This is a genomic window from Streptacidiphilus sp. EB129 (assembly GCF_041262645.1).
Taxonomy (GTDB): domain Bacteria; phylum Actinomycetota; class Actinomycetes; order Streptomycetales; family Streptomycetaceae; genus Streptacidiphilus.
On the sequence record NZ_JBGCCS010000003.1, the window covers coordinates 171,254 to 391,027 of the forward strand.

Below are 219,774 nucleotides of genomic sequence, written 5' to 3' on the forward strand. Positions count from 1 at the left end.
GATCCGCGGCACCGAGCGCAGCAGCCCCGCGGTGTAGGGGTGCTGCGGCCGGGTCAGCACCTCCTCGACCGGGCCGTGCTCGACGCACCGCCCCGCGTACATCACCAGGACGTCGTCGGCGCAGCCGGCGATGACCCCGAGGTCGTGCGTGATCAGCACGATCGAGGTGCCGAACTCCGCCTGGAGTCCGGCGAGCAGCTCCAGGATCTGGGCCTGGACGGTGACGTCCAGCGCGGTGGTGGGCTCGTCCGCGATCAGCAGCTCGGGGTCGCAGGTGAGCGCCATGGCGATCATCACCCGCTGGCGCATCCCGCCGGAGAACTGGTGCGGGTAGTCGTCGACCCGGCGTTCCGGGGAGGGGATGCCGACCCGGCCGAGCAGCTCCACCGCGCGGGCGCGCGACCGCGAGCGTCCGCCCCCGGTGTGCCTGCGGTAGGTCTCGGCGATCTGCTCGCCGACGCTGTAGTACGGCGACAGGGCGGTCAGCGCGTCCTGGAAGACCATCGCCATGCGGCGGCCGCGCAGTCCGCGCAGTACCGCCTCGGAGGCGCCGACCAGCTCGGTGCCGTCCAGCATGATGCTGCCCTCGACGGTGGTCCGGGCCGGGTCGTGCAGGCCCAGCACGGAGAGGCTGGTCACCGACTTGCCCGAACCGGACTCGCCGACGATGCCGAGGGTGGTGCCCCGGGTCAGGTCGAAGGAGAGGTTCTCCACCGCCTGCACCGGACCGTCCTCGGTGCGGAACCGCACCGAGAGGCCGCGTACCGACAGGAAGGTCTGATCGTCAGTCATGAGGCGCGCACCCGTGGGTCGATGAAGGCGTAGCAGGCGTCCACCGCGATGTTGGCGACGACCATGGCGGTGGAGGCGACCAGGACCGTGCCCATGATCATGGGCAGGTCGGAGTTGGTCACCGAGTCGACGGCGAGCTTGCCGATGCCGGGGATGTTGAAGGTGGTCTCGGTGATCAGCGCTCCGCCCAGGAACAGCCCCAGGTCGATGCCGAACAGGGTGATCACCGGGGTCATCGCGCCGCGCCAGGCGTGCTTGAAGTAGACGCCCCACGGCCCCAGGCCCTTGGCCCTGGCCGCCCGGACGTGCTCCTCGCTCAGGCTCTCCAGCATCGAGGAGCGGCTGAACCGGGCGTAGGTGGCGGCGTTGACCACCGCCAGGGTGATCCACGGCAGCAGCATGCCGCCGGCCCACCCGGCCGGGTCGGAGGTGATCGGCGTGTAGCCCGGCAGCGGTAGCCAGGCCAGCTGGTCCACGAAGATGTAGCGGGCCACGATGCCGAAGAAGTAGATCTGGAAGGACGCGCCGACCAGCGCCACGCCCATGGAGATCTTGTCCAGGGCCTTGCCCCGGCGCAGGGCCGCGATGATGCCCAGGCCCACCCCGGCGGTCAGCACCAGCACGCCCGCGCCCAGGGCCACCGAGAGAGTGGCCGGGAAGCGGTCGAGCAGGGTCTGCAGCACCGGCTGGTTGTTGACGAAGGAGTACCCCAGGCAGGGCGCGGCGCAACTGGCTCCGCCGATGGTGCGCCCCACGAAGATCCCGGTCAGGAAGTGCCAGTACTGCACCGGGACGGGTGTGTCGATTCCGAGGTTGTGCCGGATGGTGTCCAGCAGTTGCGGGGTGCACTGCTTTCCGCAGGCCAGCAGGGCCGGGTCGGAGGGCAGCGCGAAGAACAGGAAGAAGGTGACGGCGCTGATCACCAGCAGGATCAGTGCCGCGCCCAGCGTACGGCGGATCAGGAAGCGCAGCACGGTGGCTCCATGGCTGGGTGACGAGACGGGAGACGGGGGACGGGGACAGGTGACGGGGACGGCGAGGGCTGCCTCGCCGGGGTTACTTCACGTAGACGTCGAGCGGGTAGGCGGTGCCGATGAAGCCCAGGTGCACGCCGCCCAGGCCCGGCCCGTAGAGCGAGACCTGGCGCAGGTCGACCCAGGGGATCACCGGGACCTCGGTCATGATCTTCTTGTCCAGCGCGGCCCAGTCCTTGTCCTGCTGCGCCAGGTCCGGCTCGGCGGTGATCCGGTCGATCTCCGAGTTCACCGTGGGGTCGTTGAAGAGCATGGTGTTGGGACCGGTCGGGGCGATCAGCCGGCCGTCGAAGACCGGCGGGATGACCGCCGAGGCGCTGGGCCAGTCCGGTCCCCAGCCCGCGTAGTAGAGGTCGAACTGGTTGTCGACCTTGCCGATCTCGTCGTAGTAGTCCTTGTCGTCGACCGGGTGCTTGACCACGTTGAAGCCGGCCTTGGTCAGTGCGTCCGAGATGGCGACCGCGACCTGCTGCCACTGGGTGGTGCTGGAGTACGCGTAGACGATGGTCGGGTGCGGGTTGCTGCTGGTGGCCAGCAGCTTCTTCGCCGCCTCCGGGTCACCGGTGGCCGCCGCCGGGTACAGGTTGTACGGCTGGAAGCCGTTGGTGATCGGCGACAGGATGGTGTGGCTGTAGTCCCCGTACATCGGGCCGCCGAAGAGCTGCCGGGTCTGCTGCTCCGGGAAGGCCAGCAGCATCGCCTGACGGATCTTCGGGTCGGTGACCCGCTTGTTGTTGATGCTGAAGTACGTGGTGAACGGCGTCAGGTCGTTGACGGTGCGGGCCTTCAGGTCGGGGCTGCCCATCACCTGCTGCGCGACGTCGCTGGTGACCAGGGCGTTGAAGGTCATCGCGTCCTTGTCGTCGCCGTTGGCGGCGATCAGGCGCTGGTCGATGTCGAGGTTCTGGCCGCCGAAGGAGAACTTCCACTGGTCCGGGTAGGCGTGCCGGGTGGGGTCGGTGTTGGGATCCCAGTAGGTGTTCCGGACCAGCACCATCGACTTGTCCGCGTCATGGCTCTGGATCTTGTACGGGCCGGAGGAGAACGGGTGCTGGTCGAAGGCCTTCTTGGTGTCCTGGGCCTTGGGGACCGGACTGTACGCCTGCATCGCCACCGCGTAGGGGAAGTCCGCGTGCACGCTGGTGAGGTGGAAGACGATGGTCTTGGCGTCCGGGGTCTCGATCGCCGGCAGGTCCTGGCCGCTCCAGGGGCCGGGGTAGGCGCTGGTGTAGTCGGACTTCCCGGTCAGCCAGGTCTGCAGGTAGCTGGGGCCGCCGCTGAGCTCGGCCTGGAAGGTGCGCTCCACCCCGTACTTGACGTCCTGGGCGGTGATGGTCGACCCGTCCTCGTACTTGAGGCCGTCCTTCAGGGTGAACTTCCAGGTCTTGCCGCCGTCGCTGGTGGTGCCGGTGTCGGTGGCCAGGTCGCCGACCAGCTTGGTGGTGCCGTTGACGTACTGGTAACTGGTGAGCTGACGGGTCAGCAGCAGGTCCGCGGTCTGGTTGGCCGAGGAGTAGACCCGGGCCGGGTCCAGGTGGCTGAAGTCGGTGCGCTGCAGCACGGTCGCGGTGCCGCCGGTCTTGGCCCCGGTGACCGCCGGGTCCGGGCCGACCGAGTCGGCGGCGGTGCCGATGGTGACCGCCTGCTTGGTCACCGGGGCCTGCGAGGTACTGCTGCCGGTGTCCTTGCTGCTGCTGCCGCCGCTGCAGGCGGAGGTGGTGGCCAGGGCGCCGGCCGCCAGGGCGGCGGCGATCAGGCGCATGGTTCTGCGGTCCATGAAGGAGTCCTCGGGATCAGTACAGCCGGAATCGGTGAAGGAGGAACTCGGGCGCGGTCGAGAGCGCCGAGCGGAGGTGTGCCGGGGCGCGGGCGCCGCGGTGGAGCGGGTCGGCGGATGGACTGTCAGCGGCTGGACTTGGGGTCGAGCGCGTCGCGGACCGAGTCGCCGAGCAGGTTGAAGGCCAGTACGAAGATCAACATGGCCAGCCCGGGGACGAGCATGTAGGTGAAGTCCGCGGAGTAGACCTCGGCGCCGGTGTGGATCATCCGGCCCCAGTCCGGGGTGGGCTCGACCATCCCGGCGCCGAGGAAGGACAGTGCGGCCTCGGTGGTGACGTAGACCGGCACCGCCAGCGAGGCGGAGATCAGGATCGGCGTCCAGAGGTTCGGCAGCAGCTCGCGGAAGACGATCCGGGTCGGGCTGACCCCGATCACCCGTGCTGACTGGATGAACTCCCGCTCGCGCAGCGACAGCACTTGCCCGCGCAGCAGCCGGGCCGTGCTGGTCCAGCCGAAGGCGGTGAGCACGGTGATGATGGTGACCACGTGCATCCAGGTCGGGACCTCTTCGGTGGGCGACACGAAGAGCGAGGTCGCGACCGGGATGAAGGCCACGAAGAAGATGGTCGACGGGAAGCAGAGCACGATGTCGATCACCCGGCTGACGGTGTAGTCGACCCAGCCGCCGGTGTACCCGGCCGCCACGCCGACCAGCGTCCCGATCACGGTGATCAGCAGCACGATCGCCAGTGAGATCAGCAGTGAGGTGCGGATCCCGTAGACCAGCTGCATGAACACGTCCCGGCCGAGCCCCGGCTCCAGGCCCAGCCAGTACTGGCCGCTGATGCCGCCCATCGGCCCGGCCGGGTAGCCGTAGTCGTTGAGCAGCCCGGGGGTGTTCTGGCCGTAGGTGGTGTAGGGGTCCTTGCCGTAGAGCCAGGAGATCACCGGTGCGCCGATGCCGACCAGGAAGAACGCGGCGACGACCAGTCCGGAGACCACCCCGGTCCGGTCGCGGCGGAAGCGCCGCCAGGCCAGCTGTGCGGGGGAGCGGTGCTGCGGAGCGGTGGCCGCGGTGGCGGGCGGTTCGGCGAGATCAGTGGTCAAGGTCAAGGCGTGCCCCCGGGCGCTCAACTGTGCAATGTCACGTTGTTCTCTGGGGGAGACTCTGGCGTTACGGTGAGTGGGCGTCAAGTATCACGCGTGAGATGTGACATTGCAGTTATATTGATCTTGAGCCGCGATGAACGAACCGTCAGGTACGGCCCACGCGGCCGGTCACTTCCGCACAGCATTCACCAGCCCGGCGCTCGGTGGCGCGTGATGGTGCAGGATGATGTTGCACAAGCCCTGTATCGGGAGGAACCCGCGTGAACAGCCCAGCCGTGAACACCGAAGGCGCAGCAGCGCTGAACCTCCCCTCCGTGCAGGAGCGCCGCAGCCTCCGCGAGCAGGTCACTCACGCCCTGCGCGCGGCACTGGTGGCCGGCGAGCTGCGCCCGGGCATCGTCTACTCGGCCCCGGTGCTGGCGGCGGAGTTCGGCGTCTCGGCCACGCCGGTGCGCGAGGCGATGCTGGACCTGGCCAAGGAGGGCTTGGTCGAGGTGGTCCGCAACAAGGGCTTCCGCATCATCGGGCTGACCGACCAGGACCTGGACGACTTCACCGAGATCCGCGAGATGATCGAGGTCCCGGCCACGGTCCGGGTCGCCGAGATCGCCACCCCGGAGCAGCTGGAACCGCTGCGGGAGCACGCTCGCGCCATCGTGACGGCGGCCCTGGCCGGCGACCTGATCGCCTACGTCGAGGCGGACCGCCGCTTCCACCTCGGCCTGCTGGCCCTGCACGGCAACCGCCATCTGGTGGAGACCGTCCGCGACCTCCGCAGCCGCTCCCGGCTGTACGGGCTGACGGCCCTGGTCGAGGCGGACCGCCTGTTCGAGTCGGCGGCGGAGCACGAGCAGTTGCTGAACGCGATGATCGCCCGCGATCTCCCCCTGGTCACCGAGCTGATCACCGCCCACCTCGGCCACGTCCGCCGCCTCTGGGCCGCCGGCCGCGACTGACCCACGGTCAGCCGGGCGGGGTGGCCGACGACGATGCGCCGCCTACTGGGCCGCCCAGAATCGCTCGGCGGCCAGCCGATCTGGATCCGTGGGGTCGTCGTCGATGACGACGCCCTTCGCGGCCATCGCGGCGCGGCCACAGGCCTGACGCTCGGCAAGCTCAGCGGGCGTCAGGGTCACGGACACCAGGCGCACGACGCTGGAGCGGGCGGCCAGGTCGCCCTTGCCGCTGGACAGTGCGCCGACGAAGTCGGGCAGCGGCCACTCCTCCCCGCCGCCCTCGGCAGAGCTGCTCGCCCGCACCACGGCGAGTATCGGCGCCACCTGCGACTCCGGCAGCCGGTCGATCAGCTCGTGCAGCTCTTCACGCAGGATGCTCATGCGGCCGGGTTAGGGACAACCGCTGAGCCGCAGGAACTGATCGCAACCGGTCGGCTTGCCGAAGCCGCTGCTCGGCGCGGATGCCCGACTATCGTAAGCACTTGATCGAGGCATCTTGAGCAGTGGCCTGTCATCGCGCCGATGCCTGTAGGGGAGCGCACCCTGGAAGGAGCATGAGCTCACCAGCGTACCGACGCAGGAGGCGATGCAAGATGCGTCGACACCACCTCGTCACGCTCATGGCTTGCACCGCTGCCCCGGCGGCCGGATGCTGCTCCGCCAACCTCACCGAGACTCCGGCCACGCACGTGACGACGGGCATCGTCTCCGCAGCGTCGAGTTCCAGCCCGGCCGGAACGACGGCAGCCATCTGTAGTTCTCCGCCAGCGACTGGCCGTTCAGGCCCATTTGCCGGCCTCGGGGTCCCAGCGTCCTTGGGCGGTCCCATCGAGTAGGGGTGTGAGGAATGCGTCAGCTAGCGGATGTGCGGCGCCGAGGTCGGCGCAGCCTTCGAGAGCGGGTACCGCTGCCGCCGCCTTCGGATAGCCCACTGCCCAAGTGCTTTGCTCTGGGACGCTGAAGGTCGAGGGAAGTTGTACCGTGCTGCCGTGGGACGTGCGGCGTCGTTGCTCGCTTCGGATGCTGGCCATGGTGGTGAGTGCATCCGGGCGTTCTCGTTGGGCGATGAGAAGCAGGTCCGCCAGGTCTCGGAAACGGCTGGAAGGCGTCTCGCCGGGCGGGTGGACCTCGTACATCGCGCTGACCTTATCGGCGATGTGGTCGGAAAGCGGGTAGAGAACGATGTCTGGCCAGTCGTCGAGCCAGTCCGCGGGCAGGACGGGCTGTAGGGGAAACCGTTCGGGATCGCCCAGGGGGAGGAGGTTGGCCACCAGGTCGATACTGATGACGGCGAGCCGGTCCGTGGTGCCGGCGAGGACATCGACTTTGACCTTCGCGCCTTTGTCGCCGACCAGCTCCGTGACCGTTCGCACGATGAACGTGAAGCCGTCACCGAGGTCGAGTGCGGCTGCTGCCCTCAGCGCGGAGACGGCTTCACTTGATGCGCCGGCGTCCCGGTAGTAGAGGTCGATGTCCTGGCTCTGGCGGGCGCGGGGGAAGCGCACCAGAAGGGCCTGGCCGCCTTTGAGCATCCATCCGTTTGGCTCGTGGAGAAAGATCCGGGCGAGCAGACGCTGATAGTAGAAGCGGTCTCTCAGTGCGCTGAGCGGCAGACCGGTGAGCTTGGACTGCTGGCGCGCTCGGTCCGTTACTGCCGCCCTGAGCGCGGTTGGCGACTTGTAGGGGTTCACGTGCTCACGCTGCCTGGTCATTCGCCGATGTCGAGGTCGGCGTGGCGGCGCTTCGGGGAAGCTGGTTTGTTTCGGCAGCAGATGCGCGGCTCCATGCAGTGACCGGAACCTTGAGAGCCTTGCCCGGGACGATGATGTCCGCGAGGTTCACTGCGGGAAGCCGGAGGCTGTGGAGCAGGATGTGCCCTTGCAGGCTCTCGGCGAGTTGGCCCTCGACTTCGCGCATGGACGCAGCCAGGGGCTCTAGGACCTGGCCTGCGTCGCGCGGGAGCTGCGTGGCCAGTGGCGCAAGCAACTGGGCGAGATGATCATTGAGCTGGTGCAGGACCGGGCTGATTGCCCGAGCGAGGCTGGCCTCGGCCGGTGCCATCAGGTCCCGAAACGCGGCGGCGTGAACGGCCTCGTTGCGAAGCGACATCTGAGCAAGGACCTCGCGCACACCGTCCAGCCCGGGGTTAGGAAGCGCCATGATTTCGCTGAGCGATTCGCGGATGAGCTCGGTTGCCTGGAGAGCGCCCACTTGGACGGCCTCCGTCATGGCCTGGTCGTCGCGCAGGTGCTCGCCAACATTCTCAAGCAGGACAGCGAGCAGTGCGCGTCCGTCGCCGGCAGGCGCACCGTAGGCGTCGGACTGGTGGGCCACCCGGCGGGCTAGGGAAGGGATGTCGAGGAGCCCGGACCGCTGTGCGTCAGCGATGACGCCGCCAATGTGGCCGCCGTCGATTCGCTCGGCCAGCAGGTCGACGATGGTGCGCTCTGCCGTCGTGACGGGAAGGCCGTCGACGACGGTGATGTCGTCCACGGGAATGTCACCGGGCAGCAGTCGCACGTCGGCTTCCCGGGTTGTCCGCACCCGAGGCACCGTGATGTCCAACGTCGGTGCGGGAAGATCGCCGATGCCATGGAGGAGGCACGCGGATGCATGGGAGACAACACCGGAATCCTGATCACCGAGCTGCCTCTGCCAGGCCGGCCGACCGGGGTCGAGCCGCAGCCAAGCGACGCGGATCTCCAGATGGGAGGGCAGGCCGGCCGCCACAGCGCTGTAAACGCCGTGCCCGACCCGATTGAGCAGGCCTGCAGCGACGAGCCGCGACATGGTCATCTTCCCGATGCCTACATCGCTCGCCTGCGCCGCTGTGACCAGTCCCCACTGATCAGCGGAGAGGCCTCCCAGAACCTGTAGTGCTTCCTGCCGTTCCATATCACAAAGGTAACACTCAGGCCGTTACCTTTGAATGAGTTTCGTCGGGCAAAACTGGCACTGCCGGCGACATATGCGAGCGAAGGTAACGGCTTGAGTGTTACCTTCGCTGGACTTGAGTCGGTCACGCCTGGCCTCGAGCCCGCCACGGGCTCCTCCGGGAGGCTGTGCCCGGCAACCCGCGATTTGGTGCGGCGAGAGCCTGGAGGCGGCCTGTCTCGCGGAGCGGCGACGGCGCCCCACCATTGCCCTCCCGGCCAACGTCGAGTAGGCGGCGAAGTCCGCTCGGCTTCCACTTGCTGCCAGGAGTCGATCTTTCGGGATGCGGGCACATCGAGGGGCTGCGAGCCCCACCAGCCTGCGTCGACTCGATACGGCGAAGTCGGACCAGATCAACTGAGAGAGGACCCGTCAGCCGGCCTTCCGGGACCAGGTCAAGTGAGATCCCGGCAACTCGCCGTCTTGTCGCGGCGGGCCGGGGGATGGGGGTGTCGGGCCTTCGGAAGGGCACTGGGGCAGGGGCGGGTCCGGGGTGCTGGGGCGCATGACGATTTGGTCACCGGCGAATGACATCGTGCAGACATCTTGACCTACATCACACGTGACATGTGTCATTGCACAGAACTCCCCAGTTTCCAACCTCAGTTTCCAACACCCCCAGTTGAGAGGACCACTGTGTCCAGAATCAGTGCGCGCCTGTCCGGGCGGGCCAGGCAGGTCACCCTGCTCGGCCTGGCCGCCGGACTTGCTGTGGTCGGGATAACCGGCAACGCAGGCGGTGGCGCCGCCGCTCATTCCACTACGGCCTCGGCCGCGGGCGCTCCGCGCCCGGTGTCCACCGGCGCCCCGGCCGCGCCGTCCGGCAGCGCGGGCACTCCTGCCTCGTCGTCGACGTCGACCGGCTCGACGGCAGACACTCCGCCCGGTGGCAGCCCCGGCCAGAATCCTCCCGCACAGCAGAACCCCCCGGCACAGCAGGCGGCGTCCGCGAACCCCGGAACCCAGGCGCGCACCGGCGGTACCGGTTCGGCGCACACGTCCAAGCCGGTGGTGGGTCCGGTCGCACCGACGACCGACCCGGGCGCGGCCACCCATCCGGCCTCGGCCGGCTGGCTCGACGTGCGCGGCACCTGGGTGCTCGCCACCGAGACCAAGCCGCAGGTGATGCTCAACTCCAAGACCTTCGCCGCGCAGAAGGCCAAGGCTGCGACCGCCCAGGCCGCGGCGGCGAAAGCAGCGGCCACGAACACGGCGCCGACGGGCAACACCCCCACCAGCAAGTCGGTGAAGCCGAGGAACAACTACGACCTGCAGATGACCTACCGGGGCAGCCAGGACTCCATCGGCGTCACCACCGGTCCGCCGCAGGTCTACCTGATCTACTGGGGCAGCCAGTGGGGGACCCAGGGCACCGACCCGGCCACCGGTGATGTCACGCTGACCGGTGACCCGGAGAGCGCCGCGCCGTACCAGCAGGAGTTCTTCAAGGGCCTCGGCAGCAGCACCGACACCTGGTCCAAGGTGCCCACCGAGTACTGCGAGGGCATCGCCCCCGGCACCGACACCTGTCCGGCCGGCGCCAACCACGTGGGCTACCCGGTGGCCGGCCAGACCCTGGCGGGCGTCTGGGTGGACAACAGCATGGCCGCGCCGCAGGCGGCCACCGAGCCGCAGATCGCCGCCGAGGCCATCGCCGCCGCGCAGCACTTCGGCAACACCACCGGTACCCAGAACCGCAACGTGCAGTACATCATCAACGCCGCGCCGGGCAGCGACCCCGACAAGTGGCAGGAACTCGGCTACTGCGCCTGGCACACCTTCGAGCGCACCTCGTACGGCACCATCCCGTACACGATCATGCCGTACCTGACCGACAACAAGTACTGCGGTACCAACTGGATCAACCCCGGCCAGCGCGGCCACCTGGACGGCTACGGCATCATCGGCGGCCACGAGTACGCCGAGACCATCAGCGACCAGAACCCGATCGGTGCCTGGACCGACGCCACCGGGCAGGAGATCGGCGACAAGTGCGCCTGGATCCAGTACGGCACGGTGGGCGGTCTGTTCAATCTGACCCTCTCCACAGGGACCTTCCCGGTGCAGACACTCTGGTCCGACTATCAGCACAACTGCGTGGGCAACGGCCCGCTCTTCGCCAACTCCTCGCCCCTGCTGGTGACCAAGCCCTGTGACCAGACGCTGGCCACCGGTCAGCCGATGGACTACGCGGTGCTCGCCTCGGACACCGCTTCCAGGAAGGTCACCTACAGCGCCAAGGGCCTGCCGGCCGGCCTGTCCATCGACCCGGTCAGCGGCCACATCACCGGCACCACCACGGTCACCGGCTGGCAGGGCATCACCGTCTCCGCCTCCGACGACCTGGGCAACAGCCAGTCGCAGAGCTCGTGGTTCGGCTTCTTCCCCGGTCAGCAGAACGGCTGCACCCCGATCGAGCAGCTCACCGACGCCGGCTTCGAGAACGGGACCTACGACCACGGCGCCTGGTCCGCCTCGGGCTGGAACGTGATCACCACCGCCACCGCGCACCAGGCGCACAGCGGCAACGGCTACGCCTGGCTGGGCCAGAGCAGCGCGTACGACGACTCGATCACCCAGTGGGTGGAGACCACCCCCGGGTACACCCACGAGACCTTCTCGTTCTGGTTGAACGTCGACACCACCGCGTCCAGCGCCTCGCCTGCGGACACCCTGTCGCTGGTGCTCTACGACCAGTACAGCGGCCGGAAGCTGGGCACGGTGCAGACCTGGACCAACCAGACCGTCACCAACGGCTACCAGCTGCAGACCGTCGACCTGACGCCGTGGATCTCCAACGGTGAGCTGGGCTCGACGGTCGGCATCCAGCTCGTCTCGCACAGCACCAGCGGCAGGACGGCGTTCCTGGTGGACGACGCGTCGGACCACCTCTTCTAGCCGTCTTCCAGGCGCACCGGGCACCGGACGGCACATGCACACGGCAGTGGGGAGACCTGAGTTCTCCCCACTGCCGTGACGTTACTGCTGTGACGTTTCTTCAGTTACCCGGCGGCGCGCTCGCTCAGACCGAGTCGTCCTCGCGGACCGCGCGCCGCGCGTCCGGGTCGAGCACGCCCCAGCTGATCAGCTGGTCGATCAGCAGCGAGGCGGGCTGGTCGTAGATCACGGCCAGGGTGCGCAGGTCGTCCTGGCGGATCGAGAGCACCTTGCCGTTGTAGTCGCCGCGCTGGCTCTGGATGGTGGCCGCGTAGCGCTGCAGCGGGCCGGCCTTCTCGGACGGCACCTGGGACAGCCGCTCCAGGTCGAGCACCAGGCGCGGCGGCGGCTCGGCCGCTCCGCCCGGGGTGCTGCCGGGCAGCAGCTCCTGGACCGGAACGCCGTAGAACTCGGCCAGCTCGGCCAGGCGCTGCACGGTGACCGCGCGGTCTCCGCGCTCGTAGGAGCCGACGACGACGGCCTTCCAACGGCCCTGGGACTTCTCCTCGACGCCGTGCAGGGACAGCCCCTGCTGGGTGCGGATCGCCCGCAGCTTGCCGCCGAGCTGCTTCGCGTAGTCGCTGGACAAATGGTCTCCCCGGACGAGATATGGCGTGCGACGCCGACTCCGCCGGCGACGGCGCGTCCAGGAGGCACACCGCCTGAGCGGGTGCATGGGGGACTTCCGTCGTCCGGCCGTAACTGACTGTGAGGTTACGCAGAGTGATAAGCGTTCGTCAAGCCGAATGGGGCAGTCGTGCGAACCGGCGCTCCAAGATCCGGCTGGTAGGGTGGACGACGGCCCCAGTCCTGTCCGGGCAGGGCCGTCCACCAGGCATCCTTTAAGGCCCGTCCAGTGAGGCGGGGAAGGAGGTCGGCTTCGGCATGACCAGTGACAGAAGTTCCCAGCAGCACCCCCAGGCTCTGCAGAAGGACGTGCAGACCGCTCAGCGCCGGGTCCTCGACCAGAGCGACATCGCCCGGTCGCTCACCCGGATCGCCCACGAGATCGTCGAGCGCGCCAAGGGCGCGGAGGACGTCGTCCTGCTCGGCATCCCCACCCGCGGCGTCCTTCTGGCCCGCCGGCTGCACGCGGCGCTGGCCCAGATCACCGGCCAGGACATCCCCTTCGGGACCCTGGACATCACCATGTACCGGGACGACCTGCGGCTCAAGCCCGCCCGCGCCCTGGAGCACACCGAGATCCCGCCCGGCGGCCTGGACGGCAAGCTCGTCGTCCTGGTCGACGACGTGCTCTTCTCCGGCCGCACCATCCGCGCCGCGCTGGACGCCCTCGGCGACCTCGGCCGCCCCCGCGCGGTGCAGCTCGCCGTCCTGGTCGACCGGGGCCACCGGGAGCTGCCGATCCGCGCCGACTACGTGGGCAAGAACCTGCCCACCTCGCTGCGCGAGGCGGTGAAGGTGAAGCTGGTGGAGATAGACGGCCAGGACGCCGTCCTGCTCGGCCAGCTCGACCAGGGCAATGGCAACGGAAACGGCAGCGGGAACGGGAGCGCCCAGTGAACCACCTGATCTCGACCGCCGACCTCAGCCGGGACGACGCGCTTCTGATCCTGGACACCGCCGAGGAGATGGCCCAGGTCTCCACCCGGGCCGTCAAGAAGCTGCCGACACTGCGCGGCCGCACCGTGGTCAACCTCTTCTTCGAGGACTCCACCCGCACCCGCACCTCCTTCGAGGTCGCCGAGAAGCGGCTGTCGGCCGACGTCATCAACTTCTCCGCCAAGGGCTCCTCGGTCTCCAAGGGCGAGACGCTCAAGGACACCGCGCTCACTCTGCAGGCCATGGGCGCCGACGCGGTGGTGATCCGGCACCACGCCTCCGGCGCGCCCAAGCGGCTGGCCGAGTCCTCCTGGCTGCACGGCAGCGTGGTGAACGCCGGTGACGGCACCCACGAGCACCCCACCCAGGCCCTGCTGGACGCCTTCACCATGCGCCGCCACCTCAACCCCGGCCGCGACGGCAGCGCCCGGGGCCGCGACCTGGACGGCCGCCGGATCACCATCGTCGGCGACGTGCTGCACAGCCGGGTGGCCCGCTCCAACGTGCGGCTGCTGCACACCCTGGGCGCCCAGGTCACCCTGGTGGCCCCGCCGACGCTGATGCCCTTCGGCGTCGAGAGCTGGCCCTGCGAGGTCTCCTACGACCTGGACGCGGCGCTGCCCAAGAGCGACGCGGTGATGATGCTGCGGGTCCAGCGCGAGCGGATGAACGCCGCCTTCTTCCCCACCCACCGCGAGTACTCCCGCCGCTACGGCCTGGACGTCGCCCGCGCCGCCACCCTGCCCGAGCACGCCGTGGTGATGCACCCCGGACCGATGGTGCGCGGCATGGAGATCGCCTCCGAGATCGCCGACTCGGCCCGCTCCACCATCGTCGAGCAGGTCGCCAACGGCGTCAGCGTCCGGATGGCCGTGCTGTACCTGCTGCTCGGCGGCATGACCACGACCACCCCCACCGAGGAGCAGAGCAAGTGACCAGCTACCTGATCAAGAACGCCCGCATCCTCGGCGGCGAGCCGCAGGACCTGCGCCTCAGTGACGGGGTCATCGCCGAGATCGGCGCCGGTCTGGCCGCCGCCGAGGGCGAGACCGTGGTCGAGGCCGAGGGCCTGGTCGCCCTGCCCGGCCTGGTCGACCTGCACACCCACCTGCGCGAGCCCGGCCGCGAGGACGCCGAGACGGTCGCGACCGGCACCCGGGCCGCGGCCAGGGGCGGCTACACCGCCGTCCACGCCATGGCCAACACCTTCCCGGTGGCCGACACCGCCGGCGTGGTCGAGCAGGTCTGGCGGCTGGGCCGCGAGTCCGGCTACTGCGACGTGCAGCCGGTCGGCGCGGTCACCGTCGGCCTGGAGGGCAAGCAGCTGGCCGAGCTCGGCGCGATGGCCGACTCCGCCGCCACCGTCCGGGTCTTCTCCGACGACGGCAAGTGCGTCGACGACGCGGTGATCATGCGCCGGGCGCTGGAGTACGTGAAGGCCTTCGGCGGCGTCATCGCCCAGCACGCCCAGGAGCCCCGGCTCACCGAGGGCGCGCAGATGAACGAGGGCACGGTCTCCGGCGAGCTCGGCCTGGCCGGCTGGCCGGCCGTGGCCGAGGAGTCGATCATCGCCAGGGACGTGCTGCTCGCCGCCCACGTCGGCTCGCGGCTGCACGTCTGCCATGTCTCCACAGCCGGTTCGGTGGAGATCATCCGCTGGGCCAAGTCCAAGGGCTGGGACGTCACCGCCGAGGTCACCCCGCACCACCTGCTGCTCACCGACGAACTGGTCCGCTCCTACGACCCGGTGTTCAAGGTCAACCCGCCGCTGCGCACCGAGGCCGACGTGATCGCGCTGCGCGAGGCCCTCGCCGACGGCACCATCGACGCGGTCGCCACCGACCACGCGCCGCACCCGTCCGAGGACAAGGACTGCGAATGGGCCGCCGCCGCGATGGGCATGGTCGGCCTGGAGACCGCGCTGTCGGTGGTCCAGCAGACCATGGTCGACACCGGGCTGATGGGCTGGCACGAGGTCGCCGAGCGGATGTCGTACCGCCCCGCCGCCATCGGCGGACTGGCCGGTCACGGCCGCCCCGTCTCGGTCGGCGAACCGGCCAACCTCGTCCTGGTCGACCCCGCGTACCGTGGAACGGTGAACCCCGACGCCTTCGCCTCCCGCAGCCGGAACACCCCCTACCGCGGCCGTGAGCTGCCCGGACGGGTGGTCGCCACCTTCCTGCGCGGCACCGCCACGGTCCTGGACGGGGCGCTGGTATGAGCACCGCCCTGAACGCCGCCCTGAACGTCGCCGCCGGTGCGCTGCCGGCGCAGGCGCCGCACTCGGCCCCGGTCACCCATGTGGGCGACCTGATCGGCTGGGTCGTCGGCCTGCTCTTCGTCATCGCGCTGCTCTACTGGCTGATGCGGCAGGGCTGGCTGTGGCGCCGCACCCAGCAGTCCGGCCTGCCCGCGCTGCCGACCGCGCCGAAGCACACCACCGAGGCGCTGCTGGAGCTGGAGGGCCGCTACATCGGCAGCACCAGCGCCGGTGAGTGGCTGGACCGGATCGTCGCGCACCACCTGGGCGACCGCAGCCTGGTCGAGCTGACCCTCACCGCCGAGGGCCTGACCGTGGTCCGCCCGGCGTCGGCGAGCTTCTTCATCCCGGTCGACGCGCTGCGCGGCGCCCGTACCGACCGGGGCATCGCCGGCAAGGTGCTGCCCGAGGGCGGCGTGCTCGTGGTCACCTGGGAGCACGGCGGCAAGCAGCTGGACAGCGGATTCCGGGCCGACCACCCGGCCGAGCACGAGAACTGGGTCACCGCGGTGGAGGTCCTGCTGAAGGCCCACGCGAAGGTGACAGCACAGCCTGAGGAACACAAGGAAGGCGCATCATGACCGCACCTGCATCCACCCCCGCGGCGCGGCGGCGGGACCGAGTCCCGGCCGCCTACGTCCTGGAGGACGGGCGGATCTTCCGCGGCCAGGCCTACGGCGCCGTCGGCGAGACCTTCGGCGAGGCCGTCTTCAACACCGGTATGACCGGCTATCAGGAGACCCTCACCGACCCCTCCTACCACCGCCAGGTCGTCACCATGACGGCCCCGCACATCGGCAACACCGGCGTCAACGACGAGGACCCGGAGTCCGCCCGGATCTGGGTGGCCGGCTACGTGGTCCGCGACCCCGCCCGGGTCGCCTCCAACTGGCGCTCTCGGCGCTCGCTCGACCAGGAACTGGTCGACCAGGGCATCGTCGGCATCAGCGGCATCGACACCCGCGCGCTCACCCGCCACCTGCGCGAGCGCGGCGCGATGCGCTGCGGCATCTTCTCCGGCGCGGCGCTGGCCGACGACGCCACGCTGCTGGAGCGGGTCCGCCGGGCCCCGCAGATGGCCGGCGCGGACCTCTGCGGCGAGGTCGCCACCAAGGAGACCTATGTCGTCCCGGCGATCGGTACCAAGCGGTTCACGGTCGCGGCTCTGGACCTGGGCATCAAGGGGATGACCCCGCACCGGATGGCCGAGCGCGGCATAGAGGTGCACGTCCTGCCGGCCAACGCGACCGCCGAGGACGTCTACGCGGTCGCGCCGGACGGCGTGTTCTTCTCCAACGGCCCGGGCGACCCGGCCACCGCGGACGGGCAGGTCGCCGTGCTGCGCGAGGTACTGGGCCGGAAGACCCCGTTCTTCGGGATCTGCTTCGGCAACCAGCTGCTCGGCCGGGCCCTCGGCTTCGGCACCTACAAGCTCAAGTACGGCCACCGCGGCATCAACCAGCCGGTGCAGGACCGCACCACCGGCAAGGTCGAGGTCACCGCGCACAACCACGGCTTCGCCGTGGACGCCCCGCTGGACGGTGAGACGCAGACCCCCTACGGGCGGGTCACCGTGTCCCACGTCTGCCTGAACGACGACGTGGTCGAGGGCCTGCAGTGCCTGGACCAGCCCGCGTTCAGCGTCCAGTACCACCCGGAGGCGGCGGCCGGTCCGCACGACGCCGCCTACCTGTTCGATCGCTTCGTAGAGCTCATGGAGGGCCAGCGTGCCTAAGCGCACCGACATCCAGTCCGTTCTGGTCATCGGTTCCGGCCCGATCGTGATCGGTCAGGCGGCGGAGTTCGACTACTCCGGTACGCAGGCCTGCCGGGTGCTCAAGGCCGAGGGCCTGCGGGTGATCCTGGTCAACTCCAACCCGGCCACGATCATGACCGACCCGGAGATCGCCGACGCCACCTACGTCGAGCCGATCACCCCGGAGTTCGTCGAGAAGATCATCGCCAAGGAGCGCCCCGACGTCCTGCTGCCCACCCTGGGCGGCCAGACCGCGCTGAACACCGCGATCTCGCTGCACGACAACGGGGTGCTGGCGAAGTACGGCGTGGAGCTGATCGGCGCCAACGTCGAGGCGATCAACAAGGGCGAGGACCGCGAGCTGTTCAAGGGCGTGGTCGAGGCCGTCAAGGCCAAGATCGGCTACGGCGAGTCGGCCCGCTCGGTCATCTGCCACACCATGGACGAGATCATGGCGGGGGTGGAGACCCTCGGCGGCTACCCGGTCGTGGTCCGCCCCTCCTTCACCATGGGCGGCGCCGGCTCCGGCTTCGCCCACAACGAGGAGGACCTGCGCCGGATCGCCGGCCAGGGCCTGACGCTGTCGCCGACCACCGAGGTGCTCCTGGAGGAGTCCATCCTGGGCTGGAAGGAGTACGAGCTGGAGCTGATGCGCGACAAGCACGACAACGTCGTGGTGGTCTGCTCCATCGAGAACTTCGACCCGATGGGCGTGCACACCGGCGACTCCATCACCGTGGCCCCGGCGATGACGCTGACCGACCGCGAGTACCAGCGGCTGCGGGACATCGGCATCGCGATCATCCGCGAGGTCGGGGTGGACACCGGTGGCTGCAACATCCAGTTCGCGATCGACCCGGCCGACGGCCGCGTCATCGTCATCGAGATGAACCCCCGGGTCTCCCGCTCCTCGGCGCTGGCGTCCAAGGCCACCGGCTTCCCGATCGCCAAGATCGCGGCCAAGCTCGCGGTGGGCTACACCCTGGACGAGATCCCCAACGACATCACCGAGAAGACCCCGGCGTCCTTCGAGCCCACGCTGGACTACGTGGTGGTCAAGGTCCCGCGGTTCGCGTTCGAGAAGTTCCCGAGCGCCGACGCCACGCTGACCACCACCATGAAGTCGGTCGGCGAGGCCATGGCGCTGGGCCGCAACTTCCCCGAGGCGCTGAACAAGGCGCTGCGCTCACTGGAGAAGAAGGGCTCGCAGTTCACCTTCGTGGGTGAACCGGGCGACAAGACCGAACTGCTGACGAAGGCTCAGGTTCCGACCGACGGCCGGATCAACACGGTGATGGAGGCGATCCGGGCCGGGGCCACCCAGCAGGAGGTCTTCGACGCCACGAAGATCGACCCCTGGTTCGTGGACCAGCTGTTCCTGATCCACGAGATCGCCGAGGAACTGGCCGAGGCCCCGCGGCTGGACCCGGAGCTGCTCCGGCACGCCAAGCGGCACGGCTTCTCCGACCTGCAGATCGGAGAGATCCGCGGCCTGAGCCCGGACGTGGTCCGCGAGGTGCGGCACGCGCTGGGGATCCGCCCGGTCTTCAAGACCGTCGACACCTGCGCCGCCGAGTTCGCCGCGAAGACCCCGTACTTCTACTCCAGCTACGACGAGGAGTCCGAGGTCGCGCCGCGCACCAAGCCGGCCGTGCTGATCCTGGGCTCCGGGCCGAACCGCATCGGCCAGGGCATCGAGTTCGACTACTCCTGCGTCCACGCCTCCTTCGCACTCAGCGAGGCCGGCTACGAGACCGTGATGGTCAACTGCAACCCGGAGACCGTCTCCACCGACTACGACACCTCCGACCGGCTCTACTTCGAGCCGCTCACCCTGGAGGACGTGCTGGAGATCGTGCACGCGGAGACCCTGGCCGGACCGGTCGCGGGCGTCATCGTGCAGCTCGGCGGCCAGACCCCGCTGGGCCTGGCCCAGGCGCTCAAGGACAACGGCGTGCCGATCGTGGGCACCCAGCCCGAGGCCATCGACCTGGCCGAGGAGCGCGGCGCCTTCGGCCGGGTGCTGCGCGACGCCGGTCTGCCGGCGCCCAAGCACGGCACCGCCTTCTCCTTCGACGAGGCCAAGGCCATCGCCGACGAGATCGGCTACCCGGTGCTGGCCCGCCCCTCCTACGTGCTGGGCGGACGCGGCATGGAGATCGTCTACGACGAGCCCTCGCTCGCGGACTACCTCAAGCGGCACGCCGGGCTGATCTCCGAGCACCCGGTGCTGATCGACCGCTTCCTGGACGACGCCATCGAGATCGACGTCGACGCCCTCTACGACGGCACCGAGCTCTACCTCGGCGGCGTCATGGAGCACATCGAGGAGGCCGGCATCCACTCCGGCGACTCCGCCTGCGCGCTGCCCCCGATCACCCTGGGCGGCTACGACATCAAGCGGCTGCGGGCCTCCACCGAGGCCATCGCCAAGGGCGTCGGGGTGCGCGGACTGATCAACATCCAGTTCGCCATGGCCGGGGACATCCTCTACGTGCTGGAGGCCAACCCGCGCGCCTCCCGTACCGTCCCGTTCACCTCCAAGGCCACCGCCGTGCCGCTGGCCAAGGCCGCCGCCCGGATCTCGCTGGGCACCAGCATCGCCGAGCTGCGCGCCGAGGGCATGCTGCCGGCCGAGGGCGACGGCGGCACGCTGCCGCTGAACGCCCCGATCGCGGTCAAGGAGGCCGTGATGCCGTGGAGCCGCTTCCGCGACATCCACGGCCGCGGCGTGGACACCGTGCTGGGCCCGGAGATGCGCTCCACCGGCGAGGTCATGGGCATCGACACCACCTTCGGCACCGCCTACGCCAAGTCCCAGGCGGGTGCCTACGGCGCACTGCCCACCAAGGGCTGCGTCTTCGTCTCGGTCGCCAACCGCGACAAGCGCAACCTGGTCTTCCCGGCCCGCGCCCTGGTCGAACTGGGCTTCGAGATCCTGGCCACCTCCGGCACCGCGGAGGTGCTGCGCCGCAACGGCATCGAGGCCACGGTGGTGCGCAAGCACAGCGAGGGCGAGGGGGAGGGCGGCGAGCGCACCATCGTGCAACTGATCCACGACGGTGAGGTCGACCTCATCATCAACACGCCCTACGGCACCGGCAGCCGGCTCGACGGCTACGAGATCCGCACGGCCGCGGTCGCGCGGTCGGTGCCGTGTCTGACCACGGTGCAGGCGATGGGCGCGGCGGTCCAGGGGATTGACGCGTTGATCCGCGGGGAGATCGGCGTTCGGTCGCTGCAGGAGCATGCTGCTCTGCTCAACGCTTCGCGTTGAGTTTCTGGGGGCGCGGGGGGCTGCGCGTGCCGAACCTTTCCGGAGGTGCGGGGTTCTCGCGCAGTTCCTCGCGCCCCTGAATAGTGCAACTTGATCGACGTTGGAAGGCGACACCTTGTACCGCTTGTTCTTCAATCTCGTCTTCCGGCGGCTTGATCCGGAGAAGGCGCATCACCTGGCCTTCTTCTGGATCCGGCTGGCGTCCTCCGTGCCGGGGCTGCGCAGCGTCGTCGCCCGGGTGCTGGCGCCGCGGGATCCCGCGCTGCGGGTGCGCGCGCTCGGGCTCGACCTGCCGGGGCCGTTCGGGCTGGCCGCCGGGTTCGACAAGAACGCGGTCGGCATCGAGGGCCTGGCCATGCTCGGCTTCGACTACGTCGAGATCGGCACCGTCACCGCGCAGCCGCAGCCGGGCAACCCGGCGCCGCGGCTGTTCCGGCTGATCGAGGACCGCGCGCTGGTCAACCGGATGGGCTTCAACAACGAGGGCTCCGCGGCCGTCGCCGCCCGGCTCGCGGCCCGGAGCCGACGGTCCGGGACCGTCGTCGGCGTCAACATCGGCAAGACCAAGGTGGTCCCCGAGGCCGAGGCGGTCGCCGACTACGTCGCCAGCACCGAGCGGCTGGCCCGGCACGCGGACTACTTCGTGGTCAACGTCAGCTCGCCGAACACCCCGGGCCTGCGCAACCTGCAGGCCGTGGACCAGCTCCGGCCGCTGCTCGGCGCGGTCCGCGCCACGCTGGACGCCACCAGCCCGCAGCGGCACATCCCGCTGCTGGTCAAGATCGCGCCGGATCTGGCGGACGCCGACATCGACGAGGTCGCGGACCTCGCGGTCGAGCTCGGTCTGGACGGCATCATCGCCACCAACACCACCATCGGCCGCGAGGGCCTGCGCACCGACCCGGCCACGGTCGAGGCGGCCGGCGCCGGCGGGCTGTCCGGGGCGCCGCTGAAGGCGCGCGCGCTGGAGGTACTCGCCCGGCTGCACGCCAGGGCCGGGGACCGGCTGGTACTGGTCTCGGTCGGCGGCATCGAAACCGCCGATGACGCCTGGGAACGGATCCTGGCCGGGGCTACCCTCATCCAGGGCTACAGCGGCTTCATCTACGAGGGTCCCTTCTGGTGCCGCCGACTGCACCGGGGACTCGCCGCCCGGCTCCGGGCCAGCGGTCACGCCGGCCTGCTCGAAGCAGTCGGCGCGTCCAACGGAAGGTGAGGCAATGGCGCACCCCCAGCACATCCGAGCCGAGATCCTGGAGATCTCACCGGCCGGTGCGTACGGCCGGATGGTGCTGCGTGCCCCGGGCATCGCCGCGCGAGTACGCCCAGGGCACTTCGCCGCGCTGGCGGTCGGAGGCCCGGACTCGGCGATGCTGCTGCGGCGCGCCTTCTTCATCCACGGCAGCGACCCGGCCGAGGAGACCGTCACGCTGGTCCTCGCCGAATCCGGGCGCGGGACCCGGGAGCTGCTGCGTGGCAGGGCCGGCGACAGCGTCGACCTGGTCGCGCCGCTCGGTACGGCCTTCCCGCAGCCCGCGGGCGCGATGACGGCGCTCTTCGTCGGCGGCGGCTACGGCAGCGCGCCGCTGCTGCCGCTGGCCGGGCAGACCGTGGAGCAGGGCGGTTCGGTGGGCTTCATCCTGGGCGCCGCCGGCGCCGACCGGCTGTACGGGGTGGACGCCGCGCGTCGGCTCACCCCGGACGTCCTGGTCACCACCGACGACGGCTCGGCCGGCATAAAGGGGCAGGTCACCCTGCCGCTGGCGGAGGCGATCAAGGCCATCGGCGCGGAGGTGGTCTACGCCTGCGGCCCGATGGCGATGCTGGCGGCGGTCACCGGGATCGCGGCCGCCGAGGGCGCCCGGGTCTTCTGCGCCGTCGAGGAGGCCATGGCCTGCGGGGTCGGGGTCTGTATGAGCTGCGTGCTGCCGGTGGTCGGCGAGGACGGCGTCAGCCGCTTCGTCCGCTCCTGCGTGGAGGGCCCCTGCTTCGACGGCACCCGGGTCCGCTGGTCGGACGTCGGTACGATCCCCGCCGACCTGCACGGCGCGGCCGCAATGGGAGTGCGCTGAGATGACCACCGGCCACAGCGGCTTCGCCGCCGTCGACCCCGCCGCCGTCGATGCGTCAGCCGTCGACATGACCGCGCCCTTCGGCAGCGGCACCCTGCCCAACCCGGTCACCACAGCCTCGGGCTGCGCCGGCTACGGCCGGGAGATCGCCAAGTTCCAGCCGCTGAGCGAGCTGGGCTCGATCACCACCAAAACGATCATGCCCTACCCGCGCTCGGGCCTGCCCACGCCGAGGATGGCCGAGACGCCCAGCGGGATGCTCAACGCGATCGGCCTGCAGGGCTCCGGCGTCGAACACTTTGTCGAGACCGAGCTGCCCTGGCTCGCCGAGCGCGGCGCCCGGGTGCTGGTGTCGATCGCCGGAGAGCGGGTCGAGGAGTTCGCCGAGACGGCGCAGCACCTCAACGGCCGCCCCGGCGTGGTCGGCGTCGAGGTCAACATCTCCTGCCCCAACGTGGACAACCGCGGCCTGGTCTTCGCGGCCAACCCGGCCACCTCGTACGACGTGGTCTCGGCGGTGCGCGAGGTCACCGACCCCGCCCTGCCGGTGTACGCGAAACTCAGCCCGGACGTCACCTCGATCACCGAGATCGCCGCCGCCTGCGTCAAGGCCGGCGCCGACGGCCTGTCCATGATCAACACGCTGCTCGGCATGGCCATCGACACCACCACCCTGCGCCCGGCCCTGGCCGGGGACACCGGCGGCCTCTCCGGGCCCGCGATCCGCCCGGTGGCGGTGCGCTGCGTCTACCAGGTGTACGCCGCGATGCGGGCCGGAACCGTGCCGCCGGTGCCGATCCTGGGCATGGGCGGGATCAGGACCGGCCTGGACGCGCTGGAGTTCCTGCTGGCCGGGGCCTCCGGGGTGGCCGTCGGCACCACCGTCTTCAACGACCCCTCCGCCCCGCTGCGCGTCCTGGACGAGCTGCGCGCGGCCCTCGCCGTACGCGGCTTCGCCGCGCTGACCGACGCCATCGGCTACGCCCACCACCAAGGAGTCCCCGCATGACCACGCCCTTCGGCACCCGCCTGCGCACCGCGATGGACGGCCGGGGCCCGCTCTGCGTCGGCATCGACCCGCACGCGGCGCTGCTGACCGCCTGGGGCCTGGGCGACGACGTCGCCGGCCTGGAGCGGTTCTCGCGGACCGTGGTGGAGGCGCTGGCCGACCGGGTGGCCGTGCTCAAGCCGCAGGCGGCCTTCTTCGAGCGCTTCGGCAGCCGGGGCGTGGCGGTGCTGGAGCGGACCGTCGCGGACGCCCGCGCGGCCGGCGCGCTGGTGCTGATGGACGCCAAGCGCGGCGACATCGGCTCGACCATGGCCGCCTACGCGGACGCCTTCCTGGCGCCCACCAGCCCGCTGTTCAGCGACGCGGTCACGGTCTCGCCGTACCTGGGCTTCGGCTCGCTGCGCCCGGCCTTCGACGCGGCCAGGGCGAGCGGCAGCGGGGTGTTCGCGCTGGCGCTGACCTCCAACCCGGAGGGTCACGAGGTGCAGCTCGCGGTCGGCGAGGACGGCCTGACCGTGGCCCAGTCGGTGCTCCGCCAGCTCGCCGCGGAGAACGCCGACGCGTACCCGCTCGGCAGCTTCGGCGCGGTCGTCGGCGCCACCCTGAAGGACATCGACGCCGACCTCGACATCAACGGCGCGCTGCTGGCCCCGGGCATCGGCGCCCAGGGGGCGACCCCGGCCGACATCCCGGCCGTCTTCGGCGCCGCGGCGGCCAACGTGCTGCCCAGTGTCAGCCGGGACGTGCTGCGGCACGGTCCCTCGGTCGAGGCGCTGCGCGAGGCCGCGGCCCGGTTCGTGGACGAGGTTCGTGTGGCGGTTCAGTGAACAGTGTGTGAGGGCCGGTGGGCGGGCCTGATCAGCGACAACATCCGGATGCCGGGTCCGCGGGGGCGAGGCCGTCGCGCTGATCATGACTAGGTCACGCTGAGATGATGAAGTCGGCACTCAGGGTCGGTGGGTATGTCCGGAAAAGTCCTGGTCGGCAGAGTCTGACCAGGACTTTTCTGTGCTTTTTCCTGACGCGGACCGCCGAGAGGGGTAGTGTCCGGCGATAGGTCCACTGAGGAGCGTGTTCCTCGTTGCTCTCGCAGGTCAGAGCCGCTAGGTTCCTCGACGGTCCCATGAGGCAACCCCGTCCTATTCGTTCGAATCACTGAGGTGAACGGCGTGGCACTTCCGCCCCTTACCCCTGAGCAGCGCACCGCTGCGCTCGCCAAGGCAGCTGAGGCTCGCCGGGAGCGCGCCGAGATCAAGAATCGGCTCAAGCACAGCGGCGCGTCCCTGCACGAGGTCATCAAGGCCGGCCAGGAGAACGACGTCATCGGCAAGATGAAGGTGTCGGCGCTCCTTGAGTCGCTCCCCGGCGTCGGCAAGGTCCGTGCGAAGCAGATCATGGAGCGGCTCGGCATCTCCGAGTCCCGCCGGGTCCGCGGTCTCGGCACGAACCAGATCGCCTCGCTGGAGCGCGAATTCGGCGGCGCTTCGGCCTGATCGGTCCCGATGGTTCGAGAACCCTCCCGGGTCCTGGATAATCGGTACATGAGTGAACGTCCGCGGCTGACCGTGCTCTCCGGCCCCTCCGGTGTCGGCAAGAGCACGGTCGTCGCTCATATGCGCAAGGCCCATCCCGAAGTCTGGCTCTCGGTCTCCGCCACCACCCGCAGGCCGCGGCCGGGGGAGCGGGACGGTGTCCAGTACCACTTCGTCGACGAGGACCAGTTCGGCAAGATGGTCGCCAACGGCGAACTGCTGGAGTGGGCCGTCTTCGCCGGGAACCACTACGGCACGCCCCGCAAGGCCGTCCTGGACAAGCTGGAGCGCGGCGAGGCCGTCCTGCTGGAGATCGACCTGCAGGGAGCCCGCCAGGTCCGCGAGTCCATGCCGGACGCGCAGCTGGTCTTTCTGGCCCCGCCGTCCTGGGACGAGCTGGTGCGCCGGCTGACCGGGCGCGGTACCGAGTCGCAGGACGTCATCGACGAGCGGCTGCGCGCGGCGAAGGTCGAACTCGCCGCGGAAAGCGAATTCGACACGACTCTGGTCAACACCTCGGTCGAGGGTGTAGCGGCGGAACTGCTAGCCTTGCTCAACGTAGTCTGATCATTTTCTCCGGAAGGTTCCCGCGTGTCCTCTTCGATGACAGCGCCCGAAGGCATCATCAACCCGCCGATCGATGAGCTGCTCGAGGCCACCGACTCCAAGTACAGCCTGGTGATCTACGCGGCCAAGCGCGCCCGCCAGATCAACGCCTACTACTCCCAGCTCGGCGAGGGCCTGCTGGAGTACGTGGGTCCGCTGGTCGACACGCACGTCCACGAGAAGCCGCTCTCGATCGCTCTGCGCGAGATCAACGCGGGCATGCTCACCGCCGAGGCGATCGACGCCCAGTAGTGAGGGCGGCGCCGCGTAAGGCGCTGCCAACAGCTCGTGTACCGCGGTCCGTAGAAGCTTCCTACGGGCCGCGGCGCCATGTGTAGGGGTGCTGTGTGTATGGGTGACGAGGGAGCCGGGATGAACGTCGTACTCGGAGTCAGTGGCGGAATCGCCGCCTACAAGGCCTGCGAGCTGCTGCGCCGATTCACCGAGTCGGGCCACTCGGTCCGGGTGGTGCCGACGGCCTCGGCCCTCAACTTCGTCGGCGCGCCGACCTGGGCGGCACTCTCCGGCAACCCGGTGTCGACCGAGGTCTGGGACAGCGTCCACGAGGTGCCGCACGTCCGCATCGGCCAGCACGCCGACCTGCTGGTGATCGCCCCGGCCACGGCCGACCTGCTGGCCAGGGCGGCCCACGGGATCGCCGACGACCTGCTCACCAACACCCTGCTGACGGTGCGTTGTCCGGTGGTCTTCGCCCCGGCGATGCACACCGAGATGTGGGAGCACCCGGCCACCCAGGAGAACGTGGCCACGCTGCGCCGCCGCGGCGCGCTGGTGATCGAGCCCGCGGTGGGCCGGCTGACCGGGGCGGACACCGGCAAGGGCCGCTTCCCCGAGCCCGAGGGCGTCTTCGAGTTCTGCCGGCGGGTGCTGGCCCGCGGCGCGGACGCCGGGCTGGCCGACCTGGCCGGCCGCCGGGTGGTGGTCTCGGCCGGTGGCACCCGCGAGCCGCTGGACCCGGTGCGCTTCCTCGGCAACCTCTCCTCCGGCCGCCAGGGCTACGCCCTGGCCTCGGTGGCGGCCGCCCGCGGCGCGCGGGTGACCCTGGTCGCCGCGCACACCGAGCTGCCCGACCCGGCCGGGGTGGACCTGGTACGGGTCGGCACCGCCCAGGAGATGCACGACGCCGTGCTGGCGGCGGCCGCCGACGCGGACGCGGTGGTGATGGCGGCCGCCGTGGCCGACTTCCGTCCGGCCGACTACGCCGCTTCGAAGATCAAGAAGGTGGACGGCGTCGAGCCCGAGCCGCTCGCCCTGGTCCGCAACCCCGACATCCTGGCCCGGATCTCGCAGCAGCGGGTCCGGACGGGGCAGGTCGTGGTCGGTTTCGCCGCCGAAACCGACGACGCACTCGTCAACGGACGGGCCAAGCTGGCCCGAAAGGGGTGCGACCTGCTGGTGGTCAACGAGGTCGGCGCCGGACGCGCGTTCGGGACCAGCGACAACGAGGCGGTGATCCTCGGCGCCGACGGCACCGAGACGCTCGTGCCGTTCGGGCCCAAGACGGCCCTCGCCGACCTGCTGTGGGACCTGGTCGCCACCCGGATCGGATGATTCCGCCGACCACGATGACCAGGGATTGATCCAGAAACTGAGACCGGGTGGACCACATTCGGTATCTGTTGGTTACACTCCCCGCAGTAGTCCTCCATAAGTCTTTCCGGTCAGTCGTGTGCCCACGGGGTCCGCACTGACCAGTCAGCAGCCGCTGCAACCCAGGGAGCGCTGTGTCTCGCCGCCTGTTCACTTCGGAGTCCGTGACCGAGGGTCACCCCGACAAGATCGCTGACCAGATCAGCGACACGATTCTCGACGCCCTCCTCAAGGACGACCCCACCTCGCGGGTCGCCGTGGAGACGCTGATCACCACCGGCCAGGTCCACGTCGCCGGTGAGGTCACCACCAAGGCGTACGCGCCGATCGCGGCGCTGGTCCGGGAGAAGATCCTCGAGATCGGCTACGACTCGTCCAAGAAGGGCTTCGACGGCGCCTCCTGCGGCGTGTCGGTGTCCATCGGCGCGCAGTCCGCCGACATCGCCCAGGGTGTCGACGACGCGTACGAGACCCGGGTCGAGGGCGACGAGGACGAGCTCGACAAGCAGGGCGCCGGCGACCAGGGCCTGATGTTCGGCTACGCCTGCGACGACACCCCCGAGCTGATGCCGCTGCCGATCACGCTGGCGCACCGCCTCGCCAAGCGCCTGTCCGAGGTGCGCAAGAACGGGACCATCCCCTACCTGCGCCCCGACGGCAAGACCCAGGTCACCATCGAGTACGACGGCGACAAGGCCGTGCGCCTGGACACCGTCGTGGTCTCCTCGCAGCACGCGTCCGACATCGACCTGGACTCGCTGCTCGCCCCCGACATCCGCGAGTTCGTGGTGGAGCCGGAGCTCAAGGCGCTGGCCGACGAGGGCATCGACCTGGTCACCGAGGGCTACCGGCTGCTGGTGAACCCGACCGGGCGGTTCGAGATCGGCGGCCCGATGGGCGACGCCGGCCTCACCGGCCGCAAGATCATCATCGACACCTACGGCGGCATGGCCCGTCACGGCGGCGGCGCCTTCTCGGGCAAGGACCCGTCCAAGGTCGACCGCTCCGCCGCGTACGCGATGCGCTGGGTCGCCAAGAACATCGTCGCCGCCGGGCTCGCCCGCCGCGCCGAGGTCCAGGTCGCCTACGCCATCGGCAAGGCGGAGCCGGTCGGTCTCTTCGTGGAGACCTTCGGCACCGAGACCGCCCCGGTCGAGAAGATCCAGGACGCGGTCACCCAGGTGTTCGACCTGCGCCCGGCCGCGATCATCCGCGACCTGGACCTGCTGCGGCCGATCTACGCCCAGACCGCCGCGTACGGCCACTTCGGCCGCGAGCTGCCGGACTTCACCTGGGAGCGCACCGACCGCGCCGACGCGCTGAAGCGCGCCGTCGAGGCCTGAGCCCCCGGCAGCCCGTAAGCCCACTGGAGCCGGTAGGCGGCCCGTGCACAGCCCGTAGTGTCCCGCGCAGGGCTGCCGCCCGGCCCCGTGACAGGGGCGTGGGGGGGGGGGGGGGGGGGGGGGGCGGGGGCGCCCCCCCCCCGGGGGGGGGGGGGGGGCCCCCCCCCCCCCCCCCCCCCGGGGCCCCCCGCCCCCCCCCCCCCCCCCCCCCCCCCCCCCGCCCCGCCCCCCCCCCCCCCCCCGGGCCGCGGGGGGGCGCCCCCCCCCCCCCCCCCCCCCCCCCCCACGCCCCTGTTGCTTTCTCCGCTCAGGCGATGACCACGGCCATGTCGCCGTAGGTGGAGTACCCGGCCTCGAACTTGGCTTTGGGTATCCAGTAGGCCCCCCGGGCCGGGTCGTTCACGTAGACGCCGTTCTTGGTCACACCGATCAGCGCCACCGCGTGCTCCGCCGGGCCCGCGTAGGGGACCCAGTGGCCGTCGTAGGCCTTGTCCCAGGTGCGCTGCTTCGCCCGGTAGAGGTAGTCGATCCAGACCACGGCCGGATGCCCGGCGGCCAGCTGCTGGTACAGCCGCCAGGGCGCATAGCCCTCCTGGGCGACCAGTACCCGCGCGCCGGAGGCCCGCGCCGCCGCGGCGATCCGGGGGTAGAACACGCCGTAGCCGGTCCCGCGTCCCTCGTCCCCGTTGGGGTTGCCGACGAAGGCCCGGTACGGGTCGCCGGTCTTCGGCCCCGAGGTGCCGAAGCGCGGGTGCGCCGAGTCGACACCGATCTTCTGGAGCAACTGCTGGTCGGTGTAGTGGTGGCCCCGGTACGCCAGGATCATCCGCAGCGACGCGGCCTCGCAGTCGTCGGCCAGCTGCTGGTGGTACATCGGCACACCCATCCACCGGCTGGTCGGTGTGGGCGCCGCCGACGCCGAGTCGGTGGGCGCGAGGGTGAGTACCAGTCCTGCTGCTCCGGCCACGACTGCGGCGCTGTGGATTCGGCGGCGCATGGCTGATGGCGCGGCGTGTTTGGGCATGCGAAAGTCCCCCCTGGGGCGATGACGAATCACTGATGACGGAAACCGAAGACGGAAAACGGGCGCGCCGAGGCAGCGCGCCGTGCTGGGAAAGTCATCGCGGCGCGTTCAGCCGAACGAGCTGCGGTGAAGGTGACGGTGCTGCTTCGGCTCCCGGGCGCGCTGTGTCGGCCCGGGTGCCGTGACGCGGTCGTGCGTGGTGCGGTCGTGCGGGTGCAGTGGGTGTCCGGTGTGGTCGGGCGAGGTGGGGTGGTCCCCCGGTCAGCCGGCCGGGGTGATCACCACCGCGGTGCCGTAGGCGCAGATCTCGGTGCCGTTCCCTCCGGCCTCGGTCACGTCGAAGCGCATCGCCAGGACGGCGTTGGCACCGCGCGAACGAGCCTGCTCGATCAGCCGGTCCATGGCCTGGTTGCGGCTCTCCACCAGGGTCTTGGTGAGACCCTTGAGCTCGCCGCCGGCCAGGGACTTGAAGCTGGCGCCGAGCTGGCTGCCGATGTTGCGGGAGCGGACGGTGAGTCCGAAGATCTCCCCGATCACCCGGTCGACCCGGTGTCCGGGCACGTCGTTCGTGGTGACCACCAGCACGTCGGGCGTGTGCTGACCGCCGCCGAAGTCCTCAATGTTCGTCATGGATCGCATTCTGCATGGCCAAGGTCACCCTGGCACCGGCTCTGTCGGGTCCCACTGGTAACTCTGACTCCGCAGGCCGTCGCTTTCGTTGCAGCATGATCACACAAATGTTCATCAATGGAACGGATGTGCTGATGCGGTGACGCTCCGTTCGGGTCGATCCGGGACCAACCGGGCGGACCGGACGGGACCGGGCGGACCGGGCGGACCGGGCGGACCGGGGCGAGCAGGGGTCAGGCGGTACCCGGCCCGGCCGTGCCCGCTGTGGCGGCCCGGCGCCGGGCGGTCTCCCATGCGGCGGCAACAGCCGTGTGGGCCGTGGCTGTTGCCTCGTCCACCGTGCCGCTCAGTGCGATCGGTGCGCCCAGGTGGACGTGCACGGCCGGGCGGCGGAGGGCGGACGTCAGCACGCCGGCGATCTGCTTGCCGGGCCGTCCGGACGCGATGCGGCGGGAGCCGGCCTGGCCCAGCGGGACGACCGGGGCGCCGGTGGCCAGGGCCAGGCGGGCCAGCCCGGAACGGAAGGGCCCCGGCGCGGTGTCGGCGGAGTCGCGCCGACGCGGCAGCCCGCCCTCGGGGTAGATGACCACGACGCGCCCGCGCGCCAGCGCCTCGGTGGCCAGCGCGAGCGCCTCGGCGGCCTGCGGCCCGCCCCGGTGTACGGGGATGTGTCCCTCTCGCACCAGTCGCGCGCGCAGGTACGGAATGCGCCACAGCCCTGCGGCGGCCAGCACCACGGGCTCCTCCAGCCCGAGCCGGGCCAGCCCGGCCAGCAGCACGCCGGGGTCGATGAGCGAGGAGTGGTTGGCGGCGACAACCGTACCCGGAGCGGGCGCGGAGGTCAGTTCGCTGCTGACGGTGAGTCGGCCCAGGGCCGGGACGACGCGGGTGGCGAGGTGGCTGAGCATGCTTCGAGTCTGTCCCCCGGACGGCGTACGCGCGTGAGTACCCGCACCCGGATCGCACTGAGTACGCGCGCCGCGCAGCCCGTCCGGGAGCCCGGTTCCGAGCTGCCGGAGGCTCATCTTCGACTTGTGACCGGAGTCTTGACGGCCATTCTGACCAGTCGGTAACTTTCCGGCCAGTAACTTCCGGGAAATGTTCCTGACACATTCCGGACGTACTCGCGCCACCGCGTACGGCCAGCTCCCTCCCGCACGGTCCCACCCCCACGCTCAAGGAGACCCGCATGCCGATCCGCGCCCGCGCTCGAATCCTGGCCGCCGCGGCGGTCGCCGCCGGATGCCTGGCATCCGTCGGGCTCGCCGCCCCGGCCCAGGCCTCGACCGCCGCCCCTCTCAACTACGTCGCCATGGGCGACAGTTACAGTGCCGGATCCGGCGTCCTCCCGATCGACCTCAGTGCCCCGCTGGAGTGCGCCCGGTCCAGCGTGAACTACCCGCACGACCTGGCCGCCCGGACCGGCGCCCAGCTCACCGACGTGACCTGCGGCGGAGCCCAGACCAAGGACTTCGCGGGGTCGCAGTACCCCGGTGTCGCCCCGCAACTCGACGCCCTGGACAGCGGCACCGACCTGGTCACCATGACCATCGGCGGCAACGACAACAACACCTTCATCGACGCCATCCTCGCCTGCGGTTCGGCCGGGGTGCTCTCGCTCGGATTCGGCCACCCCTGCCAGAGCATCTACGGGTCCAGCTTCGACCAGCAGATCGACAGCACCACCTACCCCGCGGTCAGGGCGGCGCTGGCGGCGGTGAGAGCCAAGGCTCCGAACGCGCGTGTCGCGATCGTCGGCTACCCGTGGATCGTGCCGGCCACGGCCGTCCCGGGCTGCTTCGCCAAGATGCCGATCGCCTCCGGGGACGTCCCGTACCTGCGGGAGCTGGAGGCCCACCTCAACGCGGCCGTGCAGCGCGCCGCGTCCGAGACCGGCGCCACCTATGTGGACATGGCCACCGCCTCCAACGGGCACGACGCCTGCCAGCCGATCGGCAGCCGCTGGATAGAGCCGGTCCTGTGGGGCACCAACTACGTTCCGGTCCACCCCAACGCCCTCGGCGAGTCGCACATGGCCGACCAGGTCATCAGCACGCTCGGCCTCGGCTGAGCGATCGACCGGGCTCGCGGCGGCCGCCGTCCCCTGCCTCGGGGCGGCCCTCCACTCGGACGGCGGCCCTTCTCCCGGGTGGCTGTCTGCCCGCCCCGACGGCGCCGCGCACGGCGAACGCCGCACGCCGGACACGTGCCCGGCTCACATTCGCACCTCCGTCCCGGGCGTCGTAGCGTGGGCGTACCAGCACCACGGGAGCCGCGAATGTCTGCACTCACTCTGACCGCAGTCGCCCTGATCGGCGCGGGCGCGCTCATCCCAGGAGCCGCCGCCTCCGTGCCGCCGCCCGCCCCGGTGGCGGTGGCGAACAGCCCGGTCCTCGTCGACTGCACGGACGCGCCGCAGACGCTTCCGGCCAGTTATGTGCTGGCCTGCGGGGACGGCAACAACTACCTGATCTCGCTGAAGTGGTCGCAGTGGGGGCCGACGGGCGCCCGGGCCGTCGGCACCGACGTGGCCAACGACTGCGTGCCGTACTGCGCGGCGGGGCACTTCCACGACTACCCGGTGTACGTCTCGCTCGACCGGGCGTTGCCCTGGGACGGACATCCGGGCGTCTCCCGCTTCACCCGGGTGACCCTGGTGTATCCCGACGCCAGGCCGGCCGGAGCCCCCGTGACCACCTCGTTCCCGTTGTCGGCGGGCCGGGACTGAGGTTCGCAAGTTCCTGAACGTTCTTGCTGGCGCGGCGATTCCGGCTGCCGCGCCGCCCGCGCCGGTCGTGGACTCCAACGGCGCGGGCGACGCGTTCGTGGCCGGCCGTCAGGCCAGGAAGTCGGGGGTCCGCTCCTTCGACGCCGCGGCCAGGGCCTTCTCGACCTCGGCGACACCCGCGCGCAGGCCGTAGACGGGGGTTCCGGGCTGCTGCCGCCAGGAGTCGTCGATGCTTCCGGCGTCGACGGTGTCGAAGCCGAGCTCGTCGATCAGCTCGCGCACCACCTGCTTGGCGGCCTCGTCGTCCCCGGCCACCGGCAGCGCCATGCGGTTGGGGTCGCCTTTGGGGAGCGGCGCGTCGAGGAGGTCCTGGGCGTAGGTGCCGTTGAACGCCTTGATGACGGTGTGGCCGACGTGCTGCGCGGTCCAGCGGCTCTCGGTCAGCCCCTCCTCGATGGCGGCGATCCGCCCGTCGCGCTGCTGCGGGTAGTAGTTGCCGGTGTCGATCACGGCCAGCCCCTCCGCGGCGCCGTCGAAGAGTCCGGCGGGCAGGTTCGGGACGTTCTTCAGCGGGATGGTGACCACGACGATCCGGGCGCCCCGGGCGGCTTCGCCCGCCGTCACGGCGGTCGCTCCGGTTTCCGCCTCCAGCTCCCCGAGGGTCTGCGGGCCACGGGAGTTGGCCACGGACACCTCGTGTCCGAGGGCGGTGAGGCGACGGGTGAGGTTACCGCCGATGTTGCCCGCGCCGATGATGCCGATCTTCATTGCGACCTCCTGTGTGCGCGACGACCGTGTGCCGCCCACGCCTGCAACCTCGTTCGTGCCGGGTCTATTTCACGGGAGGCGACACTCACTCCACGTGCCTGGCGATCACGCTCGGTAGCAGCACCCTATGACCTGCCGAGCAGTGCGACGGTCATGCCGAGGCCGCCGCCGAACGTTCGCGTGCGGGATCTGTCGGGCCCTTCTGGTAACACTGGCTCCATGAACAGCCCCTCCGTCCCGCCCGACCCCGCAGCCCACGCCCCGGCTGAGTTCGTGGCCGACCGCGGAGCCGGCCGTGCGGGGGACAGCCGTGCGGGGGAGCAGCTGGAGCTGATCCGGGCCGAGCTGAAGAAGGCCAGGAGCAGGCCGAAGCCCGCGCCGGCCGCCGTGGAGCTGCCGGTGGCACGGGTGGTGGTCGACAAGGGGCTGTCGCATCTGGACCAGTTCTTCGACTACTCCGTGCCCGCGAAACTGGACGAGGCGGCCCAGCCCGGCGTGCGGGTGCGGGTGCGGTTCGGCGGTCGGGTGGTGCGCGAGGAGGGACGTGGCACGGCCCGGCGCGAGGGTGGGCGGCTGATCGACGGCTACGTCGTGGAGCGCAGGGCGAGCAGCGACTTCAAGGGCCTGCTGGCCCCGCTCAGCCAGGTGCTGTCGCCGGAGCGGGTGCTGACGGCCGAACTGCTGCGGCTGTGCCGTGCGGTCGCCGACCGCTACGCGGGCACGCTGGCGGACGTCCTGCAGCTGGCGATCCCGCCGAAGCACGGCCGGGCCGAGGCGGAGCTCTCGCCCACGCCGCTGCCGGTTCCGTCCGCACCGGCGCCCGGCACCTGGCCGCGCTACCAGCAGGGGGCCGAGTTCCTCGCGGCGCTGGCGGCGGGGGAGTCGCCGCGCGCGGTGTGGTCGGCGCTGCCCGGTGGGCTGTGGGCGCGGGAACTGGCCACGGCCGTGGCGGCGACGCTGGCGTCCGGGCGCGGCGCGCTGGTGCTGCTGCCGGACGGGCGCGCGGTGGCACGGCTGGACGACGCACTGCTCGAACTGCTCGGACCGGGACGCCATGTGGCGCTGACCGCCGACCTGGGTCCGGAGGAGCGCTACCGGCGCTGGCTGGCGGTCAGCCGGGGCTCGGTGCGGGCCGTGGTGGGGACCCGTGCGGCGATGTTCGCCCCGGTCGCCGACCTGGGCCTGGTCGCGGTCTGGGACGACGGCGACGACAACCACAGCGAGCCGCGCGCCCCGCAGCCGCACACCCGCGACGTGCTGCTGCTGCGTGCCGCCGAGGTCGGCGCGGCGGTCCTGATCGGCGGCTTCGCGGTGACCGTGGAGTCGGCCCAGCTGCTGCACACCGGCTGGGCCCGGCCGCTGGCGGCTCCGCGCGACCAGGTCCGCCGGGCCACCGCCCAGGTCCGCACCGTCACCGACGAGGACCAGGCCAGGGACGCGGCCGCGCATGCCGCGCGGCTGCCCACTATCGCCTGGCGCACCGCGCGGGAGGCACTGGAACGCGGCCCGGTGCTGGTGCAGGTGCCCCGGCGCGGGTATGTGCCCCGGCTGGCCTGCGTACGCTGCCGCGAGCAGGCGCGCTGCCGGCACTGCGAGGGACCGCTGGAGGCGCCGGGTGCGGAGCAGCAGCTGCTCTGCGCCTGGTGCGGACGCCCGGAGGCGGACTGGCACTGCCGCGAGTGCGGGGGGGTGCGGCTGCGGGCGCAGGTGGTCGGCGCCCGCCGCACCGCCGACGAGCTGGGCCGGGCCTTCCCCGCCGTGCCGGTACGGACCTCCGGCCGGGACGGCGTGCTGGACACCGTCCCGGACACGCCCGCGCTGGTCGTCTCCACGCCGGGCGCGGAGCCGGTCGCCGAGGGCGGCTACGCGGCGGCGCTGCTGCTGGACGGCTGGGCCCTGCTGGGCCGCCCCGACCTGCGCGCGGGCGAGCAGGCGCTACGGCACTGGCTGGCGGCCGCGGCCCTGGTCCGCTCGCAGGAGCAGGGCGGCACGGTGGTGGTGGTCGCCGAAGCCGGGATGCGCCCGGTCCAGGCGCTGGTGCGCTGGGATCCGGCCGGGTTCGCGGCGGTGGAACTCGCGGACCGGTCCGAGCTGGGCTTTCCGCCGGTCTCGCGGATGGCCTCGGTCAGCGGCAGCCCGGCGGCGGTGGAGGACCTGCTCGCGCTGGTGCGGCTGCCGCCGGGGACGGACGTCCTCGGTCCGGTCCCGGACGTCGGTGTGCCCCGGGGCGGCGAGCCCCGCGACCGGGTGCTGCTCCGGGTGGCCCCGGGCCGTGGCGCGGCGCTCGCGGTCGCCCTCAAGTCCGCCCAGGCCGCCCGGCTGACACTGCGCCGACCCGACCCGGTGCGGGTCCGGATCGACCCGCCGGACATCGGCTGACGTCCGTCCGCGCCGATTGTCCGTCCGGTCGGTCGACCGTCGGGTCGTGGGACCGTCCGGTCGGTGGACCGCCGGTCGGCCGCCTGTCAGCGATCCGGCGTCAGCGGGTGGCGGGGTCGGGAGCGGGTGCGGGCATGGGCGTGGGTGTGGGACGGGCGGCGGGGATGGCGCGGGAGAGGCCGCCGGGGATCTGCACCGCCGGTGCCGGGGTGCGCTCGGCGAGGAGGTCGGCCAGCGCCTCCGCGGGAGCCCGTTGCGGCCCCTGCTGTGGCCCCTGCTGCTCGGGCAGGGTGGCGCCGTTGCCCCCCTCGGCCGGGCGGCGGACACCGTAGCGGCGGTGCACGGCCTGCTTGGTGACGCCCAGTGCCGAGCCGACGGCGTCCCAGGAGAAGCCGAGCGAGCGGTCGAACTCGACCGCCGCCGCGACCAGCCCCTCGACGCTGTCGCGCAGTTCCTGCGCCAGCCGGACGGTGGGTGCGGGGGCGCGGCCGTAGACCACGAACCCGGCGGCGGTGGTCGGGCGACGCGGCCGGTAGACGTTGCCGAGCTGGGCGGTGAGCGTGCGCAGGGCGTCCACCTGGCGCCGCACCCGCTCGATGTCCCGGACCAGCAGGTGCAGGCTGGCCCTGGCGCGGGCGTCGTGCGTGGCGTGTTCTGCCATGGTCTGGGTTGCCTCTCCGGGGCCGGCGGTCAATCTTCCTTGACCAACGGCCCAGGTACCCGCAGGGTCACGGAGGGGGCGTGCGGAGGCATTCGTACGGCGTGCGGGCGCGCGGACCTGCCCGCGCGCCGTCTCAGTAGACTGGGCCGTTGTGCAGGGCCGCTCGTGCACGCCTCCAACCTGACCTGACGGGAGCCAGTTCCGTGGCGATCCAGCCCATCCGTATCTTCGGCGACCCGGTTCTGCGGATGACGGCGCAGCCGGTGAAGACCTTCGACAAGGAACTCCGCACCCTGGTCCGGGACCTCACCGAGACCATGAAGGACGCGCCCGGATCGGGCCTGGCGGCCCCTCAGATCGGGGTGTCGCTGCGGGTGTTCACCTACCACGTCGGCGGCGTGGTGGGGCACCTGGTCAACCCCAGCCTGGACCTGAGCGAGGAGCAGCAGGACGGCCCGGAGGGCTGCCTGTCGCTGCCCGACCTGACCTTCGACTGCAAGCGTGCCTTCGGCGTGGTCGCCAGGGGCTTCAACGAGTACGGCGACCCGGTCACCATCGAGGGCACCCAACTGCTCGCCCGCTGCATCCAGCACGAGACGGACCACCTCGACGGCATCATCTTCGTCGACCGGCTGGACCGCGAGCAGCGCAAGGCCGCACTGCGCGCCATACGCGAGGCCGACTGGGCCGGCGACTCGGCGCCGCAGGTCAAGCTGTCCCCGCACAGCACCTTCGGCCGCGCGCTCTAGCCGCCCGCCGCTCCGCAGTCCGCAGATCACAGTCGGCCGCCCAGCGCCCGACCCCGTTCCGTCCGACCGTTCCGTCCGAGAGGTCCGCACCCGTATGAAGCTTGTGTTCGCCGGTACCCCCGAGGTCGCACTGCCCTCGCTGGAGGCGCTGATCGCGTCCCGGCACGAGGTCGCGGCCGTCGTCACCCGCCCCGACGCCCCGGCCGGGCGCGGCCGGAAGCTGGTCGCCAGTCCGGTGGCGCAGCTCGCCGAGGAGGCCGGGATCGAGGTGCTCAAGCCGGGCAGGCCGCGTGAGCCGGAGTTCCAGGCACGGCTGGCCGAGATCGCCCCGGACTGCTGCCCGGTGGTCGCCTACGGCGCGATCCTGCCCAAGTCGGCGCTGGAGATCCCGCGCCTCGGCTGGGTGAACCTGCACTTCTCGCTGCTGCCCGCGTGGCGTGGCGCGGCCCCGGTGCAGCACGCGGTGATGGCGGGCGACGAGGTCACCGGCGCGTCCACCTTCCTGATCGAGGAGGGCCTCGACTCCGGCCCGCTGTACGGCACCGTCACCGAACTGGTGCGGTCCGGCGACACCAGCGGCGACCTGCTGGAACGGCTGGCCCGGTCCGGTGCGCGGCTGCTCGCGGCGACCATGGACGGGATCGAGGACGGCGCGCTGGAGGGACGCGCGCAGCCCGGCGACGGGGTGAGCCTGGCCCCGAAGATCACCGTCGAGGACGCCCGGGTCGACTGGAGCGCGCCCGGGCTGCGGGTCGACCGCCTGGTCCGGGGCTGCACGCCGGCGCCGGGTGCGTGGACGGTGTTCCGCGGCGAGCGGCTCAAGCTCGGCCCGGTGCAGGTCGCCGCGGGCGTCGTGGGGCTGGAGCCCGGTGAGATCGCGGTGGGCAAGAAGACGGTGCGGGTTGGCACCGGCAGCCACGCCATCGAGCTCGGCGAGGTCCAGCCGCAGGGCAAGAAGCGGATGCCCGCCGGCGACTGGGCCCGGGGATCCCGCCTGGAGCCGGGCGAGCGCCTGGGCGCGTAGCGCCGGCAGCCGGCGGCGCCCGGGACGGGGTGCCGCCGGGGACCGGACTCCGAGCGGGGATCGGTCCGGACGGGGCGGGGTTGTGGCGCCGGTTTGTCCCGTGCGCGTGGACGGGGCAGGATCGTGGTCGATAGCCAACGTCAGCACCTTGTAGTGAGGCCTCGCATGAGCACCCCGCCCGCAGGAAAGCCCGCCCGCGCCCCGCGCCCGCACCGCCGTCCGAAGAAGGACCCGGCTCGCATGATCGCCTTCGAGGCGCTGCGTGCCGTCGACGAGCGCGACGCCTACGCCAACCTGATCCTGCCCTCGCTGCTGCGCAAGGCCGAGCAGCGCGAGGGCTTCGACCGGCGCGACGCCGCGTTCGCGACCGAGCTGGTCTACGGCACGCTGCGGATGCGGGGCAGCTACGACGCGATCATCGGGGCCTGCATCGACCGGCCGCTGAGCAAGGTCGACCCCAACGTCCTGGACGTGCTGACGCTCGGCGCGCACCAGCTCCTCGGCACCCGGATCCCGGCCCACGCCGCGGTGTCCGCGACCGTGGAGCTGGCGCGGGTGGTGCTCGGCGACGGTCGGGCGAAGTTCGTCAACGCCGTGATGCGCAAGATCAGTACCCAGGACCTGGACACCTGGCTGGAACAGGTCGCCCCGCCGTACGAGGAGGACGCCGAGGACCACCTCGCCGTGCTGCACTCGCACCCGCGCTGGGTGGTCGCCGCGCTCTGGGACTCGCTGGGCGTGTGGCAGCCGGAGCACTGCGGCCGCACCGCGGTCTCCGCGCTGCTCGCCGCTGACAACGAGCGCCCGGCGGTGACCCTGGTGGCCCGTCCGGGCCGCTCCACCGCGGCCGAGCTCCGCGACTCGCTGCCGGAGGGCGACACCGAGCCGGGCCGCTGGTCCCCGTACGCGGTGCGGCTGGTCGAGGGCGGCGAGCCGGGCGCGGTGACGGCGGTGCGGGAGAACCGCGCCGGGGTGCAGGACGAGGGCAGCCAGCTGGTCGCCGCCGCGCTGGCGGCCGCTCCGCTCGGCGGCCGGGACCGGGTGTGGCTGGACGCCTGCGCCGGCCCCGGCGGCAAGGCGGCCCTGCTCGGCGCCCTCGCCGCGCAGCGGGGCGCCGCGCTGGTCGCCTCCGAGTCGCAGCCGCACCGTGCCGCGCTGGTCGCCCGGGCGATGGACGGAAACCCCGGCCCGTACACGGTGATCACCGCCGACGGGCTGCGTCCCGCCTGGCGACCCGGCAGCTTCGACCGGGTCCTGGTCGACGTGCCGTGCAGCGGGCTGGGCGCGCTGCGCCGCCGCCCGGAGTCGCGCTGGCGCCGTCGGCCCGAGGACGTCGCCGCGTTCGGGCCGCTGCAGCGCGGCCTGCTGAACTCGGCCGCCGACGCGGCCCGCCCCGGCGGCGTGGTCGGCTACGCCACCTGCTCGCCGCATCTCGCGGAGACCCGGGTGGTGGTCCAGGACGTGCTGCGCAAGCGGGACGACCTGGAGTGGATCGACGCCCGGCCGCTGCTGCCCGGCGTCCCCGACCTCGGCGAGGGTCCGGACGTACAGCTGTGGCCGCACCTGCACGGCACCGACGCCATGTACCTGGCCCTGCTGCGCAAGAAGGCCTGACCGGGCCGAGGTACGGGGCCGTCCCGCGCTCACGGGATACTGAATGCCATGAGCCCTCAGATCAGCCCCAGCATCCTGTCCGCGGACTTCGCCCGGCTCGCCGAGGAGGCCGAGGCCGTCCGCGGCGCCGACTGGCTGCATGTCGACGTGATGGACAACCACTTCGTGCCCAACCTGACCCTGGGCCTGCCGGTGGTCGAGTCGCTGCGCAAGGCCACGGACATCCCGCTGGACTGCCACCTGATGATCGAGGACCCGGACCGCTGGGCCCCGCAGTACGTCGAGGCCGGCGCCGGTTCGGTGACCTTCCACGTGGAGGCCGCCGCCGCGCCGGTACGGCTGGCCCGCGAGCTGCGATCGCTCGGCGCGCGCGCGTCCATGGCGCTCAAGCCGGCCACGCCGATCGAGCCGTACGAGGACCTGCTGCCCGAGCTGGACATGCTGCTGATCATGACGGTCGAGCCGGGCTTCGGCGGCCAGTCCTTCCTGGACATCATGCTGCCGAAGATCCGCCGCACCCGGGAGCTGATCAACCGGCACGGCCTCGAACTGTGGCTGCAGGTCGACGGCGGCGTCTCCGCCGAGACCATCGAGCGCTGCGCCGACGCCGGCGCGGACGTCTTCGTGGCCGGTTCCGCCGTCTACGGCGCTGGCGACCCGGCCGAGGCGGTACGCAGCCTGCGCGCGCAGGCGCTGGCCGCGACCGAGAACGCCCCCTGGGTCTGCCGGCACTGACTCTCCCCGGCCGACGCCGCCGACCCACGTCCCCACGGGGCCTGTAGGAACCTACAGGCCCCGTCGGCGTTCCGCGGCGACTGCTTGTGCGGACCGTCAACATGCGCGTCTGAGCTGGCACTTCGGGTTCACGTAGGCGAGAATCGAACGTTGGGTGCAGGGCGCCCGTGTGCGCGTCCCCGACCGCACCTGAGGTCTACCCACTCGCAGCAGAGAGCCCCTTCATGCGCTTCTTGAACCCCCAGACCGGCAGCTACGACGAGCGCCCCTCGGTGCCGTACGACCTGACCTACGACGACGTGTTCATGGTGCCGAGCCGCTCCAACGTGGGCTCGCGCCAGGCCGTGGACCTCGCCTCCACCGACGGCACGGGCACCACCATCCCGCTCGTCGTCGCGAACATGACCGCCATCGCCGGCCGCCGGATGGCCGAGACCGTCGCCCGCCGGGGCGGACTGGTCGCCATCCCGCAGGACATCCCGATCGAGGTCGTGTCCGAGGTCGTCAGCTGGGTCAAGCAGCGCCACCTGATCCACGACACCGCGCTCACCCTCGCCCCCGGCGACACCGTCGCCGACGCCCTGTCGCTGCTGCACAAGCGGGCCCACGGCGCGCTGGTCGTGGTCGCGGACGGCAAGCCGGTGGGCGTGGTGACCGACTCCGACTGCCAGGGCGTGGACCGTTTCACCAGCCTCGCCGCGGTGATGTCCACCGACCTGCTGCTGCTGGAGGAGGGCATCGCACCGCGCGAGGCGTTCGAGCGCCTCGGCCACGCGCACCGCAAGCTCGCCCCCGTGGTGGACGCCCGCGGCGAGCTGGTCGGCCTGCTCACCCGCAAGAACGCACTGCGCGCCACCCTGTACACCCCTGCCGTCGACGCCAACGGGAAGCTGCGGATCGCGGCCACCGTCGGCATCAACGGCGATGTCGCGGGCAAGGCCAAGTCGCTGCTGGAGGCCGGCGCCGACGTGCTGATCGTCGACACCGCGCACGGCCACCAGGAGTCGATGATCAGCGCGCTGCAGGCGGTGCGCGGTCTCGACCCGCAGGTGCCGATCGTGGCCGGCAACGTGGTCGCCGCAGCCGGTGTGCGGGACCTGGTCGAGGCGGGCGCGGACATCCTCAAGGTCGGTGTCGGCCCCGGCGCCATGTGCACCACCCGGATGATGACCGGCGTCGGCCGGCCGCAGTTCTCTGCGGTGCTGGAGTGCGCGGCCGAGGCCCGCCGGCTCGGCAAGCACGTCTGGGCCGACGGCGGCGTCCGGCACCCGCGCGACGTGGCGATGGCGCTGGCCGCCGGTGCCTCCAACGTGATGATCGGCTCCTGGTTCGCCGGCACCTACGAGTCCCCGGGCGACCTGCAGACCACGGCCGACGGCCGCCAGTACAAGGAGAGCTTCGGGATGGCCTCGGCCCGCGCGGTGCGGAACCGGACCTCCGAGGAGTCGTCCTACGACCGGGCCCGCAAGGCGCTGTTCGAGGAGGGCATCTCCACCTCCCGGATGTTCCTGGACCCGGCCCGTCCCGGTGTCGAGGACCTGATCGACTCGATCGTGGCCGGCGTCCGCAGCTCCTGCACCTACGCGGGCGCGCACTCCATCGAGGACTTCCACCAGAAGGCCGTCGTCGGCGTCCAGAGCGCCGCCGGTTACGCCGAGGGCAAGCCGCTGCACGCCAGCTGGTAGCAGCAGGCCGGCAGCGGCTGCACTGCAAGGCTGATTCCGGGGCGCGGACGGAGCTTCGCGCCCCCGGAACCACGATCTCTTCCCCACGGTCGTGACGATGGCGTGCCGGCGCAAGTCGTTCTGGCCGACCCGGACCCGGCGAACTCATCCCGTCACCGCGCTATGCGCACGGCAGGGCCGCGGATAGCATGCTGCCGCGTCCAAGTGGGCGCCTGATCAGCGGTCATCACCACGGGGGATACATGAGCATCAAGCAACGGCTGGCCGGCATAGCGGGCACGCTCGCACTCACCGCCGCCACGCTCGGGTGATGGGCTCGGGAGCCACACCCGCCTTCGCCGACAACAACGTCTGCACCCCGGGCTCCGAAACGCTCGGCGACGCCGGCAACTACTACGCCGGCAGTACCTATGTCGGCCAGGTCGTCCTCGAATGGTCCCCGTACTGCCACGCGGAGCGGGCGCGCTTCCAGTTCTCCTACTACTACCACGGCAACCGCTCGGGAACGGTCGACCTGTTCGTCGGGCCCTACTACGCGAGCTACGAGAGCCGACACTTCGCCGTCACCGGCACCCCCGACTCCGCGGGTAACCTCTACACCGCATGGGTCACCTACGAATCGGCCAACACCGGTGCGGACATGTCCGGCGGATTCCAGCACGCGTGCGACAGCGGCGAAACGTGGGCGTACTCCTCGCGACACAACTTCAACACAGGCGGCACCATCAACGGTTCCACCTACGCCTGGGGCAACAACTGCTGAGTCACCGTGAGCACGTGAACCGACGGGTAGGCGCTGCTCACGGTGCGTCGGCGGGGTAGCAGTGACCTGCACGCACCCGAACAGCCTACCCGCGGAGCCGGTCCAGGGGGGTGAGCAGGCAGCGGCTGACCAGGCCGGTGGCGTCGGCGAGGGCGTCGGTGGCGGCGGCGTACGGGGTGGGGCGGTCGCGCAGCTCCCACAGGCCGACGGCGGAGGCCCAGGCCGCGTCGCGGGCGCGGTCGATGCTCCAGGAGCTCATCAGGTGCACCAGGGGCTCGGCCGCGCGGATGTCCTCGGTGGCCGGCATCAGGGTGTCCCTGACCTGCTCCTCGACCTGCGCCAGCACGTCGTTGACGCGGTGGAAGTCGACGGACAGCTCGTCGGGGACGCAGCCCAGCGCCTCGCAGGCGTCCACGACGGCCATCGGCAGGTCGTGTTCTATGTGCGCGTTCATGCCGGACAGGGCGAACTGGATCGGCATGATGCCCGGGTGCAGCCGCAGTTCCAGCAGCGGCCGCCAGCAGGCCGGTGGGCGCGGGGCGTCCAGCGCGGTGAGGAAGCGGTCGGCGAACAGCACGTCCAGCCGGGTGACCTCGCCGGGCGCGCGGAAGAAGCCGCCCTCGGCCAGGTGGTCGCGGATCGCCTCGGTCACGGTGAGGTAGGCGTCCGCGAACACCGCGACACCGTCCTGCGGTGGCAGCCCGCTGACCAGCTGCCGCAACTGCGCGACGATGTCGTCGACCGTGGTCCCGCTGGGCGCCTGCGTCGTCATGCCTCCCAGCCTGCCGCCTCCCCACGGATCCCACGACCGCAGTCGGGCGGCCCGCCTCGGGGACGAGCGGGGAGCGGTGGACGCGCAGGACACCGCGCGCCGGTTGCTGCCTCCGACACTGCCCCGGTTCGCCACGCATCTGGGCGGGCACCTGTCCATCCGCCTCGGGAAGACTGACCTCGCCCTGTCCGCCCTGGAGCGCGCGGCACTGGCGGCCGAGGCGTTCTCCGATCCACTGCTGTCCCTGATGGTCTACAACTCCGTTGCCTGGGCCTACCAGCGACAGAACCGGCTGGAGGACGCGCAGAACCTCGCGGTGCATGCTGCGGACGAAGTGGAGCGCGAGCACACCGACACGGCCGAAGGGCTGCGCCGAATGTGCGCGGCTGTGCCGCCAGTCCCGCGCCGCCGTGCCTGCCTGAGCTTCAGGCTGCCTCGGTGACGACGAACATCCCCTGGCGCTCTCCCCGCTCGGGACTGTCCCCCCGTGATTCGCTCCAGTAGCGTCTGTCTGCCGCAGCCGCGGGGGGCGGCTCAGGGGTGTCGGTCAACGGGGGGCGACATGAGCAGGATTTGGGCTACGCGTCGTGGGGCGGAATCGCGGCTGTTGGAGCGGGGCCGCGTGGTGGCTGCTGCGGCCAATGCGCGGGAATCGTCGGTACGCGCCCTTGTGGACGATGAACTTGATTCCCTTGCACGAGAATTGATGGAAAGTCATCGATCTGGCAGCACGGCTGAGGAGCTGCTGCCGGAGGCCGCCGCCGTGGTGCGGGAGACCGCGCGGCGGGTGCTGGGGCACCGGCTGGACGACGTGCAGATCATGGCCGGGGTCGCGGTGCACCACGGCGCGTTGGCCGAGATGAAGACCGGCGAGGGCAAGACCATGGCGGTCGTGCTGCCCGCGTTCCTCGGGGCGCTGTCCGGACGGGGAGTGCACGTGATGACCGCCAACGACTACCTCGCGGTCCGCGACGCGGAGGCCATGGCCCCCGTCTTCCGCCGGCTCGGGCTCAGCTGCGAACTGCTCCCTCCGGACGACAACAGGAAGTCCGCGACCATTCCGCCGCTGCGCGCCGCTTACGCCGCCGATGTGACCTACGGAACGGCCTTCGCCTTCGCCTACGACTATTTGCGGGACAATCTGGCCTTCGGCCCGGACGAAGTGATGCAGCGCGGCAGGCACCTGGCCATCGTGGACGAGGCCGACCTGATCCTGATCGACGACGCCCGCCGGACCGCCGAGATCAGCACGGCTGAGCCGCGCGGAGCGTTCGACTACCCCTCGCTCACCGGGATCGTCACCCGCCTTCGGGACGAGGTGCACTACCGGGTCGACCAGCAGCGCCGGCTGGTGACGCTGACCGAGGCCGGAATCGCGCGCCTTGAGGACCAACTCGGTGTGGACGACCTGTACGCCTCCGGGGGCCCGGCCCTGCTGCGCATGCTCGACGCGGTGCTGCTGGCCAAGGCGGTCTTCCAGCGGGACCGGGACTACGTGGTCGAGAACGGCGCCATCGCGCTGGTGGACACCGGCACCGGTCGGCTCCTGCAGCGGGCCAGGGCGGCCGGCGGCGTCACGCCGGCGCTCGCCGCGAAGGAGAACCTGAAGGTCCCGCCGGAGCGGCGCACGCTGGCGACCGTTCCGCTCCACCACTACCTGCGCGGTTACGAACGGCTGGGCGCGCTGACCGGGGTGGCCACCGAGGCCGATGCCTATCGGCGCGTCTACGGGCTGGAGACCGTTCATGTGCCCACCGGGCGTCCGGTCCGCCGAGTGGACCACCCCGTCCATATCCACCGAACGGGCGCGGAACGCCTCGCCCGGGCGGTCCAGCGGACCGCCGAGTGCCGTGCCGCCGGGCAGCCGGTGCTGCTGGGCACGGCCTCGATCGGTCAGGCCGAGGAGGTGTCGGCGGCTCTCTCCCTGCGCGGCATTCCGCACCGGATGCTGACCGCGAAGAACCACGCGGACGAGGCCGCGATCATCGCGATGGCGGGCAGCATCGGCCAGGTCACCGTGGTGACCCGGATGGTCGCGCGCGGCGTGGACATCCCTCTCGGCGGGGTCGGGGCGAGCGCCGCGGAACGCGAGTCGGTGCTGCGCAGCGGAGGCCTCCACGTCCTGGCGCTGGACCTCTACGAGACCGCCCGGCTCGAACGGCACATGCGCGGGCGCGCCGGACGACGGGGCGACCCCGGGGAGTCCGAGGTCTACGCAGCACTGGACGACCCGTCGCTGGTGCGGTTCATCACCCCTCGGGCCCTGCGGATGACGCGCGCGGTGATGGGCGGCAGCCCCGAGGCCATGGACAGTCAGAGCCTCTCGCATGTCCTGGAACGGGCCCTGGAGAAGGACACCGGGCGGCTGGTCGAGAACCTCTGCGCGGCCGTGCGCCACGAGGATGTCCTTGCAGAGCAGATCGACCGGATCTACCGGCGGCGCACGGAGGTTCGCGACGACGTGGGGGGCGCGGGCATGGCCGAGCGGGTCCGGTGCGCGTTGGACGCCGCGGTCACCCGGCTGGCCGAGCAGGCCACCTCGGGGCCGATGGACGCGCGGCGGCTGCACGAGGAGCTGGCCCGGATCTACCCGGTCGGGCTGAGCCCCGAATCGCTGGCTGCGTCGGAAGGGCCCGGCCTCCTCGCCCTGCTGCTCGCCGACGCCCATGCCGCCTACCAGCGGCGCGAGGCCGAGCTGTCGCCGGCAGTCATGCGCGAACTGGAGCGGCGGGTCTGCCTGAGCGTTCTCGACCGGTCCTGGGTCGACCATCTGCGCGGCCTGGACGACCTGTCCGCGGACACGAGCCTGCACACGCTGGCCGGTGGCGACGCGTTGGCCTACTACCACAGCGAGGCCTCGCGGCTCTTCGCCGACCTGCTGCAACGGATCGACAGCGAGATGGTCGGGTACGTCTTCAGCCTCGACGTCACGGTCGAGGTCGAAGACGTCGCCGGATAGCGGACGGGATCCCGGTCAGGTCAGCAGGGTGTCCAGGAAGGAACTGCTGAAGACTCCCGCCGGGTCGAGGGCGTTGAGGGTGGCGACGGCGGTGTCCCAGCCGTCGTTCGCGGGGTGGCCGGTGCGGTAGGAGTCGGGGATGTCGGTGCCGATGACCGTGGTGTCGGTCCAGGCTCCGGTGGCCGTGTTGGCCCACTCCTTGGACCACTCGGCGTGTACCGCTCCGTAGGAGCCGGTGTAGTTGCCGCGGATCCACTGCTCCATTTCGCCGGTGAACTCGTGGTCCCCGGGTGTGATCGGGACGGTGGTCATGTCGAACCACACCGCGGTGTCCCACTGGGGGTGGTCCGGGCGCGGGCGCAGCGTCGACAGCTGGGCGCCCAGCGCGCCGGGGACCTGGCAGTCGGCGGGGTTGTCCAGGCCGGTGACCCTGATCTCCAGCGGGCCGTTCATGGGAAAGCGGCCCTGCGCCTGGTAGGCGGAGAGCCGGGCGCTGTAGGCGGCGTAGAACTCGCTGACGACCCGTTGCACGTTCGCCCGGCTGGTGACCACGTTCCAGCAGGTCGAGGTGATCCGCAGGGTGGTCGGCCGGACGTAGAGCAGCATGTCGCTGGACCAGCCCCACAGGTCCCAGCTGCCGGTGGCGATGAGACCGGCGCTGATCGCGTCCATCTGCGCGCCGGTGAAGGTCGGGGTGGCGGCAGCGTCACCGGCCACGATCTGCGCCAGCAGGTCGGAGACGTTCTTGGGGACGATGTCGTTGAACGGGTAGTTGTACGGGCTGCTGACGGCCCGGCTGACCCAGGGCTTGTTCGGGGTCGGCGTGAACACCCGCAGCCAGGGCGAGGTGGTGAACGGGAACCAGATGCACACCACCCGGCCGCAGGCGTCCACGTAGTGGGCCAGCGACTGGGAGCCGGCCGTGGCCGGCGGTGCGAACAGGTCGGCGGCGGTGACGTTGAACCAGCTCTGGCAGCGCAGCCGCTGGTCCGCGCCGACGCGCAGGGTGACCTCGGTGACGAAGGCCCGGCCGACATTGGTGATCAGGGCCTGGATCTGCGGGTCGGTGCGCTGGAAGGTGCGCAGCACATAGGCGGAGGAGACGGTGTCCCAGACCACCGCGGTCAGGCTGGTGACCAGATTGCCCACCGAGCCGTAGCCGTGCCCGGGCACCGGGGTCTCGCCCACGGCGGGCACGCCGGTGCCCCGGCCGCCGGTGGCGAGCACCCCGCCGAGCGTGGCGGAGCCCATCACCGGGAAGCCGGTGAGCCCGTAGCCGGCGTTCTTCAGGATGCCGAGGAGGGTGTCCATGGTGATGCCCGGCTGGGCGGTGACCGAGGCGGGCGCGGTGCCGGTGGCGGGGGTGACGCTGACGGCGGTCAGGTGCTGGGTGGTGTCCACCAGCACCACGGTGGACGGGGTGCCGGGGGCCACCACGACCGGGGACCAGCTGTAGCCGCCGCCCAGCGGGCGCAGCTGCCAGCCCTGCGCGTGGGCCCAGTTGGCGAGGGTGACCACGTCCTGGGCGGTGGCCGGGGCGCAGGTCCACAGCCCGTTCACGGTCACCTCCTCGGACCAGTTCTGGAAGGTCTGCTGGTACAGCGTGATCCCGGCCGGGAAGCCGGGCGGGGCCGTGAGCGTGGCGGCGGCGCTGCCGGCCGGGATACGGGTGTGCGGGGCCCACTGCAGGGCGCCGAGTGCGAGTCCGCCGGCGGCCGCGCTCAGCAGCGCGCGGCGGGACAGGGCGGCGGCGTCGCGGCCCGCCGGGGCCGGGTCGTGACGAGAGGGTGCCATGGGTCCGGAGCCTCCGAGCAGGTGGGGGAGGGGACTGGGTGGTGCTGTGGGCTTGGGAATGAGGTACGGGGGCGCGCGGGCGCGGCGCGCGCAGGGCGGGGCGACCAGGCCGCGGCTGCGGGACGACCGGGCGACGGGGATCTGACAAGCTGGATCTGATGACCCGTCAGGAATCTGATCCGATGACCATGTGATGTCAAGGGCCATGGGTCACCGGCCTCGGCGGACGGCTGCGCCGCCCGACGGACCCGGCGGTGACACACCGTCAGTACGGCGGTGTGGGGGGACGACGCGGAGTAACGTGATCATGTTCTGGTCGGAGTCGCGGCGGGTCTGGGGGCAGGGCATGGCGTGGGGCCTCGGCTGGAAGCTGCACAACGGCGGCCGGCCGCCGGAGCCGGGCGCGGTGGTGCGTCCGGACGAGCGGCTCAGCTGGGGGCGCACGGTCGGGCTCGGTGCGCAGCACGTGGTGGCGATGTTCGGGGCGTCCTTCGTGGCACCGGTGCTGATGGGCCTGGACCCCAATCTGGCGATCATGATGTCCGGGGTGGCCACCGCGCTGTTCCTGCTGGCCACCCGGGGCACCGTGCCCAGCTATCTCGGCAGCAGCCTCTCCTTCGTCGGGGTGGCCGCGGTGATCCGGACCCAGGGCGGGTCGACCGCGACGGTGACCGGCGCGCTGCTGTCGGTCGGCGCGGTGCTGCTGGCCTGCGGCCTGGTGGTGCGGGTGCTGGGCGCGCGGATCATCCACGCGGTGCTGCCGCCGGTGGTCACCGGCGCGGTGGTGATGCTGATCGGCTTCAACCTGGCGCCGGTGACAGCCGGTACCTACTGGCCGCACGTACAGTTCCCCAAAGCACAGTCGTAGGCCTGCGCATCAAGGAGTGTCCGTGCTCTTGCAGTGGTAGTCCGCCATCTGCTGGAGCATGTCGCCGAGACATGTTCGGAGGCGGTCGACGAGCAGGGCGACCTCCGGCGGGGCCTGGCTGAGATCGGTTTGGCTGGCCGACGCGCATGCCTCGGCTGCAACACGCCAGTGGAGTCGTTGCGCGGGGGTGAGCCGGGAGAGGTCTGGTTCTAGGCCAGTCAAGATCTTGCTCCGGGTTGGACGGTCCATGAGGGGGTGGCGCGGGGAGCGCCGTGGGCCTGCGTCCCGGGATGGGGGGAGCGGTGGCGCTGTTGCTCTGGCATATGCCAGCCGTTGAGGATTCAAGCAGCTTTCGAACTGGCGTGCTAGTAGTGAAACTGGTTGTTGGTCCTTACTGGTTTGGCAGTTCCCGTGCTTCCATGATCGAAAAATCGGAAGTTAAGTGCATCGACTTTGGATCTTGATCCCGCCAGCGTTGACAGGGTGCCGTACCGATCATCCCGCCCGGCCACCATCAGGCGCCGCGAGCAGATCGGTGACCGGATCCGCAGCCTCCGCCGAGGACGCAACCTGACCCAACGAGCCCTCGGCGAGATCGTCGGCATCGACGAACGATCCATCGGCGGCATCGAGAACGGCCGCACCAGCATCACCATCGACGCAGCCCTCGACATCGCCGACGCACTACGCGTACCCGTGATCTGGCTCTTCAGCGACGACTGGGAGATGCCGGACGACGATGCTACGAGCTGACGGGTAACTCGGGCGGCATGAGGTTCCTCCGTGCGGGCGCACTGACGGCTGTAGCCCTGCGTGACGGCTGGGATACAGACGATGGTTGCACCGGCGAGTGTGCCTGTCTAGATGTTCAGGTACCGCAACGGAAATCCGGTCAATTGAGCGAGTTCCACTGGCGAACTCCCGCTGGGCGAGCCAACATGTGTCTAGATCCTGCACCAGGACGAGTCGGCGAATGGTGGGCAATCCATGGCGGAAGCGACATCCCCCGGTCAGCTCTCCCGGCTCGTGCGCGACACCCGCGCCAAACTCAAGAGGGTCTCCAAAACCGGGAAGATCAGCTACGGCCTGCCGCTGCGTGACCTCGCAGCCCGATGCCCCATCGTCGCGCCCGCAGGCACTCTCGACCTGCGCACCGGCAGACCCCTGCCGACGACGCTCAACTACACCTGGATCAGGCGCCTGGAGCTCGGCGAGATGAGAGAAGCCCCGAGCGCCATCGAGTTGGAGGCGCTCGCCCGAGGTCTCGAACTGCCGTCGGACACCGTGAAGCTCGCCGCCGGAGCCCAGTACTTCGCCCTCCACCTCACACCCATCGAGCACCCCGACCGGCCGGGCGAGATGGTCGAGGTTCTCATCGAGCGCATGGACGAGATGAGCCCAGGGCAGCTTGCCCGCTTGATCCGGTATGCCGAGAACGTCGCCCAGCGGCACGCCGCCCAGGCCCCGGACGCACCCTAGACCGCAGGTCAGGGACCTGGCATCGTGCTGTGTCTGCACCGTATGTCCCCCGGGGAGGACCCCATGCCCAGCAGTGTCTACGTGTTCGAGCGAGAACCCGGATCCGGCCTCGTCCCTGGGGCGCCTGTGCCCGACTTGCTGGATCCGGGCGAGGCGTGCCGTGTTCGGTTCGACGGCGACGACATCGTCACCACCTGCCGCCGAGGTGAGATCACCGCCGAGCTGATCCGCGACCTCAACGCCGCCAAACTCGCCATCATGGACCCCGGCATCTGGGGAGTCCGGCCCGGCGCGATACTCCCCGACAGGCTCCTCGCCGCACCTGCGGACAGTCCCGAGGTGGCCAGGGCCATGTACGAGATCGTGACGCCCGACGACAAGCTCCTGCAGCCCGGCCGCCTGTGCGCCTGCTACGAACGCCCCGGCCTGGTCCTGTGGCTCGTCGCCGAAGGCCACATGACCGAACTCTTCCGCGACCAGATCAACGAGTGGCTGCGGATCATCGTCGGCGGGGGACTCCTCCTCCGTCAGCGGCCAGCCGAGTAGCTCCGTCACTCCAGGAACCGCCGCGGCCGGGTGTGACCGACGGGCCGCGCGAGCCCGAGATGCGCCTGATGCCGGACGATGGTGCGGCCACCGCCGCTGTTGCCGTGGTCCTCGCCGATGACGACACCATCCCGGACCCAGCGGTCGCAGTACGTGCAGTAGCCCGAGGCGCGCTGCGGGAGGGCCGGCTTCTGAGCTTGGCTCACTCGCCGGCCTCGGCGGCGGCCATGTCGGCGGACAGCATCTCCATGAGCTGGCGCAGGCAGTCGTTGTGCCCGAGGGCAACACGGCCGAGAGTCTGGTCGCCGAGCTTGACCGGCGTCATCATGCCGGTGGTGGGCTCGTGGCAGATCGCGCAGATACGAGGGGTGTGGGTCACAGGATGCTCCCATGGGTGTCGAGGGCGGCGGCAAGCCATACCGCGCCGGTGAGGGTGAGGGTGGTGGCGTCGAGATCGGCGTCCGGGCGCCGTAACCAGCACGCCGAGTGGGCGTCGAGGCCGAGCTGGGGCAGCGTCACCCACGAGCCGAGGCCCAGGAGCCTGCAGCCCTGGGGCCATTCCTGCGGGAAGGTGCCGAACGTGACGAGCCAGTACGTCTGCCAGGAGCGGGCGGAATGCGCGACCGGGCCGAGCTGGTCCGGGTAGTCGGCGGCAAGCCACTCGAACAGGCGCAGGCCGCGTCGGGCCGGGATCGCCACGACGTCCCAGAGCACACCGGCCTCGACTGGCTCCGGCAGGATCAGCGCCGTCATGACGCGGCAGCCAGGCGCAGCTCTCCCAGGACCTCTGCGAGCCGTCCGGCGTCGACCAGGCCGTCCGGCTCGTCGGGGTCCGGCGGGACCAGCCAGTGCACCCCGGGGGGCTCGATCGACGTCGGCCCGGGAACGACCACGAACGTTGCGGTACCGAGGGCCTGCGTGTCCGGTGCCGTCCACGTGTCGGCGGTTCCCGTGGGCACGAGGAAGTACAGGCGCGGCAGGCGCGCGGCAGGTTCCCAGATGACCGGGCCCGGGGCGCGCCCGGACTCGTGGTCGAGGATCTCAAGGGCGTCGAGGCCCTGGAGTTGGGGGACGACGATGGCGTCCCACCAGCGTCCGGCGGGCAGGCAGGCGACGGTGTTGGGCTGCGGCATCCAGACGGGCCCGATGGTGCGGGCGGTTCTCATGCGGATCTCCCTGTGACTGTGGCTTGGCTCACAGTCACAGGGTGATGGCAATATGCACCCTTAACTATCACTCTTCGGTGATAGTCCTTGACGTGCAGTTACATGCCGATCCACGACGCATAGTTCGCCAGCGTCTCCGGCGCCGACCGCTTAGCCGACAACAATCCAGCCACCGTGTCCCGCACCGACGAGCTGTACCGCGTCTGCTGCGGCGCCAGATGACGCGCCGCCAACAGCGACTGGAACGCCTGATCCGAACGCCCCGTCCACAACTGCGCCCGCGCGATCTCCGTCCGATGATGAGCCGCACGCGACGCCGGCCAGTCCTCCGGAATCCGCACCGTCTTCGCCACACCCAGGGCCCTCGCATACAGGTCCTGATCCACCAGCGCAGAAACCCTGTGCGCCGCGACGTTGGACGGCCCGAACGACAGCCAGTGCACCTGCGCAGCCTCCCCAGTGCGTGCCGCCATACGCGCCGCCTCGGCGAGATGCTCCTCCGCCGCCGCACCGTCCTTGTCCCGGGCGGCCAGTACCGCGCCGCCCAGCTGGATCTGGCCGGTCACCACGTCGCGGACCCGGCCCGGGTCGGCCAGTGCCGCCGTCGCCGCGCCGACGGCGACCAGACGCCGCCCGGTGCGGTACTCGCCGGCGCGCAGGTAGGCGAGGCTGCGGAGGTACTGCCGGATGCTGGCCACTATCGGGTCCGAGCCCCGCTCGGCAGCCCACGCCATGCGATCGAGGGCGAGAGCTGCAAGGTCGGGGTACCCGAGCTTCGTCGCCACGTCGTAGGCGGTGCGGTACGTGGACGCGAGCGTGGCCCAGGCCCGGTCCGACGGTGCCATGTGCGCGGCCGTCGTCGTCTCCAGGATCAGCGCAGGCAGTTCCGTCGCCGCCGTGCGCAGGTCGGTTGCCCGGATCAGCGCGCACATGCGGTCCGCCTCGGCCGTGAGCTTGTCCAGCGGGCGCGGCGCGATGTCCGGGTCCACGCCGAGGTCGTACACGTCCAGGGCCCAGCGGATCGGCTGGATCAGGACGTCGAGCTGGTCCTGCTGCAGCTCGACCAGGTAGGGCTGGCCGATGAGGTCGGTCGCGGCCACGGACAGGGCGCGGGCGATCGCGGCGATGACGCTGGGGCTGCCCTGCTTCTTTCCCTGCTCGATCTGGAACACCATGCTGTAGGACACGCCGGCTGCGGTGGCGAGGCCGGTCTGGGTGAGGTGGCGCAGCTTCCGGTAGCGCTTGATGCGCTGGCCGATGCTTTCGGGCTCGGTCACGGGCATACTGGACTCCGTTCTTGACTCGACACCAGGAACGATACTCAGCCCGGCGCGGCTGGTATACGCGATCCGCCCTCGCAGCTTCGGCTGACGGGGGCGGTTGCATGTCCGGTCGCTGCTGTTCACCTGCGGCTGCGAGAATGGATCAATGCCTGCTGCCTCTGCTGATGATCGCCGCCGTGCGGTGACGCAAGCGAACGAGGCAATCCGCGCCCACGCCCTCGCACGCGGCGGCCGGGCGTGGACGCAGGCCGAACGCGACCAGTACGCAGCGCTCGTCGAAGCATGGCTCGCAGCCGCACACGACGCCGAGGACGAACCCGCGCCAGCCGCCGCCTGAACTACCAATCTGCTCCCAGCAGCTACCGGATTAGGAGTTGGGAACAGCAGAGCGGCCCGCCCCTCCAGCAGGAGAAGCGGGCCGCGCGCCTGATCAGCTGGCTATGGCCAGCGCCGCCGTCCCGATCCCGAGCCGGTCCGCGAGCCAGTCCATGCCCTTCGCGGTGAAGAACGTCTGCTCCACCACGATCCGGCCGGCCCGCACGAACTTCACCTCCGCCCGAGCCGCCTTGACGTGCTGCTCATACGGGATACGCGGATTCTGGACCTGCAGGAACTGCACATCGTCCGACCGCAGCATGTCCATGAACTTCGTCCGCCCGAGCCCGCCGGTGAAGTCCCGGAACGCCTTCGCCGCCGCGTTCATGTCGATCAGGCCCTCCGAGTTACACAGAGCCTCCCACTTGCTGGCCTTCGGCATCAGGACCCGGTTCGCGGCCTCCAGCGCCTCCTTCGCCTCAAGGACAGCCACGAGATCCTTCGCGAGCTCCAGCTTGGTGGGCTCAGGCCTGCTGGGGTGACGCCGCGAGGCGTACTCGTAGAGCGCGTCGGCGAGCTCAACCTGGGCGGTCTCGATGCGGCCCTTGATGATCTCGTCCTTGATCCGGCTGGCCGTGATGTTCGCCAGCCACATCGGCACGATGCGCTCATGGATCAGGAACTGCGGCCGGGCCTGGGTGTCGCCGGGAAGCTGGACGTGTGTTACGCACGTCTTGCCCCGCGACCAGGACTTCCGCTCGATGGCCTGCCGCTGCCCGTTGGGGTCGAGCGTGAGGTTCTGGCAGAGCTGGCCAAGGACGGCCCAGTTGCCGGTCTCGGTGGTGACGACGGTGACGAGGTCGCCGTGGAACTCGAACGATCCGAGTTCCGGAACCTGACCCCCACTGTTGAAGCTGGGCGCGGGCAGGTTAGAGTCGGGACTGCTCAAGGAGGTCTCTCTCTCCCTCTGTGCCATAGCCCTCGGCGGACCCATCCGCGCGGGGGCTCATAGCTGTGTTCGGCCAGTCGGATCGACGGTCGATACGAAAATGCTACGCCTACTGAGCGTCATCCCGCGCCCACCAAACGGTCACTGACCGTGCGTTAGAGGACCGTCGAGTAGCGTTATTTGTTCACCTGAACCACCACCCAGCAGGGTGGCACTCAACTCCCGCAGCAGCAGCGGGAAAACGCAAAACAGCCCCGCCCGCCCAGCCCGAAGGCCAGACGAACGGGGCTCAAGTTGGTGCCAGCCCTGGGGTTCAACCCCAACCCGGGAGTACAGGGATCGGCCGGGCCAGCAGCGACCACCCGGTGCGCAACCGGGCAGTGCTCCATCAGAAGCAGGATACGCAGAACGGGCCGCCCCGAAGGACGGCCCGAACGCGCACATCTCCGGGGCCTCTACCCCGCCACGCTGATAGGCCCCAGACTGGGCCGTCGACGGCGGGAGGGACTGCGGTCACCCGCGCCCGACCTGATCCGGCAGACCTGCCACCCGGCTATGCCAGCGTCCTGGGTGCGGAGGTTGCCCACCGCAGACGAGCAGCAGCACCAGCGTACGCCGCCGCCTCCCGCCGCCACTCGCGCTTCTCCGCCGCCCGAGCCGCACCCTTCGACCGGGAAACGTCCGGGCAGTCCAGACCCCAACCCGTCCGGCAGATCGGACACCACGAGCGCTGACACACACCCAGCATCCGGGCCATGACACCACCTCCACCGGCACAATGGGGCCATGGCGACAATACGCAGCTACGTGATGGCCCCCGTCAAGCGCGTCACCGACCACCGCACCGGCCGCGAGGAACACGACCCGCAAGCCGTCCTCGACGGCGACCTGGACGGGTTCCTCGACGACGGCATCCGGATGCGCGCCGAGCAGCGCAAGCAGGGGCTCGGCGGACCAGGCGGGGCGCTCAGGAGCTGAGCAGCGGCGCCGACAGGACCAGATCACCGAGGTCCGACGGCGCCAGATCCCACACCGGCTTCGGCCAGTGGACACCAGCCGCCTCGTAACCAGCCGCCCCGAACCAGGAGCACATGAAGTGCCCCGACTCGGTCACCTGCCGCTCCATCGCCCGCTCCACAAACGGCACCGGCAACGGACAGTCCTTCAGGGCCTTCAGCGGGTATGCGGCCCAGCTGTACGGCGCACCCAGATGCGCCACGGACCAGGCGACGACCATGTCCCGCTGAGCATCACTCAGGTCGAACAGGCCACCGCGCCCGGACGACCACAGGACGTCCGGGGCATCCGCGCGATAGGTGCTCCGGCGCGCACCGCCCGGCCACGCCTCGATCGCGTGCACAGTGCCGTCCGGATCGACAGACTCCACCACGAAGACGTGCCGGTACAGCGAGTCCCGCTCGGCCTTCCGCCAGTGGCCCAGCATCAGCTCATCCAGGAACTCCGCCACACCGATCGCGACACCACCCGACGTGCGATCGTGGACCAGACCCAGATCCCCCGGCCGAACCACCACAGCCCCGGTCACGGTGCGGCAGGCGGCTGGGTCACCGCCACGTCCACGTGCACCACCGCCGCCGCAATCGCAGCCTGCACCGCAGCGACGACCGCCGCCGTATCCACGCCGGGATGCTGAGCGCCGAGCTGGGCCACCAGAGCCGTGATCGCCGCACCCTGCGCCGACACGGTCTTCCCCAGCGCCGCGAGCTGGTCATCCGCCGTCTTCGAACCGTTCAGCAGCTCCGCCACGGACGGCACGTAGCCACCAGGGAGCTTCGCCAGCGGCACCCGGGTGTTGAGCAGCAGTTGAACATCAGCCGGAGTCATCGGCATGTCAGTACCTCCAGGAGGAGTCGAGGGTGAAGCAAACGCCAGCGCCCAATCGCGGAGCGCCTGCGTGCTGGCCAGATGGCAGTAGTCGTGATCAACCGACGCAGCCGAGTACTGGTGGAACAGCCACGGGGCGCTGATCCCGGGCTGGCCGGCCGGAAGCCCCGCCGTCGCGATCCACAGGAAGTCGCCGTAGTAGCCCGTCGTGTCGACGTTGTGCCAGTAGTCGACGTTGGCGTACACGCCCACCGGGTTGTGCGGCAGCTTGCCCTTCACGTAGTGCAGGAACGCGTCCTTGTACGCAGCCTGCTGGGACCTCGACACGCCCGCGTTCGCCGCGTCGTAGCCCTCCCAGTCCAGGCACACCAAGTCCCCGGGCTTCCACGCCACCTGGGAGAGGAAGAAGTCCGCCTCCGTCTGCACCGAGGCACCCATGTGCGGGTAGTGGTAGCCGCCCCACACCAGACCGTTCGCCTTCGCGTGATCCCGCTGCGACTGCCACTCCGGGTTGACGTACCCCGTCCCCTCTGTGACCTTCACGAAGGCGAACGACAGGCCCGACGTGTCCGGCGCCGCCGACTGGTACGACGCCCAATCCTCACCCCAGATCCCCATCAGGCAGCCGCCTTCGCGCCCGAGACGGCCAGCATGTGCTGATGGATCGCATCGACCCGAGCCCGGGCCCACGCTGCCTCCAGCGGATCCCGAACGATCTTCAGTTCGTTGTCCTGCAACGACTCACCCGACCGGGACCAGTTCGTCGACCCCGACACCGTGTCCACCCCGTCCACGATCATCACCTTCATGTGCATGATCGCCCCGTGCTCCGAGCGGCCCACCGCCACCGAGTTGGCCGGGAAGGCGTCCTTCGCCAACAGGGCCCGCTCATGCACCCCACCCGCCTGCGAAGAGTCCAGAGTCAGCTGCACGAAGCAGTGCTCGTCGTCCAACTTCTCGTGCAGCGCCGCCGCCAACTCGTCATCGTCGAAGCCGTACATCGCGACGACCAGGGACTTCGTGGCGGACTTCACCATCGTGAGCAGCACGTCATGCACGGCGTCGACAGGGGAGTAGAAGGTGCGGAGCACGCTGAGATACCCCGGCGGGAATCCGCCGGTCTTGTAGCCATCGAGGGCCGACAGATCAGCCAGCGCCACAGGAACCTCCGAGGGTAGGTATGCGAAAGCCCCGGCCAGTAGGCGCGGGGCGAGGATGAGATGAGGGTCAGGGCTTCAGCGTGTCCGGCGGCAGAACCCCGCGCAGATGCCAGTCGTGCAGCTCACCAACCTGACGATGCAGCACAGCATCCGCCTCAGAACGCTCCTGGTGCTGCTGCTCCACTGCGGCGAGCTGCTCGGCATGATGACGGTCCGCACGCCGCCGATGCAGCACATGCGACACCACGAACGCCGGCGTCACGATGATGAACTGCGCCTCCACGTTCCCCTGGACCTCAGCGAGCCTCCAGCCCAGGAAGTACACATCCAGGCCCAGCAGCCCAGCCACGGCCAGGACCCAGTACAGGCGCTTCACGACCGCCCCGCTTCCTCGTGCGCCGACACGACGTCAGCCGACGTCAACCGATCCAGCGGGTGATGCCGACGGCACACCATGTGCCCTGCGGCAGTCGCATGCCGCCCCAGCCGCCAACAGCGGTGCACCTCGCAGTTGTGGCGCCGGTAGATGCTCACCAGGCCCCCGATGATCGCCAGCTCACCCAGATCCGCGCCGGCGCCGGACCACCACAAGTACGGAGGCCCGGAGGCGTTGTCCAGGCCCAGCCAGTGCGCGAGCAGACCCACCATCACGGCCTCCCCGGACCCGTCGACACCGCAGCACCCGTCCGGTGCACCGTGTGCTGCTTCGAAGCCGTGGCCTGCTGCGACGGGGCCGGAGTCGACGGCGGAGACGACGGGGCAGGCGACTGCGGAGTGCACGAGTACTGCGTGGACCCCGCCGACGACGGCGCACAGGCGTACGTCACACCGGCGTAGGTGAACGTCCACCCGCTCGGCGCCGGACCCGCAGGCCCAGCCGGCCCGGCACTGCCCTGGGCCCCGGCCGGACCGGCCGGACCAGCAGGACCCTGGGCTCCGGAAGGACCAGCGGCACCGACTGCACCCGCCGGCCCGACCACGCCAGCCGGTCCAGTCGCCCCCTGGACCCCCACCGCACCGTCCTTCCCCGCCGGGCCGACCGGACCCACGGCGCCAGCCGGGCCGACAGCCCCGTTCTCGCCAGGAACGCCAGCGGGACCCGCCGGACCAGCAGACCCCGCAGCGCCCGGAATGCCCTGAACGATCGCACCAGGCGGCGGCGCCTTCGGGACGACCCCATGCTGCGTCAGCTGATCACGCGTCTGATTCAGCGCAGTCGACAACTGGGCGATCGCCGTAGCATCCGCCGACTGCGTGGCCTGCGCACGATGCTGCGCATCCGCCGCGGCCCGCAACGCCACCAGCGCGAACGCCACAACGAGCAGCACCAGCAGCAGCCCAGTCGCCATGGCCAGCGTCTCCCGGCGCGGCTTCCTCGGCCGCACCGCATCGGGAATCGTCACTTGGCCCCCCGCAGCGTCCCGTAGGCCTGCACCGCGAGCGCCAGCATCGCAATCACCGCCGTCGCGATCACAGCCCACCTGCCCAACGTGAGACCCGGGCGCTGCTCCAGCGTCTCGACGCGCTTCTCCAGCTTCGCGAGCTCCTTGTCCCGGTCCCGCTCGATACGGTCGTGGACGTCGGCCTGCACCGCGTCCTGAGCCGTCCTGGTGATCCGGTCGCCCAGGTCACGGTGCTCGCTGATCGTGCGCTGCTCATGGGCTTCAAGGCGGCGCGCCACCTCACCGAGGGACACCTCATCTGGCACAGTCACCCCCTCGGTGCATCAGGCGGGACAGGCGGTCAGTTGCTGACACGGACGATCTGCATCACAGTGCCCGCCGCAGTGATCGTCAGCGTCGAGCCTGAGTTCTGGCCGACCTTGAACTCCAGGTAGTCGCCCGCGTTCATCGGGATCAGACCGGTGATCTCCGGGATCGTGAACGTGCTCGCTGGCGCCGCCGGCAGCTGAACCTGTGCGTAGGCGATCGCCGAGCCGTTCACGTACATCTGTGACGTGCGGGAACCCGTCGCGTTCGTCGGCCAGCACACCGCAGCCCGCACCCAGTACGTGCCCGCGACCTGCGCCGTATACCGAGAGTTGTTGGTGACGTTGGAGTGACCGCCGTAGGTGTCCGTGACGGTCGTGTCGAACGCGATCGCCGTCGACGGCGCGGCACCAGTCGCGATGCCCGCCTGAGGTGTGGTCACCGTCAGGGTGGCCAGCGGCGGGTTGAGCAAGAAGGTGAGCCCGCTGTAGAGCTGCGCGTCCAGAAGGGCAGCGGAACCGACGTCGCCGACGGACCACTGGTAGGGGATGGGGACAGCGAGTCCGGTCAACGCGGCCTCCAGCCGGATCGGGCCCACGCCGCCAGCGCCCCAACCGGATGGCCAGGGCGCTGCGATGCGGGCAGGGTCAGTACGAGACGCGCGGAGTCGTGGCCGACAAGGTCGCGCCCGCGTCCAGCGACGACGGGAACGACGCCGCGGGCAGGGCAGGCAGGGTGTAGCCGCCGGGCAGCGGCTGGCACACCACCGCTCCTACCGCATGGGAGTGGACGGTGGCCGCGGTGAGCGTGACGGCGACGCTGGCGTAGCCGGGCGACGTTGCGGCCACGGACTGCACGGTGACGTTCTCGCTGTGAACCGGATCCCCGTACCCGAGCGTCAGCACGGTCCCCGGAGGTAGCACGGCGGCGGCGGGGTTGAGGGTGGAGCCGGTGAGCGGATTGAAGGTAATGACGGTGTCGCCGACGTTCGAGGCGGTGTGCACGGTCGTGTGCAGGCTGGAGATGATCCACCAGCCCAGGAACGGCTGCGCCGCCGACAGCTGCATCGACGCCCGGAAGTTGCCCTGATCGTCGCCGTCCCAGGCCAGGTGCTCCAGGAACTGCTGCAGCACGATCGGCTGCGCGCCCGGGCCCGACGGCGGACGCCTCGACACCTGCACCCGGCTGCCGAAGCTCAGCGCCAGCAACTGCGACCACAGGGCCGGGTTGCTCGCCGGGTCCACCGTCAGCGCCGCCACCCGCGCCAGCGGCTGACCGTACTGCGACGTCAGGTACTGGGCGGCGTACAGCGGAACGGTCGGGTCATTGACGTTGATCGTCCGCTGTAGCGTCCTCGGAGCGTACGCAGCCGACGAGGCCGCGTTGATGGACTGCGCGTACGGCTGCTGCGTCGACCCCGGCGGCCCCGAATTCGTGATCTGCGCGACGTTGTAAATGTGCGTGTCGTCGAACTCGATGGAAATGTCATCCAGGTATGGAATCTCGCCACTCGACGCCTGCTGCTCACCAATGAATACCGCAGGCGCATTCTGGTAGTACCGCCACAGTCGGCCCGCCAGCTGCACGGTGTTCGCGCCGTCGGCGTACAGTTGCCCGTTCTCGGTGTCCGCCACCAACTGCAGTGCAGTCATCACACCCTGGCCGGCCAGATTTGCGCCGGCCATCGCCGTCGTGGCGTCCATGCTGCTCAACGCCCCGCTGTACCCGGACAGCGTCAGGATCCGCTGCGCCCGCGCCGCAGACGTCTCGCCGGCCCAGCCTGTGGCAAATCCGTTCGCGATGTCCGAAAACGAGGGCACATTGTTGGTGGGAATCTCCGTGGCGTAGGCGAGATCGCCGGTGAAGAACCACGTGTACAGGCCCTGGCTCGGGACCACGTTGGCCCCGAGTACGTCGTAGGCGATGCCCACCGGATGGCAGTCGTTGGCGCTGGTGGTGAAGAATCCGGCGCCGTCGACGTTGATGTTCAGAAGTTTGCCGGTGGGGTCGAGAATGAACGTGGCCATGTGCCAGTTGCCGTCGCACACCGCTACCGTCGGACAACTGGTGATCATGGATTGGCCGGCCGTGTTCTGCACGAACGCGGTCACATGCTGGCTGGCGTCGATATAGAACAGCGCCTGCGGGGGATTGGTCGCACTGATGCCCTGCGCCGACCACAGGGACATGACCGTGCCAGCCCCCGGCACCTGGGTGGTGCGGAAGCAGATGATCCGGGTCCAGCCGCCCGAAGTGGGGGGCCCGATGGGAGAGGGCACGCCCAGCCAGTTGCCCGCGCCGGAGGTGTTGCTCGGCGCAGGGTTCGCCAAGTGCACCACCGGCCCAGCAGCACCCACGAAACCGGTGCCGGTGATGCTCGTACCCGGCGTCACGGTCCCTGCCCCGTACGGGGAGGTGCCGATGATCACAGGGCCGTGCTTGCCGGTCACGTCACGGAACGTCGTCGACCCGGACGGCTCGTTCAGCGGATACATGCGCGTCGGATTGAGCGACAACAGCTGCGCATCGGTCGACGGATTCAGTGTGAACTGGGCCAGGGCCGCCAGGGCATCGACGGCGGTGATGTTCATCAGCCCGTAGGTGCCGGAGTGGTCCCAGGACTGCGGCCAGCGCTCCACGAACCCGGCCCACAGCGGGTAGGCGATCCCCGGTGACGCCCAGGGGGTGGGCGTGGACGCCAGCTCCGTCTGCCACGCCGTCAGCAGCACTGTGCTGGACGCCGAGGTGGTGGACGTGATGAGGAACGCCGGGCGGCACGAGACCGCCGTCGCCGGTGCGGCTGCGGTGACAGTGGCCTGCGTCCAGGTTCCGGACGCGGGAATCGTGATCCCGCTACCAGCACTGACCGAAAGCTGCGTGCCGGTCGCGTCGTACCAGCACAGCTGCAGCACGGCGGTGATACCCGTCGCGGTACCGACTGCCGAGGAGACCCAGACGGTTGAGCTCCAGGTGCCGCCCCCGCCTCCGGTCAGGGAGATGGCCGCCTGACTGGCCGGAGAGGTGGCGGCCTCGGTGGACAATCCCTGCCACAGCTCGCACGTGTTGGCGGTGTGGGCCGCGAACGTCCACTCGGTTGCTGTGGTGTGCCCGGTGGGGGCTGCCGGGACGGTGCCGGATGCGATGGAGCCGAACGTCCAGCCGATGAGTCCGACGCCGGTGCCGTTCGCCAGGCCGGCGTCCATCAGGTTCCTGGTCGGCGGCCATGTCGCGATCATCCGGCACGGCTTCATCGGCAGGACGTTGGGGTAGTACGGCGACGAGGTGTTGGTGGGGTCCAGGGCCCCGTCGAGGTTCTTCAGGCTCGCGGTGAGCTGCCCCGACTGGATCTGGTCCAGCTCGTACTGTCGGCCGCTGAGCTGGGCGGACCAGGAGCCGCTGAGGCGCGAGGACAGGTCCACGTAGGCGGGCGGGACCGACATGGAGGCGTTGCCGTTGAACGCCACCTGGAACCCGACCTGCGGCCACGACGGCGACAGACCCGTTGTGCCGAACAGGGTGTTGACGTGTTCGACGTACGCGACCTCGCCGGACACGGTGGAGGACCCGGCGCCGAATGCCACCGACACCGCGGCCGCAGACCAGGAGTAGGCGATGGAGGCGACCTGCGTCCACGCGGCCCCGTCGGCGGACACCGAGAACAGCCAGTTCCCGGACGACTCGGTGATCTTCCACCAGGCGTGCGCGGTCGGATCGAACGCGGGCAGGCTCACCGTGGTGGGTGTGCCCGCGATGACCACGCTGGCCTGCCAGACGGTACCGGGCTTGCACAACAGCTGGGCGTAGTTGGAGGCGTCCTTCTGGACCGTCATCACGGTCTGCACCACACCGGCGCCGGTCCCGGCCAGGGCCGGAGTGATGCGCGCGTACAAGGTCTGCCCGGTGGCGTTGTACGGTCCGGTCGCGCCGAGCTGCGGGTTGGCGCTGGTGGCCTGGATCGCGACCCGGCCGGCGGCGGCGAGGGTGACCACGCCGCCGCCGGTGGTGTTGTTCCACAGCGTCAGGTTGAGCGACCCGGTGGTGAACGCGTCCACCACGGTGGCGAGCAGGGGATTGACCATCACAACCCCCTGTCAGGACGTGCCGTAGACGACGCCGGTGGTCGGGTTGCGGCGCCCGTAGCGCAGGGCCTGTGTCTGGACGACTTCGAAGAGCTTCTTGCCGTCGACGTTGACGACGATCGTCGGCAGGTTCGAGCCGCCCGAGGCACCGCCCGCAGCGACCGCGAGGCTTCCGCCGGGGCTTGCGGCGAGTACACCGCCGGTCAGGGCGCGGGAGCCTGCGGCGATGACGCCCATGGCCATCTGCCGTGAGGCGTTGGCGGCCTGGGGCCCGGTGGCGGTGATGCCGCCGGCCAGGCCGAGCATGGTGTTGACGCCGATCTCGTGGAACACCGTGCTGGGCGAGTGGATGCCGAGGATCGACAGGACCGGCCCGGGAATCACATCCTTGATCAACTGGGTGATCTGGCCGGCGATCCAGGAGCCCATCGAGAGAATGCCGTTCCACAAGCCCTCGATGATGCTGACCCCGGCGTTGTACAGCCACTTTCCCGCGCCAGAGAACCAGCCCCAGATCCGGCCCGGCAGCGCCGCCAGCCACGTCGCCGCCTTCTCGCCAGCCGAGACCACGAAGTTCCAGCCTGCCGAGAAGAACCCGCTGATCTGCGACCAGTACCGGGAGATCAGCAGAACCGCCATGCCGATCGGCCCGGTGATGATCGCAAGCAGGAGCGGCCAGTGGGCCTTCACGAAGTCGACGATCCAGGAGACGGCGTCGCCGACCGCCTTGAAGCAGGCGTTCACGATGTCGCGGAACCAGGTGAAGTGGTTGTACGCGTAGATCAACGCGCCGACGATCGCGGCTAGGGCGATCACCACCAGCATGATTGGGTTGGCGTCCATCGCCACGTTCAGGACCCACTCCGCCGCTGAGGCGAGGCCCTCGGCCACAGCGGTCGCCGCAAGCTGGATCTTGTCGAGGACCCATGCGCCAGCCGCCCGCAATGCCGCCGCCGCCGAAGCCAGTGTCTTCGTCGTCAGATCCCACGCGGCCAGCGCCGCAGCCTTGGTGGCCGTCGTCACCGCCTGCAGCCCCGACAGCATCCCGGACCAGGCGTTCTTGGCCCCAGCTGCAACGGCCTCGCCCATCTTCACAGCCAGATCTTTCGCGGCACCGGCCGCTGAACTGATCTGGCCTCCCAGCGCCGACAAGCCGTTCCCGGCCGCTGTCCAACCCTGCGAGATCGCTGACGTCGCCGTCGAGAAGCCCGACTGCAGGCCAGTCCACAGTTTCGATGCCCCGGAAGCGATGCCGGACCACGCGGTTGACGCGGTCGACGAAACCGACGACCAGGCCGTGGATGCGGTCGAGGCGACGTTTGCGCCCCACGTCCGCAGGGTGCCCGCGGCGTTGCTCGCGAACTGCCCGATCGACTGGCCGACCGTCACGACCGCCATGCGCAGGCCGCCCCAGACGCCCCGAGCGGTATCGACGCCGCTGCGGGCGGTGTCCATCGCTCCCTTGACCGCAGTGCCGATCTGCTTGGCCTGATTGATGGGGAACATGACGATGTCCTTGGCCAACCCGGCTACCGCCATGATCGGCTTGATGATCGCCAGAGCAGACAGGCGCAGGGCCAGTGGGATCAGCGCGACTGCGATCAGGTCGCGGATCACGCCCTTGTGCTTGTCCATCAGCCCAGTCACCAGCACCAGTGCCGGACCGACCACGTTGGCCAGGATCCCGGCGATGACCTTCAGCGCTGTCAGGCCCGCACCGCCCAGCAGCGCAAGCGTCGGACCGGCGGCCTTCGCCAGATTCCCGAAGGCCTTCGCCGCGTCGTCGCCGAACGTCTTCAGGTCCCCGGCGACCTGCTTCAGGACCACCCCGACCTTCTGCCACGGCGTCAGATCCGGGGCGGCCGCCGGCTCGGTGATGTCGAGCTGCGCATGCCCCTTCCCGCCCGGCAGGGCGGTCGGCTTTGCCTGCTTCGTGGCGCTGCCGGAGAAGCCGGACATGATGCCCGACACGGCCGTGGACAGGCCGTGGATGACCGGCGTCGCCTTCGACTCTACGAGGGTGATCAGGCCGGACAGCATCGGGATGAGCCCGTCACCGATCTTGATCATCACCGAGTCGAAGCCCGCACGCAGGGACTTCAGCTGCCACGACAGGTTCTGCTGGACCAAGGCGAACCCGGAAACCTTGCCCTGCGCGTCGGCAGTGGCCTTTCCGACAGCCAGGATCGTGTTCCCGGTCGCCGTGTAGTTGGCGCCCACCGTCGCCAGTGCAGCATTCGCACCCGGGGCCGTACCCATCAACGATTTGAGAGCTGCAGCGAAAGCTGGAGTCCCCTCCTTGCCCGCCTTCGTGGCCGCCTGCGACAGATACTCCATCGCATCGGTCAGCCCGTTCGGGCCGTTGAGCTTCTCCCTGAGGGTGGCGCTGGAAACCCCGTAGGTGGCGAAGGCGCCCTGCATCGCGTTCGTCGGATTGAGCATGCTCCGCAGCGCCTGCGCCAGGTTCTGGGAGGCGCGAGCGGCGGTGAAGCCGTGGTTGGTCATCTGCGCCAACGCGGACATGACGTCCGTGACGCTGATCCCAGCAGCAGACGCGGCAGGCACGATGCTCGCGAACGCTCCGGAGAAGTCCTGCAGGTTGGTCTTGCCGTTCGCTACCGCCGCGATCATCTGCGAGGTGACGTTCGCCGCGTCCGACGCCTTGAGGTGGTAGTCCACCAGGACGTCGGTCAGGGCCTTGGCCACGGTGGTGGTGTCTGCGCCCTCCGCTGCCGCGCCCTGTGCAGCAGCCTTGAGAACGGTCAGACCATCGCCGGCGTGGTAGCCGGCCGCGTCCACGTAGTACAGGGCCTGCGACAGGTCGTCAGCGGACACACCGACCTGGCCGGCCATATTCAGCAGGCCCTGACGCACCATGTCGATCTTCGCGGCGGACTCGCCCGCCGACGTCACCAGCCGCGTCGTCGACGCCTGGAACGTGCTGGCCATCTTCACGGACTCGTAGCCGATCGCCGCCAGCGACAGCGGCACCGCGGCCTTCAGCGTGGAGCTGACCTCCCCGATGCCGAGCATCTTCGCGCCCATGCCCTCGGACGCAGCCCCGGCCTCCTCCGCCGAGACCTTGACGCTCGCGGACACCTCCGCCATCGACGCACGCATCTCCACCGCAGCGGCCTGAATCTCCGCAGCAGCGCCCTGCATCGACGCGACGATCTCCTCGCCCATCGTCGACATGCCCACACCCGTGGCCCGGGCCGCCTCGTCCATCGACGCCAGGCCCTCAGCGGCAGTCGCCGACGCCTCCCCGACGGCCGTGGACATCGCCGTCGCACCCTCGGTGATCGATGCGAACCCGACATCGGTAGACGCCGCAGCCGCCTCGGCAGCCGACGCGAGAGACGCGAACGCCGTGTCGCACGCCTCGGCTGCAGCGGTCGCAGCTGCGGTCAGTCGCTTCAACGACGAGACAGCACTGTTGATCGTCTTGAGGAACTCGGCCGCAGTCCCGCCGAGCTCGACCATGATCGGGGGAATGACGTCCGACACAATGCCCCCTGCCTGTCGGTCACATAAGTGGGCAGGGCAGGTAGTCGTGCACGTCAGACGTGGATCGCGGCCGTCCAGGCACGCACGAACGCGTCCTCGACGAGTCCGGATGCCAGCAGGTCATCCACCGCCGGCCGCAGGTAGGGCCTGGGTGGCAGGTAGGAGGCGTGGTTGCGGCCGGTCCAGCCGCCGTACTCCTGGATCCCCGCGTAGACCGTGGTGGGTGCGAGCGTGCACACCCACGTGCCGGCGCCGTCCGACACCGGCAGCGGGTCAGTCCAGTTGTCGCGCAGCGTCCCCGAGATCATCGACGGCGGCTGGTTCGGCGCCGACGGCGTGGGCGTGCCGCGCTCATGCGACGTCAGCGACAGGTTCGCCCGCGCCCGTTCCCCGACCAAGCCGGCAGCGAGCTTCACCGCCTCCGCAGTGGCCGCCTCCACCCGGGCCGCCATCGCTTCGAGGGCCTCGCCAAGCTCGACGATGCCGGTGATCACGACAGTGCCCGGCATCGCCCACCCCCGGTCAGCGCCGCTTGGACTTGGCCTCCGCCTCACGCTTGGCCTTGTCGTGCCGCGCCTGCTCCGCCTCGGCCGACAACCCCAGGAAGTCCAGGCAGAACCGCTGCACATACACCGGCGTCTCCTGCAACTGGGCCCAGGACCAGCGCATCCGCTTCATCAGCAGGTAGTCCACCCACTGCGGCGGGGCCGGTTCGCTGCCGCCCCAGGTCTCGTTCAGGATGCTCTCCACCGGCAGGAGAACATCCTCGAAGTACTCCGACCCGGGGCCTACTGAGGGGTGGTGATCTTCTTGAACTCCTCGGCGACCCGGTTAGTGATCGTCAGCGGCAGACGGGCGACCGTGTCGACGGTGGGCCTGCCCAGCGGCTCCTGACTGCGGGATTCGAGGGTCTCCATCAGTGCAGCGAGGTCGCCCGGGTTGTCCAGGTCGATGTCCGCGAGGTCCTCATCTGCGGGGTAGACGTTGTGCCAGGCGACGATGACGTCGGCCATGACACTGTTCATCGCCTGCCGCGCCGCCCCCGGGTCGGAGGATTCGCTGGCCGCCGACACGGCCTCCAGCTTGTCCGGCGGCAGGAGCTTGGGGTTGCGGATGAGCACCGAGCAGCCGTCGGCGAGGTCGTCGAACGGGATGAGGATGAAACGGTTCTGGTAGCCGTCGGCCACGATGATGCTCCTTGATGCGGGGAGGGCGTCGGAGGGCGTGATCCCCGGTCGTGCCAGACGCCCTCCAAGGCAGGCACAACCGGGGAGTTAAGGAGAAGCCGCAGGCCAGGGGCCTTAGTAGGCGGCGGTGTGGAAGTTGGACAGGATGGCCTGGACGCTGCCGGAGTCGGTGGCGTTGTAGATCCCGTCGACTGCGAAGTCGCCGACGACGTACACCCCGGACATGTCCGGCTTGCCCTTCGACCAGCCCGGCGTCGACGTCGTGATCGTGAGCGAGGACCCGCCCGCGTCGACGCCGGCACCGACGGGCTGCGTCATCGTCATCGACGTCGGGCTGCTCTGCAGGGCCTGCAGATACAGGTTGTAGTCCAGGTCGTTCTCATAGATGGCCTTGTACGTCAGGTTCGAGTCCAGGACCCCGGAGAACACTTCGCGCGGCTGCTGCGTACCGTTCGAGGCGTGGATCGCCTCGGTCGCGCGCTTGAGGTTCATGGCGTACGTCAGGCCGCGGGTGGACGAGGCACCGCCGTTGGTCATGGCGAACTGCCAGCCCAGCAGCGGCGGCGGCTCGGAGAACGTCGGCGTCCCGGATTCGATGGCGCCGATCCAGCCGGTGAACTTCGCGTTGATCATGCAGATCTGCTTCGGATCCACCGTGATCGTGACGTCCGACAGCATGCAGCCCGGGTAGCCCCACGCCTCATAGCCGTTGTAGTTCGTCAGCGAGTACGTCGGCTTCGCAACCGAGTTGGACTGCTTGAACGTGTGCACGGTCTGCGAGGCCACGGCGGTGGCGGAGCTGTGGGCGTACGTCAGGCCCGCCGCGGGGGTGACGATCGGGATGGCGTACGGGCCGGAGCCGGTCGGGACGCCGGTGGTGGCGTATTCGACCTTGGTTCCGGTGTCGATCATGATGGTGGATCCGGTCGGGATCGTCGCCGCCACCGAAATCGACGTCGCACCCACCAGCGACGACGACGACAGCGTCGTCGACACCCCGGCCGTGACCGTGTCAGGGCCGATGATCCGCAGCGCATACCCGATCGCATCCGGGTACGCCGGGAAATCCAGGTCCACCGCCGACTGGCCGGGACCCTGGTACAGGCCCTGCAGGTTCGAGTCGTTGTTGCGGTACGACAGATCCTGCTGCTGGTCGTACTGGATCTCGAAGTCCAGCTTCGTGCACGGCAGGTAGTACGTCGGAGACAACCACGTCCCCTGCGTAGCCTCCTTGACCAGGCCCACGTATGAAAGCCGCCCGAGAAGCGTCACCGCGGCTCACCTCCCTCGGTGTCCGCAGCGGCAGTCCGCTTGCTCTTGGCTGATGTCCTGGCCGGCTCCACGTCGGGTTCCGGCTCCGGTTCGTCGACGACGGGCGTCCAGCCGTCGAGGAGCTCCGGATGGTCGGTGGTCTCGCCGGGCAGCACCGTGTACGGCGCATCTCCGGCCCAGGTCCACGGGTAGGCGGTCGTATTGCGCTGCAGCACGGGTGTCTCCGAGGCGTCAGGGCATGGAAAAGGCCCCCGTCGAAGCGGCGGGGGCCGAAGGCGTGGAGGGCGGTCAGCTCAGGTAGTCCTGGTCGTCCGCCAGGTATGTGATCGTCGCTTCGAGCTGGTCGTCGGACTGGCGCTCGGGATCGCCGAAAGACACGTCGATCTGGCACGGATCCTCGGCCACCGACATGAACCTGGCCCCGTGGGTCTTGTCCATCGGCAGTGCCAGCGGCCCGGATACGCGTTGCAGGACCAGGTCGACGGCGTTGTCGAGGGACTGCTGCACCGACTCGAAGTCGCCGCGGTTCGACGAGATGGGCCACAGGATCCGTAGCGCGAACTGGTAGTGAATGATCTTCCGGTTGAAGCCGAACCGTTCGATCTTCAAGCCGCGCCGCATCACATACAGCTGGTTCCGGCGCATTGGCGGAGTGCGCCGCCAGTACGCCTGCACTACACCGAACGGGCCGCCCGATCCCTCCAGCAGGCCGGGCAGCCCATCGGTAGGGTCGTATGCCGTCAGCCATGCCGTCTCACGGGCAACCGCATCCGCAGTACTCACCGGCCGTCACCCCCTGGGCTTGCGGCGGCGAATGATCTGTGACGAATGAGGCCGGTACACGCGGACCCGGCGCACCCGCTTCGCGTGCGACTGCTGACGAATGTGCACGGGCCGCCGGCCAGCACCCGGGGCATGCGCATGCACCTGGCCTCGTCGGCCGGGCCGGTGCAGTACATGCTGGCCATGGCGCGCCTTCAGTGCGGTATGCCTGCGCGCCGCCCGGCTTCTGCGAGCGGCCCCGGTCGTGCGGGGTCTGCGCTGGGCCTTCGATTTGCGGCCCTTCAACGTCGCCGACATCTTGGCCCGCGTCGCCGCCGACACCGGATGCCCCGGGTGATGTCTGCCCTTCAGCGCGGCGGACAACTTGGCCCTGGCTGTCGCAGACATGGCGTGTCCGGGGTGGTGCCTGCCTTTTAGGCTGCGGCTGAGCTTCGCCTTTGCCGCAGCTGACATGGCATGGCCCTTATGGTGCTTGCCTTTCAAGCCCCGGCTCAGCTTGGCCCTGGCTGCCGCCGACATCGCGTGGCCCTTGTGATGCCTGCCCTTGAGCCGCGCGGACAGCTTCGCCCGCGCCGCGGCGGACATCTTGTGGCCCTTGTGGTGACGACCCTTGAGCGCCTTGGAGAGCTTCGCCCGGGCCGTCGCACTCATCTTGTGGCCCTTGTGGTGCTTCCCCTTCAGGCTCGCCGACAGCTTCTTCCGCGACGCCGCCGACATCTTGTGGCCCTTGCGCCGCCGGGCGGCAGCCACGGCCGGTCAGCCCCTCGCGTAGGCGGTGTCCACGATCACGGTCGCCCGCGCCCAGAGCTCATCCGGGTCATGCGACTGCGACGCCGGGTCCAGTTCCGACATCACCAGCGACGCCACCGCGAACTTGCACGCCCGTACCAGGCTGGACGGCACGGTGGAGTAGCCGCCCGAATAGGTGGCCACGATCGTCGTGCCAGGCGGTACGAACGTCCCCAGCTGGAACCGCACGTGGCCGGTGTCGGGCTCGTACTGCAACTGGGAGGTGTCCACAGTCTGCGTCCCCGAGAACGACCGCAGCAGGTCCACGCTGGTCAGCGATCCTGACCAGAACTCCGGGTTGCGGGGCGGGAACTCCCGCAGCCAGAAGTGCCGCACCAGCATCGTCGAACCCAGCGACGCCCCGCGCGAAAACCCCAGCTGCGAGGTGGGATCCAGCGGCACATAGGCATCCAGGGCGTCCTCGACGTCCAGGCCCATGGCCCGCTGCGACTCCACCACCCCGGTGAACGGCGCCAGTCGGCGGTCGGCGTGGTCCTCCAGCATGCGGGTGGCTTCCATGAGCAGATCCGCCACCGCGGTGGTGCTGTAGTCCCGCACCAGGTCCGCGAGCGGCCCCTCGGACAACTGGGCGGCCGTGGCCAGAGGGGCGACGGTGTCGGCCATGACCGCCTCCTCTCGCTACTCCGCGACGGGGGTCTTGCGAGGACGGCCGGGACGCCTCGGGGCCGCCGCAGCGTCTGCCTCAGTTCCGGCGTCTTCGCCGGCGCCCTCAGCATCCGCGTCGGGCACCTGCGCCTCGGGGACCACTGGAGGCGCGACCTCGGAGAACCCGGCATCGCGGATGCCAAGCAGTTCCACGGCCAGGTCGTCCGGGACCTCGACTGCATCCTCGGCCGTGGTCCAGGCGTATCCGCCGGGCGCCGATCCTGGCGCGCGACTCTTCCGCAACCACATGGGGCTGCCTCTCTGCTGTATTGGTGTGCGGGATACAGCGCCCCCGGCCGACTCCAAGTCAGCCGGAGGCGCAGCGCAGGGGATCAGACCGCGCTCACCAGGCGCGAGTACCGGCCGGCGAACTTCGGGCCGCGCAGCGCGGCGCAGGTGTCCGTGACGCAGGCGAACGGCAGAACGTCCGGGCTGGTCGTGGTCGGCGCCAGCGGGATGATCTGCATGTCGCGGGTGTAGGGCCGGACGAAGAAGTTCGGGTCCTTCGGCACGAGGTAGATGTCCTCCATCGACGCCCCGCGCGCCTTCGCCCCGCTGTTGCCGCCCTGGTAGAGCGAGGGGCCGGTGACACCGGACGAGTTGGTGAGCAGGTTCGTGCCCGTGTCGACGATCGAGGTGACGGCGGTGCCACCGGTGTCGAACGCGTCGACGGTACCGACCAGGACCTCGTTGCCCGTGGTGGTGGCGCGGTAGACCTTGTACAGGATGGGGGAGGCCCCGTCCGGCATGTTGGTCGGGGTGGAGAAGCTGAGCGTGACGGTGGACGTGGAGCCGGTGGTGGTCTGCGACACCTCGGTGGAGCACTGGATCTCGCCGAAGCGGGCGATGACCGCCGACACCTGGTAGTAGTACGTGGTCGCGGCCAGGGTCCCGCCGGAGGTGGCGGTCGCGGTGGTGACCGCACCCATCTGGTTGGCCCGCGGGGACAGGAACGAGGACTCGACCAGCGGCACGCCGCGGTACGTCGGCACGATCAGGCCGGCGGCGACCTCGATCTCGCCCATGAAGCGCTGCTGCGAGGACAGGAGCTGCGCGACGGACCCGAGGATCGCGGGCGACATGATGAACATGTAGCTGCCGCCGTTGACCGGCAGGCCCGCGTTCGCGGACACCAGGGCCATGAGGGAGTCGAGGGTCTTGGTCGTGAACGTGGCGCCCGCACCGTCGATCGAGTTGGTGTAGGCAGACGAGCCGGTGCCCGGGGTGAAGTTGGAGACCAGGTAGTCCAGGCCGGAGCAGATCGGGTACAGGCCGTTGGCGGTGGCCGGGTCGTTGCCCCAGATGAAGTCGTTCTCGATGGACCACAGCATCGACTGGACGGTGCCGTCGATTTCCAGCTGGCGCAGGTCACCGACGAGGTCGCGGGTGACGGTCTGCGCGAAGCCGGTGACGGCGCCGACGGCCTGGAACAGGCGGATGTTGAACGCGGCCTGCTCGTAGGTGCTGTTGCCGAGCGGGCGGGCGCCGCCGTCGACGACACCGCCGGCGTCCGGGCGGGACACGCGGCGGTTGAAGAAGTACTGGGTGGAGCCCCACTGCTTGGCGGGGATCGCGGCCAGGAGCGGCGCGAACCGGCGCTGGTACTCCAGCAGCAGCGGGTCGATCTGCTTCTGTACGAGGGGGGAGACGGACGTGGCTGCGGTCAGCGCCTCTTCGAGCTCGGTGGGCACGGAGTGCCTCGCTTTCTGGGCATACGAAAGCCCCGCGCAGCTCGGCTGGCGGGGCTCGGGGAGTCAGGGGGTCATGCGAAAGGCCCCGCTTGGGGGGCCTTGGTGGAGGGCGCTGACGGGCTCGGGTCAGATGCCGATCTTGCCGAAGTCGCCGAGGAGGAGGTCGGCGCGGTCGTCCCACATCTCGGCGCCGGTCTTCGGCTTGGCGTCACCGTGGTCGGACTCGGTGGTGCGGAAGCCACGGCGCGGCGGCAGGCCGTAGGTCTTGGCGATCTCGGGGATGAGGGCCTTGACGGCCTGGGCGGCACCCGCGGCGACGGCCTCGTCGAGCTGCGCCTTGGTGTACGTCTCGGCGACCATCGGGGCAGCGGCGACCGGGGCAGCGGGCGCGGCCTCCGCGGGCGCGGGCGCCTCGACGGCTGCGGCCGGGGCGGTCTCGGCGACGGGCGCCGGGGCGGTCTCGGCGACGGGCGCCGGGGCGACCTGGCCGAGGAGCTGGGCGAACTGCTCCTGCGTCAGGGTGACCATCAGGGGCTGGACGGACTGGGCGGTGGTCGGGGCCGGGGTGGCGGGAGCCGCCGTCTCGGCGGCCGGGGTGACGACGTCGGTCACGGCGGACTCCTTCACTGTGGGGGCGGGTTCGGCGGCCGGGACCGGTGCCGAAAGCTGGGGGGCGGGCGCGGGCGCGGTCTCATCGGCGGGGGTGGGCGTCGAGTTGCACACCTCGCAGTCGCCGCACGGGCACGGGCAGCCGGGGCCGCCCGCCATCTGGTGGGGGACGGAGCAGCCGCAGCCACAGGGGCATCCGGAGCCGGGCTGGGGTTCGTCGGCCATGTCGGGGTCCTCCTGGTCTTCGGGCTCGTCGTCGCCCTGGTCGTTGTCGGTGTCCTCTGCGGGCGCGCCGGTGACGTCGATGTCGTCGTCGAGGTCCGGGTCGAGCGCGGTGAGGGTGTCGCAGGCCCCGGCCATGGCGGCGAGGCCGACGGCTTCGAGGTCGTGGGCGTCGAGGAGGCGGGAGGTGACGGAGACGGTGGTGGGCCCGTTGGTCAGCGAGATGTACAGGTCACCGCCGGTGCGTTCCATGTCCCAGCACTCGGCGAGGGATTCGGTGACGGGAGCGGCGGTCTCGATCAGCCAGGACTCGGCGGAGATCGTCACGCCGAACGCCTTGAGGGCCTTGATGATGCGGCCCTTGATGTTCTTGAGCTGCTTCGAGGTGTACAGGCGGGCATTGTCGGGCTGGTGGACGTAGCTCCACGCCGCCTTGGCCTTGACCTTCGTGGACAGGTCGTATCGCTTCTGCTTGTCCTTCTGGTAGCCCGGGTCGGCCCACGGGCCGCTGGACTGCGCAGCTGCCTCGGGAGTCGGCGTGGCCGCCTCTTCGGTGATGACGGTGGCCACGGGGACCTCCCAGGTCTCGGAGATAGGGGTACGCCCGGCGACCGCCGGGGCGGATTCGGACGGCGGGGCCGCACCGGGGGAGTCGATCAGGGCCTGGACGACACCGGGTGTCGCGGTGAAGTCGATGGCGTCGATCTCCAGGTCGCTGGCGGTCTGCGCCTGCTGGCCATCGACGTTGACGGTGGTGGTCTCACCGAGGAAGTAGCCGTGGATGGACACAGACTTCAGGCCCGGCGGTCCGCCGTCGGCGGGCTGTACCAGGGCAGCAATGTCGCGCGCGGGGGCGGTGTCGTACCAGCGGGCCTCGTACTTCGCCGAACCGTCTGGGGCCTGCTGGGCGGAGATGACCCGGCCCACGATCAGGCGGGAATTGTCGCCAGCCTTGTGATGAGTCCTCATGACGATGGGCAGGCCGTCCGGGTCGGCGATCCGCTCCTGCATCCGCGTCACGGCCTTGCCGATCAACTCGCGGGTGTACAGGCATCCGTTGAGGCTCACCCCGGGGTACAGGAACGTGCCGCTGAACGGCTTCATCGTCGTCATGGCCATCAGGCCCCCCTTCGGCGAATGCTGGCGCGGGTGGCCGGCGGCGGCGCGGTCTTCTTGGGTGCCCGGTTGGCGGCGAACAGTCGCAGGATCGCCTCGCGGATCCGCGGGTCCTCGTCGATCGCCGTCACCAGTCGGTCCCGGAACTCCGTGTCGGCGCGGTCGCTTTGGCGGCTGCCGGCTGGCCGGGCGGGGCGCTCGTACACGCTCACCTGCCGAACAGGGACAGCGTGACGCCGGTGAACGCCGGGGTCGTCCCGCCGAGAGTCCACGTGACCTGGCATTGCATCGGCAGCACCAGGTTGGAGGTGTACAGGCCGCACGACCCGGACTGGTGGCCGGCCGCAGTGAGCGCAGTCAGGGCCAGGGCCGCGGGGAAGACGTTGCCGTCCTGGTCGAGGAGGTCAACCTGCAGGGTCAGTGTCGGCGTAGTTCCGGTGGGGGCGTTCGCCACGAACGCGGCGAGCCACAGGTCGGTGACGTCGTGGATGTCCAGGACGACAGACGATGTGCTGCCCGCCCCGGACAGGGAGGCGCCGTCCAGGGACCAGACCTTGCGGCCGTAGGGGTAGATCGCCACAGCTACTGCTCCTCGGCGTCGGCGGATGAGGCGGATGGCGGGGGTACGCCGGGCACGTCGGCGTCGACCGGCGCGAGACTGCAGCGGCAGTTCGGATGCAGCGGTGGGGCGGGGGCGTCCGCGATCGCGTACGGGCTGCCGCTCTCCGCGTCCTGGCATGCCCGGCAGACCTTGGAGCCCCCGGCGGTCCAGTAGTTGACCATCGTCACGCCGTCGGCGGCGTACACGCTGACCGCACCGCTGTTCCAGGCCTGGCCCATGGCCACGTCGAGGTATGCGGTGACGGGCCGGGCGTCGCTGCCGGTGAGCGCGTCCCGGACGGTGGCGTACAGGCCGGTGAGGGTGAGTTTCGCGGTGTAGCCCGCGGCGAGGATCCGGGCGAGTGTTGATGCCGCCCCGGACATGATCTGACCGGCGACGGGCGGGGCCTGCCCCCAGGTGGTCAGGTCGCTGATCCGGGCGCGGGCATCGTCGTAGGCGGCCGGCATGTCGGCTGCCCGGCCGCGGATCGCGTGCCCCGCTGCGGCGCCTTCGGCTTGAGCGTCGGCCAGCGCGCTGGTGATGCTGTCGAGGAGTTGCCCGTAGGCGGGGTCGGCGGTGTTGATGCCGATGAATGCCTGCCTCGCCACGGCTAGCGCCTGCATGTGGATGGCCTGCGGGGTCTGGTCGGGCAGGGTGGGGGCTTGGGCGTGGAAGCGGGCGACGAGTTCGTCGAGTGCGATGAGTTTCAGAAGCTTCGCCCAGGCGGCGAGGACCGCGGCTTGGTGCTGCTGCTCGCGCTTTTCGCGGCGCTGATAGATCAGCGCCCAGGCTCCTTCGAGCTGGCCGATCTTGATGGTGGCTTCGAGGACGTCGGGGCGGCGGGCATTCTCGGTGGCCCAGGTGACGGCGGCGATGCATCCGGCACGGACCTCGGCGGTCATGGGCGCGTCGGGAACGGACGCCCAGCCGGTGGCGTAGGCCTGCCGGGCGGCCTCGCGGATGCCGATTGCAGTCTCGCCGACCAGGGTGTAGCCGGTGCGGTCGCCGGCGTGGACGGCGTTGACGGTGGCGAAGAGGACCGGGGTGGCCGCGATCCGGTCGATCGGCGACTCGGCGTCCGGGTCCAGGTACAGCAAGGTCATGTGCGCCGTGTGGCCGTGCGCTCGCGGCACCTCGATGCCGTGCGCCGCGAGAGCGTCGAGGGTGTCGCGGCGCAGGTCCTCGATGCCGGGGCCGTCGACCAGGGCGACGATGACGTCCTGGTCGCCGCCGGTGAATCTGGCGTGGCCGGAGATGCTGGCCTGGATGGGGGGACGGCCGGTGAGGGTTGCAGCGACCGCGCGCAGGGTGTCCTGGTCGATGTCGACGGCTGGGCCTGTGTAGGCAATGGTGCAGTGGATCTTCTCCGGTGGCAGGCCGCCGTCGACGGCGAGCTGCTCGGCGAGGTCCATCGGCGGGTACAGGGCGATCATGCTGCCGTCCACCGATCGCCCCCTCGGCTCGCCTGATTCTCGAACCGGGGGTAACCGTTCCGTAACGCGCTGACGGGGGATCACGCGCGGGTGTCAGGCTGGCGGTCCATCCATCCCAAGGGGGGACCGTCATGGGCCTGTTCAACAGCAAGACCCCGTCGGCTGACAGCGCCTCGGCTCCGATCGCCGAGTACAAGGTCGTGTACCGCGGCGGCCTCGCCAGCCTGCCGAAGCCGAAGGCCGCAGGCATCGAACTGCGCTACTGGCCGGACCGGCTGACCCTCGACCCCACCAGTGCGGCCCGGAAGTTCTGGGAGCCGCTCACCCTGCCGTACGCGGCGATCGGCGACCTGACCATCGAGCAGCGCCAGGTCAGCTCCACCGAGGCGCTGCTCGCGTCCGGCAAGGGCGGCGGTGCACGCGACCTCGCCACCCACAACAACATCCACCTGACCTACACGAGCCCAGAGGGCCAGGCGATGCTGCTGCGCGTGGAGATGCTCACCGGCCTCACCGTCAACGGGCAGGCCAAGAAGTGCGCCGAGATGCTCGACATGATCCGCGTCAACCGGATCCGCGAGCAGTTCGCCGCCGCGCCGGCCAGCGCCTCACCGGCGGGCAGTGGCTCGGTCGCGGACGAGCTGGCCAAGCTCGGCATGCTCGCCCAGCAGGGCATCCTGTCGCCCGAGGAGTTCACCGCGGCGAAAGCCCGGCTGCTCGGCCAGTAGGCGCCCCCCATACAGCCGGCCCAGTCGAGCGGGCGAAGCATCGGTCAGCTGACGGCGGCCCAGATCGTCGCCGCCACGTTGCCCGATGCCGAGCCCAGCGCCACCGAGGAGGGCATCGCAGTCTGCGACGTACCCGACGTGAGGAACCGGCTCGCCGCGGTGGCCAGGCCAGCGTTGCCGACCGACACGTTCCCCGGCTTCAGGGCCGAACCCGACGCCAGAGTGATCGCAGTACCGCCGTTGCACAGCACACCGACGTAGTAGGCGCCCGGCGCGGCGTTCACCAGCGGGCTCGTCCACGCGGCGGTGATCAGACCGGCGGTGGCGAACGCCGTGGTCTGGTCGGCCGAGATCGCGACCTGCACGCCTGCGGAGTTGAACAGGGCCAGGTAGTTCTCGGCGGCCGTCAGCGTCCCGCCTGCGGTGGTGACCGAGACCAGGCCGTTCGTCAGGGTCTGCTGCTGCGTGAGAATGACCTTGGAGAGGTACAGCACGCCCGCAGTAGTCAGGAACGCCGCTGCAGCCCCCGCCGGGTCGAACGCCCACGCGGCGAGTGCCGAGTCGGAGGCGACCGGATCGCTGTTCTTCAGGGTGGTGACGTTGCCGGAACTGTCCTTGAACAGCGGGACACCGTTCTGGGCGTAGACGACGGCACCACCCGAGGGCGTGGCCGGGGCGGTGGCCTGGTTCGTCAGCGACGCACCCTGGTTGACCGCAAGGAAGTCGACGGTGATGTTGGGGTTGTCGCGGCCGGTGACGACCGGGTCCTGCTCGCCTGCCTGGGGCATGATGCTGGTCCGCTTTCGGTCTCGGTACTGCTGGACGGTCATGGCGGGACGGCTAGCCGATCTCCTTGGGGATCAGCGGGCCGACGTCCTGCGCTCTGGTGGGATGTCCTGGCGGCATGCTGCTCACCTCCCCGCTCCTACGAGTTCTCGTGTGGGCGGCAGTTCTTCGAGTGCCTGTGCGCGCCGGGCCCGGTAGAGGCGCTGCCACGTCTCGTCCAGGGCCGTGGATTCTCTCGGGCCGGCGCCCTGGAGAGCGTCCCCGGCGAGGCCGGGCTGGTCCTCCGGACTGCCTGGGGGCGCCCCAGTTGATGCTGCTGGCGCGGCTGCCGGTGAGGCTGGTGTCACGGGATCCGCCACCTTGTGCAGTGTCACCGGTGCGCCCGGCGCTGGCGGGTCGGGCTCCAGGGATGTGCCCTTGAGCTTGAACGCGATCCCGGCCTTCGACATGGCGTTCATGTCGGCCCACCGGACGATGTTCTGCCGGTCGACCAGCACGGCCTCGTCGCCGCCCGGCACCGGGGGCTCGCCGATCTCGTCGGCGTACCGGTTGCGGGTGTAGGTGCCGTTGCGCAGCCGCATGTCGCGGATGCCCTCGACGACGGCCGAGTCCCGGTAGTCGATCTCCGGGAATTCCAGGTGCCAGTCCTCGATGCCGAAGCCCTGCTGCAGCAGATGGAAGTTGATTTTCTCCAGGACCAGCGACTGCACCGGAATGACGGTGTTCACTCGGTAGGTCTTGTCCTGGGACTCGCCCGTGCCGCCGCCCAGGTTTCCCGACTCGATGATTCCGAGCTTGCCCGGCGGGACACCGAATGTGGCGATGATCTCGTCACGCAGTTGCCGGGAGGCGTCGAGGTAGTCGGTGACCTTCCGGGGGTCGAGCACGACGACCTTGCCGTCGCCCGTGGTGATCGTCGGCGTGCCGACGGCCTTGGGCCCCAGGTTGAACACCATGTACTGCTCGCGCCACCGCTGGACCTCGACGTCCGACAGGTGCGCCAGGTCGACGTGGATGCGGGGCGGGTCGCCGCGCCGGAAGCACTCCTTGATGGTGGCCTCGGTGAACAGCCAGGCGGTGACGGGCAGCAGTGCCTTCTGTGCCGGCCCCACCCCGTAGGCGCCGCCGCGGGGAGCGTCGAGGCTGATGTGGATGACCTGTTCCGGGGTGAAATCTGCGGTCCGGGTGCCGCCGAGACCGTCGACGACCTGGACGTAGCCGGTGACCTCGCCGTGTGCGTCGGCGACGACGGTCATGGTCGTGGAGTCCAGCGGGTACAGGGCCACCGGTTCGCCCAGGAGGGACACGATCTCGATGTAGGCGTCCCCGAACAGGTTCAGGTCGATCACCGCGGACCTGAGCAGCTGCACCATGTCGTGCTGCGGGTTGACGTACCGCATGAGCCTGCGCAGCCGCGTCACCTCGGGCGAGTCCGGCGGCACGGTCCCGTCGGCGGCCATGGCGTTCGACACGACCTGCAGGCCGCCGGCGGTGACGGTGCGGGCGATCAGGTCGATCGGCGCAGCAACCCAGGGGCATGTGAGGTAGGCCTGGTAGAGCTGCGTCATGATCTGCTGGCGCTCTTGGGAGTACGCCGCAGCGGTGCGGGTCGTGGTCGGCATGAGGGCCGCGCCGTACTCGTAGCCGATGCGCTGTGCGCCCTCGCCGCCGGTGACGACGGGAGCAGACTCGGCAGCCGGGCGGCGGCGGAAGGTCTCGCGCAGGCGTGTCCTCAACCCCATGGCGAACCCCCCATCGCGACGGGAAACCCGCCGAAGGTCGTCGGAAGCGCAGCCGGGGGGCGGGGCACGGACGGGGGCAGCGCGGCCTGCGGATCCAGGCTGACGCCGGCCTCGGGCTCAGGGGCCGGGAAGTGGAACCGCGATTCACTGCCGATCGACATGATCAGATACCTGCCGCCGTCGTACCAGTGGTCTGGACCGTCGGTGTCGACGTCCTCCGGCCGGTGCGGGTCGCGCGGCAGTTCACCCATGGTTTTGGTGAACTGCGGGCACGCGCCGTCCAGGACGTGCAGTAGTGGGCATGTCGCCCACCCCAGCTCGCGGTGATGTGGGCAGGCGGGCGCCTCGGCGAGGTAGGTGTGCATGCGGGACTTACCGCCGAGTCGGTCATTATCGGCTTTGGTCAGGTGCAGGCCCTCGGTGGCCATCTGATCAGCAGGCGGCAGGGATGATCCGGTCTTGCCCCACATCGCTGGATCCGCCGCGATGACCTGCACGTGGTGGCCGTTGTTGGCGTCGAGGACCTGCCGTGCCTGCTCACGCTCCGGGGTCTGCACCATCGTCAGCTCGCGGTAGAACCACAGCCGCCCGTCGCCGTCGCGCGCCGCCGCGAGATAGACAGACGGCGCCGCCCATCCGTAGTCCATGCCACCACGCCGCTGCCACGACGCCGGAATCTCGAACGGCGGCACGACGATGCGGTCGCGCTTCCAGTCAGGGAATGCGGCGTCGGGCATCGCGGACCAGTCCCCGTCTTTGATCCGGGCCCGCAGGTCGGGGTCGGCGATGCCTTCGAGGCTCTTCTCGTAGTCGCCGACATAGGGGTTGTCGCTGGCTTTCGCGGGGATGAAGATTCTCCGCCGTCCGGCCTTGTCGACGATCTCTTTGGTGCCGTAGTCGGTGGCATCTACGTAGTCGTCTTTGACGACGCCGTGGCCGATGTGGCCCGGATTGCTGGCCGAACGGGCACCGAGGCAGGGCACGCCTTCGACGCCCGATCGGATGCGGGTGTAGAGGAAGTCGACGACGTCGGGCGGCATCGTGGTGCGCTCGTCGATGATCAGCATGTTGATCTCGGCCGAGGAGAGCGCTGCGGCCTCTTCCATGTTCTTCGCGTGCGCGAACGTCAGGATCGAGTTGCCGGGGAGCCGAAGCTCGTACTTGGAGCCGTTCCACTGGCCGCCGACGCCCTTGGCGTAGTTGTAGCGCGCCAAGTTCCGCAGCACGGACTGGTTCAGCTGTGGGAACGTCTTGCGGAACCAGAAGATCTGGATGCCGGGGAAGCGGATGCAGGTCCGGATCGCAAGGGCGAGAAGTGATGCACTTTTTCCCCCGCCCCCCGCGCCTCCATAGAGGACGTCTAGGTCTATATCTGGCAGATTGAGGAAACGCTCCTGCGGGCATTCACCGCACATCGACGGCAGGTCGGCCTCGGGGACACCGGACAGCCGCGCCAGGACACGTGGCTTGCAGACCGGCTCGAATCCGAGGACCTGCAGGGTGTCCGGCTTTTCGAACTCGCGGGCCGCGAACTCGGCCCAGTCCATGAGGGCGGTCATCGGCCTCTCCCGGAGTCAGGAGATGAGCGCGCGCAGGTGCTTTGGCACGATGTCGGGGACGAGTGCCAACTGCTCGGCAGTGAGGTGCAGGTCGGAGAGGATGCCGCGGATGGCCTGCGCGACTTGCTCGCCCTGGGACTCGGCGAGCTTGACGCGACGTTCCTCGATGCCGGCGCGGATTGCCTCCGAGCACACTCTGACGAGGTGGGCCCGCTCGGTCTGGTAGAGCTTGAGCCAGACGTTCGCCCCGGCTTCGTGGGTCTCGCCCCGGTCCTCGCCGCCCGTCTTGCGCCGGGTCCTGCCCCACACCAGCGGGTTCTCTGTGTCGTCATCCGTGGCCTGAGCTTCGATCTCCTGGACGCGGTCGCGTAGCCAGGCGACGTGGCCGGCAGTCCACTGGACCTCGTCGAGGAGCGCTTCGACGGCGGTGGTCTCGATCTTGCGGCCGTAGGTTGCCACGAGAGTCCGCGCCCTTTCCTCGATGATGCGACGCTTCGCAGCGGCCTTGTTCTGGGGCGCGTGGCCACCGTGGAAGCCGCAGACGTGTTGGCCCTTCAGCGCCCAGCAACGGCAGCGCTGGCCGGGGCTCGTCGGGTGGTTCTTAGAGAGTCGGGCGGTGCAGCGTCGATGGTCGGGGATGAAGTGCTGGTTGCAGAAATCGGTGCCTGGCAGCTTCCGCTGTTCGCACCGCTCGCCGCGGAGTTCGGGGCGCTGCCGGTACTTCTCGCCGTAGATGCCGTTGCAGCGCTCATTGTCCGGCGGCAGGCCGGTCATCAGCCTGCTCCGCCCGCCACGGCGGCGGCCCAGTGCGCCGGCAGTTTCTGCTCGGCCTGCGGGGCCGGCGCGGGGAGAGGCTCGGGGTCACAGTCGCACAGTGGAAGGTTGGCGCTGTCGGGACCGGTACAGGTGGCCTGGTGGACGCGCGCGGCGGCGTCCATGTCGATGGCGTGGGGTCCGCAGGCGAGGACGGCGTGGACGTAGTCCTGCGGTCCGGGCATGGGCCCGAAGCCGGGGGGCGGGAGTTCGATGTCGCGGTCAGCGAACGCCTGGTCGCGGCGGGCCTGCTCGATGGCCTGCTCGGCAGCGAGCTCCATGGGGGTGAGGCGCCGCTGCCACTGGACGAGCGGACGCTCGGTGCAGCCGGTGGCGTGGCACGTCGGCGCCGTGAGCACAGGTGGGACGGTTGCCCACTCGGGCGCGGCTTCGGGTTCGGACTGGACGCTGCCGAGATCCATGAGTCAGTCCCCCTATGCGATCTGGTTCCAGTTGCCCGCTGCGGATGGCACGGCTTCGAGGCTGCCCCACTGGCTGGCGATGGTCTTGGTGCTGGAGCCGCTGATCGTCTGGCCACCGGTGGTGGCGACGGTGAGCGGATTCGTGCCCGTGTTGATGACCACGACCCGGCGGGCCCGGCCCACCGAGGTGGGCAGTGTGACCGTGAACGAGCCGCCGGTGGTGTTGGCCTCGATGACCTCGTCGAGCGGGGTGACCGTGTAGTTGGCGGTCTGCACGTTGGTTGGGAAGGACACTTGGTCGTTGACGATGTCGAAGCCGGGCGGATGATCGAGGTTGATCGGCAGGGTGACCTCGCCGGTTAGGACGATCTGGCCCTTGGCCGAGGCCGACGGTGTTCCGCTGCCGTTGTCGCCGAACAGCACGGTGCCCTCGGTGTCGAGGAGCAGATGCAGGTAAGGCCCGACGCCGCCGCTGCCGGCACCGATCAGGTAGAGCGTGTAGTGGCAGGCCTCGACGCTGACGAAGCCGCGGATCGCGTGCGTGGAGCCGACCGATCCGTCGTACAGGCCGACGGGGCACAGGCCGGCCCAGCAGTACAGGATCCGCACGCCGAGCATGTCGCAGTGTTCCGTGGCGAACAGGCCGTAGGTGTAGCCGCCGAAGCAGGTGACGTTGTCAAGGACGACCAGGTCGTTGTTGCCCGAGGAGGGCAGAATCCCGCCGATGGACAGGCCGGTGCCGAACAGGGACGGGTTACCGAAGTCGGCGTTGCCGACAGTGCCCAGTGATCCGTAGCCGACGCTGTGCAGGGCGGCGTTGGCGCAGCCGTCGAAGTCCCAGGCAGTGTAAGCCAGGCCCCATGCGGAGTGGGTGGTGCGCAAGCTGATGTTCCGCAGGACCACCTCGACGTTGGTGAACACGCCGGGCGCGACACCGTAGCCGCCTGGTTCGGACGGGCCGCCGAGCAGGGACGGGTTGCCGTGGTTGTTGATCGACGTGGTCTGCGCCGACGGGTTCGCGAACACCCCGAAGCTGACGAGCGTCGAGCCGGACATCTGCGGCGGGACCTGCTGCCAGTGCTGCACGGCGGAACCGTCGCCCGCACCCTCGAACGTCAGCACCAGCTTGTTGCCGGTCGTGGCGACGACGGGGATCGTGAGCTGGGCGTTGCCGGACGCCGAGGTGTTCAGGGCGCCGGCGACACCGTAGAACGCTTTGAGCGCGGCGGGAAAGTACACGGTGGCCGCGCCGCCATGGCCTTGGGCGTAGGCGACGGCGGCGTTGATCGCGTTCTGGATCGCCGTCGTGTCGTCCGTGGCCCACATGACAGTCAGGCCGGTCAGGTTGCTGCCCGTGGCGTTGGCCACCGACAGGGTTGCGCTGGTGGGGCTGTTGACGGTCTGGATCGTGCCGATCAGCGTGGTCGGGCCTGTTGCGCCTGCGTCCTTGACCTGGACGGCCTTGCCCGGGTCCTTGACGGCGTCGAACAGGCCGGACACCGAGGTGACGGTGAAGGAACCGGAGCCCATCGCCCCGTCGATCACGACCTGTCCGTCGCCCTTGGCGCCGTAGCCGCTGACGACGTTGAACACCCACGGCTGCAGCAGCTGGTACTTCGTGGCCGCGTCCGCGATCGCCGCCGCCTCAGCGGTGGTTGCGGCACCGGAGGCGTCGAATGCGCTGCTGCTCTGGGTGGCCGCACTGCCCAGACCGAGGTTGGTGCGGGATATGCTGGCGCTCTGCAGGTCGGACAGGTTGTTCGCGGTCTGCGCCGCCCCGGTGATCCGGGAATCGTTACCGGCCGCGACGGTCCCGGCGCCGGTACCGATGTTGGCGACCGCCGCCGATCCCAGGCCGAGCGCTGTCTGGGCACTGGCCTGGCTGTTGCCACCGGTGCCGCCCTGCAAGACCGGGAGCGGCGCGGCGAGGTGGGTGCTGATGATCTGCGGCGCGCTGTTGCTGCCGCCAATGTCCGCGCCGAGCTGTACGCCACCGGAACCGAACGGGTGGCCGGTGCCCCAGGCGCCGGCGGTCTTCGGCCCGTAGATGACCAGGGCGGTGGGGGTGCTGTCGTCGATGCACCAGTCGCCGTTGACACCGAAGCTGCTCGCCGGCGTGCCGTTGCTGAACAGGACGCTGTTGCCGCGGGGGCCTTGGATGCCTGCGCTGGAGACGACGACGTTGACCACGATGCTGCCTCCCGTTCAGGCTGCGGCGACGAGATCGGAGAAACAGGTGCCGACCACGATCGGAGTGGCGTCGGACAGGCCCGGGTCGAGCCACAGCGCATACGGGCGGGCCCCGGCGCCGAGGAGCGCCGTCGCGGTCGGGGACAGGACGACCAGGACGACGTTGCCGGTGATCGTGATGTAGCCCTGGTTGCTGCTGGCCGCGCTGGTCACGGACACCAGGGCCGGTTCGGTGACGTCGGTGACGGTCGGCCTGATCACCAGCTCGAACACCGCGGTGGACAGATCCATCGGGGTGCCGTCGTCGTTAGTGAGGGTGTAGCCCTGGGGCCACTGACCACCGCATGCGATGACGATGTTGATCTGCTGGGGGAGTACGGGCACGGCGCCTCCCGTCAGGGACGGTCCTGTTCAGGTGGCCTGCGCGCAGTCCGGGTGCCAGCTGTGCGGGTCACGCCCGTCCGTCTCGGGGCAGGCCGCCCAGAAGCGGGTGGCCGGCCGGCCGGGTGGCGTGTCGGCCAGGCGCAGGTGGGCGGTTCCCAATCGCGCGTGCACGTACATGGGCTGGCAGGGTGTTCCGACGTCGGCGGTGAAGTGCACGACGGTGCCGATGGGGGGCTGCTCGGCCATGGTCAGACGGTGGGTGTGGCGGGTCCGGCCGGGGCGACGTCGGGCGCGGACTGGCTGACGGCACCCTCGACGTCGGCAACGGCGGTGCCGGCGAGCTTCTCGGCGTCGTGCTCGGCCTCGGCGACGACCGGGGCTGCAGCCTTCTCGCCGTCGGCGACGACCTGCTCGGCGTCGGTCTTGGCCTGGGTGACGACGGTGGTCTCCTCGCCGAGCATGCGGTCGAGGAGCTCGTGGCCCCTGGTAAGGAGGGCGCGGAGGTCGTTGACAAGGGCGTTGGACATGGCTGTCTCCTACAGGGGGTGAGGGTGGGTCAGCGGCGGAAGTGGTGCTGCTACTGCTGGCCGTCGATGTGGATCTGCACGGTGACTGTCGGCGCGGATGGCTCCGGCTCGGGCTCAGCGTCCTGGTCGTCGCCGTCGCATCGCCAGTGCCACGAGGGGTCGGCTTGTCGCGTCTCGTCGTGTGTGATTTCGCGCGGATATGCGCCCGCGTCGAGACAGGGCCACAGGACCAGCGTGCCGTTCGGGTTGACCCGGTAGACCATCGACGGAATGCAGCCGAGGCGGCCGGGGGCGATGAGGTGGACGAAGCCGCCGACTTTGGCGCCTCGTTCCTCGGCGGGGCCGTCGCCTCGCTGTTGCTCGGCAAAGCTGACGAGTTCACAGACGGGGCAGTGGTCGACGCCGATGTGTACGAGCATCGTGTGCCCGCACTCGGTGCAGGGCTTCCACGGCATGAAGTCGCCCGGGGCCAGGGTGAGCGTGTTGCGGCAGTAGCCGTCGGTGGTCACGCTGCGGCCTCGATGTCGATGACCTGCCCGTGGGCGTCGTACCAGACGACGTAGTCGAGTTCGGGTTCGTAGTGGTCGCCGTGCCACACGGACCGGGACACGGGCTCGGCCCGGACGGCGGCAGCGGGTGCGTCGGGGATGTGGACGTCGAGGTCGACTGCCCACGCGGTGATCAGCGGTGTGCGGCCCTGGATCCGGGTGCCGTTGCCGAGCGTCGGCAGGTACTGCCGGAAGTACGGTTCCAGCTCGACGGAGACGCGGATCTTGACGGTGCGCCAGTATTCGGCGCGGGCCTGCCGCTTGGCGTTGATGCGGTGCTGGCCGGACGCGGTGCTCTGGTGGGTGGTGTGGATGCGCCGCGGCGCGTGGACGATCGCGCCAACCTGCCCGTAGGACGGCGGACGCGGCGTGATCGGGTTGGCGCGGGCATCGTCACGGGAGTGGGCGCGGCGCTGGGAACGGGTGAGCATGGAGGGCGCTCCGAGGGTGGAGGGTGAGGGTGGATCAGGGTTCGCTGAGTTCAGCCCAGGGGACGGCGAGGTACACGAAGTCGCCTTCGATGGCGGTGACCTGGGCGGGGCCGGTGAGGCCGGATTCGCTCTCGTACACCTCGACGTGGTCCCCGACCGTGATGGGGCCGGTGACGTCGTCGAGGGTGCTGTAGGTCTGGTTGCCGCGGACGCGCACGTTGGGGTCGATCTCGATCCGGGCGCGCATCAGTCGAGCGCGGCCCGAACGAAGCAGTCCTTGGCTTCCAGGAGCTTCCGAAGTCCGGCGGTGAGCTCGGGCCCGTCCGGCAATACGGTGATCATCTCCGCCGCGAGGTCGTGGCAGTGCTTGCTCACGTCCTGCAGATGCGTGGGGAGGTGGGCGTAGGTGAAGTGCTTGGCGACGGCGGCGGTGCCGGGGTGGCGGCCGGTCAGGTCCATGAGGGTGGTCCTTCGAGGGTGAGGATGGGCGGCGGCACGGGCAGGGTGCGTACGCCTGCGCCGTCCGGACACTGCATCGGCACTTCCGTGCCGCCGCCGGTCAGGGGATCCGCGCGAGGGCTACGCCGGGTCGGGCAGGAACTCGGCGGTGTTCCCGTAGCGGTACGTGCAGCTGGGCCCGTCGTGCCACCAGCGCCCTTCGCTCAACAGCGCGGGTTTGTTGCAGCGTGAGCAGCGGCCGGGGATCGGATCCCAGTCGGCGGGCAGCGTGAACGGGGCGTTGAGGGCACGGGCCGGATCGTCCTGGGTCACTCGGCCGCCGGGCCGGTGAAGAACGGCCGCGTGTAGAAGTAGCCGGGGGTGCCAATGGCCATGCGGCGCGAGTTGTGGAGCTCGATGAACTCGCTGCGCTGCTCCGGCGACAGGTGCTGGAAGTAGAACTTCGCCTGCATCCCAGCACTGTTGACGTGGGCGTCCCGATCGTAGAACTCCGCCAGCCCGGCCCGATGCTGCTCCGGCGTCTCGCCTCGGGCCTGCGCGCCAGCGACGATCTCGTCGTCGGTGAAGCGGGCGAGCCACTTCTCCTTGCGCTCGGTCTTCTCCCCGGCGGTGAGCGGCTTGCCGAGGTACGCCTTGTAGCTCTTGTCCGTGGGCTCGACGATCCAGCCCTCGCGGACGAGTTCCATGAACCGGTCGGGGTGCAGGCTGCCGCAGTAGGAGCAGGACAGGCCGGCGTCTTCCTGGCCAATGAGGCCACCGCCGGTGTGCCAGGTGTCGAGGTTGATGCCGCTGCCATGGAACGGCGAGTCGGGGTTGTCGCGGCCAGTCTCGGCGCGACGCGGGCAGGTGTGCTGGTCGACCGTCATCACGCCTCCCGTCCGGTGCTGTTCGACGTGCTCGCGGATCGGATCGTGGTCGAGGCCGACGTGGACCTCGATGCTGTCGTCGCCGCGCCGGTCGCCGGGTGTGGCGCTGACCGGGATGGTGATGGTCTCGCCGCAGGCCGGGCACGGAACGGTGATCGGGTCGAGGCTGGCCATCACGCCTCCCCTTCGTCGTCGCTGTCGAACTGGGGGCATTCGCACGGCCAGTCTGCGGCGGACCGGGCCCGGCATTTCCCGCCCTCGGCGTGCTCGTCGTAGACGTGAGCGCAGGAGCACCAGCGGAGAGCATCGGAGGCGGGCATGGTCACCGCCCTCGGGTCAGCGCGTTCTGTGCGGCGTACCTCTGGCCGGTGCAGTACGCGGGCAGCCAGTCCAGCCAGCACGACACCCCGTCACGGCACACGCGGTCCCAGAGGTGTCCGGCGTGCTGCTCGGCCCACCACCAGAACTCGTGGCGGACGTGGCGGATCGGGCGCATGGTCACCGCCCCCGCTTTGAACTCAGCCCCGGCGTCTCCCCTCGGGGGCTCACACCCCGGGTCCCTCCGGCCATGAGGCCGGTGTGCGCACTACGACACCCGTCACAACCGCCCGGAACCGACCGCTTGTGGGGAAGTGGCCGCCGGTGCGCGGTGCGAAGATCCGCGACTCACCGACGGCAACCCGGAGACGCTCTACCAAACTGAGCTACCGGCCAAGCAGTGCACTGCCCGTTTCGCGGCCGGGCCGGACTCGAACCGGCGACCTTCCCCTGCGTGTGCTGCCAGGAATCGAACCTGCCTCCCCGCCGCACGGGGCGCGCCCTGCGCTGCAGCACGAGTGAGTTAGGCCTCGCGGCCCCGGGTCGGAGCGGGAAGCCGGGGCCGCGAGGGGCCCGCGACCCTCGGCGCGGGACCAACCCCGCAAGCCGGCAGAGCATCACGGCGGCGGGGAGTAGGGGAGTCAGGCAGCGACGGGGTACACCCGGCGCGCCTTCGCACGAGTGGCCCGCTCCGCGCGAATCACATCGATCGCCAGGAACAACGGCTTGCCGCGCCAGTCCGTACGGTCGGACTTCAGCCGGCCGCGGTACTTCCAGTTCCGCACCACATTCGGGTCGACCTGCGCAGCCTCAGCGGCCTCTGCGACGGTCCAGTACGTGGTGGTGAGGTCTACCGACAGGTCGACCACCGGAGTCACCTCCCGGGTATGCAGAAAGGCCCCGGCGTCAGTGACGGCGGGGCCTCTCAGTAAGTCTGCGAGCATGCTGCTCCGTCGCCAAGGATCATGCATGATGCCCGGTGCCGTCAAGCAGCGACTTTCCCGAACTCAGCACCGGCCCGAATCGCCTTCGTCATGGCCTTCACGTACTCGGCGTACTCGCGCTTAGACATGAGCTTGCGGCAGTCCTCGTCGCGGCACTCGATGTACGGCTCGCCGTAGCGCAGGTTGCCCTCGCGGGACTCGATCAGATAGGGGCCGTGGCAGCGCGGACAGGGGGCGAAACGCTTCACCTCAGGCTGGGCGTGATCCTTCGTAAAGTAGACCGTGGCCCAGTACCAGCCGCTGGCCTGCGCGCCGGGGTTGGCGTTGCCGCGGCCGTAGGACTCGCCTGCTGCTGGGTGGCTTTGCATGGCCCAGTCCCAGTGTCCGAGCAGGCTGCTGGTGATGTTGTTGATGTGCTGCTTCTCGTTGGCGGCGGTCCCGGTGGGGACTGGGTGGTCTTCGCGCCAGATGCCGCGGAGAACGAGGATGTCGGCGGCGAGTTCCGCCATTTCGCTGACGATCCGGTCGACGAGGAGGCGCGGTGCCTGGCCGGGCCAGGTGGCTTCGGGGGCGCGGCCGATCGTGCCGTTGATTCTGATGGTTGTGCCGTCGGTGCCTTCTTCCAGGACCTTGGCCAGGAGGCCCGGGAGTGCGGTGAGGTCGGAGCGGGTGTTGTCTACGCATCCCCAGCACTGGGTGGGCTCACCCCAGATGGCGGTGATGTTGTGTTCGGTGCCGATGTCGGTGAGGGCTTCTTCGGCTTTGCGGTAGGCGTTGTTGCACGGGCCGGGGCAGATGGTGGGGGTTGCGGGCACGTCACAGCTCCCGAGGGTCAGGAGTGGCAGGGGCTGAGTCGAGTATGCGCCTGTGTCGTCAGATTCGCGGTGTGACCTGCACGGTACGTGCGAAGGCCCCGACGACGGGGGATGCGTCGGGGCCTTCACGCGCGGCGGTCTTCCGGCGCCGGCCCGATCAGGATGCACCTAACCTTGCGCTCGTGCAGGCGAATCGTGTCGTTTCGCGTGCGTTCTACGTGACCGGGCGTCACCATGAGGTCATGGGGATCAGGGTGGCGCTGATGGCCGACACGCGAGCCGAGGCTGAGGGCTGCGTCGTGGTGCTGCGGGCGATGGGTATGAATGTCGGTAACCCCACGAACCTGACCCACGACGGATCTTGGCTGGTCCGCGCCCGGCCTGCCGATCAGCGCTTGCAGCGGCAGGACGGCCGCGAGTGCACCCAGCCCCACGAGGCTTCGTAGCAGCCGGGCGACACCACGGCGCGCGACGGGTTACGGAAGGGCGTCGGCAGCTCCCACGTGTCGGCCACGAAGTCCACCATGCCGGTGATCGCGGTCTTGAGGTGCGAGGGCTGGGGCATGTCGGCGTCTACCATCGCGAGCAGGTTGGCGCGCAGGCCCCGGGCGGCGGCCTCGTACCGTTCGAGCTCATCGTCGGCCATGGCTAGTCCTCCTTCCTGACCATCGCGCACCCATCCCCGTAGCAGTGGATCCCGTCGTATTCGTCGCACGCCTCCGACTCGCAGCGGCGGCGAGGCAGAATCTCCCCGTCCCATCCCAGGGTGACGCCTTCAGGCAGGCCCATCGCGGCTGCTACCTGTTGGCGCACGGACTCCTTCCACCACGCGAGGTGCCCCGCGTCGCGCGGGTCGTAGAAGCGCTCGGGCTCGATCTCAGTCATGGCAGGCGCATCCGCAGTTGCCGACCTTGACGTCCGCGCCGTAGCAGTTCTCCGCGCCGCACGGCCCGTACAGGTTCCCGTCGTGGCACTCGATGTCGCGGCCGTCACCGGGGCAGTCGTCCTCGGCATGCAGCTCGACGCCGGTCACGTTTGCCCCCTTCGGGCCAGCGAGGCTGGCGATCGCCCGGCTGATGGCTTCGATGCTGGCCGGATCCTCGCCAGCCTGAGTGATCAGCCGGTCCATGGAGGCAGTGAAGTCGTCGGCCGCCTTCCTAGCCCGCTGATAGCCGGGGTGGGCCATGGCTGCGAGGTCCCTGGCTGCCTTGAGGGCGGCAGGGTCGATGAAGGTGGGCCCGTCATAGAGCTGCACTGTCTCGGCTTCAGCGAGCTGCTGCGTCACGCCGTCGCGATACTGCTGGGCTTCCTCGTCGGTGAGCAGGCGCGGCTCCTGCCCGGACACGAACAGGTACGTGCCCGCGACGGGGGCGGTGAAGCGGGACTCGGTCACAGCTCGCCCGGCAAGGAGTAGGGGCGGCAGTCACTGGCGAACCCGAACGACGCGTTGTTCGGATGCTCAACGATGAGGTCGGCCACGATGGACGGCTCGTCGTCCGGCGTCTCCAACGTCAGCTGCACGGACAGGCCGTCATCCGCCACCTCGACCGCGAGCAGCTTGCACGTCGTCACCGACTGGCCGTCGATCCTGAACGGGACGTGTTTGCCAACGGAGGAGTCGAAGCAGTCCGACGCGAAGACCTCGCCGAACTTGGCCATCTGGGACACGGTGATGCGGGTCACGCCGCCATCATCCTCCGTCAGCAGGCGAGCGTGAGTGGCGGTGTCCACACCCCGCCGTCACCCGGCACACCGGACGGGGCAGTCGGGGTGAGCGGCACGAAGTCCACACCCGCCCCGGTTTCGTTGGGCGAGCCAGTCCAGAGATCGATCCACTCGTAGGCCTGGCCATCGGCAACGAAGACCGTGCGGGGCTGGCCGCCGCACGAGGTCGCGCTGATGTCCCGCCGCCCCGTCCTGGGTGCCGCGCCAGGAGAGGCAGTCAGATCGGTCTGCGCTGTCCACGGCCCGTAGAGCGACGTCGCGGTGGCGTAGCCAGTCCCAGTCCCAGTGCAGTAGCCGCAGTAGGGGTCACTGAAGCTCAACCAGTACTCCTGCGTGCCCGGATCCCACCAGCCGCCCGGGGCCTCGATGCTGGTGATCCCACCAATCGCCGATGCCCCGGTGCCGGAGCCCTCGTTGCCCCACTGATTGAGCTGATCCTCGTTGAGGCTGCCGCCGCCGGCCATCGTGCACACCATCGCAGGCGGCCCGCTGGGCGGGGTGATGAAGCCGAAGTCGCCGTTGCCGAAGCAGTGCGACAGGCTGGGCTTGGCGTAGGAGCCGTACGGGCCGCCTGCGGTCGGACCACACGGGCCGGTCACCGAGTTGCAGCCCATCGCGTTGTAGGCATTGGAACCGTCCCGCACGTAGTCGGCTGGCGAATTGAAGAACAGGATCCACGCGCCGTCGTTCGCACCCCAGCCCAGGCGCTGCACGAGCCGGCCGTTGAAGCAGCCGGCACCGGTGCCGCCGCACTCCACCTGCCAGGACTGGCCCGTGTACGGGTCGATGCTGTCGGGCGGGAACATGGGCGCTGGCGTGGACCACGGGCCGGACAGGGACGGCGCGGTGGAGGCGCCTATGCCGCACCAAGGGGTCCCGGGCTTGCTCCAGACGTAGCCGCAGCCGTAGATCGTCCCCACCCTGACGTAGGTGCTTCCGGACTTCACCACAGTCCCGTCGTGGCTGTCCACGCCCGCAGACACGATCGCGGCTCGGTGCACGGCCGGCGCCGCGGTCACGCCGGGCACGGCGAACGCGAGCACGAGGCCCAGGAGCGCAAGGAGGCGTCCGATCCTGCGGGTCACATGCCACCGGTCATCGTTCACGAAGCCCTCCACCTGCCACGTGGCACTCTGTGCGGCTCATAGTGCCATGGGGTGAGTGTGAGGCCACCGCTGACTCAGTGCCAGGATGCGGGGCCCGACCGGTCAGTGGTGGTGGAGTCCGGCGACGACGCTGCCGACGATGCACGTCCACCAGATCGCATGCCCGCACCACACCGAGATCCGGCGCCCGGCCGAGCGGCGCCGCCGTTTCACCGTTGCTGTCCGGCCTGGAAGTTCGCGCCGTCGCCCATGGTGACGTTCCCGATCCGAACACCCGAGCTGGAGCGCGCCTTGACGACCAGCACCAGCAGCGCGCCGGCACCCAGCGACCCAGCCAGCCACGGCAGGAACGGCCCGGCCTCGTGCAGGCCGGCGCAGGCGATGTAGACCGCGGTCCCGCATGCCATGACGAACACCGAACCGACGCCGAGCCGTAGCGGCCACGGATCGTACGGGCGCTCAGGCGGGGCGACGGGGATCCGCTGCACCACTGCGGGCTGCTGCACCACTGCGGGCAGGAACCGGGGCTCGGGCTCGCGGTAGGCCTGCTGCAGGGTCTCGTTGAGCGTCGGCCACGGGCGGTCGGCGACCGCGTCGGCGTAGGTGTAGTCGGAGGTCATGCGCTTTGCCTCTCTCGGTCGGGCAGGTAGTAGCGGGTGGACATGCCGTCACGCCGGTGCAGGACCCCGTGCTGCGCCCACACCTCCAGGGCTCGGCGCACCGTGTCGCGGGACGACACCACGCCGGCGTTCTGCAGCTCTGCCTTGGTCGCGGAGCCCATCTCCTCGAAGACGCGCCAGAGCTTGGGCCACTCCTCGCGGCCGACGACGGACCCGTCGGGGTAGCGGTAGACCGTGGCCTCGGCCTGGACGAGGTGGATGCCGCGCCCGGGTCCCCCGCCATCGGGCGTGGTGGGGGTGATGCCGTAGCGGTCGCAGCGGCGCCGGATCTCGGCGGCGATGTCGTGATCGTTGGTGTAGATCGCCTTGGCACGTTTCGGGGTCGGGTTCTCCCGGGAGCGGATCATGACCTTGCCGGGGGCGTCGAGCTCGGACAAGCGCCAGCCCTGTCCGTGCATGCCGGCACCCATGACGATGTTCGTCTGGGTGGGGGAGATGACGCGCAGCCCGATCTGGACCTGGTAGTTCGCGGCCCCGTCCTTGTCGCCGCCGAAGACCTTCGCAGACGGGGTCTGGGTGGCGGAGACCATGATGATGCCGACGTACCGCACCAGCGCGGCGAGCCTGCGGTACAGCACGGCCAACTCGGGGTCGTGCTCGATGAGCTCGGCCATCTCGTCGGTGATGACCGCGATGTCGTTGCCGTGCTCGCCGGGAACCCACTGGCGCACGGGGATGCCGTCGTCGCTGAGGCCGCCGAGGAGCCGGCCGCGGCGCTGGTACTCGCCTTCGATCCACTCCAGCAGGAACCGGGCCTGCTCCGGGGTGGTGGCGAGCATCTTGAACACGTCGCGGTAGATCCCGAGCTCGGGTGCGCCGGCCTTGAGGTCGATGCCGTAGGTGTCGACGTCGTCGCAGTTCAGCAGGTTGCAGATGATGAGGTTGACGATGCCGGACTTGCCGTTGTCGGACGCTCCGGCGACGAAGACGTGGTTGCGGTGCAGGGTCTGGCGGATCTCGCTGCCGTCTTCGGCGTGGGCCAGCAGCACCGGTTGCAGGATCGAGGTGATCGACGGTCCGGTCCACGGGATGGTGCCCTCAAGGGCGTCGACCACGACCAGGCGTACGGACAGCAGGTGCGCGGACGGGCCCTGCTCCAGGAACAGCCGTCCGGGCAGGCCGAGGTTCGCCGCGAGCTGGTCCCGCCTCGCGGTGATCGCGGCGGGGCTCGTGGCGCGGCCGGGCGGCATTGAGACGAGGGCCTCGAAGCCGCCACCGGCCAGCCGGGAGAACGCGGGGACATCCAGCGGCGTCGCACCGGTCAGCGCGTGGAGCGCCTTGCGGAGTGCGGTCTCCTCCGGCGAGGAGCCGACAAGGCCGGGGTCGGCGGCGTCCATGCCCATGGCGCCGGGCAGGGCGCCCTTCGCCTTCACGGTGTCGATGTGCAGCTTCATGCGGGTGTTGCGCTGCTCGGCAAGCCGGTTCCCGTAGTGGAGGTACGCCGCGCCGGTGGTGAGCGTGAAGGCGGCGAGGCTGAACCACGACAAGCCCGTTCCGGAGCAGACGGCCATGTCGGCGAGCACCAGGGCCGCGCCGCCACCGATCTCCACGGTTGAGTCGTGCTTGTGCTTCAGGCCCAGGTAGGTAATGCCGACCGCTGCGGTGGCGGACAGGGAGATGCCGCCGGTGGCGAGCCAACTTCCTTCCATGAGGCCGCAGAACCCCATAGTGCCGTTCAGGGCGGCGGGGATGAGCTCCCAGCGGCGGCGCACGATCCAGCGGTAGCCCTGGCCGAGCCAGGAGGCACAGTTCAGGGCGAACTCCCGCTTCCGGGACAGGGGGGCGGGCGACGACGATGTGACGATCGTCGTCGCAGGCTCTGACCTGCGGGAAGGCCGATCGTCGTCGTCACGCTTGTGCATGCTGATCGTCGTCGTCGCGGGCATCTCGGGAGCGCGCAACGCCACCATCAGGCCGTTCTCGTCCAGGCCACGTGTGGAGGCGATCATGATCACGTCCCGGTCATCGTGCGGACGTTGTCGGAGCCGAGCGCGGCCAGATGCGGCTCCTCGCGCTCAATCTCCAGACGGCGGGCATTGGCGAACTGACGGGAGGACGGAAGCTTCGCCTTCTTCAGCGCGGCGACCATGTCCGACTCCACAGGGCGCTTCTGGTTCTCGTCGTAGAGCGCCCTGATGACGATCCGCGCGGCGCCCCGCACATCCGCCTTGGCGCGCCCCGGGGGCGTCTTCGCAGGGCGCTTTGATGTCGCCCTGAGGGCGTCTTCCATGGCGGGTGCAGGGCGCTGCGGGAGCGTCTGCGTGGCGTCGTCTATGGCGCCCTGTGGCGGGTCGGCAGGGCGCTGGGCGGCTACTGCCGAGGGCGCTACGAGGGCGGCGGTCAGGGGTAGCGAGATGACGTACTGGCGTACCGCGTCGAGGGTGCCGGTGAAGTCGAAGAGCCACCGGAGCGGGTGGATGGTCGGGCGCGCGGCGTGGCCGTCGCGGCGGTGAGCGGCGGCGCGGACCTCGGACATGAGGCCCTCGAAGAGGATCACTGCGGAGGGCGGCATGAGGGCGGCGACTTCCCGGCCGGTGGGGTCGGTGATGTGCTGCCAGTTGATCCACGACGACAGCAGCGTGAACCCGATGATCAGCAGACGCCACAGCGGCGCGGAGCGGCCGTGGATCCCGGCGCGCATCACGACGATGGACAGGCCGGCGGGTGCCCCGTCGAAGGTGATCGGTACGAGCCAGCCCGCGTGCTGGGAGAGAGACATGTGGCCGACACTGAAGGCGTGGAGCCCGATGAAGCTGGCGGACCATCCGGCGAGGGCGACGACGAGAACGAGGGTGAAGCCGAAGCCGCCGAGGCCGATGTCGCGGCACCAGAGCGCTATGGCGCGGGCGCGGTCGGCCGCGCTGCGCTTTGTCGGCTCGCTGGTCTCGGTCACGGTGGTGGTCTCCTGGCTCAGGCGGCGTGGATGTAGCTGGTGCTGGCGGTGTGCTGGTGCTGGGTGAGCCACTGCTCGGCGGAGGTGAGGAGGTGGAGGATGGCGCCGGCTGCGGTCTGCAGGGTGACGACCAGGGTCCGGATGATGAGCAGGCTGGTCCCGGCGAGTGCGTCGTCGCGCTTGATGCGGAAGGCCGCGGCGAGCAGCACGACGGTGACCGCGTAGGCGAGGACCGCGAAGACGATCGTCGGCAGCGCGGGCGCGGGGCTGTACCAGCCGATGAGGAGACCGGCCGCGCTGCTGATCACGGCGATGAGGGCGGCGGTCGGTGTGCTGCGCATGCCGGGCTCCTTTCGGTGTTAGCGGTCGGCGGGGTCGAGGTAGCGGCGGGGTAGGTCGGGGTTTTGCTCCGCCTTGGCGACGGCGCGGTTGGCGGCTGCCCAGGCGGGGTCGGTGTCGGTCGTGGCGGTCTTGTCGGCGGTGGTGAGGGTGCGGTCGGCGGCTTTGAGGTCGCGGATTGCGGTGATGGTGGCGCGGATGCGCATCAGGGGTTCTCCTTGGCGATCTGGTCGGCGATTTCGCCGTATCGGTCGGCGGTGTCTTCGTCGAGGTTGGCGTCGGCGGTCTTTTGGCGGATGTGGGCGTCGAGTTCGGCGTCGGAGATCACCGGCGCTCCAACTCTTCGGTGTAGAAGCCGAGGCTGCGGCCGTCGTTGGTGTGGATGACCACCGCTTCGCCGGGGCCGGCACCGGCGACGGTTCCGGTGGTGCCGTTGAGGGACTGGCCAGCCTCGTGGTGCCTGTCGTTGGCGACCTCGACTCGGTCGCCTCGCTTGAATCCCATGTGGTGCTCCTTCGGTGGGTGTCTGGTGGTTGCGTGCGCGTCTGCGCCGTGGGCGACTGCTGGGCAGTTCCTGGGGCGTGCGGCGGCTTCAGTCGTAGTCGTAGCCGAGCGCCTTCGCTGCGCGGGCCGCGCGCTCGGGGCTGAGCTGGCCGAGTTTCTTGGTGAGGCCGGCGGGGCCCCGGAACCGGTAGGCGTCTTGCAGGTGCCCGGCGTCGATCTCGGCGAGGGTGTCTTTGATCTTGGTGTCGAGCTCGTCGCGGTCGCGGGTGGCCATGGTCGTTCTCCGATCCTGTTGATGGCGGGTCCGGGTGGTGGCGCCCGGCCTGGCCGTGGGGGAACGGTGTTCAGGCCGGGCGCCGTCTGGGGGTGGGGTTACGGCTTCTTGGTGCCGGTGCCGTCACAGCTGACCCGGGAGCCCACGACCTTGCCGCCGGGCTCCTGAGCCAGCGCGGCCGCCTCGGCGGTGGCACGGATCTCCGAGGCGGGGATACCGGCGGGGCCTGTGGTGTCGTGGTAGATGGTGATCAGGTCGCCACCTGACGCGGGCCGCACGTTGACCTCGGCTCGGTATTGGACGGTGGTCATCGGGATGCTCCTTCTCTCGGGGCGGCCTTGGATCCGAATCCCATGGCGGTCAGTCCTTCTGGGTTCGGGCGGGTTGTCGTGCTCGTCGTCGCCGAGGGCGGCCTCGGCGCGGTGGATGTCGTCGGCGGTGAGCGGGTAGCCGGGCATGTCGCGTGGTGTGGTCACGGCTCGCTGCCGGTTTTGTAGGCGGGTCCGTCGTACTGGGTGACGACGAGCCGGGCGCCGGGGTGCTCCTGCTGCGTGCGTTCGAGGTCGGTGCGCAGTCCGTCGAGGACGTTGGTGGTGTTGAAGGAGAGGAGTTCGCCGGTGTGGGCGTCGTGGATGCGGTAGTTGATGTTGACGTTGATGGGTTGGCGGTCGGGGATGGGGCGGCCTTGCCAGGTGTCGGCGGTGGTGTGCTGGGTGCGGGCGGCGGTCTGGCTCCTCAGCCAGCTGGGGCGACTCATGCGGCACCGTCCGGGCGGGGGAGGGCGCGGCAGGTCTCGGCGTGGGTCTGGGCCCACTGGCGGGGGCCGCTGTAGGTGATGTCGTCGAGGAATCCGGGGCGGCTGAGGGCCCCGACTACCTCGTAGGTGTGCCGGGTCTTGTCGTTGCAGCCGCCGCAGCGGGAGGTGTAGGTGATGTCGATGACTTGGTAGGGCCGGTAGTAGGTGAGGTGGGCGGGGTTGTCGGGCGGAGTGCTGGGTCGCGGTTCGGTCGTCTCTTCGGTGATGTCGACGGTGGCACCGGCGACGGTGAGGTAGCGGGCTACGACTCCAGATGCCCAGGGTTCGGTGGTGTGGGGGTCCGCGCTGCTCATGCCTCATCACCGAAGGCCCGGTCGGCGTGGTGGCGGAACCGGTCGTAGGACTCGTCGATGGCGCCGCGGTTGGGCTGGTCGCTGTTGGCGACGACTGCGGCGAGCTTGCGCCAGCGGGCGGTCTGCTCGGGGTCCGGGGTGAACACGGACACCGGGGGCTTCGGGCGCGGCGCGAGGGTGGTGACGCGTGCGGCGTCTGTGCAGGTACGTGACTGCTCGGTACTCTCCACTTGGAGACCTTCCTCGGTGGCTTAGCGGCTTGAGGTGGGTCTGGCCCCGGCCAAGATGGCGTCTTCAGCGCCGGCCGGGGCCGTCTTGTTGCAAGTACGACGTTAGCCACTTCCTTGTCAGTTTACAAGGAAGTGCGGGAGGATGTAGCCATGCCCCGCTCCCCCCATGAGGAAGCGCGCGATCAGAGAGGGCCCGAGTTGGTGTCATTCGCCGACATGTCCAGGAAGCTTGCCGATGCCGGCGTGAAGCTCAGCCCTCAACGCATCCGCCAGCTCGCCGAGTCGGATCCGACCTGGCCGCTGCCCATGGATCAGGCGCCGAAGACGGGGCGCATCCGCCTGTTCGACTGGCGCGTCATGGAGCCGTACTTCGCCACCCGCGAGAAGCGCCAGGGCGAGCGGACCGACCTGCCCAAGAAGGCCGACCCGCCAGCCGAGTAGCCGGACATGCAGCAGCGCCCGCCACCAAGAGGTGGCGGGCGTTTTTTGCGAGTTGTCGCGCGCCCGCAGTAGGGGTGTGTATGCCCGTTTGATTGCCATATGAGCGTATTGACAGCATTTCAGATCTTGTGTCACCTTCGGCGACAGATCCCCGTCGAAGGAGTTGGCCATGGTCCGCGGACGTCTCACCGAATACCACCCCTGCCAGGCAGCGAAGCTGCTGCACGTCACCGACGCCCAGTTCGCGTGGGCCCGGCACGCGAAGCTGATCCCGCCACCCGACGCATCCGAGGAGACGTGGTTGCGGGCGACCGTTGAGGCCATGGATGCGGCGAAGATCGTCCGGGCGTTGCCGGAGCCCGTCACCGCAGGCAGGGCGGCCGACCTGATCGCCGCGTCACTCGGTATCCCGAACCCGCCACTGGGCAGGCCGAACGTGAAGACGTGGACGGTCGAACGGTTCGTCGCCCGCGGGCTGCTGCTGCGCCTGTCGTGGAGCCCGTGCGAGGTCAACCCGGCACAGGTCGCGAAGCTGTGCCTGCGGAAGAACATCTGGGATCTGATCGTCGCCGAGACGCCGCTCGGCCCGGACCAGTCCGCGGCTCGGCTCGGGATTCGCCGGTCGGACTGGGATCACATCGTGCGCCTGGGCTGGATCAGGCCGAAGGACTGGCAGAAGGTCCAGTTCGGCACCAGCAAGGCCGGGGCGGTGGACGTCCCGATCTACCGCGGCGGCGACGTGGACGCGATCCCGGGCAAGCGGCGGAAGGTCGACTGGGAGGAGCTGCGCTCGCTCGGGAAGGGACGGAGGTCGCCGCTGGCCAAGCTGTAGCCGGACGCACGAATGCGGCCGATCTCCGTGATGGAGGTCGGCCGCTTCGTCGTGCTCAGTCCTGCTCGGGCTCGACTGGCCGCGGGTCGAACGTGATGATCCGGTTCTTCGCGTCGGGTCGCTGCGGCCAGCAGGCGTCGTCGGTCGCGGCTTCGCGGCGCCGGTAGTCGGCGACGAGCTGGCGGTGCTTGGGGCTGACGTACTCCATGGCGGGTCTCCTCTACGGTCGGTCGGCGAGGAAGAGTGCCAGCGGGCCGGCCGGGAGAAGGAACCGGCCCTCGATGGCCGCGGTGATGGCGTCAGCCATGGGCCACCATGACAGCTTGAAGCCCTCCTCCGTCTCAGTGAGTTCCTGCGGGCCCAGTGTCAGCCCCCGCGCCTCGAACAAGTGCACGCGGGCCGTGGACTGGAGAGTGATGCCGTAGGACCCCAGAGGCCGCCACGACTCGGCGGTGACGCCCGATTCCTCTCGCAGCTCCCGCCGCGCGCACCCTTCCGGGCTCTCGCCGTCTTCCATGCGCCCACCGGGCAGGAATAGGAACTCGCCGCCGTGCCGCGGGAAGCGGGCGCTCAGCACGGCCACCAGGCCGTGCGCATCACGCGCCACCACCACGGACGCGTCACGGGACTGGCCACGATCCAAGAGGTCGCTCATGGCCAGCGAGCGTATCGGCAGCAGGCACCACCAGTGCCGCAAACGGCACGTTCATCACCACCGGATGAGCGATGCCCCGCCCGTGGAATCCACCCTCACCAAAAGCATCGCCATGATCGGCGCACATGATGACCAGCCAGCGCTTCGCCGAGGTCAGGCCATCGATCAGCCTGCCGAGATGCGCATCGGCATAGGCCAGCGCGGCCCGCTGCGACGCGGTGCTGTCGGTGCTGTCGCCCAGGTAGTGCCCGTGGGGGACATGCGTCGCCGAGATGTTGACGAACAGGAACAGCGGCCGGTCCGCACCCTCGGCGATCTCCAGGGCCTGGTCGACCTGATGGCGTGTCGAATCCGGCTCGGGTGAGCAGAACTCCGGCCGCCAGTGGTCCTCGTCGAACATGTCCGGGAGCACCGAGCCCAGGGGAGTCTCGCGGGAGAAGTAGGTGACCCCGCCCACGCATACGGTCCGGTACCCGTGCTGGCGCAGGCCTGCCAGCAGGCTGGGGGCCTCGAACACGAACGTGCCCCGGTCGGGCATCTTGAACGTCGGCGGGCGGCATTCCCACAGCCGCGGCGGCTGCACGGGCTTCGGGAGCTTCGGCAGGAACCCGGAGAAGAACGCCATGTGGGCGGGCAGCGTGAACGACCCCGGGGTCTGCCTGCGTTCCCAGCGGCCGTAGGGCAGCAGCCCGGCGAGTCGGGGTGTCTGGCCGCCGGTGCAGGCGTCGCGGGCGACGTCGTAGCGTAGCGAGTCCAGTGTGATGAACAGGATGTTGGTCCCGGACTTGACGATCTGGCGGGCGTCGATCACGACCGGGCCTCCTGGGTGAGAGCGTCCAGGGCGATCGGCATGACGGTGCCTTTGGCCTGTGTGTTCACGGGGATTGGCACACGGTCCTGGTCGATCATCTGCCGGATCTGCTCCCACGCCTTCGCGTCGAGGGGCGAACCGTCCGCCTGATACAGCGTGATCTGGACGGTCACGCCGTCCTCGGCGGTGGCCAGCCACGCCCCGGGCACACCGGTCTGCCGGATCGCGTCGACGAGCTGCGTCTCGCTCGTGTCGGCTACGGCGAGGACTTGGCAGGCGTAGTGGCGGGCGTTGATCGCGCCCTGCCCGAACCGCTGGCAGAAGTCCGCGGTGACAGGGTGGCCGTCGCTGGCGAGGAGCATCCGACGGCTGCCAGTGGCGACGACAAAGCACGCGGCCACCCACCACGCCACCCCGGGGTGGATCTCTTCGCCGGTGCGGCCGGCCACTCGGCCGGGCTGGAAGACCTTGGTGGTATCGACGGGGCTAAGCATGGGCTGCTCCGATCTGGTGCAGGATGTGGTCGGCGAGCAGGTCCGGTGAGAGCCCGTCAGTGGCGAGGACCGTGGCGCTGGGGTCGGCGGCGGCGACCGTCTCAAAGTTCTCCAGCAGTCGGGCCAGGCGCCCCGGCACCTGCAGCAGTTCCAGGTCGTCCTGCTTGAAGTCGGCTTTGCCCGCGATGCGCTCGTGCAGGACCGGATCGGAGCACCGCAGGTAGAACGTGTGATCCGGTCGGATGAGGTACGGCTGAAACGGCTCCAGCAACTGGGAGACGTCCTTGACGTCCACTCCGTGCACGGCGGCGTGGCAGGCCGTCATCGATGACACGTAACGGTCGGCTACGACGGGGCCGTGCGGCAGGAACTCACGCACCAGGTCGGAGGCGTGGAGGACGCCGGCGAGGTAGAACCCGAACTGCGGCAGTGGGCGCAGCGTGGCGTTGACGAGTGGCGCCATCGGGTTCAGCGGTTCGGGCAGGGTATGCAGCATGTGGCCGCCCAGGCGCTCGGTGAGGATGCGGGCCAGGGTCGACTTGCCGATCCCGGACGCGCCTTCCAGGACGATGAACGGACCGGCGGGCGGCGCGGGGAGCGGCGTGTACGGGTGCATCACAGGGTTCCTTCCGTGAACGCGGCCACGTGCTGGCCGACTGCGGCGGCGAGGGCCTGCGGGTTGTCTAGCAGCGGGATGAGATGCAGGCGCAGGTCATCGCGCAGCAGGCACGGCTGCAGTCCGCCGGAGTGGTCGGTGCGCAGCGCCCAGAAGCCCTCGACGCATTTGGCGCGCACGGGGCAGGTGCCGCACTGGCCGACGTGGTGCCGCCCGAGGCCGCGCTGCAGCACGTCGACTTCGATGCCGTCGATGCGGAACACGCGGCGGCCCTGCCCGACGCCGGCGACCTCGATGCGTTCGTCGCGGGTGAGGGTTCGCAGGTGCGTGATGATGTCGGTGGCGGGCAGCGCCGAGGATGCCTTGCTGTCGTTGAAGTCTGTGCCGACGAGTTCGATGAACTGGACTGGCAGGCGGCGTTCCAGCGCGTAGTCGAGGATGGCGCGTACCTCGTGGGCGTTCTCTTGCTGCAGGAGGCAGTTCAGTTCGACTTGTCCGAAGATCTCCCGGGCGACGTCGATGCCACCGAGGACGGTGGCGATGCCGATGCTTGTTCCGGCGATCGTGTGCAGGGTCTCGTCGGAGAGGTAGTGCAGCGACACCTTGACCTTGTCCAGTGGCGACCGGGCGAGCCATGCGCGGTGTGTGCGGATGCGGGTGCCGTTGGTGATCAGGGTGTAGGACTCGTCCGCTGCGGGCGCTGGCAGGTTCTCCAGGATCGGACGGGCCAGCGGTGACGTGAGTGGTTCTCCGCCGGTGAAGTACACGCGCTTGAGGCCAGCGGTCATGAGTGCGGCGATGAGTGTGAGGTAGTCGCCGGCGTCGAGGGCCCGTTCACGGGGGCGGATGGTGCTGCTGCCTCGGGTTGCGGGTGGCGGGACGTCGCCTTCGTTGTGGCAGAACCAGCAGTTGATGTTGCAGCGTGGGGTGAGGGAGACGCGGAGCTGGCCGCGGAGTTGGGCGAAGTTGTGTAAGGCGGTTGAGGGGGCGTCGAGGTCGACGTCGGGCATGAACCCTCCTGGAGTGCTCGCGGGATGGCACTCTGACAGTGCGTTAGTCCCGGGACTAAGTGAATGCTCCTGCGGGGATCTTCCTCCGTCAATAGTCCTGGGACTATGGTTGGAGTGAAAAGGAGGCACAGTGACCACCCCCGCCTACCAGCGCCTCGCCGACGCCCTGCGCACCGCGATCCTCAACGGCACCTACCAGCCCGGCGACACACTCCCCAAGCTCACCGACCTCATGGCCCAGCACGGCGTGTCCAAGACCACCGCCTCGGAAGCGTTCCGCACCCTGGAGCGCGAGGGCCTGGTCGAGGTCGTGCGCCGACGCGGGACCGTTGTCCTCGACCCGGCGGTCCCGCGCCCGCTGCTGCGGACCCGCGAGGTGCTGCGGGACGAGATCGGCTACTACTTCGACCCACAGGCCCAGCCATGGCGCGCCCTGCAACCACCGACGCGCGCCTGGGCTGTGCCGCCGCGCGACATCGCCGTCCTCCTCGGCGTACCGGCGGGCGAGGAGGTGCTGTGGCGCGACCGCGTGATGGGCGACCCGGACACCGGCACCGCGATGCAGTTGGCGACGAGCTTCCTGCCGGCCGCCGTCGCCCGCAGCACCGTCTTGGAGGAGGCGGACACCGGGCCGGGTGGGATCTATGACCGGCTGGAGGAGATGGGCCACGGGCCTTTGGAGTGGTCGGAGACGATCACGGCGCGCATGCCCACTCCGGGCGAGGCTGAGGTACTGGGCGTGCCGCGGGGGATTCCGTTGCTGCGGGTGCTGCGGACGGCGGTGAGTCCGGCCGGGCTGGTGGTGGAGATCAACGACACCAGGATGAGCGCGGCCCGGTTCGCCATCGGCTACCCGCTGACACGCCACGAGAGCGCCCGGTCGCGGCAGTGATGGATGATTCCATGGTGTCTAGTCCGGCTTGACTTGACAAGTCTAGCTATCCTAGACTTAGGCCATGAAGTACAAGGACTTGATCCGCAAGATCCGCGAGGCGTGCGCCGCCGTTGAGATCGACTTCGAACTGAAGCGACAGCGCGGCAGCCACACCATGTGGACCTGCGGCACCAAGCCCGTGACGATTCCTGGCGCCGGTGGTGAGGTCAACGAACTGACTGCGCTCGGCATCTGCAAGGACCTGGAAAGCGAACTCGGAGAGAAGTGGTGGCGGTGACCAAGTACCGCGTGACAGCCCAGCGAAGCGGCGACTGGTGGGCCCTCAGCGTTCCCGACCTGCCCGGCGTCCACTCGCAGACCAAGCGCCTCGACCAAGCCGAAGGTGAGATCCGCGAGGCCATCGCCCTCATGCTCGACTGCGAGCCCGAAGACTTCGAGGTAGCAGTTGAGCCCGAGCTGCAGGGCCTGGCAAAGGCAGTCCTCGCGCAGCTCGCCGCCGCCCGCGATGCAGCCGAGCAGGTGACGGAAGCCTTGCGCCTGGCAACGGCGCGCGCCGTCTTGGTCCTCACTGAAGACCTCAGTCAGCGCGACGTCGGGAGTCTCCTCGGCGTATCGTTCCAGCGAGTGCACCAGATCAAGGACGCTGCGCCGCCCCTCCCGGAGGTGGAGCTGCAGTTCGAGCAGGCGTCCCACGGCTTGCAGGTCATCGGATTCTTCTCAAGCGATGAAACGCCCCGCTGGGTGGCGGGCGGTCTGCCCGTGCACACGCACCGCAGCGCTCCGGCCGGACCATCGCGCAAGGCCAAGACGTCCGCCTGACGCTCGCGCATAGAGGCCCCGACCGGGATGGTCGGGGCCTTCGTCGCGCCTACCGGACGTGGTTGAGGAAGATCTTCGATCCGTCGTGGAAGACCAGCGTGGCCCCGTGCGCGATGGCACCGGGCGGTGTCCGCAGCGAGTACGGGTCGACGCTGGCGATCTCCCCGCCATCGGCGGTGAGGAGTCCGGCGATGAGCGCGGCTTCCAACTGCTCGGGACCGCCGACGGCTGCGGGGCCTGCCTCGGACGCGTCCGGCTTGGGTCCGAGGACGGGTTCCCGCTCGGGCTCGCTGTACTTGTCCCCGGGTGCGCTGACGGCCACGACCTGCCAGCGGCTTGTCTTTCCGCCGGCTTCGATGCCGAGCAGGTACGGCCGCAGCATCTTGCCGTCCTCGGTGATCGGTTCGGCGCGGGTCACGCCCGGGATCTGCTGGGCGGTGGCGGTGAGGAGGGTGAGGAACCGGTCGGGGCGCATCCCGGGAGCGTACCGGCCGCGTTCAGCCGTCGCTGCTCGCGCGCTTCCGTGCCCGCTCGGCGTGTTCGTCGATGAGCGCGGAGGCCGTCTCGATGAGCGCCTCCGGATCGTCGCCTTGGTCGCGGGTGAGTGCGGCGTAGAGCTCCGGATCGGAGTAGACCAGCGCAGTGCTGCGCCATGCGGCGGTGATCACGATCCGCTGTTCGGTGGGCGCGCTGGCGAGCTCGAACGCTGCCTCGGCGAGGGCTGTGGGCGGGAGGTGCTGTTCGAGGCCGTCGAGGTTGATTGGGATCAGTGTGGTGCCGTCCTGCCAGCCGAGTTGGACGAGGACTTCGCGGGCTTCGGGGTCGCCGAGTGCGCGGGCGAGAGTGAAGGCGGCGTTGATGCGCTGCTGCCGGTCGTCGGTCATGCCGCAAGTGTGGCGCGCACCGGTCTCTTCGTGGTTGGGTGCGCGCCAGACGGCAGAGTACCGGGCAGCTACCCGGCAGGGCGTCGTCCGCTGCCGGGTCGGTTGTCGAGCCACGTCATGATGGTGGATCGCTTCCAGACGGGGGAGCGGCCGAAGGTCTCGTCGGGCAGCGGAAAGTCCTGCTCGCGAATCGGCTCGCCGGCAGCGATGCGGGCGCGGGTGCGCTTGAGGTAGATGCGGACCGTAGGCGCGCCGACCTTGAAGAAGGCGGCCACGGCTGCGGTGTCGAGCAGTGGATCGTTGTCCGGCACGGCGTGGCCTCCTTGTTCCTGTGGTGGGAACAAAGGTAGCTGATCATGCCGGTTGAGGACACTTGAAAATGTTCCCATGGCGTATACTCTAAGGGAGGGTGAAGCCCGCGTCCATGCAGCCGGCATGGACGCAGAACGGCCGGACGGAGCGCGAACTCCATCCGGCCGAACAGGGCAGCGAGCGCGAACTCGCCAACCTCGGAGCAGCCCAACTCTGACGAAAGGCGCTCTCCCTTGAGCGTATCCAATGCGCTGCCCAACGGGCGCATCGACCCGGCATGTCTCCGTCAGGAGGCTTGCCGATGAGCTACGGCCGCATCCGGCGCGGACCCATGGCCGCCGACGCCTTCACCCAGATCCGCAACGATCTGTTCCGCGACCAGCGCCTGTCCTTCAAGGACAAGGGCGTATTCGGGCTGATCAGCACCCATCGTGACGGGTACGGCGTGACCCCCGAGTCCATCGCGCACTTCTCCACCGACGGCGTGTCGGCGGTCAAGGTCGCCCTGCGCAACCTTGAGGAATACGGCTACCTGAGGCGCACCCGCACCCGGAACGCCGACGGGACACTCGGGTCATCGGTGTACTTCATCACCGACCAGCCGGAGACCTTCGAGGACGCCCCAGAGCTGGAAAGCCCCAGCTCAGCACCAGAGGTGGAAAATCCACCGGTGGCTTATCCACCGATGGACGAACCACCGGTGGCTCAACCACTGGTGGCTGAACCTCCGGTGGAGAATCACCCGCATAAGAAGACCAATTCCAAGCACACCAGCGTGAAGAAGACTCTCTCTCCTCCCGCCCGGCCAACTGCTGCTCCAGGCGACGAGAGAGAGACCTTCGCTCCGCTCGACAACGACGACACTGCGAAGGTGGTCGAGGCCTGGGTGATTGCTCGCGGCCGTGGCCGCAACCCGGCAGCTGAGGGGAAGGTCCGCGACTCCGCTGCGCTGCTCCTGGCTGCCTACTGGTCCATTCCTGATCTGATCGCGCTGGCGGAGGATATGGCGCGGCGTCAGCCGACGTACAGCGACCTGGCCCGGCATGAGCCGCACTGGGTCCGCCCGGTGCGGCCGTCTGCCGTACCTCGGCCGCGCGCGGTCGTCGACGACACCTCGGGGCGGGATCAGGAGTGTGCCAACTGCGACCGGCCGATCAAGCCCGGACCGCCCGGTCGGCTGTGTCTCGACTGTCAGCAGGGGGACTGACTAGCCGTCCGGTGCTGCCGGTTTGTCGCGGCGCTTCTTGCGGACGAGGTCGTGGAGGGCCTCGATGACGAGGTCGGAGTGCTTGCGGCCTTCCTCGTCGGCGATCTGCTCGACCTCAGCCCAGAGCGCTTCGGGTGGCCGGAAGGATTTGACGGGCTTCTGTCCGGTCTTGGGTCGACCGGGACTGCGGGGTGGGATTCCTGTCATACAAGAAAGGCTAGCAGTCTGGGGGTATGGGTTGACAGGGGGCGAGCAGGGCGGGATAGTTGTATTACGGAAAAGGGAAGCGAACAGGGGAGATTGACATGATGACCGCCACGAAGACCGCGAAGAAGATCCAGCTCCTTCAGGTGCTCATCGACCACCCCCGCACCGGCGACGAAGAGCGCGAAGCCGGCCGCCGCATGCTCGCCCGTCTGCTCGCCAAGGCCAAGGAGAACGGCGAGATCATCGCCAACGACCCGAAGGCACGCTGGGCCGACTACCTCACCTGCGGCCCCAAGTACACGCAGGGCGCCGGCCTCACGCTCACCGACATCGCCAAGCTCATCCGGCAGGACATCAAGCTCGCCCGAAAGATCGGCCTCAAGGCCGCCAAGAACGGCGCCCTCGCCGTTCCGGATCCAATCGCGGACGCCCCCGCACAGATCAAGTTCTCCGTGACCCGTGAGTACTACTCCGGCGGCGGCTCCATCGACATCCGCATCAAGAACCTGCCCGCCGACTGGGGCTGGGCACAGCTCCCCGACCCGAACCGCCCCGGGGAACTGCGGGAGCGGGCCACGCCCGCGCTCGAGGCCCTCGCCGTGGAACTCCATGCGATCCACTGGGCCTACAACTACGACGGGTCCGACATCACGACGGACCTGTTCATCCGCCGCTATGCAGGTGGCGTTGAGGCCGAAACGCCAAAGGGCTGGTTCAGTCACGTCTGACCCGCACCCGCCTGCCCACTGTGGCCCAAAACACGTGCTGACGTGGGGGTTTGCGGGCGGGGAGTATGGCCGAACGCTAGCGGACGATCAGTCAGATACGGGATGATTAGCTATCAAACCAGCATGAAACGGAGAACCCTCATGGGCTACAGCACCCACGTCGACGGCCAGTTCACGATCACGCCGCCGCTCGCCTGGCCCGAGTTCAAGGACAGCCAGTTCGCGCCGCACAACATCAAGGACAGGTACGACCCGGACCTGATCCTGGTCGTGACCGAGGAGAACATCGACACCCCCGACGGCCCGCTACTGCGCCGATCCGCGACCGCCCTGGCCATGCGCGAGATCGACGAGTACCGCGCCTACAACCTCCTCGACCAGGTGCAGAAGGCCGTCGACGAGTTCCCCGGCCACACCTGGACTGGCCGGCTGGACTGCGAAGGCGAGGCGAGCGCAGACCTGTGGCGCGTCGTCATCCGCGACGGGCGCGCGGTGAAGGTCGAGCCGCAGATCGTGTGGCCCGACGACGCCGAGTAGGACCGCCCGTCGCTGACCCGTCAACCCTCACCCTCGAAGGAGCCCGTCATGGGCCGTGAAATCAAGCGCGTTCCCCTCGACTTCGACCAGCCCCTGAACGAGATCTGGCCCGGATACCTGAGCCCGGACAAGTTCGACAGCCTCCCGTGCCCCGACTGCAAGAACGGCTACTCGACGCACGCCCAGCACCTGTACGACCTCTGGTACGGCGACGCGCCGTTCCATCCGACCGACACCGGCTCGACGCTGCTGCAGGCCGACACCCCGGCGGTGCGGGCGTTCGCCGAGCGGAACATCGCCCGAGCCCCGGAGTTCTACGGCACCAGCGAGATCGCAATCGTGCGCGAAGCCCAGCGTCTCGCCAACCTGTGGAACGGCGGATGGTCCCACCATCTTGCCCAGGACGACGTGGACGCGCTCGTCGCAGCCGGGCGGCTGCGGGACCTCACGCACACCTGGGACAAGGACCGGGAGCCGCGGTTCCAGCCGAAGGAACCTGCGGTGACGCCGACCGCCGCAGAGGTCAACGAATGGTCGCTGCACAGCATGGGCCACGACGGCATCAACGCGAGCGTCGTGATCCGGGCCCGCTGCGAGCGTGAGGGCGTCGAGGACACGTGCCCGACCTGCCAGGGCCACGCTGGGATCGAGGCCTACCCCGGTCAGCGCGCCGAGGCCGAGGCGTGGGAGCCGACGGAGCCGCCCGAGGGTGAGGGCTGGCAGTTGTGGGAGACCGTGTCCGAGGGATCGCCGATCAGCCCCGTGTTCGCCACCGCTGACGAACTGGCCGGCTGGATGTCCGACCCGGAGCGGGGCCGCAACTGGGTGCCGCAGGAGACCGCAGCGAAATTCATCGCCGACGGCTGGGCCCTGTCCTTCGTCGCCACGCCGGAGACGGGCTTGGTGTCGGGTGTCGAGTTCGTCGGCCATCACACATCCGAAGCCTGACCCCGCCCACCTGCCGCCGTCTGGTTTCCCGGCCGGGCGGCCAACCCGAAGGAGCCGTGATGGCTGAACTGATCCGCACCTGCCCGTCCGCCGACTGCCCCGGCCACCCGATGTGCTCAATGTGCCGCAGCGACCTGTGCGCGGACTGCGGCGGGTGTGCCTGCAAGGGCAACCTGTGCGCGTGGACCCGGTACGAACCGGACTGCCGCGAAGTGTACGAAGCCGACACCGAGGAGGCGATCACCGTAGTCGACGGACAGGGCCGCCCGCACTCCGGCTGCTGCGACGAACACGACTGGCGCGGACCCGCACGCTACACCTCCGACGAAGCGTGCGCCGACCTGGCGCAGCACCGCGTTGAGACTCACGAAGGAGCAGCAGCATGACCCTCGATGACCTCCGCGCCGAGCTGACCAAACTCGACCACCTGCCCGGTGACACGATCGTCGTCATGTCGAAGGACGGCGAAGGCAACGGCTTCTCGCCGCTCGCCCAGGTCGAAGACGCCATGTACCGCGCCGAGACGACGTGGTCCGGCGAGCACTACCTCACCGAGGAGCAGGTGGCTGCCGACCCCGAGTACGGCGAAGACGACCTGGCGCCCGATGATGCGGTCCCGGCCGTGTTCCTGTGGCCCACCAACTGACGCCGCCCACACCCCGAGGAGCAGCATGACCGACCGCGCCGATGCCGTGGCGAAGGCGATCCACTGGGCGGAGGTGGCCGAGGCCCGGGAAGCACCTGCCCGGTATGAGCGGGAGTGGTCCGCTGCCGCCCGGGACATGGCACGAATGTGGGCAACCATCGCGGGGCTCCTGCCCGAGGCGGAGCCCGAGCCAGCACAGAGCGGCCTCGACCGCGTCCAGGCGGCCGTACGCCAGGCCCGTGGCGGCGAGGCCCCGGCGAGGGCGCAGGGCTTCGCATGAGCTCCGTAGAGGAGTTCACCGAGTACGGGTACTGCGGCGAGTACCCGGACGGCCACCGGTGCGCCATCTCACCACTCGGCACCGACCGGGATCAGGCACTCGGCTACTTCCGCACCTACAGGCCGATGGGCGACGAGCGGTTGGTCTTCGTGGCCCGCCGAGTGACCCGCACAGCATGGACCGACGAGGACACCGAAGGAGCAGCATGGCCGACAACCTCACGAGGCTGACCGTCTACCTCACCCCAGCCACCAACACGGCCCTGACCCACGCCGCCCACACGACGCTCGACAGCCAGACCGACACCCTCAACCGGGCCGTGCAGCTGTACGACCAGCTCGCGACTGCTGTCGACGAGGGTGCACGGATCGTCATCCACTGGCCCGACCGGACCGTGGACGTGCCACTCGCCACTGGCGTGCCGCCGTACCCGTCGACGGACGCCGAGTTCGCGGCACTACCGGTCCTCGACCTCGCCGCGTTCCGGGCCGAGCGGGCGCGTGTCGCTGCCGAGTTCGGGGTGCGCCCGGATCAGGTCACACTGCGAGGCTGCGGAGAGCCGCGCGGGGAGGAATGGGCGTGATCCGGAACAGCTGGGCGCAGCGTCGTGCCGCCCGCGAGCGCGCCGACGACACCATGGTCCGCACGTGGCTCCACGCCAACCCGTGCGCGCCTCTGGGGGCCCTGTGGGTGGCGGTGCCGCTGTCCGGGCGCAGGATACGGCGAGCCGTCGCCCGACTGGCCGACGCAGCCAATCTGGGCATCACGGACGCCGAGATCGAGGCCCGGCTTGATGCCGCGCACGCTGAGATCGCGAGACGCAACGCAGCAAAGGAGGCTGGCCGGTGAGCGGCATCGACGAGTTGGCGGCCACCATCGTTGAGCGACCGGAGGAGACGACGTGACGAGCGAAGAGCAACCCGCCAAGGTGCACGTCGACCTGGCACGTCACCCTCTTTGGACCAGGACCGAGGATTTGCTGGTGGCCTACGAGCAGACCAGCGACCCCAAGGAAGCCCGGCGTCTGGCCTGGATCAACGCGCTGGCCAGGGACAACATCCTTCGCACCAGCAGGCTGGGTGGGTGGGTGTTCTGATGGCGAGCATCGACGAGCTGGCGGCCACCATTCGGGCTGGGCTGGACGCTGACGAGCAGGTTGCGCGGTCGGGCGGCGTCCCCCTGGAATGGCATCAGGGGCCTGTCGAGGATCCCCAGTGGGAGACAGTGGAAGGCGTCTACTGGTGGCCACCGGAGTACACCTCGTACGAGGAAGACCGGCACTGGCGCGGCGCTGAGCCCGTCGACGAGGGTGCGGCGGCCCACATGGCCCGCCACGACCCGCAGCGTGTCCTCGCGGAGGTGGCGTCGAAGCGGGCCCTGCTCGCCGAGGTGATCGGGTGGACGCACAACGCGGTCACGGTCGACCGGAAGCGATACTGCTGCGCCAGCGAGGCCGGAGACCCGTGCGACTGCGGCCGGGATGCGCGCGTCACCGCCTACCTCGGCCTGCTCGCCCAGCCCTACACCACGGAGGCCTGATGGCCCAGCTCCACGACCCGGACGCCGCGCGCTGGCACGAGTTCCTCAACTCGCTGCCCGCATGTCCGCACAGCTGCCCGAACGGCCGCGTGTATCCGTCGCCGACGTTCCGGCCGGGCGGACCCGACGACACGGTCACCGACCAGACCACGCAGCATATCGAGCGGTACCGGACGGATGCGCGCCGGATGCTGGAGGACCACCTCGGCCGTGAGCACGACGTCCTGACCGTGCGGGACAAGCTCGCCTCTCATCTGTCCCTCGCCGGATACCGGCAGCCTGTAGCCGTCGCCGAGTTGCTGCTCGCCGAGCACCGGGTCGAGATCGCCGCAGAGGTTCGCGCCATGTGCACCTGCTCCATGGGCGAGTGCATCTGCGACATCGCCGACAAGATCGAGCACCCGGAGGCACCGTGACCACCTTGCGCCCCCGGATTTCCGCCCGCCTGGCCGGCCTGCCCCCAGCGAGGTACAGCGGCAGCGGCACCCCGGAGGCCGATGCTGGCCCGATGCCGCGCGCGTTCCGGCTGGTCGTGGACGGCCTGGCGTACAACGGGGCCGCGTTCCCTGACGGCCGGGTGGTGTTGGACCTTGGCGGGCACGGCCTGCACACGTTGGACGGCGGCGTCGGCGAGCTGCTGGCGATGAACCCGGGCGGGCGGATCGAATGGGCGGACCAGGCGCCGCAGGTCGGCTGCGCTACCGGGGCGCCCGCACCTGACCACTCCGCGCGCACGGCGATCCTCAGCCTCCTCTGCTCCCGCTGGAAGGACGCCGACTCCCAAGCCAAGGCCGGGGCCCGCTACGAGGCGTGGCTCGACGAGTACCGCGGCGACGTCCTGCGGGAGGCCGAGGCGGCGATCCGAGTCAAGGCCGATACCCATGAGGTCCGCGAGGAGCGGGCCGCGCACGTCAGCATCGGCATGCACGAAGCCGCCGACCTCATCAAGGAGATGCGCCCGTGACCGATCCTCAGCTACCCGCCGAGCATGCCGGGCACGCGATCCGCTGGGAGCCGTGGCAGACGCGGGCCGTGTGCGGGCGGGTGATGGTGCCGCAGGACTGCCGCCTGTGCGGCCAGAAGACACCATACGAACGCACCCTGGGCCGCGTGGGCGACCCGGGGACGGTCCGGGCTAGCGCGGCGCGCTGCACCGTGTGCGGTGGCGTGCAGGCGTTCTGGCGTGAAGACCCCGAGCCGGGAGAGACAAGGGGGAAGCGGGTGCCGCTGTGTACCGGCGCGCATGTGCACAGGATCGTCAGCGAGAACCCGGCCGTGTACGGGCCGTGCGAGGACTGCGGCACGCCCTACGAGGAGCAGGTGTTCCACTGCGCGGGCTGCGGACGTCGACTCGCCAGCGGGCAGGAGTGCACGACGCCACGCTGCCAGGAACAGGCGGCAGTGTTCGCGGCGGAACTCCGGGCCGCGTACCCCGAAGCGTTCACCGACGAGGAGACACCCGCATGACCGACGACCTGACCGAGCGTCTCGCTGGCGTGCAGCGTGCGATGGCCGCGCCGCTCCCCAGTCCAGCCGAACTGGCGGCCTGGAAGGCCGAGGACCGGGCCTTGGCGGAGCGGATCCACAGGGACCGGCCGGGCGTGCCGCTGCACCACGCCTACGCTGTCCTGGAGACGCTGCGGGTGGTCCAGCGGATCGACGCCGCGAAGGAGGCGCCCGAGGGTGCGGTCGGCGAACCGGCCACTGACGAACCGGACCCCTTCGCTGCTGCTCACGCCGAGCGCGGCTTCACCATCGGCGCCTACTTCCCGCAGTCGGTGCCGTGGGAGATCGTCGACGGCACGTTCGACCTGCTCGCGGATCACGTCCACGCGTTCACTGATGGGCGCTGGGACGTGTCCGTGATCGGCGGGGCGGGGGATCAGCTCGGTGTGAGCGGCCAGGCCGAGTTGACCCGTGATGAGCTTCGGGGGCTCGTCGACGAGCAGGGCCTCGACCTGTACCGGGCCCAGGACCGGTTGGCGTACATCGCGGAGATGTGTGACCTGGTGGACCGGAACGGGCAGGCGGTCACGACGGCGCGGGTGCGGATGTGGCTGGAGTACAACGGCCGCGCAGGGGCGCTCGTCCTGCCCGAGGCGCCGGCCAGTGTTGCGGCCCCGGCAACAGGCGAGGAGCAGCGGTGAGCGCCGCGGTCTGCCACCCTGATGCCATGAACGCTGTCGCCGCCCCCGAGGCCGCCCCTGTCCGTCGTCCGTCGCTGGTCGAGCTCGCCGAGAGGCCACTGCCCGTGGCTGTGCGGGAACGGGTCCTGCCGACGAAGGGCCAGCCGGTGCCGGTGGCGAGCTTCCAGAGCAGCGTCTGACAGTGACTGCCCAGCTTCCGCTGCTCCCTGCACCAGACGCCGGGGAGCAGCCGCCTGTCCGCTGCACAGCGTGTGGCAGGCCACTTCGGGACGCAGAATCCAGGGCCCGCCGTCTCGGCCCGGAATGCAGCATCGAGGCGTTCGCGGCACGCTCGTTCGACGTCGCCCAGGACCAACTCCCGGGCATGGAGCAGCCCCGCCGGTTGCAGCCAGACGGGGCCGGAATGGTGCCGGATGGAGCCCACGGCCAGTCTGTCAGACCCCCGGCGTAGCGTCAGACACGCGCACCCGGGCCGTCACGGCGACCGCAGCAACGCGCGACAGTGGCGGCCGGCCCGATACACGGGGCCGGCCGCCGCTGATGACTCCCCAACGCTGGGGAATGATTTCGGATGGTGCGTGCCAGCATGGTCCTGCTGGTCTTGGAGGCTCGGCACAGGGGTGGCCGGTCGCGGGGTGGTAGCCGCAGACCAGCCGCCCTCACCTCGCCGTCGGTGAGCCCGCGCCCGGACCCGGTGGAGGCTGCGGCTTCTGGATCAGCGCGTCGGGGATCGGATGCCGGATCGCGAAGCAGTCCCAGCACCCGCAGGTTCGGCCATTGTGCGCCCGCGCAGCGTCAGGTCGGGGGAACCTACGCCCGAGGCTCTCGGTCGCGGTGAGGAGATTCGCAGACGCCTCCGCCAGGGTGACACCGGCCACCCCAGGGAAGTGGTGGATCATCTCCCGCTGCTGCTCCCGATCCAGCTGCGGCAGCATCCCGAGCCAGTCGGCACAGTCCTGGTGTGCCATCAGACCGCCCCAACAGGCTTCCAGGCTGACCGGGTCGTCCATGCCGCAGATCGGGCAGCAGCCGGGCGGACAGGCACGGCCAGCAGGGAAGCGGGCAGTGCGCAGCTCCGCAACCGGCGGGGTGGGCTTCGGTATGCGCGTGCCACGCCAGGCGCACCAGTTGAGCACCGCGAGCGGCACTGAAAGGATCAGCAGCCAGCCGCCCGGCGCCCCGAGTACCGCCAGCAGGACGTGAGCCGGGACGATCAGCGCGGACCACAGGATCGCATTGCACAGCCACCAGCGGTGCGCCGTCTTCGCCTTCACGACGCCTCCTTCGAGGGCAGCACGGTCGTACTACCGGGCGTCACGCGGTCGCCGCGTTGGAACCAGCGTCGCTGAGGCAGCTTGAGCGGCTGGATATCCCAGCAGACCGCCGTGGACTTGACCTCGTCGGGCAGTTCGCCTCGGGCCTGCCGCTGGAACTCGTGGAACACCTCCCGGACCGTGGTGCCGGGACGCCGAACGAAGTACTCGCCTTCCATGGTCGCCTGGCCCGTCGCCCTGCCCGAAGTCCACTGAATGGTGATCAGGCACCAGTACGCGGTCACCTTCACGTCTCGGCCTCCCAGCCTGCGCAGGTCTTCAGTGCCCGGCATCCCGCACACACGCACACCGGCCTGCCATCCACCATGGTCCGGCAGCACGGGCCGGTGCAGTAGCAGACGCGGAAGCCGCCACGAGACGGGCCGCACGTGCCCTCGTGCTCGGCCGCAGCCGTCACCACGGTCTCACCGTCGGGTAGACCTCCAGGATCTGACGGCATCGCACGCAGTACCGCACCGGGTGTTCGGCCGTCACATTCCCGATCGTCACCCACGTGGACTGAATGGCCCACTTGTGCGGCCGGAACCAGCACAACACCCACGCCATCACCGTCGCCTCCTGCGGTTGCGCTGCCGAATGCGGTACCGGGCGTCCAGGGGTCGCACGCTGGTCGTCGGCCGCACCCGCCACGTAATCGGGCCGATCTGCTTGATCACACGCAGCAGATCGGATCGGCCGCCCGCATTGATCAGGATCGTCGTCCCCACTTCCAACCGCACCAGGCGCAGGCTCAACGGGAAGTCCCGGTGGGGCCAGATCGCATGGTCCATCACTGTGCCTCCCACGTCTTCGTCTCCTGGTTGAAGCGCATCCGCGGCGGACCCGGCGGTGGTGCCTTCGGGTACGGCATCACGACGCCGGGCAGGATCTCACCCAGGACGCCCTTCATGAGCCCGCCGGTCTCGAACCCGGGATCACCCGGACGCGGCCCGTTGCCGTACAGGAAGAACTCCTCGTCCATCCGCATCATGTCCTCGGCGATCGAACGCGCCATCGGGTTCATACCGTCGAGGAGTTCCTGCCACGTCGGCTCGGGCTTCGGTTCGGCGTCCCGGCTCCACTCGGGATGCTCGGCTGCCCATGTTGCGCCGTGCTCCTCGCAGGCCGGGACCTGCCACAGCGACCACATGTCCTCACCCCAGCCGGCGAACCCGGTCGTGGCCTCGGCCGGACACCAGGCGCACGCCGCGCCGTGGTTCCGGTCGCAGCCCTCTGCCGCCAGCCAGTAGCCCGACGCCGGGGTCATGCCGCCGAAGCTGCACTGCTCATGGCCGGTGAGGCAGGCGGCTATGGTCGCGTCCCAGCCGGGCTGAAGATCCGTCACTTCTACTCCAAGGGTTCGGTTGCCGATGCTCACTCGGCGTTACTGTCATTCCGGCTGGTGCAGACATAGTTACGTTCTGGAGGTAACTTTCTCTGCAAGATCACGACTTGGCTGGTTGCACAGCGTCACCCGACGGGCTCGAATCGGTCGACCCGAACCGGTGTCCCGCACTGATCACACGGCATCGACGGCAACTGCAGCCACATCCGCCAGAACGGGGACGTGACCCGCCGCAACGCCTGACGGTGCTCCTCACACACCGGCCACGGCGACAGGCCCTCACAGTCCGGCGCAACGTTCTCCTCGTGGGCGAAGTACGCCACCCACACCGCGAGCTTCTCGCAGGGCGGGTCGTGCAGCTCAAAGAAACACGGCACCTGGTCGGCGAACATCGCCAGGGCCATGGTGCGGGCCTCGGTCGCGGACTGGCCCTGCGCAGCGGTAGTCATCGTGCCGCTCCGTTCAGGCCGGGCAGGGCCGGGATCACGGAGGCAAGCCAGCCGTTCGGCTCCGCCGTGAAGTGCGGCGCGCCGCTGGTCTCCCACCACGACCTGACCGCCGTGGTGGTCACCTGCTCCTGGCTGCGCTTGTCGGTGTACGAGACTTCCCGCTCGCCGACATGACGAACGGTGGTCCGGCCGCGTTTGCAGCCGTCGGGGTAGTCGTTCCAGTTGATGCGATGCTCAGCCCACAGCATCTCCTGCATACGGCCGGTGTTGACCTGGTGGAGTTGCCGGTGCGAGAAGTACGCCTGTGCCGCCATGGAGATCGAGTTCCGGACTGCGTCTCGCTGCCGCCACAGGAAGTAGTTCGCGACCTCCACCGGATCGGCCAACGTGAAGACGCGGGCGTCGAACAAGGCCCGCTTCCCTGGCCGGCGCTCGTTGAGGACCGCAGTCGCCAGGGATGCGGCTATCGTCAGCTGCTTCGCCAGGACCCCGCCGAACCACGGCTCCGTGCCCGGCGACCCGAAGTCGGTGTACAGCACGCTGATCTCGTCGGACTGCGTGTACGCCAACACCGCGCCGGAGATCTCCGCGCACAGCGCTTCGGCGACGGCGTCCATGTCCGCCATGAACACCTCGTCGAACGGGCGCTGGCAGCCACGCAGGTAGCTGTGGAAGCTCTTCCCGTCGACCCGCAGAATCGAGTACGTGCGGCGGGGAAGTAGCTGCCGGTACGCGGCCTCATGCCGCTTCATGCGATCACCGATCGCGGTCGAATCGGTCATCAGTAGCTCACCCGGATCACGGTCTTCGGGTGCCGGGCACAGGCACCCCGCAGCCTCTCCAGGTAGCCGAGCGCACCCTCGTACCGGCCCCAGCCATTGTCAGGGTTCATCGCCTCGTACTCCTCCCGGTTGTCCTGCATGGCCTTGATGCCCTTGTCGAGGAGCGGGACGGACTCTCCGGCGTTGCGGCCGTCGAACGCGGCCAGCCGTTCACCGAGGGCCTTGGACCACATGCCGGACACGTTGCTGGTGTAGTTCCCGACCTCGACCACCGTGGTCAGGCAGTCGGCGCCGGTGTCGATTTCGAGGTAGAGGTCGTAGCTCACTGGTGCTCCTGGTGCTGGTCGATGTAGTGGTCGATGTCGCGAAGGCTGTGGATGTCGCGTCGCACCGGGTCGTCTGGCCACGGCGGTCTGGAGTCGCCGAGGTCGCGGGTGGCTTGGACCCATGCGGGCTCGCAGTCGCCGAGGGGCAGCAGGTCCGGGACGGGCTCTTTCATGGCTGTTCCCGGGCGGCGTGGCGACTGTGGGGCAGGTCCCCGACACCAGTGCAGCGCTGACCCGGCATGACACGGCAGACCGGGCAGGGGTGGGCCAGGGCGCGGGCGTAGTAGTCGACGCGGCCGTGCGGATCCGGATCTGGGAGGTCATCGAAGACCACCAGCGGGAACGCCGCATCCAACTCGCCAGCGGCTCCGGGGCGCCCGGCTATGGCCTCCTCGAAGGTGAGCGTCGGCCCGGGTGGCGTGATGATCCACAGCAGCCGTTCCCGGACTCCGCAGGCGTCGACTTTCAGGGGCGCCGAGTACAGCTCATCGGCGTAGGCCCGGACCGCGGCGAGCATGTTCTGGTCCCGCTGCGCTTGTCCCTCGGCCTCCGAGCGGGCGAGTCGGGCGTCCGCCGCATCGTCGCCGAGGAGCTCGTCACACATGGCCCGCACCTGCTCTACGGCCGCGCGCTCGATCTGGAGCGGGCCGGCGGGTTCGGCGTCGATGGCGGTCTCGTCACGGTTGGTCATGGTGTCTCCTGGTAGGGCCCGCCGGGCTGTGGGCATTGGTGTAGGCAGCGGGCGGGTGTAGGTCCGCGGTGCGCGGGGGTGAGTCGGAGCAGGCCGGTTGCGGCGGCCACCACCAGGGCAGCCGCCGCAAGGCACGAGACGGGTCGCGTCACGCCGGGGTCTCCGCCTCGAAGGGTCTCCCGCAGGCGCGGCACGCCATGGCCTGGAACGCCTCGGTGAGATCCGGGTGTTTGACCTCCTCGATGAGGTGGTCCTGCTCGGGGTCGCCGGTGGCGTGCAGGGAGGTGACGTTGGGGGAGTGGGCGTCGGCGTACTGCTGCTCGGTCATCTCGGTCTCCGGGGCTTGTTCGTGTGGTGCAGGATCACGGCGGTCACGGCCAGGACGACCGTGGCGATGGCGGCGAGGAGCAACGGCGGCAGGATCACTGTTCGCCTCCCGTGCCGTCGACGGCGTCCCGAAGGCGGCGAATCGGCAGCCAGGAGGCGTTCATGTCCTCGGCGCGGTCAGCGGGCAGCAGGGACCGGACGCGGGCCATGGCAGGGCAGGCCGCATCCCGCTCGGCGGTGAGCCGATCCAACTGGGGCAGCACGATGGCCATCACGGCGTCGGCGATCCTGCGGTCCACGGTGGCCGGGTCGCCGAGCTCGCGCCGTGCCGGGCCCACGGCGGCTTCGACGGCGATGTGCAGGTCCGTCCGGCTGGGCTGGCCGGCTTCACGGCGGGCGTGGGCGGCCATGTCGGCGGCCAGGTTCCTGTCGGTCACGGCGTGGTCTCCTTCGCGGCGTGGGTGAAGCGGTCGTGTGCGGCGCCGAGGATCCGCGCCAGCACGGCCGTCGGGGTGTTGATGCCGAGGCTGGTCTCGGCGATGTCTTCGAGGATCGGCCCGATCTCGTCGGGCAGGAATTCGATCTGCACGCATTCGCGGCCGGGGATCGTGTTCATGTAGCGGCACTCAGGCATCGGGCTGCTCCTCGGGGCTGCGGTTGAGGGGTGCGGCGGCCATGGAGGCCGCGACGATCCGCGCCCCGTACCCCGCCGCCAACCCTTCGGCAGCGGCCAGCTGGGCACGGAGCTGGCCGACCTGCCAGTTCTCGCCCCGGTAGTTGTCCATGGCCTCGCGGTACTCGAAGTGCCAGAACAGGAGCTCGCCGAGACGCTGCTCGGACTCGGCCCGCAGGCGATCGAGCTCGGCGAGCAGGGCTGCTTCGTCGGTGTCCACCACGCGGCGGGACACCGAGCAGGCTGAGCAGCGGTCGCGGCCAGAGAGGCTGCCTGTGACCCAGACGTGGCCCTTGTCGGTCTCGTCGGGGTGAGCGGCAGGGCAGATCGCCTCGGCAGTTACACGGGCGCGGATCTCTTCGAGGCGCGTGTCGGGCAGGGGCTCCATCAGGTCTCCTTGATGCGCCGGTTGATGATCGCGGTGGTCGCGTCGATGGCTTTGGCGCATTCGGCTGCTTCGAGGCGGGGGTTGTCGCCGCACTTGTGGTCGCGGCGTTCGAAGATCCGGGTGTGGCTGCCGTCGGTGCGTTCGACCTCGACGATGATCGTGGCGGTGATCTTCACTAAGGCTCCTTCGGGGTGGTGGAGGCCATAGTGCGGAGCAGGTCGGCGGCTCCCTGTAGCCCGATGGAGCACCCGTCGCGAAGCGGCGGCTCCCAGTGGTCTGACTCCAGGGCCCGGACCGAGCGGTCGAGCTCGTCAACGTGCGCGGCAGCTTCACGAAGCACCTCGACGCGGAGGGCGTCGATCAGGTCGCTGGCTTTCTCGGAGCGGTCGGGGCTGTGGTAGCCGCCGGACATTACTGCGGCATACAGGTCCTCGCGGGCGGTCACTGGCCGGCCCCGGCAGCAGCAGCGGTTCCCCGGGCGATGCTGGCTGCGGCGGTCATGCCGCGTGCCCGCTCCGTCGCCTGGCCGCTCATGCCCTCCCAGGTACGGGTCTGCTGCTCGATCTCCGTGGCGACCTGCTCGCGGATGTGCTGTTCGATCGCGGGCCAGAAGTGGGCGACCAGCGCAGCAACGTCGTTCTGCGAGAGCTGGTTCTTGAACGGCGCGGAGTAGATCAGGTTGGTGATCGAGGTGGGGATGTCGTCGGCCTGCATGTGGTGTTCCTTCGGTGGTGGGGCTGCCGATGACACGACAACCGGGGGGGTAGGCGGAGGTCAGGTGAGGTCGGCGACGAGGCAGGTCGCGTTGTCCTGGTGGGTGTTGCCGACGGCGATCGCGGTCGCGACGAGGTGCTTCGCGGCCTCAGCAGGTGCGTCGTACAGGGCGAGATCGGCGGCGAGGTCGAGGCAGGAGTCGAGGATCGGCTCGTACAGGCCGTCCGATGCCAGCAGCAGCCTGGCCCCGGAGCGGTCGTGCACGCCCGTCCACTCGGGCGCCATGGCGTCGCCGCCCTTCGGATGCCCAATGCAGCGGGTCACGATGTTCCGCGACCACACGGGGGCGGGCTGGCCGGCGGCCTCGTACTCGGCGCGCTGGTTGTGATCGGCCGTCAGCAGCTTGAGGTGGCCGTCGGGGTGGAGGAGGTAGGCGCGGCAGTCGCCGATCCACGCGACTCTCAGCAGCTTGTCGGGGCCGGTGACCGCGACGACGGCGCACGCACCGGGAACCATGCGGTCCCAGCCGGGCTCTTGGGTGATCTCGTCCTGCACGCGTTCGATGGCCTCGTGGGGTTGGAGGGTGCGAGCGGTCAGGACGGCGAGGCGCTGCGTGATCTCGCGGGTCCAGTCGCGGACCGCAGCGTCGGAGCCGATGCCGTCGAGGAGGACGAAGGCACGTCCACCATCAGCGGTGCAGCGGGTTGCGGTCGCGTCACACTGGTGACTGCGGGTGCCGATCTGCTGGGCGGTGGCGTAGGTGCGCATGGTCAGTTCCTTCCGGCGGGGCGGTGGTTGCGGTGGGACGGGACGTGGCCACAGGCACGGCATCGGAGGAGGGGGCGGGTGGCCCAGTCGGGGCGTACCGCTACAGGGTCGGCGGGGTGCGGGGTGTCGTTGCCGTCGCAGACGGGGCAGGAGTCCTGGGCCAGGACGTAGCCGTGCAGGCACAGGGGCCGGGCGGTGCTGGTCATGTCGGGGGCTCCGGTTCAGACGGCGGGGTCAGCGGTTGAGTGCGGCGAGGACCAGGACGACGACCTCACACGCGGAGATCGCGGTCGACACGGCGACGACGGCGGCCGTCGGGGTCTCGCGCGGCTTGCCGATCCGCGCGATCGACACGAGCGTGCCGAAGGCGATGAGTCCGGCGATGACGAACAGGGCGATGGACATGAGATCTCCAGTTCAAGCAGCGAGGAGCAGGTGGGCGCGGGCGGTCTTGAATGCGGGCTTCCTCGGCGAGTACTTCGCGGCGATCAGTGCGACCTCGGTCGGGCTGTACACGGCGCAGTCGCGCATCCGTCCGGCGGCGTGGACTCGGACGGTCCGGCCGGTGAGGTGGAGCTTCGCGGCGTTGGTGCGGAGCGAGCCGGCCATGCTGCGGGCGGAGCGGATGTCGAGTCCGGCGGCGATGGCGTAGGTGGTGAGGGAGCCGCCGTGGTTGCGTGCGATGCGGGCGGTGGCGCGGGTTTGGGTGGAGCGGGCCTTCAGGGTCCGGCGGGCGGTACGGCTGCTGGCGAGCATCGGAACTCCTGTGGCTACTCGGTTCGGCCCCTCGCCGTTCCTTGTGACTCCAGTATGTAGCCCTACATGTAGCCCTGTCCATAGGTATGGCGTAGCAATACGAGTAGGCATAGATGTAGCCCTCTGGCTCGCCCTATGCGTAGTACTCCACCCCATGAGACGATGCCGACCATGACCAAGAACTGGACCCCAGACCCCGAAACCGCCGAGACCTTCGCTGCCTACAGGCAGGCCATCGAAACCGAGCGCGCCCTCAAGCCCGACGTGCGGCGGCAGGCAGAGGCCGCCCTCAAAGCCGGCGCCACAGGTACGCAGCTGGCCCGGCTCACCGGCATGACGCCCGAGGTGTTCCGCCGCATGGCCCGCGACCTGGACCTCCCCGTCGACCCGCGCTACGCCGAGCGCGCCGCAGCCAGCAGGAAGCGGCCCGCCGCAGCGGAACAGCCCAGGCCCGAGCCGCGCGAGCGACCGTCCCCGACCGTGCCGGACTGGCTGGACGACTTCCCGCAGATCGCCGCACTCACCTTCGCGGAAGCCCAGGACCGCGCGCACCAGCTCAAACTCGACCGCCCGCACTGGTTCCTGGACAACCGCAACGCCTGCACCGCAGAGCCCAAGTGGATCAACCACGCCATGCTCGCCGCCGACGCAGCCGACCCCGAGAACACACCCACGATCGACGCGCCAGCCACCGCCAACCCCGACCGCACCACCACGGACTGACCCGCGCGCGCGGTCTGTACTCCGACCGTTTCCCGCCGCCGGGTGTCCAGCGGCGGCACTTCGGCACGCCCTCACGGCTGCTCACCTCCGGGCAGGTCGCGGTCGAAGACCCTGGTCCGTCCGGGCGTCCCGGCCATGTGCAGGCCGCAGACGGGCAGCCATTCGCGCCAGCCGCGGTACAGGCGCCAGCCGACGGACGGGGCGTTGCACTTGCCGCCGTCGCAGGAGCGGCCCCAGGTGGGTTCGGTCGGGGCCGGGATGGCGAGTTGCGATGCGGACGACGTGGCCACGGCGGTGACGGGTCCGGCGGGTGGCTGGCCTGCGCCGGGGCATAGGGCTGTGCGGCGGTTGTGGCGGCGGATCAGCCCGGCGGTGGTGATCTGGCGTTGGAGTCCGCAGCCGGGGCATCGGGCCTTCGGCATCGAGCCGGTCATCGGTTCACCGCCGCTGGCAGGAATCCGAGCTGGTGGGCGATCAGGACTGCGTGCGCCCGGTCTTTGGCGCCGAGCCACCGGTACAGGACCTTGTGTCGGGATCTGACCGCGGAGACCGACAGATACAGGTTCGCGGCGATCTGTGTGTCTGTCAGGCCGGCTGCCAGGTTGGTCAGGGTGTTGTTCCAGTGTTCGGGTCTGCGTCCGAGGCGGCGGGGTTTGTGTGGGAGGTGGTCGAGGAGTCCGTTGCGGCAGGCTGCGGCGATGATTCCGGCTTGGGTGTGGCCGGTTTTGGCGTGGTTGGCGGCGTGGTCGAGGTGGGTGCGGACGGTGCGGGGTGGCATGCCGAGGCGGGTGGCGGTTTCGGTGCGGGTGTGGCCTTGGGCGAGGAGTGCGACGACGGCGAGTTCGGCGGGGGACAGGCGGAACGGGCTGTGTGGCTCTGTGCGGGCCTGCGACGGCTCGGGAGCGACTGGGCCCCGCAAAGCCGCCGTGCGGGCTCCTGGGGCGTCAGGACGCGGCGGGACGGCGTACGTGATGCCCTGATGCCCGGTCACTGGTCGAGTCCCATCTGGATTGCGGCGAGTTCGACGGCTTCGGTGACGCTGATGCCGTCTTCGGAGTTGGCACGCAGCCGTTCGGCTCGGCGGGCGAGTTCCGCGGCTGCAGCACGCTGGTCGTCGGTGAACTTGAGCCACCGGCGGGGCGTCAGATCGGCCTCGCTGGGGGTGGCATCTTCGGTGTGGGTCATTTTTGGCTCTTCCCGGGGTGCGGTGCGGCCGTAGGCGGCCTCTGGGGGTGTTAGTGGCGCTCGGTGCCTGAGTGGGGGGTAAACGCCTCAGGGAGTTAACCGGCCAGTAACTTCATGCGGATGGCTTCGCTCGCTTGCTGGCATGCCTGGGATCGTCACCGCCCGTGAACGGCTTCCCGCCGTGACCCACATCCGGCGGCCGGGCCTTCGGCAGCGTCCGCATCGCAGACCGGGCGAGCGCCTCGATGTCACGGATCGTGATCTGCATCGCGCGCCCACCGGCGACGCGGATCATCGCCGACCGCATGCGGAGCTCCTGGGCTGACGGCGTCGGCGGTACGGATCTGGCTGGCATGGCTGGCTCCTGGGTGTGCGGCGGCTGGGATCTACGGCGTTACGAGACAAAGCGTCAGCAGGCGGCGGCGGGTTCGGATGGCCCGTCAGGCGGCAGGTCGGGCTGGTTGGCGATCTCCAGCAGCGCGTCTGCGTGGCACCAGTCCCGCTCGCCCGCCTCGGGCGGCTTGCACCAGCAGCACAGGTCGTGTCCGCCGAGCTCGGCGCGGACCTTGGCTTGCAGGTCGGGGCGGGCGTCGAGGAACTGCTGGAACAGTTCGACGGCGTACTGGCGGCTTCCGACGACGCCGATGAGCAGTTCGCCGTGCTTGTTGACGAACCGGTAGGGCTCGTAGAGGCGGAACGGGTTGCCCCATCGGCTGGGCCTGCTGACGACGATCGCGCCTTCGGGTTTGCGGTAGCCGCGTTGTCGGCTGAGCTGGAGTCGGGTCGGCATCAGGTGCTCCTCGGCTGGAACGTCAGGACGGTGGCGTCTGGTGCGGCGGCGATCCGTCCGGGGTGTGGCTGGGTGCGTCGTCGTCCTCGGGTGGTGCATGGATCACCTGGGCCGGCACGGCAGTGCGGGCACTGGACCTGGAGGGCGGGCGGCTTGGCGCCGAGACCGAGAGCGCGGCGGACATCGTTGATGTGGGTCACCAGTCGGGGTCGTCGTCGTAGATGTACCGGCCCTCAAGGTCGGGCTCGGGCTCGGCGAAGCGGCCGGGTTCGAGGAGCCGGTACTCGCGAACGCGGTGGTCCTCGCGGGGCTGGTCTTCCAGCTCCTCGGGTACGGCCCAGGCTGCGGTCCAGTAGTGGCCGCAACTGGGGCGGGTGTATGCCGCGATGCCGGTCGTGTCGCTGTGCTCGGCGGGGATGTCGTGGCGACTGCATCGGGGGCAGGCGTCGTCGGGGGCGAGGAAGTTCACGGGCTGGCCTTTCAGGCGGTCTTGGGGTTGGTCTTGCGCAGGGAGTCGGGCCGCGGTGCCCGCTGGCCTTCGCCCCGGGAGCACGGCAGGCAGATTCCGGTGTCGGTGAGGGTGCGGCCGTCGTTGCCGCAGGCGGTGCAGGCCTTGGCGGTGCTGGTGCTGGCGACGGTGTGGAGCCGGTAGGGGAGGTCGTCGATCCGCTTGCGGAGCACCGAGCTGTAGTTCGTGATGCCGCCGGGGTTCTCGGTGAGCTTGGCGGCGAGGTCGGCGTCGAGTTGCCAGCGGCGGCTTCGGGCGGCAGCGATGAGGGCGCTGGCGAGGGCGCGGGCTGTGACGGGGCCGAGGGTCCATGGTTTGGGCAGCGCTTCGAGGAACGCGGCGGCGTCGTTGTCTGGTTGGGCCTCGTCTCCTCCTCCGGGTTGCGCTGACGGTTCGGTCTCGGCAGCGGCGGGGGAGGGCTGGGAGGAGGAGGGAGGGGGCTCGGGGCAGGGGACAGGGGTAGGGGCAGGGGACAGGGGCAGGGGACCGCGCGCGTCATGCGCGCCCGCGGTCACGCGCGTAGAGGCTTCCCGACCCCCCTCGATAGGGGTATCGGAGGGGCTTTCCGAGGGGGGTACGGAGGGGGTTCCGGAGGGGCCTTCCGATGCCCCTGCGGGAGGCGTCGGATCGGTGCCGCGGAACGCGCTGCGGAGTGACTCGATGTGGCCGGCGACCTGATCGCGGATCGACGGGAACTTCACGTTGCCGCGCTTGGTCGGCTCGTCGCTGAGCTCATCGAGCGGGATGCGGTTCATCTCTTCGAGGAGGGCGCGCCGCAGCAGCATGGAGGAGATCTCCATGGCGCCGGACACCATGGCGCCCATGACCTTGGGCTGCTTCCATACGCCGTCGTTGCGGACGAACGAGCGGATGAGGAGTTCCTCGGTGTCGTCGTCCAGGACGATGAACCGGCCCGCGTTCAGTTCCGCGAGGGTCTTCTCCAGGTCGCTCGCGCTGAGCCCCGCGGCCTTCCGCGCCCACCGCTTGAGAGTGAGCGGGAGCAGTCCGGCGTGGTTGAGGTTGGGCTGGGAGATCAGGAACAGATACAGCCGCTGCTGTTCCTGGCTGAGCATCAGGAAGTCAGCGTCCTCCCAGATCGAGGTGAGGATGCGGCCGTGACCACGAGCCATGGTGATCTTCTTTCAAGAGGTGCGGACTGGCGGACGATCAGTTCGAGGGCTGGAGCAGTAGCTCTGCGGCCTTGAAGACGGAGAGTTGATGGGGTAGGCAGGGCGACAGGTCGGGGTCCTGGTATGCGCCTGCGGCAACGGCGGCCATGTAGATGTCGGCCACGAAGTGCTGTCCGTCGTTGATGATTCGATCAAGGGACTTCGCCATCGCGCTCCGCTGCTCTGCGGTCGGCCATGCCAGCGCGGAGCAGGCGAACGATCGAGACCAGAAGTCGACGGCGTTCTCCCGAAACGCCACCACGCCGGCTGTGGCGAGGGCTTCGTTATTGACCCCGAAGTGGGGTTCGGTGGAGAGGTGATATCCCGCGATGATCGCCGCGAGTTCGACGCGCGATTTGTGGACGCCCGCTTCATAGAGGTCGTCGCAGTTTTGGGACACGACGCTGTACAGAGCCCCGTCGGGATAGCTTTCGCAGGTGAAGCGCCACGCATCGGCCCAGGTCATGACGATGTCGTAGCGCTCCTCTTGCTCCTGTACATCGAGGCACTCCTTGATGGTGGAGGCCTGGACCATCGCCCCGCGATGTACGGCCTGCATTAGCCGGTGCGGTTCATGCGCGACTCGCTGCGCGTCCTCGCCTTCTCGCAGTTGACTGAGGCTGGCCCGAAAGTTGGCGCGCTGCTCATCGCTCGGAGACTCGTCGAACTCTCCGGTCCACGCTGCTTCCCATACGCCTGCGACCGCCTGGGCAAAGAGGTCGAGGCCTGGCATCTGGGCGTGCCTCTCGGCGGAGACGCCGAGGATGCCCCGGGCTCTTTCGTGCACTTCCTCGACGCGCTTGTTTGCGACGCCGCACATGTACCGGAAGATGTTGTCGGCGGAGACCTTCTTGTTCGCCATGCCGGGTTCGACGACATCGGGCCACGCAGACGCGGGGAGGCCGGCCAGGCGGTACCGCTCGATGCCGATGCGCCAGTCCGCGGGGAGGTCGAACGTCTTGCGGGAGTTCCCGGACGGATAGGTCCAGCTGTCCCACGCCTCCTTGAATGCGGCTCGGTAGGCGAGTTTGGGCTCCTCCTGCGCTTCCATCTCTGCGGCGGCCTGCTTGACGGCCATGGCCCAGCGGACGGCGTCGTCTGCGACTGCGGCGACGACGGGGCCGTCGGGCATGGTGCTGGTCTTGCCGGCGTTGCAGTCCTCGCAGGCAGCGACGAGGTTGTCGGCCTTATCGGTGCCGCCGAGGGCTACAGGGGTGACGTGGTCTACGGTCAGGATCGCGTCGGAGACACCGGCCCCGCAGTAGCGGCAGCGGTGTCCGTCGCGGCGGAGGATTTCGAAGCGGAGGCGCTTGGATACGGCCATGCGGATGTTCTCCTGATGGTGACGAAGCGAGGTACGTCGACACTCGCCGTGCATATGCACGACACTACCTGCGTGCATATGCACGGTCAAGCTGCCATGTGGACAGCGCGCATATGCACCGCTTACCCTGGGCGCATGGTCAGCCGAGCGAAGGACACACACACCACGAACCGCGTCGTCCGAGTCGACGACGAGGACTGGGCTGTCTACGAGCTGGCGTGCAAGGCCAAGGGGCTGACGAGGTCGGCGGACATCCGCGTGCACATCAAGCGCGAGGTGGCCGCGTTCCGGCGCAAGCAGAAGGCCGAAGCCACCGAAGCCTGACCCGCGCCTCACTGCACAACCTCCGGCATGTGGTCCTCGCCGGGTACGAGCCGCATCGCGTCGGCGTACAGCCGGTCCAGCTCGGCGAGTGCGAGGTCCTGTCGCGGGTCCTTCTCGGCTTCGGCGCGCAGCAGCGGCAGCCCCGAGTCGATCGACGCCATGACCTCGGCGCGTGTGGCCGTGCGGCCTTCGGCGTACCAGCGGACGTCGGTCGGGTCGCCGACGTCGAACAGGCCGTACTGCCGGTCGAGTCGCCATGTGCGCGACGTCCAGACGAGGGCGACACCCGGGTTGCGGGCGATCATGATGCCGTCGGGCTGGACCGCATCGTCGGGCAGGTTCGAGGTGCGGCGGCGCATCTGCGGCCGGGTCAGGAACGGGCAGGCGCGGGCCGCGTAGTCGGCGCAGTCACGGTGCGACGGCGGCTCGGGCGAGACGCGGTTGATCGAACACATCGGGCCGATCACGAACGCCGCGTTCGCGCCGAGGCGGTCCCCGCACAGCCAGCAGCACCGGAACCGCACAGCGTCCGTGACGCCGCCGGCCCGCACGACCCGGAAGTCGGGGGCACCGTCGATCCAGGCCACGAACCACGGCACGGGCCTGCCGGCGTGGTCGCGGGGGAGGCGGGCGATGCGCGGCGGCATGTCGGGCAGGGCGGTCACTGTGGCTCCTGGTCTTGTACGGGTCGAATGAATGCGGGCCATCCGGCTTGGCCCCACGGCGAGTGCGGATCGCAGAACACCCCGCCGGGGTAGAGCCGCCCTGGCTGCCCGCATCGGCCTTCGGGTAGGCCCCAGCAGCAGCCGGGCGGACGCTCCGCGGTCACGGGCCGCCGGCCCGGGACAGGGCCTTCTCGACGCCGTTCCACGACCGGAAGTCCAGGCGCTCGGCGATGCGGTCCCGGTCGATTCCGAGCGCCTCAAGGAACGCCACATCCTCGGCGACGGCTGCCGGCCGGGGTGCCCGCTCGCCGAGGTCGGGTACGGCCTGCGGGTCGTCGATGTCGTCCCAGGCGAGCGGTGGTGCCCAGCCTTCACGCCGGGCCCGGAGCCGGGTTTTGGTGCTGCGGCCGACCGTCATCGACAGGTCGTCGTACAGGCGGCGGATGGCGCGGTCTGCGCCCACGGTGATGCTCTTGTTCTGGCCGGAGATGATCTCTTCGATGCTGGAACTGCTGACGGGGCTGCGGCGCACCAGTTCGGTGTGGGCGTGGCCAAGGGCGTACAGGGCCCGCAGGCGTCGCATCGCACCGATGGAGCTGATGAACCCGGTCGCGGGCCGGCTGTGGGGGCGTACGGCGAGGATCCGGTCCGCGGTGGAACGCAGGACCGTGGCGAACTGTTCGACGTAGATCTCCCGGGGTGTGCTGGGGGAGGTGCCTGCGGCGTTGGCGATCTGACCCCAGCTCATGTCGGCGGCGCGAAGCTCGGCGAGGTGCGCGATGACCGGTCCGGCGGGGATCTTGTGGGGGTTGCCTTCGAGGCGTCGGAGTCTGCGGGCTTCGGTGCGCTGTCCGACCATGCGGGTGCAGACGGGGCAGCGGCATCCGGGGCGGGTCTTGTTGCCCTTGTAGCGGGCTTCGGTGCCGTGCGCGGGAGTGGGCCGGACTGCGGTGGTCACTGGTTCCCCCTTTCGCGGGGCCGGTAGAGGGGTGCGGTGAGGAGTCCGTACAATCCGGCGATGAGCCAGACGCAGATGCAGATCACGGGCCACGGGTGGGTGGTCACGGGGCCTCCGTGGTGGTGATGCGGCTGCCGTGGATGGGGTGGCGGCGGACCGGGTTGTCGGGCTGGTAGTGCAGGCCGGCCATGAACAGCACGGTGTCTTCTTCCTCGCGGCTGGTGGTGCGTTTGAGGACGGTGCGGAACGCTGCGGCCCGGACGGAGGCGGTGGTGGCGGACAGCGGGATGCGGTTCGCGCGTTCACCGGGCTCGGGGTGGCTGGTCATGGCGTGCACCTGGGGTCGTGGGCGGGGAGGGCCCAGATGTGTTCTGCGGTCTGTTCGTCGGCGCGGGCTTGTTGGAGGTCGGTGTCGGGGCCGGCGCTCCATTCCCAGCGGCGCCTGTCGGGGTGGGTGATGGCGTGCCAGGCGAAGGCGATGATCACGATGAGGATCAGCGGCACCGCGAGCACGGCGGCGTAGACGTAGGCGGCGTACCAGCCGACGCGGCTCATCGGTCGCCCCGGTCGGGGCTGAGGCCGTAGCTGATGAGGGCGGCGGCGATGAATCCCGCGGCGGCGAGCATCCAGTTGGGGTGGCGCATCGTGGCGAGAAGCAGGTGCAGCATCGGGGTCTCCAGGTGGGCCGGGCGCGCAGGTCGCTGAACTGCGCGCCCGGCAGTGGGTTGGGTTAGGGGAGGAGCCAGTCGGCGAGGTCGGCGACGATTTCGGCGGCGGTCTCCCACCAGTCGGCACACCAGCGGCGCAAGCGGCTCACAGGTCACCTCCGACGACAGCGGCCACGGACTCGTGGGCCCGGTCACCAGTACCGAGGGACACGGGTGTGGGGTTCGACCACAGCGGCAGGACCGCGGTCACGATCGGCAGCGCCTGGGTGATCTCGCCCGGCAGCGGCGGCCGCATGCCGGTGTCGATGCCCAGCGCGCGGAGCCGAGTGACGTCGGTGGCCACGGTCTCCTCCTCGACCGGGGCAGCCTCAGAGACAGGCGGGGCCGGCACGTCGCTGATACGCGGCCCATCCGCAGCCGGCGCCGGGTCGGGCTGGGAGAAGCACGACTCCGGGTCGTCGGCTGCGGCCTGCATCAGCAGCGTGTCGTCGTGGGTCAACTGGGGCCTGTAGAACTCCAGGTCCAGGGTCAGCCGATGTACCTGGTCGGCGAGGCTCTCGGCGAGGCACCACGGGCAGTCGCCGGGCACCTCGGTCGTCCACCACGCCGGGTGCTCGGCCTTGCTGGCCGAGCACAGCACCTCGGTGAGGTTGCACGGGACGGTGGCCCGCTGCGGGGTGACGGCCGTGCTGCGGCGGCTGCCGTTGCCGGGCGCGAAGACCTCGGCGACGCGAGTGAGCAGGCTCATGCCGACACCCGCTCTGCATGCCGGGTCAGGCTCTCGGCGGCGTGACTGTCGATGCGGCGCAACTGCTCCAGCAGCGTGTTGCGGTGATGCCGGGCTGCGGCCTGCTCGGCGAAGTCGCGGGCCAACTCCTCCGCCCGCTCCCGCGTCCACCGGTACACGGTGTTGCGGGGCGCCCGGCCGTCCATGTCCCGCCACGTGCGCCCGTCCCACCACGACGGTGTGCGGCGTCCGGTGTTGCTGTCGATCACGGCCCAGCTGTCGCCGTGCCGGTGCATCGCGATGTAGGCGGCGCGGCCGTCGGCATGACCCGTGATCAGGAACCGGTGCTCGTACACGGTGTCGTCGACGAGAGGCCGCCGCTCCAGGTCGGCCTTCAGGCGGGTGATCTCCGCGCGGAGGAGCTGCGTCGGTGTCGGACGATGCTGCTGCGTCACCGCGCACCACCGTTCGTACGCACGGTCGCCGCCAGAGCGCGGTAGCGCTCGATCACGTCGATCGCCTGCTCGTTGGTCAGCCCCGCGTCCCGCAGCGGACGGCACGGCCACATGACCGGTGCCTCGTCGAACGCCTCGGCGTCCTCGGGGGTGCAGTGCAGGCAGTAGAAGCCGCCGAACAGCAACTCATCCCAGTCGTGCAGGGAGAGGAGCGCGGGCAGGCCGGGGTTGTCGGTGCTGGTGGGGTCGGGTTCAGGCTGTGGGGTAGCCATAGCGTTCTCCGGTAGGTGGGTTGAGGGTTGAGGATCAGGTGGGGTCGAGTGGCGTTGTCGTCCCGCACCGCAGGCACGTGAACGAGCGGTCCCCTATGACCGCCGGATGGGTGCCGCCGCAGGGCAGGCAGTCCCAGCGCGGTGCTGCACGCCAATCCGGCGGCTCCGGCTCGGCGACGGGGTGGGCTCTGGCGCGGGCCCGGCGCAGACGCAGGGCGGGGCTCACGTCATGCACCACCCGGAGTCGCAGTTGCCGTCGGACTCGTCGAACATCGGCAGCAGATCCACACCGTCCGGGATGGCCTCCCGCAGCGGCTTGTTGAACCGCGTCAGCCACACGTGGTCCTTGCCAAGCTCGTCTCGGCGGCGGTTGAGGAGCTCCTCCAACTCGCATGCCTTCGCGAACTCTTCGGGCTCGTCGCGGCGCATGTCGTGCCAGGTCTCGGGCCGATGGAAGGGGCAGAAGAAGCACGCGGACTTCGGCGGCACGGGCAGGCCGGCCTCGCGGATGACCCGCGCGCAGTCGATGCGCCTTAGGCCGAGGTCGAGCAGCGGATAGACGATCTTCTCGTGGGGCTCGCAGCGACGGTTGTTGGCCCTGTGGATCTCGTCGACACTGATCCCGATCCCGATAGTTGCCGGGTGCAGCGCTGTCGCACCACGGCGCTTCAACTCCCGGCCGATCACCGCGATCTTGTAGTCGGCGGTGCAGGAGCGGGTGCCCGGGGCCCCGTTGGACATCCGTACCGGGATCTTCAGCGACTTGGAGCCCTCGCGGGTCAAGTCCTCCCAGAGGGTGCGGCTCTCGCCAGTGCGCTGCATGACGCGGTGCACTGTCACCAGGTCGATTCCATGCTCGGCCGCGAACGGACGCGAGTACTCCTCGACGTACCGCAGCGTGGCCTTGCGCTCGGAGTCGTCGCCGACATTGGAGAACAGGAATAGCGGGAAGTCGATCAGGCCCTGGGCAGCCAGCACCAGGGCGGCCGTCGACTGGACGCCCCCCCCGTAGGAGAAGGATCGGAGAGTGGTCATGACGCGCCTTCCTGGCGTTCGATGGGGCAGCCGCAGACGTTGTCGAAGTGGTTCCGGTACTGCCCGCCGTGCTCAGGGCACTGGACCCACGACTGCCGCAGCAGACCAGCACCCACCAACGACACCGGCTGCCACTCCAGCGGAACCGGCTGCGGGGTGCGGCGGGGGAGAGGGAAGAGACTCACGACGCACCGCCCGACCGCAGCGGCCAGCTACCGTCGATCACGACCGTCGGATCCTGCTTCTCGCCAGCCTTCGCCGACCGGAAGTACTCCTGCAAGCCAGCAGCCTGATCCGCGGCCCAGCCCTGCTGCGCCTTGAACAACTCGACCGGCGACAGTTCCGACAACCGCGGGTACCGCTCGGCGATCTGACCCATGACCAACACCGCAGCCAGAGCGTCAGCCTCGGCGGTGTGCCAGTCCTTCAGCTCGACGCCGTAGTGCTCGCAGGTCGGCTTCAGCTTCCGCTTGCCCTTGCGGTACTTGTCGACGGTCTTGTCGATCACGAACGGATCGAGCAGTCGGACGGGGTGACCGCCGATACGCGCCGTCATCGACGAGAGGCCGTTGCGGGCCAGATCGCGGTCCAAGACGGTCCAGTCGAAAGCAGCGTTGAACGCGACCAAGGGCATGCCGTAGGCGAGGGCGGCGCGGAGCTTGTCCGCGAGGTCCTCCAGGGCGACCTTTGGGTCCTGGCCCTCAGCCGCGGCTTTCTCGTTGCTGATGCCGTGGGCCTCGATGGCATCCGGCTCGGAGGGGATGCCGGGGTTGACCAGCCAAGTGAACGTCTGGTCGGGCTTGCCGCCGCCCGTGAACACCAGGGCCGCGGTGACGATGCGGGCGGTCAGCGGGTCGGCGGACGTGGTCTCGGTGTCGAATCCGCACGCGCGGATCTCGGAAAAGCTCACGACGCCGCCTCCGCCCGCTGCTGCTCGCCGACCCACGGCGCCGTACCGCGGTGCGCATCGGCTGCCTCGGACGCGGCCTGCATGAACTGCAGGCGCAGGTCCAGGGCACGCCGCGCAGACCGCTCACGCCGCAGCTGCGTCAGCAGGTCCGGGGTGTCCTCGGGCGTCCACTCCGGGGCCTGCGACATCAGCTCCAGGACGCTGAACGCCGTGTCTCGCTCGCCGACGAGACGCACGATGTCGCCGTCCCGCTCCGCCAGGCGCTTGCGGAGCACCTCGATCTCGCGGTCCTTCGCCGCGGCCTGCGCCTTCCAGCCGGCCAGCTCCGCGGCGTCGGTCTTGTCCATCGCACGGGCGGCGACCTTCGCAGCGTTGCCCAGGTCAGCCACGTCGTGCTCGAACTCGGCGATCCGGTCCGCCTGCTGACGGATGGTGGCCTGCAGTTCCTCGATCCGCGTCTGCTTACTGCCGAGCATCGCCGGCCTCCTCCCGCGTGCGGTTGATAGCGGCGTGCAGCTCGACCAGGCCCACCGTCAGGTGCAGCTCAGCCAGCACGCTCATGGGCTCCGGGCCCGACTGCGCTTCGATGTCCACGTCGGCACTCATCTGCCACCTCTGTGGCGCCACTTGTTCACGGCCATCCGCACCCAGCCGCCCACCACAAACACGGCCGAGCAAGCCACCACAACCGTCCCGACGCCGCTCATCCGAGCTCACCCGCCGGACGCTGCTGCGGCAGCTGCACCACGTTCGGGCGGCCGGCATGGCTCAAGGTCGGCCGGTCCTCGCGCAACTCGAACTGCAGCCAGCGCAGGCCCTTCGGCGTCGCCACCGTCGAGGCGACGGCCTTGCCGTTCACGATGTCCGTACGCACCTGGAAGTAGCCGCGCTCGATGTACTTCTGCTCCGGCAGCGTCGACCCCTGCAGGATGATCCCCATCCCGCGCAGCAGGTTCAGCAACCGGGTGCGGCCGATCGTGCCGGTCGCCGGGGACAGGATCTTCGCGACGGCGCTCATGTCGAAGCAGCCCTCGGCGGCGATCAGATCGTCGTAGCCCTCCGCTTTGGGCTGCATGTCAGCGAGCCGGTTGGCCATGTCGGCGTTGCTCGTGGTCAGCGCCACCACCTGGTCCTGCAAGCCGATGACCCGCCGGGCCATCTCCAGTTCGCCGTTCGACTCCGGCTGAGCGATCTCGTAGCGGCCGTGCTTGCGCAACGCGGGCAGAACCTCGCCGAACACCCATGACTGGAACCGCTCGACCTGCTCGCGAATCGCCTCGTTCTTGATCCGCGCGGCCTGGCGCTGACCGATCACCCGGTACATGCCGGGCTCCGTGAGGTGCCAGACGAACTGCTCGTCGGAGGTACGCGCCAGTGCGTACCCCTTCTCTTTGTCCGGGACGGTCCGGACCATGGTCAGGGCGTCGCGGAACCCGAGGCCCTTGGCGAGCCCGGATGCCTGGACGGTGAAGCTGTCGCCGTCGGGGATGAGCTCGATGTCGAACTCGTCGTTGGCGAACCGCTCGATCGCGCTGGACGACTGGGATGGGATGATGGACATCAGGTCCTTCTTTCGTCGGGGGGATCTGTGGTTCAGGTGGCCCGCTCCTCGCCGGAGCGGGCCACAGGCGTGTCAGAAGGGGCAGTCGTCGGCTCGGCCGTCAGTACCGCGGCGAGACGGCGGGATACGCATCTGCTCCAAGACCAGCGAGTCGACCCGCTTGTCGACGTTCACGCCGAGCGCGTCGAGGGCCGTCTCCAACTCCCGCGCCCGAGCCACCTGCTCGTCACTGCCGGACACGTAGGCGCCGGCGATGTGTCGGGCGAGCTCAGCCTGAAGGTGGTCGACGGTTCGGGCGGCCGTCGCGGCGCCCCACGGGTCCTGCTGGGGCGGGCGCACCCACACCTGGTCGAAGTTGGCGCCGGTGGCCTCGATGTACCTCCGGATCAGGTAGTCCAGTTCGAGGCCCGCGTCGTCCAGGTCCGCGGCCAGCACCCACATCGCGGACTGGCGCGGATGCTCCCCGGAGAGCATCGCCTGCGCGATGTGCTCGGCGACCAGACGTCGCATCGCCCCGAAACGCTTGCGCTGGTAAGCGAACTGCTCGGCCGGAGACATGGCCATGTACTGGTCGGTCGTCACCGCGTTGCGGCTCATGCCGTCACCTCGATGTGCGAGAGGAAGCTCTCCAGCTGCTCGGTCGGCGCCGGGCCCATAGCGTCGCCGCCGGACCACCGGGCGAACTCCCGCTCGGCCTGCTCCTGGTCCCAGCCCCGCGCATCGGCCGCGTTCGCGACCCGCACCCAGATGTCCTCCGGCTCCTCGGCGGTCGGCGGATCCATCGCGGGCCGTGCAGCAGGCCGGGCGGCCCGCGCCTCAGCCGGGGCGGCTGCGGGCGCGCCCCGCTTAACCTCGGCCACGGTCACGCGCGGCGGCGGGAACTCGTCCTCGACCGCGATCTCGCGCCGCTCGATGCTCTTGTGCGTGATCAGCAACTGGGCGATGTCATGCCCGTTCCACTGACTCTGCTTCCGGCCGAGCTTCTGCTCCAGCCGGTCAGCGCTCACGCCCATGCCCTGGAACACGGCGATCGCACCAGCAATACGAGCCTCGATCGGCCTGCCGTCACCCTTGTTCAAGGTCTCGCGGCAGAGCTCCTCGCCCTCCTCGATGAACCAGTCGGGCAGCGTCGCAAAGATCGCCTCGCGCAGACGACGCGCACCGTTGTTCGCGTTGTTCTCGTAGATGTCTCGCAGGTCGAGCAGCGGCTCGACCTTCTTGTTCGCGAACTTGGCGTGAGGAACGATGAACGTCAGGACGTGCCGGGTGTTGGCCTCGACATCCCACGCCCACGCCTGCATCTCCGACTGGCGGTACTCGTCGTCGCGCCGCAGCTCGGTGACACCGTCCTGAATGTTGCCCCACGAGCGGGCCAACTCCTTGGCGAGGTGGATTGACGGGCCCTGCACCGCGCCACCGGCGCGGGGGAACTTGTAGAACGCCTTCGAGGCGAGCGCCATCGTCGCGCACGACGTCTGCAGCGAGGTGCGGGCGGCGGAGATGCTGCGGGGGAACTGCCTGGCCACGAAGATCGCGGCCTGGACTTCGGCGACGGCACGCGACTGCTCGACCGCCGTGCCCTGGCCGACGCGTGTCGGCTGCGGGACGGCGCCCTGCTGAAACTGCTGAATCTGGTTCACGACGCTCCTAGGCGAACCGGCGCTCAAGCCACACGGGCGGAGCGACCTCGGGGAGATAGGGGTGATAGGGCCGCATGTAGTCCGGCCAGTCGTTCTTCGCGAGACAGTCCGCGTACAGGTGCAGGGCCGTGTTGTTCTCGTCCCGCCCTGCTTTCACGTAGGGCGCGATCAGCTCGACTACGGAGATCAGGTACGGCGGGTCCTTCTCGATGAAGACGAAGAGGAAGACGGGTGGCTCGTCGCCGCACAGGCCGAGGCCTTTGATGACGTCGAGGTACCAAGGGGCCTGCTGGTAGTAGCGGTAGTTCGCGACGTCCTTCTCGATCGCGTCCAGGTGTGCGGACGCGCAGGTCTTCAGGTCCGGCACGCGCAGGCGCTCGCCGGTGAAGTGCGGCAGCCAGTCCGGTCGGGCCCGGCGCATCACACCCGTCAGGCCGTGCGGCAGATACAGGGACTGCTCGGCTTTGCCCGAACCGGGGGCGAACAGTGGGCCGGCCGTTTCGTGGTTGCGGATCGCTGCAGCCATGCCCTCCAGCCGCGTCATGTCCTTCGCCAGCACCGGGATCTCCCCGGCGGCGAGCGCCTCGGACTTCTTGTCTTGCGCCGCGACGGACTTCCAACTGGCGAAGTCGCAGACCACGACCTCAGGACCGACGCCCAGGATCACCGCGTGCGCCGCAGTGCCGAACTCCATTGCAGGCGTCGGCGGCTGCGGGTGGTCCTGCTGGTACCGGAACTTCGCAGGACAGGAGGCCAGTAGCTCCTTCGCGCCGGACACCGACAGCGACGTGGTGTCCGCGTGGTACTCGTCGATCGGGATGCCGTCGTACACGCCCGGCTCGCGGGAAGCAGCCAGCGGGAGAGGGATGTCGGCCAGCGACAGCGTCGGGGCGGTCACTCGCCACCGCCGATCGTCTGCCGGTACGCAGCCTCGAACGGCGCCTCGTGCTCACGGACGGCGGCCAGCACTTGCGCCGCGATGTCCACCCCGACGCCGGCCCGGAACTCGTCGCCAGTCTCGGCGTTCCACACGGGGAAGACCCCGACAAGGAGTTCGCCATACGCGTCGTCGACCGGTCCCATGCCGTACGTCAGCCGCGCCGCCACATCCTGGCCGTCCGCGCTCGGACGCAACTCCAGGCAGTAGTGCCGGGCATCGACGCGGAAGCCGGGGTCGGTCAGGTCGGTCCAGACGGTCATGTAGTCGTCCGGCTCGCCCGAGTCCTCGCGGTCGAACGGGAACGCCTCGAAGCCGAGCCCGCAAGCCGCCAGGTTGGTGGCGGCCTCGAACATGGCGTGTGCCTGACGGAGCCTCATGCCGCACCGCCCGCGACCGCGACCGGCGCAGCCTTCGCCGCGTCGTACCGGCGGATGCCGTCCACGATCGCGTGGCACGCCCAAAGGAACTGCCACCGGTAGTCCCGGAAGTCCCACTCCCACGTGTCGTGGAACCGGAAGCCCTTGAACTCGAACTCGTCCAAGGCCTGACGCGCCACCGCCTCGTCGCACAGATCAAACGACCCGAGGATGTCCTTCTGCACGGCCCTGCCGATCCCGCGCGGAGCCCTGCCGTACCGGATCGCCTCTACGACGTGCTCCGTGACGAGCTGCCGGAACAGAGCCTCGGAATACTCCTTCGCCGACGACCGCCCGCTGTCGAGCTTCTCCGACCAGTAGTGCGCGTTGATGCCACCCTTGCCGCGGAAGAACTCGAACATGTCGGTCAACCGCGCGAAGGTGTAGCCCTCGCCGAAGTCCCCGCGGATCGTCAGACACCCGGGCCACGTGATCAGGTCGAACCAGAAGAAAGCGCCACGGTCGGGCTGCTTGAACCGCAGATGCCGGTACAGGCCCTCGTCGTGCAGAACCGTCAGCTCGTGCTTGGCCGTGTCGGAGGCGAACCGTGCGGCGATGTCGGTGTCGCTCATGCCACGGCCTCGCTCTCGGCATCGCGGTCGTCAGCCACCAGCTCGGCGGCGGCGCAGTACCGGCAGCGGCCACGGCAGGTCTGCGGACGGCTGTCGCACTCAATGCACAACGGGCCCGTCTTCCTGGCGGACGGCCCGAACTCGACCAGCGACAGGACAGCCTCCGCGTCCGTCCAGAACGACGGAGTCTCAGTCGAACCACCCGCGTGCCGCACGTCGGAGGTAGCCTCCGGGTGACCGGCGAAGTAGATGCACACCAACGGACCCAAGTGCAGGCCACCATCCGGCGTGTAGAGGGTGGACAGGCACAGCGGCGGCTCGTCATCCAGATACGCGAGCGGCGCTAGAGCGGGGGACCAGAAGTCGGTGAGAGTCATCGCGTGGCCTGCTCATGCAGCGCCGACGACACCACGAACGCCACACCCACGTGCGCACCCGTCAAGACCCGACGCCGGGCCTCCACGCCGCGCACCTCATCGATCTCGATCGTCTGCAGACCACCCAGCTCCGTCTGCACCGACCGGAAGTCCGCCACCCCCGGCGGCATCACGAACTTGACGACGAACGTGTTCTCGAAGCCCGGCGACAGGTTCTCCAGGGCCACGTGGTAGGGCGCCACGGGCAGCCGCGACGCGATCATCTCCGCCACGGCGAGGGCGTGCATCAAGCCGGCACGCGGGTCGGGCGGGTACTCCGTGCCTTCCGCGATCGGCAGGTCATCGGTGAGAATGGACATGGCGTCCACCCCTTCTCTCTTAGCTGTGGGAAATGCGGGTGGGTGCTCGGGCCGTTCGGGACTCCACTCCCGGCGGCCCACTTCTGTGTTCAGGCGGCGGTCGTGACCTGCTGCTCGCTGTCGCGCCGGGCGATGAGTGACGCGTGTCGCTGGCGGCGTTCGATGACGGCCTGCTCGATGGCCTCGATGGAGCCGAGCGGGTGCCCCGGGTACCAGGCGGCTTCGGCCTGTTGGCGAGGCGTCATCTCTGCCTGCTGCCGGACGGTTTCGGCGAGGATCTGCGCGGCGCGCTGGATGGCCTGGCTGCGGGGGACGAAGTTGCTCATGCGACGGCTCCGGCAGTGGCCGTGGGGACCTCTTCGTACAGCTCCTTGACCGGCACTCCGTAGTGCTCGGAGAGCACGTGGAGGTAGCGGATGGCGGGCTCGACCTGCAGGTTGACGAGTCGCGAGAACGTGCCGAGGGAGATCCCTGTGCGGTCGCGGATCGCCGCGTCGGTCATGTCGCCGAGGAGTTCGGCTGCTGCGTAGAGGCGGGTGCGGTTGAGCCGGTAGGCCATGGGGGTCACCCCCGGGCCGGTACTTCCGTTGATGCGCTTGTTTCCGCTCATGGAAGGACCATAGACCCGACCGGCGCATGCCTGCCACTGTTTCCGCTAGCGGAATCAGTAACGGTTTGGTAACGTCAATGTCGTGTACATGGGGGTAAAATGTGTGACAAGAGTGACGTCACGAGTCCCGTAGGGTCTGCTAATTTCCAGATGTGGAAGTATTTCCGCGAGCGGCAGCAGTAGGCGCTACCGTGCACCTATGGGGAGCGTTGATACGGACATGACCATGACTACGCCGCAGCGATTCGCAGCCTGGCTAGGACCAGCCATGCGCCGCAAGGGACTCAACATCGACAGCCTCAGAGGCGGCGGCCGCAGCGAACTGGCCGACGCCGTCGGCGTCTCACCCAGCACCGTCAACCGCTGGCTCGCAGGCAAGAACGCACCAGACGTGGACAAGTACGAGCTCATCGCCGCATTCCTCGACACCCAGGAACGAGAGCCCGCCGACGCCGCGATCGATTTGCTCACCGAGATCGGCATTATTTCTCCACAACTGGCTAACGAACATCGCAATCCAGCCGTACGCTCATCACCCATGACCCCCTCGGAGCTCGCGGACGAGGCGGGCATCCGCGATCCCATGGAGCGTCACCTGTTCGAGGTGTTCCTCAGGGGACTCACCCGGACGCCCCAAACACCGTCCGGCCAGGGCGAAGACGGGGGTGAGACGGCCGAACGACAGCGGGGGTAAGTGCGATGCAACGCTCAGTCTGGGGAATCGTCTACAGCCTCATCGGCGTTGCCATCCTCGGTTCCGTGGCCCTCCTGGGATGCAGCATCGCCCTGAACAGCGAACCCCTCGGGCTCACAGGCGTCGCACTGTGCGTCCTGGCCATCGCCGCGTTCCGCTTCGCCAACGACATCGGATGGCTGAAAACTGAACGGGCCTCACTTCACGACCGCCACGCCGCCGTCCAGCAGGAAGAGCTCCGCGTCCACGCCCGCGCCGCCATCCTGGAGAACCAGACCCAGCAGGCCTTGCGCGAGATGGACGAGGTCGAACGCCGCCGCACAGAAGCCCTCGAAACCGAACGTGCAGCCCTGCACGCCCAGATCGAAGCCGAACGCGAAGCCCTGCTCTGCGACATCGAGGCGAAACGGTCCGCCATCCGCGAAGACGGCGTCCGCATCGGGCACATGCTCGGAGTGCGCGGAATCACCTTCGATGCGGTCGAAAGCCACACCAATGTGATCACGCTGCCCGTCGGCGAAGCGCGGGCCACCACCATGGGCGAAGGACGCATACACAACCGATAGCCGCGTGCGGGGGATCCATGCCAGCCAGCGAACCGGTACCCGCAATCGGGTACATCCGCGTCTCCACCTACCGCGAAGAGAAGATCTCCCCGGAGATCCAGCGGTCCTCCATCGAAGAGTGGGCCAGACGCAGAAACCGCCGCATCGTGCGCTGGGTCGTCGACCTCGACGCCACCGGCCGCAACTTCCGCCGGAAGATCATGGAGGCGATCTCCGGCATCGAAGCAGGAGAAGCCGAAGAGATCGCCTGCTGGAAATACTCCCGCTTCGGCCGCAACCGCCACGGCGTCGCCCTCAACCTCGGCCGGGTCGAACAAGCCGGCGGCGCACTGCAGTCCTCCACCGAGGACGCCGACGCCACCACCGCCACCGGCCGCTTCACCCGCGGCATGCTCTTCGAACTCGCAGCCTTCGAATCCGACCGGATCGGCGAAAGCTGGCGCGAGACACACGACTACCGACGCAACGTGCTGCGCCTGCCCGCCGCGGGCGGGAACCGCTTCGGCTACCTGTGGACGCCGCGCCTGGATCCCAACGGCGAAGTCCAGGCCGAGCGCTACGACCCGGACCCCGAGACCCGCGAAGTCCTGGAACAGCTCTACCGCAAGCACATTGCAGGCGACGGCATGTACGTCCTTGCTACCTGGCTCAACGACGAGTTGGGTCTCCCCAACACCCGCGGCCAGCGATGGAGCCGCAACGGCCTTACCCGCTACCTCGACTCCGGCTTCGGCGCGGGCCTCCTGCTGTCCCATCGGCGTGATGTGCGCTGCGGCGATCCGGGAGGCTGCCAGAAGTGGTGGACGCACTACTCATACCTCCAGGGCGCCCACGACGCGGTGATCTCCGACTCGACCTGGCAGGCATACCGGGAGCGGCGCCAGCTCATGCGGGACACGCCGCCCCGGTCGAGGAACGCGGGCTACGCGCTCTCCGGGCTTGTCCACTGCGGGCGCTGCGATGGCAAGGCCGTCATTCACGGCGCCAGTAGGGAGAAGCGCGGCGACGGGTACCGGTGCTCGGGCCACTCCACGCGGAGAACGCAGTGCGAGGGCATCTGGATGAAGCGCGCGCTCGTCGAGGCGCGGGTCCGGGACTGGATCGAGGAGATCGCCCAGGAGATCGACGAGATCACCCAGGGACGTGAGATCAAGCCCCAACCGTCGAGGCCGGACGCGGGCGAGAAACAGCGCACGAAGCTTGTCGCAGAGATCACGCGACTCGCCTCGGGCCTGGAATCAGCGGCTGAGAAGTACGTGCTCGGGGACATCCCCAAAGAGGACTACGTGGCCACGCGCGACCGGCTGCAGGGCCGGCGCGTCAAAGCCGAGGGTGACCTACTGGCTCTCAGCGTGGAGCGAGAGGCTGCCCGGGGGCCGGAGGCCTTCCGGGACGTGATCGGCGCTTTGGACGAGGAGTGGGACGTCATGCAGGTGTCCAGGAAGCGCGACCTGCTGGCGGCGGTGATTCGTTCGGTGACGCTGAGGCCCGGCCCTGAGGGGTCAGTGGTGGTGCTTCCGGTGTGGCATCGGGGTCTTTAGGTCACTGGCCGCAGGATCAGTGGACGGCGCTGGCGACCATGCTGTTCACCGGCTTCGCGCTGGTCGTGCTGCGCGGCTTCTGGTCCCGGATCGCGATCTTCCTCGGACTGCTCTTCGGCTACGGCCTGTCCTGGCTGCTGGACCGGACCCTGGGGAGGATCCACTCGGTGGACTCGGCCGGCCGGCTGACCGACCACTGGCGGCTGGACCTGTCCGCCGTCGGGCCGGCGCACTGGTTCGGGGTGCCGCGGTTCCACGCGCCCATGTTCAGCGCCTCGGCGGTGGCGGTCGCGCTGCCCGTGGTGATCGCGCTGATCGCGGAGAACGCCGGGCACGTCAAGGCCGTGGGCGAGATGACCGGGGCGTCGCTGGACGACCAGCTGGGCACGGCGATCGCCGCGGACGGCGCCGCCACCGTACTGTCCACGGCGGTCGGCGGACCGGCCACCACCACCTACGCCGAGAACATCGGGGTGATGGCCGCCACCCGGATCTACTCCACCGCCGCCTACTGGGCGGCGGCCTGCTTCGCGTTGCTGTTCGGGCTCTGCCCGAAGTTCGGTGCGGTGGTGTCGGCGATCCCGGGCGGGGTGCTCGGCGGGATCACGGTCGTTCTGTACGGAATGATCGGCCTGCTCGGGGCACAGATCTGGATCCGGGCGCGGGTGAACCTGGCCAGCCCGATCAACCTGGTGCCGGTCGCGGCCGGGGTGATCGTCGGCATCGGCGGGGTCACCCTGCACATCAGCAGCAACTTCACCCTCGGCGGGATCGCGCTGGGCACCATCCTGGTGCTCTCCGGCTACCACGCGCTGCGCGCCCTGGCCCCACCGCACCTGCGCGCCGAGGTCCGCGCCCCGCTGGACGCCGACCACGCCGACGGCTCTGGCGGCGGTTCCGGCGCGGTCAACGGTCCTGGTGGCTCCGGCGACGGCGGAAGCGCCCAGCTCGGTTCCGACCCCCGCACCGACCGGGGCCGGGGCTGACCGGCGGCGTCCGCGAGAGCCAGGTCTGATCAACCAGGCGGAGCGGGCGGGAAGATCGACCGGGAGCGGTGGCCGCGGGCGAGAATGGCCGCGAAGCGGACGAGGCGGAGGAGCCGGGGATGGCGAAGAAGGTGCGGCGGGGCGGGCAGGGCACGCCGGCGACGGCGGCGCTGGAGGCGGCGGGGGTGCCGTACACCGTGCACTCCTACCAGCACGATCCGGCGGCCGCCTCGTACGGGCTGGAGGCCGCCGAGGCGATGGGCGTCGACTCTGACCGGGTGTTCAAGACGCTGGTCGCGGACGTCGACGGCGTGCTCACCGTCGCGGTGGTGCCGGTCTCCGCCACCCTCGACCTCAAGGCGCTGGCCGCCGCCGTCGGTGGCAGGCGCGCCGGGATGGCCGACCCGGCCGCCGCCGAGCGCGCCACCGGCTACGTCCTCGGCGGCATCTCCCCGCTGGGCCACCCCGGTGGGCGACTCTGCACACTCGACCCCAAGAGCCCCGCCGACCTGCCGGAACGCCGCAAGCGCAGAATGTCCACGGCGATCGACGCCACCGCCCTGGATCACCCCACGGTGTTCGTGTCAGCCGGCCGCCGAGGGCTTGAGGTGGAGGTGTCACCCTCCCACCTGATCGCGCTCACCGAAGCCGTCACAGCCCCGATCTCCCGCCACCGGACCTGATCGGACAGACCACGGATCCCGGGGCCGTCTGCTCGGCGCTGCACGGGATCCGGCGGCGACGTACCTCCGCTGGAGTACGGCGGGGCCGGGCGATCACCGTTGCGAGGGACGAGCGGTTTGCCCCGGCTGGTTACCGTAGAGGACATGGACTTCCTCCGCCGCTGCCGCCGGCTGGCCCGCGCGCACCCGTACTGGGCGGACGCGCTGCTGGCGACCGTGCTGTACGTGGTGACCCAGGTCGCGCCGATGAGCAAGACCCCGCCGACGGCCTGGTCCGACTTCGACCCGTCGATGGTGCTGCTGATCGCCGGGATACCGGTGTTCGCACCGCTCGTGCTGCGCCGCCGCTACCCGCTCTCGGTGCTGGTGGTGGTCGTCCTCGGCACGCTCGGCTACATGTACGTGGGGCCGGTCCGCGGGCCGATGCTGATGGGTGCGGGGCTCGCCGTCTACACGGTGTCCTCGGTGGTCGAGCGGCGGCTCGCGCTGACCAGCGGAGCGGTGGCCGTGCTGAGCCTCGGCATCACCAGCATGTGGTGGTCGGTCGAACCGTGGGACCACGCGGTCAACGCCATCGCGTTCGTGTGGGTGGCGATGACCGTCGCCATCGGCGAGGCGGTACGCAGCCGGCGCGCCTTCGTCGCGGCGATAGAGGAGCGCGCCCGGCGTGCTGAGCACACCCGCGAGGAGGAGGCGCTGCGCCGGGTCGCGGAGGAGCGGATGCGCATCGCCAGGGAGCTGCACGACATCGTCGGCCACCACATCGCGCTGATCAACGTCCAGGCCGGGGTGGCCGCGCATCTGCTGGAGAGCTCGCCGGAGCAGGCCCGCGAGGCGCTGGCCCATGTCCGCGAGGCGGGCCGCTCGGCGCTGTCCGAGCTGAGCGCCACCGTCACGGTGCTGCGCCAGGGCGACGAGACCGACACGCCGCACGAGCCCGCGCCGGGCCTGGACCGGCTGCCCGCGCTGCTGGACTCCTTCGACCGGGCCGGGCTTCGGGTCAGCCGCGAGGACGAGGGCGAGCCGCGCGCGGTGCCGGCGGCGGTGGACCTCACCGCCTACCGGGTGGTCCAGGAGTCGCTGACCAACGTCCGCAAGCACGCCGGTACCTCCGCCGCACGGCTGCGGCTGGCCTACGGACGGGACGGGCTCAGCATCGAGATCGAGGACGACGGCCCGGGGCCGGTCACGGCCCGCAAGGACGCCGTCGTGAGCACGGGGCACGGACTGATCGGCATGCGCGAGCGGGCGGTCTCGGTCGGCGGCAGCTTCCGGGCCGGGCCCGGCCCGGACGGCGGGTTCCGGGTCCGGGTCGAACTGCCGCTGCCGCGGGCCGCGGCCGGCCGCCCGGTCGCCGCCCGCGGCACCGCGCCGACGTCCACGGGCAGGACGTCCATGGGCAGGGCATCGACCGACAGGACGCCCGCCGAGCGGATACCCACGGGCAGGGCGCCCAGCAGCCAGACAGCGAACAGCAGCCAGACAGCCAGCAGCAGGACTTCGGCCGGGATGACGGGAGCAGTGTGACGATCAAGGTGTTGCTCGCGGACGACCAGGTGCTGGTCCGGGCCGGGCTCAAGGTGCTGGTGGACTCGGCGCCGGACCTGGAGGTCGTCGGCGAGGCGGCCACCGGCCGCGAGGCGGTCCAACTGGCCCGCGAGGCGCGGGCCGACGTGGTGCTGATGGACATTCGGATGCCCGACATGGACGGTCTCGCGGCCACCCGGGCGATCACCGAGGACGAGGACCTGGCCGGCGTCCGGGTGCTGGTGCTGACCACCTTCGAGGTCAACGAGTACGTCTTCCAGGCGCTGCGGGCCGGCGCCAGCGGGTTCCTGGGCAAGGGCGCCGAGCCGCACGACCTGCTGGACGCGATCCGGGTGGTCGCCCGGGGCGAGTCGCTGCTGTCCCCGGCCGCCACCCAGAGCCTGATCGCCCGCTTCCTGGAGCAGCCGGACCGGCGGCCGACGCCCACCCCGGAACGGCTCTCGGTGCTCACCGACCGCGAACGCGAGATCGTGGCGCTGGTCGCGACCGGGGCGACCAACGACGACATCGCCGAGGATCTGGCGCTCAGTCCGCTGACGGTCAAGACCCACGTCAGCCGGGCCCTGCTGAAGGTCGGCGCGCGCGACCGGGCCCAACTCGTGGTACTCGCCTACGAGACAGGACTGGTACGCCCCGGCGAGGGGTGACGGCGAGGCGTGACGCACACCACAGGGCCCAAGGGCTTGTGCGGCCTTGCCACAAGGTGGGCAGATCATGGCAGACTGATGAGTAGTAGTACGACGTTTGCGCACTCCGGGGTCGGTGAAAGTCCGAACCGGCGGTTACAGTCCGCGACCCGACCGCTTCCAGCGGCCGGTTGACCAGGTGAAATTCCTGGACCGACGGTTAAAGTCCGGATGGGAGGCAGTGCGCGGCGGACGTCGGGCTCGTCGTGCGCCGGTGCGTGTTCGTTCACGCCGCCGTCCCCGTACGTGCGTGCCCGTGGCTTGTCGTCCGTGTTTTCTCCCGCAATGCCCCCGGAGTCCGCGCCTGACAGCGCGAGGAGGACCCGGTGGGCATTTTTTCTTTGAATCAGTTGTTCCCGACGGTCGCCCGCGCGCTGCGCCCGGCCACTGTCGAGGAGAGCTGAATGTTCACCGGAATCATCGAAGAACTGGGGGAGGTCCTCTCCGTCGAGGACCTGGGGGACTCTTCGCGCATTCGCCTGCGCGGCCCGGTGACCACCCAGGACGCCCGCGAAGGCCAGTCCATCGCGGTCAACGGCGTCTGTCTGACGGTCCTCGACACGGACGACCAACTCGCGGCCGCGCCGGGGGAGTTCAGCGCCGATGTGATGGCCGAGACGCTGCTCCGCTCCAGCCTGGGCGCGATCGTCCCCGGCTCGCGGGTGAACCTGGAGCGGGCGATGGCGCTGGGCGCCCGGCTCGGCGGCCACCTGGTGCAGGGGCATGTGGACGGCACCGCCGTGCTGCTGTCCCGCAGCCCCGGCGAGCCCGGCGCGGACGGCACCCCGCAGTGGGAGGTGCTGCGCTTCAGCCTGCCGGCCGCGCTCTCCCGCTACCTGGTGGAGAAGGGCTCGATCACCGTCGACGGCGTCAGCCTGACCGTGGTCGAGGCGGCCGAGGACAGCTTCACGGTCAGCCTGATCCCGGCCACCCTGGCCCACACCACGCTCGGCCTCAAGCAGACCGGTGAGCCGGTCAACCTGGAGGTCGACGTCCTGGCCAAGTACGTCGAGCGACTGCTCGGGGACCGGGTCGGATCATGAGCCTGCTGCACGACCTCAACAGCCAGGCCTTCGTGGCCTTCGGCGAGCACATCAAGTGGTCCGACATGATCGGCAACCTGTTCGGCCTGGCCGCGCTGGCGCTGGGCTGGCGCCGGTCCGTGGTCACCTGGCCGGTGCAGCTGCTCTCCGGAGTGGTCCTGGCCGCGGCCAACATCTCGGTCCACCTCGCCGGGGGCACCGGAAAGCAGCTGGTCGTCATCGCCGTCTCGCTCTGGGGCTGGTCCCAGTGGCGGCGCGGGTCGGCCCGCGCCGGCGGCGAGCTCCGGATCCGCTTCGCGACCTGGAGCGAGCGGGCCTGGCTGGTGCTGGGCACCGCCGCCGGGACCGTGGCCGTGGCCGAGCTGTTCCAGGCCTACAACCTGTCCTGGGCGCCCTGGCCCGACGCCTATCTGTTCGTCGGGACGCTGGCGGCGATGATCGCCCAGGGCCGTGGCTGGGTGGAGTTCTGGTTCGCCTGGCTCGCCGTGGACCTGGTCGGCGTCCCGCTGGCCTTCAACAGCGGCCTGGGCTTCTCCGGCCTGATCTACATCGTCTACTTCTTCCTGGTGATCGCCGGGATGAGGTCCTGGTGGCTTCGCACCCGGACTCCGCAGCAGAGCACGGCCGTCCTGGAAGGGGCTGCAGCATGAGTGTGGCAACAGAACTGACGAACCTGGCCGTGCTGCCGATCGAGCAGCGTTCGGCGGATCACCACGAGGACCTGACGCTCGACAGCGTGGAGTTCGCGATCAAGGAGATCGCGGCCGGGCGGCCGATCGTGGTCGTCGACGACGAGGACCGGGAGAACGAGGGCGACATCGTCTTCGCGGCCGAGCTGGCCACCCCCGAGCTGGTGGCCTTCGCCATGAACGAGTGCCGCGGTCTGCTCTGCGTGCCGATGGTCGGCGACGACCTGGACCGGCTGCGGCTGGGGCAGATGGTCGAGCACAACACCGAGAGCCACGGCACCGCCTTCACCGTCTCGGTGGACGCGAAGGAGGGCACCACCACCGGCATCTCCGCCGCCGACCGGGCCCGCACCATCCGGCTGCTCGCCGACCCCGACGCGGTCGCCGGTGACTTCGTCCGCCCGGGCCACGTCTTCCCGCTGCGGGCGAAGGACGGCGGCGTCCTGGTGCGCAACGGCCACACCGAGGCGGGTCCCGACCTGTGCCGGCTCGCCGGACTGCGCCCGGCCGCGGCGATCTGCGAGATCGCGCTGCCGGACGGCACCATGGCGCGGCTGCCCGACCTGGTGCCCTTCGCCCGCCGCCACGGCCTCGCGATCATCTCCATCGAGGCGCTGATCGCCTACCGCCGCCGCACCGAGTCGACCGTCACCCGCGCCGCCGTCACCGCCCTGCCCACCACCCACGGCGCGTTCACCGCGCTCGGCTACCTCAGCGAGCCGGACGGCATCGAACACATCGCGCTGGTGGCCGGCGGCCTCACCGCCGAGGGCCGACTGCCCCAGGGCGAGGACGTCCTGGTCCGGGTCCACTCCGAGTGCCTGACCGGCGACGTCTTCGGCTCGCTGCGCTGCGACTGCGGTCCGCAGCTGGACGCCGCGCTGGAGCGGATAGCGGCCGAGGGCCGCGGGGTGCTGCTCTACCTGCGCGGCCACGAGGGCCGGGGCATCGGCCTGGTCTCCAAGCTGCGCGCCTACCAGCTGCAGGAGGCGGGGCGGGACACCGTCGACGCCAACCTGGAGCTGGGCCTGCCGGCCGACGCCCGCGACTACGCGGCCGCCGCCGACATCCTGGCCGACCTGGGCGTGAGCTCGGTGCGGCTGCTCACCAACAACCCGGAGAAGCACCTGGCGCTGGAGGCGCGTGGCCTGACGGTCTCCGGCCGCGAGCCGGTGGCCGGTCCGGTGGGCGAGCACAACCTGCGCTACCTGCGGACCAAGCGCGACCGCATGGGCCACGAGCTGCCCTGGCTGGCCTAGCCCCGCGCCTCCGGCGCAGCACACAGGCAGTGACAGCTGTTCGAACGACTGAGCTGATGGAACGACTGAGAGGACGACGTACGTGAGTGGCGAGGGTGCACCCAGGCTCGATGTGGCGGACTGCGAGGGACTGCGGGTCGCGGTCATCGCGGCGCAGTGGCACGAGAAGGTCATGGACGGCCTGATCGACGGCGCGCTGCGGGCGCTGAAGGAGTACGGCGTGGCGGAGCCGACGGTGCTCCGGGTCCCCGGCAGCTTCGAGCTGCCGGTGGTCGCCAAGGCGCTGGCGGACCGCGGCTACGACGCGGTGGTGGCGCTCGGCGTCGTCATCAGAGGCGGCACGCCACACTTCGACTATGTGTGCGAGGCGGCGACGATGGGCCTTACCGACGTGACCACCAGCACCGGGGTGCCCATCGGCTTCGGCCTGCTGACCTGCGACAACGACGAGCAGGCGCTGGACCGGGCGGGCCTTCCCGGCTCCCGCGAGGACAAGGGCCACGAGGCGACCACCGCCGCGCTGGCCACCGCGGTCCTGCTGCGGTCGCTCTGAGCTGTCCGCACGATGGGACGCCCGCGCGTCCCGTCCGGAGCACCGCGTAGGGTGGAGCCCATCATGGCGCAGAAGACATTCGAGGAGCTCTTCGTCGAGCTCCAGCAGAAGGCCGCAGACGGCCGGGCCGGTTCGCGTACCGCGGAGCTGGTCGGCCAGGGCGTGCACGCGATCGGCAAGAAGGTCGTCGAGGAGGCCGCCGAGGTCTGGATGGCGGCCGAGTTCGAGTCCGACGAGCGGACCGCCGAGGAGATCTCCCAGTTGCTCTACCACCTGCAGGTGATGATGGTCGCGCGCGGCCTCACCCTGCAGGACGTGTACGCCCATCTGTAGTCCCCGCCCTTGAGCAGTACAGGAGCGGGGCACCGAGCACACCCGGTGCCCCGCTTCTCGCATGTTCGGAGCCAGGACGACCCGGCCACTTGACCACCCCACATCCCACCCCTCGTTCCACCGACCGAAAGGCACCAGACTCATGCTGCGCATCGCCGTTCCCAACAAGGGTTCTCTCTCGGAGCCGGCGTCCGCGATGCTCCATGAGGCGGGCTACCGCCAGCGCAAGGACTCCAAGGAACTCGTCCTGGTCGACCCCGGGAACAACGTCGAGTTCTTCTTCCTGCGCCCCCGGGACATCGCGATCTACGTCGGCTCGGGCCGCCTCGACGTCGGCATCACCGGCCGTGACCTGCTGCTGGACTCCGGCGCCCAGGCCGAGGAGGTGCTGGCCCTCGGCTTCGCCGGCTCCACCTTCCGGTTCGCCGCCCCGGCCGGCACCGCCGACAGCGTCAAGGACCTGGAGGGGCGCCGGATCGCCACCTCCTACACCGGCCTGGTCACCCAGCACCTCGCCGAGCACGGCGTCACCCCGGCCTCGGTCACCAAGCTGGACGGCGCGGTCGAGACCGCCGTGCAGCTGGGCGTCGCGGACGTGATCGCGGACGTGGTGGAGACCGGCACCAGCCTGCGCAACGCCGGGATGGAGGTCTTCGGCGAGCCGATCCTGGTGTCCGACGCGGTCGTGGTCCGCCCCACCGGGGCCGGCCCCGACCCCGCCGTCGACCAGTTCCTGCGACGTCTGCAGGGTGTTCTGGTGGCCCGTCGATACGTGATGATGGATTACGACATCCGTGCCGAGCGTGTCGCGGAGGCGGTCGCGCTCACTCCCGGCCTCGAGTCGCCCACGGTCTCGCCGCTGCACAGCGAGGGCTGGGTCGCCGTGCGGTCCATGGTGCTCCGCAAGGAGGCCCAGCGGATCATGGACGACCTCTGGGCCATCGGCGCCCGCGCCATTCTGGTCACCAACATCCACGCCTGCCGTTTGTAGGGACCGTATGAGCGTCCGACCGCTGCGCACCGTCCCGGGTCCGCCCCGGCTGCCCACCACCTGGCGGCCGGTGCTGACCCGGGTGGTGCTGCTCGGCCTGGCGGTGCTGAGCCTGTGCTTCTTCAGCGCCATCGCCGCGCTGGGCCCGGACGACTGGCAGCGGCACGACCGGATCGGCATCGCGGTCTCCGGACTGCTGTTCGCCCTGGTGCTGCTGGTGCTGGCCCGGCCCAGCGCCAGGGCCGACCGGGACGGGCTGACCGTGGTCAACTTCGTCCGCCGGCGGCGCCTGGAGTGGGCCGAGATCCTGGGTGTCAACCTGCGCCGGGGCGACCCCTGGGTGGTGCTCGACCTGGCCGACGGGGACACCCTGGCGGTGGTCGCCATCCAGCCCGGCTCCGGACTGCGGCAGGCCGTCCGCGCGGCCAGGGAACTGCGCGCCTGCGTCGACGCCTACGGCACCGCGTACCGCTGACCCGCACCGCGGCCGTACCGCCGACCCGCGCCGCGGCAACACGGCAGCCGCGTGGCCGCGGCGCCCGCGCAGGTGCGTCGAATAGGTCCGCGTACGTCGATCGGGCATCCTGGTGGGACCACAGCCCCGACCTGGAGACGATCTCCCCCCGATGGAACCCCCCAGGGTCTCTTTCCGACGTCGCAGTACCCCCGCCCCGCACCGGGGTGGTCTCCGGTGACGAACGCCTGGCTGCTGCTCGGCCTCGCCCTTCTGCTGATCCTCGCCAACGGCCTGTTCGTCGCCGCCGAGTTCTCGCTGGTCACAGTGGAGCGGGGAGCCGTCGAACGGGCCGCCCACGGCGGTGACCGCAGGGCGCAGGGTGTGCTCCGGGCGCTGCGCACGCTCTCCTTCGAACTGTCCGGTGCCCAGCTCGGCATCACCGTCACCTCGCTGCTGGTCGGCATGCTGGCCAAGCCCGCGCTGGCCACCCTGCTCGGCCCGCCGCTGACCTCGCTCGGGGTCCCGTCCGCGCTGGTGCACACGGTCGCGGTGCTGGTGGGCATACTGCTGGCCACGGTCGTCCAGATGGTCGTCGGCGAGCTGGTGCCCAAGAACTGGGCCATCTCCCGCCCGCTGCAGGTGGCCCGCGCCGTCGCCGGGCCGCAGCGGGTCTTCTCCACCGTCTGCCGACCCGTCATCACACTGCTGAACGGCGCCGCCAACCGGCTGGTCCGGGCCCTCGGCCTGGAGCCCGCCGAGGAGCTGGCCTCCGCCCGCAGCACCGAGGAACTGATCGCGCTGGCACGGCACTCGGCCAACGAGGGCGCGCTGGAGCACGACACCGCCGACCTGTTCGTGCGCACCCTGGGCCTGGGCGAGCTCACCGCCGAGAGCGTGATGACGCCCCGGGTGGACGTCGCCGCGCTGCACACCTCGGCCACCGCCGCCGACGTGCTCAACCTCACCCGGGCCACCGGGCTGTCCCGCTTCCCGGTCTACCGGCAGACCATCGACGAGGTCATCGGCGTGGTCACGCTCAAGGCCGCGCTGGCGGTACCGGTCCAGCAGCGCGGCTCGGTCCCGGTCGCGGCCCTGATGGCGACCCCGCTGCTGGTCCCGGAGACGCTGCCGGCCGAGCGGCTGCTGGAGCTGTTGCGCCGTCAGCAGCCCATGGCCGTGGTGGTGGACGAGTACGGCGGCACCGCCGGGGTGGCCACCCTGGAGGACATCGTGGAGGAGATGGTCGGCGAGGTGCTGGACGAGCACGACCCCGGCGAGCATCCCGAACTGCGGCCCGCCGCCGTCGAGGGCAGCCCGGCCTGGGAGGCCGACGGCCGGCTCCGGGTGGACCAGCTGGAGGCGATCGGCCTGTACGCGCCGGACGGCCCGTACGAGACGGTTGCCGGGCTGGTCGCCGACCGGCTCGGCCGGCTGCCCGCCGTGGGGGACAGCTGCACGCTGCCCGGCTGGCGGTTGACCGTCCTGGCGGTGGACCGGCACCGCACCGAGACGGTGCTGCTGCTGCGCACCGGGGACGACGGGACGGGGGAGGAGTGGCGATGAGCCTGCTGCAGATCCTGTTCGCGCTGCTGCTCCTGCTCGGCAACGGCTTTTTCGTCGGCGCCGAGTTCGCCCTGGTGTCGGTGCGCCGCAGCCAGATCCAGCCGCTGGCGGAGGCCGGCGACCGCCGCGCCCGCACCGTGGTGTACGCGCTGGAGCATGTCTCGGCGATGATGGCGGCGGCACAACTGGGCATCACCGTCTGCTCGTTGCTGCTCGGCGCGGTGGCCGAGCCGGTGATCGCGCACCTGCTGGAGGGCCCGTTCACGGCCATGGGCGTGCCGACCGGGGTGACCCGTCTGCTCTCCTACGCCGTCGGGCTGGCGCTGGTGGTGTTCCTGCACATGGTGATCGGCGAGATGGTGCCCAAGAACATCGCGCTGGCCGGTCCGGAACGCGCCGCGCTGCGGCTCGGCCCGCCGCTGGCGGCGCTGGCCCGGCCGCTGCGCCCGGTGATCGGCCTCTTCAACTCCTCGGCCAACCTGCTGCTGCGGCTGCTCGGAGTGTCCACCAGGGACGAGGTCGAGTCCGCGTACACCAGCGAGCAGCTGGCGCACCTGCTGGCCGACTCGCGGGCGGCCGGCCTGCTCGGCGCCGGGGCCCAGGAGCGGCTGGAGGACGCGCTGGAGCTGGGCTGGCGTCCGGTGCGCGAAGTGCTGATGGCCGAGGCCGACCTGATCACCGTCGACAGTTCGGCCACCCCGCGCCGGATCGAGGAACTGGCGGTCAGCACCGGGTTCTCCCGCTTCCCCGTGGTCGGCGACAACGGCGCCTACCTTGGCTATCTGCACGTCAAGGACGTGCTGGAGCTGGAGGACAGGGAGGCGCCGGTGCCGCAGCGGTTGTGGCGGCCGATCCTGGCGATCCCGGATCTCACCCCGCTGGACGACGCGCTGGGCGCGATGCGCCGGGCGGCCTCGCACCTGGCGGCGGTGGTCGACCGCGACGGAGCCGCGCTCGGCCTGGTCACCATGGAGGACGTGCTGGAGGAACTGGTCGGCGAGGTCGCCCACTGAGGCGGTCCCCCCGTTCGTGCGGCACCCCCCGAATGGCCTGCTCAAATCCCCCTCAACGACGGTGCACGACGGTCCCCGGGTACGAGAGGATCGAATCGCACAACAATGATCGTTTGAGAACGGGGACCAGTAGGTGAGTGACCGAAGGCTTGAGGTCGACGGCATCTCCAAGCGCTATGGCGACACGATCGCCCTGCAGGAGATGACCTTCGAGGTACGGGCGGGCGAGATCTTCGGCTTCGTGGGAAGCAACGGCGCGGGCAAGACCACGACCATGCGGATCGCGCTGGGCGTGCTGGCGGCGGACTCCGGGCAGGTGCGCTGGGACGGCGCGCCGGTCACCGCGGAGACCCGCAGCCGGATCGGCTACATGCCGGAGGAGCGGGGGCTCTACCCGCGGATGAAGGTGGGGGAGCAACTGGAGTACTTCGCCAGGCTGCACGGGCTGAGCCGCGGCGACGCGGTCCGGGCCACCAGGGAGTGGACCGAGCGGCTGGGCGTGGCCGGCCGGACCGGCGACGAGGTGCAGAAGCTGAGCCTGGGCAACCAGCAGCGGGTGCAGCTGGCGGCGGCGCTGGTGCACCACCCCGAGATCCTGGTGCTGGACGAGCCGTTCTCCGGCCTCGACCCGGTGGCCGTGGACGTGATGAGCGAGGTGCTGCGGGAGAAGTGCGCCACCGGCGTCCCGGTGATCTTCTCCAGCCACCAGCTGGAGCTGGTGGAGCGGCTCAGCGACCGGGTCGGCATCGTCAAGGCCGGCCGCATGGTCGCGATAGGCGCGACCGAGGAACTGCGCAGCCAGGGCACCGAGGAACTGGTGGTCGACGCGCCGCAGGCCGCGCGGGGCTGGGCTGACGGCCTGCCGGGGGTGACCGTCAGCCGCTACGAGGGCGACCGCACGATTCTCGCGCTCGGCGAGGGCGCGGACGACCAGGCGGTGCTGCACGCGGCGCTGGCCACCGGCCCGGTGCGGGAGTTCGCGCGCCGGCTGCCGTCGCTGACCGAGCTGTTCCGGCACGTGGTCAGCACCGAGGCCGTCTCGGCCGAACCCGCGGCCGAGGCCGATGACACCACGTCAGACCAGGGGGTGACGGTATGACCGACCGACTGCAGATCGGTACCCGGGCCGCGATAGGCCTGGTCGCGACGCGCGAGCTGAAGGTGCGCATCCGCAGCAAGGCGTTCCTGATCCTGCTGGCCGTCACCGGCGTGGCGGCCGTCGCCATGCCACTGGTGTTCCACTTCGCCAACCTCACCCCGGGGCCGACGAAGATCGCCGTGGTCCAGCAGGACGCCTCGCTCGGTCCCGCGCTGGAGGCCACCGCCGCCCAGCTCGGTCAGAAGATCACGGTCAGCACCGTCCCGGATCACGCCACCGGCGTCGACCAGGTCCGATCGGGCAAGGTCGACACCCTGGCCGAGTCGGGCCCGCAGGGGATCCGGGCGACCGTCAACAAGAACCTGAGCACCCCGCTGAACCAGCTGTTCACCGTGGTCGACCAGCAGACCGCGCTGAGCCGGCAGATCTCCCGGCTCGGTGGCGACCCGGCCCAGGTCGAGCGGGCCGTCGGCGCCTCCACGGTGCAGGTCACGGCTCTGAAGACGGACAGCTCGCAGAGCGGGCAGCGGATCGCCATCGCCATCACGGCGGCGCTGCTGCTCTACATGACCCTGATGTTCATCGGGCAGATCGTGGCCCAGGGCATCGTTGAGGAGAAGTCGAGCCGGGTCGTCGAACTGCTGCTGTCGGCCGTCAAGCCCTGGCAGCTGCTGGCCGGCAAGGTGATCGGCACCGGTGTGCTGGGGCTGCTGCAACTGCTGGTGCCCGGGGTGCTCGGCGTCGGCGTCGGCCTGGCCACCGGGGCGATCAACCTGTCGCTGGGCAGCTCCGTCGGCACCGTCGCCTGGGCCCTGGTCTGGTACGTGGCCGGCTTCGGGCTGTACGCGCTGGTCTTCGCCGCGCTGGGGGCCACGGTCTCGCGCCAGGAGGACGTCGGCGGGATCCTCTTCCCGGCGACCGCGCCGCTGATCCTGGCCTGGGTGGTCGGCATCTCGGTGGTCCCGGCCAACCCGGACAGCGCGGTGGCGATGTGGCTGTCGATGCTGCCGCCGTGCGCGCCGGTGCTGATGCCGATGCGGATCGCGATGGGCGCGGCCCCGCTCTGGCAGGTGCTGCTGTCGCTGGCGCTGACCATCGCCTTCAGCGGAGTGCTGCTGAGGTTCGCCGGACGCATCTACCGCAACTCCGTACTCCGCAGCGGCGCCCGAGTACCCTTGCGGGAAGCCTTGAAAGCAGCCTGACCTGTAGGTAGGCACGCGGGCAACCCCGTTACCACCTAAGGGGCGCGGGGAACTGCGCGACCAGCCCTCTACGGAGGTGCATGGTTGGCAGCGCAGTTCCCCGCGCCCCCAGGTAGTAGGTGGTACCTCGCGTGCCGGAGGCTACCCGCGGCCGTCGATGAGTTCGCCGTAGGCCTGGAGGACGTCGGGGAGCCGCAGCGTGGCCAGGTCCACGCGCGTCGGTGGCTCGGCCGGGACCGAGAGCCGCAGATCCCGGTACGCGCAGGACTTCTCGTACAGGGTCCGCATGAAGCGCCCGTTGCCGAGCTCGTCGATCCAGCCCTCGCGGACCACGTGGGCGCAGATGCTGCGCAGTTCCTCCAGCGCCTCGTCGTCCCAGAAGTCGCCGTCCGCGGCGGCCAGGGCCTGGCCGATGGAGGTGAGTTCGGCGGGGCGGTAGCTGGGGAAGTCGACCCGGCTGGTGAAGCGCGAGTTCAGCCCGGGGTTCGCGGCCAGCAGCCGGTTCATCCCCTCCGGGTAGCCGGCCAGGATCACCACCAGCCGGTCGCGGTTGTCCTCGGCCCGCTTGAGCAGCACCTGCAGCGCCTCGTCGCCGTAGGCGTCGCCCTTGGTGTACCCGGTGTTGGCGAGGCTGTAGGCCTCGTCGATGAAGAGCACCCCGTCCAGGGCCGAGTCGATCAGCTCGTTGGCCTTCACCGCGGTCTGGCCGAGGAACTCCCCGACCAGGTCCGCGCGTCCGGCCTCGACCAGGTGGTCGCCGGAGAGCAGGCCCAGCGCGTAGAAGACCCGGCCGAGTATCCGGGCCACCGTGGTCTTGCCGGTACCGGAGGGCCCGGAGAAGACGAAGTGCCGCTTCGGCGGCTGGACCGGAAGCCCCTGGTCGGCCCGGAGCTGGGCCATCCGCAGCTGCGCGGACAGCGCCAGCACCTGGCGCTTGACCGGCTCCATCCCCACCATCCGGTCCAGCTCGGCCAGCGCGGCGGCCAGCCGCGGCCGGTCCGGCTGCGCGGCGGTGCCCGGCGGCGGCGCGCCACGGTCGCGGGCGGCGTCCTCCCGGCCGGTCCGGCCGCTGGTCAGCGGGTCGCCGCCGGCCGGGCCTGCGTCGAGGGGGCCGCCGGCCGGGGAAGCGCCCGGGTCGGCCTCGGCGCCGGACCCGGACTGCCCCGGACGGTCGGGCTGCTCCGCGGGCTCCGGATACTCGACCAGGTCGGGCAGCCCGGGCAGGTCCGCGAGCTCCGGCAGTTCGCTCAACTCCGGTGGTTCCGGGGGGTACGGGCCCTCGCCGCCGGGGTCGGTGAAGTTCTCGAAGCCGTCGAACCCGGCTCCGTCGTACCCCGTGCCGTCGAATCCGGACGCGTCGAATCCCGCCGCCTCGAAGCCCGTGGCGTCCATCCCGCCGGCGACGAAGCCCCCGCCGCCGCTGGCGTGCCGGGGGCGGCGTACCGCCGGCGAGGCGGGGGCCTCCAGCAGCGCCGGGTCGACGCCGTCCTCCGCGGTGATCGCGGCCAGCCGGGCCGCCGTGTCCATGAAGCCGGGGTCCACCCGGTACACCGCCCGGTACAGCGACAGTGCCGCCGCGCTGCGCCCGCCGCCCTCGTAGGCCCGGGCCAGCCAGTAGCGCAGTTCCTTGCGCTGCGGCTGCTCCGAGCGGCACCGGGCCAGTGACCCGGCCAGCGGGTACTCGGCCTGGCCGCACATGTCCAGGCGCACCCGGGCCATGCCGCCGAAGAGGCCGGCCTCGATCCCCAGCAGCGGATCGTCGAGCAGCCCATCGGTGTCCCGGATCAGCTGTTCCCAGTCCTTGAGCAGGTAGGACCGGCAGGCGTGCAGAAAGCGCACCGACGGGTCCTGCTCGGGGGCCGGGCAGTCGCCCAGGGCCCGCTCCAGCTCGGCGAGATGACGTCCGTCCAGCCAGTGCGAGGCATGGGCCAGGGCGAGGTCCCGCTCGTCCTCCAGCACCGGCTGCACCCACCAGCCGAGCCAGTACCAGGAGCTCAGCGGTCTGCGGTGGCGGCGGCGCTGCTCGCCGAAGCGGTCCCGGTGCCGCCGCATGGCCAGCAGGGCCACCGCGGTCTCGGAGCGCAGCGCATGCAGCCCCAGCCAGGCGTCGGCCATCCCCGGGTCGATCCGGACGGCGGCGCGGAACTCCTCCTCGGCGCGGGCGTAGGCGCCCGCGGTGTACGCGTCCATGGCCCGCAGCCAGGCCCGGTCGGCCAGGCTGCGCGAGCGCCTTTCGTCCGTGTCCTGGTCCTCTGTGTCCACCGGTCAGTCCCCCTGCTGTGCGCGGCTGTGCCTGCCACGGAGCGCCGGCCCCCCGGATGACCCTGTGACCGGGCCCCCACGGAGCCTTGACGGTCCGTCGGGTTGGGCGAGTCACTGGCATGCTCTGCTGGCATCGTACCGGTGGTGTGCTGATCCGGAAGAGTGCGGCGCACGCGGTCACCGCGCGGACGGCAGGGCCACTGCGCGGACGACAAGTCGCCGGCGGGGCCGGTCGGAACCCCTGGGACAACAGTGATCACATGGAGTCACCGATATCGGGGCCGGACGGTCGAACGACGTGCCGGCCACGGGGGAACGGCCGGCACGTCGTACGGAAAACGTAGTTGCAGTCGAGGCGGCAGGTCAAGGGAGTCTGACCGGTTGTCCGGCCTGATCAGGCCGGCCCGGCCGTCGTCTAGATTGGCTCGCGGACAACGTATCCGCTGCCGTCTTCGCTGATTACCCACAGTGAGCGGACAGTTGGTATCCGTGCGAACCGTCGGCCCGGATCCCCGCTGCGGTGTCGACGAACAGATCGGCGAAGGGCCGGCTGGGGTCGGCGGCGAAGTGCGCGGCCTCGGCCCGCACCCAGCCGCGCCAGAACTCCGCCTGCGCCGGGCCGTCCCGGGCCTCGCCCCGGGCGCGGGCGACCGCGGCGGGGAGGTCCAGCCACAGCAGCCCGGACAGCCGGGGCCGGAGCGCGCGGCGTCCCGCGCCGACTCCCTCGACCAGCACCACCGGGGCGGGCGGGATCTCGCGCACGCCCAGGAAGCGGCGGGCCTCCCAGTCGTAGACCCGGTGCCGGGCGGTCTCGCCGCGGGCGAGCGGTCGCAGCACCTCGTCGTTCAGCCGTTCGGACCAGTCGAACAGTTGCTCATGGGTGGCCAGGTCGTCGAGATGGATCACCGGCGCGCCGCCCAGGGCCGCGCCCAGGGCCTCGGCAAAGGTGGTCTTGCCCGACCCGGCATGGCCGTCGACGGCCACCAGGCGCACCGGCCCGCAGCGCGGGGGCAGCCCGAGCAGCTCCGCGGCGATGGCGCTGAGCTGGGCTTCCGTGCTCGGAATGGGGGATGCTGGCATGGCCTGCCCAGCTTAGGCCCTACCCGGGGTGCCGCTCCGGTGACGTCGGGCCCGGGATGGGGCATACTCACCTGGCCACGTCGGTTAGCGACCGTTCACCGAGACCCGGTGCCGGGCGGCCGCAGGTGGCCGGGACGGCGTCCGAGACCCGGAGACGCCGACCGCCGCGACACACAGGAGGCGTGAGCCCGCTATGAGCCGCTCGTCCAAGCCGACGGACCGTCAACTGCCGTCCGAGGAGGCAGCCGAACTTCTGGCGCTGACCCGTGACCTGGCCGACCGTGAGCTGCGCCCCAGTGCGGCCGAGGAGGAGGAGGCCGGCCGCTTCCCGCGCGAGACCATGCGCGTGCTCGGCCGGGCCGGCCTGCTCGGGCTGCCGTACGGGGAGCAGTACGGCGGCGGTGACCAGCCCTACGAGGTCTACCTGCAGGTCGTGGAGGAGCTCGCCGCCGCGCGGCTCACCGTCGGCCTCGGCGTCAGCGTGCACACGCTGTCCTGCCACGCGCTGGCGACCTTCGGCACCGAGGAGCAGAAGCGGCAGTGGCTGCCGGAGATGCTCGGCGGCGAGCAACTGGGCGCGTACTGCCTGTCCGAGGCACAGTCCGGCTCCGACGCGGCCGCGCTGCGCACGCGCGCAGAGCGCGACGCGGACGGCTCCGGCTACACCGTGAACGGCACCAAGGCCTGGATCACCCACGGCGGCCAGGCCGACTTCTACAGCTCCGTGGTCCGTACCGGCGACGACGGCTCGCGCGGCATCAGCGTGCTGCTGGTGCCGGGCGACACGCCGGGCGTGGCCGCCGACGCCCCCGAGCGCAAGATGGGCCTCAAGGGCTCGCCGACCGCGCAGATCCGGTTCGAGGACGCGCGGGTCTCCGCCGACCGCCTGATCGGCGAGGAGGGCCAGGGCTTCTCCATAGCGCTGTCCGCCCTCGACTCCGGCCGGCTCGGCATCGCCGCCTGCGCCGTCGGCGTCGCCCGCGCGGCGCTGGACTACGCGGTGGAGTACGCCAGGACCCGGACCCAGTTCGGCAAGCCGATCGCCGAGTTCCAGGGACTGTCGTTCATGCTCGCGGACATGGCCACGGCGGTCGAGGCGGGCCGGGCGCTGTACCTGTCCGCGGCCCGCCGCCGGGACGCCGGACTCGCCTTCGGCACCGAGGCCGCCATGGCCAAGCTGTTCTGCACGGACGCCGCGATGAAGGTCACCACCGACGCGGTGCAGGTCCTCGGCGGCTACGGCTACACCGCCGACCACCCGGTGGAGCGGTACATGCGCGAGGCCAAGGTGCTGCAGATCGTCGAGGGCACCAACCAGATCCAGCGGATGGTGATCGGCCGTCAGCTGACCCGCGGGCTCTGACCCGCGGATTCTGACCTGCGGGATCTCACCTGCGGGTTCTGACCGACGGCGGGTCAGCGCTGCCGCTGTGCCGGGATCCGGACCCGCACCGGGCTGGACCCCGGGCCGCCGACGTGGGAGAAGGGCTGGCGCCGCCAGTCCAGCTCCGGCGGCAGCGCCAGCAGGGCCTCCAGCGAGGGCTCCGGGTCGAAGTCGGGCTGGTCCTCCAGCTCGTCGGCCTCGTCCACCGGGCGGCCGGAACCGGCGCAGACCGCGGGGGAGAAGGGGTGCCAGGCCGTCGGCAGGGTCGCGTGCTTGGGGAACCGCTCCTCGTCGCCGAGCAGGGCGATCGGACGGTCGCACTCGGGGCAGCGCAGGCGAAGGATGTCCCAGGTCTCGCCGTCGCCCGGGTCGACCCCCGGCAGCGGCTCGACGGCAGGTGTCAGCTCATGGGTGGCAGACATGTGATCCCCCTCGATGAAGGACGGCGACGGCTCTGGCAGTGGCAGAAGGCCGATCGCCGCAGTGGTGCAAAAAGAGTGGTGCAAACGTGTGGTGCGCAAGCGTGGTGCAGGGAAGAGGTGGTGCGTCCTCACCTGCGCCGCGCAGTGGACCGGCACGTGCCGCAGGAGGATTCACTGCCAGGACTTCCCGGCGCCGACGTCGGATAATCCTGAGACGGGCCGCGGTAAGCGGAAGCAGCTGTGGTGTTCGTCACAGTGCACCGGCATATGCCGCGGCGCGCCCCCGGCGTGCGCCTGGCGCGCCCGGCGCGCCGGTCGGATAGCCTGACCCGTCGTGGAAGAACTGGACCGACAGATCGTGCAACTGCTCGTCGCCGACGGGCGGATGAGCTACACCGACCTGGGCAGGGCCACGGGTCTGTCGACCTCGGCCGTGCACCAGCGGGTACGCCGCCTGGAACAGCGCGGGGTGATCCGCGGCTACGCCGCGATCGTCGACCCCGACGCGGTGTCGTTGCCCCTGACGGCGTTCATCTCGGTCAAACCGTTCGACCCCAGTTCGCCGGACGACACGCCCGATCGCCTGGCCGGGATCGAGGAGATCGAGGCCTGCCACAGCGTCGCCGGGGACGAGAACTACATCCTCAAGGTCCGGGTGGCCGGCCCCGGCGATCTGGAGCACCTGCTGGCCCGGGTCCGCACTGCGGCCGGCGTGTCCACCCGGACCACGGTCGTGCTCAGCACCCCCTACGAGGCACGCCCGCCCCGGCTCAAGTAGCGGCCGCTGACCGGGGCAGACTGTCCCTCATGAGCGCATACCTCCCCGCCCCCGGCGAGCCCGCCCCCCGCACCGTGCTGCTGCGCGGCGGCGACGTCTACAGCCCCGCCGACCCCTTCGCCACGGCGCTGCTGGTCCAGGACGGGACGGTCGCCTGGGTCGGCGAGGAGGGCGCGGCCGACAGCTACGCCAGGGACGCGGACCTGGTGGTCGACCTGCACGGGGCGCTGGTGACCCCCGCCTTCGTGGACGCCCATGTGCACGCCACCTCCACCGGCCTGGCCCTGACCGGGCTCGACCTCACCGGCTGCCCGAGCCTGGCCGAGGCGCTGCGCCGGATCGCCGACTTCGTCCGGCGGCAGCCGGAGGCCGACCGGCGCGACGGCGTGCTGATGGGCCACGGCTGGGACGAGACCGGCTGGCCCGAGGGCCGCCCGCCGACCCTGGCCGAACTGGACGCCGCCTGCGCCGGTGCGGCGCTCTACCTCTCGCGCACCGACGTCCACTCCGGCCTGGCCTCCACCGCACTGCGCGCCCTCGCCGACGCCGCCGGGCCCGCGGTGGCCACCCGCCCCGGCGGCTCGGCGGACGGTCCGCTCACCCGCGACGCCCACCACGCGGTACGCCGCACCGCTCTCGCCCGGCAGACCGTGCAGCAGCGCGAGCAGGCCCAGCGGGCGACGCTGCGCCGCGCCGCCGAGCTGGGCATCGGCGCGCTGCACGAGTGCGCGGGACCTGACATCTCCTCGGAGCAGGACCTCACCGCGCTGCTGGCACTGGCCGCGGCCGGCGAGGGTCCGGAGGTCTTCGGCTACTGGGGCGAGCTGGGCGCCGTCGACACCGCGCGCCGCCTGGGCGCGGTCGGCGCGGGCGGGGACCTGTTCGTGGACGGCGCGGTCGGCTCGCGCACCGCCTGCCTGCACGCCCCCTACAGTGACGGCCCGGCCGACGCGCTCGGCGCCGACTACCTGACCGCGGCGCTGATCGCCGACCACGTCACCGCCTGCACCGAGGCAGGCCTGCAGGCGGGCTTCCACGCCATCGGCGACGCCGCGCTCGCCGCCGTGGTCTCCGGCGCCCGGACCGCCGCCGGCCGGGTGGGTCTGGACCGGGTCCGCGCGCTGCGGCACCGGGTTGAGCACGCCGAGCTGCTGGACGCCGCCACCGTGGCCGCCTTCTCCGACCTGGGACTCACCGCCTCGGTCCAGCCCGCCTTCGACGCCGCCTGGGGCGGCCCGGACGGGATGTACGTGGCCCGCCTCGGCGCGGAGCGGGCCCGGGCGATGAACCCGTTCGCGGCGATGCTGCGCGCGGGCGTGCCGCTGGCCTTCGGCTCGGACGCCCCGGTCACCCCGCTCGACCCCTGGGGCACGGTCCGGGCCGCCGCCTTCCACCGCACCGCCGAGCACCGGATCTCGGTACGGGCCGCGTTCACCGCGCACACCCGCGGCGGCTGGCGGGCGATCGGCCGCGACGACGCGGGCGTGCTGGTGCCGGGCGCCCCCGCGTCCTACGCGGTCTGGTCCGCGAGCGAACTGGTGGTCCAGGCCCCGGACGAGCGGGTCGCCAACTGGTCCACCGACCCCCGCTCGGGCGTCCCCGGCCTGCCCGACCTCACCCCCGGCGGCGCCGACCCCCGCTGCCTGGCCACCGTCGTCAACGGCCGCACGGTCCACCTGGCCGACCCGGATGCCCACTGACCCGGCCTGCGACCGACCCGGCCTGCGACTGACCCGGCCTGCGACTGACCCGGCCTGCGACCGACCCGGCCTGCGACCGACCCGGCCGCCACGGGACCGGGCCGGGGGACCTGCTCCGTCCGGGTGGTCGCCGGTGTCCGGATACCGCCGAACGATGGGTGTCCCGGCCGCCCGGCCGACCTCGCTGATAACGCACTGACCTGGAGTTTCTCGCCGAACCGGCAGGTCGGAGTGCGGTTGACAGCGGCCCGGCGCGGGCGAGTAGTTTCGGCTCCGTCCACCTTCCGGATTCCTCCGCAGGACCGACCGACCGGAACACCTCCACGCAAAACCCGGGACCACGACTGGGCCATCGAGCGGCGTCCTCCGGGAGCGCCGACAGGCAGCCAGGTCCAGTGGCTCCAGCCCGGGGAGCGCGGGCGCCGGCAGGCCAACCGGGTCCGGTCGGCAGGTTGGACCCGGGCACGGCCCGGACGCTCAGTAGACAACGGCTCTCGGTCGATCCGCAGCCAGCGGGTCCCAGGTCGGACCGAAGAGCGTTCGGGCCGCGTCGCGTCCCTCGTCGCACCTCAGCGCCCGGGTGATCCACCCCTGGCTCCCCGGTGTCACCTTCAGGCGGTACCGTCGTCGCACGCCGTACACCGCGTGGCGCGGCGCTGAAACGTACCCCCAAATGTGAGTGAGTGTGGCGAACGTGGCCGTGCCCGTCGACCCGTCGACCGCCCCGACCAGCGGACCTGTCGCCGACCAGGCCGCCGCCGAGGCCGTCGTCGACGTGCCCGCGACCGTGCCCTCGCGCTGGTCCCGGATCCGCCGGACGGTCCGCGCCGGCCTGCCCAGAACCGGTCTCGCGGTCGTCTGCGGGCTGCTGTTCGCGCTCTCCTTCCCCTCCTACGGGGTGTGGCCGCTGTCGCTGGTCGCGGTGGCCGGCGTCAGCCTGCTCACCTACCGTCGCAGCGCCCGCGAGGCGGCCTGGACCGGTTTCGCCTTCGCCGCGCCGTTCCTGTTGTGGCTGCTGGTGTGGCTCAATGTGATCGGCGTCGACGCCTGGGTGCTGCTGTCACTCTTCGAAGCCCTGTTCGTCGCGGCGATGGCGGCGGGCCTCGCGACGGTGTCCCGGCTGCCCGGCTGGCCGCTGTGGACCGCCTGCCTGTGGGTGGCCCAGGAGTGGGCCAGGGACCGGGTGCCGCTCGGCGGTTTCCCGTGGGGACGGCTGGCCTTCGCCAACACCTCCTCGCCGTTCACCCCGCTGGCCGCGCTGGGCGGCGCGGCGCTGGTGAGCTTCGCGGTCGCGCTGGGCGGGGCGCTGCTGGCGGCGGCGGTGGTTCAGGTCGTCGAGCACCGGACGGCACGGCGCCGGGCGCTGGAGCGGGTCGAGCCGGAGCCTGCCGGGCCTGCCGGGTCGGAGCAGGCCGAGGCCCGGCGCGAAGCGGTCGCGCTCGCCGGGTCGGGGCGGTGGCGGATCCGGGCGGCGGCCTCGGTGGCGCTGGCCGCGGTGGTGGGCCTGGTGGGCTTCGCCGTACCGATACCGACCGCGGGCACCACCGCGGGTGGTCCCGCCTCGGTCGAGGTCGCGCTGATCCAGGGCAACGTCCCGCACGCCGGGATGGACTTCCTGGGCCGTCCGATGCAGGTGCTGCAGAACCACGTCCAGGCCACCCTGAAGCTGGCGCAGGACATCGCCGCAGGCCGGGCGGCCAAGCCGGACCTGGTGATCTGGCCGGAGAACTCCTCCGACGTCAACCCGTACACCACCCCCGAGGCCTACGCCGCGATCCAGGGCGCGGTCGACACCATCGGCGTGCCGGTCCTGGTCGGCGCGCTGGTGGACGGGCCGGACGCGCAGCACGTCCAGAACGAGGGCATCGTCTGGATGCCGTCGAGCAGTGCGGCCCCGGGGCCGGGCGCCCACTACACCAAGCAGCACCCGGTCCCCTTCGGCGAGTACGTCCCGTTCCGATCGGTCCTCTCGAAGTACATCACCCGTCTCCAGCGGGTTGCGCGTGACTTCGCCCCCGGGAAGCAGACCGGTATTCTGCAGCTCGGTCCGGCCCGCATCGGTGACGTGATCTGTTTCGAGGTCGCGTACGACGGAATCGTGCGCGACGCGGTCACTCAGGGGGGGCGCGTGCTGGTGGTGCAGACGAACAACGCGACCTACGAGCACTCGGACCAGCCCGACCAGCAGTTCGCGATGTCCCGGCTGCGCGCCGTCGAGCACGGCCGGAGCGTCCTGATCGCGGCCACCAGCGGCATCAGCGCGGTGATCGCCCCGGACGGCAGTGTCACCACGCGCAGTCAGCTCGCCACCGCCGCCGAGCTGGAAGCCCGGGTCCCGCTGCGCGACCCGCTGACCGTCGCCGACCGGGTCGGCGCGGCGCCGGAGTGGTTCCTCTCCGTCGTCGGCCTGCTGGCCTGCGGTGCCGCGGTAGTGATCGCCAGGCGGCGCCGGGTGTGACCACGACCTCGACAAGCCTGACCGACCCCGATCGACCTGACCACATCGACCTTTGACCGCGCGGCGTGCCGACTCGCGCCACGTCCAGTTCCAGAGACGAAGCACAAGAAGGGGCCCGTCAGTGACGGACAGCACCGCTGAGGCGAACGAGACTTTCGGCGACCTGGGCAAGATCCTCGTGATCATCCCCACCTACAACGAGATCGAGAACATCCCGCTGATCACGGCGCGGGTCAGGGCAGCGGTGCCCGAGGCGCACATCCTGATCGCGGACGACAACAGCCCGGACGGCACCGGTCAGGTCGCCGACGGACTCGCCGCCGAGGACCCCAACCTGCAGGTGCTGCACCGCAAGGGCAAGGAGGGGCTGGGCGCCGCCTACCTGGCCGGTTTCCGCTGGGGCATCGACCGGGGCTACGACGTCCTCTGCGAGATGGACGCGGACGGCTCGCACCAGCCCGAGCAGCTGCCCCGCCTGCTGACCGCGCTGCGCGACGCGGACCTGGCGCTCGGCTCCCGCTGGGTGCCCGGCGGCAAGGTGGTCAACTGGCCCAAGACCCGTGAGTTCATCTCGCGCGGGGGCAGCCTCTACTCGCGGGTGATGCTGCGGATGCCGCTGCGCGACATCACCGGCGGCTACCGCGCCTTCCGCAAGCAGACCCTGCTCGGTCTGGGCATGAGCGATGTCGCCTCGCAGGGCTACTGCTTCCAGGTCGACCTGGCCTGGCGCGCGGTGCGGGCCGGCTTCCGGGTCGTCGAGGTGCCGATCACCTTCGTCGAGCGCGAGCTCGGTGCCAGCAAGATGAGCCGCAACATCCTCGTCGAGGCGCTGTTCCGGGTCACCGGCTGGGGCATCAGCAGCCGGCTCGGCCGGATCCCGGACCCGGTCCCGGACCGCGAGGCCTGACCGCCCGGCCTGACCGCCCGGCCCGACCGCCCGGCCCGACCGCCCGGCGGCCGGAACACCGGTCCCACCTCGTGCGTTGGCTTCATCAGGGGCGTGACGGCGTGCGCTGTGATGTGGTGGAGGAGATGGGCGAGTCAGTGAGCCAGGTACATGTCGACGGCGGAACGGGCCGTCCCCGGCCGCGGGGTCTGCGGCGGTTCCTGCCGCTGCTCGCGGCGGGCTGGGTGCTGCTGGAGCTGTGGCTGCTGCTGACGGTCGCCGGCCTGATCGGCTGGCTCGCGACACTGGGCCTGCTGGTCGGCTCGGTCGCGCTCGGCGGCTGGGTGATCAAGCGGGCCGGACTGCGCGCGCTGCGCTCCACCGCCGCCGGGATGCGCGGCGATCCGCTGACCACGGAGGCCGGTACGGCGGTGACCATCGTCGGCGGAGTGCTGCTGATCGTCCCCGGGCTGCTCTCCGACGTGCTGGGCCTGGCCTGCCTGTTCCCGCCGACCGCGGCGCTGCTGCGGCGCGTCCCGGTGCGGCTGCTGAGCCGCAGCGGCGGCCCGCTGGGGGACGCCTACCGGCTGCAGGAACAGTTGCGGATCCACCGGCCCGACGGCCAGGTGATCGTCGGCGAGGTGGTCGACCCGCAGCCCAAGCCGGGCACCCCCGACGACCCGTACGGCTACGGCGGCCGGGACCCCCTCACCAAGGGCTAGTCCCGAGGTGAACCGAGCCTGAAACAAGCGCGCCCTGAGTCGAACGCGCCCTGAAACGCACAGGTTCTGCGCAGCACACGGCAGGGCCCGGGACACAGCGCTTGGCGGTTGCGCTGTAACCCGGGCCCTGCCGTGCCGCCCCTGGGTTGCCGGACCCTAGGCGGACTTGCGATTGTCACGGGGATGGACGGCGATGTTCATGCCGCCGGACCGCAGCACTGCGAGCCGCTCGGCGAGCACCTCCTCCAGCTCCTCACGGGTACGCCGCTCCATCAGCATGTCCCAATGCGTACGGGCGGGCTTCGCCTTCTTTTCCTCCGGCTCGTCGCCGTCGAGCAGTAGTGCCTCGCTGCCGCAGAAGCGGCACTCCCACGCGGTCGGGATCTCGGCCTCTACGGAGAACGGCACCTCGAAGCGGTGTCCGTTCTGACATGCGTACTCGACGGTCTGGCGCGGGGCCAGATCGATGCCGCGGTCGGTCTCGTAGCTGGTGGCCCCGAGTCGCGTGCCGCGGAGAGCTCGCTCACTCATGAATCGTGCCTCCCGGGCTTATGGCCCACAGGACTGGATGTCGCTGTCTTCGTCGGTTGGTGCAACGTGCGGCAACCGTCGAAGATTCCCGGGTGGGAGAAGCGTCTTCCGTCGTGCCGCCCCTGTTTGTACCCATCGCTGCCCGATTTGTCACATCTGGCCACCGATGTCACCCTCAGTTGCCAATTTTTTGCGCGCCGTGACGGTGTTGCTCTGCGCCGAGCGGCGTACACTCTGCGACCTTGTGACGACCCGGCGACCTCGTGACGGCGTGCTTCACGACTCCGCGCCGCGCCGGCGGCCGTCAGGGCGGGATCAGAGCCGCTCGGGGACCGGGTTGCCGACCGCCTCGATCGCGCGCCGGATCGGGACCCGGAGCAGCATCAGGAAGCCGATCACGAAGAACACCAGCAGCGAGATGATCGCCGAGCGGTAGCTCCCGGTCAGCTGGTAGGCCAGCCCGAACACCAGCGGGCCCATCCAGCTGGTGCCCCGATCGCTGATCTTGTAGAGGCTGAAGTACTCGGCCTCGCGTCCGGCCGGGATCAGATGCGAGAAGATCGACCGGGACAGCGCCTGGCTGCCGCCGAGCACCAGACCGATCATGCAGGCCAGGGCGAAGAACCAGATCGGCTGCCGGGCCGGCATCAGGTAGCCGAGGGCCAGCGTGACCACCCAGCCGACCAGCGAGCCCAGCACGGTCCGCTTGGCGCCGTAGCGGCGCGCCAGCCGCCCCAGGGACAGCGCCCCCGCGATCGCCACCACCTGCACCACCAGGATCGCCGTGACCAGGGTGCTCTGGCTCATGTGCAGTTCCTCGCTGCCGAAGATCGAGGCCTGCGAGACGACGGTCTGGATGCCGTCGTTGTAGCAGAGGAACGCGGCGAGGAAGAGCAGTGTCAGCGGGTAGCGCCGCATCCCGCGCAGGGTGCCCAGCAGCTCGCGCAGGGTCCCGCCGGCATGCTCCGCGCGGACCGGGTCGGCGGAGCCGTCCGCAGCGGTGGGTTCGGCAGCGGAGCCGGCGACGGCGGAGCCGGGGCGGCGCGCGGCGGCGCCGTCGGCGGGCCGGCGCGGCAGCCGCAGCATCGGCGCCAGGGTGAACAGTGCCCACCAGGCGCCGGCCGAGGCCAGACAGAGGCGTACCGCGGTGCCGGAGGACAGGCCCAGCGCGGCGTGGCCCTCGAACAGGGCCAGGTTGACCACCAGCAGCAGCCCGCCGCCCGCGTAGCCGAAGGCCCAGCCCTTGGAGGAGACGGCGTCGCGTTCGTCCGGGCCGGCCAGGCCGGGCAGGAAGGAGTTGGCCAGCGCGGCCGAGGTGGCGTAGCAGATGTTGGCCAGCATCAGCAGCCCGCCGCCGAACAGGTAGTGGCTGCCGCGCAGGAAGAACATCCCCAGGGTGGCGGCCGCGCCGAGGTAGGCGAAGCAGCCCAGCAGCCGCCGGTGCCGGCCGGTGCGGTCCGCCACCGTCCCGGCGACGAGCATCACCGCGACCGACAGCAGCACCGAGGCGGACACCGTGTACGGGTAGAACGACCCGGCCCGTACGGCGAGCCCGAACGGGTGCACGTCGCCGTGGGCGTCGGCGGCCGACTTGGCGATGTCGGTGAGGTACGGGCCGAGGAAGACGGTCAGCACGGTGGCCGAGAAGGCGGCGTTGGCCCAGTCGTTGAGGTACCAGCCGAGCTGCTGGCGGCGGAGCTGCGGCGGGGGCGCCACCTCGGCGGTGGCGGGCGGGTCGGTGATCACGTGGCTTTTCTTCTCCCCCGGTGCCGGGGTCCGTGGGCCGTGGGGGGCTCAGGACCAGGCGCCGCGCTCGATCAGGGCATCGCGCAGGACGTCGATGCGATCCGTCATGATGCCATCCACTCCGAGGTCGAGGAGTGCGTGGATCTCTGTTGGCGTGTCCACGGTCCACACGTGCACCTGCAGGCCGAGCCGGTGCGCGGTGGTCAGGAAGGCGCGGTCCACCAGCGGCAGCCCGGTGCCGGGCACCAGCACCGGAACCGCGACGGAGACCGCGCCGCGGCGCGCGGCGAGGCCGAGGAGCCGGTCCACCGGCACCGGTCCGGCCAGCGAGCGCAGCCGCAGGCCCAGGATGCCGCGCGGGCCCAGCGAGGTGGCCAGCCGGGGGCCGGCCGCGGCCCGGACGGCGGCGAGCCGGCGGTCCGAGAAGGAGGCGACGCAGACCCGGTCCCAGGCGTTCGCCCGGCGGATCGCGTCGGCCAGCGGACGCACCGCGCCCGGCGCCTTGACGTCGATGCTGAAGCGGGTGTCCGGGAAGGCGTGCAGCAGTTCCTCCATGCGCGGGATCGGCTCGCGCCCGGCGATCCGGGCCGCGGCGACGGTGCGCCAGGGGAGCGCGGCGACGGCGCCGGCGCCGTCGGTGACGCGGTCCAGCCGGGTGTCGTGGAACGCGACCAGGACGCCGTCGGCGGTGGCGTGCACGTCCGTCTCCAGGTAGCGGTAGCCGAGCCGGACCGCGCGTTCGAAGGCCGGCAGGGAGTTCTCCGGGCCGCCGAGGGTGCCGCCACGATGGGCGAAGGCCAGCGGGCCGGGGTGGTCCAGGAAGGGGTGGCGCGGAAGGCGTCGGCTGTTCACCGCAGCAGTATGCCCGCCGGACCGGGTTCGGTCCGAGGGGGCGGGGGGCTCTGCCTGCGGTGATGCGGGCAGAGCCCCCTGGCGGGGAGCCGGTGGCGCGGCGAGCCGGGTCCGACCGAACCGGCTCGGAGGGCCCGGTTCGGAGGCTCGGCTTGTACCGAACCGGGTCAGATCGCGCCGAGGTCGCGTTCGACGGCGGCCAGCTCTGCCGCGGTGCCCTGGACCTTGGGCCCGGTGAACCACTTGCGGGCGGAGATCGCCCACCAGCCTCCGGCGAAGCCCATCACCGCGACCACGGCGATCGGGGCGTAGTTGAAGGTCGACGCCGTCACCGGGCTGACCTGCGGCAGCATGAACAGCACGGTGATCACCACCACCCAGCCCACCGCCAGCACTCCGACCACCTGGCTCCACCGGCCCAGGTGCCACGGCCCGCGCTGGAACGCGCTGCCCTGACGGAGCCTCAGGAAGGTGGGTATCACATAGGCGATGTAGAGGCCGATGACCGCGATCGAGGTGACCGCGGCGTAGGCGGTGGCGTTCCACAGGTACGGCAGGCCGAGCAGGAAGGCGCCCGCGGCGGCCAGCCAGACCGCGTTGGTGGGGGTGCGGGTACGGCCGTTGATGCGGTGCCAGAGGGCCGAGCCCGGCAGCGCGCCGTCCCGCGAGAAGGCGTAGATCATGCGGGAGTTGGCGGTGACCGAGCTCATGCCGCAGAACAGCTGGGCGCCGATCACGATCACCAGCAGCAGTTTGCCGCCGGTGGCGCCGACCGCGTCGATGAAGATCTGCGCGGGCGGGACGCCGGTGGAGCTGCCGAGCTCGCCGCTGTAGTTCTGGATGGCGAAGGTGATGCCGATCAGCAGCACCCAGCCGGCCAGCAGCGAGACCACGATCGACATCACGATGCCGCGCGGGCCGGAGCGGGCCGCGTCGTGGGTCTCCTCGGTCATGTGCGCCGAGGCGTCGTAGCCGGTGAAGGTGTACTGGGCGAGCAGCAGGCCCAGGGCGGCGACGTAGACGGTGCTGTGCCAGCCGGTGGTGTTGGCGAAGTGGGTGAAGACGAAGGACGCCGACTCGTGGTGCGAGGGCACGATCGCCAGCGCGCCGACGATCACCAGCACCCCGAGTACGTGCCACCACACGCTGACGCTGTTCAGCAGCGACACCAGCCGCACGCCGAAGGTGTTCAGCGCTCCGTGCAGCACCAGCACCAGGCCGAAGATCAGCACGGTGTGGCCGGGCGTGGCCTTGAACCAGCCCTGCAGGTCCAGCAGCGCGTTCAGGAACTGCGCGGCGCCGAAGTCGACGCCGGCGGTGACCGCGACCTGGCCGATGAAGTTGAACCAGCCGGTGGTCCAGGACCAGAACGGGCCGTGGCTGGGGGCGAGCTTGGCGGCCCAGTAGTAGAGACCGCCGGCGGTCGGGAAGCTGGAGCAGACCTCGGCCATGGCCAGGCCGACCAGCAGGGTCATCAGGCCCACCACCGGCCAGCCCCAGACGATCAGGGCTGGTCCGCCGGTGGTCATGCCGTAGCCGTAGAGGGTCAGGCAGCCGGAGAGGATGGAGATGATCGTGAAGGAGACCGCGAAGTTGGAGAACCCCGACATGGTGCGGGAGAGCTCCTGGGCGTAGCCGAGTTCGTGCAGGCGCTGTTCGTCGGCGGACAGCGCGGGCGCGTCGGTGGGTGCGGGGGCAGGGGTATCCGAGGGCATGTGCACCTCTCGCTGGGTGCGGACGGCTGTGATCAGTGGGGGGCACAGCTAATGGTCTGAGAACAGTCCATTGGCGCACTATTGAGCCCGCAACCGCCGGGTACGTCAAGAGCCCTCGGCAAATTGCCGAGGGCTCTTGGATGGTGACGGATGATCAGTTCCCGTGCCGATCAGGTTTCGACTGATCCGCGGGCTGGGAAGCAGGCTGACCGGCCAGCCGGCTACTGCAGGCGCAGCACCGTGGGCAGGGGCTGCTGGATCTCGCCGGTGCGCTCCTCCGGGCTCTCCGGCGGCAGCATGACCGGCTCCGGGCCGGCCGGGGCCTCGGTGCGGCTGTCGCCGTGGGGGAGCAGGGCGATCACCGCGTTCCGCTGGTCGGCCGGGGTCTCCTCGTCCAGCGGGTCGGGGGTGGCCGGGACCTGGACCCGGACCGGCGGCTGGACGCCGAGCCGGGCGTAGCCGCGGCCGGGCGGGGTGTGGCTGGACGGGGTGATGTCCAGCGGCGCTCCCAGCGCCTCCGGGGCCAGGTCGGGGTCCAGCTGGCCGAGCACCAGCCGGGCCCGGGTGGCGGTCCGCACGGTGGGCTTGATCCGGTCCAGGGCGTCCAGGTGGTCCGCCACCACGACGGTGACGTGCGCGGTGCGGCCGTGCCGCAACGGCACCTCCAGCAGGTCCTGCGGGTCCGGCTTGCCCTCCGCGTGGGCCAGCTCGCTGAGCTCGGCCGGGTGGTCCAGCAGCAGCCACAGCGGCCGGGTGGTGTCCTGGGGCGGGGCGCCGCCGGTGCGCTTGGCCAGGTTGTGCGCGTCCAGGCGGCGCTGGGTCTCGTGGGTCACCCACTCCAGCACCGCGAGCGAGCCGTGCAGGCTGGTCTCCACCGTGTGCACGCCGGGCCGTCCGACCAGGCAGGCGTGCTCGCCGGTGCCGGCCCCGTCGATCACCACCACGTCGGAGTACGGCAGCACCTGCAGCGCCAGCGAGCGCAGCAGCGTCGAGGTGCCCTGGCCGTGGGTGCCCAGCGCCAGCAGGTGCGGCTCGCCGGAGCGCGGGCCGGTCCGCCAGACCACCGGGGGCTGATGGGTGGTGCCGGAGCCCTGGCGCACCGGGATCATCCGGTTGGTGCTGGTGGTGTCCGTGAAGCCGAGCACCACCTCGCCCTGGGCGGTGACGAAGGGCTGGGCGGTGATGTCGGTGGGCAGCGGGGCCAGCGCGGCGACGCGCAGGTGGTTGGTCTCCTCGTCCCAGCTGAACCGGTACTCGCGGCTGCGCCCCGCCTTGCTGTGGATGACGTGCTCGATCCGGGCCCTGGCGTGCGGCTCGGTGTCGGTGAAGTAGGCGGGGTAGCGCAGTTCGAGGGCGGTGAGCCGGCCCTCCGCGTCGAAGTCCCAGCTGCCGAAGGCGTCCTTGAAGTCCCCGCCGTGGGCGTAGAGCGGGGACGGATCGGACTCGTGCACCAGGTAGGGCGTCAGCGCGGTGTAGATCGCGGCGAGCTTCAGCTGGCTGGTGTCCGGGGCCGGTTCGGCGGCGGGGGCGCGGTCGCGCCCGGCCCAGGCGGCGCTGCCCATCAGCACCAGCAGGGCCAGCAGCGGCCCGTACGGCAGCAGCGCCACGGCGGCGAGGACGGCCACCGCGAGCAGGACGGCGGGGCCGCGGCGGTCCTTGGGCAGACCGTTCCACCACTTCACGGTCCACCGGCCGTGGGCGCGAAGGCCGCGACCGATGGTGAGCAGCGGACCGAACATGTCGGTGGCGTGGTCGCCGGCGGTACGTGCGAACTCGCGCCCGCGGGCGAGATGCTCGGTGAGGGTCATCAGGGGCTCGGTTCTCGGTTCTGGGCCCGGGCGTGGTCCGGGGTCGGAGGGCTTCGGCTGGGGACGGGGACCGCGGGGTCGACGGACCCGGTGGTTCAGAACTTGATGCCGCCGAGGAGGCTGGCCAGACTCGCGCCGCCGGCCTTGATGCTGGGGGCGATGGCGGTGCCGGCCAGGTAGAAGCCGAAGAGCGAGCAGACCAGGGCGTGCGAGATCTTCATGCCGTCCTTGCGGAAGAACAGGAACGCGATGGTGCCGAGCAGGACGACTCCGGAGATGGAGAGGATCACGGGAAGCTCCTCGGGACGGAGGATTACAGAATGTCCCTATATGGTGACAAAAAGTAATAGGAGATGGATAGGCGCAAATGGGTGGTCTTTCGGAGAGGGGTAACCATCCCTGCGAGTGATCGTTCTCCACCGTCCGGCCGCTGCGCCGATGGCGCACCGCACGTTCGCCCGGACGGGTGTCCCGCCGTTTGCCCGTGCCGGAGGACGCACGGGGCGAGGAGGCGGCAGAATGGCCTCGCTCGTACGACCGTGCGAGCGCCCTGCGCGGTTGAGGAGCGGTGTGATGAGCGAGCCGGTGGATCCCGAGGTCGTGGAGCTCGCGGGAAAGGTCTTCGACGCCGCCCGTGCCGGGGACGCGCCCGCACTGGCCGCCTACGTCGACGCCGGCGCCCCGGCCGACCTGACCAACGACCGGGGCGACACCCTCGTCATGCTGGCCGCGTACCACGGCCACGCCGACGCGGTGCGGACCCTGCTGGAGCGCGGCGCGGACGCCAACCGCGCCAACGACCGGGGGCAGACCCCGCTGGCCGGAGCGGTCTTCAAGGGCGCGGACGCGGTCGTCGAGGTGCTGCTGGCCGGCGGCGCCGACCCGCACGCGGGCCAGCCCTCGGCGGCGGCGACGGCGGAGATGTTCGGCCGCACCGCCCTGGTGGAGCTGTTCGGCTCGTACTGAGCGGGCCTCAGCCGGGGAGGAAGAACTCGCACCAGACCGACTTGCCGGCGCCCTGCGGGTCCACCCCCCAGCGGTCGGCGAGGGAGTCGACCAGGAGCAGGCCCCGCCCGGAGGTCGCGGTCTCGCCCGGGGTCCGGCGGCGCGGCCACTCGCTGGAGCAGTCCCTGATCTCCAGCCGGACCCGCCGGGGCGCTCCGGTGAGCAGCTCGATGGTCATCTGCGCCCCGCCGTCGGTGTGCACCAGCGCGTTGGTGATCAGCTCGTCCGCCGCCAGCTCGATGTCCGAGCTGCTGACCGCGCCCCAGGTGGCCAGTGCCTGGCGGAGCGTCATCCGCGCCTCCACCAGGCCCTCCGGGTCGGCCTGGTGGACGTGCTGCACCGCGCGCAACGGCCTGGGCCCGCCGGGGTCCGCGGAGCGCCGCAGCAGCAGGAGCGCCATGTCGTCGCCGGTGCCGGGGGCGCCGGGCGCCTCGTGGCTCAGACGGTCGGCGAGGTCCTCGATCCCGGGCGGGCCGGCGCTCAGGGCGTCCGCGAGGGACTGCAGCCCGTGCGTGATGTCCTGGCCGGGGCGCTCGACCAGGCCGTCGGTGCACATCAGCAGGGTGTCGTCGGGGCTGAGGTCGAGCAGGGTCTCCGGGAAGTCGTCCTGGTGGAACACGGTGGCCACGCCCAGCGGCAGCCCGCCGCGCACCGAGGGCCAGGTGATCCGGCCGCTGCCGTCCCTGACCAGCGGTTCCAGATGCCCCGCGCGGGTCAGCCGGAGCAGCCCGGTGCCCAGGTCGGCCTCGGCGTAGATGCAGGTCGCCGAGCGCTCGGTGTCGAGGTCTGCCAGGAAGCGGGAGGCGCGGGACATCACCGTGGAGGGGCTGTGACCCTCGGCGGCGTAGGCGCGCAGCGCGATCCGCAGCTGGCCCATGATCGCGGCGGCGTGGCTGTCATGGCCCTCGACGTCACCGATCACCACCGCGACCTTCCCGCGCGGCAGCGGGACCACGTCGTACCAGTCGCCGCCCACCTCCCGGCCGCTGCGCCCGGCACGGTAGCGGACCGCGACCTCGCCGCCGTTGATCAGCGGGGTGCGCCGGGGCAGCATCGTCGTCTGCAGCGTGGTGGCGAACTCCCGCTCCTGGTCGAACAGCATGGCTCGCTGCAGTGACTGGGCCACCGCGCTGCTGAGCGCGATGCAGATGTTGCGGTCCTCGGTGCTGAACCGGCGCGGGTCGCGGAAGTACAGGCCGATCGCGCCCAAGGTCCTGGCCTGGGCGGTCAGCGGCAGGAAGGCGCCGGCGCTGATGCCCATCTGCTCCGCGTACGGGCGCAGCCGCGGGTAGCGGGTGCAGAGCAGGGCCCGGTTGCCGACGAAGCGGGGCCGCCCGGTCCGTACCGCCTCGGGCAGCGGCAGCCGGTCCTGCAGGCCGCTGAGGGTGAGGTCGTCCAGCGAGCGCAGCTCCGGCGACGGCGTCTCGGTCACCGCGACCAGGCGCATCACGCCGCCGTCGACCAGGCCGAGGGCCAGCCCGTCCGCGCCGAAACGGCGCAGTCCCTCGCTGTCGGTGAGCACGCTGATCACGTCCGCGACGGTGATCGCCTGGGACAGCGCCTCGGTGGTGGCGCGGACCGAATCGGTCTGCCGCCGCCGGTCGGCGGTCAGCAGTCGCATCCCCTCGGCGTGCGCGAGTTCCTCGTCGGCGTTGCGGACGATGCCGACGATCCGGTACGGGCGGCCGTTGCCGTCGCGGAGGATGCGGCCCTGGGTGTGGGCCCAGCGCGGCAGGCCGGTGCGCGGGACCACCCGGAAGTAGGCGGCGAAGCTGAGCTGCCGGGTCTGCAGCGCCGAGGAGACGATCACGTCCAGCCGGGCCGCGTCGTCCGCCGGGACCCGGGCGGCCAGGGAGACCGGCCGCCCGTCGAACTCCTCCGCGCGCAGGTCGAAGACCTCCAGGCCGACCTCGTCGAGGAGGTAGGTGCCGGCTTCGAGGTCCCAGTCGAAGCTGCCCATGCCGTTCAGGGCGAGCCGGTCCTGGGCGTCCATGGTGTCGGCCAGCGCGACGGACCTGGTCCGTGGGTCGTAGTAGCCGGCGTCGGCAGCCTGATCGTTCGCCATCGAGGAGCTCCCAGGGGTTGGCGGTCCGGCGGACCTGCCCGCTTCATCCTGAAATACCCGATCAGTCTACGTTCGTGCAGCCGCGCCACCACGCCGGGGGCGTGTCGGCTAGGTTCCGAGCAGGCGCTGCTTGGCCGCGGTGAACTCCGCCTCGGAGAGCAGGTTCTGCGAGTAGAGCGTGCTGAGGCGCTCCAGCTGGTTCAGGGTGTTCTCGTCCATCGGGACCCCCGCCGCCGGTGCGGCCGCCGGGGCTGGGGCCGGGGCCTCGGGCGCGGGTGCCGCCGAGGCCGCCCGCTGCTGCTGGCGGGCGGCGACGCGCCCGCTGACGGCGGTGGCGGTCCCGGCCACCACCGCGGTCCGGGCGGCCGCACCGATGAGGCCGGGGCGGCGACCGCGTCCGACTGACCTGCCGATCATCTGGCTCTCCCTGGGTCGGGGTGGGGTGGTGCTGTCTACCGGGCGATGGCGAGCAGGTCCTGCTCGACGACGGAGGCGGGCACCCGCTCGTGCGCCACGACGATGCCGTCCGCCTCGCGGATCCGCTGGGCGAGCGCGGCCGCCCAGGTGTTCTCCCAGACGATCAGCGCGGCCGAGCAGTCCGGCGGGATCTCCTCCGCGATCAGCGTCAGGTCCTCCTCGCTGAGCAGCCCGCCGATCTCGCCGTCGATGTCCGCGAAGACCCGCGCCTCCTCCGGCTCCAGACTCTCGAGCTCCATCACGGTCACCGTGCCCTCGGCGTCCTTCTTGACGAAGGTGAGGTCGATGATCCGGACCACTCCGGAGGTGACGAGCTTGCGCAGTTCCGGCGCGATGGCGCCGCTGAACTTGTTTCCGGGGAACGCCACCACCAGGTAGTCGACCGGTCCCAGGTCTTTCGCTGCCGCTGCCTTCGCTGCCGCTGCCTTCGCTGCCGCTGCCATCGCTGTCGCTCCCGTCGTCGCCGCTGATCACTGCACGCGGATCGAGGTGCCTGCGGCCCATCCTGCGTCCGGGCGCCGGACCCGGCCACCGGGGAGCGGCCGTCGCGGGGACCGTGGTCGGGATGCCGTGGCGATGCGGTCGCGATGATGGACTGAAGGTCTGAACAGTGGTTCACTTCTTGCATGGCCTATCGCAGGACCACCGCGGTCGAGGACCGGCTCGCCGCCGCCCGGGAGCGCCTCATCGACCAGGCGATCGAGGTGGTCGCCGAGGTCGGCTGGGCCGGTGCCTCGGTGACCGCGGTCGCGGCCGCGGCCGGGATGTCCGCCGGATCGGTCTACCAGCACGTCGAGTCCAAGGCGGCACTGGCGGTGGAGGTGTTCCGGCGCGCCGCTGGACGCGAGGTCGAGGTGCTGCACCGGGTACTGCGGGACGGCGACGGCGATCCGGTGCAGCGGCTGGCCGCCGGGGTCACCGTGTTCTCCCGCCGTGCCCTGGAGCGCCGGGGCCTGGCGTACGCGCTGCTCGCCGCTCCGTCCGAGCCCGCGATCGAGCAGGAGCGGCTGGAGTTCCGCCGGCGTTACCGCAGTGTGTTCGCCGAGGTCGTCCGCGAGGGAGTGGCCGCCGGGCTGCTGCCCGAGCAGGACGCCGAGGTGACCGCCGCCGCCGTGTGCGGGGCGATCGGCGAGATGCTGGTCGACCCGCTGTCCGAGTCGTCGCACGGGCGCGACGCCGGGCGCGTCGTCGCCGAACTCGCCACCATGTCACTGCGTTGCGCGGGCGCCAGGCCCGCCGCCGCTCCCCGCTGAGTCGGAGGACTCCACCGTGACCGTGACCCCCGCCCCGCTGACCCCCGTGCCCGCCACCGCCGCGCCGGTGACCGCTGCCCCGGTGGCGTTGTCCACCGCGCCGCCGTCCCCCGTGCGCACGCATGTGGTGACCAACCAGGCCCCGCCGCTCGTCGGCCACGACGTCGCCGAGGACCCGGCGCTGCTGGAAGGTGTCCGTCGCGAGGGGGCCGACTGGTGCCTGGACGAGCTGCACCGGCTCGGACGCCTGGCCGGGTCCGAGCAGGCGCAGCGCTGGGGCGAGGAGGCCAACCGCTGCGAGCCGGTGCTGCGCACCCACGACCGCTACGGCAACCGCATCGACGAGGTCGAGTTCCACCCCTCGTACCACGCGCTGATGGACGTGGCCATCGGCGCCGGTCTCGGCGGTGCGCCGTGGGCCGAGGACCGCCCCGGCGTCCATGTGGCAAGGGCGGCGGGGCTGTTGGTGTGGAGCACGGCCGAGCAGGGGCACATCTGCCCGGTCTCGATGACCTACGCCGTCGTCCCCGCGCTGCGGGCCGCGCCGGAACTGGCCGCCGTCTACGAGCCGTTGCTCACCAGCCGCAGCTACGACCCCGGACTGCGCACCCCGGCGACCAAGCGCGGCCTGCTGGCCGGGATGGGGATGACCGAGAAGCAGGGCGGCTCCGACGTCCGCAGCAACACCACCACCGCCACCCCGCAGCCGGACGGGAGTTGGCGGCTGCACGGGCACAAGTGGTTCACCAGCGCGCCGATGAACGACCTGTTCCTGGTACTGGCCCAGGCGCCCGGCGGGCTGTCCTGCTTCCTGCTGCCGCGGGTGCTGCCCGACGGCAGCCGCAACACCTTCCGCATCCAGCGGCTCAAGGACAAGCTCGGCAACCGCAGCAACGCCAGCAGTGAGCCGGAGTTCGACGACACCGTGGCCTGGCTGGTCGGCGCCGAGGGCCGCGGCGTGAAGACCATCATCGACATGGTCACCATGACCCGCCTCGACTCCACCCTCGGCTCCGCCTCCGGGATGCGTGCGGCGCTGACCCAGGCCGCGCACCACGTCCGGCACCGCGCCGCGTTCGGCGCGACGCTGATCGACCAGCCGCTGATGCGCAATGTCATCGCGGACCTGGCGCTGGAGTCGGAGGCCGCCACCACGCTGGCGCTGCGGATCGCCGGCGCGGCCGACCGCGCCCAGCGCGGGGACGCGGCGGAGCGGAAGTTCCTGCGGATCGCCACCGCGCTGGGCAAGTACTGGGTCTGCAAGCGTCAGCCCGCGATGGTCGCCGAGGCGCTGGAGTGCCTGGGTGGAAACGGATATGACGAGGCATCAGGCATGCCTCGGCTCTATCGCGAGGCGCCGCTGAACGGGATCTGGGAGGGTTCGGGCAATGTCAACGCCCTCGACGTGCTGCGTGCCCTGAGCCGCGAGCCCGACGCCCTGCAGGCCTACACCGACGAGGTGGCGGCCGCGGCGGGCGCGGACGCCCGGCTCGACCAGGCCTGGCGCGAGCTGCGCGGCGAACTCGCCGACAGCGCCGACGCGGAGCTGCGGGCCCGCCGCCTGGTCGAGCGGATGGCGCTGGTACTCCAGGGCGCGCTGCTGGTGCGGCACGCCTCGGCCGCGGTCGCCGACGCCTTCTGCGCCAGCCGGCTCGCCGGCGACCGCGGTCTCGCCTTCGGCACGCTCCCGCCCCGGGCGGACCTGACCGGGATCATCGCCCGCGTCCCCGGCGCCGAGTAGCCCGGGGCGCCGAGTAGCCCGGCCGGTGCGGGTCAGACGCCCTTGAGGTCCGCGGTGAGGGTGGCCAGGTCGATGCCGTTGACCGTGCCCGCCTCGCGGTACTGCTGGGCGAGCACCGCCCAGGCCTCGTCGGAGTAGGTCGACCACCAGTCCCAGGCGACCTTCTGCACCGCGCCCCAGGTGATCACGTAGAGCCAGTCGGCGTCGTAGCCGAGCAACGGGATGGCGTGCCCGCCCTCGATCGGCTGCGACTGCCAGCCCGGGTCGAGCGTCCACGGCTGGCCCGCCTGGAACTGCTGCTGCGCGTTGGACGGCACCTGGATGCCGGCGTAGACCCCGCCGAAGAGCGCGATGGTCTGCCGAATCGCGGTCAGCGCGTGGACGTTGACCGGCGCGTAGGCCACCACCTGGTTGCCCCACAGGCCACCGGTCTGCCAGGCCTTGAGCACGTCGGACTCGGCCAGGCCGCTGTCCTGGCCGCCGGACAGCGTGAAGTACTGGTCGACGACCTGCTGCGCGGTCGGGACCGGGTCCTGCTCCTTGGTCTGCGCGTTCCAGGACTGGATCAGGTGCGCGGCGGCCGCCATGGTGCAGTCGCCGTACTGGTCGTTGCCGTCCATGGGCCAGGTGCTGACGCCGCTCGCCCAGTCGACCGAGGCCGGGGGAGCGGGGAGCGGGGCCGCCGCGTAGGCGGTGAAGTCCTTGAGGGCGACCGGAAAGCGGGGACCGAGCTTTCCGTACTTTCCTGCGACACGGCTCATCCATACCTCCATACATTCGTACGCTTTTCCGGACGGCGGGGGACTGCTCCCGGAAATCCGCGCTGGCACCACGCTTCCAGATCCGGGCGATTTCTCCTATGACATCGCACGAATTCCACCCGTGGGTTCTGCGGCGATCTCCGTGTTGACGCGACGGCTGGGAGCTGCGAATACTCGTGGGAACGACGGGGCGGGCCAGAAGTGCGCGGCGCCGTCGGAGAGTCGGGCGCACAGGTCCGCACCGGGGCGGCGGAAATGATCGCCGGGCATCGGATCATCCTCTGATTCAGCGGGGCCCGGCGCGGGTTCCGGCGGGAACGCGGCAGAGTCAGTTCGCGTACCCCGGTGATCAGGTCGAGGCGGCGGCGCACCGCGCGGGGCGGGGGAGCGGGGACGCGGGTCCGTACCGGGTGTGTGCCGGGCCCGTGCCGGTCCGGCTACAGATCAGGGCCCGGTGCTTGCGGTGTCGGGCGGACGCGCTAGCGTGCGCGACAGGGGCACAGGGCCCAGCGGTTGCGGACAGGCAGACAAGGGGGCGGCGGCCATGCAGGCTGACATCAAGGGCAGCACCATGCCGGTGCTGGAGGTACAGCTGGCACCGGGCGAGAGCGTGGTCACGCAGCACGGCGAGCTGTCGTGGATGTCGTCCAACATGCAGATGTCGCAGACGATGTCCGGCGGCCAGGGCGCTGCCGGTGGCGGGCGCGGACTGATGGGCGCCATGAAGCGGGTGCTGGGCGGCGGGAGCCTGTTCCTGACCCAGTACCAGGCCCAGGGCTCGCCCGGCCTGGTCGCCTTCGCGTCCAAGGTCCCCGGGCACATAGTGCCGGTCGACATCATGCCGGGCCAGTCGTTCATGGTGCACCGGCACGGCTGGCTCTGCGGCACCCCGGGGGTCACCCCGTCGGTCGGCCTGCAGCAGAGCTTCCGCGGCGGGCTGTGGGGCGGCGACGGCTTCGTGATGCAGCGGCTGGAGGGGCAGGGCCGGGCCTGGATCGAGCTGTCCGGCGAGCTCACCACCTACGCCCTGGCGCCCGGGCAGACGATGCTGGTGCACCCGGGCCATGTGGGCATGTTCGACCAGCAGGTGCAGTTCACCATCACCCGGGTCCCGGGCATCGCCAACAAGATCTTCGGTGGTGACGGCTACCACCTGGTCGCGCTGACCGGCCCGGGCCAGATCTGGCTGCAGAGCATGCCGCTGCCCAACCTGGCCCACTCGCTGGCCCCCTACATGCCCGCCGGGGGTGCGGAGAACACCGAGGCGGCCGGCATGGGCGGCATCATCGGCGGGATGATGCGCTGACCGGCTGACCCCCGCCGAGTGGCTGCGCCGCTGACCCGCCGCGTGTGGAGTCCCGGGCTGGCCTGCCGTCCCGGGCGCTCCGCCGCGGCTACCCCCGCGCGGGCGCGGCCGCCGGGCTCAGCCGCCGAGGGTGAGCTTGAGGCCCTCCTCGATGGCGAGCACCAGCTCGATCAGCGGTGCCGCGCCTGCGACCAGCCCGGACAGCTTGCCGAGCCACTTGTGGACGCGCTTGCCGTCCGGTTCCTGCTCCGCCAGCTCCTCCGCCAACTCCTCCGCGATGGCTGTGGCCTGGGCCGCCGGCTGTGACTCCAGGCCGTAGTCGCCGGTCCCGGCCAGCAGCCGGAGCAGTTCCTGGGCGGCGGACCGGGCCCGGTCCAGGCCCGGGGCTCCGGGCTGGGCCTGGTTGACCACCGTGCGGTTGTTCTCTCCGGCGACGACGACCGAATCGCTCACGGTGCCTCCGCTGATCACCACCCCGCTGTTGCCCGCCCCCGGGCTGCCCGCGGCCCGGGCGCCGCCGTCGCCGCGACTGCCAGCACTGCTGCCGCCGTTCTCCGCCGTACTGGTCATTTTTTCTTCTTCGCCCTCTCGTCGGTGGGGACCTGCTCGATGACGGTGTTGCCCTGGCCGGCGACGATGGTGCCGTGCATCGCGCCACCGGTCATCAGGACGCCGGAGTTGTACACGGCGGTCCTGCGTTCGAGGAGTTCGGAGACGTCGATGTCGCGCTCGACCAGGGTGGTGGCCACGAAGTCCAGTGTGCGCAGGTGGATCTGACGGGAGATCCGGGCCACGTCGACGCGCTGGAAGTAGTTGCGGTAGTTCGGTCCGGAGGCCAGGTCCCGCAGGCTGAGGCGTGCGCCGTAGTCGAAGGTCAGGTCGCTCTTGATGGCCTGCAGCAGTTCCGAGTTGCGCTTGCGGCGCCGGGCCGGGGCGCGCAGGGCTCGGTACAGCCGCACCGGCGAGCTCACCAGCGCCAGGAATCCCGCCGCGACCGACTGGGCCCCGAGTACCGAATCGTCCCCTCCGGCCCGGTCGGCCGGCAGGTAGGACACCTCGGGGGCCGGTGCGTCCACCACCGAGTCCGCGACCCGGTAGGCCTCCTTCACCGGTGGCAGCAGAAACGTGGTCGACTCCAGGTAGAGGGTGCCGCCGCTAACCGTGACCTGCAGGAACACCGAGAGCACCAGATCGGCGCCCCAGGCCGCGACCTGGCTGCGCAGGCAGTGCCGGATCGGGCCGCGGTGGTACCCGCGATACCTGCGGACGATCTCCTCGGGAATCCAGTACTCGGGTGTCGAGTTCTCGTCGGGCAGTACCGCCTTGGTCAGCCCGCTGAGGCGCACGGCGTTCTGCCGGACGACGGTGCCGTCGACGAACAGCTTCTCGGTGACGGTCAGTCCGGCGATGCCGTCGGCCGAGTCGGTGGTCTCCTGGCCGAGTTCGCTGAGCTGCGCGACCAGGCCCTCGACCAGTTCGCCCGCCGTCACCGGAACGGTCCACGGCTCCCGCTGCGGCGGAATGTCCCCGACCAGGTCACGCGTGGCGTTGAGGCGGGTGGTGGTCGACCAGGAGTCGAGCTCGACACCGGAGCCGATGAAGGGGGAGTAGCCGCTGTAGACGGTGATGTTCCCGTCCGTGATCGGGCCCTCCGGCACGCCGTTGGGGTAGCCGGTGGCGAACCCCCGGCTGGTGAGGCGTTTGCTGACGATGTGCCAGGCGGAGGAACGCTCCTGCCAGGTGATGATCCAGGGGATCAGGACCAGCAGCGGGTAGCCGATGATGAGGTCGGGCACCAGCCCGTGGATCCAGACCAGCGGCCAGGGCAGGATGGGGGCGAACTCCGCCACGATGGCCATCGCCGCGAGCGCGATCAGCAGCCGCACGACGGCACCGACCACCACCCGCACCTGACCGCCGCCCTGCTGTCCGGAGACCGGGTGCCGTAGCCGGGCGGGCCGGGGGTCGAGGCCGGCGGGCGGGCCGGAGATGAAGACCATGAGCACCCACATCACCAGGGTGAGGGCCGGCTGGAGCGCCAGGGAGACCAGCAGACAGACCACGAGCCCCGTGTCGCGGTCGGCGACGCGCTGCAGTGCCTGCCGTGCGTGCTGGTGGACCAGCATGATGTTGATCCCGAAGGTGGGGGCGTAGGCCCGGTGGTGCTCGTCCTCGATCTCCTCGACCACTTTCCGGGCGAACTCCTCGTCGAGGTGCGCGCCGGCGCAGAGGTACCGGGTCGCCGCGGCCGCCTCCTCGACGAGTACCGCGACGCCTTCTGCGGTCTGCACTCCGCCACCTCCACAACTCGCGGGGATTCAGGGTCGATTGCGCCAAGAGTCCGAAACTCGGGGGTCCAGAGTGGCACGGGGCAACGGGCTGTGTACGTATACGGTCAACAGCAATCTGTCACGATTGCGTCACGTCGCCCCGCTTGCGGTGGTCGGCCGAGGGCCGCAGGGCCATGGCTACGACGATGTACGGCAATGTCCTGCTACGTCAGGCCCTGTGCCACACACCCCCATTGGTCGGGGTGGGCGCTGTCGTGCCCGGCGCGGGGCGTCGCGGGCTGCCATCGGACGGCTGCCGCCGCTCAGGGCCAAGGGCCATCGTGCTGCCCTGATCACGGAGCCGGTGACCAGCGGCATGCTCATCAGTTCAAACGATCCGTTGCATCGTCACGTTCCCGCCCGCGGTGTGACATTCCCCCATCCAGCTGCGCCTTTTCACGGTCGTGGCCACTCCTCCATGATTCGTCGTCGGTGGAGACGATCACGACGGAGGGACCGCGGACTTGAACAACACTGGTACTACTACCGATGCATCGGCCGCAGGCACATGGATGCTGGGCGATAGGAGCGTGAACCGGATCGGCCTCGGCGCCATGCGCCTGACCGGCGACGCCGCGTTCGACCTCGGCGTGCCGAGCGACCGGGATACGTCGATGAGGGTGCTGCGTCGCGCGATCGAGCTCGGCGTCAACCACATCGACACCGCGTCCTTCTACTTCTCCCGGCTGCGCTCAGCCAACGAACTGATCAATACGGCGCTGTCCCCGTACCCGGAGGACCTGGTCATCGCCACGAAGGTCGGACCCGGCCGGGATCCGTCGGGCGAGTGGTACTCGGCCTCGCCGGAGCAGCTTCGCGGCCAGGTGGAGGAGAACCTGCGCCAGCTCGGCCGCGATCACCTCGACGTGGTCAACCTCCGCAGGATGTCCCAGCCGTCGATTGCCGAGCACTTCGGTGCACTCGCCGAACTTCGCGACGCCGGACTCATCCGGCACCTGGGCGTCTCCGAGGTCACCGCCGCACAGTTGGCGGAAGCCCAGGCCATCGCTCCGGTGGTGTGCGTGCAGAACCGGTTCAACATCGACGTCCGGACGCATCATCAGGTGCTGGGCCTCTGCGGTGAACAGGGCATTGCGTTCGTGCCCTACTTCGCCATCGCCGGCGCGGGACGGGAGCGCGGTGCGGTCGCCGGCGGGGTCGAGAACGAGCACATCCTGGCCATCGCCGCGGCCCACGGCGCCACGGCGGCCCAGGTCCGCCTGGCGTGGACTCTTCAACTGGGCCCGCATGTGCTGGCGATCCCGGGGACCGGCAACCCCGACCATCTGGAGGCCAATGTGGCGGCCGGCGCCCTCCGGCTCACCGGTGCGGAGATGGATCAGCTCAGTGCGCTCGGCCAGGAGCAGTAGCTGGTCCGGACGGACGCCGCCGCCGGAGCCCGCGCGGCGGCGGCCGGCGGACCGGTGGTCCGTGGATCGATGCTCAGCGGGGCGAACGGCCCGTCCGGCCGTGAGTGGTAGAGTGCGAACACGACCACCGTGAACCGTTTCTCGGGTGGTCAAAGAGGCCACAAGCACCAGACTTCCACCCAGCCGTCACCGTAGGCACCGCGGCCAGCCGCCGAGCCGTCCGGCCGGATCTTCAGAGTGAGCCAGGCCGGATGTCACCACCCGCAGCAGGAGCCTGCTCAGGCTTTCCGGTGCTGGTGGAACACCGCCGAATTTCAGTTCTTCGAGCGGTATGCCGCAGGGACGATACCCGTTTGGGTTCATTTACCCCACATTGATGAATCCTTCCATTCGCTATATCTTCCATATTCAGTAGCGTCGGCGTGTGCTGGGTCGTGGCCGGGCGGGTATTCCCGCAGGTGGCAGCGGCAGGCGTTCGCCCGGCGTCCGCCGGGATTGGCGACGCCTCCCCTTCGACCTGCGAGGCATGATGCGTTGCACCATCGCTGGACACTCCTTTTACCTGCAGGCGAGCGAGGTGGAAGCGGCTCTGAGCGGGATCAAGCCCGAGCCGATCACCGGCTCGTGCGTGCGGATCGGGCGCCGCTGGTACCCGGTCAAGCAGGTGGGCGCGGTCGTCACCCGGCAGGACCGGCGGGACTTCAGCGCCGCCGAGGTCATGCGCGCGCTGCAGGGGCTCGGCTTCACCTGCGCCCCCACGCCCCCCGACGCCTCGTAGCCCGCACACCTCCGCCTGGCCCGGCTGCCTGCGCGATCCGGGCATTCGGAGGAACTCTGGTTTGATCGGGTGGAGCGGGCCGGTACGCGGGTGCGGAGGCCGGTCCCGCCGTATGACGCAGCGCGATCACACCAGGGGGACAGGTGCCGGCGGTCCAGCGAATCACCTCACGTAATGCCCGGTTCCAGCAGTGGCAGGCCCTGCTCACCAACCGCAACAAGCGGCAGCGGGCCGGGGAATTCCTGGTCCAGGGCGTGCGGCCGATCTCGCTCGCGGTGGAGCACGGCTGGCCGGTTCGGACACTGATCTTCGACGGGCAGCGGACGCTGTCGCGGTGGGCCACGGAACTGCTGGGAGCCGTCCGGGCCGAGCAGGTCGCCATGGCCTCGGACCTGCTGGCAGACCTCGGCGAGAAGAACGAGTCGGCGCCGGAGATCATCGCCGTGATCGGAATGCCCGCCGACGACCTCGACCGGATCAGGGTCGACGACGACTTCCTCGGCGTGTTGTTCGATCGTCCGACCAGCCCCGGGAACATCGGCAGCATCATCCGTTCGGCCGACGCCTTCGGCGCCGACGGCCTCATCGTGGCCGGGCACGCCGCAGACGTCTACGACTCCAAGTCGGTACGCGCCAGCACCGGCTCGCTGTTCGCCCTGCCCGCCGTCCGGGTTCCCTCGCCCCGCGAGGTGACCGACTGGCTGGACGTCCGCCGCTCGGCGGGGCGGCCGGTGGTGATGGTCGGAACCGACGAGCACGGCGAGTGCGATGTCTTCGACTTCGACTTCACCCAGCCGGTCCTGCTGCTGATCGGCAATGAGACCAGCGGGCTCAGCAGCGGCTGGCGCGAGTTGTGCGACCACACCGTGAGCATCCCAATGTCCGGCGCGGCCAGTTCCCTCAACGCGGCCAACGCCGGCACCGCAGTCCTCTACGAGGCCTCCCGCCAACGCATCGCCGCCGCCAGGCCGTCCCCCTGACGGAGATTCGCGCGTCCGGGCGGCGACTGTGGCCGTCGGGGCGCTCGGCGGCGCGAGAGGTGATCGTCCGCGGCGGGCACCGGTAGGATCGGCGGATCATGGACATGAGCGCAGGGCACATGATGGTCGACGTCCCGCCGGGGCGGGTGACGCTGGCGGACCGGCGGACGCAGCGCACGTGGTCGGTGGACCTCGCGCCCTACCGGCTCGCGGCGTTCCCGGTCACCCAGGGGTTGTACGCGCAGATCACCGGCCGGCGGCCGAGCCTCGCCGAGGGAGATCAGTTGCCCGTCGAGGGCGTGTCCTGGTGGGACGCCGTTCGCTTCTGCAACGAGCTGTCCCGGCGTGACGGCTTCGCGCCGGTCTACCACCTCCATGCCGACGGTGAGGGCATCGACTGGGACCCGGCCGGCGACGGGTACCGGCTGCCGACGGAGGCGGAGTGGGAGCACGCCTGCCGCGCCGGTACGACCGGGCCGCACTACGGGCCGCTTGACGAGATCGCCTGGTACCGCGGCAACGCCGACGAGCGGATCCATGACGTGGGCGGCAAGCAGCCCAACCCGTGGGGCCTCTACGACATGCTCGGCAACGTCTGGGACTGGTGCTGGGACATCTACGACGCCGAGGTCTACGGCAGCTACCGGGTGCTCCGAGGTGGCGGCTGGTTCGACGAGCACTGGAGCTGCCGGGCCTCTGCGCGGCGCCGCAGTCACCCGAGCTTCGAAGTCGATGACGTGGGCTTCCGCGTCGCGCGTTCCGTCCTGCGCTGATCCGGGAGCGGAGCGGAGCGGTCGCGATGCGAGGGCGGGGCCGGGGCGGCGGGTGAGCGCATAGGGTGGGACGGCGTCGTTGGAACCTGTCTCTTACGGAGGACTGCAACCGATGGATCGTCAGCTGACGTTGATGGCTGTTCATGCCCACCCCGACGATGAGGTGCTGTCCACCGGCGGGGTGCTGGCCAAGGCCGCGGCCGAGGGCATCCGCACTGTTCTGGTCACCTGTACCAACGGGGAGCAGGGCGACGGACCCGGCGGTATCAAGCCGGGTGCGCCCGATCACGACGAGGCGGCGGTCCGCGAACTGCGGCTGAAGGAGCTGGCAGAGTCGGTGCAACTGCTCGGCATCTCCGATGTGGAGCTGCTCGGTTACCACGACTCGGGGATGGTGGGCTGGGAGGCCAACGACCGTTCGGTGGCCTTCGCCAACGTCCCCCTGGACGACGCGGCCGACCGGCTCGCCGGGCTGATGGAGAAGTACCGGCCCGATGTCGTGGTCACCTATGACGAGAACGGCAACTACGGCCACCCCGACCACATCCAGGCCCATCGCATCACGGTGGCGGCGATCGAGAAGAGCGGGATTCCGGCGAAGTTCTACCACACCGCGATCCCCCGTGGCGCGGCGGTCGAACTCTTCGACTACCTGCGCTCGACCGGTGTCGACCTGGGCGGCTTCGAGCCACCCGCGGACTTCGGCACCCCGGACGAGCTGATCACGACGGTCGTGGACGTGTCGCCCTATGTGGTCCGCAAGCGCAAGGCGCTGGAGGCGCATGCCAGCCAGGGCGAGAACATCTTCATGCTGCGGATGCCCGAGGAGGGCCAGCAGCGGATGTTCGGCCAGGAGGCCTTCGTCCGGCAGTTCAGCAACGTTCCCACCCCGGAGTCCGAGGACGACCTCTTCGCCGGCCTGCGCTGACCGCCGTAGCGGCCAGCGACTATGACGCTGCGTCAGTTTCCGGTCGGATCCAGGGCGTTCGCCCCTGACCCCAGCCCGATGGGGTTGGGGAAGGGCAGCGCCCTGGTGGCCGCGTCGGCGAGCGGGCGCAGCAGTTCGGTGAGCCGGGTGACCCCGCTCTGGCCCAGCGCCTGCCAGGGGGCTGCGGCCAGGACGTCGGTGGTCGTCTCGATCTGCTCGCGCGCGGCCGTGGCGACCTCCGTCGGGCTGCCGTCGGGGTGCAGCCATCCACGGGCGGTCAGCCTGGCACCGGCGGCGTCCCACTCCTGGTCCGACCAGCCGCGGGCGGGCTGCAGCAGCCGTCGGTCGTTGTCCACGGCGGCACGCCACACCAGGCTCTCGCAGCCGTCGAGGCCGGCGACGAGCAGCGCCGCGACATGGCCGTCGCCCCGGTGTTCGCGCAGCACGGTGGCCGCGTGCCAGAGGACGTCCAGCGGATCCTCCGGCCAGGGCAGCGCGGCGTTCGCGGCCGCCAGCACCCGGCCGGTCACCTCGACGGACTCGGCCGCCGTCCGGCACAGCTGTGCCGCCTCCGCGAGTCGGCTGACGTCGGCCTCGGTGTCGGTCTCGGTGTTGGCATTGGCGTTGGAATTGCCGTTGGCCTCGGCCAGCAGGGCCAGCAGCGAGGACCGCGCTCCCGCCGCCCGGGCGTCCAGCGCCTGCTGCGGGTCGGCCAGCTCCCAGAGCGACGGCAGGGCGCGCTCGACCATCGGGCGCGCGAAGCCGTAGAACGCCGCGAACACCGGCGCCGGTCCGACCCGGCCCAGCGGTGCGGCTCGTCCGCCGAAGTAGCCACGCCAGAAACCGTGCAGGCCGACCTCCTCGAACGCGGCCCGCGCCTGCGGTGCGAAGTAGGTCACCGCGTGCAGGGGTTCGAACAACGTCCACATCATCCGGGCGGTACGCGCCGGGTTCTGATCAAGGGTCACCCGGACGACTCTACCCACTGGTAGGTCCGCCTGTGGCGGATCCGTTCCCCGCCTCGGTTGTTAGGGTGTCGGCCGCGCTGTGATCAACCATGCCTATCGGGGGACCAGATGACCAGTGTTCAGGCCGCAAGGGCCACGGCGGAGACCGGGACCCCGGGGCGACGGGTCTCCACTCTGGAGCTCTTCTTCGATCTGGTCTTTGTCTTCACCATCACCCAGCTGACCGTACTGCTGGCCCGCGACCTGTCGTTCGCGCAGGCGGGACGGGTGCTGCTGCTCTTCTCCGTGCTCTTCTGGATGTACGGCGCCTACGCGTACCTCACCAACCAGGTGCCGCCGGAGACCATCGCGCGGCGGCTCCCGCTGTTCCTGGGCATGTGCGGATTCCTCACCTGCGCCATGGCGATACCCGGCGTCTTCGGATCCGACGGCGTGGCCTTCGGGCTCGGCTTCCTGCTGGTCACCCTGGTGCACAGCGCGCTCTACGCGATCGTGCACGGGCGTTACGTGCTCAGCTTCGCGCTGACCAACGTGCTCGCCGCGCTCTGTGTCACCGCGGCGGGCGCGGTCGGCGGCCGGGACGCCGACCTGCTGTGGGTGGCCGCGCTGCTGTTGCAGAACGTCACCCCGCTGATCTCCAGCCACGTCACCGGCAACTACAGCACCGGCGACCACGATACCGGGGGCGACGGCACCGGCATCCGGGCCAGGGTCACCGATCAGGTGGGCGGGCTCGATCCGGCGCACTTCGTGGAGCGGCACGGGCTGCTGCTGATCGTCGCCTTCGGAGAGTCCGTCATCGCCATCGGGGCCGGCGCGGGCGGCCTTCGGCTCGACTGGGCCCTGTTCGGCGGGATCTCCCTGGCCCTCGCGCTCGCGCTGGCCCTGTGGTGGACGTATTTCGACCAGGACGAGGCAGCCGCCGAGGAGGCACTGCACCGCGCCTCCGGGATCTCCCGCTTCCGCCTCACCATGGCCGCGTACTACTACAGCTTCATCCCGATGCTGCTCGGCATCGCCCTCCTGGCCGCCGGGGTCAAGAGGTCGATCGGGCACCTCTCCGGCCATCTGGACACCGCACCGGCCCTCGCGCTCGCCGGAGGCGTGGCGCTCTTCCTCGCCGGCAATGTCGCCTTCCGGGGAGCGCTGGGCATCGACCCGCTGCGCTACCGGACCGTGGGTGCGGCCTCAGCCCTGGCCACAGCCGCGCTCGGCACCCTGCTCTCCGCGCCGGCCGAGTTCTTCGGCCTGGTCGTCGTCCTGGTCGCGCTGCTGCTGGCCGAGGCCCGAGCGGCCACCCGGGCAGCCGCGTCGCGGCCGGCCGGCTAGCCCGGTATCCGGGCCTTCAGGGCCTGGATGAACCAGTCGAACGACGGCGACTGGCGTTCGGGTGCGGGCCAGCCGTTGATCACCGCGAGGAGCCGGAGATACCGCTGCCTGCGCGGGTCGTTCGCGCTCTCCAGCCGGGTCAGCAGTCGACGTCGAAGGTCGACCTCGTCCCGACGGCCGAGGGTCTGCGCGTACTCGTCCAGGACGGCCGTGACGACCGGATCGGCGCCGGGGGAGGCCGGGTCGACCCGGGCCTCCAGGGCTGGGCGGACCCGCGCCAGGACCGCTGCCGCCGGATCGCGTCGCAGGCCTGTGCCATTGGCCCCGGCACGGTCACTCGCGTAGTGCTCGGCCATGCGCCGCATGCAGGCGCGGAAATCCGCGTCCTGGGACAGCTCGGCCAACTCCACCCAGGCCTCGACCTGTTCGGCCTCGGGGCTGTCCGGCAGCTCGGGGGTCATCGACCGCATGATGCCCTCGAACCCGGCGTCGGTGTCCAGACCGCCGAAGGCCGTGTCGAGGAAGTCGCCGACCAGGCGGCGGCGTTCGTCCTCGGAGAGCTTGGCCAGCTTGTGCATGAGATCCATCTCCTCAGGGGTGGACCCGCGCCTGGCCACCGCCGTCAGCACCGCGCGCCGCAGCCGCAGCGTTCGGATCTGCACCGCCAGTGCTTCGGCGTGCGCGGCGGCGACCTCGGGCAGCGAAACCTCCCGGTCCACGACCCTGCGGATCGTCGGAAGGTCCAGTCCCAGGTCGCGCAGCGTCCGGACGAGGTCCAGGCGGGCGACGGCGTCGATGCCGTAGCGACGGTAGCCGGCCGGGCTGCGGTCGGTGGGCGGCACGATCCCGCGGTCGGAGTAGAACCGAATGGCCTTGACCGTCAGCCCGGTCCGCCGGGCCAGGTCACCGATCGAGTAGAGCGTGTCGCCGTTCATGCACCCACTCTCGCGTCTCCCCCCGGGGGAGACTCAAGTCTGCCCGCGCCCGGCGCCCAGCGGCGAGCCGCCCGCAGCCCGCCCGTCCCCACGTCCCCTGAGCCGGGGAGCCGTGGGGTCAGAGCTCGAAGGTGACGGTCACCGGCGCGTGGTCGGACCAGCGTTCCGGGTGGGTGGCCGCCCGCTCCACCATCGCCGACGTGGCCTTGGCGGCGAGCCCGGGGGTGGCCATCTGGTAGTCGATCCGCCAGCCGGAGTCGTTGTCGAAGGCGCGGCCCCGGTAGGACCACCAGGAGTACGGCCCCTCGACGTCCGGGTGCAGGCGGCGGACCACGTCCACGTAGGCGGCCTCGTCCAGGACCCGGCTGAGCCAGGCGCGCTCCTCGGGGAGGAAGCCGGAGTTCTTCCGGTTCGTCCTCCAGTTCTTCAGGTCCGCCTCCTGGTGTGCGATGTTCCAGTCACCGCAGACCAGGACCTCGCGGCCGTCGCCGGCGGCGCGCTCGCGCAGGGCCTTGAGGTGGTCCAGGAACTCGGCCTGGAAGCGCTCCTTCTCCTCCTGACGCGGGGTGCCGACCTCGCCGGAGGGGAGGTAGAGGCTGGCCACGGTCAGACCGGGCAGGTCGATCTCCGCGTAGCGGCCGGTCACGTCGAACTCGTCGGAGCCGAAGCCGATGCGCTGTGCCTGCGGCTCGTCGCGGGACAGCAGGGCGACCCCCGCCCGGCCCTTGGCCACGGACGGGGCCCACAGCACGTGCCAGCCCTCGGGGGCGCGGACGTGGTCGGCGAGCTGCTCCGGCTCGGCGCGGACCTCCTGCAGGCAGACGACGTCGGCCGTGGTCGCGGCCAGCCACTCGACGTAGCCCTTGCCGGTGGCGGCGCGCAGGCCGTTGACGTTGGCCGTGGTGACGGTGAGCGTGCTCATGCTTCCCTGTTCGGTCGGGGGCGGGGCCGTGCCGTGCCGTGCCATTGTCGCTGATCACGACGGGGCGCGGGACCCCACGCGCCGGGCGGGCGCTGCCAGTGCCGGGCGCTACCAGAGCCGGTCGATGCCACCGGGGAACAGTTCGATCCGCGTGCCATGGAAGTCGGCGGCACGGGTGCGCGCGAACGCGGAGTACAGCGAGGCCATGGTGACCTTGTCGAACTGGTCACTGGGGAAGGGCTCGTCCGCGGTGCCGCCGACCAGGACGGTGCCGGGGAGCAGTTCCCAGCCCGCGCTCTCGTAGAACGGCTGCAGCGGCCGGTCGCAGGTGAAGACGCCGAGGTCGGCGCCGCTGAGGGCCATCGCCTCGCGGGCGGCCGCGACCAGCCGCCGGCCGTGGCCGGAGCCGCGCCGGGCGCGGTCGGTGACGACGCGGCTGAGCCCCGAGGCGGTGTAGAGGTGGCCGCGGTGCTCCAACTGCTTGGTGAGGATATCCAGGGCGGCCAGCACGACGGTGGGGGCGTCGCCGTCGGCGGCCCCCGGCGCGTCGGTGACCAGCAGCATCGACACCGGGTGCAGCAGCGGGTCGTGGCGCTGATCCGGTACCCGGCCCTGCGGGTCGGGCTCGCTCGGCCAGGCCTGCTCCTGCAGCGCGAGGGCCTGGGCCCGCAGGTCGGCGGGGACGTCGGATTCGGTGAAACTGAGGATCTGTTGGGGCACGGGGTGGGCACGTCCGGTTCTGTGCGTCGGTACGGGGGAGCGGGCTCGCGGGGAGTCGGTTTACCAGGGTGCGACGAAGAGGCTCTGCGCGGCGCGGCCGATGCCGGACTTCGCGTCCATCAGCAGGGTGTCGGTGAGCCCGATGCCGGTCTGGTCGATGCTGGTGCGGGAGTCGAGGCCGACCCACTCGCCCACTGGCTCACGGAGCAGATGGACCGTCAGGTCCGCGTTGACGTAACGGAACCGGGTGATGTCGAGCTCGCCGGAGATGCCGTTTCCGGAGTCCGCGGCGATCAGCACCCGGCTCAGGCCGGAGGTCTCCTGGTCCGCGACCAGCGGGTACCGGGGACGGAACCAGCAGGCGGCGGGGCCGCGTTCGGTGAAGGCCCCGGAGGCGAAACGGACCTCCACGGCGGTGTGGTAGCCCTCGTCCCAGCGCACCGGGAACACGCTGCCCGGGCAGTCGTCGGGCCCGGCGACCGGGAGGGGGACCTCCACCGCGGGCGTGCCGGGTGCCCCGGGGGTCGACTCGGCGCTGCGCATCCGCAGCGCGGTGGCCCGCATCGCGACCCGCCCGTCGGGGCCGCGCAGCTCGGCTTCGACCCGCTCCACGCTGCGGCTCGCCTCGGCCAGTCGGGTGGAGACGGTGACCTCCGCGATCGGGACCGGGCGCAGTACCTCGAAGGTCATCCGGACCACCCGGAAGTCGGGGCGTGCGTCGGCGCGCTGCTCCACCGCGCGGCCCAGCAGCGCGGCCGGCGGCCCGGCGTGCTGGGCGTCGGGGCTCCAGGGGCCGCGGGTCAGCGGCGTTGCGGTGAAGCGGGCGTCCCCGTCGTCGGCGGGGCCCGCAGGGACGTAGAAGGCGGTCGCAGTGGCCATTACTGGAGAGTAGCGCCAGCCGGGCCCTGACGGGTGCGCCGCGATGCCGGCAGGTCCAGGAGAGGGCGCAGAGGCGACGCCGAGTGGACGTAGCGGGGACGCCGGGCCGGGGTTCCCTTTCGCCGGGGGCGGGCATTCGGCATGCTGTCCGGTGGGGTCCCCGGGGTGGGGGCGTACGGGGCGTACGAAGGAAGGGAGTGATGGGCGTTGTTGACGCGTACCCGGTTGTTCGGTGGGCGGACCAGGGTGACGTTCCGTCTGGGTGAGGAACACCCGGACGGAACGGTGAGTGTGGTGGGTGACTTCAACGGATGGCAGCCCGGCGCGGCCGAGCTGGTCCGGCGGCGGAACGGCACCAGGACGGTGACCGTGACCTTCCCGCCGGGGGAGCACCGGTTCCGGTATCTCGCCACCGGCGGGATCTGGTTCGACGAGGAGGGCGCCGACCGGATCGACCCGCAGGGGAGTCTGATCCGGGTGGGCTGACCGTCGACTTGTCTGAGTAAGGGTCAGCTACCGTTGAAGCGAACTCAGTTGCTGGCCATCCCGCCGGTGGCCGGCTTGCGGCCGTGGCGCATGAGGATGGCCACCACCAGGCCGAGTGCGCCGGCGCCCGCAGCGAACAGCAGGCCGTCGCGGTAGCCCGAGTCCGCGTAGATGCTGGGAATGACGTGGTACCCGCCGGTCAGGGAGGCGGGCACGCCGGGGATGCTGACCTTGAACTCGGCCGGGTTGGCCGCGAGGAAGGCCGTGAGCACCGCCGTGCCGACCGAGGTGGCGAGGCTGTTGACGACGCCCAGCATGCCGGCGCTGATGCCCTGTTGGCGGGCCGGTACCGCTTCGACGATCAGATTGGGCGCGGAGGCGTAGAAGGAGCCGAAGCCGAGGCCGAAGACCACCGCGATCACCGCGTACTGCCAGGCCGAGTGGGCGTAGAAGGCGTAGAGCAGGGTGGAGAGGGTGAAGGTCGCCATCGCCGCGATCAGCGGAAGCCGGGGTCCGACCTTGCGCGACCACTCGCCGGCCGCACCGCCCGCCAGCATCCCGGTGCCGCCGGAGAAGACGGCGGAGTGCAGGCCGTAGCCGAGCAGGGTGGCGCCCAGTCCGTACGCCATCAGGGCGTTCAAGTTGATGTGAACCGCCGGGATCATGGCGGCGGGTATCTGCCCGTGGGCCGCACCGACGACCTGTTGCGTGAGCAACTGGGTGAGCTGGGTGTGTGTGGGGGTCTGCAGCATGTAGGGGATGGAGTACCCCTGGACGCCGACGACCACGCTGCCGAGCAGGGCCGCCAGCAGCACCACGCTCACCTTGGGGGAGAAGAGCAACTCCAGGTCCATGATGGGCTCGGCGGTACGGCGCTCCACCGCGACGAAGGCGAGCAGCAGGACGACTCCGCCGGCCAGCCAGCCCCAGGCGGTGGGACGTCCCCATCCCCAGGTCGCGCCGTTCGACAGGTACAGCAGCACCAGGCCGACGCCGGTGGCCAGCAGCAGCGCGCCGGTGACGTCCAGCCGCTGGTGCGTGCGCAGCGGGGTCTCCGGGACCACCAGGACCAGCAGCGGCATCACCACCGCGATGAAGATCAGCAGGAACCAGAACAGCGAGCGCCAGGAGTAGTGGTCCAGCAGCCAGCCGCCGAGCAGCGGCGCCCCCAGCGCCGACATGCCGAGCCCGGTGGCGATCACGCCGATGGAGGCCGGGATGTAGCGACGCGGCAGGATGTCGCGGAACAGCCCGTACGCCACGGTCGGCGCGCTGATGGCGACGGCTTCGAGGGCCCGGCCGACCAGGAACAGGGCCCAGGAACTGGTGAGCGCGCAGATCAGCGTCCCCACCGCGAAGGAGACGCCGGAGACGAGCATGATCCGGCGCTTGCCCCACAGGTCGGACATCTTGCCCATGATGGGCGTGGTCGCGCCGCCGACCAGGCCGAAGATGATGACCATCCAGCTGATATTCGCGTTCACGCCGGGGAAGGACGGCGCGATGTCCCGGGCGGCGGAGGCCACCATCGTGTACTGCAGGGCGGCGATCTCCGCGAAGAGCACCACGACGGCGATGACGGCGAAGACGCGGAGCCGTGAGGCGCCGTCGAGGCGCGCGGCGGGCGCGGGGGCGGGGGCGGTCGCGCCGGCGGGGGTATCGGTCTCCGCGTTCGGTGCGGCGGCGTTCTGGGCGGCATTCCGGTCGGCGTTCCGGGCGGGGTTCTGGTTGGCGTTCGGGTTGGCCGGGCCTGGGGCTGACGGGTCGGGGTCGGGTTCCTGGGTCACGGTGCGGCTCCTCGGAGCTGGGGACGCGGAGGGCCTGGGGCGGTATCCGCAGAATGTATGTAACAGGTCGTCAGAAAGAAGGGAAGGTGAGCGCCAGGCCGACGGATGTGCTTCGTTTGCGCAGCGTGTGGGGGTTGTGGACGGGTGCGGCTGTCGCCCTGCTCGCGGCGTCTGGTTGAATGGGGGCATGGACCTGATTGCCGCTGACGCAGCCCTGGACGGGGGGACGAGGCGCCATGCCCTCGACCTTGAGCCGTTCTGGCCGTCCCGGCAGCCGTTCCACTTCGACGAGACCTGTTGCCGCTCGACCGGCGCGCAGGTCCCCGTACGCGGCTGAGCAGTAGGTCACACCGCCCTCAGCAGGCATTTCGCAGGCGACCGCGAGCGCGCAGACGATCCCGTGCACCCGTCTCCGTTGTTCTCGTCTTCGCGCGAAAGCGAGCTCCGCCATGTCGAACCTCTCCACGATCTCCGCCGTCCCCAACCCCGCCGCGGCCGCGCCGTCCACCTCCACCGGATCGCCCTCCGCCGCCGGACGTGGGAACGGCGCGGCGCCGGCCGTGCCGCCCCGGCTGCGCTCGGTCGGCGCGCACGAGGCACCGGTCTACCGGCTGCCGGAGGGCGCGGTCGTCGCCCCGTGGCCGCAGGGCGTGCTGCCCACCCTGCGCGAACTCCCGGAGTACTTCGGGACGGTGGCCGCCGACACCCCGATGGTCGGCTACCTGGTGCTGCTCCCGGCGGGCGCGCCGCTGCCGACGTCGCTACCGCTGCCCACGTCACTGCCACTGCTCACGTCGCTGCCACTCCCGGCGCCCGGGCCGCTGTCCCCGTCCGCGGGCACGCGCGGAGGCGTGACTGCGGACGCGGCGGCACGGGCCGCGGCAGGGGTGTCCCCCGATGGGCTCGGCGTCACGCCGGTCGCGGAGTACGCCGGGACTGACATCGAGCTGGACGGGGATCGCCGGATCGCCCGGGTCGACGGCGAGCCGCTCGAACTGACCTATCTGGAGTTCGAGTTGCTGGCCCACCTGACGGCCCATCCGCACCGGGTGCACACCCGCGACCACCTGGTGACGGCGGTCTGGGGCTACGGCCACGTCGGCGACGGCCGCACCGTGGACGTGCATGTCGCGCGGCTGCGCCGCAAGTTGGGCGCGGACTACCGCCGGCGCATCGTCACGGTGCGCCGGGTCGGCTACAAGTACGTTCCGCCGAAGCGCGGCTGACGGATCACCGGGTGAGGCGGCCGGCGGCCGGGCTCAGCTCTCGCTGACCCGGCCGTCGGCCACCGAGATCCGCCGGGTGGTGTGCACGGCGTCCAGCATCCGCCGGTCATGCGTCACCAGCAGCAGGGTGCCCTGGTAGGAGTCCAGCGCGGACTCCAACTGCTCGATGGCGGGCAGGTCCAGATGGTTCGTCGGCTCGTCCAGCACCAGCAGGTTCACCCCGCGTCCCTGGAGCAGCGCCAGCGCGGCGCGGGTGCGCTCGCCGGGGGAGAGGGTCGCGGCGGGGCGCAGCACATGTGCCGCGCGGAGGCCGAACTTCGCCAGCAGCGTCCGGACGTCGGCGGGCGTCATCTCGGGCACGGCCGCGCTGAAGGCTTCCATCAGCGGCTGGTCGCCGAGGAACAACTGCCGGGCCTGGTCCACCTCGCCGACCACGACGCCCGGGCCCAGCGAGGCCTGGCCCGCGTCCAGCGGCAGCCGGCCGAGCAGCGCCGCCAGCAGCGTGGACTTCCCCGAGCCGTTGGCGCCGGTGATCGCGACCCGGTCCGCCCAGTCGATCTGCAGGTCCACCGGGCCGAGCACGAAGTCGCCGCGTTCGGCCCGCGCGCCGCGCAGGGTGGCCACCACCGAGCCGGAGCGCGGTGCGGCGGCGATCTCCATCCGCAGCTCCCACTCCTTGCGGGGCTCCTCGACCACGTCCAGACGCTCGATCAGCCGCTGGGTCTGCCGGGCCTTGGCCGCCTGCTTCTCGGTCGACTCGGTGCGGAAGGCCTTGCCGATCTTGTCGTTGTCGGGGGCCTTGCGGCGGGCGTTCTTCACGCCCTTCTCCATCCAGGACCGCTGGGTCCTGGCCCGCGCCTCCAGCGAGGACACCGTGTCGGCGTACTCCTCGTAGCCCTCCCTGGCGTGACGGCGCGCGGTCTCGCGCTCCTCCAGGTAGGCGGCGTAGCCGCCGCCGAAGTGGTTGACCTGCTGCTGGGCCAGGTCCAGTTCCAGGATCCGGGTCGCGGTGCGGGTGAGGAACTCGCGGTCGTGGCTGATCAGCACGGTCCCGGCGCGCAGGCCGGCGACGAAGGTCTCCAGCCGCTCCAGGCCGTCCAGGTCGAGGTCGTTGGTCGGCTCGTCGAGCAGGAACACGTCGTAGCGGCTGAGCAGCAGCGAGGCGAGTCCGGCGCGCGCCGCCTGGCCGCCGGACAGGGCGGTCATCGGCAGGTCCAGGCCCACCGTGAGGCCCAGGTCGGCGGCAACCTCCTCGGCGCGTTCGTCCAGGTCGGCGCCGCCGAGGTCGAGCCAGCGGTCGAGCGCGACGGAGTAGGCGTCATCGGCGCCGGGGGTGCCGTCCACCAGTCCCTGGGTCGCGGCGTCCAGCGCGGCCTGCGCGGCGGTGATGCCGGTGCGGCGGCCGAGGAACGCCCGGACGGACTCGCCCGGACGGCGGTCGGGCTCCTGCGGCAGGTGGCCGACGGTCGCGGTGGGCGGGCTCAGCCGGACCGCGCCGCCCTCGGGGGTGTCCAGGCCGGCCAGCATGCGCAGCAGGGTGGACTTGCCCGCGCCGTTGACGCCGACCAGCCCGACGACGTCGCCGGGGGCGACGACCAGGTCCAGGTCGGAGAAGAGGACACGGTCGCCGTGTCCGGCGGTGAGGTCTTTGGCGACGAGGGTGGCAGTCATGAGGATCCGATCCTATCCGGCCGGGTGGAGTGCCCTCGGCGGCATGATCGGGGGGATGATCGGGACGGTGCGGCGTCGGCAGGCCGGACGCTCGGAGCGAGTGACGAGGAAGAGGTGCGGTGACGATGGCGAGCACGGTGGGCGGTAACCCGGGTGGCGACGGGCGCGAGGACCCGGCCGGGGACCTGCGCGGCGATCAGCGCGGGGATCTCCGCCCGGATCTGCGCCCGGATCTGCGCGGGGACGAGGCGGTGCGGTTCACCTCCGAGCTGATCCGGATCGACACCAGCAACCACGGGGGTGGCGACTGCCGCGAGCGTCCGGCCGCCGAGTACGTCGCCGAGCGGCTGGCCGAGGCGGGACTGTCGCCGCTGGTGCTGGAGTCCGCACCGGGGCGCGCCAACGTGGTGGCCCGGATCCGTGGCAGCGAGCCCGGACTGCCGGCGCTGCTGGTGCACGGGCATCTGGACGTGGTCCCGGCCCAGGCCGCCGACTGGAGTGTGCCGCCGTTCAGCGGTGAGATCCGCGACGGCGAGGTCTGGGGACGCGGGGCCGTGGACATGAAGGGCATGGACGCGATGGTGCTCGCGGTGGCCCGGTCCTGGGCGCGCGAGGGACGCGGGCCGCGCCGCGACATCGTGCTGTGCTTCACCGCCGACGAGGAGGACAACGCGGCGGCGGGCGCGGACTGGCTGGTGCGCAAGCACGCGGACCTGTTCGAGGGCTGCATCGAGGCCATCGGCGAGATGGGCGCCTACACCGTGCACACCGCCGGAGGTCAGCGGCTGTATCCGGTCGCGGCCGGCGAACGCGGCACGGCCTGGCTGCGGCTGACCGCCCGGGGCCGGGCCGGCCACGGGTCCAAGCCGAACCGGGAGAACGCGGTGACCCGGCTGTCGGCCGCGATGACCCGCATCGGCGAACACCGCTGGCCGGTGCGGATCACCCCGACGGTGCGGGCCGGGCTGCTCGCGCTGGCCACCGCCACCGGGACCGCGCTGAGCGAGGCGGAGCTGGACGACCCCTCGTTCGACGTCGACTCCTACCTCGCCCGGCTCGACCCGGTGGCCGCCCAGTTCGTCGCCGGGACGGTGCGCAACAGCGCCAACCCCACGGTGCTGCGGGCCGGGTACAAGACCAACGTCATTCCGGGCCTGGCGGAGGGCGAGGTCGACGGTCGCACCCTGCCCGGGCCCGGCCTGGCCGAGGAGTTCGAGGCCGTCCTGGACGAGCTGACCGGCCCGGACGTGGACTGGGCCTATCAGCACCGCTCGCAGGCGCTGACCGCGCCGGTGGACGCGGCGATCTTTGCGGCGATGCGGGACGCCGTGCTGGCGCACGACCCGGGCGCCCATGTCGTCCCCTTCTCGATGACCGGCGGCACGGACGCCAAGCAGTTCGCGCAGCTGGGCATCGCCGGGTACGGCTTCTCGCCGCTGCGGCTGCCGCCGGGCTTCGACTTCCAGGGACTGTTCCACGGGGTGGACGAGCGGGTCCCGGTGGACGCGCTGCGCTTCGGCGCCGGCGTGCTGGACGACTTCCTCCGCACGGTGGGCTGACCCCATTCCGGAAGCGATCCGGAATGGCCGGGATGCGGAAGGGGTTCACTGCAGAGGTTGTGGGACGTGGAACCATCCCCGCGGGTCGGCCGTTTGCCGAGCGTTGGGGCCGTGCCGGGCGACTGTGCCGGGCGACGAGGTGGGTCCTGAGAGAGGCGGGCGGTAGCGGTATGCGGCGGAAACGGGTGCGCACGGTGGGGGTCGCGCTGGGCGCGGCGACGGCGGTCGGCGCGGTCGGCGTGCTGGCCCGGGCGGCACGGGAGATCCCGGCGGCCTTCGGCGGCGACCCGACGAAGGGCGTCAGCGGCGCCCTGCTGAGCGGCTCGCCCCGCTACCGGGACGGGGTGTTCCACAACGACGTCGAGCCGGAGTCGGGACCGCAGAGCGGACCGGAAGGCGGCGCCGGGACGGTCCTGCGGGAGATGCTGTTCGGGAAGCAACTGCGGCGTCCGTCCAAGCCGATCCCGCTGGTGCGGGACGTGTCCGCGGACGCGCCGGCCTCGGAGGAGCTCGCGGTCACCTGGTTCGGCCACTCCACCGCGCTGGTGGAGATCGAGGGCACCCGGCTGCTGCTCGACCCGGTCTGGAGCAAGCGCTGCTCGCCCTCGCAGTCCGCCGGCCCACGCCGGATCCACGAGCCCCCGGTCGCGCTGGACGAGTTGCCGCCCATCGATGCCGTGGTGATCTCGCACGACCACTACGACCACCTGGACATGCACAGCATCGTCGACCTGTCGCACAACCAGGACGCGCGATTCCTGGTGCCGTTGGGCGTGGGCGCACACCTGGAGCGGTGGGGTGTGTCCCGGGACCGGATCGACGAACTGGACTGGGAGGGCTCGGTCGAGATTCGCGGGATCCGCCTGGTCGCCACCTCGGCCCAGCACTTCTCCGGCCGCCGGTTCAGCAACAACGGCACGCTGTGGGCCTCCTGGGCGATCCTCGGTGCACGGCACCGGGTCTTCTACAGCGGCGACTCCGGCTACTTCGACGGCTTCGCCGAGACCGGGGACCGGTACGGGCCCTTCGACCTGTCGCTGGTCCAGATCGGCGCCTACAGCGACCACTGGCGCTCGATCCACATGACCCCGGAGGAGGGCGTGAGCACGCACCTCGACGTCAACCGGCGGCGTGCGGGGCTAGCCGCGGGTACGGGCACGGACGGCGCAGTGGGCGAGGTTCACGACGTTCACGACGGCCAGGGCGGTGACGAGGGAGACGGAGACGGTCGTGACGCCCGCGGCGAGGGCCTGTTCGTGCCGGTGCACTGGGGGACCTTCGTGCTCGGACTGCACGACTGGTCCGAGCCGGTCGAGCGACTGTGTCTGGACGCGGACGCCCGGGGCGTCCGCGTGGCGGTGCCGCGCCCGGGGGAGCGGATCGAGGTGAGCCGGCCGCCGAAGCTGGACCACTGGTGGCGCTCGGTGGTCTGAACGGCCGCCGCTGCCGCCGCCACCGTCGTTGTCACCGTCGCCGCTTGTGCGCGCCTGTGCCCCGCCGTGCTACCCGCGACGGGGAGCGGGCAGCGGGAGAGACGCCCACACGACCTTCCCGCCGCCCGCGGTCCGGTCGACGTCGCACACCCCGCCGGCCTCGACGGTCACCGCCTTCACCAGCAGCAGCCCGCGCCCTCCGGTGCGGCCGAAGTCGTTCTGCAGCGCCTTCGGGCGGTAGGGGTGACTGTCCTCGACGGAGAGCCGCACCCAGCCGGAGCCGATCACGATCTCCACGACGACCTGCGGGGAGAGCAGCGCGGCGTGCCGTACGGCGTTGGTGACCAGCTCGGAGACGATCAGCAGCAGTCCCTGGACCAGTTCCTCGTACTCGCCGCGTTGCAGTCCCTGGGCGGCGAGCAGATCGCGGACGGCGTGCCGCGCCTGCGGTACGGACGCGTCCACGGCCGGAACCGCGAAGCGCCAGACCCCCTCCAATCCCAGCGCGTCCGGGGCACCAGGGCCGGGTTCGGGAGGGACCTCTCCGCGGACATGCATCGTTGTGCCGCCATCCTCTGCGCACTCAACCCCGGGCGGCCACGGGCTGCCGTCCCGGTCGGTTCATCCGATATGACACCCTCAGGTACGGAGCGCGCCGACCCGTGTGCGGAAAGTGGCGACGTCCTGGCCGATTCAGTCCACTTTCGATCCGAACGGTGCGAGGTGTGGCCATATCGGCCCAAACTCTGCATGAGAATGCTCACCGGAGGGCAAAGAGACCCCGGTCAGAGGTGCTCCGTTTTCTTGGTAGTGTTCTCTCTGTCAGCGCGACGGAGACGCCGCGATGATCACCCGGTCCGGGTGGCGGAATGGCAGACGCGCTAGCTTGAGGTGCTAGTGCCCTTCGGGGCGTGGGGGTTCAAGTCCCCCCTCGGACACAGACAGATCATTTCCCCACGACATTGGGGAATACAGTGCGGGTCGAGGTTAGCCTCGATCCGCACTTCTGCGTTCGCAGGGTTGTAGGTGAGGCGGATGCCGAGGGCGCGGTAGCGCTCAGCCTTCTCGCGCGGGGCGCGGACTGGGCGCGACAGGTCTCCCGTCCGGGGGATTGGTGCGCGGCCGGTTCAGGGGCGTGGGTTGGGTGAGGCGTCCCAGGTCCAGCCTGGGAGGGCTTCGAGCATGGTGATGCGTTCGGGGGAGAGGCGGCCGCGTTTGTAGGCGGTGCGGCGTGCGTCGACCCAGCGGCCGAGGCGGAACCCGTGGGGGGTGGTGTGGGTGGTGGTGGGGCGGGTGTGTCCGTGGTGTTGCTGGAATGCGCGCAGGGCTTGGAATCCGTGGTCCCAGCGGGTGTCGAAGGTGTGCCACTGCCAGCCGGGCAGGGCTTCGAGTTGGGTGGTCCGTTCGGCGGACAGGCGGTTGTTGGCGTGGTCGGTGCGGCGTGCGTTGATCCAGCCGCCGAGGCGGAAGCCGTCGGGGGTGACGTGGTTGGTGCGGGGGCAGGCGTGGCCGTGTTCGGCCTGGTAGGTGTGCAGGGCCGTGAGGCCGCGGTCCCACATTCCCTCGCGAACGTTCCATCGCCAGCCGGGCAGGGCGTCCAACTGCGCGGCCAGGGAGGGTTCCAGGGTTCCGCGCTCGTATTCGCGGCGTCGTGAGCCGACCCAGGCTCCTAGTGGGTAGCCGTCGGGCAGGAGCAGGTCGTGCGGGACGAGTGCGTGGCCGGCTGGTCGGCGAACTCCCGTACCAGGGCCCAGCCGCGTAGTCGCCGTCCCTGTTGGGCGGTCCAGGTCCAGCCCTCGACTCCTTCCAGGGTGGTGCGTTTGGTGTCGGTCAGGGTGCCGCGTTTGTACTCCCCGCGTCGGCCGCTGCACCATTCGCCCAGGGCGAAGCCGCTGGGTGTGCGGTAGGTGGCCGGGACCTGGGCGTGCCCGTGTTCGGTGCGGAACCGGGCCAGGGCATTGAGGCCGCGCTGCCAGCGGGCGTCGTTCTCGTGCCAGACCCAGCCCGGGATCGCGTCGAGTTCCGCGAGCCGGTGAGGGGGGAGGTGTTGAGCGACTCTCAAGGTGCCGACGGGAGAGGCGAATTGGGGGCATCATGTGCGCCGACAGATTCGGATGCATGTCCCTGGGTCCCCGGAGTTCGTTTGGGGCGGCACCTTGCCGACGAAGGGCATGCAGAAGGCCCTCCCGGTAGCTCTTGGCGGAGTACGCCCGGGAGGGCCGTGAAGCGCGCGGAGGCGCTGTGCTCACGGTACGGGCGAACGTGATTGAGGTCGAGGGGCAACTCGCCGACTCGGAGTTGGCATGTCCGGATTGCGGTGATTCATTGGCTCCTTGGGGGTGGGCCCGGGTGCGGGTGCTGCGGAGCGGGTCCGGGTCGGTGGTGGTGCGTCCGAGGCGGACCAGGTGCGTGGGCTGTGGTGTCTCGCATGTCCTTCTGCCGGTGTTCGCACTGGTCAGGCGGGCGGATCTGGCTGAGGTGATAGGGGCGGCGCTGGCGGCGAAGGCGTCCGGGGCGGGCGCCCGGGCGATCGCGGCCGGGATCGGGCGGCCGGTGGAGACGGTCCGGGGCTGGCTGCGGCGGTTCGCCGGCCGTGCCGAGGAGGTCCGGACGGTGTTCACGGTGCTGCTGGTGGACACCGCGCTCGATCCGGTGCCGCCCGCTGCGATGACGACGCCGTTCGCGGACGCGGTCGCGGCCGTGTTCGGCGCGTCGGTGGCGGCGGCCTCGCGCTGGCCGCACGTCGGCGAGGTGTCGCCGTGGTGGCTGGCCTGCGCGGCCACCAGGGGCAGGCTGCTGGCACCCTCACTTTCTTGATCAACGATCAACACGAGCCGCCCCTGATGGTCGAAGGGGATGTTCTGCGAGCCTTCGCGGGCCCTGTCATGTGATGACCAATCAGGAAGTCCGCGGTGACGAAGAAAGACGATGACCAGGTCAATCGCCTGGAGCGGGCCAGGTCGATCGGCCTGGCCCGCTACATGCTGATCAGGGAGGCGGCTGACCAGACACTCACTGGCCGCCAGCGCGGCGCGTTGGTCCGCGCGCTTGCCGGCACCCCTCATACCGATCCGGACGGCCGAACGGTCTGGCTGACCCGCTGGACGCTGGACCGGTGGATAGGGGAGTGGCGCCGGGGCGGCTTCGACGCCCTGATCCCGAGCACTCGCCAGTCCCAGCCGCGCACCCCGCCGGAGGTCTTCGAGCTGGCCACGGCGTTGAAGAAGGAGAATCCGTCCCGCTCGGCCGCGCAGGTCCGCCGGATCCTGTCTGCTCAGCACGGCTGGGCGCCGGACGAGCGGACCTTGCAGCGAATGTTCGTCCGCACCGGCCTGACCGCGCTCAGGAGCCCCGTCGAACCGGCGGTGTTCGGCCGGTTCGAGGCCGACCGCCCCAACGAGATGTGGACCGGCGACGCCCTGCACGGCCCCAGGATCGAGGGCCGCAAGACCTACCTGTTCGCGTTCGTCGACGACCACTCGCGGGCCGTGGTCGGCCACCGCTGGGGCTTCGCCGAGGACACCGTGCGCCTCGCGGCGGCCCTGCGACCGGCCCTGGCCGCGCGCGGCGTCCCCAACTACGTCTACGTCGACAACGGCTCCGCCTTCGTGGACTCGTGGCTCCTGCGGGCCTGCGCGAAGCTCGGGATCAAGCTCGTCCACTCCCAGCCCGGCCGACCACAGGGCAGGGGAAAAATCGAACGGTTCTTCCGCACCGTGAACGGCGAGTTCACCGTCGAGATCGCCTCCGGCGACGGCGAGCCAGGACGGCAGGTCACCAGCCTCGCGGAGATGAACCGCCTGTTCACGGCCTGGGTCGAGGGCGTTTACCACCGCCGCACGCACTCCGAGACGGGCATGGCCCCACTCGCCCGCTGGATGGCCGGCGCCCCGTTCCCCGTCCCGGCCCCCGCCGACCTGGCGGAGGCTTTCCGCTGGTCCGAGCACCGTGTGGTCACCAAGACGGCCCTGGTCTCGCTGCACGGCAACCGCTACCAGGTCGATCCGCTGCTGGCCGGACGCCGCGTCGAGCTGGTCTTCGACCCATTCGACCTGACCTTCCTGCAGGTCCGCTCCGAGGGCCACGACGCGGGCACCGCTCTGCCGTTCCAGATCAACCGCCACAGCCACCCCAAGGCCCGCCCTGAGGTCCCGGCCGAGGAGCCCAAGCCGACGACCGGCATCGACTACCTCGCTCTGATCGACCACGCGCACTCCAGCGAGCTCGCCGACAAGGTCAACTACTCGGCGCTGGGCTGGGAAATGCCGACCCCCACCGTCGACCTCACCACCGAATAGCCCACTGGCCAGCCAACTCACCTGAGGATCAGCGTGATTGAGAAACTGCAGGCACACTACGGCTTCAGCCGGATGCCGTTCGGCCGGGACCTGGCTCCCGGCATGCTCCACCGGCACAGCTCCCACAACGAGGCCGTCGCCCGCATCAGCTGGTGCATCAGCGAACGCTCCATCGGTGTGGTCACCGGCGAGGTCGGCGCCGGGAAGACCGTCTCCGTCCGCACCGCGCTGGCCGGCCTGGACCCCTCGAAGTACACGGTCATCTACCTGCCGAACCCGATGATCGGCGTCCGGGGCATCCACGAGGAGATCGTGAACACCTTCGGCCAGACCCCCTCCCACCTGGGCTCGCGCCTGACCGTCCAGGTCGGCAAGGCCCTGATGGCGGAACGCGAGGAGCGCGGACGGACACCCGTTCTGGTCCTGGACGAGGCCCACCTGCTCGGCTACGAGCAACTGGAGGCGGTCCGGATGCTCACCAACCAGGGCATGGACCAGGAATCGCCGCTGTCCTGCCTGCTGGTCGGACAACCCACGTTGCGCCGAACCATGAAACTCGCAGTCCTGGCCGCTCTCGAACAACGCACTGCCCTCCGTTACACGATGCCGGGGATGACCTCCGCGGAGACGACGAGTTACGTCACCCATCACCTGAAGCTCGTCGGGCGCCCTGACCAGCTGTTCACCGACGACGCCATGTCCTTGATCCACACCACCGCGCGGGGCTTTCCGAGGGCCGTCAACAACCTCTCGCTGCAATCACTGGTCGCCACGTTCGCCGCCGGCAAGAACCTCGTCGACGAGCCCGCGGCACGCGCGGCGGTCAGCGAGGTGATCGACTGACCGACCGGCACCTTGCCGACGAACAACGACACTGCGCGACGAACACCCCGCCGGCACCCCGCCCGGCGGGGTGTTCTCACCTCACAACATCGGCATCGTGAACGCCCGGTTCGTGGGGATTTTCAGCGTCGGGCAACAGGGGAGGTGGCCGCGCCGCATGTCGACGCGGACCTGGCGCACCCAGGGCCCGAGCCTGTGCCCGCCCGGCGCGGTGTAGGTGCGGGGCACGGTCACATGTCCGTGCTGGTCGGCGAACCCCTGCAGCGCTGCCAGAGCCTGGCGCCAGCGGGCCTCGTTGACGTTCCATACCCAGCCGTCCAGGGCCTCCAGGGCGGTGATGCGCTGGGGTGGCAGGGCGCGCAGCCGGTAGTCGGTGCGGCAGCGTGCCACCCACAGGCCCAGCTTGAAGCCGCTGGGGTCGGTGTAGGAGGCGGGGACCAGTGCATGGCCGTGCTCGGCCCGGTAGCGGTGCAGTCGCTGCATTGCGTAGGCGGAGGTGTCGCCGCCGCCGGCGGTGACGACCCGGGTGCGGAACGCGCGCAGGAACGCCTCGTTGGCGGTGGCGGGCATCATGGTGGTGATCTGCTCGGGGAGCCGGGCCGGGGCGTGTCCGCTGTCGGCCCACAGCAGGCGGGCCTGGCGCAGTGCGGTGTCCAGGCGTTCGTCGTGGTCGCGCAGGGCACGGATGGTCTGCCACACGTGCCGGAACGCGGAGTCCTCCAGAACGGCTCGGGTTGTCGGCTGCTGGCCGGCGCTGCGCCGTTTTCCGCGGCCAGGATCGCGGGGATGGCGCGGCTGGAGTAGTCAGTACCCTGGCCCACCGGACGCGTCTCCCCGCCGGAAGCCTGTCTGAGCTGGGCCTATTTACGCGTTCCGTGGCAGGGCGTCAGCCTGGGAGCGCAGGAAGGTGGCCCAGGTGGTGGTGGCTCTTTCCGGGGCCGGGTCGATGCCCTCGGTCTTGAGGATCTCCGACATGTTGGATGCGCCGATCTTGACGCCGAGGATGGCGGGTTCGCGGTGGATGCGTCGGTAGCGCCACGACGGGTTCTCGCGGGCCAGGCGCACGACCAGCAGGCGGACGGAGCGGACGGAGCGGACGGAGCGGGGGCCCGGGGCGTTTGGGCCGGGAGGGGTGCGCCTGTGGCTGCCTCATCAGACTGCGGTGCCACCGCAGCACGGTGTTGGGTCGCATGCTCAGTCGTGGCTGGCGTAGGACCTCGCGGGGCAGGGGGTGGAGGAGCGCGGCGAGGAAGGTCCGGACTTGGGCGTGAAGTTCGCCTGTCTGGTCCGAGTTGCCGTTGCAGAATGCCTATCTGGTGGTGCAGGGTCAGGATCTCGATGTCCTTGTCGCGGTCGCTCATCGCCAGCGACCGGGTATGGCGAAGGCGTTGGTCACGGTCAGGTAGGCAGGTCGCAGCAGCATAGTTGATCACGATGCCGTGCCGCTCACGAGCAGCCACGTGCCGGTCGGCCTGCCCGGGCAGGGGTGTCGGACGGGACAGCCCCTGCGTGCACGAGTGATCATCATGCTGTGGTGGCCGGAGGCTTCCGCTGGCGGGATGACCTGTGTGGAGAGGTTCTCGGCACACACTGCTATCAGGAGTCGGCGCGTACCAGTGCCGGTTCCGCCACTGGTGGCGCCGATCGATCCGACGGGGGTTCGGCTCCTCGTCGGCGTCGCCCTCCGGGGAAGGTCGGTTGCCAGTCCTTGAGGCGCATCGCCTGACGCTCAATGAGATGCCAGGAGACGAAGGCCACCATGAGGCTGCCGATCACGGCGAGAGGGAGGTAGACCGCCATCCCCTTGTGCTGGAATCTGAGCACGACCAAGGTCTGCTCGACGAGAAAGCCATAGATGTACACGCCGTACGAGTAGTCGTGCTTTTGACCGACCCGGTGCAATACGGCCGGCAGCCGAACACCGAGCCAGATCATGAGATAGCCGAAGGGCGGATATCCCAGAACGTAGAACGCGCCCCAGTGAAGCGAGGCAAGCAGGACGATCACAGAGAGGATCGCCAGACCGTCGTGGACGGGGAAGCGGTGCCGGTACAGCTGGGCGCTGGCTCCGAGCATGAACGAGAACAGAAGATAGACCACGAAGTTGGCATTCAAATTGCCTATGATCGGGATCTGGAATCCACCGCCCTGCCCCTCGCCCAGCACGGAGTGCATGGTGGGAGCGTTGAAGAAGTTCACCGCCAGACTGGACCAGAGTCCGAGTGCAAGCAGTGGTACCAATTTGGGGGCACGCCTGAGTGCGCCGCTGGCCGCGAGTAGACCCACGACCATGTAGCAGAAGATCTCGTACTTCAGTGACCAGAGCGCACCGTCGAATCCGCCGTCTTTTGTGATCCCCCTGGTCACGGCCATCGCCATGGTATTGGAGACGTCGAACCCCGCGGTCTGGCCCGTGACGTACCAGCCCTTGATGTAGGCGAGGGGGCCGCCGTGTGCTGTCCAGAAGCCGTTCAGTGAGCCGACCATGTGGAAGTAGAGGGCCGGAGCCATGACGAACGCGGTGACCAGGAGGCAGGCCCACAGGCCCGGAAAGATCCTCAGCGCGCGGTGCCAGGCGTAGCGGACGATTCCGAGTCGGAGACCGCTCGCTGTGATCATGAATCCGGACAGAACGAAGAAGCCTACGACCGCCAGCCTGCCGAAGTCCGTCTGTCCACCGCTGAGCCTCCCCAGAGGATCCTGGGCCGCATATGCCAGCGCGTAGGCGTGTGCGAACACTACGGCGAGCGCCAACATCAATCTCAGAAATCCGAAGCTGTTCGCGCGACCTATCAGGAGCCGGTCAAGCGTGCCGCGATGTCCCCACTCCGCCAACGGGCGCAAAGCTTCCTCGATCCAAGACGTGGCCGTGGTTCTGATCGCCCCTGCCGCGCCGTCACCCCATGGATGGAAGCACCGCCTGCCACGATCGCCTCATCCTGGCTGCGCACAGCAAGCAGATTAGGGCGCATCGTTCGTGGGGCATCATACGAGATTCTCATCAGACTGTCGATCGGCCCGAAGCGCCGTCGAGCTGGGGCATGATGCCCACTGGCCGAACCCATGCGGCTGGACGGCATGCCGCGCGCAGGGCGCCGCAGAACGCGCGGTGGCACCCTCGAACTGGGAATCGACATAGGCGCCCTGGATCGCGCCATCAAGATCGACGCACCGGAAGCTGGACGCCGCAGATCTGGGAGGAGGCCACCGCGGGCGCTGCCGATCGCCTCTGACTGTCCGAAGCTGATCCCCGCGTTCTCAACGGCATCCAGCTCAGCCACGCCCCACCACTGCGCCTCGCCGAGACTGCCCTCCGCCGCCCGCATCGCTGCACAGAGCTGCGATGGGGGCGGTCGTCGTCGGCGCGTCGGCAGCCGACGGACCAGCACTGCAGCACTTCGCAGAGGTGGTGCAGAACGCTGAGGATCTCCGCCCAGCCGAAGCCCGGATCATGCCACGCTCCAACGACGTCCGGGTGGCGCACGACGTTGATCCAGTCCGGCTTCCTGAGGTGCTTGTGCCGGCCATGCCGTGGCCGGCTATGACGCAGAAGCGGCCACTGGACGCCACTGCGTCGGGTTGAGGACTCGGACTGCTCGTTGCAGCAGATCCCAGATGCACGCTGAGGCTCTTGAACGCCCCCTGCGGGAGCGCGGCCGCTGTCGCGCTGGAAGTCGGACGGCTCGGCTCGGGGAGAGCTCATCGAGCGCTCCCCAAGCCGAGCCGCGGTCTACGTCACCTGGTTGTTGGGTGTGGTGTGTGGGGTCAGCTGAAGTAGCCGCTGCAGTCGACGACGAAGTCGACGGTGCCGTAGCTGTCGTTGTAGAGGCTGATCTGCCCGTTGGTGTCGGTGGGGGTCAGGGTGAGGTTGGCGAGGGTGCCGCCGGTGGGCCAGTTGAGGTTTGTTGTGCCGGGCTTGCCTGCGGCTGTGGGGTAGGCGGTGGCGTTTCCGCCGCCGCTGCCGAGGGTGTCGGTCACGGTGGCTATGGCGGCGAGTGTCGGGGTGACGCTTGTGGTGATCTGTTGGGTGTCGGCCTGGCTGAGGGTGTAGGCGTTCAGGGAGGCGACGGTGCCCTTGCTGCCGCCGATGCCGTTGCGGGTGTCCACGAGCCGGGTGGGGTTGACGGTGTGGTACTTCTGGCCGGTTGTCGTGGTGGTGTAGTAGCCGGAGATGTCGACGATGACGGCGGCGCTGCTCTGGACCTTGATGGTGATGGAGCCTGCGGTTGTTCCGATGGGGACGTCGGCTGCCATGGACGAGTAGGCGCTGGCGGTGTCGAAGCTGAGGCTGGTGTCCGCGCTGGGCGGGGCGCCGGTGGCGTAGGCCTCGAAGTAGCCCGGTCCGGTCTCGTTGGCGGCGGTGAGGTTGACCGCGACGGCGGTTGCGGTGCTGGGGATGTTGTCGAGGCCGGTGATCTGCAGGGTGAAGGCGGTTCCGGTTGCGACGTTGCCGGTTGAGCCCAGGCCGGTGGTGTTGGCGATGCTGGAGCGGGTGTCCAGGGCGCGGGTGGCCTGCTGCAGGGGGGTGTAGGTCTGGTCACCGGGGAGGCTGGCGTCGCTGGTGAAGTAGCCGGTGATGTCGACGATCAGGGCGGCGGTGTAGGCGCCGCCGGCCAGGCGCAGGTCGATGCGGCCGTCGTTGCCGACGGGGACGATCTGGTATCCGGTGACGGTCTGGTTGGTGTTGAAGTTGGTTGAGGAGGTGATGGGCTGCTGGGTGCCGTCGGCGTAGGCACTGACGAAGGAGCCGCCGGTTTCGTTGGTCGCGGTGACGGCGACGGCGACGGCGGTGACCGAGTTGGGGATGGTGGTGGGTGCGCCGCTGGTGGCGGGTGTGACGTTGTCTCCGGCGATCTGGAGCATGGTGGTGGAGCCGCCTTCGACGGTGCTGTTGCCGGCGGTGACGGTTGCGTACGTGTTGCCCTTGTAGTAGGTCAGGTTGCCATTGGTGCGGGTGTCGAAGATGCGGGTGGGGGTGAGGGCCTGGTGGTAACTGGCCGGGCTGGCGGGCTGGGCGGGGGGCACGGCGCCGGTCCAGGTCTGCAGGTCGGCGACGCGGCCGGTGAAGTAGTCGGTATGGGTGGTGGGGGGGCTGGAGTGCTGGTCGTCGCCGATCTGGAGGGTGTTGGTTGCCCCGGTGCCGGGGGCGGTGTGGTGACCGGTGGCGACCAGGACGTCGTCGACGTAGAGGTCCATCACACCGGTGTTCTTGTCGTAGGTGGCGGTCAGGTGGGACCAGGTGCCGAGTTGGGCGGTGCCGCCGGTGATGGTGTCGAAGGCCCAGGCGGTGCCGGAGCCGGTGTTGAGGTTGAACAGCCAGCCGTTGGCGGAAGGGGCCAGGGTGATCCCGGAGTCGGCGGTGCCGTCCTGGGACAGGACCGCGCCGCCGTAGGCGCTGGGGAAGGCCCACACGGAGACGGTGAAGCTGTTGGTCAGGTCCAGGACCTTGCCGGTGGTGGAAAGGTGTCCGGTGCCGCCGCTGGGGGTGACGCCGTCGCTGTCGGTGTTGAGCATCGCGTCGGGGGTGTAGATGTCGCCGGTGTTCCATACGGCGCCGGTGGTGCCGGTGAGGTTGAGGCCGCCGATGCTGTCGGCGGTGCTGGTGAGCGGGCAGCCGGCGGGGGCGCCGGTGAGCGAGCAGTTGGCGGTGTTGGCGGCGATGTCCTGGAAGTTCCAGGCGTCTGTGGCGGTGGCGGTCGTGGTGGCCGCGGTGGTCGTGGTAGTGAGGGCGGGGCTGGGGTTGGCCAGGCTGCTGGGCGTGGTGGCGGTGGTGATGCCGGTGCTGGTGTCGGTGTCCCACAGGGTCGGGATGCCGTTGCCGGTGAGGTCGGCGGCGCGCAGCAGCAGGGTGTCTGCCGGCTTCATGTTCCAGGTGGCGGTGGTGCCGTCGGCGATCGTGTACTGGCCGGCGGTGGTCAGGGTGGTGCCGGTGGTGTCCAGGGCGAGGCCGGTCCACAGGTCGAGTGCCCCGGTGCCGGGCTGCCACAGGTACATGGCGGTCCCGGAAGAGAGTTGGGCGGTGGCGATGGTCCAGCTGTTCCAGTCCTGGGTGCCGTCAGGGGTGTTGAGGCCAGTCAAAATGGTGCAGCCGCCCTGGCACATGCCAAAGCCCGAGGAGGCGTTGGTGGTGTAGCCGCCGGGGGTGTTCGCGTAGAGCAGCACCAGCTGGTTGTTGATGGTGGCGAGCAGGTCGGGCAGGCCGACGTTGTGCGTGGGTCCGCTGGTGGCGCCCGCGGCGGCGACCTGGGTGGCGATGTTGTTGTTGACGTCCTCCAGGTTGGCGGCGCTGATCTGGTAGGGGGCGCTGCCGGCGTCCAGGCTGGTGCCGAGGTGGAGTGGGCCGGTGCTGCCGTCGTTGCAGGCGATGGTGCCGCCGCCGGCGTTGTTGCCGGTGGGGAAGTAGGCCAGGACGTCCTGGGCGCCGTTGCTGCAGAAGTTGCCGGTGACGG

The 219,774-nt window shown here is 70.4% G+C and carries 265 protein-coding genes, 1 tRNA gene, 4 pseudogenes and 1 riboswitch (2 of these 271 only partly in view); of the genes and pseudogenes, 103 read left to right on the forward strand and 167 right to left on the reverse strand.

Features of this window, described 5'->3' with window-relative positions:
* The 4 genes from ABH925_RS04985 to ABH925_RS05000 form a co-directional block, all read right to left on the reverse strand.
* Positions 1-792: the 5' portion of an ABC transporter ATP-binding protein gene (locus tag ABH925_RS04985; RefSeq protein WP_370145605.1), read on the reverse strand. Its footprint begins 240 nt before the window's first position; only the first 792 of its 1,032 coding nucleotides appear in the window; it begins with the start codon at positions 790-792; its stop codon lies beyond the left edge, outside the window.
* Positions 789-1,766: an ABC transporter permease gene (locus ABH925_RS04990; protein ID WP_370145606.1), complete on the reverse strand. Its 978-nt coding sequence runs from the start codon at positions 1,764-1,766 to the stop codon at positions 789-791. Before ABH925_RS04990 ends, ABH925_RS04985 begins: the two co-directional genes overlap by 4 nt.
* Positions 1,767-1,848: 82 nt before the next feature.
* Positions 1,849-3,603: an ABC transporter substrate-binding protein gene (locus tag ABH925_RS04995; protein WP_370145607.1), complete on the reverse strand. Its 1,755-nt coding sequence runs from the start codon at positions 3,601-3,603 to the stop codon at positions 1,849-1,851.
* 125 nt (positions 3,604-3,728) lie between these two features.
* Positions 3,729-4,712, reverse strand: coding sequence for an ABC transporter permease (locus tag ABH925_RS05000; RefSeq protein ID WP_370145608.1), 984 nt, complete (start codon positions 4,710-4,712; stop codon positions 3,729-3,731).
* A 263-nt stretch (positions 4,713-4,975) separates the two neighbouring features.
* Here ABH925_RS05000 and ABH925_RS05005 point away from each other — a divergent pair, with 263 nt between their 5' ends.
* The gene (locus tag ABH925_RS05005) at positions 4,976-5,671 is read left to right on the forward strand and encodes a GntR family transcriptional regulator (RefSeq protein WP_370145609.1); all 696 of its coding nucleotides are present in this window, start codon (positions 4,976-4,978) and stop codon (positions 5,669-5,671) included.
* Positions 5,672-5,713: 42 nt separating this feature from the next.
* Here ABH925_RS05005 and ABH925_RS05010 read toward each other — a convergent pair whose 3' ends face one another.
* The 3 genes from ABH925_RS05010 to ABH925_RS05020 all read right to left on the reverse strand — a co-directional run bounded on the left by ABH925_RS05010 (position 5,714) and on the right by ABH925_RS05020 (position 8,566).
* Entirely contained in the window at positions 5,714-6,052 is a 339-nt protein-coding gene (locus ABH925_RS05010) for a hypothetical protein (RefSeq protein WP_370145611.1), read from the reverse strand.
* A 398-nt stretch (positions 6,053-6,450) separates the two neighbouring features.
* A complete protein-coding gene (locus ABH925_RS05015) occupies positions 6,451-7,362 on the reverse strand; it encodes a nucleotidyl transferase AbiEii/AbiGii toxin family protein (RefSeq protein WP_370145612.1) in 912 nt (303 codons plus the stop codon).
* Positions 7,363-7,366: 4 nt separating this feature from the next.
* The gene (locus ABH925_RS05020) at positions 7,367-8,566 is read right to left on the reverse strand and encodes a type IV toxin-antitoxin system AbiEi family antitoxin domain-containing protein (RefSeq protein WP_370145614.1); all 1,200 of its coding nucleotides are present in this window, start codon (positions 8,564-8,566) and stop codon (positions 7,367-7,369) included.
* A gap of 675 nt (positions 8,567-9,241) precedes the next feature.
* Here ABH925_RS05020 and ABH925_RS05025 point away from each other — a divergent pair.
* Complete coding sequence (locus ABH925_RS05025; RefSeq protein ID WP_370145615.1) at positions 9,242-11,503, forward strand: putative Ig domain-containing protein; 2,262 nt, start codon at positions 9,242-9,244, stop codon at positions 11,501-11,503.
* A gap of 124 nt (positions 11,504-11,627) precedes the next feature.
* Here the strand turns inward: ABH925_RS05025 and ABH925_RS05030 are convergent, their stop codons facing one another.
* Positions 11,628-12,131 (reverse strand): transcriptional regulator, encoded by a 504-nt coding sequence (locus tag ABH925_RS05030; RefSeq protein WP_370145616.1) that lies wholly within the window; start codon positions 12,129-12,131, stop codon positions 11,628-11,630.
* 296 nt (positions 12,132-12,427) lie between these two features.
* Here ABH925_RS05030 and pyrR point away from each other — a divergent pair, with 296 nt between their 5' ends.
* The 15 genes from pyrR (at position 12,428) to metK (ending at position 28,571) form a co-directional block, all read left to right on the forward strand.
* The gene (pyrR, locus tag ABH925_RS05035) at positions 12,428-13,066 is read left to right on the forward strand and encodes a bifunctional pyr operon transcriptional regulator/uracil phosphoribosyltransferase PyrR (RefSeq protein WP_370145617.1); all 639 of its coding nucleotides are present in this window, start codon (positions 12,428-12,430) and stop codon (positions 13,064-13,066) included.
* Positions 13,063-14,040: an aspartate carbamoyltransferase catalytic subunit gene (locus ABH925_RS05040; protein WP_370145619.1), complete on the forward strand. Its 978-nt coding sequence runs from the start codon at positions 13,063-13,065 to the stop codon at positions 14,038-14,040. The genes pyrR and ABH925_RS05040 overlap by 4 nt, the downstream gene beginning before the upstream one ends.
* Complete coding sequence (locus tag ABH925_RS05045) at positions 14,037-15,326, forward strand: dihydroorotase (protein ID WP_370145620.1); 1,290 nt, start codon at positions 14,037-14,039, stop codon at positions 15,324-15,326. The genes ABH925_RS05040 and ABH925_RS05045 overlap by 4 nt, the downstream gene beginning before the upstream one ends.
* Positions 15,323-15,946: a hypothetical protein gene (locus tag ABH925_RS05050; protein WP_370145621.1), complete on the forward strand. Its 624-nt coding sequence runs from the start codon at positions 15,323-15,325 to the stop codon at positions 15,944-15,946. The genes ABH925_RS05045 and ABH925_RS05050 overlap by 4 nt, the downstream gene beginning before the upstream one ends.
* Positions 15,943-17,100 (forward strand): glutamine-hydrolyzing carbamoyl-phosphate synthase small subunit, encoded by a 1,158-nt coding sequence (gene carA, locus ABH925_RS05055; RefSeq protein WP_370145622.1) that lies wholly within the window; start codon positions 15,943-15,945, stop codon positions 17,098-17,100. Before ABH925_RS05050 ends, carA begins: the two co-directional genes overlap by 4 nt.
* Positions 17,093-20,398 carry a carbamoyl-phosphate synthase large subunit gene (gene carB, locus ABH925_RS05060; RefSeq protein WP_370145624.1) on the forward strand — a complete coding sequence of 1,102 codons (3,306 nt, stop codon included), beginning with the start codon at positions 17,093-17,095 and terminating at the stop codon, positions 20,396-20,398. Before carA ends, carB begins: the two co-directional genes overlap by 8 nt.
* Before the next feature lie 115 nt (positions 20,399-20,513).
* The gene (locus ABH925_RS05065; RefSeq protein WP_370145625.1) at positions 20,514-21,614 is read left to right on the forward strand and encodes a quinone-dependent dihydroorotate dehydrogenase; all 1,101 of its coding nucleotides are present in this window, start codon (positions 20,514-20,516) and stop codon (positions 21,612-21,614) included.
* A 4-nt stretch (positions 21,615-21,618) separates the two neighbouring features.
* Entirely contained in the window at positions 21,619-22,470 is an 852-nt protein-coding gene (locus ABH925_RS05070) for a dihydroorotate dehydrogenase electron transfer subunit (RefSeq protein WP_370145626.1), read from the forward strand.
* Between the two features lies 1 nt (position 22,471).
* Complete coding sequence (locus ABH925_RS05075) at positions 22,472-23,479, forward strand: dihydroorotate dehydrogenase (RefSeq protein WP_370145627.1); 1,008 nt, start codon at positions 22,472-22,474, stop codon at positions 23,477-23,479.
* Positions 23,476-24,306 (forward strand): orotidine-5'-phosphate decarboxylase, encoded by an 831-nt coding sequence (gene pyrF, locus ABH925_RS05080; protein ID WP_370145629.1) that lies wholly within the window; start codon positions 23,476-23,478, stop codon positions 24,304-24,306. Before ABH925_RS05075 ends, pyrF begins: the two co-directional genes overlap by 4 nt.
* Before the next feature lie 342 nt (positions 24,307-24,648).
* On the forward strand, positions 24,649-24,972 hold the full coding sequence (gene mihF / locus ABH925_RS05085; RefSeq protein ID WP_182442798.1) for an integration host factor, actinobacterial type: 324 nt from the start codon (positions 24,649-24,651) through the stop codon (positions 24,970-24,972).
* 48 nt (positions 24,973-25,020) lie between these two features.
* A complete protein-coding gene (gene gmk / locus ABH925_RS05090) occupies positions 25,021-25,578 on the forward strand; it encodes a guanylate kinase (RefSeq protein WP_370145631.1) in 558 nt (185 codons plus the stop codon).
* A gap of 24 nt (positions 25,579-25,602) precedes the next feature.
* Positions 25,603-25,869: a DNA-directed RNA polymerase subunit omega gene (rpoZ, locus tag ABH925_RS05095; protein ID WP_030248832.1), complete on the forward strand. Its 267-nt coding sequence runs from the start codon at positions 25,603-25,605 to the stop codon at positions 25,867-25,869.
* Positions 25,870-25,989: 120 nt separating this feature from the next.
* A complete protein-coding gene (gene coaBC / locus ABH925_RS05100) occupies positions 25,990-27,189 on the forward strand; it encodes a bifunctional phosphopantothenoylcysteine decarboxylase/phosphopantothenate--cysteine ligase CoaBC (protein ID WP_370145632.1) in 1,200 nt (399 codons plus the stop codon).
* Positions 27,190-27,362: 173 nt separating this feature from the next.
* Positions 27,363-28,571, forward strand: coding sequence for a methionine adenosyltransferase (gene metK, locus ABH925_RS05105; protein WP_370145633.1), 1,209 nt, complete (start codon positions 27,363-27,365; stop codon positions 28,569-28,571).
* Positions 28,572-28,878: 307 nt separating this feature from the next.
* Here the strand turns inward: metK and ABH925_RS05110 are convergent, their stop codons facing one another.
* The 3 genes from ABH925_RS05110 to ABH925_RS05120 all read right to left on the reverse strand — a co-directional run bounded on the left by ABH925_RS05110 (position 28,879) and on the right by ABH925_RS05120 (position 31,133).
* The gene (locus ABH925_RS05110) at positions 28,879-29,538 is read right to left on the reverse strand and encodes a C39 family peptidase (RefSeq protein WP_370145634.1); all 660 of its coding nucleotides are present in this window, start codon (positions 29,536-29,538) and stop codon (positions 28,879-28,881) included.
* A gap of 318 nt (positions 29,539-29,856) precedes the next feature.
* Entirely contained in the window at positions 29,857-30,225 is a 369-nt protein-coding gene (locus ABH925_RS05115; protein WP_370145635.1) for a YbjQ family protein, read from the reverse strand.
* 233 nt (positions 30,226-30,458) lie between these two features.
* On the reverse strand, positions 30,459-31,133 hold the full coding sequence (locus tag ABH925_RS05120; protein ID WP_370145636.1) for a lysophospholipid acyltransferase family protein: 675 nt from the start codon (positions 31,131-31,133) through the stop codon (positions 30,459-30,461).
* Positions 31,134-31,414: 281 nt separating this feature from the next.
* Between ABH925_RS05120 and ABH925_RS05125 the strand changes: the two genes are divergently transcribed.
* Positions 31,415-32,296: an SGNH/GDSL hydrolase family protein gene (locus ABH925_RS05125; RefSeq protein ID WP_370145637.1), complete on the forward strand. Its 882-nt coding sequence runs from the start codon at positions 31,415-31,417 to the stop codon at positions 32,294-32,296.
* A 207-nt stretch (positions 32,297-32,503) separates the two neighbouring features.
* On the forward strand, positions 32,504-32,953 hold the full coding sequence (locus tag ABH925_RS05130) for a hypothetical protein (RefSeq protein ID WP_370145638.1): 450 nt from the start codon (positions 32,504-32,506) through the stop codon (positions 32,951-32,953).
* Between the two features lie 108 nt (positions 32,954-33,061).
* On the opposite strand, the gene ABH925_RS05135 is transcribed toward ABH925_RS05130, so the two are convergent.
* On the reverse strand, positions 33,062-33,721 hold the full coding sequence (locus tag ABH925_RS05135) for an NADPH-dependent F420 reductase (RefSeq protein WP_370145641.1): 660 nt from the start codon (positions 33,719-33,721) through the stop codon (positions 33,062-33,064).
* 219 nt (positions 33,722-33,940) lie between these two features.
* Here ABH925_RS05135 and ABH925_RS05140 point away from each other — a divergent pair, with 219 nt between their 5' ends.
* Positions 33,941-36,100 carry a primosomal protein N' gene (locus tag ABH925_RS05140; RefSeq protein ID WP_370145643.1) on the forward strand — a complete coding sequence of 720 codons (2,160 nt, stop codon included), beginning with the start codon at positions 33,941-33,943 and terminating at the stop codon, positions 36,098-36,100.
* Positions 36,101-36,200: 100 nt separating this feature from the next.
* Here ABH925_RS05140 and ABH925_RS05145 read toward each other — a convergent pair whose 3' ends face one another.
* The gene (locus tag ABH925_RS05145; RefSeq protein WP_370145646.1) at positions 36,201-36,761 is read right to left on the reverse strand and encodes a hypothetical protein; all 561 of its coding nucleotides are present in this window, start codon (positions 36,759-36,761) and stop codon (positions 36,201-36,203) included.
* Positions 36,762-36,964: 203 nt separating this feature from the next.
* On the opposite strand from ABH925_RS05145, the gene def reads away from it, so the two are divergent.
* The 6 genes from def (at position 36,965) to ABH925_RS05175 (ending at position 43,331) form a co-directional block, all read left to right on the forward strand.
* The gene (gene def, locus ABH925_RS05150) at positions 36,965-37,510 is read left to right on the forward strand and encodes a peptide deformylase (protein ID WP_370145647.1); all 546 of its coding nucleotides are present in this window, start codon (positions 36,965-36,967) and stop codon (positions 37,508-37,510) included.
* Between the two features lie 94 nt (positions 37,511-37,604).
* The gene (gene fmt / locus ABH925_RS05155) at positions 37,605-38,534 is read left to right on the forward strand and encodes a methionyl-tRNA formyltransferase (RefSeq protein ID WP_370145650.1); all 930 of its coding nucleotides are present in this window, start codon (positions 37,605-37,607) and stop codon (positions 38,532-38,534) included.
* Positions 38,535-38,699: 165 nt separating this feature from the next.
* Complete coding sequence (locus ABH925_RS05160; protein WP_370145651.1) at positions 38,700-40,148, forward strand: RsmB/NOP family class I SAM-dependent RNA methyltransferase; 1,449 nt, start codon at positions 38,700-38,702, stop codon at positions 40,146-40,148.
* A 48-nt stretch (positions 40,149-40,196) separates the two neighbouring features.
* Positions 40,197-40,883, forward strand: a complete 687-nt coding sequence (gene rpe, locus ABH925_RS05165; RefSeq protein ID WP_370145653.1) for a ribulose-phosphate 3-epimerase — start codon at positions 40,197-40,199, stop codon at positions 40,881-40,883.
* A 224-nt stretch (positions 40,884-41,107) separates the two neighbouring features.
* Positions 41,108-42,568: a GuaB1 family IMP dehydrogenase-related protein gene (locus ABH925_RS05170; protein ID WP_370145654.1), complete on the forward strand. Its 1,461-nt coding sequence runs from the start codon at positions 41,108-41,110 to the stop codon at positions 42,566-42,568.
* 310 nt (positions 42,569-42,878) lie between these two features.
* Entirely contained in the window at positions 42,879-43,331 is a 453-nt protein-coding gene (locus ABH925_RS05175) for a hypothetical protein (protein WP_370145655.1), read from the forward strand.
* 85 nt (positions 43,332-43,416) lie between these two features.
* Here ABH925_RS05175 and ABH925_RS05180 read toward each other — a convergent pair whose 3' ends face one another.
* Positions 43,417-44,103: a DUF5995 family protein gene (locus ABH925_RS05180; RefSeq protein ID WP_370145656.1), complete on the reverse strand. Its 687-nt coding sequence runs from the start codon at positions 44,101-44,103 to the stop codon at positions 43,417-43,419.
* Positions 44,104-44,233: 130 nt separating this feature from the next.
* On the opposite strand from ABH925_RS05180, the pseudogene ABH925_RS05185 reads away from it, so the two are divergent.
* Positions 44,234-44,476: pseudogene (locus ABH925_RS05185) on the forward strand (transcriptional regulator); the annotation flags it as partial.
* Between the two features lie 189 nt (positions 44,477-44,665).
* Positions 44,666-47,062 (forward strand): hypothetical protein, encoded by a 2,397-nt coding sequence (locus ABH925_RS05190; RefSeq protein WP_370145657.1) that lies wholly within the window; start codon positions 44,666-44,668, stop codon positions 47,060-47,062.
* A 15-nt stretch (positions 47,063-47,077) separates the two neighbouring features.
* On the opposite strand, the gene ABH925_RS05195 is transcribed toward ABH925_RS05190, so the two are convergent.
* Positions 47,078-48,856, reverse strand: a complete 1,779-nt coding sequence (locus ABH925_RS05195) for a cholesterol oxidase substrate-binding domain-containing protein (RefSeq protein ID WP_370145658.1) — start codon at positions 48,854-48,856, stop codon at positions 47,078-47,080.
* 346 nt (positions 48,857-49,202) lie between these two features.
* On the opposite strand from ABH925_RS05195, the pseudogene ABH925_RS05200 reads away from it, so the two are divergent.
* From ABH925_RS05200 to ABH925_RS05215, 4 genes and pseudogenes are all read left to right on the forward strand, one after another.
* Positions 49,203-49,706: pseudogene (locus ABH925_RS05200) on the forward strand (solute carrier family 23 protein); the annotation flags it as partial.
* Between the two features lie 471 nt (positions 49,707-50,177).
* Positions 50,178-50,477, forward strand: a complete 300-nt coding sequence (locus ABH925_RS05205; RefSeq protein ID WP_370145660.1) for a helix-turn-helix domain-containing protein — start codon at positions 50,178-50,180, stop codon at positions 50,475-50,477.
* Between the two features lie 234 nt (positions 50,478-50,711).
* Positions 50,712-51,203, forward strand: coding sequence for a hypothetical protein (locus tag ABH925_RS05210; RefSeq protein WP_370145661.1), 492 nt, complete (start codon positions 50,712-50,714; stop codon positions 51,201-51,203).
* A gap of 126 nt (positions 51,204-51,329) precedes the next feature.
* The gene (locus ABH925_RS05215; protein ID WP_370145662.1) at positions 51,330-51,749 is read left to right on the forward strand and encodes a hypothetical protein; all 420 of its coding nucleotides are present in this window, start codon (positions 51,330-51,332) and stop codon (positions 51,747-51,749) included.
* 5 nt (positions 51,750-51,754) lie between these two features.
* Here the strand turns inward: ABH925_RS05215 and ABH925_RS05220 are convergent, their stop codons facing one another.
* The 5 genes from ABH925_RS05220 to ABH925_RS05240 form a co-directional block, all read right to left on the reverse strand.
* Positions 51,755-51,955, reverse strand: coding sequence for a hypothetical protein (locus tag ABH925_RS05220; RefSeq protein ID WP_370145663.1), 201 nt, complete (start codon positions 51,953-51,955; stop codon positions 51,755-51,757).
* Positions 51,952-52,128 carry a hypothetical protein gene (locus tag ABH925_RS05225; protein WP_370145664.1) on the reverse strand — a complete coding sequence of 59 codons (177 nt, stop codon included), beginning with the start codon at positions 52,126-52,128 and terminating at the stop codon, positions 51,952-51,954. Before ABH925_RS05225 ends, ABH925_RS05220 begins: the two co-directional genes overlap by 4 nt.
* Positions 52,125-52,502 carry a hypothetical protein gene (locus tag ABH925_RS05230; protein WP_370145665.1) on the reverse strand — a complete coding sequence of 126 codons (378 nt, stop codon included), beginning with the start codon at positions 52,500-52,502 and terminating at the stop codon, positions 52,125-52,127. Before ABH925_RS05230 ends, ABH925_RS05225 begins: the two co-directional genes overlap by 4 nt.
* Entirely contained in the window at positions 52,499-52,915 is a 417-nt protein-coding gene (locus ABH925_RS05235; protein ID WP_370145666.1) for a hypothetical protein, read from the reverse strand. The genes ABH925_RS05230 and ABH925_RS05235 overlap by 4 nt, the downstream gene beginning before the upstream one ends.
* 98 nt (positions 52,916-53,013) lie before the next feature.
* Complete coding sequence (locus tag ABH925_RS05240; RefSeq protein ID WP_370145667.1) at positions 53,014-54,198, reverse strand: helix-turn-helix domain-containing protein; 1,185 nt, start codon at positions 54,196-54,198, stop codon at positions 53,014-53,016.
* A 181-nt stretch (positions 54,199-54,379) separates the two neighbouring features.
* Here ABH925_RS05240 and ABH925_RS05245 point away from each other — a divergent pair, with 181 nt between their 5' ends.
* Positions 54,380-54,535: a hypothetical protein gene (locus ABH925_RS05245; protein WP_370145668.1), complete on the forward strand. Its 156-nt coding sequence runs from the start codon at positions 54,380-54,382 to the stop codon at positions 54,533-54,535.
* Between the two features lie 93 nt (positions 54,536-54,628).
* Here the strand turns inward: ABH925_RS05245 and ABH925_RS05250 are convergent, their stop codons facing one another.
* Positions 54,629-55,462, reverse strand: a complete 834-nt coding sequence (locus tag ABH925_RS05250) for a phage antirepressor KilAC domain-containing protein (RefSeq protein ID WP_370145669.1) — start codon at positions 55,460-55,462, stop codon at positions 54,629-54,631.
* A gap of 795 nt (positions 55,463-56,257) precedes the next feature.
* On the opposite strand from ABH925_RS05250, the pseudogene prfB reads away from it, so the two are divergent.
* Positions 56,258-56,440: pseudogene (prfB, locus tag ABH925_RS05255) on the forward strand (peptide chain release factor 2); the annotation flags it as partial.
* Here the strand turns inward: prfB and ABH925_RS05260 are convergent.
* From ABH925_RS05260 to ABH925_RS05365, 22 genes are all read right to left on the reverse strand, one after another.
* A complete protein-coding gene (locus ABH925_RS05260) occupies positions 56,430-56,930 on the reverse strand; it encodes a hypothetical protein (protein ID WP_370145670.1) in 501 nt (166 codons plus the stop codon). The pseudogene prfB and the gene ABH925_RS05260 sit on opposite strands and share 11 nt — an antisense overlap.
* A gap of 74 nt (positions 56,931-57,004) precedes the next feature.
* A complete protein-coding gene (locus ABH925_RS05265) occupies positions 57,005-57,925 on the reverse strand; it encodes a glycoside hydrolase family 25 protein (RefSeq protein WP_370145671.1) in 921 nt (306 codons plus the stop codon).
* A complete protein-coding gene (locus tag ABH925_RS05270) occupies positions 57,925-58,467 on the reverse strand; it encodes a phospholipase D-like domain-containing protein (protein WP_370145673.1) in 543 nt (180 codons plus the stop codon). The genes ABH925_RS05265 and ABH925_RS05270 overlap by 1 nt, the downstream gene beginning before the upstream one ends.
* Before the next feature lie 67 nt (positions 58,468-58,534).
* A complete protein-coding gene (locus ABH925_RS05275) occupies positions 58,535-58,843 on the reverse strand; it encodes a hypothetical protein (RefSeq protein ID WP_370145674.1) in 309 nt (102 codons plus the stop codon).
* The gene (locus ABH925_RS05280; RefSeq protein ID WP_370145675.1) at positions 58,840-59,115 is read right to left on the reverse strand and encodes a hypothetical protein; all 276 of its coding nucleotides are present in this window, start codon (positions 59,113-59,115) and stop codon (positions 58,840-58,842) included. Before ABH925_RS05280 ends, ABH925_RS05275 begins: the two co-directional genes overlap by 4 nt.
* Before the next feature lie 751 nt (positions 59,116-59,866).
* Positions 59,867-60,163, reverse strand: a complete 297-nt coding sequence (locus tag ABH925_RS05285; RefSeq protein WP_370145676.1) for a hypothetical protein — start codon at positions 60,161-60,163, stop codon at positions 59,867-59,869.
* Positions 60,164-60,210: 47 nt separating this feature from the next.
* Positions 60,211-60,774 carry a hypothetical protein gene (locus tag ABH925_RS05290; RefSeq protein ID WP_370145677.1) on the reverse strand — a complete coding sequence of 188 codons (564 nt, stop codon included), beginning with the start codon at positions 60,772-60,774 and terminating at the stop codon, positions 60,211-60,213.
* 49 nt (positions 60,775-60,823) lie between these two features.
* A complete protein-coding gene (locus ABH925_RS05295) occupies positions 60,824-64,255 on the reverse strand; it encodes a hypothetical protein (RefSeq protein WP_370145679.1) in 3,432 nt (1,143 codons plus the stop codon).
* A gap of 12 nt (positions 64,256-64,267) precedes the next feature.
* Positions 64,268-67,762: a phage tail tape measure protein gene (locus tag ABH925_RS05300; protein WP_370145681.1), complete on the reverse strand. Its 3,495-nt coding sequence runs from the start codon at positions 67,760-67,762 to the stop codon at positions 64,268-64,270.
* Between the two features lie 53 nt (positions 67,763-67,815).
* Positions 67,816-68,256: a hypothetical protein gene (locus ABH925_RS05305; RefSeq protein ID WP_370145682.1), complete on the reverse strand. Its 441-nt coding sequence runs from the start codon at positions 68,254-68,256 to the stop codon at positions 67,816-67,818.
* A 28-nt stretch (positions 68,257-68,284) separates the two neighbouring features.
* Positions 68,285-68,512: a hypothetical protein gene (locus tag ABH925_RS05310; protein WP_370145683.1), complete on the reverse strand. Its 228-nt coding sequence runs from the start codon at positions 68,510-68,512 to the stop codon at positions 68,285-68,287.
* Between the two features lie 38 nt (positions 68,513-68,550).
* Complete coding sequence (locus ABH925_RS05315) at positions 68,551-68,949, reverse strand: hypothetical protein (RefSeq protein ID WP_370145684.1); 399 nt, start codon at positions 68,947-68,949, stop codon at positions 68,551-68,553.
* A 114-nt stretch (positions 68,950-69,063) separates the two neighbouring features.
* Positions 69,064-70,158: a hypothetical protein gene (locus ABH925_RS05320; RefSeq protein ID WP_370145685.1), complete on the reverse strand. Its 1,095-nt coding sequence runs from the start codon at positions 70,156-70,158 to the stop codon at positions 69,064-69,066.
* A 59-nt stretch (positions 70,159-70,217) separates the two neighbouring features.
* Positions 70,218-70,436 carry a hypothetical protein gene (locus tag ABH925_RS05325; protein ID WP_370145686.1) on the reverse strand — a complete coding sequence of 73 codons (219 nt, stop codon included), beginning with the start codon at positions 70,434-70,436 and terminating at the stop codon, positions 70,218-70,220.
* Positions 70,437-70,509: 73 nt separating this feature from the next.
* Positions 70,510-71,004: a hypothetical protein gene (locus ABH925_RS05330; RefSeq protein WP_370145687.1), complete on the reverse strand. Its 495-nt coding sequence runs from the start codon at positions 71,002-71,004 to the stop codon at positions 70,510-70,512.
* Between the two features lie 6 nt (positions 71,005-71,010).
* On the reverse strand, positions 71,011-71,754 hold the full coding sequence (locus tag ABH925_RS05335) for an NUMOD3 domain-containing DNA-binding protein (RefSeq protein WP_370145689.1): 744 nt from the start codon (positions 71,752-71,754) through the stop codon (positions 71,011-71,013).
* A 6-nt stretch (positions 71,755-71,760) separates the two neighbouring features.
* The gene (locus ABH925_RS05340; protein ID WP_370145690.1) at positions 71,761-72,417 is read right to left on the reverse strand and encodes a hypothetical protein; all 657 of its coding nucleotides are present in this window, start codon (positions 72,415-72,417) and stop codon (positions 71,761-71,763) included.
* A gap of 374 nt (positions 72,418-72,791) precedes the next feature.
* A complete protein-coding gene (locus ABH925_RS05345) occupies positions 72,792-74,150 on the reverse strand; it encodes a hypothetical protein (protein ID WP_370145691.1) in 1,359 nt (452 codons plus the stop codon).
* A gap of 126 nt (positions 74,151-74,276) precedes the next feature.
* Positions 74,277-76,100 carry a DUF6582 domain-containing protein gene (locus tag ABH925_RS05350; RefSeq protein WP_370145692.1) on the reverse strand — a complete coding sequence of 608 codons (1,824 nt, stop codon included), beginning with the start codon at positions 76,098-76,100 and terminating at the stop codon, positions 74,277-74,279.
* Entirely contained in the window at positions 76,100-76,309 is a 210-nt protein-coding gene (locus ABH925_RS05355; protein WP_370145693.1) for a hypothetical protein, read from the reverse strand. Before ABH925_RS05355 ends, ABH925_RS05350 begins: the two co-directional genes overlap by 1 nt.
* The gene (locus ABH925_RS05360; protein WP_370145694.1) at positions 76,306-76,677 is read right to left on the reverse strand and encodes a hypothetical protein; all 372 of its coding nucleotides are present in this window, start codon (positions 76,675-76,677) and stop codon (positions 76,306-76,308) included. The genes ABH925_RS05355 and ABH925_RS05360 overlap by 4 nt, the downstream gene beginning before the upstream one ends.
* A gap of 2 nt (positions 76,678-76,679) precedes the next feature.
* The gene (locus ABH925_RS05365; RefSeq protein WP_370145696.1) at positions 76,680-78,143 is read right to left on the reverse strand and encodes a 2'-5' RNA ligase family protein; all 1,464 of its coding nucleotides are present in this window, start codon (positions 78,141-78,143) and stop codon (positions 76,680-76,682) included.
* 119 nt (positions 78,144-78,262) lie between these two features.
* Here ABH925_RS05365 and ABH925_RS05370 point away from each other — a divergent pair, with 119 nt between their 5' ends.
* A complete protein-coding gene (locus ABH925_RS05370; protein ID WP_370145698.1) occupies positions 78,263-78,859 on the forward strand; it encodes an SHOCT domain-containing protein in 597 nt (198 codons plus the stop codon).
* Positions 78,860-78,903: 44 nt separating this feature from the next.
* Here ABH925_RS05370 and ABH925_RS05375 read toward each other — a convergent pair whose 3' ends face one another.
* The 35 genes from ABH925_RS05375 to ABH925_RS05545 form a co-directional block, all read right to left on the reverse strand.
* A complete protein-coding gene (locus ABH925_RS05375; protein ID WP_370145699.1) occupies positions 78,904-79,647 on the reverse strand; it encodes a hypothetical protein in 744 nt (247 codons plus the stop codon).
* Positions 79,648-79,770: 123 nt separating this feature from the next.
* A complete protein-coding gene (locus ABH925_RS05380) occupies positions 79,771-81,387 on the reverse strand; it encodes a phage portal protein (RefSeq protein ID WP_370145700.1) in 1,617 nt (538 codons plus the stop codon).
* Positions 81,378-82,946, reverse strand: coding sequence for a hypothetical protein (locus tag ABH925_RS05385; RefSeq protein ID WP_370145701.1), 1,569 nt, complete (start codon positions 82,944-82,946; stop codon positions 81,378-81,380). The genes ABH925_RS05380 and ABH925_RS05385 overlap by 10 nt, the downstream gene beginning before the upstream one ends.
* Positions 82,947-82,961: 15 nt before the next feature.
* Complete coding sequence (locus tag ABH925_RS05390; protein ID WP_370145702.1) at positions 82,962-83,720, reverse strand: hypothetical protein; 759 nt, start codon at positions 83,718-83,720, stop codon at positions 82,962-82,964.
* On the reverse strand, positions 83,720-84,181 hold the full coding sequence (locus tag ABH925_RS05395; RefSeq protein WP_370145703.1) for a hypothetical protein: 462 nt from the start codon (positions 84,179-84,181) through the stop codon (positions 83,720-83,722). Before ABH925_RS05395 ends, ABH925_RS05390 begins: the two co-directional genes overlap by 1 nt.
* A gap of 12 nt (positions 84,182-84,193) precedes the next feature.
* A complete protein-coding gene (locus ABH925_RS05400) occupies positions 84,194-86,371 on the reverse strand; it encodes a hypothetical protein (protein WP_370145704.1) in 2,178 nt (725 codons plus the stop codon).
* 15 nt (positions 86,372-86,386) lie between these two features.
* Positions 86,387-86,755: a hypothetical protein gene (locus ABH925_RS05405; protein WP_370145705.1), complete on the reverse strand. Its 369-nt coding sequence runs from the start codon at positions 86,753-86,755 to the stop codon at positions 86,387-86,389.
* 27 nt (positions 86,756-86,782) lie between these two features.
* Positions 86,783-87,001, reverse strand: coding sequence for a hypothetical protein (locus ABH925_RS05410; protein ID WP_370145706.1), 219 nt, complete (start codon positions 86,999-87,001; stop codon positions 86,783-86,785).
* Between the two features lie 2 nt (positions 87,002-87,003).
* Complete coding sequence (locus ABH925_RS05415) at positions 87,004-87,282, reverse strand: hypothetical protein (RefSeq protein ID WP_370145707.1); 279 nt, start codon at positions 87,280-87,282, stop codon at positions 87,004-87,006.
* Positions 87,283-87,332: 50 nt separating this feature from the next.
* On the reverse strand, positions 87,333-87,791 hold the full coding sequence (locus tag ABH925_RS05420) for a hypothetical protein (protein WP_370145708.1): 459 nt from the start codon (positions 87,789-87,791) through the stop codon (positions 87,333-87,335).
* The gene (locus tag ABH925_RS05425) at positions 87,788-88,261 is read right to left on the reverse strand and encodes a hypothetical protein (RefSeq protein ID WP_370145709.1); all 474 of its coding nucleotides are present in this window, start codon (positions 88,259-88,261) and stop codon (positions 87,788-87,790) included. The genes ABH925_RS05420 and ABH925_RS05425 overlap by 4 nt, the downstream gene beginning before the upstream one ends.
* A 34-nt stretch (positions 88,262-88,295) precedes the next feature.
* Positions 88,296-88,508 (reverse strand): hypothetical protein, encoded by a 213-nt coding sequence (locus ABH925_RS05430; RefSeq protein WP_370145710.1) that lies wholly within the window; start codon positions 88,506-88,508, stop codon positions 88,296-88,298.
* Positions 88,508-88,720, reverse strand: a complete 213-nt coding sequence (locus tag ABH925_RS05435; RefSeq protein WP_370145711.1) for a hypothetical protein — start codon at positions 88,718-88,720, stop codon at positions 88,508-88,510. Before ABH925_RS05435 ends, ABH925_RS05430 begins: the two co-directional genes overlap by 1 nt.
* Positions 88,721-88,840: 120 nt before the next feature.
* Positions 88,841-89,032 (reverse strand): hypothetical protein, encoded by a 192-nt coding sequence (locus ABH925_RS05440; protein WP_370145712.1) that lies wholly within the window; start codon positions 89,030-89,032, stop codon positions 88,841-88,843.
* Positions 89,029-89,760 (reverse strand): hypothetical protein, encoded by a 732-nt coding sequence (locus ABH925_RS05445; RefSeq protein ID WP_370145713.1) that lies wholly within the window; start codon positions 89,758-89,760, stop codon positions 89,029-89,031. The genes ABH925_RS05440 and ABH925_RS05445 overlap by 4 nt, the downstream gene beginning before the upstream one ends.
* A 148-nt stretch (positions 89,761-89,908) precedes the next feature.
* The gene (locus tag ABH925_RS05450; RefSeq protein WP_370145714.1) at positions 89,909-90,082 is read right to left on the reverse strand and encodes a hypothetical protein; all 174 of its coding nucleotides are present in this window, start codon (positions 90,080-90,082) and stop codon (positions 89,909-89,911) included.
* A 463-nt stretch (positions 90,083-90,545) separates the two neighbouring features.
* Positions 90,546-90,773 carry a hypothetical protein gene (locus ABH925_RS05455; RefSeq protein ID WP_370145715.1) on the reverse strand — a complete coding sequence of 76 codons (228 nt, stop codon included), beginning with the start codon at positions 90,771-90,773 and terminating at the stop codon, positions 90,546-90,548.
* Between the two features lie 116 nt (positions 90,774-90,889).
* Positions 90,890-91,663, reverse strand: a complete 774-nt coding sequence (locus ABH925_RS05460; protein WP_370145717.1) for a hypothetical protein — start codon at positions 91,661-91,663, stop codon at positions 90,890-90,892.
* 388 nt (positions 91,664-92,051) lie between these two features.
* A complete protein-coding gene (locus ABH925_RS05465; RefSeq protein ID WP_370145718.1) occupies positions 92,052-92,309 on the reverse strand; it encodes a hypothetical protein in 258 nt (85 codons plus the stop codon).
* Positions 92,310-92,311: 2 nt separating this feature from the next.
* Positions 92,312-92,548: a hypothetical protein gene (locus tag ABH925_RS05470; protein WP_370145719.1), complete on the reverse strand. Its 237-nt coding sequence runs from the start codon at positions 92,546-92,548 to the stop codon at positions 92,312-92,314.
* Entirely contained in the window at positions 92,541-93,056 is a 516-nt protein-coding gene (locus tag ABH925_RS05475) for a hypothetical protein (RefSeq protein ID WP_370145720.1), read from the reverse strand. Before ABH925_RS05475 ends, ABH925_RS05470 begins: the two co-directional genes overlap by 8 nt.
* Complete coding sequence (locus tag ABH925_RS05480) at positions 93,053-93,346, reverse strand: hypothetical protein (RefSeq protein ID WP_370145721.1); 294 nt, start codon at positions 93,344-93,346, stop codon at positions 93,053-93,055. Before ABH925_RS05480 ends, ABH925_RS05475 begins: the two co-directional genes overlap by 4 nt.
* A 17-nt stretch (positions 93,347-93,363) precedes the next feature.
* Complete coding sequence (locus ABH925_RS05485; RefSeq protein ID WP_370145723.1) at positions 93,364-94,494, reverse strand: hypothetical protein; 1,131 nt, start codon at positions 94,492-94,494, stop codon at positions 93,364-93,366.
* Positions 94,495-94,703: 209 nt separating this feature from the next.
* On the reverse strand, positions 94,704-95,114 hold the full coding sequence (locus ABH925_RS05490) for a hypothetical protein (RefSeq protein WP_370145724.1): 411 nt from the start codon (positions 95,112-95,114) through the stop codon (positions 94,704-94,706).
* Positions 95,111-97,123 (reverse strand): FtsK/SpoIIIE domain-containing protein, encoded by a 2,013-nt coding sequence (locus tag ABH925_RS05495; RefSeq protein WP_370145725.1) that lies wholly within the window; start codon positions 97,121-97,123, stop codon positions 95,111-95,113. Before ABH925_RS05495 ends, ABH925_RS05490 begins: the two co-directional genes overlap by 4 nt.
* A 2-nt stretch (positions 97,124-97,125) precedes the next feature.
* Entirely contained in the window at positions 97,126-98,067 is a 942-nt protein-coding gene (locus tag ABH925_RS05500; RefSeq protein WP_370145726.1) for a DUF2637 domain-containing protein, read from the reverse strand.
* A gap of 17 nt (positions 98,068-98,084) precedes the next feature.
* A complete protein-coding gene (locus tag ABH925_RS05505; RefSeq protein WP_370145729.1) occupies positions 98,085-98,408 on the reverse strand; it encodes a hypothetical protein in 324 nt (107 codons plus the stop codon).
* Between the two features lie 18 nt (positions 98,409-98,426).
* A complete protein-coding gene (locus ABH925_RS05510; protein WP_370145730.1) occupies positions 98,427-98,612 on the reverse strand; it encodes a hypothetical protein in 186 nt (61 codons plus the stop codon).
* Positions 98,612-98,734, reverse strand: a complete 123-nt coding sequence (locus tag ABH925_RS05515) for a hypothetical protein (protein WP_370145731.1) — start codon at positions 98,732-98,734, stop codon at positions 98,612-98,614. The genes ABH925_RS05510 and ABH925_RS05515 overlap by 1 nt, the downstream gene beginning before the upstream one ends.
* Positions 98,731-98,910 (reverse strand): hypothetical protein, encoded by a 180-nt coding sequence (locus tag ABH925_RS05520; RefSeq protein WP_370145732.1) that lies wholly within the window; start codon positions 98,908-98,910, stop codon positions 98,731-98,733. The genes ABH925_RS05515 and ABH925_RS05520 overlap by 4 nt, the downstream gene beginning before the upstream one ends.
* 88 nt (positions 98,911-98,998) lie before the next feature.
* Complete coding sequence (locus ABH925_RS05525; protein ID WP_370145734.1) at positions 98,999-99,184, reverse strand: hypothetical protein; 186 nt, start codon at positions 99,182-99,184, stop codon at positions 98,999-99,001.
* Between the two features lie 98 nt (positions 99,185-99,282).
* Positions 99,283-99,660, reverse strand: coding sequence for a hypothetical protein (locus tag ABH925_RS05530; RefSeq protein ID WP_370145735.1), 378 nt, complete (start codon positions 99,658-99,660; stop codon positions 99,283-99,285).
* Positions 99,657-99,941 (reverse strand): hypothetical protein, encoded by a 285-nt coding sequence (locus ABH925_RS05535; protein WP_370145736.1) that lies wholly within the window; start codon positions 99,939-99,941, stop codon positions 99,657-99,659. Before ABH925_RS05535 ends, ABH925_RS05530 begins: the two co-directional genes overlap by 4 nt.
* Positions 99,938-100,294, reverse strand: coding sequence for a hypothetical protein (locus tag ABH925_RS05540; RefSeq protein WP_370145737.1), 357 nt, complete (start codon positions 100,292-100,294; stop codon positions 99,938-99,940). The genes ABH925_RS05535 and ABH925_RS05540 overlap by 4 nt, the downstream gene beginning before the upstream one ends.
* Positions 100,291-100,524 carry a hypothetical protein gene (locus tag ABH925_RS05545; protein ID WP_370145739.1) on the reverse strand — a complete coding sequence of 78 codons (234 nt, stop codon included), beginning with the start codon at positions 100,522-100,524 and terminating at the stop codon, positions 100,291-100,293. The genes ABH925_RS05540 and ABH925_RS05545 overlap by 4 nt, the downstream gene beginning before the upstream one ends.
* 150 nt (positions 100,525-100,674) lie before the next feature.
* Between ABH925_RS05545 and ABH925_RS05550 the strand changes: the two genes are divergently transcribed.
* The gene (locus tag ABH925_RS05550) at positions 100,675-100,965 is read left to right on the forward strand and encodes a hypothetical protein (protein ID WP_370145740.1); all 291 of its coding nucleotides are present in this window, start codon (positions 100,675-100,677) and stop codon (positions 100,963-100,965) included.
* Between the two features lie 169 nt (positions 100,966-101,134).
* The gene (locus ABH925_RS05555) at positions 101,135-101,797 is read left to right on the forward strand and encodes a hypothetical protein (RefSeq protein WP_370145741.1); all 663 of its coding nucleotides are present in this window, start codon (positions 101,135-101,137) and stop codon (positions 101,795-101,797) included.
* A gap of 55 nt (positions 101,798-101,852) precedes the next feature.
* Here ABH925_RS05555 and ABH925_RS05560 read toward each other — a convergent pair whose 3' ends face one another.
* Genes ABH925_RS05560 through ABH925_RS05585 form a run of 6 tightly spaced genes read right to left on the reverse strand, consistent with a single transcriptional unit; the run spans position 101,853 to position 105,383 of the window.
* Complete coding sequence (locus ABH925_RS05560; RefSeq protein ID WP_370145742.1) at positions 101,853-102,005, reverse strand: hypothetical protein; 153 nt, start codon at positions 102,003-102,005, stop codon at positions 101,853-101,855.
* A gap of 12 nt (positions 102,006-102,017) precedes the next feature.
* Entirely contained in the window at positions 102,018-102,452 is a 435-nt protein-coding gene (locus ABH925_RS05565; protein WP_370145743.1) for an NUDIX domain-containing protein, read from the reverse strand.
* Entirely contained in the window at positions 102,418-103,263 is an 846-nt protein-coding gene (locus ABH925_RS05570) for an STM4013/SEN3800 family hydrolase (RefSeq protein ID WP_370145745.1), read from the reverse strand. Before ABH925_RS05570 ends, ABH925_RS05565 begins: the two co-directional genes overlap by 35 nt.
* Entirely contained in the window at positions 103,260-103,757 is a 498-nt protein-coding gene (locus tag ABH925_RS05575) for a hypothetical protein (protein ID WP_370145746.1), read from the reverse strand. The genes ABH925_RS05570 and ABH925_RS05575 overlap by 4 nt, the downstream gene beginning before the upstream one ends.
* The gene (locus tag ABH925_RS05580) at positions 103,750-104,373 is read right to left on the reverse strand and encodes a dTMP kinase (RefSeq protein ID WP_370145747.1); all 624 of its coding nucleotides are present in this window, start codon (positions 104,371-104,373) and stop codon (positions 103,750-103,752) included. The genes ABH925_RS05575 and ABH925_RS05580 overlap by 8 nt, the downstream gene beginning before the upstream one ends.
* Positions 104,373-105,383: a radical SAM protein gene (locus ABH925_RS05585; protein WP_370145749.1), complete on the reverse strand. Its 1,011-nt coding sequence runs from the start codon at positions 105,381-105,383 to the stop codon at positions 104,373-104,375. The genes ABH925_RS05580 and ABH925_RS05585 overlap by 1 nt, the downstream gene beginning before the upstream one ends.
* A 130-nt stretch (positions 105,384-105,513) precedes the next feature.
* On the opposite strand from ABH925_RS05585, the gene ABH925_RS05590 reads away from it, so the two are divergent.
* The 3 genes from ABH925_RS05590 (at position 105,514) to ABH925_RS05600 (ending at position 107,097) form a co-directional block, all read left to right on the forward strand.
* Positions 105,514-106,275 carry a GntR family transcriptional regulator gene (locus ABH925_RS05590; RefSeq protein WP_370145751.1) on the forward strand — a complete coding sequence of 254 codons (762 nt, stop codon included), beginning with the start codon at positions 105,514-105,516 and terminating at the stop codon, positions 106,273-106,275.
* Between the two features lie 64 nt (positions 106,276-106,339).
* A complete protein-coding gene (locus ABH925_RS05595) occupies positions 106,340-106,555 on the forward strand; it encodes a type II toxin-antitoxin system HicA family toxin (protein WP_370145752.1) in 216 nt (71 codons plus the stop codon).
* Entirely contained in the window at positions 106,552-107,097 is a 546-nt protein-coding gene (locus tag ABH925_RS05600; RefSeq protein WP_370145753.1) for a type II toxin-antitoxin system HicB family antitoxin, read from the forward strand. Before ABH925_RS05595 ends, ABH925_RS05600 begins: the two co-directional genes overlap by 4 nt.
* Before the next feature lie 49 nt (positions 107,098-107,146).
* Here the strand turns inward: ABH925_RS05600 and ABH925_RS05605 are convergent, their stop codons facing one another.
* The 3 genes from ABH925_RS05605 to ABH925_RS05615 all read right to left on the reverse strand — a co-directional run bounded on the left by ABH925_RS05605 (position 107,147) and on the right by ABH925_RS05615 (position 108,292).
* Complete coding sequence (locus ABH925_RS05605) at positions 107,147-107,572, reverse strand: hypothetical protein (RefSeq protein ID WP_370145754.1); 426 nt, start codon at positions 107,570-107,572, stop codon at positions 107,147-107,149.
* 22 nt (positions 107,573-107,594) lie between these two features.
* Positions 107,595-107,981 (reverse strand): hypothetical protein, encoded by a 387-nt coding sequence (locus ABH925_RS05610; RefSeq protein WP_370145756.1) that lies wholly within the window; start codon positions 107,979-107,981, stop codon positions 107,595-107,597.
* Positions 107,982-108,049: 68 nt separating this feature from the next.
* On the reverse strand, positions 108,050-108,292 hold the full coding sequence (locus ABH925_RS05615; protein ID WP_370145758.1) for a hypothetical protein: 243 nt from the start codon (positions 108,290-108,292) through the stop codon (positions 108,050-108,052).
* Positions 108,293-108,594: 302 nt separating this feature from the next.
* Between ABH925_RS05615 and ABH925_RS05620 the strand changes: the two genes are divergently transcribed.
* The gene (locus tag ABH925_RS05620; protein ID WP_370145759.1) at positions 108,595-109,500 is read left to right on the forward strand and encodes a hypothetical protein; all 906 of its coding nucleotides are present in this window, start codon (positions 108,595-108,597) and stop codon (positions 109,498-109,500) included.
* On the opposite strand, the gene ABH925_RS05625 is transcribed toward ABH925_RS05620, so the two are convergent.
* Positions 109,501-109,707 (reverse strand): hypothetical protein, encoded by a 207-nt coding sequence (locus tag ABH925_RS05625; protein WP_370145761.1) that lies wholly within the window; start codon positions 109,705-109,707, stop codon positions 109,501-109,503.
* Positions 109,708-109,805: 98 nt separating this feature from the next.
* On the opposite strand from ABH925_RS05625, the gene ABH925_RS05630 reads away from it, so the two are divergent.
* From ABH925_RS05630 to ABH925_RS05710, 17 genes are all read left to right on the forward strand, one after another.
* On the forward strand, positions 109,806-110,435 hold the full coding sequence (locus tag ABH925_RS05630; RefSeq protein ID WP_370145762.1) for a hypothetical protein: 630 nt from the start codon (positions 109,806-109,808) through the stop codon (positions 110,433-110,435).
* A 123-nt stretch (positions 110,436-110,558) separates the two neighbouring features.
* Positions 110,559-110,972, forward strand: a complete 414-nt coding sequence (locus ABH925_RS05635; RefSeq protein WP_370145763.1) for a DUF6205 family protein — start codon at positions 110,559-110,561, stop codon at positions 110,970-110,972.
* A 48-nt stretch (positions 110,973-111,020) separates the two neighbouring features.
* Entirely contained in the window at positions 111,021-111,920 is a 900-nt protein-coding gene (locus tag ABH925_RS05640; RefSeq protein WP_370145764.1) for a hypothetical protein, read from the forward strand.
* A gap of 59 nt (positions 111,921-111,979) precedes the next feature.
* On the forward strand, positions 111,980-112,306 hold the full coding sequence (locus ABH925_RS05645) for a hypothetical protein (RefSeq protein WP_370145765.1): 327 nt from the start codon (positions 111,980-111,982) through the stop codon (positions 112,304-112,306).
* Positions 112,303-112,566 (forward strand): hypothetical protein, encoded by a 264-nt coding sequence (locus ABH925_RS05650; protein WP_370145767.1) that lies wholly within the window; start codon positions 112,303-112,305, stop codon positions 112,564-112,566. The genes ABH925_RS05645 and ABH925_RS05650 overlap by 4 nt, the downstream gene beginning before the upstream one ends.
* A 25-nt stretch (positions 112,567-112,591) precedes the next feature.
* Positions 112,592-112,846 carry a hypothetical protein gene (locus ABH925_RS05655; protein WP_370145768.1) on the forward strand — a complete coding sequence of 85 codons (255 nt, stop codon included), beginning with the start codon at positions 112,592-112,594 and terminating at the stop codon, positions 112,844-112,846.
* Positions 112,843-113,076 carry a hypothetical protein gene (locus tag ABH925_RS05660; RefSeq protein WP_370145769.1) on the forward strand — a complete coding sequence of 78 codons (234 nt, stop codon included), beginning with the start codon at positions 112,843-112,845 and terminating at the stop codon, positions 113,074-113,076. The genes ABH925_RS05655 and ABH925_RS05660 overlap by 4 nt, the downstream gene beginning before the upstream one ends.
* Positions 113,052-113,429: a hypothetical protein gene (locus tag ABH925_RS05665; RefSeq protein ID WP_370145770.1), complete on the forward strand. Its 378-nt coding sequence runs from the start codon at positions 113,052-113,054 to the stop codon at positions 113,427-113,429. The genes ABH925_RS05660 and ABH925_RS05665 overlap by 25 nt, the downstream gene beginning before the upstream one ends.
* The gene (locus ABH925_RS05670; protein ID WP_370145771.1) at positions 113,426-113,695 is read left to right on the forward strand and encodes a hypothetical protein; all 270 of its coding nucleotides are present in this window, start codon (positions 113,426-113,428) and stop codon (positions 113,693-113,695) included. The genes ABH925_RS05665 and ABH925_RS05670 overlap by 4 nt, the downstream gene beginning before the upstream one ends.
* Positions 113,696-113,747: 52 nt before the next feature.
* A complete protein-coding gene (locus ABH925_RS05675; protein WP_370145772.1) occupies positions 113,748-113,942 on the forward strand; it encodes a hypothetical protein in 195 nt (64 codons plus the stop codon).
* Complete coding sequence (locus ABH925_RS05680) at positions 113,942-114,385, forward strand: DUF6221 family protein (protein ID WP_370145773.1); 444 nt, start codon at positions 113,942-113,944, stop codon at positions 114,383-114,385. The genes ABH925_RS05675 and ABH925_RS05680 overlap by 1 nt, the downstream gene beginning before the upstream one ends.
* On the forward strand, positions 114,385-114,801 hold the full coding sequence (locus tag ABH925_RS05685; protein WP_370145774.1) for a hypothetical protein: 417 nt from the start codon (positions 114,385-114,387) through the stop codon (positions 114,799-114,801). Before ABH925_RS05680 ends, ABH925_RS05685 begins: the two co-directional genes overlap by 1 nt.
* On the forward strand, positions 114,798-115,349 hold the full coding sequence (locus ABH925_RS05690; protein ID WP_370145775.1) for a hypothetical protein: 552 nt from the start codon (positions 114,798-114,800) through the stop codon (positions 115,347-115,349). Before ABH925_RS05685 ends, ABH925_RS05690 begins: the two co-directional genes overlap by 4 nt.
* Positions 115,346-115,852 (forward strand): hypothetical protein, encoded by a 507-nt coding sequence (locus ABH925_RS05695; protein ID WP_370145777.1) that lies wholly within the window; start codon positions 115,346-115,348, stop codon positions 115,850-115,852. Before ABH925_RS05690 ends, ABH925_RS05695 begins: the two co-directional genes overlap by 4 nt.
* Complete coding sequence (locus ABH925_RS05700) at positions 115,849-116,532, forward strand: hypothetical protein (protein WP_370145778.1); 684 nt, start codon at positions 115,849-115,851, stop codon at positions 116,530-116,532. The genes ABH925_RS05695 and ABH925_RS05700 overlap by 4 nt, the downstream gene beginning before the upstream one ends.
* Positions 116,533-116,558: 26 nt before the next feature.
* Positions 116,559-116,711, forward strand: a complete 153-nt coding sequence (locus ABH925_RS05705) for a hypothetical protein (RefSeq protein WP_370145779.1) — start codon at positions 116,559-116,561, stop codon at positions 116,709-116,711.
* Between the two features lie 2 nt (positions 116,712-116,713).
* Entirely contained in the window at positions 116,714-116,983 is a 270-nt protein-coding gene (locus ABH925_RS05710; protein ID WP_370145780.1) for a DUF6011 domain-containing protein, read from the forward strand.
* A 208-nt stretch (positions 116,984-117,191) separates the two neighbouring features.
* Here ABH925_RS05710 and ABH925_RS05715 read toward each other — a convergent pair whose 3' ends face one another.
* The 20 genes from ABH925_RS05715 to ABH925_RS05810 form a co-directional block, all read right to left on the reverse strand.
* Positions 117,192-117,806 carry a hypothetical protein gene (locus ABH925_RS05715; RefSeq protein ID WP_370145782.1) on the reverse strand — a complete coding sequence of 205 codons (615 nt, stop codon included), beginning with the start codon at positions 117,804-117,806 and terminating at the stop codon, positions 117,192-117,194.
* Positions 117,803-118,096 (reverse strand): hypothetical protein, encoded by a 294-nt coding sequence (locus tag ABH925_RS05720; protein WP_370145783.1) that lies wholly within the window; start codon positions 118,094-118,096, stop codon positions 117,803-117,805. The genes ABH925_RS05715 and ABH925_RS05720 overlap by 4 nt, the downstream gene beginning before the upstream one ends.
* A gap of 315 nt (positions 118,097-118,411) precedes the next feature.
* Positions 118,412-118,636: a hypothetical protein gene (locus tag ABH925_RS05725; RefSeq protein ID WP_370145784.1), complete on the reverse strand. Its 225-nt coding sequence runs from the start codon at positions 118,634-118,636 to the stop codon at positions 118,412-118,414.
* A complete protein-coding gene (locus ABH925_RS05730) occupies positions 118,636-119,190 on the reverse strand; it encodes a hypothetical protein (RefSeq protein ID WP_370145785.1) in 555 nt (184 codons plus the stop codon). The genes ABH925_RS05725 and ABH925_RS05730 overlap by 1 nt, the downstream gene beginning before the upstream one ends.
* A 125-nt stretch (positions 119,191-119,315) precedes the next feature.
* Positions 119,316-119,639: a hypothetical protein gene (locus ABH925_RS05735; protein ID WP_370145786.1), complete on the reverse strand. Its 324-nt coding sequence runs from the start codon at positions 119,637-119,639 to the stop codon at positions 119,316-119,318.
* Positions 119,636-120,421 (reverse strand): tRNA(His) guanylyltransferase Thg1 family protein, encoded by a 786-nt coding sequence (locus ABH925_RS05740; protein ID WP_370145787.1) that lies wholly within the window; start codon positions 120,419-120,421, stop codon positions 119,636-119,638. The genes ABH925_RS05735 and ABH925_RS05740 overlap by 4 nt, the downstream gene beginning before the upstream one ends.
* Positions 120,421-120,747 (reverse strand): hypothetical protein, encoded by a 327-nt coding sequence (locus ABH925_RS05745; protein WP_370145788.1) that lies wholly within the window; start codon positions 120,745-120,747, stop codon positions 120,421-120,423. Before ABH925_RS05745 ends, ABH925_RS05740 begins: the two co-directional genes overlap by 1 nt.
* Entirely contained in the window at positions 120,744-120,920 is a 177-nt protein-coding gene (locus tag ABH925_RS05750) for a hypothetical protein (RefSeq protein WP_370145789.1), read from the reverse strand. Before ABH925_RS05750 ends, ABH925_RS05745 begins: the two co-directional genes overlap by 4 nt.
* A complete protein-coding gene (locus ABH925_RS05755) occupies positions 120,917-121,438 on the reverse strand; it encodes a hypothetical protein (RefSeq protein ID WP_370145790.1) in 522 nt (173 codons plus the stop codon). Before ABH925_RS05755 ends, ABH925_RS05750 begins: the two co-directional genes overlap by 4 nt.
* 148 nt (positions 121,439-121,586) lie before the next feature.
* Entirely contained in the window at positions 121,587-121,766 is a 180-nt protein-coding gene (locus tag ABH925_RS05760; protein ID WP_370145791.1) for a hypothetical protein, read from the reverse strand.
* Between the two features lie 94 nt (positions 121,767-121,860).
* Entirely contained in the window at positions 121,861-122,202 is a 342-nt protein-coding gene (locus ABH925_RS05765) for a hypothetical protein (protein ID WP_370145792.1), read from the reverse strand.
* A complete protein-coding gene (locus ABH925_RS05770) occupies positions 122,199-122,399 on the reverse strand; it encodes a hypothetical protein (protein WP_370145793.1) in 201 nt (66 codons plus the stop codon). Before ABH925_RS05770 ends, ABH925_RS05765 begins: the two co-directional genes overlap by 4 nt.
* Positions 122,392-122,826: a hypothetical protein gene (locus ABH925_RS05775; protein WP_370145794.1), complete on the reverse strand. Its 435-nt coding sequence runs from the start codon at positions 122,824-122,826 to the stop codon at positions 122,392-122,394. The genes ABH925_RS05770 and ABH925_RS05775 overlap by 8 nt, the downstream gene beginning before the upstream one ends.
* On the reverse strand, positions 122,826-123,002 hold the full coding sequence (locus ABH925_RS05780) for a hypothetical protein (RefSeq protein WP_370145796.1): 177 nt from the start codon (positions 123,000-123,002) through the stop codon (positions 122,826-122,828). The genes ABH925_RS05775 and ABH925_RS05780 overlap by 1 nt, the downstream gene beginning before the upstream one ends.
* The gene (locus ABH925_RS05785; RefSeq protein WP_370145797.1) at positions 123,002-123,271 is read right to left on the reverse strand and encodes a hypothetical protein; all 270 of its coding nucleotides are present in this window, start codon (positions 123,269-123,271) and stop codon (positions 123,002-123,004) included. The genes ABH925_RS05780 and ABH925_RS05785 overlap by 1 nt, the downstream gene beginning before the upstream one ends.
* Positions 123,268-123,540: a hypothetical protein gene (locus ABH925_RS05790; RefSeq protein ID WP_370145798.1), complete on the reverse strand. Its 273-nt coding sequence runs from the start codon at positions 123,538-123,540 to the stop codon at positions 123,268-123,270. The genes ABH925_RS05785 and ABH925_RS05790 overlap by 4 nt, the downstream gene beginning before the upstream one ends.
* A 60-nt stretch (positions 123,541-123,600) precedes the next feature.
* Complete coding sequence (locus ABH925_RS05795; protein ID WP_370145799.1) at positions 123,601-124,308, reverse strand: PP2C family serine/threonine-protein phosphatase; 708 nt, start codon at positions 124,306-124,308, stop codon at positions 123,601-123,603.
* Positions 124,309-124,310: 2 nt separating this feature from the next.
* Positions 124,311-124,514 (reverse strand): hypothetical protein, encoded by a 204-nt coding sequence (locus ABH925_RS05800; protein WP_370145800.1) that lies wholly within the window; start codon positions 124,512-124,514, stop codon positions 124,311-124,313.
* A gap of 28 nt (positions 124,515-124,542) precedes the next feature.
* Positions 124,543-124,713 (reverse strand): hypothetical protein, encoded by a 171-nt coding sequence (locus ABH925_RS05805; RefSeq protein ID WP_370145801.1) that lies wholly within the window; start codon positions 124,711-124,713, stop codon positions 124,543-124,545.
* A gap of 12 nt (positions 124,714-124,725) precedes the next feature.
* Entirely contained in the window at positions 124,726-125,064 is a 339-nt protein-coding gene (locus ABH925_RS05810; protein ID WP_370145802.1) for a hypothetical protein, read from the reverse strand.
* A gap of 171 nt (positions 125,065-125,235) precedes the next feature.
* Between ABH925_RS05810 and ABH925_RS05815 the strand changes: the two genes are divergently transcribed.
* Complete coding sequence (locus ABH925_RS05815; protein ID WP_370145803.1) at positions 125,236-125,787, forward strand: hypothetical protein; 552 nt, start codon at positions 125,236-125,238, stop codon at positions 125,785-125,787.
* A gap of 71 nt (positions 125,788-125,858) precedes the next feature.
* Here ABH925_RS05815 and ABH925_RS05820 read toward each other — a convergent pair whose 3' ends face one another.
* From ABH925_RS05820 to ABH925_RS05855, 8 genes are all read right to left on the reverse strand, one after another.
* Positions 125,859-126,221, reverse strand: a complete 363-nt coding sequence (locus ABH925_RS05820) for a hypothetical protein (RefSeq protein ID WP_370145804.1) — start codon at positions 126,219-126,221, stop codon at positions 125,859-125,861.
* Complete coding sequence (locus ABH925_RS05825; RefSeq protein WP_370145805.1) at positions 126,218-126,565, reverse strand: response regulator transcription factor; 348 nt, start codon at positions 126,563-126,565, stop codon at positions 126,218-126,220. The genes ABH925_RS05820 and ABH925_RS05825 overlap by 4 nt, the downstream gene beginning before the upstream one ends.
* A 209-nt stretch (positions 126,566-126,774) precedes the next feature.
* On the reverse strand, positions 126,775-126,972 hold the full coding sequence (locus ABH925_RS05830) for a hypothetical protein (protein WP_370145806.1): 198 nt from the start codon (positions 126,970-126,972) through the stop codon (positions 126,775-126,777).
* A 112-nt stretch (positions 126,973-127,084) separates the two neighbouring features.
* Positions 127,085-127,279 (reverse strand): hypothetical protein, encoded by a 195-nt coding sequence (locus ABH925_RS05835; RefSeq protein WP_370145807.1) that lies wholly within the window; start codon positions 127,277-127,279, stop codon positions 127,085-127,087.
* Positions 127,280-127,381: 102 nt separating this feature from the next.
* A complete protein-coding gene (locus ABH925_RS05840) occupies positions 127,382-127,762 on the reverse strand; it encodes a DUF4326 domain-containing protein (protein ID WP_370145808.1) in 381 nt (126 codons plus the stop codon).
* 196 nt (positions 127,763-127,958) lie between these two features.
* Positions 127,959-128,231, reverse strand: coding sequence for a hypothetical protein (locus ABH925_RS05845; RefSeq protein WP_370145810.1), 273 nt, complete (start codon positions 128,229-128,231; stop codon positions 127,959-127,961).
* 11 nt (positions 128,232-128,242) lie between these two features.
* Positions 128,243-129,400 (reverse strand): hypothetical protein, encoded by a 1,158-nt coding sequence (locus ABH925_RS05850; protein WP_370145811.1) that lies wholly within the window; start codon positions 129,398-129,400, stop codon positions 128,243-128,245.
* A gap of 37 nt (positions 129,401-129,437) precedes the next feature.
* A complete protein-coding gene (locus ABH925_RS05855; RefSeq protein ID WP_370145812.1) occupies positions 129,438-130,763 on the reverse strand; it encodes an HNH endonuclease in 1,326 nt (441 codons plus the stop codon).
* Positions 130,764-130,898: 135 nt separating this feature from the next.
* Here ABH925_RS05855 and ABH925_RS05860 point away from each other — a divergent pair, with 135 nt between their 5' ends.
* Entirely contained in the window at positions 130,899-131,087 is a 189-nt protein-coding gene (locus tag ABH925_RS05860; RefSeq protein ID WP_370145813.1) for a hypothetical protein, read from the forward strand.
* 8 nt (positions 131,088-131,095) lie between these two features.
* Here ABH925_RS05860 and ABH925_RS05865 read toward each other — a convergent pair whose 3' ends face one another.
* The 22 genes from ABH925_RS05865 to ABH925_RS05970 all read right to left on the reverse strand — a co-directional run bounded on the left by ABH925_RS05865 (position 131,096) and on the right by ABH925_RS05970 (position 143,252).
* Positions 131,096-131,752 (reverse strand): hypothetical protein, encoded by a 657-nt coding sequence (locus ABH925_RS05865; RefSeq protein ID WP_370145814.1) that lies wholly within the window; start codon positions 131,750-131,752, stop codon positions 131,096-131,098.
* A 160-nt stretch (positions 131,753-131,912) separates the two neighbouring features.
* Positions 131,913-132,710: a hypothetical protein gene (locus ABH925_RS05870; protein ID WP_370145816.1), complete on the reverse strand. Its 798-nt coding sequence runs from the start codon at positions 132,708-132,710 to the stop codon at positions 131,913-131,915.
* Positions 132,711-132,813: 103 nt separating this feature from the next.
* On the reverse strand, positions 132,814-133,038 hold the full coding sequence (locus ABH925_RS05875) for a hypothetical protein (protein WP_370145817.1): 225 nt from the start codon (positions 133,036-133,038) through the stop codon (positions 132,814-132,816).
* Positions 133,035-133,265 carry a hypothetical protein gene (locus tag ABH925_RS05880; RefSeq protein ID WP_370145818.1) on the reverse strand — a complete coding sequence of 77 codons (231 nt, stop codon included), beginning with the start codon at positions 133,263-133,265 and terminating at the stop codon, positions 133,035-133,037. The genes ABH925_RS05875 and ABH925_RS05880 overlap by 4 nt, the downstream gene beginning before the upstream one ends.
* Positions 133,266-133,523: 258 nt before the next feature.
* Positions 133,524-134,126, reverse strand: a complete 603-nt coding sequence (locus ABH925_RS05885; protein ID WP_370145819.1) for a hypothetical protein — start codon at positions 134,124-134,126, stop codon at positions 133,524-133,526.
* Positions 134,123-134,560: a hypothetical protein gene (locus ABH925_RS05890; protein ID WP_370145820.1), complete on the reverse strand. Its 438-nt coding sequence runs from the start codon at positions 134,558-134,560 to the stop codon at positions 134,123-134,125. Before ABH925_RS05890 ends, ABH925_RS05885 begins: the two co-directional genes overlap by 4 nt.
* Positions 134,557-134,832: a hypothetical protein gene (locus tag ABH925_RS05895; RefSeq protein WP_370145821.1), complete on the reverse strand. Its 276-nt coding sequence runs from the start codon at positions 134,830-134,832 to the stop codon at positions 134,557-134,559. Before ABH925_RS05895 ends, ABH925_RS05890 begins: the two co-directional genes overlap by 4 nt.
* A gap of 222 nt (positions 134,833-135,054) precedes the next feature.
* Complete coding sequence (locus ABH925_RS05900) at positions 135,055-135,867, reverse strand: phosphoadenosine phosphosulfate reductase (protein ID WP_370145822.1); 813 nt, start codon at positions 135,865-135,867, stop codon at positions 135,055-135,057.
* Positions 135,864-136,052 (reverse strand): hypothetical protein, encoded by a 189-nt coding sequence (locus tag ABH925_RS05905; RefSeq protein ID WP_370145823.1) that lies wholly within the window; start codon positions 136,050-136,052, stop codon positions 135,864-135,866. The genes ABH925_RS05900 and ABH925_RS05905 overlap by 4 nt, the downstream gene beginning before the upstream one ends.
* Complete coding sequence (locus ABH925_RS05910) at positions 136,049-136,777, reverse strand: exonuclease domain-containing protein (RefSeq protein WP_370145824.1); 729 nt, start codon at positions 136,775-136,777, stop codon at positions 136,049-136,051. The genes ABH925_RS05905 and ABH925_RS05910 overlap by 4 nt, the downstream gene beginning before the upstream one ends.
* Positions 136,774-137,253, reverse strand: a complete 480-nt coding sequence (locus ABH925_RS05915; RefSeq protein ID WP_370145826.1) for a hypothetical protein — start codon at positions 137,251-137,253, stop codon at positions 136,774-136,776. The genes ABH925_RS05910 and ABH925_RS05915 overlap by 4 nt, the downstream gene beginning before the upstream one ends.
* Positions 137,240-137,383, reverse strand: coding sequence for a hypothetical protein (locus ABH925_RS05920; RefSeq protein ID WP_370145827.1), 144 nt, complete (start codon positions 137,381-137,383; stop codon positions 137,240-137,242). Before ABH925_RS05920 ends, ABH925_RS05915 begins: the two co-directional genes overlap by 14 nt.
* Before the next feature lie 97 nt (positions 137,384-137,480).
* Positions 137,481-138,338 (reverse strand): phage antirepressor KilAC domain-containing protein, encoded by an 858-nt coding sequence (locus tag ABH925_RS05925; RefSeq protein ID WP_370145828.1) that lies wholly within the window; start codon positions 138,336-138,338, stop codon positions 137,481-137,483.
* A 72-nt stretch (positions 138,339-138,410) separates the two neighbouring features.
* The gene (locus ABH925_RS05930) at positions 138,411-138,935 is read right to left on the reverse strand and encodes a hypothetical protein (protein ID WP_370145829.1); all 525 of its coding nucleotides are present in this window, start codon (positions 138,933-138,935) and stop codon (positions 138,411-138,413) included.
* Positions 138,932-139,978, reverse strand: coding sequence for a hypothetical protein (locus ABH925_RS05935; RefSeq protein ID WP_370145830.1), 1,047 nt, complete (start codon positions 139,976-139,978; stop codon positions 138,932-138,934). Before ABH925_RS05935 ends, ABH925_RS05930 begins: the two co-directional genes overlap by 4 nt.
* A 7-nt stretch (positions 139,979-139,985) precedes the next feature.
* Positions 139,986-140,876 carry a PD-(D/E)XK nuclease-like domain-containing protein gene (locus ABH925_RS05940; protein ID WP_370145831.1) on the reverse strand — a complete coding sequence of 297 codons (891 nt, stop codon included), beginning with the start codon at positions 140,874-140,876 and terminating at the stop codon, positions 139,986-139,988.
* Positions 140,873-141,271 carry a hypothetical protein gene (locus ABH925_RS05945; protein WP_370145832.1) on the reverse strand — a complete coding sequence of 133 codons (399 nt, stop codon included), beginning with the start codon at positions 141,269-141,271 and terminating at the stop codon, positions 140,873-140,875. Before ABH925_RS05945 ends, ABH925_RS05940 begins: the two co-directional genes overlap by 4 nt.
* 20 nt (positions 141,272-141,291) lie before the next feature.
* Positions 141,292-141,906, reverse strand: coding sequence for a hypothetical protein (locus ABH925_RS05950; RefSeq protein ID WP_370145834.1), 615 nt, complete (start codon positions 141,904-141,906; stop codon positions 141,292-141,294).
* Positions 141,903-142,283 carry a hypothetical protein gene (locus ABH925_RS05955; protein WP_370145835.1) on the reverse strand — a complete coding sequence of 127 codons (381 nt, stop codon included), beginning with the start codon at positions 142,281-142,283 and terminating at the stop codon, positions 141,903-141,905. Before ABH925_RS05955 ends, ABH925_RS05950 begins: the two co-directional genes overlap by 4 nt.
* Positions 142,280-142,642, reverse strand: coding sequence for a hypothetical protein (locus ABH925_RS05960; RefSeq protein ID WP_370145836.1), 363 nt, complete (start codon positions 142,640-142,642; stop codon positions 142,280-142,282). The genes ABH925_RS05955 and ABH925_RS05960 overlap by 4 nt, the downstream gene beginning before the upstream one ends.
* 89 nt (positions 142,643-142,731) lie before the next feature.
* Positions 142,732-142,968: a hypothetical protein gene (locus ABH925_RS05965; RefSeq protein WP_370145838.1), complete on the reverse strand. Its 237-nt coding sequence runs from the start codon at positions 142,966-142,968 to the stop codon at positions 142,732-142,734.
* Positions 142,965-143,252 carry a hypothetical protein gene (locus ABH925_RS05970; protein ID WP_370145839.1) on the reverse strand — a complete coding sequence of 96 codons (288 nt, stop codon included), beginning with the start codon at positions 143,250-143,252 and terminating at the stop codon, positions 142,965-142,967. The genes ABH925_RS05965 and ABH925_RS05970 overlap by 4 nt, the downstream gene beginning before the upstream one ends.
* A 268-nt stretch (positions 143,253-143,520) precedes the next feature.
* Between ABH925_RS05970 and ABH925_RS05975 the strand changes: the two genes are divergently transcribed.
* From ABH925_RS05975 to ABH925_RS06060, 18 genes and pseudogenes are all read left to right on the forward strand, one after another.
* Positions 143,521-143,946 (forward strand): helix-turn-helix domain-containing protein, encoded by a 426-nt coding sequence (locus ABH925_RS05975; protein ID WP_370145840.1) that lies wholly within the window; start codon positions 143,521-143,523, stop codon positions 143,944-143,946.
* 5 nt (positions 143,947-143,951) lie between these two features.
* Positions 143,952-144,512 carry a hypothetical protein gene (locus tag ABH925_RS05980; protein WP_370145841.1) on the forward strand — a complete coding sequence of 187 codons (561 nt, stop codon included), beginning with the start codon at positions 143,952-143,954 and terminating at the stop codon, positions 144,510-144,512.
* Between the two features lie 17 nt (positions 144,513-144,529).
* Positions 144,530-146,053 (forward strand): recombinase family protein, encoded by a 1,524-nt coding sequence (locus tag ABH925_RS05985; RefSeq protein ID WP_370145842.1) that lies wholly within the window; start codon positions 144,530-144,532, stop codon positions 146,051-146,053.
* Between the two features lie 2 nt (positions 146,054-146,055).
* Positions 146,056-147,039: pseudogene (locus tag ABH925_RS05990) on the forward strand (uracil-xanthine permease family protein); the annotation flags it as partial.
* Positions 147,040-147,158: 119 nt separating this feature from the next.
* A complete protein-coding gene (locus ABH925_RS05995) occupies positions 147,159-147,722 on the forward strand; it encodes an aminoacyl-tRNA deacylase (RefSeq protein ID WP_370145843.1) in 564 nt (187 codons plus the stop codon).
* Positions 147,723-147,866: 144 nt separating this feature from the next.
* Positions 147,867-149,249, forward strand: coding sequence for a sensor histidine kinase (locus ABH925_RS06000; RefSeq protein WP_370145844.1), 1,383 nt, complete (start codon positions 147,867-147,869; stop codon positions 149,247-149,249).
* Positions 149,246-149,917, forward strand: coding sequence for a response regulator (locus ABH925_RS06005; RefSeq protein WP_370145845.1), 672 nt, complete (start codon positions 149,246-149,248; stop codon positions 149,915-149,917). The genes ABH925_RS06000 and ABH925_RS06005 overlap by 4 nt, the downstream gene beginning before the upstream one ends.
* Positions 149,918-150,014: 97 nt before the next feature.
* A riboswitch (FMN riboswitch) is annotated at positions 150,015-150,145 on the forward strand.
* 215 nt (positions 150,146-150,360) lie between these two features.
* A complete protein-coding gene (locus ABH925_RS06010; RefSeq protein WP_370145846.1) occupies positions 150,361-150,999 on the forward strand; it encodes a riboflavin synthase in 639 nt (212 codons plus the stop codon).
* Positions 150,996-151,649 (forward strand): nicotinamide riboside transporter PnuC, encoded by a 654-nt coding sequence (locus tag ABH925_RS06015; protein WP_370145847.1) that lies wholly within the window; start codon positions 150,996-150,998, stop codon positions 151,647-151,649. The genes ABH925_RS06010 and ABH925_RS06015 overlap by 4 nt, the downstream gene beginning before the upstream one ends.
* Entirely contained in the window at positions 151,646-152,947 is a 1,302-nt protein-coding gene (locus ABH925_RS06020; RefSeq protein WP_370145848.1) for a bifunctional 3,4-dihydroxy-2-butanone-4-phosphate synthase/GTP cyclohydrolase II, read from the forward strand. Before ABH925_RS06015 ends, ABH925_RS06020 begins: the two co-directional genes overlap by 4 nt.
* A gap of 82 nt (positions 152,948-153,029) precedes the next feature.
* On the forward strand, positions 153,030-153,500 hold the full coding sequence (gene ribH, locus ABH925_RS06025; protein WP_370145849.1) for a 6,7-dimethyl-8-ribityllumazine synthase: 471 nt from the start codon (positions 153,030-153,032) through the stop codon (positions 153,498-153,500).
* A 63-nt stretch (positions 153,501-153,563) separates the two neighbouring features.
* Positions 153,564-153,833 carry a phosphoribosyl-ATP diphosphatase gene (locus tag ABH925_RS06030; protein WP_370145850.1) on the forward strand — a complete coding sequence of 90 codons (270 nt, stop codon included), beginning with the start codon at positions 153,564-153,566 and terminating at the stop codon, positions 153,831-153,833.
* 142 nt (positions 153,834-153,975) lie between these two features.
* On the forward strand, positions 153,976-154,824 hold the full coding sequence (hisG, locus tag ABH925_RS06035; protein ID WP_370145851.1) for an ATP phosphoribosyltransferase: 849 nt from the start codon (positions 153,976-153,978) through the stop codon (positions 154,822-154,824).
* Between the two features lie 7 nt (positions 154,825-154,831).
* Complete coding sequence (locus tag ABH925_RS06040) at positions 154,832-155,299, forward strand: PH domain-containing protein (RefSeq protein WP_370145853.1); 468 nt, start codon at positions 154,832-154,834, stop codon at positions 155,297-155,299.
* 216 nt (positions 155,300-155,515) lie between these two features.
* Entirely contained in the window at positions 155,516-156,844 is a 1,329-nt protein-coding gene (locus ABH925_RS06045; protein ID WP_370145855.1) for a hemolysin family protein, read from the forward strand.
* Positions 156,841-157,857: a hemolysin family protein gene (locus ABH925_RS06050; protein WP_370145856.1), complete on the forward strand. Its 1,017-nt coding sequence runs from the start codon at positions 156,841-156,843 to the stop codon at positions 157,855-157,857. The genes ABH925_RS06045 and ABH925_RS06050 overlap by 4 nt, the downstream gene beginning before the upstream one ends.
* Before the next feature lie 133 nt (positions 157,858-157,990).
* On the forward strand, positions 157,991-158,956 hold the full coding sequence (locus ABH925_RS06055; RefSeq protein WP_370145858.1) for an ABC transporter ATP-binding protein: 966 nt from the start codon (positions 157,991-157,993) through the stop codon (positions 158,954-158,956).
* Entirely contained in the window at positions 158,953-160,158 is a 1,206-nt protein-coding gene (locus ABH925_RS06060) for an ABC transporter permease (RefSeq protein WP_370145860.1), read from the forward strand. Before ABH925_RS06055 ends, ABH925_RS06060 begins: the two co-directional genes overlap by 4 nt.
* A 141-nt stretch (positions 160,159-160,299) precedes the next feature.
* On the opposite strand, the gene ABH925_RS06065 is transcribed toward ABH925_RS06060, so the two are convergent.
* A complete protein-coding gene (locus ABH925_RS06065; RefSeq protein WP_370145975.1) occupies positions 160,300-162,348 on the reverse strand; it encodes an AAA family ATPase in 2,049 nt (682 codons plus the stop codon).
* 531 nt (positions 162,349-162,879) lie between these two features.
* On the reverse strand, positions 162,880-163,500 hold the full coding sequence (locus tag ABH925_RS06070; protein WP_370145862.1) for a uridine kinase: 621 nt from the start codon (positions 163,498-163,500) through the stop codon (positions 162,880-162,882).
* Positions 163,501-163,693: 193 nt separating this feature from the next.
* Between ABH925_RS06070 and ABH925_RS06075 the strand changes: the two genes are divergently transcribed.
* On the forward strand, positions 163,694-164,863 hold the full coding sequence (locus ABH925_RS06075) for an acyl-CoA dehydrogenase family protein (RefSeq protein ID WP_370145864.1): 1,170 nt from the start codon (positions 163,694-163,696) through the stop codon (positions 164,861-164,863).
* Positions 164,864-164,916: 53 nt separating this feature from the next.
* Here ABH925_RS06075 and ABH925_RS06080 read toward each other — a convergent pair whose 3' ends face one another.
* The gene (locus ABH925_RS06080) at positions 164,917-165,306 is read right to left on the reverse strand and encodes a hypothetical protein (protein WP_370145866.1); all 390 of its coding nucleotides are present in this window, start codon (positions 165,304-165,306) and stop codon (positions 164,917-164,919) included.
* Between the two features lie 334 nt (positions 165,307-165,640).
* On the opposite strand from ABH925_RS06080, the gene ABH925_RS06085 reads away from it, so the two are divergent.
* From ABH925_RS06085 to ABH925_RS06105, 5 genes are all read left to right on the forward strand, one after another.
* Complete coding sequence (locus tag ABH925_RS06085; protein ID WP_370145868.1) at positions 165,641-166,084, forward strand: Lrp/AsnC family transcriptional regulator; 444 nt, start codon at positions 165,641-165,643, stop codon at positions 166,082-166,084.
* A gap of 29 nt (positions 166,085-166,113) precedes the next feature.
* Complete coding sequence (locus ABH925_RS06090) at positions 166,114-167,784, forward strand: amidohydrolase (RefSeq protein ID WP_370145870.1); 1,671 nt, start codon at positions 166,114-166,116, stop codon at positions 167,782-167,784.
* 694 nt (positions 167,785-168,478) lie between these two features.
* Entirely contained in the window at positions 168,479-170,242 is a 1,764-nt protein-coding gene (gene lnt / locus ABH925_RS06095; RefSeq protein WP_370145872.1) for an apolipoprotein N-acyltransferase, read from the forward strand.
* Positions 170,243-170,363: 121 nt separating this feature from the next.
* Positions 170,364-171,149: a polyprenol monophosphomannose synthase gene (locus ABH925_RS06100; protein WP_370145875.1), complete on the forward strand. Its 786-nt coding sequence runs from the start codon at positions 170,364-170,366 to the stop codon at positions 171,147-171,149.
* Between the two features lie 137 nt (positions 171,150-171,286).
* Complete coding sequence (locus ABH925_RS06105; RefSeq protein ID WP_370145878.1) at positions 171,287-171,850, forward strand: FxsA family protein; 564 nt, start codon at positions 171,287-171,289, stop codon at positions 171,848-171,850.
* 156 nt (positions 171,851-172,006) lie between these two features.
* On the opposite strand, the gene ABH925_RS06110 is transcribed toward ABH925_RS06105, so the two are convergent.
* The 6 genes from ABH925_RS06110 to ABH925_RS06135 form a co-directional block, all read right to left on the reverse strand.
* Positions 172,007-172,381 (reverse strand): RNA polymerase-binding protein RbpA, encoded by a 375-nt coding sequence (locus tag ABH925_RS06110; RefSeq protein WP_370145880.1) that lies wholly within the window; start codon positions 172,379-172,381, stop codon positions 172,007-172,009.
* Positions 172,382-172,696: 315 nt separating this feature from the next.
* Complete coding sequence (locus ABH925_RS06115; RefSeq protein WP_370145883.1) at positions 172,697-174,127, reverse strand: MFS transporter; 1,431 nt, start codon at positions 174,125-174,127, stop codon at positions 172,697-172,699.
* A 48-nt stretch (positions 174,128-174,175) separates the two neighbouring features.
* Entirely contained in the window at positions 174,176-174,979 is an 804-nt protein-coding gene (locus tag ABH925_RS06120) for a glycerophosphodiester phosphodiesterase (protein WP_370145886.1), read from the reverse strand.
* A 167-nt stretch (positions 174,980-175,146) separates the two neighbouring features.
* Positions 175,147-176,694, reverse strand: a complete 1,548-nt coding sequence (locus ABH925_RS06125) for an amino acid permease (RefSeq protein WP_370145888.1) — start codon at positions 176,692-176,694, stop codon at positions 175,147-175,149.
* A 221-nt stretch (positions 176,695-176,915) separates the two neighbouring features.
* Positions 176,916-178,502 (reverse strand): hypothetical protein, encoded by a 1,587-nt coding sequence (locus ABH925_RS06130; protein ID WP_370145890.1) that lies wholly within the window; start codon positions 178,500-178,502, stop codon positions 176,916-176,918.
* A 95-nt stretch (positions 178,503-178,597) separates the two neighbouring features.
* Positions 178,598-178,792 carry a hypothetical protein gene (locus ABH925_RS06135; protein WP_370145892.1) on the reverse strand — a complete coding sequence of 65 codons (195 nt, stop codon included), beginning with the start codon at positions 178,790-178,792 and terminating at the stop codon, positions 178,598-178,600.
* A 283-nt stretch (positions 178,793-179,075) separates the two neighbouring features.
* Between ABH925_RS06135 and ABH925_RS06140 the strand changes: the two genes are divergently transcribed.
* The gene (locus ABH925_RS06140) at positions 179,076-179,468 is read left to right on the forward strand and encodes an ankyrin repeat domain-containing protein (RefSeq protein ID WP_370145894.1); all 393 of its coding nucleotides are present in this window, start codon (positions 179,076-179,078) and stop codon (positions 179,466-179,468) included.
* Positions 179,469-179,475: 7 nt separating this feature from the next.
* Here the strand turns inward: ABH925_RS06140 and ABH925_RS06145 are convergent, their stop codons facing one another.
* The 3 genes from ABH925_RS06145 to ABH925_RS06155 form a co-directional block, all read right to left on the reverse strand.
* Positions 179,476-181,572 carry a SpoIIE family protein phosphatase gene (locus ABH925_RS06145; protein ID WP_370145896.1) on the reverse strand — a complete coding sequence of 699 codons (2,097 nt, stop codon included), beginning with the start codon at positions 181,570-181,572 and terminating at the stop codon, positions 179,476-179,478.
* 108 nt (positions 181,573-181,680) lie between these two features.
* The gene (locus tag ABH925_RS06150; protein ID WP_370145898.1) at positions 181,681-181,989 is read right to left on the reverse strand and encodes an SHOCT domain-containing protein; all 309 of its coding nucleotides are present in this window, start codon (positions 181,987-181,989) and stop codon (positions 181,681-181,683) included.
* Positions 181,990-182,024: 35 nt separating this feature from the next.
* Positions 182,025-182,492 (reverse strand): DUF6325 family protein, encoded by a 468-nt coding sequence (locus ABH925_RS06155; RefSeq protein WP_370145900.1) that lies wholly within the window; start codon positions 182,490-182,492, stop codon positions 182,025-182,027.
* A gap of 183 nt (positions 182,493-182,675) precedes the next feature.
* Between ABH925_RS06155 and ABH925_RS06160 the strand changes: the two genes are divergently transcribed.
* Together ABH925_RS06160 and ABH925_RS06165 are read left to right on the forward strand one after the other, a co-directional pair.
* Entirely contained in the window at positions 182,676-183,302 is a 627-nt protein-coding gene (locus tag ABH925_RS06160; protein WP_370145902.1) for a TetR family transcriptional regulator, read from the forward strand.
* Positions 183,303-183,384: 82 nt separating this feature from the next.
* Positions 183,385-185,043 (forward strand): acyl-CoA dehydrogenase family protein, encoded by a 1,659-nt coding sequence (locus tag ABH925_RS06165; RefSeq protein WP_370145977.1) that lies wholly within the window; start codon positions 183,385-183,387, stop codon positions 185,041-185,043.
* A 32-nt stretch (positions 185,044-185,075) separates the two neighbouring features.
* On the opposite strand, the gene ABH925_RS06170 is transcribed toward ABH925_RS06165, so the two are convergent.
* Positions 185,076-185,804 carry a hypothetical protein gene (locus tag ABH925_RS06170; protein WP_370145904.1) on the reverse strand — a complete coding sequence of 243 codons (729 nt, stop codon included), beginning with the start codon at positions 185,802-185,804 and terminating at the stop codon, positions 185,076-185,078.
* A 544-nt stretch (positions 185,805-186,348) separates the two neighbouring features.
* Here ABH925_RS06170 and ABH925_RS06175 point away from each other — a divergent pair.
* The gene (locus tag ABH925_RS06175) at positions 186,349-187,110 is read left to right on the forward strand and encodes an AIM24 family protein (protein ID WP_370145906.1); all 762 of its coding nucleotides are present in this window, start codon (positions 186,349-186,351) and stop codon (positions 187,108-187,110) included.
* Between the two features lie 117 nt (positions 187,111-187,227).
* Here the strand turns inward: ABH925_RS06175 and ABH925_RS06180 are convergent, their stop codons facing one another.
* Together ABH925_RS06180 and ABH925_RS06185 are read right to left on the reverse strand one after the other, a co-directional pair.
* Positions 187,228-187,680, reverse strand: coding sequence for a hypothetical protein (locus ABH925_RS06180; protein WP_370145908.1), 453 nt, complete (start codon positions 187,678-187,680; stop codon positions 187,228-187,230).
* Positions 187,677-189,401 carry a hypothetical protein gene (locus tag ABH925_RS06185; protein ID WP_370145910.1) on the reverse strand — a complete coding sequence of 575 codons (1,725 nt, stop codon included), beginning with the start codon at positions 189,399-189,401 and terminating at the stop codon, positions 187,677-187,679. Before ABH925_RS06185 ends, ABH925_RS06180 begins: the two co-directional genes overlap by 4 nt.
* Before the next feature lie 503 nt (positions 189,402-189,904).
* Between ABH925_RS06185 and ABH925_RS06190 the strand changes: the two genes are divergently transcribed.
* From ABH925_RS06190 to ABH925_RS06210, 5 genes are all read left to right on the forward strand, one after another.
* Entirely contained in the window at positions 189,905-190,810 is a 906-nt protein-coding gene (locus tag ABH925_RS06190) for an aldo/keto reductase (protein ID WP_370145912.1), read from the forward strand.
* A gap of 529 nt (positions 190,811-191,339) precedes the next feature.
* Positions 191,340-191,588: an SCO5918 family protein gene (locus tag ABH925_RS06195; protein WP_370145979.1), complete on the forward strand. Its 249-nt coding sequence runs from the start codon at positions 191,340-191,342 to the stop codon at positions 191,586-191,588.
* 143 nt (positions 191,589-191,731) lie between these two features.
* Entirely contained in the window at positions 191,732-192,568 is an 837-nt protein-coding gene (locus ABH925_RS06200) for a TrmH family RNA methyltransferase (protein WP_370145914.1), read from the forward strand.
* A 98-nt stretch (positions 192,569-192,666) separates the two neighbouring features.
* Positions 192,667-193,341: a formylglycine-generating enzyme family protein gene (locus tag ABH925_RS06205; RefSeq protein ID WP_370145916.1), complete on the forward strand. Its 675-nt coding sequence runs from the start codon at positions 192,667-192,669 to the stop codon at positions 193,339-193,341.
* 133 nt (positions 193,342-193,474) lie between these two features.
* Entirely contained in the window at positions 193,475-194,269 is a 795-nt protein-coding gene (locus ABH925_RS06210; protein WP_370145918.1) for a PIG-L family deacetylase, read from the forward strand.
* Between the two features lie 32 nt (positions 194,270-194,301).
* Here the strand turns inward: ABH925_RS06210 and ABH925_RS06215 are convergent, their stop codons facing one another.
* Positions 194,302-195,237, reverse strand: a complete 936-nt coding sequence (locus ABH925_RS06215; RefSeq protein WP_370145919.1) for a hypothetical protein — start codon at positions 195,235-195,237, stop codon at positions 194,302-194,304.
* Positions 195,238-195,345: 108 nt separating this feature from the next.
* On the opposite strand from ABH925_RS06215, the gene ABH925_RS06220 reads away from it, so the two are divergent.
* Complete coding sequence (locus ABH925_RS06220) at positions 195,346-196,566, forward strand: low temperature requirement protein A (RefSeq protein ID WP_370145920.1); 1,221 nt, start codon at positions 195,346-195,348, stop codon at positions 196,564-196,566.
* On the opposite strand, the gene ABH925_RS06225 is transcribed toward ABH925_RS06220, so the two are convergent.
* From ABH925_RS06225 to ABH925_RS06240, 4 genes are all read right to left on the reverse strand, one after another.
* On the reverse strand, positions 196,563-197,501 hold the full coding sequence (locus ABH925_RS06225; protein ID WP_370145921.1) for a MerR family transcriptional regulator: 939 nt from the start codon (positions 197,499-197,501) through the stop codon (positions 196,563-196,565). The genes ABH925_RS06220 and ABH925_RS06225 overlap by 4 nt on opposite strands.
* Before the next feature lie 118 nt (positions 197,502-197,619).
* Entirely contained in the window at positions 197,620-198,423 is an 804-nt protein-coding gene (locus ABH925_RS06230; RefSeq protein WP_370145922.1) for an exodeoxyribonuclease III, read from the reverse strand.
* Between the two features lie 108 nt (positions 198,424-198,531).
* On the reverse strand, positions 198,532-199,143 hold the full coding sequence (locus ABH925_RS06235) for a GNAT family N-acetyltransferase (RefSeq protein ID WP_370145924.1): 612 nt from the start codon (positions 199,141-199,143) through the stop codon (positions 198,532-198,534).
* Positions 199,144-199,203: 60 nt separating this feature from the next.
* Positions 199,204-200,022, reverse strand: coding sequence for a thioesterase family protein (locus ABH925_RS06240; RefSeq protein WP_370145925.1), 819 nt, complete (start codon positions 200,020-200,022; stop codon positions 199,204-199,206).
* Between the two features lie 246 nt (positions 200,023-200,268).
* Here ABH925_RS06240 and ABH925_RS06245 point away from each other — a divergent pair, with 246 nt between their 5' ends.
* Positions 200,269-200,508: an isoamylase early set domain-containing protein gene (locus ABH925_RS06245; RefSeq protein WP_370145926.1), complete on the forward strand. Its 240-nt coding sequence runs from the start codon at positions 200,269-200,271 to the stop codon at positions 200,506-200,508.
* Between the two features lie 44 nt (positions 200,509-200,552).
* On the opposite strand, the gene ABH925_RS06250 is transcribed toward ABH925_RS06245, so the two are convergent.
* Positions 200,553-202,295, reverse strand: coding sequence for an MFS transporter (locus ABH925_RS06250; RefSeq protein ID WP_370145928.1), 1,743 nt, complete (start codon positions 202,293-202,295; stop codon positions 200,553-200,555).
* A 187-nt stretch (positions 202,296-202,482) separates the two neighbouring features.
* On the opposite strand from ABH925_RS06250, the gene ABH925_RS06255 reads away from it, so the two are divergent.
* Entirely contained in the window at positions 202,483-202,632 is a 150-nt protein-coding gene (locus ABH925_RS06255) for a hypothetical protein (RefSeq protein WP_370145929.1), read from the forward strand.
* Between the two features lie 112 nt (positions 202,633-202,744).
* Positions 202,745-203,521, forward strand: coding sequence for a winged helix-turn-helix domain-containing protein (locus tag ABH925_RS06260; RefSeq protein WP_370145930.1), 777 nt, complete (start codon positions 202,745-202,747; stop codon positions 203,519-203,521).
* A gap of 33 nt (positions 203,522-203,554) precedes the next feature.
* On the opposite strand, the gene ABH925_RS06265 is transcribed toward ABH925_RS06260, so the two are convergent.
* Positions 203,555-205,192 (reverse strand): ABC-F family ATP-binding cassette domain-containing protein, encoded by a 1,638-nt coding sequence (locus ABH925_RS06265; RefSeq protein ID WP_370145931.1) that lies wholly within the window; start codon positions 205,190-205,192, stop codon positions 203,555-203,557.
* A gap of 125 nt (positions 205,193-205,317) precedes the next feature.
* Between ABH925_RS06265 and ABH925_RS06270 the strand changes: the two genes are divergently transcribed.
* Entirely contained in the window at positions 205,318-206,751 is a 1,434-nt protein-coding gene (locus ABH925_RS06270; RefSeq protein WP_370145934.1) for a M20/M25/M40 family metallo-hydrolase, read from the forward strand.
* Between the two features lie 185 nt (positions 206,752-206,936).
* Positions 206,937-208,184, forward strand: a complete 1,248-nt coding sequence (locus tag ABH925_RS06275; protein ID WP_370145935.1) for an MBL fold metallo-hydrolase — start codon at positions 206,937-206,939, stop codon at positions 208,182-208,184.
* A gap of 69 nt (positions 208,185-208,253) precedes the next feature.
* On the opposite strand, the gene ABH925_RS06280 is transcribed toward ABH925_RS06275, so the two are convergent.
* A complete protein-coding gene (locus ABH925_RS06280) occupies positions 208,254-208,742 on the reverse strand; it encodes an ATP-binding protein (protein ID WP_370145937.1) in 489 nt (162 codons plus the stop codon).
* Between the two features lie 297 nt (positions 208,743-209,039).
* On the opposite strand from ABH925_RS06280, the gene ABH925_RS06285 reads away from it, so the two are divergent.
* A tRNA-Leu gene (locus tag ABH925_RS06285) sits at positions 209,040-209,122 on the forward strand.
* Between the two features lie 189 nt (positions 209,123-209,311).
* Here ABH925_RS06285 and ABH925_RS06290 read toward each other — a convergent pair.
* On the reverse strand, positions 209,312-209,743 hold the full coding sequence (locus tag ABH925_RS06290) for a helicase associated domain-containing protein (protein ID WP_370145938.1): 432 nt from the start codon (positions 209,741-209,743) through the stop codon (positions 209,312-209,314).
* A 110-nt stretch (positions 209,744-209,853) separates the two neighbouring features.
* Positions 209,854-210,246 (reverse strand): helicase associated domain-containing protein, encoded by a 393-nt coding sequence (locus ABH925_RS06295; protein ID WP_370145939.1) that lies wholly within the window; start codon positions 210,244-210,246, stop codon positions 209,854-209,856.
* 380 nt (positions 210,247-210,626) lie between these two features.
* On the opposite strand from ABH925_RS06295, the gene ABH925_RS06300 reads away from it, so the two are divergent.
* The 3 genes from ABH925_RS06300 (at position 210,627) to ABH925_RS06310 (ending at position 213,325) form a co-directional block, all read left to right on the forward strand.
* Positions 210,627-211,001, forward strand: coding sequence for a hypothetical protein (locus ABH925_RS06300; protein ID WP_370145941.1), 375 nt, complete (start codon positions 210,627-210,629; stop codon positions 210,999-211,001).
* 95 nt (positions 211,002-211,096) lie between these two features.
* A complete protein-coding gene (locus tag ABH925_RS06305) occupies positions 211,097-212,482 on the forward strand; it encodes a DDE-type integrase/transposase/recombinase (RefSeq protein WP_370145944.1) in 1,386 nt (461 codons plus the stop codon).
* A gap of 33 nt (positions 212,483-212,515) precedes the next feature.
* Positions 212,516-213,325, forward strand: a complete 810-nt coding sequence (locus tag ABH925_RS06310) for an ExeA family protein (RefSeq protein WP_370145946.1) — start codon at positions 212,516-212,518, stop codon at positions 213,323-213,325.
* Positions 213,326-213,406: 81 nt separating this feature from the next.
* Here the strand turns inward: ABH925_RS06310 and ABH925_RS06315 are convergent, their stop codons facing one another.
* The 4 genes from ABH925_RS06315 to ABH925_RS06330 form a co-directional block, all read right to left on the reverse strand.
* Positions 213,407-214,024, reverse strand: a complete 618-nt coding sequence (locus tag ABH925_RS06315) for a helicase associated domain-containing protein (RefSeq protein WP_370145948.1) — start codon at positions 214,022-214,024, stop codon at positions 213,407-213,409.
* 165 nt (positions 214,025-214,189) lie between these two features.
* Entirely contained in the window at positions 214,190-214,390 is a 201-nt protein-coding gene (locus tag ABH925_RS06320) for a hypothetical protein (protein WP_370145949.1), read from the reverse strand.
* A 531-nt stretch (positions 214,391-214,921) separates the two neighbouring features.
* Positions 214,922-216,160 carry an acyltransferase family protein gene (locus tag ABH925_RS06325; RefSeq protein WP_370145952.1) on the reverse strand — a complete coding sequence of 413 codons (1,239 nt, stop codon included), beginning with the start codon at positions 216,158-216,160 and terminating at the stop codon, positions 214,922-214,924.
* Between the two features lie 930 nt (positions 216,161-217,090).
* Positions 217,091-219,774, reverse strand: the 3' portion of a protein-coding gene (locus ABH925_RS06330) for a LamG domain-containing protein (RefSeq protein ID WP_370145953.1). The gene runs 2,413 nt beyond the window's last position; the window shows 2,684 of its 5,097 coding nt (coding positions 2,414-5,097); its start codon lies off the right edge, out of view — the gene reads right to left on this strand; the stop codon is at positions 217,091-217,093.

Coding starts and splice junctions, on each gene's coding strand:
- ABH925_RS06015 (WP_370145847.1), top strand. CDS start 150,996: ATGAGCCTGCTGCACGACCTCAACAGCCAGGCCTTCGTGGCCTTCGGC.
- ABH925_RS05705 (WP_370145779.1), top strand. CDS start 116,559: ATGAACGCTGTCGCCGCCCCCGAGGCCGCCCCTGTCCGTCGTCCGTCG.
- ABH925_RS05190 (WP_370145657.1), top strand. CDS start 44,666: ATGAGCAGGATTTGGGCTACGCGTCGTGGGGCGGAATCGCGGCTGTTG.
- ABH925_RS05660 (WP_370145769.1), top strand. CDS start 112,843: ATGAGCTCCGTAGAGGAGTTCACCGAGTACGGGTACTGCGGCGAGTAC.
- ABH925_RS05830 (WP_370145806.1), bottom strand. CDS start 126,972: ATGACCCACACCGAAGATGCCACCCCCAGCGAGGCCGATCTGACGCCC.
- ABH925_RS05700 (WP_370145778.1), top strand. CDS start 115,849: ATGACCGACGACCTGACCGAGCGTCTCGCTGGCGTGCAGCGTGCGATG.
- ABH925_RS05840 (WP_370145808.1), bottom strand. CDS start 127,762: ATGCCGACCCGACTCCAGCTCAGCCGACAACGCGGCTACCGCAAACCC.
- ABH925_RS06145 (WP_370145896.1), bottom strand. CDS start 181,572: ATGGCGAACGATCAGGCTGCCGACGCCGGCTACTACGACCCACGGACC.
- ABH925_RS05630 (WP_370145762.1), top strand. CDS start 109,806: ATGATGACCGCCACGAAGACCGCGAAGAAGATCCAGCTCCTTCAGGTG.
- ABH925_RS06110 (WP_370145880.1), bottom strand. CDS start 172,381: ATGAGTGAGCGAGCTCTCCGCGGCACGCGACTCGGGGCCACCAGCTAC.
- ABH925_RS05895 (WP_370145821.1), bottom strand. CDS start 134,832: ATGGCTACCCCACAGCCTGAACCCGACCCCACCAGCACCGACAACCCC.
- ABH925_RS05950 (WP_370145834.1), bottom strand. CDS start 141,906: ATGAGCGACACCGACATCGCCGCACGGTTCGCCTCCGACACGGCCAAG.
- ABH925_RS05595 (WP_370145752.1), top strand. CDS start 106,340: ATGAAGTACAAGGACTTGATCCGCAAGATCCGCGAGGCGTGCGCCGCC.
- ABH925_RS05800 (WP_370145800.1), bottom strand. CDS start 124,514: ATGACCAGCACCGCCCGGCCCCTGTGCCTGCACGGCTACGTCCTGGCC.
- ABH925_RS06195 (WP_370145979.1), top strand. CDS start 191,340: ATGCGTTGCACCATCGCTGGACACTCCTTTTACCTGCAGGCGAGCGAG.
- ABH925_RS05180 (WP_370145656.1), bottom strand. CDS start 44,103: ATGACGACGCAGGCGCCCAGCGGGACCACGGTCGACGACATCGTCGCG.
- ABH925_RS05490 (WP_370145724.1), bottom strand. CDS start 95,114: ATGACCTCCGACTACACCTACGCCGACGCGGTCGCCGACCGCCCGTGG.
- ABH925_RS05130 (WP_370145638.1), top strand. CDS start 32,504: ATGTCTGCACTCACTCTGACCGCAGTCGCCCTGATCGGCGCGGGCGCG.
- ABH925_RS05725 (WP_370145784.1), bottom strand. CDS start 118,636: ATGGACCATGCGATCTGGCCCCACCGGGACTTCCCGTTGAGCCTGCGC.
- ABH925_RS06290 (WP_370145938.1), bottom strand. CDS start 209,743: ATGTGGGACCGCGGCCTCACGGCCCTGCACACCTACCAGGCCGAACAC.
- ABH925_RS05625 (WP_370145761.1), bottom strand. CDS start 109,707: ATGACAGGAATCCCACCCCGCAGTCCCGGTCGACCCAAGACCGGACAG.
- ABH925_RS06125 (WP_370145888.1), bottom strand. CDS start 176,694: ATGCCCTCGGATACCCCTGCCCCCGCACCCACCGACGCGCCCGCGCTG.
- ABH925_RS06160 (WP_370145902.1), top strand. CDS start 182,676: ATGGCCTATCGCAGGACCACCGCGGTCGAGGACCGGCTCGCCGCCGCC.
- ABH925_RS05140 (WP_370145643.1), top strand. CDS start 33,941: ATGAACAGCCCCTCCGTCCCGCCCGACCCCGCAGCCCACGCCCCGGCT.
- ABH925_RS05495 (WP_370145725.1), bottom strand. CDS start 97,123: ATGATCGCCTCCACACGTGGCCTGGACGAGAACGGCCTGATGGTGGCG.
- ABH925_RS06280 (WP_370145937.1), bottom strand. CDS start 208,742: ATGCATGTCCGCGGAGAGGTCCCTCCCGAACCCGGCCCTGGTGCCCCG.
- ABH925_RS05240 (WP_370145667.1), bottom strand. CDS start 54,198: ATGCCCGTGACCGAGCCCGAAAGCATCGGCCAGCGCATCAAGCGCTAC.
- ABH925_RS06150 (WP_370145898.1), bottom strand. CDS start 181,989: ATGATCGGCAGGTCAGTCGGACGCGGTCGCCGCCCCGGCCTCATCGGT.
- ABH925_RS06020 (WP_370145848.1), top strand. CDS start 151,646: ATGAGTGTGGCAACAGAACTGACGAACCTGGCCGTGCTGCCGATCGAG.
- ABH925_RS05665 (WP_370145770.1), top strand. CDS start 113,052: ATGGCCGACAACCTCACGAGGCTGACCGTCTACCTCACCCCAGCCACC.
- coaBC (WP_370145632.1), top strand. CDS start 25,990: ATGAACGTCGTACTCGGAGTCAGTGGCGGAATCGCCGCCTACAAGGCC.
- ABH925_RS05775 (WP_370145794.1), bottom strand. CDS start 122,826: ATGGAGCCCCTGCCCGACACGCGCCTCGAAGAGATCCGCGCCCGTGTA.
- ABH925_RS06155 (WP_370145900.1), bottom strand. CDS start 182,492: ATGGCAGCGGCAGCGAAGGCAGCGGCAGCGAAGGCAGCGGCAGCGAAA.
- ABH925_RS05425 (WP_370145709.1), bottom strand. CDS start 88,261: ATGCTCACCCGTTCCCAGCGCCGCGCCCACTCCCGTGACGATGCCCGC.
- ABH925_RS05750 (WP_370145789.1), bottom strand. CDS start 120,920: ATGAAAGAGCCCGTCCCGGACCTGCTGCCCCTCGGCGACTGCGAGCCC.
- gmk (WP_370145631.1), top strand. CDS start 25,021: ATGAGTGAACGTCCGCGGCTGACCGTGCTCTCCGGCCCCTCCGGTGTC.
- ABH925_RS05945 (WP_370145832.1), bottom strand. CDS start 141,271: ATGTTCGAGGCCGCCACCAACCTGGCGGCTTGCGGGCTCGGCTTCGAG.
- ABH925_RS05925 (WP_370145828.1), bottom strand. CDS start 138,338: ATGTCCATCATCCCATCCCAGTCGTCCAGCGCGATCGAGCGGTTCGCC.
- ABH925_RS05960 (WP_370145836.1), bottom strand. CDS start 142,642: ATGTCCATTCTCACCGATGACCTGCCGATCGCGGAAGGCACGGAGTAC.
- ABH925_RS06060 (WP_370145860.1), top strand. CDS start 158,953: ATGACCGACCGACTGCAGATCGGTACCCGGGCCGCGATAGGCCTGGTC.
- ABH925_RS05445 (WP_370145713.1), bottom strand. CDS start 89,760: ATGGCCAGCCTCGACCCGATCACCGTTCCGTGCCCGGCCTGCGGCGAG.
- hisG (WP_370145851.1), top strand. CDS start 153,976: ATGCTGCGCATCGCCGTTCCCAACAAGGGTTCTCTCTCGGAGCCGGCG.
- ABH925_RS05760 (WP_370145791.1), bottom strand. CDS start 121,766: ATGACCGAGCAGCAGTACGCCGACGCCCACTCCCCCAACGTCACCTCC.
- ABH925_RS06210 (WP_370145918.1), top strand. CDS start 193,475: ATGGCTGTTCATGCCCACCCCGACGATGAGGTGCTGTCCACCGGCGGG.
- ABH925_RS05125 (WP_370145637.1), top strand. CDS start 31,415: ATGCCGATCCGCGCCCGCGCTCGAATCCTGGCCGCCGCGGCGGTCGCC.
- ABH925_RS05985 (WP_370145842.1), top strand. CDS start 144,530: ATGCCAGCCAGCGAACCGGTACCCGCAATCGGGTACATCCGCGTCTCC.
- fmt (WP_370145650.1), top strand. CDS start 37,605: ATGAAGCTTGTGTTCGCCGGTACCCCCGAGGTCGCACTGCCCTCGCTG.
- ABH925_RS05380 (WP_370145700.1), bottom strand. CDS start 81,387: ATGGGGTTGAGGACACGCCTGCGCGAGACCTTCCGCCGCCGCCCGGCT.
- ABH925_RS05510 (WP_370145730.1), bottom strand. CDS start 98,612: ATGCGCATCCGCGCCACCATCACCGCAATCCGCGACCTCAAAGCCGCC.
- ABH925_RS05050 (WP_370145621.1), top strand. CDS start 15,323: ATGAGCACCGCCCTGAACGCCGCCCTGAACGTCGCCGCCGGTGCGCTG.
- ABH925_RS05860 (WP_370145813.1), top strand. CDS start 130,899: ATGGTCAGCCGAGCGAAGGACACACACACCACGAACCGCGTCGTCCGA.
- ABH925_RS05620 (WP_370145759.1), top strand. CDS start 108,595: ATGAGCTACGGCCGCATCCGGCGCGGACCCATGGCCGCCGACGCCTTC.
- ABH925_RS05210 (WP_370145661.1), top strand. CDS start 50,712: ATGGCGGAAGCGACATCCCCCGGTCAGCTCTCCCGGCTCGTGCGCGAC.
- ABH925_RS05550 (WP_370145740.1), top strand. CDS start 100,675: ATGCCCCGCTCCCCCCATGAGGAAGCGCGCGATCAGAGAGGGCCCGAG.
- ABH925_RS05640 (WP_370145764.1), top strand. CDS start 111,021: ATGGGCCGTGAAATCAAGCGCGTTCCCCTCGACTTCGACCAGCCCCTG.
- ABH925_RS05075 (WP_370145627.1), top strand. CDS start 22,472: ATGACCACCGGCCACAGCGGCTTCGCCGCCGTCGACCCCGCCGCCGTC.
- ABH925_RS05265 (WP_370145671.1), bottom strand. CDS start 57,925: ATGGGGATCTGGGGTGAGGATTGGGCGTCGTACCAGTCGGCGGCGCCG.
- ABH925_RS05370 (WP_370145698.1), top strand. CDS start 78,263: ATGGGCCTGTTCAACAGCAAGACCCCGTCGGCTGACAGCGCCTCGGCT.
- ABH925_RS06080 (WP_370145866.1), bottom strand. CDS start 165,306: ATGTCTGCCACCCATGAGCTGACACCTGCCGTCGAGCCGCTGCCGGGG.
- ABH925_RS05650 (WP_370145767.1), top strand. CDS start 112,303: ATGACCCTCGATGACCTCCGCGCCGAGCTGACCAAACTCGACCACCTG.
- ABH925_RS05965 (WP_370145838.1), bottom strand. CDS start 142,968: ATGAGCAACTTCGTCCCCCGCAGCCAGGCCATCCAGCGCGCCGCGCAG.
- ABH925_RS05555 (WP_370145741.1), top strand. CDS start 101,135: ATGGTCCGCGGACGTCTCACCGAATACCACCCCTGCCAGGCAGCGAAG.
- ABH925_RS05655 (WP_370145768.1), top strand. CDS start 112,592: ATGACCGACCGCGCCGATGCCGTGGCGAAGGCGATCCACTGGGCGGAG.
- ABH925_RS05735 (WP_370145786.1), bottom strand. CDS start 119,639: ATGACTACCGCTGCGCAGGGCCAGTCCGCGACCGAGGCCCGCACCATG.
- ABH925_RS05885 (WP_370145819.1), bottom strand. CDS start 134,126: ATGAGCCTGCTCACTCGCGTCGCCGAGGTCTTCGCGCCCGGCAACGGC.
- ABH925_RS05770 (WP_370145793.1), bottom strand. CDS start 122,399: ATGCCTGAGTGCCGCTACATGAACACGATCCCCGGCCGCGAATGCGTG.
- ABH925_RS05930 (WP_370145829.1), bottom strand. CDS start 138,935: ATGAGCCGCAACGCGGTGACGACCGACCAGTACATGGCCATGTCTCCG.
- ABH925_RS05385 (WP_370145701.1), bottom strand. CDS start 82,946: ATGACCGCCCTCATGGACTGGGCCGAGTTCGCGGCCCGCGAGTTCGAA.
- pyrF (WP_370145629.1), top strand. CDS start 23,476: ATGACCACGCCCTTCGGCACCCGCCTGCGCACCGCGATGGACGGCCGG.
- ABH925_RS05995 (WP_370145843.1), top strand. CDS start 147,159: ATGGCGAAGAAGGTGCGGCGGGGCGGGCAGGGCACGCCGGCGACGGCG.
- ABH925_RS05230 (WP_370145665.1), bottom strand. CDS start 52,502: ATGACGGCGCTGATCCTGCCGGAGCCAGTCGAGGCCGGTGTGCTCTGG.
- ABH925_RS05375 (WP_370145699.1), bottom strand. CDS start 79,647: ATGCCCCAGGCAGGCGAGCAGGACCCGGTCGTCACCGGCCGCGACAAC.
- ABH925_RS05535 (WP_370145736.1), bottom strand. CDS start 99,941: ATGAGTCGCCCCAGCTGGCTGAGGAGCCAGACCGCCGCCCGCACCCAG.
- ABH925_RS05685 (WP_370145774.1), top strand. CDS start 114,385: ATGGCCCAGCTCCACGACCCGGACGCCGCGCGCTGGCACGAGTTCCTC.
- pyrR (WP_370145617.1), top strand. CDS start 12,428: ATGACCAGTGACAGAAGTTCCCAGCAGCACCCCCAGGCTCTGCAGAAG.
- ABH925_RS05875 (WP_370145817.1), bottom strand. CDS start 133,038: ATGACCAGCCACCCCGAGCCCGGTGAACGCGCGAACCGCATCCCGCTG.
- ABH925_RS05920 (WP_370145827.1), bottom strand. CDS start 137,383: ATGAGTGCCGACGTGGACATCGAAGCGCAGTCGGGCCCGGAGCCCATG.
- ABH925_RS05795 (WP_370145799.1), bottom strand. CDS start 124,308: ATGCGCACCTACGCCACCGCCCAGCAGATCGGCACCCGCAGTCACCAG.
- ABH925_RS06180 (WP_370145908.1), bottom strand. CDS start 187,680: ATGACCAGTACGGCGGAGAACGGCGGCAGCAGTGCTGGCAGTCGCGGC.
- ABH925_RS06260 (WP_370145930.1), top strand. CDS start 202,745: ATGTCGAACCTCTCCACGATCTCCGCCGTCCCCAACCCCGCCGCGGCC.
- ABH925_RS05520 (WP_370145732.1), bottom strand. CDS start 98,910: ATGGGATTCAAGCGAGGCGACCGAGTCGAGGTCGCCAACGACAGGCAC.
- ABH925_RS05850 (WP_370145811.1), bottom strand. CDS start 129,400: ATGGCTCGTGGTCACGGCCGCATCCTCACCTCGATCTGGGAGGACGCT.
- ABH925_RS05160 (WP_370145651.1), top strand. CDS start 38,700: ATGAGCACCCCGCCCGCAGGAAAGCCCGCCCGCGCCCCGCGCCCGCAC.
- ABH925_RS05470 (WP_370145719.1), bottom strand. CDS start 92,548: ATGACTGAGATCGAGCCCGAGCGCTTCTACGACCCGCGCGACGCGGGG.
- ABH925_RS06230 (WP_370145922.1), bottom strand. CDS start 198,423: ATGAGCACGCTCACCGTCACCACGGCCAACGTCAACGGCCTGCGCGCC.
- ABH925_RS05820 (WP_370145804.1), bottom strand. CDS start 126,221: ATGACCGGCTCGATGCCGAAGGCCCGATGCCCCGGCTGCGGACTCCAA.
- ABH925_RS06205 (WP_370145916.1), top strand. CDS start 192,667: ATGGACATGAGCGCAGGGCACATGATGGTCGACGTCCCGCCGGGGCGG.
- ABH925_RS05585 (WP_370145749.1), bottom strand. CDS start 105,383: ATGCCCGACGTCGACCTCGACGCCCCCTCAACCGCCTTACACAACTTC.
- ABH925_RS06070 (WP_370145862.1), bottom strand. CDS start 163,500: ATGCCAGCATCCCCCATTCCGAGCACGGAAGCCCAGCTCAGCGCCATC.
- ABH925_RS05975 (WP_370145840.1), top strand. CDS start 143,521: ATGCGCCGCAAGGGACTCAACATCGACAGCCTCAGAGGCGGCGGCCGC.
- ABH925_RS06175 (WP_370145906.1), top strand. CDS start 186,349: ATGCAGGCTGACATCAAGGGCAGCACCATGCCGGTGCTGGAGGTACAG.
- carA (WP_370145622.1), top strand. CDS start 15,943: ATGACCGCACCTGCATCCACCCCCGCGGCGCGGCGGCGGGACCGAGTC.
- ABH925_RS05635 (WP_370145763.1), top strand. CDS start 110,559: ATGAAACGGAGAACCCTCATGGGCTACAGCACCCACGTCGACGGCCAG.
- ABH925_RS06000 (WP_370145844.1), top strand. CDS start 147,867: ATGGACTTCCTCCGCCGCTGCCGCCGGCTGGCCCGCGCGCACCCGTAC.
- ABH925_RS06170 (WP_370145904.1), bottom strand. CDS start 185,804: ATGAGCCGTGTCGCAGGAAAGTACGGAAAGCTCGGTCCCCGCTTTCCG.
- ABH925_RS05605 (WP_370145754.1), bottom strand. CDS start 107,572: ATGCGCCCCGACCGGTTCCTCACCCTCCTCACCGCCACCGCCCAGCAG.
- ABH925_RS05560 (WP_370145742.1), bottom strand. CDS start 102,005: ATGGAGTACGTCAGCCCCAAGCACCGCCAGCTCGTCGCCGACTACCGG.
- ABH925_RS05010 (WP_370145611.1), bottom strand. CDS start 6,052: ATGAGCATCCTGCGTGAAGAGCTGCACGAGCTGATCGACCGGCTGCCG.
- ABH925_RS05410 (WP_370145706.1), bottom strand. CDS start 87,001: ATGGCCGAGCAGCCCCCCATCGGCACCGTCGTGCACTTCACCGCCGAC.
- ABH925_RS05680 (WP_370145773.1), top strand. CDS start 113,942: ATGGCGAGCATCGACGAGCTGGCGGCCACCATTCGGGCTGGGCTGGAC.
- ABH925_RS04995 (WP_370145607.1), bottom strand. CDS start 3,603: ATGGACCGCAGAACCATGCGCCTGATCGCCGCCGCCCTGGCGGCCGGC.
- ABH925_RS05280 (WP_370145675.1), bottom strand. CDS start 59,115: ATGGTGGGTCTGCTCGCGCACTGGCTGGGCCTGGACAACGCCTCCGGG.
- ABH925_RS05115 (WP_370145635.1), bottom strand. CDS start 30,225: ATGACGAACATTGAGGACTTCGGCGGCGGTCAGCACACGCCCGACGTG.
- ABH925_RS05825 (WP_370145805.1), bottom strand. CDS start 126,565: ATGCCACCCCGCACCGTCCGCACCCACCTCGACCACGCCGCCAACCAC.
- ABH925_RS05135 (WP_370145641.1), bottom strand. CDS start 33,721: ATGAAGATCGGCATCATCGGCGCGGGCAACATCGGCGGTAACCTCACC.
- ABH925_RS05970 (WP_370145839.1), bottom strand. CDS start 143,252: ATGAGCGGAAACAAGCGCATCAACGGAAGTACCGGCCCGGGGGTGACC.
- ABH925_RS05790 (WP_370145798.1), bottom strand. CDS start 123,540: ATGCAGGCCGACGACATCCCCACCTCGATCACCAACCTGATCTACTCC.
- ABH925_RS05070 (WP_370145626.1), top strand. CDS start 21,619: ATGGCGCACCCCCAGCACATCCGAGCCGAGATCCTGGAGATCTCACCG.
- ABH925_RS05580 (WP_370145747.1), bottom strand. CDS start 104,373: ATGCACCCGTACACGCCGCTCCCCGCGCCGCCCGCCGGTCCGTTCATC.
- ABH925_RS05415 (WP_370145707.1), bottom strand. CDS start 87,282: ATGTCCAACGCCCTTGTCAACGACCTCCGCGCCCTCCTTACCAGGGGC.
- ABH925_RS06030 (WP_370145850.1), top strand. CDS start 153,564: ATGGCGCAGAAGACATTCGAGGAGCTCTTCGTCGAGCTCCAGCAGAAG.
- ABH925_RS05395 (WP_370145703.1), bottom strand. CDS start 84,181: ATGGATCTCGGCAGCGTCCAGTCCGAACCCGAAGCCGCGCCCGAGTGG.
- ABH925_RS05350 (WP_370145692.1), bottom strand. CDS start 76,100: ATGGCCATGACGACGATGAAGCCGTTCAGCGGCACGTTCCTGTACCCC.
- ABH925_RS05540 (WP_370145737.1), bottom strand. CDS start 100,294: ATGAGCAGCGCGGACCCCCACACCACCGAACCCTGGGCATCTGGAGTC.
- ABH925_RS05170 (WP_370145654.1), top strand. CDS start 41,108: ATGCGCTTCTTGAACCCCCAGACCGGCAGCTACGACGAGCGCCCCTCG.
- ABH925_RS05955 (WP_370145835.1), bottom strand. CDS start 142,283: ATGACTCTCACCGACTTCTGGTCCCCCGCTCTAGCGCCGCTCGCGTAT.
- ABH925_RS06220 (WP_370145920.1), top strand. CDS start 195,346: ATGACCAGTGTTCAGGCCGCAAGGGCCACGGCGGAGACCGGGACCCCG.
- ABH925_RS06050 (WP_370145856.1), top strand. CDS start 156,841: ATGAGCCTGCTGCAGATCCTGTTCGCGCTGCTGCTCCTGCTCGGCAAC.
- ABH925_RS05195 (WP_370145658.1), bottom strand. CDS start 48,856: ATGGCACCCTCTCGTCACGACCCGGCCCCGGCGGGCCGCGACGCCGCC.
- ABH925_RS05835 (WP_370145807.1), bottom strand. CDS start 127,279: ATGCGGTCGGCGATGATCCGCGTCGCCGGTGGGCGCGCGATGCAGATC.
- ABH925_RS05575 (WP_370145746.1), bottom strand. CDS start 103,757: ATGCTTAGCCCCGTCGATACCACCAAGGTCTTCCAGCCCGGCCGAGTG.
- ABH925_RS05565 (WP_370145743.1), bottom strand. CDS start 102,452: ATGAGCGACCTCTTGGATCGTGGCCAGTCCCGTGACGCGTCCGTGGTG.
- ABH925_RS05340 (WP_370145690.1), bottom strand. CDS start 72,417: ATGGCCGACACCGTCGCCCCTCTGGCCACGGCCGCCCAGTTGTCCGAG.
- ABH925_RS05430 (WP_370145710.1), bottom strand. CDS start 88,508: ATGCGCGCCCGGATCGAGATCGACCCCAACGTGCGCGTCCGCGGCAAC.
- ABH925_RS05900 (WP_370145822.1), bottom strand. CDS start 135,867: ATGACCACTCTCCGATCCTTCTCCTACGGGGGGGGCGTCCAGTCGACG.
- ABH925_RS06075 (WP_370145864.1), top strand. CDS start 163,694: ATGAGCCGCTCGTCCAAGCCGACGGACCGTCAACTGCCGTCCGAGGAG.
- ABH925_RS05915 (WP_370145826.1), bottom strand. CDS start 137,253: ATGCTCGGCAGTAAGCAGACGCGGATCGAGGAACTGCAGGCCACCATC.
- ABH925_RS06090 (WP_370145870.1), top strand. CDS start 166,114: ATGAGCGCATACCTCCCCGCCCCCGGCGAGCCCGCCCCCCGCACCGTG.
- ABH925_RS05740 (WP_370145787.1), bottom strand. CDS start 120,421: ATGACCGATTCGACCGCGATCGGTGATCGCATGAAGCGGCATGAGGCC.
- ABH925_RS05855 (WP_370145812.1), bottom strand. CDS start 130,763: ATGGCCGTATCCAAGCGCCTCCGCTTCGAAATCCTCCGCCGCGACGGA.
- rpe (WP_370145653.1), top strand. CDS start 40,197: ATGAGCCCTCAGATCAGCCCCAGCATCCTGTCCGCGGACTTCGCCCGG.
- ABH925_RS06255 (WP_370145929.1), top strand. CDS start 202,483: ATGGACCTGATTGCCGCTGACGCAGCCCTGGACGGGGGGACGAGGCGC.
- ABH925_RS05525 (WP_370145734.1), bottom strand. CDS start 99,184: ATGGCCACCCGCGACCGCGACGAGCTCGACACCAAGATCAAAGACACC.
- ABH925_RS05610 (WP_370145756.1), bottom strand. CDS start 107,981: ATGACCGACGACCGGCAGCAGCGCATCAACGCCGCCTTCACTCTCGCC.
- ABH925_RS06040 (WP_370145853.1), top strand. CDS start 154,832: ATGAGCGTCCGACCGCTGCGCACCGTCCCGGGTCCGCCCCGGCTGCCC.
- ABH925_RS05145 (WP_370145646.1), bottom strand. CDS start 36,761: ATGGCAGAACACGCCACGCACGACGCCCGCGCCAGGGCCAGCCTGCAC.
- ABH925_RS05390 (WP_370145702.1), bottom strand. CDS start 83,720: ATGACCGGCCTGCCGCCGGACAATGAGCGCTGCAACGGCATCTACGGC.
- ABH925_RS05020 (WP_370145614.1), bottom strand. CDS start 8,566: ATGGAACGGCAGGAAGCACTACAGGTTCTGGGAGGCCTCTCCGCTGAT.
- ABH925_RS05450 (WP_370145714.1), bottom strand. CDS start 90,082: ATGCGCCCGATCCGCCACGTCCGCCACGAGTTCTGGTGGTGGGCCGAG.
- ABH925_RS06010 (WP_370145846.1), top strand. CDS start 150,361: ATGTTCACCGGAATCATCGAAGAACTGGGGGAGGTCCTCTCCGTCGAG.
- ABH925_RS06265 (WP_370145931.1), bottom strand. CDS start 205,192: ATGACTGCCACCCTCGTCGCCAAAGACCTCACCGCCGGACACGGCGAC.
- ABH925_RS05465 (WP_370145718.1), bottom strand. CDS start 92,309: ATGGCCGACGATGAGCTCGAACGGTACGAGGCCGCCGCCCGGGGCCTG.
- ABH925_RS06140 (WP_370145894.1), top strand. CDS start 179,076: ATGAGCGAGCCGGTGGATCCCGAGGTCGTGGAGCTCGCGGGAAAGGTC.
- ABH925_RS06130 (WP_370145890.1), bottom strand. CDS start 178,502: ATGACCCTCACCGAGCATCTCGCCCGCGGGCGCGAGTTCGCACGTACC.
- ABH925_RS05175 (WP_370145655.1), top strand. CDS start 42,879: ATGGGCTCGGGAGCCACACCCGCCTTCGCCGACAACAACGTCTGCACC.
- ABH925_RS06240 (WP_370145925.1), bottom strand. CDS start 200,022: ATGGCCACTGCGACCGCCTTCTACGTCCCTGCGGGCCCCGCCGACGAC.
- ABH925_RS06270 (WP_370145934.1), top strand. CDS start 205,318: ATGGCGAGCACGGTGGGCGGTAACCCGGGTGGCGACGGGCGCGAGGAC.
- ABH925_RS05505 (WP_370145729.1), bottom strand. CDS start 98,408: ATGCGCAGCACACCGACCGCCGCCCTCATCGCCGTGATCAGCAGCGCG.
- ABH925_RS05815 (WP_370145803.1), top strand. CDS start 125,236: ATGACCAAGAACTGGACCCCAGACCCCGAAACCGCCGAGACCTTCGCT.
- ABH925_RS05235 (WP_370145666.1), bottom strand. CDS start 52,915: ATGAGAACCGCCCGCACCATCGGGCCCGTCTGGATGCCGCAGCCCAAC.
- ABH925_RS05980 (WP_370145841.1), top strand. CDS start 143,952: ATGCAACGCTCAGTCTGGGGAATCGTCTACAGCCTCATCGGCGTTGCC.
- ABH925_RS05645 (WP_370145765.1), top strand. CDS start 111,980: ATGGCTGAACTGATCCGCACCTGCCCGTCCGCCGACTGCCCCGGCCAC.
- ABH925_RS06225 (WP_370145921.1), bottom strand. CDS start 197,501: ATGAACGGCGACACGCTCTACTCGATCGGTGACCTGGCCCGGCGGACC.
- ABH925_RS05755 (WP_370145790.1), bottom strand. CDS start 121,438: ATGACCAACCGTGACGAGACCGCCATCGACGCCGAACCCGCCGGCCCG.
- ABH925_RS05435 (WP_370145711.1), bottom strand. CDS start 88,720: ATGGACCTGACCGGCCGCCACCCCGGCACCGCCGCCGTCGCCAAGCAC.
- ABH925_RS06065 (WP_370145975.1), bottom strand. CDS start 162,348: ATGGACGCGTACACCGCGGGCGCCTACGCCCGCGCCGAGGAGGAGTTC.
- ABH925_RS05880 (WP_370145818.1), bottom strand. CDS start 133,265: ATGAGCCGCGTCGGCTGGTACGCCGCCTACGTCTACGCCGCCGTGCTC.
- ABH925_RS05810 (WP_370145802.1), bottom strand. CDS start 125,064: ATGCTCGCCAGCAGCCGTACCGCCCGCCGGACCCTGAAGGCCCGCTCC.
- ABH925_RS05120 (WP_370145636.1), bottom strand. CDS start 31,133: ATGCTCAGCCACCTCGCCACCCGCGTCGTCCCGGCCCTGGGCCGACTC.
- ABH925_RS05295 (WP_370145679.1), bottom strand. CDS start 64,255: ATGGTCAATCCCCTGCTCGCCACCGTGGTGGACGCGTTCACCACCGGG.
- ABH925_RS05805 (WP_370145801.1), bottom strand. CDS start 124,713: ATGTCCATCGCCCTGTTCGTCATCGCCGGACTCATCGCCTTCGGCACG.